Raw genomic sequence first — 230,686 nt, forward strand, 5'->3', positions numbered from 1 at the left:
CACCGCGGGCCTTGGCATGCTCCAACTCCTCGAGCACCAGGGCGCCGGCGCCATCGGACAGCACGAAACCATCACGCCCCTTATCCCACGGACGGCTGGCACGGGCCGGCTCGTCGTTGCGAGTCGACAGCGCACGAGATGCGCCGAAACCACCCATGCCCAGGCCGCAGGCAGCCATCTCGGCACCGCCGGCGATCATCACGTCGGCTTCGCCGTAGGCGATGTTGCGCGCGGCCATGCCGATGCAGTGGGTGCCCGTGGTGCAGGCAGTGGCGATTGCATAGTTCGGACCCTGCAGACCCAGGTGGATCGACAGGAAGCCAGAGATCATGTTGATGATCGAGCCTGGCACGAAGAACGGCGAGATTCGGCGTGGCCCTTGCTCGTGCAGGGTCTTGCTCGTCTCTTCGATGTTGGTCAGGCCACCGATACCCGAGCCCATCGCCACGCCGATGCGCTCGCGGTTGGCGTCGGTGATCTCCAGACCGGCGTTACGCACCGCCTGGAAGCCGGCCGCCAGGCCGTACTGAATGAACAGGTCGAGTTTGCGGGCCTCTTTGGCCGACAGGTACTGCTCGACTTCGAAGCCCTTTACCGAGCCGCCAAAACGGGTGGAGTAGGCAGACAGATCCGTATGTTCGATCGGACCGATGCCACTGCGGCCAGCCAGAATGCCCTGCCAGGTGCTCGGTACATCGGTACCCAGTGGCGACAGCATACCCATACCAGTGACCACGACGCGTCTACGCGACACAGTACTCTCCTCATTTCCAAATAACAGAGTCTCTTGCCAGGGCACTGACGACGCCAATGGCCTAGCAACAGACTCCGGTGATTATTCCATCGCTTGCAAAGAAAAAACCGCACGCCGGCGACGGCAGTGCGGTTTTTCTCGACAAGAAACGTCGACTACTGCGTCTTAGCCCTGGTGAGAGTTGACGTAGTCGATAGCCGCTTGGACGGTAGTGATCTTCTCGGCTTCTTCGTCAGGAATTTCGGTCTCGAATTCCTCTTCCAGAGCCATCACCAGCTCAACGGTGTCAAGCGAATCGGCACCCAGGTCCTCAACGAAGGAAGATTCGTTCTTCACTTCCTCTTCCTTGACGCCCAGTTGCTCGGCGACGATTTTCTTGACGCGTTCTTCGATGGTGCTCATACCTAGTTTTCACTCCTAATGGACATATGTCAGGCAGCTGGCCGGTGACCAAGTTTATAGGAAGGCGCCTGCTTTTCAAGCGTAACGCACCTTCCACCAAGCCACCGGGCCCTCTGCCCGGAATCTGGTTGCAGCTTTATAACGGATTTTAGGCTCGGTGTATGACTCTTTTTTGAAGCTATCCGTCACATTGAGTTGCGGTGTTTACATGTACATCCCGCCGTTCACCGGCACGGTGGCGCCAGTTACATAGGCTGCGCCGTCGGAGGCCAGGAAGGAAACCACTTTCGCGATCTCTTCGGCCTGGCCCAGGCGACCCAGCGGAATTTCCTTCTGCAATGCCTCGCGCTGCGCTTCTGGCAGCTCACGGGTCATGTCAGTGTCGATGAAGCCTGGGGTCACCGAGTTGACGGTGATGCCACGCGAGCCCACTTCACGAGCCAAGGCACGGCTGAAGCCCTCCAGGCCGGCCTTGGCGGCAGCATAGTTGGCCTGACCGGCGTTGCCCATAGCGCCCACCACCGAGCCGATGCTGATGATACGACCCCAGCGAGCCTTGGTCATGCCGCGCAGCACGCCCTTGGACAGACGGTAGAGGCTGTTGAGGTTGGTATCGATCACGTCGAACCACTCGTCATCCTTCATGCGCAGCATGAGGTTGTCGCGGGTGATGCCGGCGTTATTGACCAGGATGGCCGGTGCGCCGAACTGCTCGCCGATGGCGCCCAGCACCGCGTCCACGGACTCGGCACTGGTGACGTTCAGCTCAAGGCCAGTACCCGCAATACCGTGCTCTTTCAGGGTGGCGGCGATACGCTCGGCACCGGAAGCAGTGGTGGCGGTACCGATCACGGTCGCGCCCTGGCGGCCCAGCTCGAGGGCGATAGCCTGGCCGATACCACGGCTGGCGCCGGTGACCAGTGCAACTTTACCTTGCAGGCTCATGCAAGCTTCTCCGAATTCAGGCCAGCGCCGCACGGGTGGCGGCGACAGCGTCTGGGGTGTTGAGGTTGTAGGTGGTCACGCCTTCGGCGCAACGCTTGTTCAGGCCAGCCAGGACCTTGCCCGGGCCGCATTCGACCAGGTTCACCGCACCGCGCTCGGCCAAGGCCTGCACGCACTCGACCCAGCGTACCGGCTGGTACAACTGCGCCAGCAGATCCTGCTTGAGGGCATCGAGGTCGGCGGCGATGGCCGCGGTGACGTTCTGCACCACCGGGATCTGCGGCGCTTTCCATTCGATGGCGTTGACCGACTCGGCGAAACGCTCGGCAGCCGGCTTCATCAGGGCGCAGTGCGACGGCACGCTGACCGCCAGCGGCAGGGCGCGCTTGGCACCTTTGGCTTTGCACAGCTCGATGGCACGATCCACGGCAGCCTTGTTGCCGGCGATGACCACCTGACCCGGCGAGTTGAAGTTCACCGCGCTGACCACTTCGTCTTCGGCGGCTTCGGCGCAAATCTCGACCACAACGGCGTCGTCCAGGCCAAGGATGGCGGCCATGGCACCATGGCCGGCAGGCACAGCCTCCTGCATCAGCTGGCCACGGCGCTCGACCAGGCGTACGGCATCTTTCAGCGATAGGCTGCCAGCGGCGACCAGGGCGCTGTATTCACCCAGGCTGTGCCCGGCGACGAAGGCCGGCTGCGCGCCACCCTCTTCCAGCCACAGACGCCACAAGGCGATGGAGGCAGTCAGAATGGCCGGCTGGGTCTTGTCGGTCTGGTTGAGTTGTTCTTCCGGGCCTTCCTGGACCAGTTTCCACAGGTCGTAGCCCAGGGCCTCGGACGCTTCCTTGAAGGTCTCGACGATTACCGGTTTTTCGGCGCCCAGCTCTGCGAGCATGCCCAGCGACTGGGAACCTTGACCAGGAAAGACGAATGCGAGGGATGCAGACATTGAACAAGCCCTTATGATCTTGTCGTCGGATAGGGTGCGCCGGGCCGCGGGCCAGACGCGCAATCTGAAAGCTTGGATGGAACGGCGGACCAAGCGGTCACATTTAAGCACTTCATCGCGGATATGCCTAAGACCTGTTTTGGCCGCATCACGGCAACAGGTCTTCGAGACGCCCGTGCAAACGCTGCGGCAGGTTCTCCTGGATCTCGATCAGCGCCCGCTGGATCGCGCTCTGCAAACCCTGCACACCCGCCGAGCCGTGACTCTTGATGACGATACCCTGCAGCCCCAGAAAACTCGCACCATTGTGTCGCGCCGGCGCCAGGTCGGCCTGCAGGCGCTTGAGCAACGGCATGGCCATGGCCCCAGCCGCCCGCGCCAACAGCCCGCCACGGAACAACGCCTCGATGCGCGCACCGATCATGGTCGCCAGGCCTTCGCTGGACTTGAGCAGGATATTGCCGACGAAACCGTCGCATACCACCACGTCCGCCTCGCCTCGATACAAACCATCACCCTCGACGAAGCCGATGTAGTTTAGCCCCCGAGCACTCTGCAACAGGCTGGCGGCCAGCTTGACCTGCTGATTGCCCTTGATGTCCTCGGTACCGATATTGAGCAGCGCCACCCGCGGCCGATGCACGCCCAAGGCCTGAGCGGCCACCGAGCCCATCACGGCGAACTGGTAGAGGTTTTCCGCGCTGCAGTCGACGTTGGCGCCAAGGTCAAGCAGCTGGCAGTAGCCGGCCTGGGTCGGGATCGCCGCCACCATCGCCGGGCGATCGATACCGGGCAAGGTCTTGAGCACGAAACGCGACAAGGCCATGAGCGCGCCGGTATTGCCGGCACTCACGCAGGCCTGGGCCTTGCCGTCCCGCACCAGCTCGAGGGCGATGCGCATCGACGAGTCCGGCTTGCCCCGCAACGCTTGCGATGGCCGCTCGTCCATGCCGATCACTTCGCTGGCCGCGACAATCTGCAGGCGCGCGCGATCCGCAGCCGCGAGGCCGCCGACAAGATCTTCAAGGAGGGAGGGTTGACCGACGAGGGTCAGGTGCAGCGAGGGGGTAGCCGATAGGCAGGCAATGCTAGCCTGGACAATGCTGCGGGGACCGAAGTCCCCGCCCATTGCGTCGATCGCGATGATCTGAGCGGACAAGGATTACTCGTCAGCGCCCTTGTCGATCACTTTGCGACCACGGTATACGCCTTCTGGCGAAACGTGGTGACGCAGGTGTACTTCACCGGTGCTCTTCTCTACGGACAGGGCGTTTTCCGACAGGGCGTCGTGCGAACGGCGCATGTCACGGGCAGAGCGGGATTTTTTGTTCTGCTGAACAGCCATAATTGATTAACTCCTAAACGTTTGGGTCACGCTTTAACTGCGCCAATACACTGAACGGGTTGGACCGCGATACCTCGTCCTTGCTCGGCTCGGGCTCATCGAGTCCCGCCGGCTGCTGGCATTCTTCCGGATGATGAGCAGGCACGATCGGCAGGGCAAGCAACAGCTCTTCCTCGACCAACGCCTGCAGATCCAAAGGATCTTCGCCCAGTTCCAGCACGTCATAGCCTTTCGGCAACGACTGGGTATTCGCACCCTCCTTCACCACGGCGTACGTACATTCGCTGTGGATCGGCAGGGTGACCAGCTCAAGACAACGCTGGCAAACCATCTTGACCTCGACGTCCAGCGCGCTGTGGATAACCACCACATGCTGTTCATCTCGTTCAAAATCGAACTTCGCCTGCACCGTACCGACATTGTCGGAAAGCGGGTCGCAGAGTCTTTCCAAATCAGCGAGTTGCAGCGAACCTTCGAGGGTTACGCCACGATCAGCCAATTTGCGCGGGTCAACGTGAGGTGGAATCGGGTCATTCAACATAGGCGCAGCATTCTAGGGATGCACCCCCTCCCTGTCAAAGGAAATTAGGTGCCATCTCGCATGTTAGAATTCGGGGCAATTGCCCAGGAGTCTACCATGCTTCCCTTGTTACTGGCTTCCAGCTCGCCCTATCGTCGCGAACTGCTCACCCGCCTGCGCCTGCCCTTCACCTGGGCGAGCCCCGACCTTGACGAACGGCGCCTCGATGGCGAGCCCGCCGTCGAGCTGGTCCGTCGCCTGGCCCGACAGAAGGCCGAGGCCCTGGCCGCCAGCCACCCCGAGCACCTGATCATCGGCTCCGACCAGGTGGCGGTGCTGGGCGAGCAGATCCTCGGCAAGCCCCACACCTTCGAACGCGCCTGCGAGCAGTTGCTGGAGGCCAGCCGGCAGCAGGTCACCTTCCTCACCGGGCTGGCACTGCTGAACAGCGCCACCGGCCACTGCCAGGTGGATTGCGTGCCGTTTACCGTGACGATGCGCGAGCTGGATCGAGAGCGCGTGGAACGCTACGTGACGGCCGAGCAGCCACTGGACTGCGCCGGCAGCTTCAAGGCGGAGGGATTGGGGGTCAGCTTGTTCCAGAGCACCCATGGCTGCGATGCCACGAGCCTGATCGGGCTGCCACTGATTAGGCTGGTGGACATGCTGCACATGGAAGGCGTGCAGGTGCCCTGAAAGACTGGGGCCGCGAAGCGACCCTCTCGCCGGCAAGCCGGCTCCCACAGGGTGCGCCGTAATTTGTGGGAGCCGGCTTGCCGGCGAAAGGGCCGTGAAGCGGCCCCAATCGACTTCAGATCAACGCAGCGAAGGCCCCTGGAAGCCCATATACAGCGCAATGCGCTCCGCCACGCTGGCACCGATGCGCTTGGAGAAACGATCGAACGGCGACTCCTGCACGGTGAAGTCCACAAGATCCTTCTCACCCACGATTTCGCGGGCAACATAGCTGGCACTGCCCAGACCATCGACCAGACCCAGATCCTTGGCCTGCTCGCCCGACCAGATCAGCCCGCTGAACAACTCAGGGTGATCCTTGTCTTTCAAGCGCTCGCCACGCCCCTGCTTGACCATGGCGATGAACTGGCGATGCGTGGTATCCAGCACACCCTGCCAGAACGCGGTCTCTTCCGGCTTCTGTGGCGAGAACGGATCCAGGAAGGCCTTGTGCTCGCCCGCCGTGTAGGTGCGCCGCTCCACGCCCAGCTTGTCCATGGCGCCGACAAAGCCGTAGCCCGCCGCGGTGACGCCAATGGAGCCGACCAGGCTGGCCTTGTCGGCATAGATCTCGTCGGCCGCGCTGGCAATGTAGTAGGCGCCGGAGGCACCCAGGTCGGCGATCACCGCGTACAGCTTGATGGCCGGATATTCGGCGCGCAGACGGCGGATCTCGTCGTACACATAGCCCGCCTGCACCGGGCTGCCGCCCGGGCTGTTGACGCGCATGACCACAGCCTTGGTCTTCGGATCCTTGAACGCCTCGCGCAGGCTCTTGACGATATTGTCGGCGCTGGCAGGTTCCTGATCGGCAATCACCCCACGCACCTCGACCAACGCGGTATGGCTGCCGCTGCGCGAGGCAGCCTTGTCCACATCCATCAATGGCGTGAACAGGAACAGGATGCCGAACAGGTAAACGAAGGTCAGCAGCTTGAAGAAGATGCCCCAGCGCCGCGCCCGACGCTGCTCCTGGACACCCGCCAGCAAGGTCTTCTCCAGCAGCTTCCAGCTCTTGCGCTCTTCGCCAGCCTCGTCGGCCTCGGGCGCCTTCCACTCGTCAGTCATGCTCACCTACCTTGGAAATTGATCTGCGCAGGCTCGGCCAGCCATTCGCGCAACTGGGAAAAATGCTCGATGCACACCTGCGGGCCAAATTCGGCCAGGACCTGCAGCGACATGGCGCCATAGCCCACAGCGACCGAATGCATGCCGGCATTGCTGGCCATCTGCAGGTCGAACGCCGAATCTCCGACCATCAGCGCCCGCCCGGGTTCGACCTGGCAGTGAGCGAGAATCTCCTCGAGCATCAGCGGATGCGGTTTGCCGCGGGTTTCGTCGGCCGCCCGGGTAATGTCGAAGTAGGTATCCCAGCCATTGGCCTTGAGCACCCGATCCAGGCCGCGCCGCGCCTTGCCAGTGGCCACCGCCAGACGATACCCCTCGGCGCGGAATGCTTCCAGCGACTCGACCACACCGTCGAACAGCGGCGACGGCTGTTGATCCAGCGCCATATAGACATCGGCGTAATGCTGACGGAAAGCCTCGACCTGCTGCGCATCGAGGTGCGGGTACAGGGTGGCAATCGCCTCCCCCAGCGCCAGGCCAATGATGCCCTTGATCGCCTCGTCGCTGCTGGCGGCCTCCCCGGCACGCCCGGCGGCCACGTTCATGGCCTCGACAATGCGCCCGATGGAATCGGCCAGCGTGCCATCCCAGTCGAAGATCAGCAGGTCATAACTTTTATTCATGGCTCAGGACGCCAACCGCTCGATGGTCTTGGCCCACATCTCGTCCACCGGCGCCTCGAGCTTGAGCTCGCCGCCGTCGGGCAGCGGCACGGTCAACTGGTAGGCGTGCAGGAACAGGCGCTTGCCGCCCAGGTCGCGAATCTCGCGGCTGAAGTCCTCATCGCCGTACTTGCTGTCGCCGGCGATCATGTGCCCGGCATGCAGGGTGTGTACGCGGATCTGGTGGGTACGACCGGTGATCGGCCGCGCCTCGACGATGGTGGCGAACTCGCCGAAGCGGCGCAGCACGCGAAACATTGTCAAGGCCTCCTTGCCTTCGTCATTGACTTCGACCATGCGTTCGCCGGAGCGCAGATTGCTCTTCTGCAGCGGCGCATTGACCTGTTTCTTCGAGGTCGGCCAGTGGCCACGCACCAGCGCCATGTAGCGCTTGTCCACACCATCGCCGCGCAGCGCGGCATGCAGGTGGCGCAGCATGCTGCGCTTCTTGGCGATCATCAACAGGCCCGAGGTGTCGCGGTCCAGGCGGTGCACCAGCTCCAGCTCCTTGGCGTCGGGGCGCAACTGGCGCAGCGCCTCGATCACCCCGAAGCTCAGGCCGCTGCCGCCATGCACGGCGATGCCGGCCGGCTTGTTCATCACGATCAGCGCCTTGTCTTCATAGACGATGGCAGCCTCCAGGCGCTGCAACAGCCCCTGGGCCACGGGCGCGGGCTCGTCACGCTCGGGCAGGCGCACCGGCGGCACCCGCACGATATCGCCAGCCTGCAGCTTGTACTCAGGCTTGATCCGGCCCTTGTTGACCCGCACCTCGCCCTTGCGCAGGATGCGGTAGACCAGCGTCTTGGGCACGCCCTTGAGCGCGGTGATGAGGAAATTGTCGATGCGTTGGCCGGCAAGCTCCGGCGCGACTTCGATCAGCTGAACGCCGGAAGTCGGAGGGGTATTGGTCGTCATGGCGGGATCATAACAATTTTTTATGGAATTGAAGCACTTAATCATAACTGCTATAGTCGCGAACGCCGCCAAAAGCGGCAGGCCAGCGGCATCAGGCTCTACGCCGGCCCTGACCATCGCAATTCCGAGGACGCGAGGCCGTCCTACGGAGCGTTTGCCAGTTTAACTAAATGCCTGGAATCGCCACCAGCGCTGTGTAGAGAAGACCGAAAAAAAACGACAAGTGCGGTGTTTCACCTGCTTACCCGCTTCTTTTCGCCGTACCTCTGCCCGCCACCGTCGTTTCCGCGCATTCGGGCGAATGCTTCGGAAATACCTGCCTTGGATATGTCATGGCGCCAGCCCGGAACCGGGCTGGCGAAAAATGCAACCCGTTGCGGATTCAGCGCGCGGCAGCACCGAATTTTCAGGGATACGTGCAGGGTGGAGATGCACAGCCTTCGGACCGTGTGGCACCGAACCCGACCCAGCGCCCCACTCAACGGGCGATGAGCGGGCAAGGTCCTGAACAGACGCCCTAGTGGCATCCACGGACGACCGGTTGATTCCTCCTCCTGACTGAGTGCACCAGGCCCGCTCGATTGATTCGGATAACCTTCGAAAAGCTCGACAGGTCTTTTGGCACCGCAAAACAGGACGCGTCGTCGCGACAACGGCAGGCTGGGCAACCGGCTGGTGCCGAACGTCGTCAGACACGGGGGTGGTTCGCCACCCTTTGCGCACCTTGGCACCGATCATGAAAAGTCGTGTGTGCCGAACGCCGTTTCCGGCAGCCCGGAAACCGACGGTACAACATGAAAAGAATGCTGATTAACGCAACTCAACCCGAAGAGTTGCGTGTAGCCCTGGTGGACGGCCAACGCCTCTACGACCTGGACATCGAGTCCGGTGCCCGTGAGCAGAAAAAGGCCAACATCTACAAAGGCAAGATCACCCGGATCGAGCCCAGCCTTGAAGCCGCCTTCGTCGACTTCGGCTCCGAACGTCACGGCTTCCTGCCGCTGAAGGAAATCTCCCGCGAATACTTCAAGAAAGCCCCTGAAGGCCGGGTCAACATCAAGGAAGTCCTGAGCGAAGGCCAGGAAGTCATCGTCCAGGTCGAGAAGGAAGAGCGCGGCAACAAAGGCGCTGCCCTGACTACCTTCATCAGCCTGGCCGGCCGCTACCTGGTGCTGATGCCCAACAACCCGCGCGCCGGCGGCATCTCCCGCCGCATCGAAGGCGAAGAGCGCAACGAGCTGCGTGAAGCACTGAACGGCCTGACCGTTCCGGGCGACATGGGCCTGATCGTGCGCACCGCGGGCCTTGGCCGCAGCAGCGAAGAAATGCAGTGGGACCTCGACTACCTGCTGCAGCTGTGGACCGCCATCAAGGAAGCCTCGCTGGACCGTACCGCGCCGTTCCTGATCTACCAGGAAAGCAATGTCATCATCCGCGCCATCCGCGACTACCTGCGCCAGGACATCGGCGAAGTACTGATCGACAGCATCGACGCCCAGGAAGAAGCCCTGACCTTCATCCGCCAGGTGATGCCGCAGTACGCCAGCAAGGTCAAGCTGTACGAAGACAGCGTGCCGCTGTTCAACCGTTTCCAGATCGAAAGCCAAATCGAGACCGCCTTCCAGCGCGTCGTCGACCTGCCGTCCGGCGGCTCGATCGTGATCGACCCGACCGAAGCCCTGGTTTCCATCGACATCAACTCGGCGCGCGCCACCAAGGGCAGCGACATCGAGGAAACCGCCCTGCAGACCAACCTGGAAGCGGCCGAAGAGATCGCCCGCCAGCTGCGCCTGCGTGACATCGGCGGCCTGATCGTCATCGACTTCATCGACATGACCCCGGCGAAGAACCAGCGCGCCGTCGAAGAACGCGTGCGCGAATGCCTCGAGGCCGACCGCGCCCGTGTGCAGGTCGGCCGCATCTCGCGCTTCGGCCTGCTGGAAATGTCCCGCCAGCGCCTGCGCCCATCGCTGGGCGAGAGCAGCGGCATCGTCTGCCCGCGCTGCTCGGGTACCGGCATCATCCGTGACGTCGAGTCGCTGTCGCTGGCGATCCTGCGCCTGATCGAGGAAGAAGCCCTGAAGGACCGCACCGCCGAGGTGCGCGCCCAGGTACCGATCCCGGTGGCCGCCTTCCTGCTCAACGAGAAACGCAACTCGATCACCAAGATCGAACTGCGCACTCGCGCGCGCATCATCATCCTGCCGAACGACCACCTGGAAACCCCGCACTTCGAAGTCCAGCGCCTGCGCGACGACAACCCGGACGTGCTGAACAACCAGTCCAGCTACGAAATCGCCTCGGCCGAGACCGAAGAAGCGTCGCTGCCGACCGCCACCCGCACCCTGGTACGCCAGGAAGCCGCGGTGAAGACCGCACCGGCCCGCGCCAACGCTCCGGTACCTGCTGCTGCCGAAGAACAGCCTGCCGCACCGGCAACCGCCGCGCCGAGCGTACCGGAGCCAAGCCTGTTCAAGGGCCTGGTCAAGTCGCTGGTCAGCCTGTTCGCCGGCAAGGAAGAGCCTGCCGCCGCACCGGCCGTCACCACCGAAAAACCGGCCACCGAGCGTTCGCCACGCAACGAAGAGCGCCGCAACGGTCGCCAGCAGAGCCGCAACCGCAATGGCCGCCGCGAGGAAGACCGCAAGCCGCGTGAAGAACGCAGCGAGCGCGCCCCGCGTGAAGAGCGCCAGCCACGCGAAGAGCGTGCACCACGTGAAGAACGCGCCCCACGCGAAGAACGCCAGCGTCAGCCACGCGAAGACCGCCGTGGTAACCGTGAAGAGCGCGTGCGCGAACTGCGTGAGCCTCTGGATGCCGCACCGGCCCCGGCCGCCCGCGAAGAACGCGCCCCGCGTGAAGAGCGTGCGCCACGTGAGGAACGTGTAGCCCGTGAAGAGCGCGCACCGCGTGAAGAACGTGCCCCTCGCGAAGAGCGCGCGCCACGTGAAGAACGCGCCCCACGCGAAGAGCGTGCACCGCGTGAAGAACGCGCACCACGTGAAGAGCGTGCACCGCGTGAAGAACGCGCCCCTCGTGAAGAGCGTGCGCCACGTGAAGAGCGCGCTCCGCGTGAAGAGCGCCAGCTGCGCCCTGAGGCGCAGGCCGTCGAACAGGCCGCCGAGCTCGCCGAAGAGCAACTGCCGAACGACGAACTGCTGCAGGACGAGCAGGAAGGCACCGATGGCGAGCGTCCGCGCCGCCGCTCCCGTGGCCAGCGTCGTCGCAGCAACCGTCGTGAGCGCCAGCGCAACGCCAATGGCGAGCTGATCGAAGGTGATGAAGACGCCGGCGAAGAGCAGCAGCCACAACAGCACCAGGCCACCGAGCTGGGCGCTGAACTGGCCGCGGGCACTGCCGTCATCGCCGCCGTGGCCACCAGCAACATCAGCGCCGATGCCGAAGCCCAAGCCAACCAGCAGGCCGAGCGCGCCAGCGCCGCTGTCGCCGAAACCCAGGTGGAAATCACCGAGGTCGTGGCCGAGCAGGTCGCCATCGCCCCGGTGGTCGAGCAACCGGTCAGCGAGCCAGTGGTCGCCGTCGAGCCGAGCATCGAACCGGTGGTCGAAGTAGCGCCGCAGCCAGTGGTCGAAGAAGCCCCTGCCGAGCAGCCTGCAGTCGTCGCCGAGGCGGTGCAAGCCCCTGCCGTGGAAGCCGGTGAAATCGAGCAGCCGCAGGTAGTCGAAGCCACCGTGGTCGAAACCCCGGTAGCCGAGCAGCCTGTAGCGGTCGTCGAGCCAGTGGTCGAGGCCCAGCCGGAAGTGGCTGAAGCACCTGCCGCCGAGCCTGCGCCGATCGTTGCCGAGCAGGCGCCCGAGGAAGCACCGGCCCCGGTCGAGGCGCCTTCGGCGATGCTGGCCAACGGCCGCGCCCCGAACGACCCACGTGAAGTGCGTCGCCGCAAACGCGAAGCCGAAGCTGCAGCCGCCGCTGCCGCCCAGGCCGCTGCCGAAGCCGCCCCTGCGCAAGCGCTGGAAACCGCCGATGAGCACAAGCCTCATCACGGTTGATAGCCTCGGCTGAATGAAAAAGCCCCGCCAGTGCGAACTGGCGGGGCTTTTTCTTTGCCGGGATGGTAACGGCTCTACTGGTGATCCGGGCTTGCCCCGCGATAGAGTCAGTACAAGTTCGGCTCCATCTCCAGCTCGACCCCAAAGCGCTCAAGGATATCCGCCTGGATCCGCCGAGCCAGCCCATGCAACTGCGCCCCGCTCGCCTGGCCGTAATTCACCAGCACCAGCGACTGCAAACGATGTACACCGGCATCGCCATCGCGATAGCCCTTCCACCCCGCCTGCTCGATCAACCAGCCCGCAGCCAGCTTCACCTGGCCGTCGGCTTGCGGATACGCCACCACACCTGGATGCTCGGCACGAATGCACTCGGCCAGCGCAGCAGGCACCACAGGATTCTTGAAGAAGCTCCCGGCGTTACCCAGCTCAGCCGGATCCGGCAATTTTTCCCGACGGATACTGCAGATCGCATCGCTGATCGCCTGCGCGGTCGGCTGCTCGATCCCCTGCTCCGCCAGGCGCTGACGCACCGGGCCGTAGTCCAGGTGCGCCTGCAACGACCGGCTCAGCGCAAAGCGCACGCGCAGGATCAGCCAGCGGCCCGGATTGCGCTTGAACAGGCTGTCGCGATAACCGAAACCGCACGCCGCCAGCGAGAAGTCACGCAGCTCGCCGGTCTGGCGGTCCAGCGCGGTCAAGCCGGCGAACACATCCTTGATTTCCACGCCATAGGCGCCGACGTTCTGCATCGGCGCAGCGCCGACGGTGCCGGGGATCAGGCTGAGGTTCTCCAGCCCGCACAGCCCCTGGTCGAGGCTCCACTGCACGAACGGATGCCAAGGCTCGCCGGCCTCGGCCTCGACCACCACGTGCTCGCCGTCGTCGCTGAGCAGGCGCCGCCCACGGCTGGCCATATGCAGCACCAGGGCGTCGACATCGCGGGACAGCAGCAGGTTGCTGCCACCGCCAATGACCAGCACCGGCACCTGCCGTGCAGCGGCCTGGGCCAGTGCCTGGCGGGCCTCGTCGTCGTCATGGGCCTGGGTGAAATAACGGGCGCTGACGTCGATGCCGAAAGTGTTGTAGGGCTTGAGCGATACCCGCTCCTGCCAGTTCGCCGTCATAACCGCCCCTTGATTTCCACGACCAGCTCGCGGCACGCCGCCTCGATCAGGTCCAGGACCTGCTCGAAGCCCTCAGCGCCGCCGTAATAGGGGTCGGGTACTTCGTCCAGGGCCGCGCCGTAACGACGCAGGAACAGGTCGAGCTCGCCCGTGGCGTTGTGCGGGCGCAGGGCCTGCAGGTTGCCGAGGTTGCTCTTGTCCATGGCCAGGACCAGGTCGTACTCGGCAAAATGCGCCGCCTTGACCTGCTGGGCGCGCTGGCGCGACAGGTCGTAGCCGCGGGCCAGCGCGGCCTTGCAGGTACGGCTGTCGGGCGCCTTGCCGACATGCCAATCGCCGGTACCGGCGGAGGCCACATGCACCACGTCACCGAGGCCTGCGGCCTCGAGCTGATGGCGCAGCACGCCTTCGGCGGTCGGCGAGCGGCAGATATTGCCGAGGCAGACGAATAGAACGCGCATCAGGCCTCCAGCAAGCGCCGCACGCGCTCCAGGTCTTCAGGGGTGTCCACGCCCACGGCCGGGGCCTCGATGGCATCGGCAACGTGGATGCGCACGCCGTGCCACAGGGCACGCAACTGCTCCAGCGACTCGGTCTGCTCCAGCCAGCATGGGCCCCAGGCGACGAAGTCCTGAAGGAAACCCACGCGGTAGGCATACATGCCGATATGGCGGCGGTACGGCACACCTTCGGGCATGCGCTCACGGTCCTTGGCAAACGCGTCGCGGGCCCAGGGCAGTGGCGCGCGGCTGAAGGTCAGGGCCAGGCCGTTCTTGTCGCTGACCACTTTCACTGCGTTGGGGTTGAAGATGGTTTCCGGCGCGTGGATCGGCTCGGCCAGGGTGGCGATGCCGGCCTCGGGGTGCGCGGCGAGGTTGGCCGCCACCTGGTCGATGATCACCGGCGGAATCAGCGGCTCGTCGCCCTGCACGTTGACCACGATGGCATCGGCGGCCAGGCCCAGCTGGGCGGCGACCTCGGCCAGGCGGTCGGTGCCCGACTCATGGTCGGCGCGGGTCAGCAGCACTTCGGCGCCGAACGCCTGGCAGGCCTCGACGATGCTGGCATCGTCGGTGGCGATGACCACGCGGCTGGCGCCGCTCTTGCGCGCCTGCTCCCACACATGCTGGACCATCGGCTTGCCGGCGATCGCCAGCAGCGGCTTGCCCGGCAGGCGCGTGGAGCGCAGCCGGGCGGGGATCACCACGGTGAAGTCCAGGCTCATTTGTCCAGGCGCTCGTCGTCGGTCAGGGTGCGCGCCTCGCTTTCCAGCATCACCGGGATGCCATCGCGAATCGGATAGGCCAGGCCCGCGCCCTTGCTGATCAGCTCGGTCTTGTCGGCGCTGAGCTTGAGCGGGCCCTTGGTGATCGGGCAGGCCAGGATATCGAGCAGTTTGGTGTCCATGGGAGCTTCCTTGAAACGGAAATTGAAAAAGGCTCAGGGCCGGGGGCGGCCAGGCAGCAGGCGATCGAGCTCGGTGTCGAACCAGGCGACGAACGCCTGCGAGGGTACGGCGTCGACCGCCAGGTACCACCAGTCGTCGGCAGCGAACGGCCGGCATTTCACCGCATCCTTCTCGGTCATCACCAACGGCAGCGGCGGGCTGAACGACAGCACTTCGCGGCTGTACGGCGCATGGTCGGCAAAGGGGTGCGGCACCGGCTGCCAGTTTAGCCCCAGCAGGGTGTTGAAGAAACGTTGCGGGTTGCCAATGCCGGCCACGGCGTGCAGCGCCTGGCCAGCGGGAAACAGGTCGAGCTCGCGGCGCTCGCCGCTGCGCAGGTTGATCAGTGCCGACGGCTGCAGGCGGAAGGCAAAGCCGCCGTCGCGGTCAGCCTCGGCGCCATTGAACAACACCGCGTCGGCCTCGGCCAGGCGCTCGGCGGGCTCGCGCAATGGGCCGGCCGGCAGGCAGCGGCGATTGCCCAGGCCCCGGGCAGCGTCGATCAGCACCAGCTCCAGGTCGCGGGCCAGGCGGTAATGCTGCATGCCGTCATCGCACAGGATCAGGTCCGGCGCGTCGCTGGCCAGCAGCGCCTGCACGGCACGGGAGCGGTCGGGGTCGATCACCAGCGGCACGCCGGTGCGCTGGACGATCAGCAAAGGCTCGTCGCCGGCCTGATCGGCGAGCTGGTCGGCGGCGACACGCCAGGGATACTGCGGCGGCTTGGCGCCGTAGCCACGGCTGACAACGCCGACCTTCAGCCCCTGCTGGCGGCAGCGCTCGATCAGCCAGAGGATCATCGGTGTCTTGCCGGTGCCGCCCACGGTGATATTGCCCACCACGATCACGGGCACCGGGGCACGGTAGCTGCGGCTGATGCCGCTGAGAAAGCGCGCACGATTGCGCGTCACCACACGACGATACAGCGCCTCCAGCGGGCGCAGCAGGGCCAGCGCCGGGTGCCCGGCATACCAGGCGGCGAGCAGACGGTCGGCGAAGGCCATCAGGGATTGCCCTGCGCGGCCTCGACGGTGGTCATGCGCAACTTGCTGAAGCCGAGCTTGCCGGCCGCATCCATTGCGGTGATCACAGCCTGGTGCGGGGTCTTGCCATCGGCGCTGATCGCCAGCGGCAGGGTGATGTCACCGCCGGACTCCTTCTCGATGGCTTCGGTCAGGGTGGCCAGGTCGCTCTTGGGCAGCAGGTGGTTGTTGACCGAATACACGCCGTCGGCACTGATGGTGACTTCGATCAGCTTGCCATCATCGGGCTGCGCGGGCGCGGCACTGCTTGCTTCGGGCAGCTCGACACGCAGCTGGGTCTCGCGGGTGAAGGTGGTGGTAACCACGAAGAACAGCAGCAGCACGAACACCACGTCGATCAACGACGCCAGGTTGATGTCGACGTTCTCGCGCTGGCGATTGCGCCGGAACTTCACGCCTTGCCTCCGGCAACTTCCACTTCGCGGTCGCCCTGCAGCACCTCGACCAGCTTGATCGCCTCCTGCTCCATGCCCACCACCAGCTCATCGATGCGGCGCAGCAGGAAGCGGTGGAAGAACACCGCCGGGATACCGACCATCAGGCCGGCCGCGGTAGTGACCAAGGCCTTGGAGATACCGCCGGCCAGTACCGCGGCGTTGGCGGTCATCTGCGAGCCCATGAAGGCGCTGAAGATGTCGATCATGCCCAGCACGGTGCCCAGCAGGCCCAGCAACGGGGCCATGGCGGCGATGGTGCCGAGGGTGCTGATGTAGCGCTCCAGCTCGTGGATGACCCGCGAGGCGGCCTCTTCGATGCACTCTTTCATGATCTCGCGACCATGGCGCGAGTTGGCCAGGCCGGCGGCAAGGATCTCGCCCAGCGGCGAATCGGCGCGCAGGGCCTTGAGTTTGTCACTGGTGAGCTGCTTGTCCTTGATCCACATCCATACCTGGCCCAGCAGGTGCGGCGGGGTGACACGGCTGGCGCGCAGGGTCCACAGGCGCTCGACGACGATCGCCATGGCAGCGATGGAGCTCAGGATGATCGGTAGCATCATCCAGCCACCGGACTTGACCAATTCCCACACAGTAAGCATCCCCTCGGAAAAAGGTCGCCACTCTACCATAGGACCGCCTGGGGCTCATCTGCCGGAGGTCAGGGAAATCGCCCATCGCCAGGCAAGCCGCATAGCTGTCGTGGGAGCGGGCTTGCCCCGCGATGGCGTCATTCGCCCTCCCGCCAGAACCTGCGCTCCGCGCGCCCCCCGACCACTGCACCCTGACTCCCCAGGCGCAACCGCAACGCCCCCTCCACCGCCGTGTCATGAATGCTGATCCCATGCCGTCGATAGCGCTCGATCACCTGCGCATGCGGATGCCCGAAACCGTTACTCCGCCCCCGCGAAATCATCACCCCGCGAGGCGCCAGTGCCTTGATGAACGGTTCGGTGGACGACGTGCGGCTGCCGTGGTGCGGCGCCTGCAACCAGTCGACGCGCGGATCCTCGCTGGCCGCCAGCCAAGCCTGCTCCGCCGCGGCCTCCATGTCGCCGGCCAGCAGCAGGCGCTCGCCACTGGCCACCACCCGCAGCACGCAGGAACGGTCGTTACTGGACGTGCCTTGCGGCCAATGCCACAGCTCGAAATCGACCCCATCCCAGCGCCAGCGCTCACCACTTTCGCACAGCGCGGCAGGCGCAAGCCCGGCAACCTCCCCGGCCAGCACCCGCGCCACCGGCAGCCCCCGGCGCACCGCCGCCGCACCGCCGGCATGATCGGCGTGACCGTGGCTGACCAGCATCAGGTCGAGGTGCCTCACACCCAGTCTGCGCAAGGTCGGCAACACTACGCTCTCCCCCAGGTCGCTGCCCCCGTACGCGGGCCCGGCGTCGTACAGCAGCGCGTGATGACGGGTGCGCAGCAGCACCGCCAAGCCCTGGCCGACATCCAGCTGCCACACCTGCACCTGCCCAAGGGGCACCTGCTCGCGCGGCGCCCACAAGGCCACCAGCATCACCGCGCCCGGCAAGCGCAACGGCACACCCCGAGGCAGCAGCAGCAACAGCGCGCCCAGCGCGACCAACAGCCAGGCCCACAGCGGCAACGGTTCGGGCAGCCATGCGGGCCACTGCCGCGCAAGCTGCGCCAGCAGGCGAAACAGCCCATCCAGCGAAAGGCCCGCCAGCCACAGCAGCCCTTCCCCCACCCCAGGCACCGGCAACGTCGCCGTGCCGAGCAAGGCCAGCGGCAACACCGCGAAACTGATCCAGGGCACCGCCAGCAGGTTGGCCAGCGGCGCCGTCAGGCTGATCGGCAGCCCCAGCGCCAGCAGCACTGGCAACAGGCCCACGGCGATTACCCACTGGGCGCGGCTCCAGGCCTGCCAGGGCCGCCAGGCGCCGAGCCGGGCAGAGAAGCACAGCATCAGCACGCCAACCGCGGCAAACGACAGCCAGAAACCCGGCAGCAGGCTGGCCAATGGATTGATCAGCAACACCCCCGACAACGCCAGCAGCAACGGCAAGGCTGCCCCCAGGTGCCTGAAACGCAGGCGCCATAGCAACACCACCGCCAGCATCAGGCAGGCCCGCTGCACCGGCACGCCGAAGCCGGCCAACCAGCCGTAGCCCAATGCCGCTGCCATGGCCAGGCCGCAAGCCCAAGGCAGCCACGGCCAGCGCGATGGCCAGGCGCCCAGCCGTGCCAGGCCCGCGACCAGGCCGTACACCAGCCCGGCCAACAGCCCGATATGCTGGCCGGAGATCACCAGCAGGTGCATCGTGCCGGTGGCCTGCAGGGTCTGCCAGTCTTCGCGCGCCAGCCCGGCGCCGTCGCCCAGCACCAGGGCCGTCAGCGCCGCCTCGCGGCCGTGAGCATCCACATTCATCAGCCGCTGGCGCATGGCATCGCGCCAGTCCGCTGCTGCCTGCCCGACCTGCTCGCCAGTCTTGACCGAGCCGGTGGCGCCGATACCCCGAGCCAACAACAATGCTTCGCGGTCCGGACCGTGGGGGTTGAGCAGCCCATGGGGCTGGCGCAGGTTCACCGCCAGGCGCCAGCGCTCACCGGCGCGCAATTCTGGCCCGGCGAACCAGCTCAGTTGCAGGCGCCTGGGCAATTGCGCCCGGCGCGACTCAGGATGCTCCAGCTCGAAGCGCACGCCGCGCTCCGTACGGGTCGGCAGCCCTACCACCCGCCCCTCCAACCACAGCGTGCGGCCATCCAGCGCCGGGGCCAGACGATCATCCAGCGCCTGCTGCGCCGACCAGCAGGCCCAGCAGCCACCCAGCACGAACCAGCCCAGCGGCCAGGCCCGCGTACCCAGACAGGCCAGGGCCAGCAACAGCAACGGAATCAGCCACCCGACCGGCGGCAAAACGGGCAAAAAACGCAGGCTCACCAGCCCGAGCACCAGCGCCAGCATCCCTGTGCGCATGAGATAGAGCTCCAGAAGCGATCACGACCCCTGAGGCTTAGCCGATTGGCGGGGAAACCCTGCTAATCAATTGTCACAAACTCTGAACGAGGCTGCGTTTCAATCAGGGCATACTGACGCCCTTCAACCCTGCCGGGAGCCCACATGCCGCGCCGTCTGTTCAAACGCTACATGCCGGACCCGACCAGCATCCGCGAACATAAATCCTTACGCTTCTTCGGCAAGCTGCTGCACGACCCCAACCTCTGGCACCTGAATCGCCATTCGGTGGCGCGGGCCATGGGCGTCGGCCTGTTCGCCGCGCTCATTCCCATCCCCATGCAGATGCTGCTGGCCGCCGCGCTGGCCATTCCCGTGCGCGGCAACCTGCCGATCGCGGTGAGCCTGGTGTGGCTGACCAACCCGCTGACCATGCCGCCGGTGTTCTTCGTCACCTACATGACCGGTGCCTGGCTGATGCAGGTGCCGCCACGCACATTGCCCGAATCGATCACCGTCGACTGGGTCACCGAGCAGCTGGCGACGATCTGGCAACCGTTCCTGCTGGGTTCGGTGGTATGTGGGGTGGTGCTCGGCGTGCTCGCCTACTTCACCACCATGGGCTACTGGCGTTGGTGGGTGGGCCGGCAGTGGCGCCGGCGCCAGTGTCGCTGTGCCGCCAACCGGGGCTCAGGCACGCATGCCGCGGCCGCTGACCAGCAGGCGCACGCACAGCACATAGAGCACCGCAGTGGCCACCAGCATGAAGCTGATCGCCGTGCCAATACTGATATCCGACACCCCTAGGATGCCGTAGCGGAACGAGTTGACCATGTGCAGCACTGGGTTTGCCAGCGACACGGTCTGCCAGAACGGCGGCAGCAGGTTGATCGAGTAGAACACCCCGCCCAGGTAGGTCAGCGGTGTCAGCACGAAGGTCGGGATGATCGAGATGTCGTCGAAGTTGCGGGCGAACACCGCGTTGACGAAGCCCAGCAGCGAGAAGATGGTCGCGGTCAGCAGCACCACGATGACCGTCACCCCCAGGTGATGCACCTGCAGATGGGTGAAGAACAGCGACAGGAAGGTCACGATCACCCCCACCGCCAAGCCGCGCAACACGCCACCCAACACATAGCCGACAAGGATGGTGTGCGGCGACACCGGCGACACCATCAGCTCCTCGATGGAGCGCTGGAACTTGCTGCCGAAGAAGCTCGACACCACGTTGCCATAGGAGTTGGTGATCACCGACATCATGATCAGCCCCGGCACGATGTACTCCATGTAGGTGAAGCCACCCATGTCGCCGATCTGCCGGCCGATCAGGTTACCGAAGATGACGAAGTACAGGACCATGGTGATCGCCGGCGGCAGCAAGGTCTGCGGCCAGATACGCAAGAAGCGCCGCACTTCGCGGTAGACGATGGTGTTCAGGGCGACCCAGTTGGTGCGCAATTCCACACTCATACGGCCACCTTCGACAGGTTCTTTTCCACCAGGGACACGAACAGCTCCTCGAGTCGGTTGGTCTTGTTGCGCAGGCTCTGCACCTCGATGTTCTTCAGCGCCAGCTGGCCGAACAGCGCGGTGATGCCGATGTCCTTGTCCACCTGCACCTCCAGCGTGTGCGGGGTGATCAGCCGGCACGGGTAGCCCTGCAGCTCAGGCGCGGCGGGCAGGTCGTGGCGCAGGTCGAGGACGAAGGTCTCAACATGCAGCTTGCCCAGCAGCTGGCGCATGCTGGTGTTCTCGACGATGGTGCCGTGGTCGATGATGCCGATGTTGCGGCACAGCTGCTCGGCCTCTTCGAGGTAGTGGGTGGTGAGGATGATGGTGATGCCTTTCTGGTTGAGCTCGGTGAGGAAGCTCCACATGGAGCGGCGCAGCTCGATGTCCACCCCCGCAGTCGGCTCATCGAGGATCAGCAGGCGCGGCTCGTGGATCAGCGCGCGGGCGATCATCAGCCGGCGCTTCATGCCGCCGGACAGCGAGCGCGAAGGCACGTCGCGCTTGTCCCACAGGCCCAGCTGCGTGAGGTACTGCTCGGCGCGCTCCTTGGCCACCTTGGGCGGGATACCGTAGTAGCCGGCCTGGGTGACGACGATGTCGAAGGTCTTCTCGAACTGGTTGAAGTTGAACTCCTGGGGCACCACGCCCAGGCAGCGCTTGAGCGCCGCGGGCGACCGGTCCAGGTCGTTGCCGAACACGTTGACCGTGCCGCTGGTCTTGTTCACCAGGGTCGAGAGAATGCCGATGGTGGTGGACTTGCCGGCGCCGTTGGGGCCGAGCAAGGCGAAGAAGTCGCCTTCGGCAACGTCCAGGTCGATGCCCTTGAGGGCCTGGAAACCGTTACCGTAGGTCTTGGTCAGCTGTCGAATGGACAGGGCGGAACTCATGGCGGGTCAGGTACCGATGAAAAAGGTTCGGGACACGCCAGGTAAAGACACTGGCGCAGTGAGTGCGGCCATGGTGCAAGGCCCGGCCGCACAAGTACAGTCACATGTATCGATAGTGACTATCGAAGTGGCGTCACGTCAGGGCGGTCATCACCGCCGCCTGGTAGGCCGGGCGTTGCTTCAGGCGCTCGTACCAGGCTTCGAGGTGGTACATGGCCGGGCGTTCAATCGGCATTTCGAACCAGGCGTAGATGAAGCTGCCCAGGGGGATGTCGCCCATGCCGATCTGCTCGCCCGAAAGGTACGGCTGCTTGGCCAGGGTCTCGTCGGCGATGGCCAGCAACTGGGCGCATTGCTTGTGCGCGGCGTTGATCGCCACCCAGTCGCGCTGGTCCTCGGGGGTGCGCAGCAGGCCCCAGAACAGCGGGCGGAAGGGGCCGGCGAAGGACGAGGTGGTCCAGTCCATCCACTTGTCCGCCAGGGCGCGCTGGCGCGGGTCGTCCAGGTACCAGCCCTGCTCTGCACCGTACTCGGCGCACAGGTAGCGCACGATGGTGTTGGACTCCCACAGCACCAGGTCGCCGTCTTCGAGCATGGGCACCAGGCCGTTGGGGTTGAGCGCCCGGTAGTGCGGCTCGTTGACCACGCCGAAGGCGCCGCCGGCATCGATGGACTCGAAGTCCAGGCCCAGCTCGTGGGCGATCCACAACGCCTTGCGCACATTGCTCGAATTCTTGCGGCCCCAGATCTTCAGCATGGCAACGTCCTTATGAATGCGGGAGGGCGGACAGTCTACTCCAAGCGGTGGGCGGCGCCAGTGAAACCAGGAGGGGTCGCCTTGCGCCCCCAGAATCCATCGACCGCCACCGAACTCCCAGCGCCCTACCCTGTCATTTCCTAGGCAGGCCATCCGCCCCGGCGCGTCTAAGCTCTGTTGGGTCGGCCCCCGCCCCCCGCTTCCAAGGAGGAAGAATCATGTTGCTGTTGTGGTTGCTGGTCCTGGTGCTTGGCGCCGCGTATCTCCTGCACCGGCGCCTGGCGCCCCTGCAGATCCTCGCGGCCATCGCCGCCTATACCCTGCTGATGGGCATCTTCAGCACCGCGCCAGGCTGGCTGCTGGCGCTGATCTGGGTGGTGATCGCCGCCAAGGCCGCCTTCTTCATCTTGCCGGAGCTGCGCCGTAAACTGTTCACCGTGCCGATGTTCAGTTGGTTCCAGCGCACCCTGCCGCCGATGTCCCCCACCGAGCGCGAAGCCATCGATGCCGGCACCGTGTGGTGGGACGGCCACCTGTTCAGCGGCCGCCCCGACTGGAACACCCTGCTCGACTACCCCGCGCCCAAGCTCAGCGAGGAAGAACAGGCCTTCATCGACGGCCCAACCGAGCAATTGTGCGCCATGGTCAGCGACTGGCAGATCGGCCAGGACCTCGACCTGCCGCCACAAGCCTGGGATTTCATCAAGCAACACGGCTTCTTCGCCCTGATCATCCCCAAGGAATACGGCGGCAAGGGCTTCTCGGCCTACGCCCACTCGCAGGTGGCGATGAAGCTGGCCACCCGCAGCGGCGACCTGGCCTCCACGGTGATGGTGCCCAACTCCCTGGGCCCGGCCGAGCTGCTGCTGCACTACGGCACCGAGGCGCAACGCAACCACTACCTGCCACGCCTGGCGCGCGGCGACGATATCCCCTGCTTCGCCCTGACCGGCCCGCTGGCCGGCTCCGACGCCGGCGCCATGCCCGATACCGGCGTCATCTGCAAAGGCCAGTGGCAAGGCGAGGAAGTCATCGGCCTGCGCCTGAACTGGGAGAAGCGCTATATCACCCTTGGCCCGGTCGCCACCCTGCTGGGCCTGGCCTTCAAAGCCTATGATCCCGAGCACCTGCTGGGTGAGCAGACCGAACTGGGCATCAGCCTGGCGCTGATCCCCACCGACCTGCCGGGCGTCGACATTGGCAAGCGCCACCTGCCCCTGGGCGCCGCGTTCATGAACGGCCCCAACAGCGGCAAGGACGTGTTCGTGCCGCTGGACTGCCTGATCGGCGGCCAGGAAATGCTCGGCAAGGGTTGGATGATGCTGATGAACTGCCTGTCGGTGGGCCGCTCCATCTCCCTGCCGGCGGTCGGCACCGGCGCGGCCAAGTACACGAGTCTGGTCACCGGCCAGTACGCCCGCGTGCGCGAGCAGTTCAACGTGCCGCTGGCCGCCTTCGAGGGTATCCAGGAGTCGCTGGCGCGCATCGGCGGCAACGCCTGGCTGATGGACAGCGCTCGGCTGCTCACCGCCCAGGCCGTGGACCTGGGCGAAAAACCCTCGGTGTTGTCGGCGATCCTCAAGTACCACCTCACCGAGCGCGGCCGCGAATGCATCCAGCACGCCATGGACGTGCATGGCGGCAAGGGCATCATCTTGGGCCCGAACAACTACCTGGGCCGCAACTGGCAGGGCGCGCCGATCTTCATCACCGTCGAGGGCGCCAACATCCTTTCGCGCAACCTGATGATCTTCGGCCAGGGCGCCATCCGCTGCCACCCGTTCGTGCTCAGGGAAATGGCCCTGGCCGGGCGCGAGGATCATGACCAGGCGCTCAAAGAGTTCGACGACCTGCTGATGCAGCACATCCTGTTTGCCGCCGGCAACGCAGCCAGCACCCTGGTGCTGGGCCTGGGCCTGGGGCATTTCGAGAAAGTTCCGGGCGATGCCCTGAGCCAGGGTTACTTCCGCGCCCTCAACCGCCAGGCGGCGGCCTTCGCCCTGCTGGCCGACCTGTCGATGATGTTGCTGGGGGGCGCGCTCAAGCGCCGCGAACGTCTGAGCGCGCGGCTGGGCGATGTGCTCAGCTACCTGTACCTATCCAGCGCCGCGCTAAAGCGCTACCACGACCTTGGCTCGCCAGAGCACATGCGCCCGCTGCTGCGCTGGGCGCTGGAGGAAAGCCTCGGCCAGGCGGAGAAGGCGCTGGACACATTGCTCGACAACTTCCCCAACCGCCTCATCGGCTGCGCCTTGCGGGTGCTGGTGTTCCCGTTCGGCCGCCGGCATACCGGACCAAGCGATGAACTGGATGCCGAGGTGGCCGCGTTGATCGGCCGACGCAAAGGCGACCCGGCGCTGGAAGCGGTGCTGGAGGGCTGCTTCAGGCCTCAGGCCGACAGCGACCCGGTGGCCGCGCTTCAGACTGCCTGCGACCTGCTGGACGATGTGGCCCCCTTGCACAAGGCGCTGCATCAGGCGGTCAAGGAAGGCAAGGTGCAAGCGGCAGCTGGGCTATCGGTGATAGACGCCGCCATTGCAGCCGGCGTACTTGACACGGAGGAAGGCCAGCGCCTGCATCAGGCCGAACAGGCGCGGCGGGTGGTGATCGACGTGGATGCGTTCGACAAGGCGCAACTGGAGCCTGTGACGGGCAAGATTCGCTGATCGGACGACGGGGCCGCTGTGCGGCCCTTTCGCCGCGGTTCGTCGCCACGACGAGCCGGCTCCCACACCGGTCGCATCGTTTTCAAGGCCAACGCTGTACCTGTCGGAGCCGGCTTGCCGGCGATAAGGCCGGTACCAGCAACACAAGACAGTACACTGACGATCAACGCCGGGTGCCTCACCCGCCCAACCGGCGTATACTCCGCCCCCCGTTTCAACCACCGAGGACCGCCGCCATGGCCACCCCCCACCTGGACTACCACCTGCACCTGCTCCACCACCTGCGCACCATCCTGGCCGCGCTGGGTGAAGCCGAACAGGTTCCGGAGGAAAGCCACGCCCTGTTCCTCGAGCGCTTCGACGAACTACTCACCCTGCTGCCGCAAGACCCACTGCAAAGCCAGTACCTGGGCCAGGACCTGATCTGCCAGGTGATTCAGCGCTATCCGCAAATCGCCCATCTGGTGCCGCGCGACCTGCTGTGGTTCTTTGGCGGTGACTGCCTGCACTTCATGCCGGACGTAGAGTTGGATCTGTATCAACAGTTAGAAGAGCGGCGCTACGCAGCCGAACAGCAGGGCGAAAGCTTCGACTGGGTAGAGGAAAAGCGGATCAGACTGTCAGCCGCCACCCAAGATCCGCATCAATGATGCGCTCTATTTCCTAGGGGCCGGTTGATCGGAGCAATTATCAGACGCATTACAATATCTTATTTCTACACGAGACAATTTCCCACTTATCTTTGGAGAGTCCTCGGATTCCATAATTTTAAATGACTTGTGCGGAATACTATCGACGATCGAGTTCTCAAACGACGATAATTTGAAGGCCTCGAGCGACGAGTCGCGTTTCAAGGTCTTTATCTTGTAGCGGAAGCATGCATCTTCCGCAGGCCATTTACAGTCCTCATCCCTCGACTTACAGTTATCGCCCCCACAAAACCGTATCTCCACGCCCGCCACGACCCCTGAGAGCTTAAACTTAGTAGCTTCATCATTTTTACACTGGGTGTCAGCCATTTTATAATAATAATAACCACGCTCAATGGGGATACTGCATTCTCTATCACCATTATCATTATCCATGGTAAGTGTACCTAGCGCTTCTGCCGCCTGCGCTGTGTGACAACCCAACACGCTTATCATCATGGCCGCAGCCATTGCAAAAAATGCTTTCATATCCTTTCCCTTCCCGCTAGAGGCACCCTTCAAAGACAGGAGCGACATTGAGTTGCCGCCCCTGCCGACCCTCATGGAATCAAGCTTTCACGGCTGACTCATTCGTCAGTTCTGCAATAATCTGCTCCCCGCCTTTGACAAACGAGATGTCGCCATCCGTTCCGGTCTGGTTCACCAGTTCATTGCCACGGTAGAACCGCTGTTGCTTCACAGCGCCTTGCTCGGTACCAATGAGAATGTCCAGCGGATCATAGTGGTACTGAACTTCGACATCCGCGCCCTTCACGCTGAGCAAGCGGTTGAGATGGTCATACTCCAGCACACGCTGCTCTTCATCGCTAATCAGATTGCCATTGCGGTCATACGCCAGTTTTATCTCGGCCGGGTACTTGCCTGTCCCTGTCGTATGCGTGTTGGTGATGCGGCTCAACTGCACAGGGTCTTCGTTCTCGAAGTGATAGGTCGCCGTATTGCTGCCGCCGTCGAATGTCGTGACCACTTCACGAATGTTGTCCAGGCCATCGAACTTGAAACTCTGGCCGGTCATCGCGTTGCCATACGGATCCTGCGGCCGCTGCGTGCCGGTGCAACGGTACTCGACCAGGCGCTGGCGCAAGTCGTACTCATAGGTTTCCATGCGGATCTCCTTGCCCTGGCCATCAGAACCTTCGGTCAAGGCGCGGCTAAGCATGGCATCGGCGTCATCATAGGTTTGCACCAGCGTCTGGGCGAAGCCCTCGGCGATGAAGGTGCGATGCGTCTCCCGATCGAACTCGTCAAACTTCAACTGCGTATCCAGCTTCTGCCCGGTCTTCTTGTCGAGTGTCTTGTGCAGGTACATGCGACCTAGCGAGTCATAGTGGAAGGTGGTTTCCAGCAATACTTCGCCTTTCTCCCCCTCCTTCTGGCCAGGTGCATGCATCGTCGTCGATGCCAGCCGGCCGTGGGCATCATAGCCATTGACCTGCACCTGCCCGAGCACATCGGTGTATTCGAGCAGGCGCCCCCGGTGGCTGTAGACATACGCCATGGAATGGATCACGGGCGATGGGCTTTCATGGCGGATGAAGGTCTCCCGCTTGATCTGGCCAGTCTGGTAATACTCGCGTTCGAGCGTCTGCCGCGGCTGGCCGCCTTGCGCAGGCATCTCCCAACCGTTCAGGCGGGCATTGATCTTGTCGTAGTCGTAGACCACATCACTCTGCCGAACCTGGGCGCCCAGCCCACGGGTCATTGGTTTCTCGCTCAACCTAAGCTCGTAGGTGTATTCGATCTGCCCTTCCTCGGTGATCACCTTGTCAGGCTGACGCTCACCCGGCTTGTAGGTGGGACTCCTCTCCCGACCGCCAATGTCTTCATGCTCCAGGCGCCCCAGCCCGTCGATCTTGCGGGTCCCCAGCACATGCGGTTCCCGCGTGCGCCGTCCCTCGTCAAACTCCGCTACACCGATCGCGACTTGCAAGTCTTCGCGACTGTGCAGGGCGTACTGGCGTTGGACAACTGAAGTAGTGAGCGCTTTGCGATCATCGCTGTAGCTGATCGCCTTCGGCCGTGTCTCGTGGGTGGCACGGTCGAACGGGTCGTAGGCAAAAGCCGTGACCCGAGCTTTCACACCCTCGCCCGTGGCTTGCTGGGCAACCCTAGCCAGCCCGTCATACAGGGTTTCCTGCAGACTGAGCCTTTTTTCATCAAGGCCACGCCGTTCAGCCCATACGGGTGCATCGGCCTTGTTCATGCGGGTCTCGGACACTCCGGTCTTCATCGGCCCGCTCCCTGTCCACTCGCGCCAGCGCTTGGCCACGCGCCCATCATGGACCTGCACACCAGGGCCGATCGGATCGTTCTGCTCGACGACGCGTACCCCATCCGGGCCGACCGTCACGACCTGCTGCCCCCAGCCGTCATGCTCGTAGGCCGTCTTTAGAGCCAGAGCATCCTGCTTCGATTGCCAGTCGTATTCGGTTTCATCCAGCAACTGCCCGAACGCGTCATAGCGAGCGCTGTACAGTTGCCGAGGCTGACCAGGTTTTTGACCACCGTTGTTATCCCAATCCTCACGCCATTCGGCTACCGCTCGCCCTAATCCGTCGACATACGTGGTCGTAGTCACCCCATTGACGTCCTTGCGCGTCTGCAGAGCCTGCTCGTCCACAGGGTCAGTCCATGACCCCTCGTTTGGACAAAGCGTGTAGCTGTAGACGCGCCGAGCTTCGTAACCATCCTGGTCATCAGGTGCGACGATCTCAGCAATGACCTGGCCCAGTTCGTTGTGTTCGGAGCGGATTCGCACCTCGTTATCGTCGACGGCCAGCACCTGCTCGCCGGTGAACTGCGAGCTCTCCTGAGTGATGCTCTTACGCCGCGAGTCCTCGGCCTTGCCGTTTTCCTGGTGGTCGTGGCCAGTCACGGTCTGGGTGGTGACCAGCACCGGCTCGGCGAGGAAGGTGCCCTTCGTCTCGACCCCATACGCATAGGTGGTGGTGGTGGCCAGACCGTTGAGGGTGAGCGTTTCTTCCTTCACCCGGCCATGCAGCAGGCCGTCGGCGGGTTCGTCGTGATACAGGTAGTCGCCGGCCTGCAGCAGCGTGCCACGGTTGTTCGTACCTTCATACAGGTTGTCATTCTTCACCCGGTGCCACTTCTTCACATGCTTGCTGTCGGCTGTGTCGAGCGGCTCGCCCTGCTCGTACCGATGATGCTGGTAGGTCGCCAAGGCTTTGCCATATTTGGCTTGCGGGTCAGGATGGGTGGTGGTGCTCTTGAGGTGGCGGTTGAAGCCCTCGGCGTCTTTCGGGCAGTCGCTGCCCTCACCGTCGGCGCTGTACCACTCGTAGGCCACGCGCACTCCGGTGGCCTGGGTTTCCTCCTTGAGGTTGCCGTCGTTGTGATAGCGGCGGCGGGTGGTGGTTTCCTCGCGCTCGCTCCCCGGGCTCTTGACCCAGTGGTTGAGGGTGTCCTCGGGCAACTGGCAATAAGCGGCCTGTTGCTCGAAATAGCCGTTGCTGATCTTGTAGGTGGTGGTGGTGTCGTGGGTGTAGCTGACGGTCCGACCGTCTTCCTGCTGCTGCTGGCGTGTGCGTTCGAGCTCGAGCAGGTGAAAACGGTTGAAGCGACGTTCGACCGTGCGGGTGATCGACCCACTGACCTGCGTCTCGATCGAGCCATACAGGTAAGCGGCGGTATAGCGGTACAGGTAGTCCAGGCGGGTGTCGGGGTTGTTCAGGTCCAGGCCGGCCCCGAGGAAGTTGTTGCCTATCTTGTAGCCACCGCCAGCATCACTGGAGAGCCCGTAGTCATAGCTGGTCACGATCTTGGGCTGGCCGGAGCGTGGGTCGATCTCATGCTTCACGACCCGGGGCAGGGTGGCCGTGCTCTTAGGGATGACATGGCCTTTGCCAGGGGCGCTGTAGCTGAGGGTTTCACGGGCGCCGAGGGGTGTGCGCACCTTGTCGATGCAGTGGTAGCCATCGATCTGCGTGTAACTCAGACGCCAGTAGGGGTAGACCTTCTGCTCGGCATCGTTGGCCGTGGGCAGGCGCACCGAGGTCACCCGCTGGTTCTGGTCCAGCTCCATCTGGTACTCGACCCGGCTGCTGCCGCTGGCGTCAGGGTTGAGCACCAGAGAGATGATTTCCTTGACCTCTGGCCGCCCCGGCACGCTCGCCGCTTTGCGCTCGAACGAGAAAATCTTCCGGCGCTCATCACGGATCGACGTCAGCCGCGGCGCGCCAGCGACCACCTCGTAGGCAAGCGTGATGCCGTGCCCTTTGTCCGAGTAGACCTTGGTCGGCATGGCCAGGGTGGTGCCGCGCTGCAGCGTGAGGATTTCCACCAGCCCCGAGCGGTGGGCAAGGCGGAAGGTATCGGCGCCAGCCTCCTCCAGGTGGAAATTGTCGATCTTCTTCTCGGACATGCCCAGCCCTGGCTGCCCCGACACGGGTCCGGTGACGGCAAAGCTTTCGCCGCTATGCACGTTGACGATCTTGCTATCGGTGTCGTACTGCGACAGTTGCAGGTTCCAACCGCGGCCATAGCCCGAGTCGTTACGGTTGAGCGGGTTGAAGAACAGGGTCAGCGGCAGGCCCGGCCCCTGCAGGAAGTTGGCCTGTGTTTCGCGCAAGGCGATAGAGAACGTGTACTGGCCGGTGCGCGGATCGACCCCGCCTTGCAGGTAACTCATGAAGTTGAAAGCTTTCGAATGAAGTGCGGTTTCTGCGGACATAATAAGAGGCTCCACTTGAATATGTAGAAGATTAGAATTTCTAAAAAATCTTAAGAACAGCGCAGCGTGATAGTAAACCTACACTTCAAAAAGTCTTATCCCCCAGAGTTATGAGCCCCCCTCTTCCTCTTCATCCCAATCATCCGGTTCAACTCCTGCCTCGGCATTTTTGACGATTAGATAATCTCGATAACGCGTAGGATTCTCCGCATCATAGGACACCCAGAGATCGGTAGTATTACCCTGGCTATCTTGAAGCTTATACAGCAAGCTATTCTTGTACTTGCCCACAGACTCCTTGTCAGCACCCTTGAAATAAACATTATCCGCCCTGAAATTACCCAACAGCAAACCACGACTGGTGAAATGATCAGGATTGATAGATTCCTTCAGGTGAGTTTCTGCGTTGAGATTTCCCGTCAGCTTAGTAAGCCCTTTAATATCAAACCTCATGTCCGTCGGCTTCGTCGCGTCGGACTTCGTCGACCAGAACGCCCAGCCGGTATAGCTGATCAAGTCGACCTGATCGTGGTCGTCCTCCCAGACCGCCATGGCGCTGCGTTCACCAGCGTCAACACTGCCACTCAACACCTTCACCTTGAGGAACTTCCTGCCCGTCGACGATACCAAGCGCCAGTAGTCCGCTGAATTCAATTCCAGGTCGAAATCATCATCTTCATTCCCTCTGCGCGGCGGTCGCACCCGATCTCGCTCGAATGAGTACTCGCTTCTGTTCACCTCGTGTTTTTTCACGGTTACCGTGATTGTTGGGGTCCCTTCGCTGTCCCCGCCCGTAGAATAGTGCCAGGCACCATGGCGGTCCTGTAGACCGGCATAACAGTCGATGGACTTCTGCGGCTCCTCTCTACTCAGGATGTAGTACTTCTCCGATTCGAGTATTCCGGAAGTCTCCTTGACATCAACGCTATTCGTCGAGCCTGCCAGATCATAAGAATTCCTGTTTCGAGAAAATGCCCACAACACCTGACTATTTTTCGGGAGTACTCCGGTTATCTCCGGTAATTTCAGGCTCGTCGCCTTGGAAAACAGGCGCACACTCCCTGCTTCCCCGAGTTGGATCGGAACCCCCGTCACCTCCATCCGCAGACCAACTTCAATTTGCATATGCCCATTGCCATAAAGCTGGACACCGCCAGCAGGCATCGTCAAGTCGAACGTCTTAAGCGCATCCCACACAGGCATATCGGATATGTTCTTGATCGTCGTAGTACCGGTCGCCACCAGACTGCCCAAAAGCCAAACCTCGGCGCTAACACGATCCCAACCCGTATCGGTGTTGCCTGCGGTATACAAGCCTTCGGCATCGATGCTACCTGCCATGCTCGAATCGCCCTCTTCCCTCTCAACTTTCCACTTGACCTGGTCATTGCCGATCAGTGGGTAGACGAACTGCACCTTGGACCCTGGGCCAACAGCCAGTGGTCCTTTTGGCAAGAGATCGAAACTCGGAACCCCTTCCTGGTGCATGGACAACCGTGGCAGCTGTGGGTTTTGCTTGCGACGCTTGCGCGCCGCTTGGGCAGCCGCCAGACGCGGGAACAGGTCAAGGGGCAGAGGCCGGACCAAATGGCCTTGATAAAGATGTCCTTCATACTCGAGTGTGGCGATGATCACCACGAACGCATCGGTGGCAGTCGGGTCGGGGACGTAGTATTCATCCATGACCTTACCAGGCCCCACTACCTCCCAGACGATGTCCTCCAACGGATCTTCATTTTCACCGTAGTAGGCCTCGAGCTTCAGGCCCTGTTCGGTCACCTTGGCGGCAGGTACGATGCTCAACTCGGGCGCGCCGTGTTCCGAGAGAACGACTCCCCCGCGCACTGCCTGGGTCGCGTCACTGGTCATCGAAATCCTGTCGACCACGTAGGTCCGGCCTGCCTGCCGCGGTCCCGCTTTATACAACGCCGCCGAGGTATCAGCTTCGGGTTCGAACGTACCTTTGACACCCGCCTCGCCTTCGACCTGCCACGTATACCGGACATCGTCCTGCGCCATGGAGACCCCGACGAACCGGACCTCATCGCCCCCGCTATGGCCTCGTATCAGATACTTGAACAATGGCGCCATCATCAGCCCGACGGTATTGACGCTCACCAACACCGAACTGCTCATGCCCGTCACGGGATCCTCGGCAACCACCTTGATACGCAAGTTGCCCCCCGTCACCGTTGGGGCTTGGTACGCGCCTGTATTTGCATTCATCAGGCCAACGTCGACAGGGCCTCCCGGCAACGCCTCGGCGCGCCATTTCAGCCCCTGGCGCGGTGGCTGGACCGTGAACGTGAACTTTTGCCCTGCGACCAACTGCAATTCCTGCTGCTCGATTCGGAACCGGCTTTCGACTTTTTCGAAAGCCCCTGTCACTACCAGGTTGTTGGGCGTGGCCCCCACCTGCCAGCGCAAATCGCGGGTTTCGAACAAGCGCAGGAAAGGCAGCAACTGCTCGGTCACGCGAACCAACGGGCGGGCATTGACGGCATTCAGATAGCCGGCCCGGACGATCTGTTCGAGAGCGCTGGCCATCTCGTCCTGCAGTGTCGCGGACAACTGTGCCGGCAAACCCTCGATCAGCGCCGGCTCGGTCGCCGCCGCCAGCCATCGCCCCTGCAGCAGATCACCGGTCGCATCGGCCTCGATGAGTTGCAGGCTGTAGTTCAGCTGGGGTTGCACCTGCACCGAGTGGGCTGTCCATTGCTCTGAACCGGCGATCCGGTATTGAAAGGCGAGACTACAGCGCGGTTGCCAGGTCTGAATCGCCCTGTCCGGCTCGAATGTCACGTGCAACGGCGTGCCAGATGCGGCATCGAGGACAAATTCGTCATACACGAACTCCAGCCGCGAGCTGTGGTGCAGCCCTTTGGGCACCGACATCACGCCTTCGTCCGCATCGATCCTGGGCAGCGGCTGGGCTGAAGAGTTGCCATAGTCATAACGCCCTCCTTGCAGGCTGGCCATGATGCTCTGAGCAAAGGCAACCCGGTGCAGCAGGTGGCGCGACAGCAAGGCGGTGCAACCTTGCCCGCTCTCACCGTCCGAACCCAGCAGATAGGGGAATGTATCCCCCACACGTGGGTAATCGACCGGCCCACCATGCTCGAAGTTGATGAACAGCAACACGCAGCTGGGTGGCGTCTGGCCTGCCGCCACATGCGTGTTGCCGTCGACCTGGGTGCGCAGTTGCATCTCCTTGACCTTGCGCAAGGGGTTGTCTTCGTTTACCTGCACCTGGGCCATCTGCAGCTTTGCCCTGGGCGCCTCGAGGTCACCGAGCATCTGGCTGAACAGCTTTGCCGCATTCTCCTGGCCAACCTCTCCTTTGCTAACGGCCAGCTCGTGCTCCAAGCCATCTCTCAGGCTGGTCGCCAGAGTGCCGGCGCTGTAACTGATCGGCAGTTCCAGCCCGGCGTCGATGCCGGCGAAGGGCGGGTGTTCATTGAGCGTCAGGATGGCATCCAGCCCCTGCGTACGAATCTGAGTTCCCCCTTCCAGCACCGCGGAAACCTTTACCCTGGGGGTGCCGTAATTGGTGGCGGCAACTTGCAGGGCAAGGTTGGAGAGCCGGTACCCCTCCAACTCGTACTGCTGGGTGGAGTCATTGATCGCGACCGGCCCGCCCAAGCCCTCCACACCCTGGGCAGTGGCGAGCCGTTGCAGGTCATCGTGCTGCAACGCGGCGTTGAGCAGCTCCAGGGGCAAGCCGATGATCATGTCCCAGCCGTAAAGCCTACGGTTGTTTTCACTTGACTCGTCCTTCATCCACGACAACAGCGGCGCTGGTATCTCGAAAGTCATCTGATGTGCTCCTAGGCAAGCGTGGTGCTTCAGGCAAAGCCGATTGATCAATCGGCAAGGGCCCCGCCGGGATCAGGGCTGTTGGCTGCTCATTGCTGATCCGGCAGCTTGTACTCGTGCAGGGGCAGAGGCAGGATGACCATCCCTCTCTTCGTGCCAAGCGGGCCAGGTTTCTTGATCTCGACATCGATCAGCGCAAAGCGGTCTGCGGCTCCGGGCACCGGTCTATAGATCGCCTCGCCGTTTGCCGACCCTGTGACAGGCTCGATGCCTTCGGGGCCGAGGATGACCTTCCAGGTGACCTCATCCTTGTCGGGATCGATTTCGCTCAGCGGCCGCAGGCGCGCACTCACGCCCTGGACCACATCGCTTACATGGATGTTGGCCGGTTTGCTTTTCATCAGCGTGATCATGTAAACCCTGAACGTGTCCGTGTCGGGTGCCGCCGGGTCCTTCGCCACGATCTCGTCGATCACGTACGATTTGCCGGACGCCTCCGGTGGCGGCGTATAGCCCACGCCACGGCCTGTGGTGGCGTCCAGTTCGCCTTTCGCCTCGCCTTCGAGAGACCATTGCAGGACACTGGGGTCGACCAGCGTCGAACTGGCCACCAACTGCTCCTTGCGGCCGGCGACGCAGATCTTCACCAGCGGCGAAATCAGCAAGTTGCTCTTGGTGACCGTCGTCAGGCTGTAGCTGTAGGCTCCCGACTCGGTCGTGGCCTTGATCCGCTCGCGCCAAAGATTTCCTTGGAACTGGCTTGCCTTGGGTGCGCGATATACGCCACTTTGCGGATCGATAGTCCCCAGGGCCTTGCCGCCCTGCAACGCCTCGACCTCCCAGCGCTTGATCGGGCTGGAGCCAGCGGCCTGCATCTGCCGAGTCTGGTCGCTGCCGACGATCAGCCACTGTGGTGTGAGGGTGGGAGCATCTTGATGCACGGCAATCTGCGCAAAGCGCACGGCGTCGCACGGGCCGTAGGTCTCGCCGCCGACAATCACTTCATCGAAACCCAGCGCGAGTAGCTTGTCGAGAATGTTATCGACCTTTTCGTCGATAGCGACGATCTCGTCGAGTTTTGATACTGCACGCTTCGCGAACTTAGTGACTTCATCCCTACACTGCAGTACTGACCCGTTTGCGCGCTGTTCCGCGGTGCTTGCGTCGTTATAGTAGTGCAGGGGATAGAAGTATTCGTACAGGGATTTACTCCAGCGATCAAAGTCCACAGGCAAGAGACTCCCTGGCTGACGCACAATCCTGACCGGCGGGCCGTCCTCGACTGTGTAGTTAGTCGTATAGTGCATCTTCAGCACCTCGCGTTTCGAAGCTTTGTGCTCTTCTTCCGATGCATCATCCACACCATACCAAGCCTTGGCGGCATTTTCCCAGGCGTTGTCCATATCGGATTCGTCGTCATCGTCAGTCTCTTTCGAAAACTCGTCAATCATCACCTCGATTTCGATCGCATCCCAGTTCAAGGTGCCCTGGGTTTCCGTCAACTCGATAGTGAAATTATCCTGTTTCGCTCTGCCGGGATCATTGTTGATAGCCAACGCGATCTGGAATGACAGATAGTTCTCAATTACTTCGCTTTTACGGGGCTCATTAGCCTCGACATTACTGAGTTTGATACGCCCCAGGCGCTGATCGTCATACTCGACCGTGGGCGTCTGACCAAATTGCTCGAGCAAACGTGGATAAAGTGCCAACAGCAAAGTGCGCCGGATACCCAGCATCAAGGTAGCGGTAGACTGCGGACGATCGATCGGGTGCAGGAATTTGAAATCGTTGCCTACCGACGGCGGCTTGCCTGTGAAACCTTCCTTCATGCTGATGAAAATCAGCAGTGAGCCGTTATCACCGGTATCACGCTGGGTACGCAACGCGAACACATGCGGCCGCAGATGCTCTGGCGCGTCACCGGGCTTGATTTCGCCCAAGGGGAATATGCGTTGTTCAGCGGGCAGGCTCTCGAAAAGGCCTCTGAAGAGAGCGCCGGTGATGAACTGCAGCTTGGGGTCTTCGTCGATATCGACCGAAAAGTCGCTGCTCTTGCTCAAGTCCAGCGTTATCTTGCCACTGTCCTTTATCGCACCATCCACTTCGTCGAGGTGCAAATTCAGGCTGAGCACCGGGCCATGCAACGGTGTAATGGCGTCCAGCGCGGTAACCTTGTAACCGTCAGTGATCGATTCGAGTGTCACCTTGGTCCCGTCGATGATCACCATGTTCAACCAACCGACCGAATCATCGAGGTCTTCATCACCGAAGAGGAGCCTGGGCATGTCCAGTTGAAAGTCATGGAGGTAATACCGCAGGTATTCGTCCTCTACCACAGGAGTACTGAACGGCTCGAAATAGCTGTCACTGGTAAAGCGCCTAATATATTCCTGCTCCAGCAGGTGATTGGTTTTTGCGCCGTGCAGCGCCACCACCACGTCTTCGGGCGATGTCCGCGTCTTGATGGCCATCCACTGAAGCAGGGTGTAAAGATTGTCAGCCATGTTTAACTCCGGGAGTTGTCTTTATTGTTTGAGCGGCAGTGTCAAATCCTGCAGCATCGCGCTGCCTTTGCCATCCGGTTCTTTTTCTGAAACATTGAAGTGCAGGGTCGTCGCTAACCTGACCTTTTTACCGCTGAGATGGCTCGAGGGAAAAGAGGCCTTGAACGACTTGCTCTCTAAGTGCTCCGCCGTGACTAGCTGATCCATCACCAAAGCAGGCGTACCTTCTTCAGGATGAAGAATGACCCGCACGCGCTGCCCTTCTGCCATCAACGGCCACCCCCCCAACTCAATCTCAACATCGCTCAGAGACTTGGGTAGCTCATCGATGCCCTGCGCTTGTAGACACTGCAAGCGGGGCATATATTTCTGATCCTCGCTGCCGGGTAAGCTAATTGACAAGTCGCTGCTTTTCGAAACCACCGAAATACCCTCAGGAGAAACATGAACGAAGTATACTTTTGCATTCACACCCAATATGACATCCAGCGTACCCGGCGCGAACGTGAACACTTGCCTCCCGTTTATTTCTTTGAACACATCCGTGCTCAGCAACGGCACATTGTCAGCATCAACAATACGCATGGTAGTGCTACCGCCACTAATATCGGCATTTTCTGGAATCGTCACAGCCAAGCCGGCACGGGCCGAGTAGAAGGTCAGCGTAGGATGCAATTCTGGCGCTTCGTCAATCGCGCGATCATTCGACACCCTCACGGGTAGAGGTAAACTTCTGAGCCCCCGATTTGCACGCCCATAGTGCATCTGCAAACTGATATTTTTCTTGTCTACATTTGCCTTCAACCATGCCTGGCTAAGTGTGAACTGCAACTCCGACTGCCCATCAGCGTCGACGAACTGCCAGTCCGCGACACCTCCAGTTGATTCAAACAGCACAACGATGTCGTTGAACTGGATGTCTGGATATGCGGGGGACTTCAGCGTGACGCCATTGGGGTGGTCCTGCGGATACAGTACAGCGCCTACCCCCTCTTCGAAGCTGGGCGTCTCCAACCGCTCCGGAGCGGGGTCCGCCAAGAGCAACTGAACAGATTGAGTAATGGACTTGAGCGGCTCACTGTTTTCAGGAGTAACGGTGAAGTAAAAATCGGCGTAGAACCCTACAAGGTTCTCCGGGGCAAGCAGATCCTCTCGCATCAATGGGAAAGTCACAGGCTTGCCTACATCCTCAGCTTTCAGTATTTTCGCCATTTTTGGCAAACGACCGATCGGCTGGCCGGCGATGATGAACGCCTGAAAAAACACTTCCACTTCATCGTTCTCTTTCATTCCGTCATAAGGCATAACCGCCACAGTCGTGAATTGTTCGAAATCATGAACATCAAGAGTCAGTTTCAACCCAGGCTGCCGCGGGTCATTACGATGCATCAGGTATTGCATCATCGGCACTTGAAATTCCACAGCCGGATACGGTGCTACGCGCTCAATGGGCGCTCGGGAAAATTTCGAAGCTGACTGTTCCATTCCAACACCCCTGACATTGGTCGCTCGCCATAAGCAGACTCATTTCGTTAGGGCTGTTTTACGCCAAATAGGCAGCTTGAAAAACTGACAAAAATGCTAGGTGTCGACACTTCCCGGGCCCTTTAGCCTGATGACTTGCTAGCCGGTTCAGCCGTGCCCTACCAGATTCACGTCATGTACGGGAGCACTTCAATGTCCGCAGAAACCGCACTTCATTCGAAAGCTTTCAACTTCATGAGTTACCTGCAAGGCGGGGTCGATCCACGCACCGGCCAGTACACCTTCTCCATCGACTTGCGCGAAACACAGGCCAACTTCCTGCAGGGGCCGGGCCTGCCGCTGACCCTGTTCTTCAACCCGCTCAACCGTAACGACTCGGGCTATGGCCGCGGTTGGAACCTGCAACTGTCGCAGTACGACACCGATAGCAAGATCGTCAACGTGCATAGCGGTGAAAGCTTTGCCGTCACCGGCAAGGACGGCCAGTACCAACTGACCATGTCCGAGAAGAAGATCGACAATTTCCACCTGGAGGAGGCTGGCGCCGATACCTTCCGCCTTGCCCACCGCTCGGGGCTGGTGGAAATCCTCACGCTGCAGCGCGGCACCACCCTGGCCATGCCGACCAAGGTCTACTCGGACAAAGGGCACGGCATCACGCTTGCCTACGAGGTGGTCGCCGGCGCGCCGCGGCTGACGTCGATCCGTGACGAGCGCCGGAAGATCTTCTCGTTCGAGCGCAAAGCGGCGAGCGTGCCGGGGCGGCCAGAGGTCAAGGAAATCATCTCTCTGGTGCTCAACCCTGACGCCAGCGGCAGCAGCCGGGTCGAGTACCAGATGGAGCTGGACCAGAACCAGCGGGTGACCTCGGTGCGCCTGCCCACGGCCAACGATGCCGAGCAGAAGGTCTACCCCTACTGGCGTCTGAGTTACACGCAGATCGATGGCTACCACTGCATCGACAAGGTGCGCACGCCCCTCGGCGCCCGTGAAACCCTCAGCTACAGCGCCCCTGGCAAAGGCCATGTCATCCCTAAGAGCACGGCCACCCTGCCCCGGGTCGTGAAGCATGAGATCGACCCACGCTCCGGCCAGCCCAAGATCGTGACCAGCTATGACTACGGGCTCTCCAGTGATGCTGGCGGTGGCTACAAGATAGGCAACAACTTCCTCGGGGCCGGCCTGGACCTGAACAACCCCGACACCCGCCTGGACTATTTGTACCGCTATACCGTTGATTACCTGTATGGCTCGATCGAGACGCAGGTCAGTGGGTCGATCACCCGCACGGTCGAACGTCGCTTCAACCGTTTTCACCTGCTCGAGCTCGAACGCACACGCCAGCAGCAGCAGGAGAACGGTCGGACCGTCAGCTACACCCACGACACCACCACCACCTACAGCATCAGCAACGGCTATTTCGAGCAACAGGCCGCTTATTGCCAGTTGCCCGAGGACACCCTCAACCGCTGGGTCAAGAGCCCGGGGAGCGAGCGCGAGGAAACCACCACCCGCCGCCGCTATCACAACGACGGCAACCTCAAGGAGGAAACCCAGGCCACCGGCGTGCGCGTGGCCTACGAGTGGTACAGCGCCGACGGTGAGGGCAGCGACTGCCCGAAAGACGCCGAGGGCTTCAACCGCCACCTCAAGAGCACCACCACCCATCCGGACCCGCAAGCCCAACATGGCAGTGCCTTGGCGACCTACCAGCATCGTCGGTACGAGCAGGGCGAGCCGCTCGACACAGCCGACAGCGAACATGTGAAAAAGTGGCACCGGGTGAAGAATGACAACCTGTATGAAGGTACGAACAACCGTGGCACGCTGCTGCAGGCCGGCGACTACCTGTATCACGACGAACCCGCCGACGGCCTGCTGCATGGCCGGGTGAAGGAAGAAACGCTCACCCTCAACGGCCTGGCCACCACCACCACCTATGCATATGGCGTCGAGACGAAGGGCACCTTCCTCGCCGAGCCGGTGCTGGTGACCACCCAGACCGTGACCGGCCACGACCACCAGGACACCGGCAAGCCCGAGGACGCGCGGCGCAAGACCGTCACTTCGGAGCACTCGCAATTTACCAGTGAGCAGGTGCTGATCAAGAATCACAACGGGGTCAGCGTTCAGATCGAGCAGAATGAACTAGGCCAGGTCGTTACCGAGATCGTCGCCCCAGGCGAAGGAGCCTATGAGGCCAGACGCACGTACACATATACGCTCTGTCCGAACAACGGATCCTGGGATTTCCCTGAGGATGAGCAGGTGCAGCAATCCATGATCAATGCCCGCGGGGTAAACACTGTCACCTATACCGACGGTTTGGGCAGGCCAGTGAGGGAGGAGCGCGACCATATCGACGAACGGAGTGAGAACACACGCAAGCATATGAAGGAGACGGTGACACTCGCCTATGATGCCCTCGGCCAGAAAACCAGGGTAACGGCAACCGACTACCACTCAATCGCACCCACCGAAGCTCAACCCTCCCCCGCGCCGGAGCCTCTGACGCTCACCACGCGATTCAGCTACGACGGCTGGGGCCAGGAATGCTGTGTACAAGGCCCCGACCAGGTCATGCGTTACACGGAAAATGACCCTACCGGTCAGGGCAAGCATGCTGGCTACATTCGCACGCAGTGGGCACAAAGCCCTGAGGCCAGTTTCAAGATCAGTGACAAGCAGCAAACCTGGCTCAACCTGTTCGACAAACCCGACCAGGTGCATCGGCTTGACGCTCAAGGCAAGTCCATCGCGATCCAGCGCTACGAGTACGACGGGCTAGGCAATACCAAGGTTCATGTCAATGAGCGAGAACATGCCACCCATTATGATTTCGATGCCTGGAACCGCATGACCCGCACAACACTGGCAGATGGAACACGGGTCAATCGCAGCTACACCGAGCACTCCAGCACAGAGCTACCCAGCCAGGTCTACGTGGATCGGGAGGCCGACAAACTCAAGCGGGGACAGCGCCGCGTGGAGGGGCCTGTTGTCCTGGGAACCCGCAGCTATGATGGCATCGACCGTTTGGCAGCGTCACGAACTGGCGAACGCCAGGAAACACTGCTCTATTTGAAAGGGAACATGCAACCGGACCTCAGAACAAATAATGCTCAGCAAAAAATTACCTATGATTACGACCTGCTACTTAGGGAAATGCCCACAACCAGAAGAGCTGAAGACACGTCTTCGTTTATCCTCAACAAGACCAACGGTTTGCTTGAAACTGCCGTTAATGACCTGGGTGAGCGCTTCTATGGCTACGACTGGAACAACCGCACGAATAAAGAGACCTGGCAAAGCAAGGATGGCTCCAGCCGCTATAGCGTTGAGCAAGGTACCTCCCCACTTGGGCGCCTGAACTGGCAGCGGGTCGAGGGTGGGCCCGAGAGCCTCATGACCTACAACGCCAAGGGGCAATTGACGCATGTTGCCGGCGGCGACCTGCATACAACGCTGAATTACGACACCCTGGGACGCCTGGCAAAGATCGAATTGGAGAACAACCAGACCCAAGAAACGCTCGTCACCCTCTTGGACTATGACGTACACGGCCAGGAAGAAAAACGTACCTTCACTCGCAAAGGGCACCTCGAGCGCACACTGGTGCAAACTTGGTGGCCGGATGGTCTGCTCAAAAGCCGTGAGCTCAACGAGGCTGAAACTTCCTTGTTAAAGGAAGACTTTATCTATGACGAACGCGCCCGCCTGAAAGTCCATGAGTGCAGTGGCACAGACCTGCCGCGCACACCGGAAGGTCGCGAATACACCGGCCAAACATTCGACTTCGACGACTTCGACAACATTATTCGATGTGAAACGCGTTTTGCAGACCACTCAACGGAAACCGCCACGTTCCACTACGAGAACGCCGACCCCTGCCAGCTGACGCGGGTGATCTACTCCCCTGAAAGGAGCGGCACGCCTGCGAGCTTCACCTATGATGCCAATGGTTGCCAGAAGCTCGATGAAAAAGGCCGCGCAGTGACGCATGATTCGCAACGACGACTTACTTCCGTGGGCAGCGTCGGACAGGGCCCTGCAGGTCGCTACGGCTATGATGCGCATGACCATCTTACGACTCGCCAGAATGACGCAAGCGCGGAAACTACTGCCCTGTACTTCCAGGGAAATCGCTTGCGCCTGGCCATTCGCGATGCTCAGGTTCAGACCCACCTACTGTACGCTGGCGACATGCCACTAGGGCAGCAAGACACTTCTACCGACAGCCCTACGTTGATGTTCAGTTGCAACGCCAGCGGCAGTGTGATTACCGAAAGCCTGGAAGCGCATGCCAGGTACAGTGCCTATGGCGAGCGCTTCGGCGCCTTGGCGAGCCTGCTTGGCTTCAACGGCGAATCACTCGACCCTGTCAGTGGCTGGTACTTGCTGGGCCGAGGCAACCGAGCCTACAACCCGACGCTAATGCGCTTCCTCAGCCCGGATTCGCTCAGCCCGTTCGACAGCGGTGGCATCAATTGCTATGCCTACTGCCAGGGCAACCCGATCACTTTCAGGGATCCGACAGGACGCAGCAGGAGCCTGGGCGAAGATGGCAGTAGAAGCCTGGGCAACGACGGTACCCGGACATTGGAAATGACGCCCCAGGAAATCTGGGAAGCAAGCATGAGGCCGAAAAACTCACCCTGGAAAGCCTTGCTGATTGGCGTGGTTTTTACGGCATTAGCGATCATCGGTGCGGTGTTGACAGCCGGGGCCTCGCTGGCGCCCACGATTGCAGCTGCCGCCGCCGCGGGCACCACCTTAGGCTATGGGGCGGCCTTTGCCGCATCATCATTAGCGGTGAAGCTAACCATTGCAATGGCGGTTGCTGGGGCCGCAGTGCAGACAGCTTCCTTTGGCCTGGAAACGGCAGCCAACTTCGGGATGACCAAGCTATACAAACCGCTTGAGATTTTCGGTTATGCATCCATGGCGTTTGCGGTTGGGGATAGCGTCGTGCATGGTGCCTTGTCACGTTTCACTGGAGGCTCTGGCAAAATCGCAAATGAGCCGACGCCAGGCTGGGTTAATGCTCCAGCAAGCCGTAGGCCCTCCACCACGTCAGAATCGGACTTTAAGTCACCAGACCAGATTAGAGGATGACCTGATCCATCGCATAAAATCCCCTCCAAAAAAAAACGCCACTTCAAACGAAGTGGCGTTTTCAATTTGGAGCGGGAAACGAGACTCGAACTCGCGACCCCGACCTTGGCAAGGTCGTGCTCTACCAACTGAGCTATTCCCGCAGGGTGAAGCTTTACCGCATTGGCGTGAAGCGCCTTGAAGACCTTCACCGCCGGCACCGCCGAAACGATGCATTGAAACTGGAGCGGGAAACGAGACTCGAACTCGCGACCCCGACCTTGGCAAGGTCGTGCTCTACCAACTGAGCTATTCCCGCAATATGGCGTCCCCTAGGGGACTCGAACCCCTGTTACCGCCGTGAAAGGGCGGTGTCCTAGGCCACTAGACGAAGGGGACTAAGCCGACGCTTTTCAGCGCACCAGAACATGAACCTCACGATTCAGCCTGGATTTTCTTTTCCTGCCCTGCCGAAGCAGTGCCGGAGAAACTGGAGCGGGAAACGAGACTCGAACTCGCGACCCCGACCTTGGCAAGGTCGTGCTCTACCAACTGAGCTATTCCCGCAATGTGGCGTCCCCTAGGGGACTCGAACCCCTGTTACCGCCGTGAAAGGGCGGTGTCCTAGGCCACTAGACGAAGGGGACACGCTGCTCGCATTTTCATGCTTGCTTTCACTCCCTGCCGCGCTTCGCTGTGTGCTTTACGCTGCAAGTGGCGCGCATTCTATGGATGCCTTGGAAGGTCGTCAACCCCTTTGTAGAAATTTATTTAAATCAATGACTTCCCGTCGTCATGGGCGGTGGTGCAGGATGCGTCCGGGGATTGGCGTTGCTTTTCTGACGCCGGCTCGGCAAGCTCGTAGCGATGTGCCACCATCTGTAGGTTTTGGATGACAGGCCGATATAGAGAGGCAAGGCTTGAGAGCCGGTCGCGGGGCACGTCGCATCGGCGCACAGCCACTCTCACGCGTACCCAACAGGTATAAGGGAGCGCAGACTGTTCCGCCGGGCTGCACTGTTCGCTTTTGGGCGGACTCACTACACTCTCGATAGATGCAAAACTTCTTCATGAGGCGTTAACGGTGACACCACTTCTGATCACCCTGCTTATCGTTGCAGGTATCGCGCTGCTGATCGTGATCGGCTACCTGAACAATGTGGTCGAAAACGGCAAGCTCGAGCGTGCACGGCTCAAGGTCGAGCTGGCCGACCGCCTGCGCCGCTGCGGCGAGATCACCGAGACCTTCCCCGGGCAGTTCATGACGCCCGCGCTGAAGCTGCTGCTGACCCGCCTCGAACTGAACCTCAACCAGCGCCAGCTGGCCCTCGACAAGCACAGCGGCGACCTCAAGGCGCGCATCGCCGAGCTGGAGGGGTTGATTGGCCTGGGTGAGCGCATCCCGGTGAGCAACCCTCCTTCGCCGATCCACACCGAAGTCAAGGCCAAGGACGTGCGCTTCTTGCTCGAGCTGCTGCACAACCAGATCGTGCGCGCCACCCAGGAAGGCTTCCTGGCGACCAACGAAGGCAAATACTGGGTCAAGGAAATCCGCCATATCCTGGTACTGCTGCATATCGAGTTCTTCAACAACCTCGGCCAGCAGGCCCTGCAGCAGAACCAGCCCGGCCAGGCGCGCCTGGCCTTCGAGCGTGGCGTGCAGTACCTGCGCAAGCAGCCGGAGCCCAAGCAGTACGAAGAGCAGCTGACCTACATGGAGAAACTGCTGAACCGCGCCAACGCCCAGGTGCTGGACCAGATGGAGCCGGCGGAGAACGACCAGAACGCGCTGACCCAGGGGCTCAAGACCGATGAAGACGAGACCTGGAAGAAGAAAGTCATCTACGATTGATACGCATCAGGGGCTGCTGTGCAGCCCATCGCCGCGGTTCGTCGCCACGACAAGCCGGCTCCCACAGGGACTGCGCAATGCCTAAGGTCTGCGCCCTACCTGTGGGAGCCGGCTTGTCGTGACGACGAACCGCGGCGATGGGCCGCAAGGCGGCCCCTTTTCATTTCAGCAGTCGGTCAACTCGAGGAACACCTCGACCAACCGTTCCAGCCCCGCCTGGTCGGCCGCGCTGAAGCGCGCCAGCTTCGGGCTGTCCAGATCGAGCACGCCGATCAGCCTACCGGCCTTGACCAAGGGAATTACCAGCTCGCTGTTCGACGCACTGTCGCAGGCGATATGCCCGGGGAAGGCATGCACGTCCTCCACTCGCTGGGTGCTGCGGGTGGCCGCCGCGGCACCGCACACACCACGGCTGAACGGAATGCGCACGCAGGCCACCTGGCCCTGGAACGGGCCGAGCACCAGCTCTTCGTTGCGGTTGATATAGAAGCCCGCCCAGTTCAAGTCCTCCACCTGGTTGTAGAGAAACGCCGAGAACTGCGCGGCATTGGCGATGAAGTCACGCTCGTCGGCGAACAGCGCCTGCACTTGCGCGGCCAGCAGGTCGTAGCCGTCGAGGCCTTGGCCACTGGCGTTGAGGTCGATCATTTATTTCTGCTCCAGCAATTGCAGCCCGACCCAGTAGCGGGCGAACTGATAGGCACAACGGCCATTACGGTTGCCGCGGCCGGTGGCCCAGCGCACGGCGAGGATGTCCAGGGCTTCGTCACGCTGCCAGCGCAGCCCGGCCGGGCGCGCCAGCTGGCCGATCCAGTGTTCGACCACGTTGAGGAAATGCTCCTGGCTGAACGGGTAGAACGACAGCCACAGGCCGAAGCGGTCGGACAAGGCGATCTTGTCCTCCACCGCTTCGTTGGGGTGCAACTCGCCGTCGACCATCTTCCAGTTTTCGTTGTCGCTCTGCTTCTCCGGCACCAGGTGGCGGCGGTTGGAGGTGGCGTACAGCAGCACGTTGTCCGGGGCCTGCTCCAGCGAGCCGTCGAGCACGCTCTTGAGCACCCGGTAGTCGCCCTCCCCGGCCTCGAACGAGAGGTCGTCGCAGAACAGGATGAAGCGCTGCTCGAGCTTGTGCAGCTGCTCGACCACCCGCGGCAGGTCGGCCAGGTGGTCGCGCTCGATCTCGATCAGGCGCAGGCCCTGGCCTGCGTGCTCAGCCAACAGCGCGCGCACCAGCGACGACTTGCCGGTGCCGCGCGAGCCCCACAGCAGGGCGTGGTTGGCTGGCAGGCCATTGATGAACTGGTGGGTGTTGCGGCCCAGCTGCTCGCGTTGCTGGTCGACGCCGATCAGGTCGGACAGGCGGATATCGAGGCTGACCTCCAGCGGCATCAGGTAGCCGCTGCGGCCATCGCGCTGCCAGCGGGCGGCGAGGGTGCGGGTCCAGTCGATGTCCGGGCGCGGGGCCGGCAGCAGGGGTTCGAGGCGGGCGAGGACTGATTCGGCGCGGTCGAGAAAAGCGGTAAGGCGGGCGTCCATGGCGACTCCTATTGATTTCAGTTTTTTGGGGCCGCTGCGCGCCCCATCGCCGGCAAGCCGGCTCCCACAGTGAAGAGTGATCACCTGTGGGAGCCGGCTTGCCGGCGATGGGGCGCGCAGCGGCCCTTAATCGACGATCAACTGAAATGAACAGACAGACCCGCCAGCAGCCAGGGCTGATCGGCTATGCTTGCGCAGCGCACGGAGCAAGTAACCGGCTTGGGACCCATGGATATCAAGTTCACCAATCGCCTGTCATACAAGCAAGCCCGGTTGACAGTCCTGGTCGGCTTCATCCTGGGAACATTGCTCAGTCTCATCCAGATCGGCATCGATTATGCCAGCGAAGACGCGTCCATCAACCGTGAAATTCAGGCGCTGCTGAAGATCAGCCACGACACGGCCTCGCGCATCGCCTACAACATCGACACCGAGCTGGCCCAGGAGCTGACCGGCGGGCTGTTGAAATCCCCGGCGCTGATCCGTGCGCGGCTGATCGACAACAACGACACGGTGCTGGCCGACGTGCAGCGGCCACGCATGGAAAGCCGCTACCGGCCGTTGTCGGACTTCCTGTTCGGCGAGCAGCGTCTGTTCCAGGACCGGCTGTTCCTCGCCCATATGCCCGAGGAATACCTCGGCACCCTGTACCTGGACGTCGACACCTACGCCTTCGGCGGGCGCTTCCTCGACCGTGCCGGGGTCACCCTGGTCAACGGTTTCGCCCGCAGCCTGGTGCTCACCGGTATTCTCCTGGCGCTGTTCTATCTGATGCTGACCAAGCCGCTGGTGACGGTGATCGGCGCGCTCAGCGGCAACGATGCGCGCACGCCCCGGCAGAACCGCGTGGACTGCCCCAAGGGCCACGAGAACGACGAGATCGGCGTGCTGGTGCGGGTCGCCAACCAGCAGTTCGTCAGCATGGCTACCGAGATCCAACAGCGACGCACCGCCGAGAACCGCCTGACCCAGTACCTCAACGAGCTGGAAGACATCGTCTCGGCCCGCACCAACGAGCTCAAGGCCAGCAACAGCCGCCTGAGCCTGTCCAACCAGGAACTGGACGAAGCGCGCCAGCGGGCCCTGGACATGGCCCAGGCCCGTGCCGCCTTCCTGGCCAACATGAGCCATGAGATCCGCACGCCACTCAACGGCATGCTGGGCATGATCGCCCTTGCGCTGGACAGCGGCCTGGCCGCCGAGCAGCGCCAGCAGCTGTCGATAGCCCACGACTCGGGCAAGGTGCTGGTGGAACTGCTCAACGATATCCTCGACCTGTCGAAGTTCGATGCCGGCCAGCTGGAGCTCGAGCGCATTCCATTCGACCTCGGCGCGATGGTCGAGGACACCGCCAACCTGCTGTCGCAGAACGCCGCGCCCAGCGTCGAGCTGACCTGCCTGATCGCCCCGGACTTTCCCAGCACGGTGCTGGGCGACCCGACCCGGGTACGGCAGATCGTCAGCAACCTGCTATCCAACGCGCTCAAGTTCACCCGCTTTGGGCGTGTCGATGTGCGCCTGAGCAGCATCGTCGGCGGCGTGCGCCTTGAGGTCAGCGACACCGGCATCGGCATCCCCGAGGAGGCCCAGGCGCGGATCTTCCAGCCGTTCACCCAGGCCGGCGCCGGTATCACCCGCCAATACGGCGGCACCGGCCTGGGCCTGGCCCTGACCCGCAACCTGTGCAAGGCCATGCAGGGGCACCTGCACATCCATTCCGAGACCGGTTTCGGCAGCCGCTTCAGCGCCGACCTGCCGCTACCGGCGCATACCGAGGCCATTCCACCGGCGCCGCTGAGCGGCCGCGTGGTGGCCCTGGGCAACCCCGGCAGTGGCCTGGCCGAGCTGCTGCAAGGGCTGCTGCCGCGCTGGGGGCTGGACTACGTGCGCCATGAAGACGCCAGCGCACTGGCCGGCATGCCGGCCGACCTGCTGATCACCGACGACCTGGACCACGTGCTCGACCTGCGCCCGGCCATCGCGGCACCAATCCTGCTGGTGACCGCCTACGGCAACTTCCTGCCTGCCGAACAGGCCGAGCAGCTGCAACCCTTGCAGCAACTGGCCCGGCCCCTGGCGCGCAATGCCCTGTACCAGACGCTGCGCCGCACCCTGCAAGGGGAGCCCAACGCGCCGCTGCCCCACGAGGTGCCGGCCTCTCGCGAGTTGCGGGCGCGCATCCTGCTGGTCGAGGACAACCCGGTGAACCAACTGGTGGCCAAGGGCATGCTCGGCAAGCTCGGCTGCCAGGTGCAGGTTGCCGCCCACGGCCAGGAAGCCCTGGACTGCCTGGAGCGGGACAGCTTCGACCTGGTGCTGATGGACTGCAACATGCCGGTGATGGACGGCTACGAGGCCAGCCGGCGCATCCGCCAGAGCAGCCGCTGGCCGGAGCTACCGATCGTCGCGCTGACCGCCAACGCCATGCCCGAGGAGCGCGAGCGCTGCCGCGCCGCGGGCATGAACGACTACCTGGCCAAGCCGTTCCGGCGCGAGGAACTGCTGGCGCTGATCGAGCACTGGGTGCCGGTCAGCGGTTGAGCAGCGGCTCTATCGCCGCTTTCAGCGCCTCGGGCTTGGTGGTCGGGGCAAAGCGGGTGACCTTGCCGCTGCGCGGGTCGACCAGGAACTTGGTGAAGTTCCACTTGATCTTCTGCGTGCCCAACACGCCTGGCGCGCGGTGCTTGAGCTCGGCGAACAACGGGTGAGCGCCGGGGCCGTTGACCTCGATCTTGCGAAACAGCGGGAAGCTCACGCCGAAATTGAGCTCGCAGAATTGCGCGATCTCCTGGGCGTCGCCCGGCTCCTGCTTGCCGAACTGGTTACAGGGAAAGCCCAGCACCACCAGGCCCTGGTCGCGGTACGCCTGCCACAGGCGCTCGAGGCCCTTGTACTGTGGGGTGAAACCGCACTGGCTGGCGGTGTTGACCACCAGCAGCGCCTTGCCGGCGAAATCGCCCAGCACTTTCTGCTCACCGCCAAGGGTGACGCAAGGGATGTCCAGCAGCGCATCGGCCATGTTCGCTCTCCGTCAATCGCGTGGCTTGAAGTCCAGGCATACCGAGTTGATGCAGTAGCGTAGCCCGGTCGGCGGCGGGCCGTCGGGAAATACATGGCCCAGGTGGGCGTCGCACTGGGCGCAGGTGACTTCGGTGCGGATCATGCCGTGGGAGGTGTCGCGGATCTCGATCATCGCGGCCTCTTCGATCGGCTCGTAGAAGCTCGGCCAGCCGCAGCCGGAATCGAACTTGGCATTGGAGGCGAACAGCGGCAGGTCGCAGCAGATGCAGTGGTAGACGCCGTCGCGGCGCTCGCTGTTGTACTTGCCGCTGAACGGCCGCTCGGTGCCCTTCAGGCGGCACACCTGGTACTGGGCGGGGTCGAGCATCTGGCGCCATTCTTCGAGTGTCTTGTCGATCTTTTGCATGGTGAACCTCGGCAGGCTGAATTTCACCTCGCGCCGGCTTTTCCCTGGCGCGGGTGGCACGTATATTAGTTAGCTTCGTGTGCAAGGCAGCCAGTCTGGCACCCGCTTCCTGCCCTTTCAAACCTTTCGAATGGGGCAGTGCGTATTCTCAACCGGGACCTCATCATGCAGTTCAGCAAATCGAACAAGCTCGCCAATGTCTGCTACGACATTCGCGGCCCAGTGCTCAAGCACGCCAAACGCCTGGAAGAGGAAGGTCATCGCATCCTCAAGCTGAACATCGGCAACCCGGCGCCGTTTGGTTTCGAGGCGCCGGACGAGATCCTCCAGGACGTCATCCGCAACCTGCCCACCGCCCAGGGCTACAGCGATTCCAAGGGCCTGTTCAGCGCGCGCAAGGCGGTGATGCAGTACTGCCAGCAGAAGGAAATCGAAGGCGTCACCATCGAGGACATCTACCTCGGCAACGGCGTGTCCGAGCTGATCGTCATGTCCATGCAGGCGCTGCTCAACAACGGCGACGAAGTGCTGATCCCGGCGCCCGACTACCCGCTGTGGACCGCCGCGGTGAGCCTGGCCGGCGGCAAGCCGGTGCATTACCTGTGCGACGAGCAGGCCGACTGGTTCCCGGACCTTGACGACATCAAGGCCAAGATCACCCCGAACACCAAGGCATTGGTGATCATCAACCCGAACAACCCGACCGGTGCGGTGTACTCCAAGGAGCTGCTGCTGGGCATGCTGGAGCTGGCGCGCCAGCACAACCTGGTGGTGTTCTCCGACGAGATCTACGACAAGATCCTCTATGACGAGGCCGTGCACATCAGCACCGCGTCGCTGGCCCCGGACCTGCTGTGCCTGACCTTCAACGGCCTGTCCAAGTCGTACCGGGTGGCGGGCTTCCGCTCCGGCTGGCTGATCATCTCCGGGCCCAAGCACCACGCCACGAGCTACATCGAAGGCATCGACATGCTGGCCAACATGCGCCTGTGCGCCAACGTGCCGGCCCAGCACGCGATCCAGACCGCCCTGGGCGGCTACCAGAGCATCAACGACCTGGTGCTGCCGCCGGGCCGCCTGCTGGAGCAGCGCAACCGCACCTACGAGCTACTCAATTCGATCCCTGGGGTGAGCTGCGTCAAGCCAATGGGTGCGCTGTATGCGTTCCCGAAAATCGATCCGAAGGTGTGTCCGATCCACAACGACGAGAAGTTCGTGCTCGACCTGCTGCTGTCGGAAAAACTGCTGATCGTCCAGGGCACGGCGTTCAACTGGCCATGGCCGGACCACTTCCGCGTGGTGACCTTGCCGCGGGTGGATGACCTGGAGCAGGCGATCGGGAGTATCGGCAACTTCCTGCGCACCTATTCGCAGTAAGCGATATCGCCATCGCGGGGCGAGGCGCCGATGCAGCCTGCCCCGCGATGCTTTTGCCTTACATCCTGCAACGCTCTATCCCACAGCCGTCACGGCATCCTCTGCCATACTCCTCGCGTACACAGTTTGAAATAGTCGCCCGGTTGAATAGCCGCGCCCTCCCCCTTATATACCCCGCAGTACGCAACGAACTCATCCGTCAGGAGAACGTAACAACCATGATGCGCATTCTGTTGTTTGTAGCCACCAACCTCGCGGTGGTGCTGGTTGCAAGCATTACCCTGAGCCTGTTCGGCTTCAACGGGTTCATGGCCGCCAACGGGGTTGACCTCAACCTCGGCCAGTTGCTGGTCTTCTGCGCCGTGTTTGGTTTCGCTGGCTCGCTCGTTTCGCTGTTCATCTCCAAGTGGATGGCGAAGATGACCACCGGCACCCAGATCATCACCCAACCCCGTACCCGCCACGAACAATGGCTGCTGCAGACCGTCGAGGAGCTGTCCCGCGAGGCCGGCATCAAGATGCCCGAGGTAGGTATCTTCCCGGCCTACGAGGCCAACGCCTTCGCCACCGGCTGGAACCGCAACGACGCGCTGGTGGCGGTGTCCCAGGGCCTGCTGGAGCGCTTCTCGCCCGATGAGGTGCGCGCGGTGCTGGCCCACGAGATCGGCCACGTGGCCAACGGCGACATGGTCACCATGGCGCTGGTGCAGGGCGTGGTGAACACCTTCGTAATGTTCTTCGCCCGCATCATCGGCAACTTCGTCGACCGGGTGATCTTCAAGAACGAAGAAGGCCACGGTATCGCCTACTTCATCGCGACCATCGTCGCCGAGCTGGTGCTGGGCATCCTCGCCAGCATCATCGTCATGTGGTACTCGCGCCGCCGCGAGTTCCGCGCCGACGAGGCCGGCGCCCACCTGGCCGGCACCGGCGCGATGATCGGCGCACTGCAGCGCCTGCGCTCCGAGCAAGGCCTGCCAGTGCATATGCCCGACACGATGAAGGCCTTCGGCATCAACGGCGGTCTCAAGCATGGCTTGGCCGGCCTGCTGATGAGCCACCCGCCGCTGGAAGACCGCATCGACGCGCTGCGTCGTCGCGGCTGAGCCAGCCACAAGAAAGGGCGACTTCGGTCGCCCTTTTTCATTTTCATGTCCCGTGATAACAGCGTCAGCGGCAGATACCGTAGGCCCGCTCCACCAGGCTGCTCACGCCCGCAGCCTTGAACTTCGGGCTCTCGCCCAGAATTTCTCGCGCCTCTACCTCATCGACCTGCCACTCGGCAAAGCCTGCCCGCACTTCGACGTCCGGCACCGAGAACGGTGGCCCATCGATCAACGCCTGGTCGTAGTCGAGGGTCACCAGCAGCCCACGGCAGGCCGCCGGCAACTGCTCGCCCAGCAACGCCATGTACCGCTCGCGCATTGCCATCGGCAAGGCGATCAGTGCCGCCCGGTCGTACACCCCAGCGCAATCCGCCAGATCCTCGGCGCGCAGGGCGAACACATCCCCGCACCACAGCTCCACCTCGTCGCTGCGCCACACCTCGAAGGCACCCTGCCGGGCAATCTGCGCCACCAAGCCATGTTCGGTGAAGAAGTCTGCCACTGCCCTACGCGACAGCTCCACCCCCAGTACCCGATAGCCCTGCGCGGCCAGCCAGAGCATGTCCAGGCTCTTGCCGCATAGCGGCACCAGCACTCGTGCGCCCGGGGCCAGCCCCAACGCCGGCCAGTGCGCCTGCAAATACGGGTTCACCTGGGGTTGGTGAAAACCGATCTGGTTGTCCGCCCACCGCTTGTGCCAGAACGCTGGCTCCATGATTCCTCCCGGTTATTCGATAAGTAACCCTAAAAACTTATATTGGATCTCGATCTTTGGCTGACCGAAGATGGGCCATCTTACCTGCCAGGACCCCGCCATGCTGCCCAGCCTGTTCATTTCCCACGGTTCGCCAATGCTCGCCCTGCAACCCGGCGCCAGCGGCCCGGCCCTGGCCGGGCTGGCGCGCGCCCTGCCCCGTCCGAAGGCAATCGTGATCGTTTCGGCGCACTGGGAGAGCCGCGAACTGCTGGTGATGAGCCACCCACACCCGCAAACCTGGCATGACTTCCATGGTTTTCCGCCCGCCCTGTACGCGGTGCAATACCCGGCCCCCGGCGAACCGGCACTGGCCCAGCGGCTAGCCGGGTTGCTCGACGCCCGCCTCGACGAGCAGCGGCCTTTCGACCATGGTGCCTGGGTGCCACTGTCGCTGATGTACCCCGCGGCGGACATTCCGGTTGTCCAGGTGTCGCTGCCCAGCCAGGCCGGCCCCACCCTGCAACTGAAGGTCGGGCAGGCGCTGGCGGTACTGCGCGCGGAAGGCATCCTGCTGATCGGCTCAGGCAGCATCACTCATAACTTGGGCGAACTGGACTGGCACGCCGGGCCGAACGCGGTCGAGCCCTGGGCCCTGGCGTTTCGCGACTGGGTGGTGGAGCAATTGAAGGCGCAAGACGAGGCGTCACTCGTGGACTATCGGCGCCAGGCACCGTTTGCGGTGCGCAATCATCCCAGTGACGAGCATCTGCTGCCGCTGTTCTTCGCCATGGGGGCTGGCGAGCGGTTCGGCATCGTTCACCAGGGGTTCACGCTGGGGGCGCTGGGGATGGATATCTACAGGTTCGATTGAGCGCCCGTACTGGCCTTATCGCCGGCAAGCCGGCTCCCACAGGGGACGTGCCAAACCCTGCTGAAGTGGCAACTTGCGGACAAAAAAATCCCCGACCTAGGCCGGGGATTTCTCATTGCAGCGCCAGGATCAGTCCTCGCGGTAGCGGCGCAGCTTCAGCTGCTTGCCGGCCACGCGGGTGTCCTTGAGCTTGGTCAGCAGACGCTCGAGGCCGTCTTCGGGCAGCTCGATCAGGCTGAAGCTATCACGCACCTGGATGCGACCAATGGCATCACGTGCCAGGCCGCCCTCGTTGAGGATCGCGCCCAGCAGGTTCTTGGCGGCGATGCCGTCACGGGCACCCAGGGCGGTACGGCAACGCACGCGGCCTTCGGCCAGTGGCATCGGCGCACGACGCTCGCGGTCACCACGATCAGGACGCTCGCCACGCTCGGTACGCTCGCCACGCTCACGCGGGGTGTAGGTCGGCACCAGCGGCTGCTCGCGCTCGACCGAAGCCAGGTCCAGCGCCTGGCCATTGGTGGCCTTGCGCAGCAGGGCAGAGGCCAGGGCACGGGCACTGCAACCCAGGTCGGCGGTCAGGCGGTCGAACAGCTCGCCGTGGCTGGCCTCGGACTCGGCCACCAGTGGCGCCAGGCTCTTGGTCAGCTTCTTGATGCGTGCGTCCAGCACGGCCTGCGGGTTAGGCAGGCGGGCCTCGGCAACCTTCTGCCCGGTGACACGCTCGATCACCTGCAGCATGCGGCGCTCACGCGGGGTGACCAGCAGCAGCGCACGGCCATCGCGACCGGCACGGCCGGTACGGCCGATACGGTGCACGTAGGACTCCGGGTCGTACGGCATGTCGACGTTGAACACGTGGGTGATGCGCGGCACGTCCAGACCACGGGCAGCGACGTCGGTGGCGACGACGATGTCCAGGCGGCCGTCCTTGAGCGAGTCGATCACGCGCTCACGCTGGTTCTGGGCGATGTCGCCGTTCAGCGCGGCAGCCTTGTAGCCTTTGGCTTCCAGGGCGGCGGCCAGGTCCAGGGTGGCTTGCTTGGTACGCACGAAGGCGATCAGCGCGTCGAACTCTTCCACTTCCAGCAGGCGCAGCACGGCCGGGATCTTCTGGTCGGCGTGGACCATCAGGTGGGCCTGCTCGATCGCGGTCACGGTCTGGGTCTTGCTCTGGATCTTGACGTGCTTCGGCTCGCGCAGGTGACGCTCGGCGATGGCACGGATCGAGGCCGGCAGGGTGGCGGAGAACAGCACGGTCTGGCGGGTCGCAGGGATGGCGTCGAAGATCACTTCGAGGTCGTCCATGAAGCCCAGCTTGAGCATTTCGTCCGCTTCGTCGAGTACCAGGTACTGAACGGTGGACAGGACTTTCTCGTCACGACGCAGGTGGTCGCACAGACGGCCCGGGGTAGCGACGACGATCTGCGCGCCGTTACGAATGGCACGCAGTTGTGGGCCCATTGGGGCACCACCGTAGACAGCAACCACGTTAACGCCCGGCATCTGCTTGGCGTAGGTTTCGAAAGCGGTGGCTACTTGCAGCGCCAACTCACGGGTTGGCGCCAGGATCAGGGCTTGCGGTTCGCGCTTGCTCACGTCGATCTTGTTGAGGATCGGCAGGGCGAAGGCAGCGGTCTTGCCGGTGCCAGTCTGCGCCTGGCCGATCATGTCGTGACCGGCGAGGATGATCGGGATCGACTGATGCTGAATAGCCGAAGGCTCTTCGTAGCCGGTGGCCAGAACAGCAGCAACGATATTCGGATTGAGATCGAGAGCGGCGAATCCGCCGGTTTCCTGGGTCATGGGTCTGCCTCTAGGTGCATCCGCAAAGACCCATGCTCCAAAACTGCACATGCCTTGAAAGACCAAGCGGTCACCCAGGCAGTTTTGGCGGCGGGGATTTGCGAAAACGATTGAAAAAGGAACATCTTGGGAAGGTCCGACTAGCGGACGCGCAGCCGAAGCTGGGTTCGGAGGATTTGCACCACCTGATTCGAGGTCCGCTAAAAGACCGGCGCGTACTATACCCGAATCCGCCATGAACTGTGAGAAATATTTCAAAGATCAAGGCTTGGATTGGATCCAGGCTGAATCGTTTCCCCGCAGGCTCGGCGCAGCCCTCATCCATTCAGGTCGCCGGGCGGATGGCCCTGATCAAATATTCCAGCGAATACCCCAGTTGCGGCGCCAGCGCTGCGGCCCGCGCCCGCACGCCGTCGATATCCAGCGTCTGCTCCAGGTCCGCCGGCACCAGCAGGATCACATTGCCCTCCTTTACCGGCAGCTCCCAGTAATGGCGATGGTACAGCCCGCGCAACAAGGCCGCGCCCAATGGCTTGCCATCGTCCCCGGCCCACTGGTTGATAACCAGCCAACCATCGGGGTTGAGTTGCTTCTGGCAGTTGTCCAGGAAATTCCAGGCCAGATGCCCCACGCCAGGGCCATGGTCGGTGTACAGGTCGACGAACAGCAGGTCGGCCTTCTCGGCGCTGGGCAGCAGTTCAAGGGCATCGCCCACCCGCACATACAGCCGCGGGTCGTCGTCCAGCCCCATGAACTCCATGGCCAGGCGCGGCACGTCCGGGCGCAGCTCGATGGCCTCGACATCTTCAAGCGGCAGGAACTTCAGGCAGGCCTGGGTCAGGGTGCCGGCACCAAGGCCGAGGAACAGCGCGCTTTCCGGCTGTTCGTGGCACAGCGCGCCGACCAGCATGGCGCGGGTGTAGTCGTACTCAAGCCAACTGGGGTCGGCGGTGAAGGTGCAGCTCTGCTCGATGGCGTCGCCGAACTCGAGAAAGCGATAGTCATCCACTTCGTACACGCTGATGACCCCAAAGGCGTCCTCGACCCGTGCCAGCAGCCGCTCTTCTCGCTCCGTCGCCATCCTTACCACCCGCCCGCGCAAAACCGCCATTGTCCGCCAATGCCGGTGGTGCAACAAGCTCGCCCGGGCGTACCATGGCTGGCAAGCCTTAACGACACTTATGGATAGAGCTTGCAATGACCCGACAATGGACCCCTGACAGCTGGCGCACCTTGCCGATCCAGCAGCAACCGATCTACCCCGACGCCGCGCACCTGCTGAAGGTGGAGCAGACCCTGGCCAGCTACCCGCCGCTGGTGTTCGCCGGCGAGGCCCGCGAGCTGCGTCGGCAGTTCGCCGAGGTGACCCAGGGCCGGGCGTTCCTGCTGCAGGGCGGCGACTGCGCCGAGAGCTTCGCCGAGTTCTCCGCGGCGAAGATCCGCGACACTTTCAAGGTACTGCTGCAGATGGCCATCGTCATGACCTTTGCGGCCGGCTGCCCGGTGGTCAAGGTCGGACGCATGGCCGGGCAGTTCGCCAAGCCGCGCTCGGCCAACGACGAAACCATTGGCGACATCACCCTGCCCGCCTACCGCGGCGACATCGTCAACGGCATCGGCTTCGACGAAAAGAGCCGCATCCCCGACCCCGAGCGCCTGCTGCAGGCCTACCACCAGGCCACCGCCAGCCTCAACCTGCTGCGTGCCTTCGCCCAGGGCGGCTTCGCCGACCTGCACCAGGTACACAAGTGGAACCTCGACTTCATCGCCAACTCAGCACTGGCCGACAAGTACCACCAATTGGCCAATCGCATCGACGAAACCCTGGCCTTCATGCGCGCCTGTGGCCTCGACACCGCGCCGCAACTACGTGAAACCAGCTTCTTCACCGCCCATGAAGCGTTGCTGCTCAACTACGAGGAAGCCTTCGTGCGCAGCGACAGCCTGACCGGCGACTACTACGACTGCTCGGCGCACATGCTGTGGATCGGCGATCGCACCCGTCAGCTCGACGGCGCCCATGTCGAGTTCCTGCGCGGCGTACACAACCCGATCGGGGTCAAGGTCGGCCCGAGCATGAACCCCGAGGAACTGATCCGCCTGATCGACGTGCTCAACCCGGACAACGACCCGGGCCGCCTGAACCTGATCGTGCGCATGGGCGCCGGCAAGGTCGGCGACCACCTGCCGGAGCTGATCCGCACCGTGCAGCGCGAGGGCCGCCAGGTGCTGTGGAGCTCGGACCCGATGCACGGCAACACCATCAAGGCCAGCAGCGGCTACAAGACCCGCGACTTCGCGCAGATCCTCGATGAGGTCAAGCAGTTCTTCCAGGTGCACCAGGCCGAGGGCAGCCACGCCGGTGGCATCCATATCGAGATGACCGGACAGAACGTCACCGAGTGCATCGGCGGCGCCCGACCGATCACCGAGGATGCCCTGTCCGACCGCTACCACACCCACTGCGACCCGCGCATGAACGCCGACCAGTCGCTGGAACTGGCCTTCCTGATCGCCGAAACCCTCAAGCAGGTACGCCGCTGAGCAACGCCTGACGCAGCCGACTGCCCTCTGTGCGGGGGCAGTCGAGTCGCACCCGCTCCAGGCCCAACCAGTCGGCCAGCTGCTGCAGGCTTAGCGCCAACGCCTGGTATCCGGCCTCGTCCAGACCCAACGCCTCTTCATGCACCGCATGCACCGCCAGGCGCCCGTGGGCGCGCTCGGCGCGCAGGTCCAGGCGCGCGGCGATGCGCCCGTCGTGCAGGAACGGCAGCACGTAGTAGCCGTACACCCGCTTGTGCGCCGGGGTGTAGATCTCCAGCCGATAGCGAAATTCGAACAAGCGCTCGGTGCGATCCCGCGCCCACACCAGCGAATCGAACGGCGAGAGCAAGGCGCTGGCTTCGATCCGCCGAGGGATGCGAGGGGCGCCGTGAAGATAGGCGGGTTGCTTCCAGCCTTGCACGGTGCCGGCCTGCAAGCGCCCGTCGGCGAGCAGTTCGGCCAGAGCGGCCTTGCTCTGTTGCGGGGACAGGCGGAAGTAGTCGCGCAAGTCCTGTTCGGTGGCTACGCCGAGCGCATCGGCGGCATGCAGCAGGAGGCGCTGGTGTGCTTCGGCCTCACCCGGTATGGGGTGTTCGAGGATAGCGTTGGGCAACACCCGTTCGGGCAAGTCGTAAAGGCGTTCGAATCCGCGACGCCCCGCCACAGTGACCTCGCCGGCGGCGAACAGCCACTCCAGCGCATGCTTTTCTTCGCTCCAGTCCCACCAGGGGCCGGCGCGCTCCTCACGGGTCGACAGGCTGCCGGCCCCCAGCGCGCCCCGTTCCTGGACGGCAGCCAGTACCCGGTCGATGACGTCGCGCCGCTCACGGCCAAAGGTCGCCAGTTGCCGATAGATGCCCTTGCCATCGGCGGCATGGGCCATGCGCCAGCGCATCAGCGGATAAAGCTCCAGCGGCAACAGCGAAGCTTCGTGGCCCCAGTATTCGAACAACCGCCGCTGGCGCCGCGTGCCCCAAGCCAACTGCTCGAGCGAAGCTTGCGGGTAGTCGCCGAGGCGCGAAAACAGTGGTAGGTAATGCGAGCGCACCAGCGCGTTGACCGAGTCTATCTGCACTACGCCCAGGCGCTGCAGCATTCGCGTGAGGCTGGCGAGGTTCGGCGGGCGCGCTGGCGACTTGCCGAAGCCCTGGGCGGACAGGGCCAGGCGGCGGGCTTGGGTGAGGGACAACTGGAAGGACATGAAGTGGCTCCGTCTGATGTTCAGACAGTAAAGACGCAATCGCGGGGCAAGCCCCGCGATTGTAACCACCTTCATTTACGCAACGGGTCCTCCCAGAAATGCCGGTCGGCCTCCTGCTGGATGTCTGCCCGCGACAACCCCAGGTCGTGCAGCGTGGCATCGCTCAGCCGCGCCAGCTCCTCACGCTGACGGTGCAACTCGAACCAGCGCAGCACCAGCCCGCTGGCGTCGTGCCACAGATGGCCCAGGGAAGCGACCGGTTGGTGAGCTACGTTGAAATGACCTTTCATCATGACGCCCTCCTTGTGGATGGCTCCAGTCTCGTCCCAGGCCTAAGATCAATCCAACGAATGTTTCTGATGCCATGCATCTCGGAGATTGATGCCATGTCCCAGTATCAGAGTCTCGACGCCGAGGTGCTGCGCACCTTCGTCGCCATTGCCGAGCAAGGCGGCTTTACCCGCGCCGGCGAAGTGGTCAACCGCACCCAGTCGGCGGTGAGCATGCAGATGAAGCGCCTGGAAGAAGACATCCTGCAGCGCCAGCTGTTCGAGCGCGACGGCCGCCAGGTGCGCCTGACCGCCGAGGGCCAGGTGTTGCTGGGCTATGCCCGGCGCATCCTCAAGCTGCATGGCGAGGTGTTCAACACCCTGCGCATGCCGCACATGGTCGGGGTGGTGCGCATCGGCACACCGGACGACTACGCCATGCGCTACCTGCCGGGCATCCTCACCCGCTTCGCCCAGGCCTACCCGCTGATCCATGTCGAGGTGCATTGCGATTCGTCCAAGCAATTGATGCTGCGCCAGGATCTGGACCTGACCATCGTCACCCGCGAGCCCGGCAACGAAGTCGGCCAGCTGCTGCGCCAGGAGCGCCTGGTGTGGGCCGCGGCCAAGGGCTTCTGCCCGCAGGAGCAGCGGCCCATGCCATTGGCGCTGTTCAACACCGATTGTTTTTGCCGCGCCTGGACCTGCAATGCCCTGGAGCGCCACGGCATCGAGTACCGCATCGCCTACACCAGCCCGAGCCTGGCGGCGATCTTCGCCATCGTGCAGGCGGGGCTGGCGGTTACCGCGCAATTGCACAGCCTGGTCGGCGGCGACCTGCGCATCCTCGGTGAGGACGACGGCCTGCCACAGTTGCACATGGCCAATGTGATGCTGCTGCGCAACGACCAGCAGCATTCGCCAATTACCGACTGCATGGCCGATTACATCGTCGAAGGGTTCAAGTAAGCCGAGGACGCTTCGCGCCCTTTTCGCCGGCAAGCCGGCTGCCACAGAGGGCGATGAGCTCTGCAGCCCCTTGCGCTCAGAGCTCGAACCCGAGCATCACCGCGCACACCACCAGAAACACACAGAACATCGAGCGCAATATCTTTTCCGGCAACGCATGGGCCAGCTTCACCCCCCAGCTGATGCTCAGCAACCCACCCACCGCCAACGGCACCCCAATGCTCCAGTCCACGCTCTGGTGCAGGCCGTAGGTCAGCAGGGTCACCGCGGTGCTCGGCGCCGCCAATGCCAGCGACAACCCCTGGGCCACCACCTGGGTGGTGCCGAACACGGAGGTCAATATCGGCGTGGCCACCACCGCGCCGCCCACGCCGAACAGCCCGCCCATGGTCCCGGCAAAGCTGCCCAGCACGCCCAGCCATGGCCAGGGGTAGCGCAACTGGTTGCTCGGCGGTTTCACCGGCAGGAACATGCGCGCCACGTTCCACAGCGCCAGGGCCACCAGGAAACCGACGAAATACAGGCGCATCGACTGAGCATCGATGCCCACTGCCCAGATCGACCCCAGCCAAGCGAACAAAAAACTGCACAACGACAGCGGCACGGCATGGCGCAACTCGATGCGGTTGCGCTGGTGATAGCGCCACAACGCCAGCAGCACGTTGGGCACCACCATCACCAGGGCGGTGCCCTGGGCCAGTTGCTGGTCGAGGCCGAACAGCACCCCCAGCGCCGGGATCGCGATCAGCCCGCCACCAATCCCGAACAAGCCACCCAAGGTGCCCAGGGCTGCGCCCAAAACGATGTACATCAACCACTCGATCATGCGCGCCTCATCCGCCTGCTCTCAGAGAATGCCGGCATGCTACCCACTCATGGCTGGCGGGGAAACGCACAGCAGCGCACAATGGCTTTGCGCAATACGCATAAGCAGAGCCGTCATGAGCCCAGATATCCTCACCGAACAACTGAGTCTGTTCCTCGATGTGCTGGAGACCGGCAGCTTCTCCGCCGCCGCCCGTCGCCATCCGCTCACGCCTTCGGCCGTGGCCAGGCGCATCGACAGCCTGGAAAACGCGGTAGGCAGCCGCCTGTTCTCGCGCAGCACCCACGCCGTGCGCGCCACACCCGCCGGCAATGCGTTCGCCGAGCGGGCCCGGCGCATCATCGAGGAACTGCGCCTGGCCCGGGCCGAAGCGGTATCCCTGAGCAACGCCCCCGAAGGGCTGATCCGCATCGACGCCCCGGCCGCTTTCGGCCGTCGCCACCTCGCTCCGGCCATCGCCGACTTCCTGGTGGCCTACCCCGGTCTCGACGTGCAACTGCGCCTGATCGACAGTTTCGTCGACCTGCACGGCAGCCACCTGGGCGAAGTCGACCTGGTGCTGCGCGCAGGCCCCCTGGCCGATACCCGCCTGGTGGCCACGCCACTGGCCTATATGGTGCGGATCGCCTGTGCCAGCCCGGCGTACCTGGCCAATCGCGGCGTACCGGCCTGCCCGAGCGAGTTGCCTGGGCATGACGGCCTCGACTGGGACGGCCTGGCGCCGCCGTTCGCCTGGCGCTTCGAGGTCGGCGGCCAGACCCGCCTTTACCGCCCGACGCGCATGCGCATGGCCGCCAACAATGCCGAGACGCTGCTGTTCGGTGCCTTGGCCGGGCTGGGCATCGCCCACCTGCCGACCTGGCTGGTCAGCGACTACCTGCTACGCGGCGAACTGCTCCCCCTGTTCTGCGACAACGGCCTGCCGGCCCCCGAAACCAGCGGGATTTATGCACTGCGCCTTGAACATGAAACGAACTCTCGCAGCCGCTTGCTGCTCGAATTCCTCAAGAGCCGTTTCAGCCCGGTGCCGCCCTGGGACCTGGCGCTGAGAAGCGAGCTGCGCTGGCAATGAGCGCACCAAGCTTTGGCGTGCTAGATTTTATTACTCACCGATTCCAAGGACCTGCATGAACGCCGACACCCAAGCCCCCTGCGACGCGCTGCTGCTGGACAACCAGGTCTGCTTCGCCCTTCACTCGACCTCGTTGTTGATGACCAAGGTCTACAAACCCCTGCTGCAGGCCCTGGGCCTGACCTACCCGCAGTACCTGGCCATGCTCGTGCTGTGGGAGCAGGACGGCCTGACCGTGGGCGAGATCAGCCAGCGCCTGCTCACCGACCCCGGCTCCCTGACCCCGCTGCTCAAGCGCCTGGAAAGCGAAGGCCTGCTCAAGCGCAGCCGCAGCCGCGAGGACGAACGGGTGGTACTGGTGCAACTGACCGACAAGGGCCGCGCCCTGCAGGCCGAAGCCCAGCGCGTGCCGCAATGCATCCTGCAGGCCAGCGGCCACAGCGCCGAGCAGCTGCGCAAACTGCAGGCCGACCTGCTCGCCCTGCGCGCGCAGCTACAAGAAAACCTCTGACGTCTAAGCTGTGAGATGGCTGTTCGGATGAATGGTCGAATATTTAACTTGCGCACTAAATAATTGCGCGCTAAGTTAAGCCCATACCCACTCAGCGCCGATGGCGCACAGCACCCAAGCGAGGCTCAAGATGCAAAAGGTCACTCCGCTGTACATCGCAGAAGCCACTTCCACCGGTGGTCGTGATGGCAAATCCCGCTCCAACGACGGCAAGCTGGAAGTCAAGCTGAGCACCCCGAAAGAGCTGGGCGGCGCCGGGGGTGAAGGCACCAACCCCGAGCAGATGTTCGCCGCGGGTTACTCGGCCTGTTTCATCGGCGCGCTGAAGTTCGTCGCCGGCCAGGAGAAAAAAGCCCTGCCAGCTGACGCCTCGATCACCGCCAAGGTCGGCATCGGCCAGATCCCCGGCGGTTTCGGTCTGGACATCGACCTGCACATCAACCTGCCTGGCCTGGCCCAGGCCGACGCCGAAGGGCTGGTGGAGAAGGCGCACAAGGTCTGCCCGTACTCCAACGCCACCCGCGGCAATGTGGATGTGCGCCTGCATGTGACGGTGTAAATGCCTTCGCGGGGCGACCCGACGTGCCCCGCGATGAAGGCGACACGGTTTCACGAGCACAAAAAAACCCGGCCAAGGCCGGGTTTTTCGTGCTCATCACAAGAAGGATTACTTCTTGGAACGGCCCTTGAAGCTGTTGTCGCGAGTGTCGATGTCGATCCACTCGTCGATCTGGATGAAGTCGGCAACCGAGATCTCGGTACCGTTCTTCAGCTTGGCCGGCTTCATGACCTTGCCCGAAGTGTCGCCACGAGCAGCGTTCTCGGTGTAGACAACCTGACGGCTGATGGTGGTCGGCAGTTCTACCGATACCAGGCGGCCTTCGAAGAAGACGGCTTCGCAGATGTCTTCCATGCCTTCTTCGATGTACGGCAGAACGGCGTCGATGTCTTCGGCGTTCAGCTCGTACATGGTGTAGTCGGTGGTGTCCATGAAGGTGTACGAGTCACCGCTGATGAACGACAGGGTCGCTTCTTTGCGATCCAGGATCACGTCGTCCAGCTTGTCGTCCGCACCGTATACGGTTTCGGTCTTGTAGCCGGTCAGCAGGTTCTTCAGCTTGGTCTTCATGATCGCGCTGTTACGGCCCGACTTGGTGAACTCAGCTTTCTGAACCAGCCACGGGTCGTTGTCGATCCGCAGTACGGTACCGGGTTTCAGTTCTTTACCAGTTTTCATTACGAAGTATCCGAATCTGGATGGATTTATAAAAATCGAGGCCGCGTATCATAGCGAATTTCGGTAAAACTGTACCAGCCTCGTGGCAAGGTCCGGCCGAGCGGCCTGCGTGGCCTGCCACTGGCGGGCATGTTCGCGCAGCTCGTCCCAGTGCGGCTGCAGCGCCTGCCAGGCCTGGCCCATCGGGCGGTCCATGTTCCAGGCCCGCCACAGATCGGTCAGCGCCTGCCCGGCGGCGGCCGACAGGCCATGGCGATACAGGGTGAGGAATGCTTCGAGCTTTTCCCAGTGGGCGTTCTCTTCCTGGATGTAGATGTGCCACAGCATCGGCACGCCAGCCCATTGCGCCCGCACGAACGAGTCCTCGCCGCGCACGGCGTTGAAATCGCAGCTCCATAGCAGCCGGTCGTAATCGTCCTGGCTGACGAAAGGCAGCACCTGGACCGTCAAGGCTCCGCGCCGATGCAATGCCCCCACGGGCAAGTCCGCCTCACCCAGCCAGTGGCCGAGGTCGCCCAGGATGCGCCCCTGCGGTACCAGCAGGTGGCTGGGGTGCGCGCCTTTGGCCAGCACGTCGAGCCAGTTGCCCAGCTGTGGATTCTCGTAGGCGAACAGCGAGATCAGACGCGCCCCGGCCGCGGGGTGGACGCCCAGCCCTGCCAGGAACTTCGCCCGCTCGTCCGGCGCCTGGCGAAACGCCTGGCAACGGGGCAGCAAGGCGGCTTCGCGCAGCAGGCCACCAGTCTTGTCGGTGAAACCGGGGAAGAAGAAGAACTTGCGCAACCCGTTGGCCTGGGGCGACGGCAAGCCATGGCAGCCATCCACCCAGTCTTCGGCACTGAGGTAGTCCAGGTTCAGCCACAAGGGCGGCGTGGCCTGCTTGCCCATGGCCTCGACATAGGCCTGCGGCAGCTGGCAGGCGAAGGCGCCCACCACCACCTGCGCCGGCTCCGCGCCTGGCCACGTGGCCGGCCAGTGGCGCACCTCGACCCCCTGCCGCCGCTGCCGCTCGGCTTGGCTGTCGGCCTCTGGGCACAGGCGCACGAAGGCTTGCAGATCATCCACCCACAGGCGCACGGCCAGGTCATGCTCGCCCGCCAGCTGGCGCGCCAGGCGCCAGGTGACGCCGATGTCGCCATAGTTGTCGACGACCGTGCAGAAGATGTCCCAGGTGGTTTTCATCGCCACGTTCCGTTACCTGCGGAAAAAAGACCGCGGATTTTGCTGAAAAATGCCGGCCAACAAAAGCGCGGCGCTGAAAATACCTGGCGCGGCGTGCGAGAATGGCGCCCTCGCCCCGCCTGCCAGGAGGCCATCATGCCCCGCCCCCGCGAATTGAAGATCACCCTGAAACCGGTGCAACTGGTGCTGTGCGTCGCCCTCGGCCTGTGGCTCGGCGCACTGGCGATTGCCGTGAGCCTGTGGCTGGCCCTGCAATTGTGGCCACAGCAGGTGCAACCGCTGGTCGAGGCGACCGCCCCCGCGCTCGTCCAGCCTGCGCCAACCGCTCCCCCAGCGCCACCGGCCGATGCCCAGGCACAGATGTTCGAACATTACAAAGACATCCTGCACAAGCAGGAACTGCAGCAGGCCGCCGAGGCCGCCCAGGGCAACCCACGTAATCTGAACAGCCCCAAGTGCCAGTTCTGGCTGCAGCAGAACCGTACCGCGCCGACCGACAAGAGCCAGGCCAACGTGTTGGAGTTCTGCTACTGACCATGGACAAGGCCACCCTGCTGCAGCGCATCGTCACCACCCTCGAGCACGACATGGAGGTGCTGCGTCGCGCCGCCCAGACCGCCTACGAGGCCGCCACCGCCGAAGAGAACATCGCCGAGAACAAGTACGACACCTTGGGGCTCGAGGCCTCGTACCTGGCCACCGGGCAGGCTCGGCGCACCGCTGAGATCCGCCAGGCGCTGCAGACCTACCAGCAACTGGTGCCGCGCGACTATGACCCCGCGCGGGGGATCCAGGTCGGCTGCCTGGTGACCCTGGAGGATGAACAGGGCCTACGGCGCAGTCTGTTCCTCGGCCCCGAGGGCGCCGGGTTGAAGATTGGTGAGGGAAAGGCGCTGGTGACGGTGATCACACCTCGCGCACCGCTTGGCCAGCAACTGCTTGGCAAGCGCGTGGATGACGAAGTACACCTGGTGCTGGCCGGGGTGGCGCAGGTGCAGTTCATCATCGATATCGTCTGAACGGGCATTATCGCTGCAAGGCATCGAAGCGCTGTGCCAGCCCCTGCTCGGCAAACTGCTCCACCACGAAGTCGATGAAGGCGCGGGTCTTGCCCGGCAACAGCTTGCGCTCGGCGTAGTACAGGCTGATATGCCCATCGTCGACGTACCAGTCCGGCAGCACCCGACACAGGCGGCCTGAGGTCAGGTAAGGCAAGGCGAACGGCAGGCTGACCAGGGCGATGCCCAGCCCCTGCTCGGCCACCGCGCAGGCGGCATCCGAATCGCTCATGGTCATGTGCTGGGGCAGCCGCAAGGGTTGCTGCTCCTGCCAGCGGCTGGTCAGCGGCCAGCTGCGCACCCTGCCGGTCTGCGGCGAGCGGATGAGGATGCCGGCGCAAGCCTGCAACTGCTCAGGCCGGTCGATCGGCCCGTGCTGCCGCACATAGCCCGGCGAAGCCACCAGTACCCGGTGCGCGGGCGTCAGCTTGCGTGCCACCACGCCGGGTGGCAGCTCGAAACCACCGCCGAGGGCGGCGTCGAAACCCTGGCCGATCAGGTCGACCTGGCGGTTGTCGAAATGCCAGTCCGGCGAGATCGCCGGGTAGCGGCGCAGGAACTCGCCCAACAGCGGCACAACGTACAAGCGCCCGAACACCGTGCCCATGCTCACCCGCAGCAGCCCCGCCGGTTGCCCCTCGGCGCTGGCCAGGTTGGCCATGGCATATTGGATGGTACGCAGGCTGTCGCCGACCTCGCCCAGGAAGCGCTGCCCGGCCTCGGTCAAAGTGAGCTTGCGCGTGCTGCGCTGGAACAACCGCACCCCCAGGCGCGCCTCCAGTTGGGCGACGTTCTTGCCCACCGCCGCAGGGGTCAATGACAAACGCCGCGCCGCCTCGGCGAAACTGCCGACCTCGGCACTGCGCACGAAGCATTCCAGGCTACTGAACGATTCCATACTCTTAATTGACAACCAAAGGTTTACTCTGTAGATCGCGATTACCATCTTATCAGCATGCAATCCACGTTCGATACTGTGTCCATCCAAGGCATCCGGCCTTGCTTGAACGCAGGAGATCAGCATGTCCCAAGCACTTCCCCTCACCGGCAAGGTGGCCCTGGTCCAGGGCGGTTCCCGCGGTATCGGCGCGGCCATCGTCCGCCGCCTGGCCCGCGACGGCGCCAAGGTCGCCTTCACCTATGTCAGCTCGAGCACCAGCGCCGAGGCCTTGGCAGGCGAAATCAACAGCGGCGGCGGCCAGGCCCTGGCCCTGCGTGCCGACAGCGCCGACACCCAGGCCGTGCAGCAAGCCGTGGCCGACACCGCGAAGGCCTTCGGCGGCCTGGACATCCTGGTCAACAATGCCGGCGTGCTGGCGGTGGCGCCGGTCGCCGAGTTCGACCTGGCCGATTTCGACCGGCTGCTGGCGGTCAATGTGCGCAGCGTGTTCGTGGCCACCCAGGCGGCGGTAAAACACATGGGCCAGGGTGGGCGGATCATCAACATCGGCAGTACCAATGCCGAGCGCATGCCATTCGCTGGCGGCGCGCCCTATGCCATGAGCAAGTCGGCGCTGGTCGGCCTGACCAAGGGCCTGGCCCGAGACCTCGGGCCGCAGGGGATCACCGTCAACAATGTGCAGCCTGGGCCGGTGGACACCGACATGAACCCGGCCAGCGGTGAGTTCGCCGAGAGCCTGATTCCGTTGATGGCCATCGGGCGCTACGGGCAAGCGGACGAGATCGCCAGTTTCGTGGCTTACCTGGCGGGGCCTGAAGCGGGGTACATCACCGGGGCGAGCCTGTTGGCCGATGGTGGTTTTGCGGCCTGATTGGTAATTGCCTGTTCCGGCCTCATCGCCGGCAAGCCGGCCCCCACAGGTACAGCGCCGCGTTCAACATCCGCGCCGTACCTGCAGGAGTCGGCGGCGAAGGGTTATCCACCGGCCGCCAGCAGCTTTTCTTCGAGTACGTCCAGAAATGCCCGCGCCGCCGGCGTGGGGCTGGGCGACCAGACCGCGTACAGATGCCGCACCGGCGCATCCGCCAGCGGCACCATGGCGACATCCTGGAAGCCCCGAGCGATACGCTCGGGGACCAGGCCCACGGCCATACCCCGCTGCACGAACTTTTCCACCAGGCGGATATGGCCGATCTCGAACTGCACCCGATGCCGCAACCCCGCCGCCTGGAACGCCTCGTCAGTCTGCCGGCGTGCCCCGGTACCTTCGGGAAAATCCACCAGCACCTCATCCACCAGCTCGGCCAAGGTCAGCTGCGCACTGCCCGCCAGCCGGTGGAACGGCGGCAGCACTGCAACCAGTTCCTCCCGCGCCAACAAACGGTGCTGCACGCCTTGCAGCGTTTCCCCCTGCCACAGCCCGATGAACCCCACGTCCAGGCGCCGCTCGCAGACATCAGCCATCAACAGTTCGCTCTTGGCCGTCAGCCAGCGCACATCCACATCCGGGTAGCGCCGATGAAACACCGCCAGCAGATCGACCAGGTCCAGCGCCGTGAGCGAGCTGATCTCTCCGATCGACAAGCGCCCGCGCACCTGCCCGCAGGCGGCGGCGACATCCTCGGCCACCCGCCGCGCCGCCGCCACCGCTGGCCGCGCGCTGAGCACGAAGGCCTCGCCGGCCGGGGTCAGGCGCACCCGCCGCGAACTGCGCTCGAACAAGCTTACCCCCAGCTGTGCCTCCAACCGTGCGACTTGATGGCTGAGGGCCGACTGCACCACGTGGCAGCGCTCGGCGGCGCGGGTGAAACTGCCGGTGTCGGCCACGGCGAGAGCGTATTCGAGCTGCTTGAGATTCATCGATCTATCTGCTTTCAAGATGGATAAGTTGAAAACTATACATTGGCGTCATGCCGGACACTTCCTGATACTTGTCGCCATTCAACCTTGCCTGCAACGAGACTGCCCATGAACTCCCCGACTCTAGGTCGCGCCCTGATCCTGCTGATGGCCACCGCCACCGGCCTGGCCGTGGCCAGCAACTACTACGCCCAGCCCCTGCTGCACAGCATCGCCGAGCAGTTCGGCCTGAGCACCGCCAGCGCCGGCACCATCGTCATCGCCGCCCAGCTCAGCTACGGCGCCGGGCTGCTGTTGCTCGCGCCACTGGGCGATCTGTTCGAGCAGCGTCGACTGATCGTCACCATGGTGCTGATCGCCACCGCCGGCCTGGTGATCAGCGCCTGTGCGCCAAGCCTGCCATGGCTGTTGTTCGGCACGGCGCTGACCGGGCTGTTCTCGGTGGTGGCCCAGGTGCTGGTACCCATGGCCGCTGCGCTCAGTGCTCCGGATCAGCGCGGTCGCGCCGTGGGCACGCTGATGAGTGGCCTGTTGCTGGGCATCCTGCTGGCGCGCACCGCCGCAGGCTTCATGGCCGAGCTGGGAGGCTGGCGCAGCATCTACGTGCTGGCCGCAGTGCTGATGGCCATCAGTGCCCTCGCCCTGTACCGCAGCCTGCCGCAACACCACAGCCACGCAGGCTTGAAATACCCGGCGCTGATCGGCTCGGTGTTCCGCCTGTTCGTCGAGGAACCGGTGCTGCGCCTGCGCTCGCTGCTGGGCTTGCTGGCGTTCAGCCTGTTCGCGCTGTTCTGGACACCGCTGGCGTTCCTGTTGAGCGAGGCCCCCTACCATTACTCCGACGCGGTGATCGGCCTGTTCGGCCTGGCCGGGGCGATCGGCGCACTGGCGGCGAACTGGGCCGGGCGCCTGGCCGACCGCGGCAAAGGCTCGCTGGGCACTACCGTGGGGCTGGTGGCGCTATTGCTGTCGTGGGTGCCGCTGGGGTTTGCGCAGAGCTCGCTGGTGGCGTTGCTGGTGGGCGTGCTGTTGCTCGACCTGGCGGTGCAGCTGGTGCATGTGAGCAACCAGAACGCGGTGATCGTGCTACGCCCCGAGGCGCGCACGCGACTCAATGCCGGGTACATCACCTGCTACTTCGTTGGCGGGGCGCTGGGGTCGCTGCTGGGGACGCAACTGTTCGAGGTGCATGGCTGGGATGGGATCGTGGTGGCCGGGCTGGTGATCGGTGCGCTGGCGCTGCTGGTGTGGGGGCTGGCTGAGCGCCGGCGGGGGAAGGCAGTGGTGCCAGCCTGAAAGTATTCTACTGACAACACCTGCCTCATCGCCGGCAAGCCAGCTCCCACAGGGTATCGCGCAACATCTGTGGGAGCCGGCTTGCCGGCGATGAGGCCCGCGCAAGAATCAGGGTCTGCCTTCGATGAACGCCTCATCCACCCGCGCCAGCTGGGTCTCGCTCAACACCCCGGCCTGGTAATGCAACTTGATCCACGCCAACAGGTAGTCGTAGCGCGCCTGGGCCAGGTCGCGGCGGGTGGTGGCCAACTGCTGTTCGGCGTTGAGCACGTCCAGGTTGACCCGCTCGCCACCTTGCACGCTCTTGCGCGTGGACACCACCAGCGCCTCGGCCGCCACCAACGCCCGCTGGTAGGCACGCAGCTGGCTGGCACCGGACTGGCAGGCGTTGTACTGCTTGCGCAGCTCGATCAAGGCGCTGCGCGTGTTGCCATCGAGCTCGTACTCTGCCTGCTCCAGGTGCCGGCTGGCCTGGCGGGTCGAAGCCAGCACCCCGCCCCCGGCGAAGATCGGCACGCTCACTTCGATGCCCACGGTATTGGTGTCGTAGCGCTGGTTATAGGTGTTGCCGCTGTCCGACTCCTGGCGCCGCGAAGTAGCGAACGCGGTGACCTTGGGCAGGTGCCCGGCGCGGTTGCGCTCGACTTCGTAGCGCGCCACTTCCAGGGCTTGGCGCGACGACGCCAGTTGCGGGTTGTTGGCCAGGGCCCGCTCCTGCCAGGCCTCGTAGCCGCTGGGGTCGACCACCGGCAGGGCGAAGCCCAGGCGCAGCGGCGCCAGGTCCTCGACCCGCACCGCCGGCTCGCCGATCAGCGCGCCCAGTTCGCGCAGCGCGGCATCCTGTTCGTTGCGCGCCTTGATCTCCTCGGCATCGGCCAGCTCGTAGCGGGCCTGGGCCTCGAGAATATCGGTGCGCGTGCCCTCGCCGGCGTCGAACAGACGCTGGTTCTGCTGGAACTGCTGGCGGTAGGCCTGCTTGCTGGCGACGCTGATGGCGATCTGGTCCTGGGCGAACAGCGCCTGGGTGTAGCTGGTCATCACCCGCACCAGCAGTTGCTGGCTCTGGTCGCGGAAGCTCTCATCGGCGAACAGCGCCTGGGCCACGCCCTTGCGGTAGCTCGAATAGGCTTCGTAGTCGAACAGCGGCTGCTGGAGGATGAAGGTCGAGCCCATGCTGTTGTAGGTGCGGTCCTCTTTCTGTCGACGCGAATCGCCGAGGTAGCGCACCTCGGAATCGTTGCGCCCCTTGTTGTAGCTGTACGACAGGCTGGGTAGCAGGCCGGCGCGGCCGATGGCGCGGTATTCCTGGCCGGCTTCGCGGGCCTTGAACGCCGCGAGGTAGGTCGGATCGCGGCGCAGGGCCTGCTCGTATACCTGGAACGGCCCCATGGCGGCCTGGGCGGCGGTCGGCAGCCAGGCGCAGGCCAGCAGCAGCCCGATCAGTGGGAACTTCTTCACTGGCGGTCCTTATTGTTCGGTCAAGGCGGTGCCTGCACGGTCGAGCAGGGGTTTGAACAGGTAGTTGAGCAGCGAGCGCTCGCCGGTGCGCACGAACAGCTCGGCGGGCATGCCCGGGCGTATGGCCAGGCCCTGCAGACGCGCCAGCGCTTCTTCGCTAACCGTGCTGCGCAGCACGTAGTACGGCTGGCCACTGCGCTCGTCGATCAGCTGGTCGGCCGACACCAGCGCCACTTCGCCGGTAACCCGTGGCGTGCGGTTCTGGTTGAAGGCGGTGAACAGGATGTCCACCGGCAACTGCGGTGCCACCTTGTCCACCAGGTTCACCGGCAGGCGCCCTTCCACTTCCAGCGCGGTGCCCTGGGGCACGATCTCCAGCAAGGTATCGCCGGCCCGCACCACGGCGCCTTCGGTATGCACGCCAAGGTTCACCGCGATGCCGTCGGCCGGGGCGATAATCTCGCTGTGCTGCAGCTCAAAGTGCGCGGAGTTGAGCTGCTGCTCCAAGGTCGCGGCCTTGACCTGGGCTTCGGCCAACTGGCTGCGCACCTCTTTCTGATACTCTTCGCGGCGCTGCTGCAAGTTGAGCCGGGCCTCGACGATCACCTGCTCCAGACGCGCGCTTTCGCCGGCGTTCTGCGCCAGGTCGCGCTGCACCTGCGACAGCTGGCGCTGGTACTCCAGCACGCGGTTGCGTGGGATATAGCCCTCGCCGGCCAGCGGGCGCAGGCTGTCGAGCTGCTCGCGCAGCGAATCGGCCTGGGCCTGCAGGTCGCTGCGCGCCCGGCGCATGCCGGTCAACTGCGCCTGGGAGCCATCGATGCTGGCGGCCAGGGCGCCCTGCTCGCGGGCCTGGGCCTGGCGGCGGCTGTCGAACAGCTGGCGCTGGCCTTCGAGGATCAGCGCCAGGCGAGCATCGGCGTCTTCGAGCAGTTCCCCGGGAAACTGCACCTGGCCAAGGTTGTCGCGCTCGCTCTGCCAGCGCGCCAGGGCGGCGCGGGTCATGCGGTACTGAGCCTGCAGCGCATCGACGTCGGCCTGCACCTGGGTGCGGTCGAGGCGGAACAGCGGCTCGCCCTGGCGCACTAACTGGCCTTCGCTGACCAAAATGCGGCTGACCACGCCCGCGCCCATGGACTGCACCGCCTTGCGCTTGCCCGACACCACCACGGTGCCCTGCACCGGCACGCCTTGGTCGAGCGGGGCGAGGCTGGCCCAGGCCATGAAACCGCCGAAACCGACCAGGGTCAGCCACCACCCCAGACGAACATGGAAACGTGCATCACGGGTGTGCTGGCTCATGCGCCACCTCCGGCTTGCAGGGGTCGTTGCGCCGGGGCCTGGCCCATGGCGTGGAGGATGTCGCGGGCCGGGCCGAAGCCCTGCATGCGCCCTTCGTTCATCACCAGCAGCTTGTCGGCCTGGGCCAGCGCCGCGCTGCGGTGGGTCACCAGCACCACGGTGCGGCCCTGGGCCTTGAGCTGGACGATGGCGTTGGCCAGGGCGGCTTCGCCGTGGCTGTCGAGGTTGGAGTTGGGTTCGTCGAGCACGATCAGCCGGGCATCGCCGTACAGGGCGCGGGCCAGGGCGATGCGCTGCTTCTGGCCGCCGGACAGGTCCACCCCCTCCTCGCCGAGGCGCGTGTCGTAGCCCTGGGGCAGGCGCAGGATCAGGTCATGCACGCCCGCCAGGCGCGCCGCCTCGACCACCTTGATGCCGTCCAACTCGCCAAAGCGGGCGATGTTCTCGGCGATGCTGCCACGCAGCAACTCGATGTTCTGCGGCAGATAGCCGATGTGCGGGCCCAGTGCGTCGCGGTCCCATTGGCTGAGTTCGGCGCCATCGAGGCGCACATGGCCGCTCAGGGTCGGCCAGACGCCGACCAACACTTTGGCCAGGGTCGACTTGCCCGAACCCGAAGCCCCCAGCACGCCGAGCAGCTCGCCCGGCGCCAAGGCGAAGTTCACTTGTTGCAGGGTGGCCAGGTTGCGCCCGGGCGGGCCAGCGCTGACCTGCTCCACCGCCAGTTGCCCGGTGGGCACCGGCAAGGGCATCGGAGTCGGCGGCTCGGGGTGCTCGCGCAGCAGCCCGTCCAGGCGTTGGTAGGCCAGCTGCGCGCCGCTCCATTGCTTCCATACCGCGATCAACTGGTCGATCGGCGCCAGCACCCGGCCCATGAGGATGGAGCCGGCGATCATCATGCCCGGGGTCATCTGCCCCTCGATCACCAGCAGCGCGCCCAGCCCCAGCACCAGCGATTGCAGGCACAGGCGCAGGCCTTTGCTGGTGGCGGTGATCACCGCCGAGGTGTCGCTGGCCTTGTTCTGCAGGTCGAGGAACCGTCCGTGCAGGCTGAACCAGCGCTGGCGCAGCGCGCCAAGCATGCCCATGGCCTGGATGCTCTCGGCGCTCTGCAACTGGCTGCCGGCCAGTTGCGTCGACTGATGCTGGAAGCCACTGGCCTCGGCCAGGGTGGCATGGGTGAGGCGCTCGTTGAGGATCGCCAGGGCGATCAGCAGCAGCGCGCCGACCGTGGCCATCACGCCCAGCCAGACGTTGAAAGCGAAGATCACCGCCAGGTAGATGGGGAACCAGGGCGCATCGAAGAAGGCGAACAACGCGGGGCCGGTGATGAACTGGCGCAGCTGGGTCAGGTCGCCCAGGGCCTGGCCGGCGGCGCCGTCGCGCTGGCGCAGGTTGCGTTCAAAGGCGGCGCGATAGACCTTCAGGTTGAACGTCTTTTCCAACTGGTTGCCGACCCGGATGACAATGAAACTGCGTACGGCCTCGAGCCCGCCGATATAAACGAAGAAGCCGACAACCATCAATGTCAGCACCCACAAAGTTGTCGTGCTCTGCGAACTCAGTACACGGTCGTACACTTGAAGCATATATATCGACGGCACCAGCATGAGCAAGTTGATCAATGCCGTGAAACAGCCGACGCTGATCAAAGTCGACTTATGTTCGCCGAGTGCCGCCCACAAAGGCGCCCCGGGCTTTTTGCTCGGTAGTTTCATGTTTCGCCCTTGCTTGCCTGAAACTTTAAAGTTTCAGGCCGGGGTTATTTGTCCAAGTGCTGGAGCACCAGTTGGGTACCGTCCGGCCGAGTCCAGGCGTAACGCTTGGCCCCCTCGCGACTGAAATGCACCACGCTGCTGCCGTCGCCGCCCACCAGGGCCAAGGTGTCGGGCGTCACCAGCCAGCTGCCGGGGCGCAGGCCCAACAGGTCCCTGGCACAGTCCAGGTCGCCTTCGATTTCGCCTTCCGTGGCGCCCAGGTGCAGGTTGCAGGCCTGCGCCTGCTGCTGTTCGGGGTAAAGCGTCCAATCACCGGCCATTTGCGCGGCGTTGGGGAGTAACAGGCTGCTCGCCATACCTACCTCGGTCATCGACATCAGGGTAATCGCGGCCAGCGCGATCGTTCGCAAGGTTGCTTTCATTCGTCCGCCTCGCCGGCAAAAGGGCGACGCGCGAGCGCCGCCCCTGTTGCATCAGACCACGATGTCGGTGACAGCGGCCTGGCCAACGGTGGTCACCAGGAAATCAGCCGAGGCGTTTCCGGTGAAGTCGATGGACAGGCTGCCCAGGTTGGTGGCCTGGTCGTAGGTCAGCAGAGCCTCGCCGGCGTGGCCGGTGAAGGCGTTGACGAACTGCAGCGGCAGCTTGTTCACGGCAAACGCGGAGATGGCCGACAGGTCGATCTTGTCCACGCCCGAGGTGAAGTCCATGATGCGATCCGGTGCCGCCTTGGTGGAATCGCTGACAGCCGCGAACACGAAGGTGTCCGAGCCGCTGCCGCCCCACAGCTGGTCGGCGCCGCCGCCGCCGTAGATGATGTCGTTGCCGGCACCACCCTTGAGCACGTTGGCCAGCGCATTGCCGATCAGCAGGTCGTTGCCCGAGCCGCCGAAGGCGTTTTCGATGGTCACGCCCTTGGCGATGGACACGTTGCCGACCATACCGCCGACATCGGAGAACGACGCTTCGTTGAGGTTGATCTTCTGGTTCTGGGTGAAGCCCGAGAAGTCGAAGGTGTCGTTGCCGCCGCCGTCCCACACCGAGAACACCAGCTTCGACGAGGCCGAGGTGGCCGAGTAGAAGTCGCGATCAGCGGTGGAGTTGAAGCCGTAGGTGGTGTCGCTGGCACGGGTGGCGTAGTTGGCGCCGTAGAGCTTCTGGATCGCCAGGATGTCGTCCATCAGCGGGGCCGAGGCGTAGTACTGACCGCCGCCCTTGATGAAGTTCTGCCCGTTGTTGCTTTCGCTCCAGTAGCTCATGACGCTGTAGCCACGGGTGTCCTGGGCGTAGTCGGCGTCACGGTAGGTCGGGTTGCCCTCGCCAGCGTTGTAGTCGCCGGGGTGGGACAGGCCGAGCACGTGGCCGATCTCGTGGGTCAGGGTCTGGCGCCCGTAGTTGCCGGTGCCTGGGGTGATGTTGACCTGGTAGCCGCTGTTGATCAGGTACCAGGACTCGCCCTTGTGCGAACCTGGGCCGTCGAACGGCAGGTAGGCGAACGCTGCGCCGCCGTTGCTGGCGCTGAAGTTGCCGAAGGTCATGTGACCGTCGCCGCCCGACCCTGCCTCGGTGAAGGTGACCTTGGCCACGTCCGCCCAGGACTGCATGGAGAGCTTGGCCTGTTGTTTCTGCAGGTCGCTGAACTGGCTGAACGAGCCCAGTCCGCGGCTGTAGAAGTCAGACGGTGCCTTGGTCAGGAAGGTGTAGGTGAGGCTGATCGTGCCGTCCTTGTTCAGGTCCTTCCAGGCTGCGCCATCACGCAGGATGTGGTCGGCGGCCTGGTCGGCCGTGAAGGACTTCTTGCCATTGATGTTCGCGCCGCCGCGATCGTACTGGTGGGCAAAGCTATCGATCAGGCCGAACGAAGAACTTGGCCCCTTGGGTTGCAGTGCGGAAACGGCCGATGCAATAGCGTTTTCTTTGACTTTCGACATGCAGGTTACTTCCTTGTTTACAAAAAAGCAGTTGATGTCAGACAGGATTTCCCACCTGGCGAGAACTTCCTGTCACTCGCCTTTATGAGGCGCAAAAAAACTGACACACATTGAAACTTGATGTCCAGCGTTTTTTGACGTCATTTTTTCGTTTTCGAAAACCCAACTGCATCGTAGTTATTTGCGCAAACTGCCATGGATCAATGGCGCCAGCTGCAAGCATTAGTTCCAATCATGACCCCAGGACTTTATAGACGACGATTCGAAGTTTACTTTCGAAAATGCGACTTGTGCCTGTGGTTTGCCATCAACACTTCGTTTAGGCGCTTTACTACGCGACAACCTGCCGCACGACCCTCCGTCGCCTCGACGTTGACTTGCCAGCGTGCGGAGCGCTCAGTAGGCGTTGGTCAAAGGCCCCCTTCCTGACAGGACGACACAATGACAAGACTCACGGTGCAATCCGGCGATTTCTTGCAAGGTGAAGGCGAGTATCGCAATGGAGCGCTCACACTCAAGACCCCGCGCAGCCCTTCGCCCGGCGAGCGCATTTCGCTGGCACGGATCAAGGATCTGAAGCTGGCCAACCTCGAGTCGACCCGCAGCCTGGGCAGCGCCCTGGGCTGGGGGGTGGCCGGCGCCCTGGTGGCCGGCCCGGTCGGCCTGCTCGCCGGCCTGCTGCTGGGCGGCAAGGAAGAGGAAGTCACCTTCCTCGCCACCTTCAAGGATGGCCGCAAGCTGCTGGCCATCACCGACGGCAAGACCTGGTCGAAGATCGACGACAGCTGGCGCCGGCACCAGCGGCCAGCAGCGGCCTGAATCGCGCCCCGCTTCGTTCGTATTGACTGTACTGGCGTCATCGCCGGCAAGCCGGCTCCCACAGGGAAAGCGCATGCCTCAGGATTGCGCAGAACCGATGGGAGCGGCGACGCCTCCACTGCACCCTGCATCCCTGAAAGGCGCGGCAGCCTGCTACCATGGCGCCCTTTTGCCTGCCCGACAGCTGCCGAGCGATAACGGCGCGTCCGCTTTTCAAGGAGCCTTGCATGACCCCGCTTCGCCCCCGCCTGCCCCTGGGCCTGCTCGGCCTGGGCCTTGCCCTGCACAGTGGCCATGGCCTTGCCGACGACAGTGTGGCCCTGGCCCCCGTGCGCATCTCGGATGTTCAGGACAGCGGCTACCAGGCACGCGAAGCCCAGGTCGGCGGCCTGTACAACGCACCGCTGCTCGACACACCGGCGTCGGTCAGCGTATTCAGCCGCCAGTTGCTGGACGACCGCCAGGTGCGCAAGCTGAGCGAAGTGCTACAGAGCGATGCCTCGGTGGGCGAAAGCTATGCGCCGATCGGCTATTACGAGAACTTCAACGTGCGCGGCTTCGAGCTCAACGCCGCCAGCAGCTATCGGGTAAACGGCCAGACCATCGCCGGCGAGCAGAACGTGGCGCTGGAAAACAAGCAGCAGGTAGAACTGCTCAAGGGGCTGTCCGGCTTGCAGAGCGGCGTGTCGGCCCCCGGCGGGCTGGTCAACTACGTGACCAAGCGCGCCGAGGATGTGCGCTCGGTCACGGTTTCGACCAACGAGCAGGGTGAACGCTACCTGGCCACCGACCTGGGCGGCTGGTTCGGCGCCGAGCGCCAGCTGGGCCTGCGGGTGAACCTGGCCCACGAGGACATCCGCTCTTATGTCGATCATGCCGACGGCAAGCGCGATTTCGCCGCCCTGGCCCTCGACTGGCAGCTCAACCCGAATGCCGTGCTGGAACTGGACGCCGAGTACCAGCACCGCGAGCAGTACTCGGTGCCGGGGTATCAACTGCTCGGCGGCTCTCAGTTACCTCATGGCGTCGACCCCAAGGATCACCTGGCCTGGCAGTCCTGGGCCAAGCCCGTGCAGAACGACTCGCTGAACCTGGGCGGGCGCTTCAAGTACCAGTTCAACGACAACTGGAACGGCACCTTGAGCGCCTCGCGCAGCAAGGTGGTGATTGATGATTACAGCGCATTCGCCTGGGGCTCGAACGAAGGATCTTACTTCGGCAGCAATGGCGACTACGACATCTACGATTTCCGCAGCCCTGACGATACCCGTCGCATCGACGAAGCCCAGGCCACGCTCGACGGGCGTTTCGACGCTTTGGGTGTGAGCCATGAGTTGACCGTCGGTACCAGTGCGCAACGCCGCACGCTCGACCAACGGCCGGGCTACAACGAGTGGCGAGGGACGAGCAATATCCATACCGGTGCGCCAGCCGTGGAGCCGTCGGACAAGCCCATTGGCAGTAGTGAACGCCGCCTGGACAGCCGCCAGTACGGCCTGTTCTTCAGCGACCGGATCACCTTCAACGACAATTGGCAGACCGTGATCGGCGCCCGGGAAGTGCGCCTGGACGAAAAGACCTGGGACCAAAATGGCGTTGCCGGGCGCCACACCCGACAGTACCAACTGCTGCCCAACGCAGCGCTGATCTACAAGCCGCAGCCGGACACCACCTTGTACGCCAGCTATGCGAAAGGCTTGTCCTCGGGTGGCATCGCTCCCTGGTATGCCAGCAACGCGTTCGAAATCCTCGCCCCGACCCTGTCGCGCCAGCTCGAAGTGGGCATCAAGCGTGAATGGCAGGGCATGAGCTTCAGCGCGGCCCTGTTCCAGATCCGCCAGGCCTACCAGTACGCCCGCCCCGACGGAACCCCAGCGCCGACCTACGTGCAGTCGGGCCAGCAGAAGAACACCGGCCTGGAACTCGGCGCCAGCGGCTGGGTGACCTCCAACCTGCAAATCCACGCCAGCGCCGCAGCAATCCGAGCCCGGGTGCAGAACAGCGACACCGCCGCCTACGAAGGTCACCAGGCGATCAACGTGCCACGCCTGCGCGCCGCCCTGCAGGCCGACTACGCCCTGCCCGTTCCCGGCCTGGCCCTGCTCGGCGGCGCCCGCTACAGCGCCAGCAAGTACGCAAGCTCAGCAGGCAATGTCGAAGTCGGCGGCTACACAGTGTTCGACATCGGCAGCCGTTACCGCACGAGCATCGGTGGCTACGACACCGTGCTGCGCCTGACCGTGGACAACGTCTTCGACAAGCGCTACTGGCGCGACGTGGGTGACTACCTGGGCGACAACTACCTGTTCCAAGGGGCACCACGCACCGCCCGCCTGTCGGCCAGCGTGAGTTTTTGAGGGGAACGCCGACGGCCCGGCAAACATAGTCCCCGCTTCACGGTCGAACGCGGGGCTTTTTTCTCCTGCCATTGCAGCCCCTGCAACGCAGTCGTAGCCATACACGCGCAAAGCCGTTTCTGGAGCCTTCAGGACGATTCTGGCACTATGCACCCGAAAGGCGTGGAGCCGGATAGGAACATTGGAATTCAGTTTTTATGCAGTCGAATCATCTGTTGTACCTCCTGTACGGTAAGAAAACCGCCTATCTGCACGAGGCAAAGTTCAGCATCCTCTCCGCCCTACGTCACCAGGCCGATCGCGAGAGTTTCAGCATTACCGTGTTCACCGACCATCCCGAAGCCTTCGAAGGCTGGCCGGTTCGTACGGTCTTTCTGGACGAGGCGACATTGGCGGACTGGATGGGGTCGGCCGGTTACGTTCATCGACGCAAGGCCATGGCGATTCGCCGGGGCATGGAGCTCGCCGAAAAGACCATTTTCGTCGATACCGACACCATTTTCCTGAAAGATCCGGCAACTCTCTTCGAACGCGTGAGCGATGAGCAGTTCCTCATGGACCAGTTCGAGTTCTGTTGGCAGCAAGCGGCGCAGCGCGACGACTACACCGGGCTGGTCGCAGAGCTGGCGGCGAAAAAACGCCCTCCCAGCCCTTCGCTGCGTCTGTACAACAGCGGTATCTGCGGAATGACTCGCCGTCACACCGGCCTGCTGGACGAGGCGATCGCCCTGATCGATCAATGGGCGCACTTGCATACGCAGTTGCACACCATGGAGCAGATCGCCGTTTCCTTCATGCTGGGCGACAAGCAGGTGGTCGAGGCCCGCGACTGCGTGCATCACTACTATTCACAGAAGTCCTATTACCACGCCATGGTAGGGCTGTTCTTCCAGCGCTTCGATGAGCAGTTCAGCCGCGCCCTGGTCGAAGTGTCGCGCGGCGTGCCCAGCCACATACCGTCCCCCAACCTTACACACAGGGTCGGCAACAGGTTCAGGCTCATGGGCCTGAGCAGCGAGCTGCGCAAAGTCGGTCGGTACTACCTGCTTGGCCGCAAGCCAAACCCCTGCGTCTACCTGGATGCAACCCGCTATGTATTCTGGGAGAAGGCGCTTAAGGCACTGCAAAAAATGCCCGCGCCGGAGAAACGCGACGAAGTGAACAAACTTTGGGCTCAGGATCGCGATTTCCACGCTTTTGTCGAACGTCGATCCGGCGTGGCCCATTAACCATCATTCGAAAAGCCCGGCCCGCATCCGGTCGGGCCGGGACTGCGCTGAAGTCCTGATGCTGGCCAGCCTTGCCTGATACGGAAAGGCATCTTCAAACCCTCGAGGTGATTTGAAGCAATTTACAGGCGCAAACAAAAAGCCCCCGAACCTTTCGATTCGGGGGCTTCTCGTAGAATGTGGCGGTGAAGAAGGGATTTGAACCCTTGATACGATTTCTCGTATACACACTTTCCAGGCGTGCTCCTTCGACCACTCGGACACTTCACCGTTTTCTCTTCAAGCTATTCAGCCTGTCGAGGCGCGCTAATTTAGTAGAAGAGCTTTTACTTGGCAAGCATTTTTTTCAGAATTTTCATGCGCTTAAGGCAATCGACCGAAAACTCCGGCCAATCAGGGCGATGCTGCCATTGTGCCCAGCGCTTTTCCCCGCCCCCACGGCGCTGTCCAGATGGCACAGGGCACGGCGGCGCAGGGCTGACCGATCAGTCAGTCTTGGCGCTTTACCTGGCCGGCGCCGCTGGGTAACGTCATCGCCACGCCATCCAAAGGACTCTGCCATGAGCGAGCTGATTACCTACCACGCCGAAGACGGCATCGCCACCCTGACCCTGAACAACGGCAAGGTCAATGCCATCTCCCCGGATGTGATCAAAGCCTTCAACGCCGCGCTCGATCGCGCCGTCGAGGAACGCGCGGTGGTGATCATCACCGGCCAGCCGGGCATCCTCTCCGGCGGCTACGACCTCAAGGTGATGACCGCCGGCCCCAAGGAGGCCGTTGGCCTGGTCACCGCCGGCTCCACCCTGGCCCGGCGCCTGCTGTCGCACCCCTTCCCGGTGATCGTCGCCTGCCCCGGCAATGCCGTGGCCAAGGGCGCCTTCCTGCTGCTGTCGGGCGACTACCGCATCGGTGTCGAAGGCCCCTACAAGATCTGCCTGAACGAAGTGCAGATCGGCATGACCATGCACCACGCCGGTATCGAGCTGGCCCGTGACCGCCTCGGCCGTGCGGCGTTCCAGCGCTCGGTGAACAATGCCGAAGTATTCGACCCGCAGGGTGCCCGGGAAGCCGGCTTCCTCGACAAGGTGGTGCCAGCTGAACAGCTGCACGAAACCGCCCTGGCAGCCGCCCGCGAAATGAAGAAGCTGAACATGCTGGCGCACAAGAACACCAAGCTGAAGGTGCGCAAGGGCCTGCTGGAGGCGCTGGACGAGGCGATCCTGGCGGACCAGAACCACCTGGGCTGAGTCCGCCCAGGGATTTTCCTCACAGGACTTTGTGGGAGCGGGCTTGCCCCGCGATGCGATCACCCAGGGTGACGCCATCGTCGGGCAAGCCCGCTCCCACTTGACCTGCCACGCTACAGCAACGTTTGCCCCCACCAGTGCACACCCGTACACTGCGCCGCGACTGTCCGGTGTGAGTCGTACCATGCTTTATATGTTCCGCATGCTCCTGTTGGCGCTGCACTTTCTGCTCGTGGGTGTCGTCGGCCTGGTGATCGGCCTGCTGCGCCCGTTCAACCCCGACAACAGCCGCCTGTTCGCCCGCCTGTACAGCGTGCCGGCCGCCTGGTTGCTGCGCATCAAGGTCAAGGCCGAGGTCGGCCCGCTGTGGGACCAGCCCCCCGGCTGCGTGATCATCGCCAACCACCAGTCCAACTATGATCTGTTCATCCTCGGCCAGGTGGTGCCCCGGCGTACCGTGGCCATCGGCAAGAAGAGCCTGGGCTGGATCCCGCTGTTCGGCCAGTTGTTCTGGCTGGGCGGCAATGTGCTGATCGACCGCAAGAACGCCTATCAGGCACGCAAGGCCATGCAGACCACCACCCGCACCCTGCGCGACGATACTTCGATCTGGATCTTCCCCGAGGGCACGCGCAACCCCGGGGAACAGTTGCTGGCGTTCAAGAAAGGCGCTTTCCACATGGCGATCGAGGCCGGCGTGCCGATCGTGCCGGTATGCGTCAGCCGCTACACCAGGCGCCTGAGCCTGAACAGCTGGCGCCAGCGCACGGTGGTCATCCGCTCGCTGGCCCCCATCGCCACCGCGGGCCTGACCCATCATGACCTGCCGGCGCTGATCGAACAGTGCCGCAACCAGATGCAGCATTGCATCGACCATATGGAAAGCGAAGTCAGCGCGTCCTGACCTGCCTGCGGACTTGCCCCGTGTCGCTACACAGCCCAAGCTGTGTAGCGTGTTCAATCGAATAAGCGGACAACCATGGGTCGAGTCGTCGCGGCGGCGGTCTACAGCGCCGGCAGGAAGGTCACCAACATCAGCCTCGACGAAGGCGCCGAATGGGCGCGCAAGCCCGGGCACTTCGTGTGGATCGGCCTGGAAGAACCCAATGCCGAGGAACTGGCCAACCTGCAGCGCCAGTTCGGCCTGCACGAGCTGGCCATCGAGGACGCCCTGGAAAAGCACAGCCGGCCAAAGCTGGAAACCTTTGGCGATGCGCTGTTCATCGTCACTTACTCCCCAGTACGCCACGAAGGAAAACTCGAGTTCATCGAGACTCACATTTTCGCCGGCAACGGCTACATCATCACCTGCCGCAATGGCCACTCCAAGTCCTACGCCCTGGTGCGCCAGCGCTGCGAGGCGCGCCCGTTGCTGCTCGAGCACGGCGAGGACTTCGTGCTCTACGCCCTGCTGGATTTCGTCACCGAGAACTACCAGCCGGTCAGCGAGGCCATCCACGGCGAGATCGAGGAGCTGGAGCAGAGCGTGCTCAGCAACTCGCTCAAGGAAGAAGACATCCAGCGCCTGCACAGCCTGCGCCGCGACATCCTGCGCCTGCGCCGCTACGTGGCGCCGATGGTGGAGGTCAGCGAAGAGCTGCAGCGCCTGAGCTTCCCGTTCATCGACAAGAACATGCGCCCGTACTTTCGCGACGTGCAGATCCACGTGACCCGGCAGATGGAAGATTTGGCCGGCATCCGCGACATCGCCAGCCAGACCATCGAGATCGGCATGCTGCTGGAGTCGTCACGGCAAAGCATCACCCAGCGCAAGTTCGCCGCCTGGGCGGCGATCCTGGCGTTTCCCACGGCGATTGCCGGGATCTATGGGATGAACTTCCAGAACATGCCGGAGCTGGGTTGGCACTACGGCTACTTTGCCGTGCTGGGGGTGATCGGGCTGGGGTGTTCGGGGCTGTATTTCAGTTTCAAGCGCTCAGGCTGGCTTTAGGATCGCCGGGAGCGCCTCCAACCCTGTGGGAGCCGGCTTGCCGGCGAAAAGGCCGCAAAGCGGCCTCGCTTGATCAGGCAATGCTATCCCCGGCCTTCACCGGCTGCTGGACGAAGCGCAGCATCCACTCGCCCACCAGATCCCCCTGGTGCTCGGTAGCCAGGCTGGCCACCGCCTTGGCATAGACTTCGTCGCCCAACGAGGCCTGGCGCGCGTCGAGCAGCGCCCGCGAATAGTCGTGGACGAACTCCGGGTGTCCCTGGAAGCACAGCACCTGGTCGCGGATATGGTAGGCGGCGTTGGGGCAGAAATCGCTCGAGGCGATCACCGTGGCACCATCGGGCAGCTCGGTGACCTGGTCCTGGTGGCTGATCAGCAGGGTCAGCTCGGACACCTGCGGGTCCATCCACGGCGCATGGGCCGCCAGGCTGTAGCGGTGGATGCCGACGCCCCAGCCCTTATCGGCGCGCTCGGCCTTGCCGCCAAGGGTCAACGCCAACAATTGGTGGCCGAAACACACCCCCAGCAGCTTCTCGCCCCGCTCATACAGCTTGAGCAGGTAGGCCTTGAGCGTCTGGATCCACGGATCGTCGCCGAACGAATCGGCCTTGCTGCCGGTCACCAGATAGGCATCGAAGATGCGCTCGGCCGGCGGATAATCGCCGTTCATCACGTTGTACACATCAAACTCGGCGGCGATCGGCTGGCGTGAAAACAGCTGCTCGAACATCCTTCCGTAGCCCTGGTACTGCGCGATCAACTCCGGCCGCAGGACATCGGTTTCAAGGATGCAGATGCGTAACGACATAGCGGTAGTCCTGAACGACATGTGGGTGGGATTTGCTGTAAAGACTGACGCGAAAGGGGCCCACAAGCAAGTAGGATGTCCAGACGAACGGTAGGCCCTGTAACCCTTGGTAACCCTTGCCGCGCACTCGTCTAGCGTCAGCGTGCCAGCGGGGTGGCCAGTGGCCTTAAAACCATGAGGAATCGAGATTAGTTTTTTTAGAGCAAAGGGTTCTGAAACAGGGATGACGCGGGCCCTAGTGTTGGTTGTATATCCAGAAACACGCGGCAAGCAGTGAAGGCGTTCGATCACGCCACTGCGATCGACCCGAAGCCAGACAAGGAAGCCAAGGGTTATTCAGGAATAACAACAAGAAGGCGGTCCGCCATGTTCAGACAATCCAAAGTACGCCAAGCCGGGCTCATACTCTTCGCCACGACCCTGCTGCTGATCCTGCCCAACCTCACCCGGTTGTTCGGTTGAACGCGGCAGTGGCCTTTTCCAAGCGTGCGTGGGTAACCTGCCGACCTTGATGGTTGGAGATCACCCATGCGCCTGTGCCTTACCCTGCTCTGCTTGCTGATTCCCCTGCCAGCGCTGGCCGCGCAACTAACCCTCGAACTGGGTAACGGCAGCCGGCACTGGCAGAGCGAGCAATTGCTCACCCATCCCCAGGCGCGGGACGTCACTATTGAACAAGACGTTGCCTACAAGCGCACCATGCACTACCGCGCCGTACCGCTGGCAGCATTGCTCGAGGGCGTGAAACCGAGCGACCACCTGCAGGCGGTGGCCCTCGACGGTTTCGCTGCAGAAATGCCCGCCGGCCCGCTGTTGCAGCCAGGCCCGGCACAAGCCTGGCTGGCCATCGAGGACAACGCCCAGCCTTGGCCGCCACTGGGCCAGGGCAAGGCGGGAGCCGGGCCGTTCTATCTGGTATGGATCCAGCCCCAGGCGAGCGGCATCCGCCCGGAGCAATGGCCGTTCCAGATCGCCAGCATTCGCAGCCTGGCAGCGGTCGAGGTGCGCTTCCCCGCCCTATTGCCAGACCCAGCGCTGCCCGACGCGGATCCGGTGCGCCAGGGCTTTGCCCTGTTCCAGCAGAATTGCCTGGCCTGCCACCGCCTCAATGGCGCTGGCGATGCGCACCTGGGTCCTGACCTGAACCTGCCGCACAACCCTACCGAATACTTTCAGCCGGCATTCCTGCGCCAATACATTCGCGATCCGCAGAGCCTGCGGCACTGGCCGCAGGCCAAGATGCCCGGGTTCTCCACCCAGGTGCTGAGCGAACAGGAACTCGATGCATTGCTGGCATACCTGAAGCATATGGCCGGGCGCAAGCAACAGTAGGACGCACGGGGCCGCGTTGCCTAGGCAATCGGCCGTTCCTGCTTGACGCCCCAACCCTCGACCTCGCCGCCATGGGGCGACACGAGCCGTTCGAATGCCTGTTCGAAGGCACCGATGCCGCCATGGGTGGCGTACATAACCTTGCTCAGTTCCAGGTGCCAGGCGCCGTCATCGCGCTCGCTCACCTGGGCGCTGAGCGACTCGCCACGGAACTGCACGGCCGCCCGGCGTGCGGCGGCCTCATCGGGAAACACGGCATAGAACTCGATGGGATGAATACGGGTGAAATCAAAACCGCCAGCTTTCATCTGGCGCAGGACACTGCTGCTGATGTCGTCGTATTGGCTGCTCATGAAACGTCCTCCTGCAAAGCAATGGATAGACTTTCAGTGCACAAAGCACCTGCCTGGCAAGCGTGCCATGCCTGGCAATTCGAGCTGATGCAAGACGCGAGTGGAATCGACGCGGACCCGCAGATTTGGCCGGCGCCTGTCTCCAGCGTAGTGCCTGTGCAGGCACTGCGCCAGAGCGTGGCGGCTCAGGGTAGCTGGCGAATGGTGGTGATGGTCACGCCGCCCTGCTCCTTGAGCCAGCGTGCCGTGGGGGAAAAGCTGCGATCCTGGAAGTCATTGAGGTCAAGTTCATCCATGAGCGGGAACAAACGCGATCGGATGGCCCGTGCGGCGTCCTCCTCGCTGGGGCATTGCTCGGCATTGAGCAGCAGCGTCTGCGGCTCGCCCTTCTGGTCGGCAAAGCTGACTTCCCATGCTTTCATCGATCAGCCCTCGCTGGCACAACGGTGAATGGAAATGCGTACTAGCTTGACCATGACACAGCGGCAAATGTTCAGCCGCGTGCATGAAACCGCATGAAAAAAGCCCGCCGGTCAACGGCGGGCTTCCTTGGGCCACTCGGCGCTACTACTTCGGCGTGCCGTGGACGACACCGGCGGTATTGTCCAGCAGGCTCTTGGTGGCCGTCTGGATGTACGCCTCGAGCTTCTTGAGCATTTCCGGCTGGTCGGGGCTGTCGATCAGCTCGGCCTTGAACTCGCGGCCCAGCTGGTAGCGGTACATGCGTGGGGTCATGTCCTTGGACTCGATGAGGATGCGGTCGCCCTGCACCAGGCCGACAATCTGCTCGCTGCCCGACGGCTTGATCATGCCCACGCCCTGGTCGCCCTCAGGCAGGTTGAGCAGGTCGCGCCCCCAGCACTGATGGCGGGCCTGGCCACCGAGACGGCCCATGATGGTCGGCACGATGTCGACCTGGGTGCCCACGGTGTGGTTGACCGCGCCGAACTTCTCCTGGATGCCTGGGGCGATCAACAGCAGCGGCACGTTGAAGCGGCCCAGGTCCAGCTCGGTGACCTGCTGGTGGTTGCCGAAGCCGTGGTCACCGACGATGACGAACAGGGTGTCCTTGAAGTACGGCTCCTTGCGCGCCTTCTCGAAGAACTGGCCCAGCGCCCAGTCGGAGTAGCGCATGGCGGTCAGGTGCTCGTCCAGCCGGCCCTGGCCGGTGACCTTCTCCACCGGCAGGTCCTTGGGCAAGGCGTACGGGGTGTGGTTGGAGAGGGTCTGCAGCAGCGCGTAGATCGGCTTCTTGCCGTCATGCTTGGCCAGCTCTTCGTTGCCACGGTCGAACATGTCCTGGTCGGACACGCCCCAGGTCGGGTCGGAGAACACCGGGTCGACGAAGTCGTTGCGGCCGATAAAGGTGGTCATGCCCTGGTTGCCGAAGAATCCGGACTGGTTGTCCCAGGCGAAGTCACCGTTGTAGACGTAGACGTCGTCATAGTCGCGGGCACTGAGCAGCGCCGGCAGGCCGGACAGCTTGTGGCCGCCTTCCGGGGTCTGCATCAGGTATTCGAAGCCCGGCAGGTTGGGGAAGCAGGCCATGGTGGCGAACATGCCCTGGTGGGTATGGGTGCCGTTGGAGAAGAAGCGGTCGAACAGCAGACCCTCCTTGGCCAGCTTGTCGAAGTACGGGGTGATGTTGTTCGGGCTGCCCAGGGCACCGACCGAGTGGCCGGCGAAGCTTTCCATGAGGATCACCACGACGTTCTTGACCGCCAGCGTGTTCGCCGCGGGCGGCACGAAGTCACGGCGGATCGCGGCCTCGTCGGCATCGACCAGGGTGTCGTTGGCGGTCAGCAGCTGCTCGCGCACGGTCTGGGTGGCCAGCGGTTGGTCGAGTACGGGCTTCCAGATATTGCCGCGATCCTCGCCGAAGCGGCTCTTGGCGGCATCGATCAGGGTCAGGGTGCCGTTCAGGCCCAGCTGGTTGACGAAGTTGGAGTCGGTGGTGAAGGCATCACCCCAGCGCATCGGCGGGCCCTGGCGCAGGGTGCCACGGGCGGCGACCACGGCCACCAGCAGGACCACCATGAACACCGCCAGGCGACCGTACCAGGGCGCCAGCTTGCGGCTGCCCGATAGCTGGGCGCTGCCGTTGCCGCGGGTCAGGCGGTCGATGCCCTTGAACAGCAGGCTCAGCAGCCAGGTACCAACCAGCCAGGCCAACAGGTAGCGGACCACCGGGAAGCCGTACCAGAGCATGCTCATGACGGTCTTGGGGTCTTCCTTGATGTACTGGAACACCAGGCCGTTCAGGCGCTGGTGGAACTCACGGTAGAAGTCCATCTCCATCAGGCCGAGGAACATCACCACGCTCGAAGCGATGGTCAGCCAGAAGCGGAACAGGCCACGGCGGGCCATCAGCCAGGGGCTGAGCAGCGCCAGCAGCAACGGGATGCTGATGTACACCACCACGCGCAGGTCGAAGCGCAGGCCGTTGAAGAAGCCCTCGGCGACTGTCGAGTACGGCGTGTCGCCGATCATGTCGCTGTTGTAGACCAGCAGCGCCAGGCGCACCAGGCTGAGCATCAGCATGATCACCAGGCCACTGAGCAATGTGTAGGCCAGGTGGGATTTCAGGGTCGGCGAGAACGAGCCTCGCACGCCCTGTTGCTTCAAGGCGTCCGTGTTAGCCATGAATGGAGAGGTCCTAGGATTGCGGTTTGCGGGAAGGCGAAAGCGCCAATAGCCTGGTGATCTGGCCCTTGTGGGCAAGGTGAGACCAAGGCCGCATTGTGCGGCGCGGATTTTCAAAAATCGAGTGTGAAAATTTTGTCGAGAGCAGCCTTCCCTTACAAAGTTACACAGTTGCGATGCAAGGCTTCAGATCCGCACATTGCCCCGTGGCCCGGCGATCGCCCAGATGATCAGCCCCAGCACCGGCAACAACAGGATCAGCAGGATCCACAGCACCTTGATCCCGACCTCGGTGCCGCTCTTGAGCACATTGAGAATGGCCCAGATGTCCAGGGCCAGGATGATCAAGCCGACCAGGCTGTTGAAGGTGGACCCCATGGTGCCGCTCCCGCACGGTGTGTGTGCCCCAGAGCATAGCTGGCTATGGCCTCGATAGAAGGGAATCCTTGGCCGCGAATGCCGGTCAGTGAATAAACTGCTGTCATCCACTGCCCAGAGGTCCGCATGCCCCCCGCCCACACCCAAAGCGCCGCCCCCGATTCACTGTTCAGCGCCTGGCGGCAACAGGCGCTGCAGACCCCTTGGCTCAGCGCCGGCCTGGTGCTGAGCCTGCTGGCCATCGGCGCATTGCTGCTGGCGAGCATCTGGAACGCCGTCAACGGCGATCATGCCGACCATCTGCACCTGGCACTGCTCGGCGGCCTGTCCGGCTTCGGCGCCACCGCCCTGGGCGCGGTGCTGGCGGTGATCCTGCGCGACGTCAGCGCGCGCACCCAGGACGTCATGCTCGGTTTTGCCGCCGGCATGATGCTCGCCGCCAGTTCGTTTTCGCTGATCCTGCCGGGTCTGGATGCTGCCCGCGAGATCACCGGCAACGGCCCGGCGGCGGCCTTCACCGTAGTGCTGGGCATGGGCCTTGGGGTGCTGCTGATGCTGGGCCTGGACCGCTTCACCCCGCACGAGCATGAAAGCACCGGCCCCTGCGGCCCGCAGGCCGAGCGGGTGAGCCGGGTGTGGCTGTTCGTGCTGGCGATCACCCTGCACAACCTGCCCGAGGGCATGGCCATTGGCGTGAGTTTCGCCAACGGCGACATGGCCATCGGCCTGCCGCTGACCAGCGCCATCGCCATCCAGGACATCCCCGAAGGCCTGGCCGTGGCCCTGGCCCTGCGCGCCACGGGGCTGTCGAACTTCAAGGCGATGCTGGTGGCGATCGGCTCGGGGCTGATGGAACCGCTGGGCGCGGTGATCGGCCTGGGCATCTCCACCGGCTTTGCCCTCGCCTACCCGATCAGCATGGGCCTGGCGGCGGGAGCGATGATCTTCGTGGTGTCCCACGAGGTGATCCCGGAAACCCACCGCAACGGGCACCAGACCGCGGCGACGCTGGGGTTGATGGGCGGTTTCGCGGTGATGATGTTCCTCGATACCGCGCTGGGTTGACGCGCCGATCGCGGGACAAGCCCGCTCCCACGGGCTCCGCGACGGCTACGGCTCAGATGTGCACTGCCACCTTCAGCGCTTCCAGCGCCGGCTCCACCTTGATACCAACGGCCTCGCCCAGCTCCAGCACACGGGCCAGGTCGTGCTGCCCGACCATGATCATCTGCAGCTCATCGTCGAGCAACTGGCTGAAGTTCAGCAGCACGTAGCCACCGGCTTCCTTGTTCAGCGCGCCCATCTGCACCTGGATACGGTTGAGCGCGGTCAGCGCCTCGGTGCGCGCCAGCTGCTTGGGCTTGAGGGTGAAGGGCACGCTCTTGTCGAACGAATCGCTGATCTGCTGGAACAGGTCCTGGTAGCTGTCGGCCTGGAACAGCACGGTGTCGGGCAGGCTGCCGACCACCACCCATTCGCCCAGCGAGAAGGGGAAGGTGTCGTCGTAGTTGATGTCCGGGTTGGCGGCGAGGAAAGCGGCGGGGTCGGCGTAGGCCTCGGCGGCCTCGGCGGCGATGCGCTCGATATCCTCATCGCGCATGCAGCCGGCGCCGATGAGGCTGATGAATTCGAGCAACTGGTCTTTCATGGGGGGCCCTACGGGTTGGCGTGAAAGGCGCCAAGGATAGCCGCAAACGCCCCCGAAGGGTTAGCCGGCCTTCGCCTCCAGGCGTGCGGCGGCATCCACCGCACCCATGGTACGCGCGGCTGTCAGCGCGGTGGCACCGGCCGCGTCACGGTGCGCCGGGTCGGCCCCCTGGGCCAGCAGGTAGTCGATGATCTCCAGGCGGTTGAACATCGCCGCGAGCATCAGCGCGGTGCGACCGTCCATGGCGGCTGCATCCACCGGCACGCCGTGTTCCAGCAGCAGGCGGATCATGGCCAGGTCACCCTTGAAGGCGGCGCCGGCGATGGGCAACTGGCCGTTGTCATTGGCGATCAGCGGGTCGGCGCCATGGGCCAGCAGCACCCGCACGGCGTCGTGGTGACCGTGGTAGCTGGCCAGCATCAGCAAGGTGTCACCCTTGTGGTTGCGCAGGTCGGCGGGCAGACCACCGTCGAGTAGGCGGCCGAGCATCGTGGCATCGCCCCTACGGGCGCGCTCGAAGACCTCCTCGGCGAAGGTCGCGGTCTCTTCGGCGGTCATGGTGGCGGGTTGATCGGACATCGGGAACCTCCTGGCATCGGGCAATGGGCCAAGTTTCTATCAGGCAGCGGCAACAGGTCCAAGGTTCAGATTCTATCGATGGCAGAGAGCCACGCTATGACCGTGCAAAATGCACTGTGCAAAATGCACGGGCGTGCAGAATGCAATGCACGACCTCACAAATTTAAATATAACTAATTGATTTTAAAGGAATTTATTTTGCGAGATGACTGGCACGGTCGCTGCAATCATCACCTCAAGTCTGCCAGTACAACAGTCAGGAGTTGATATGGACCTCATCCAGGAAAAATTCGCCTCGGTCTTCGCCGCCTACCAGGTCGCCACCCAGCCACGTCCGGACGGTGGGGTCCTGCTGACCCTGCGCGCCAGCGACGGCGTGGTCACCCGCCGGGTGCTGACCTATGCGCAACTGCACAGCGCCGAGCAACTGTCCTGGGCGATCAGCGCCATCCGCCGCGACCTTGCCGGGCAACCGAGCGAGCTGCCGGTGATCTCGATGCTGCAAAGCCAGCAACGCTTCGCCCTGCCGACCTATCGCTGATCGCGTGCCCCCTTCGCGGGGCACGCCTGCACTCATCTACGGACGAGGTGGGCGCAGGCGGCCCCGCGAGCCAATCCCCTCAGAGTTCGTCGAGCCCGGCAAATTGCCGGGCCGTAGCATCGCCGGTGAAGCGCGGCTGCACCGCCTGCTCGCTGGCGAAAAGCCGCAGGGCCAGACAGAACGGCGTGTCACCCAGGTCCAGCCAGCGGCGTGTGCCGGCCGGCACCAACAGCATGTCGTCCTTCTCGCACAACACGGCATACACCGTATCCCCCAGGCGCAGGCTGATCTGGCCGCGCCCGCTGATCAGCGCGAACACTTCCTCGCCGTCATGCACATGCTCGTCGCGCAGGGCGGCCTGGCTCGGGTCTACGCCATCGCGGCTGAGCACAGCGAACACCTTACTGCCATGAGCGGTCATCAGCTGGTCGAGGGGCCCACGGCACGCCGCGATCACTTCTTCCTGGCTGCTGCCCGGGCGCAGGCGCGCGCCGGACTGCCAGCGGCCGAAACGCACGCCCTGCTCGGCCAGGGTCGCGGCGATGTCGTCGTGGTGGGTCAGCACCTTGTACGGCTGGTCCGGGCTGGAAACGGCGAATACGCTGAGGATGCTCATCAGGGGTGGTTCCTGCTTTCTTTGAGTCGGAAGGCAATGATAACGGCTGCCGCGAGCGCCGCGACGCTGGCCATACCAAAGGTGAAGTGTGGGCCCAACAGTGTCCAGCTGTAGCCCGAATACAAGGCGCCCAGCGCGCCGCCGGTGCCCGAGAGCGCCGCGTACAGCGCCTGGCCCTGGCCCTGCTGGCGAGCGCCGAAGCTGGCCTGGACAAAGGCGATGGCCGCGGCATGGAAACAGCCGAACGTGGCCGCGTGCAGTACCTGGGCGAACACCAGCACAGCCGGGATATCCGCCAGGCTGCCCAGCAACAGCCAGCGCAGGGCGGCCAGCAGGAAGCTGGCCAGCAGCACCTTGCGTACCGAGCAGCGGGCGAAGATCCGGCTCATGACCATGAACACCAGCACCTCGGCCACCACCCCGAGCGCCCACAGCAAGCCTATGGCGCCGCGGCTGTAACCCAGGTGCTCCAGGTGCAGGGTGAGGAACGTGTAGTACGGCCCGTGGCTGAGCTGCATGAGGGCCACGCACATATAGAATGCCAGCACCCCCGGCGCCCGCACCTGCCTAAGAAAGCCCCCCACCCCGCGCTGCTCGGCCTGATCGACGGGTTGCGCATTGGGCACCCAGAGGCTGGCAACGACGATACCGGCCATGATCGCCACCAGCGCCAGCGGGTAGATGTCCAGGCTCAGCCATTCGAACAGGCGCCCGAGGCCCACCACGGCGAGGATGAAGCCGATCGAGCCCCATAGCCGTACCTGGCTGTAACGCGAGGTCTGGCCGTGCAGGTGGGCCAGGGTGATCACTTCGAACTGGGGCAGCACCGCGTGCCAGAAGAAGGCGTGCAACGCCATGACCAACGCCAGCCAGGCGTAGCTCTTGGCGAAGAAAATCAGCGAGAAGGCCGCCAGGGTCGACAGCGCACCCAGGCGCACGATCAGCAGGCGCTGGCCGCTGCGGTCACCGAGCCAGCCCCACAGGTTGGGGGCCACGCAGCGCATGAGCATGGGAATGGCCACCAGTTCGCCGATGCGCGCCGGGGAGAAGCCCAGGTGGTCGAAGTACAGGGCCAGGAACGGCGCGGTGGAACCGAGCAGGGCGAAGTAGAAGAGGTAGAAGCTGGAGAGGCGCCAGTAGGGGATGGGGGACATCGTTCGGCCCTTGGTGATGACCTGTTCCTGCCCTATCGCCGGCAAGCCGGCTCTCACAGGTCCGTCGCAGGGCTCAAGCCTGCGGTAATCCTGTGGGAGCCGGCTTGCCGGCGATAGGGCCAGCGCAGGCTGATCAGAGCTGGCCCAGTACCGGGGTGCCCACCTTCACTTCGGCATTCTGCGCCCGGTGGCGCAGCAGGTGGTCCATCAGCGCAATGGCCATCATCGCCTCGGCGATCGGCGTGGCGCGGATGCCGACGCAAGGGTCGTGGCGGCCCTTGGTGATCACCTCGACCGGGTTGCCGTCGACGTCGATCGAATGGCCCGGGGTGGTGATGCTCGAGGTCGGCTTGAGCGCCAGGTGGGCGACGATCGGCTGGCCAGAGGAAATGCCGCCAAGGATGCCGCCGGCGTTGTTGCTGAGGAAGCCCTCGGGCGTCATCTCGTCACGATGCTCGGTGCCGCGCTGGGCGACACTGGCGAAACCGGCACCGATCTCCACGCCCTTGACCGCGTTGATGCTCATCAAGGCATGGGCCAACTCGGCGTCGAGGCGGTCGAAGATCGGCTCGCCCAGGCCCGGCATCACGCCTTCGGCGACCACGGTGATCTTCGCCCCTACCGAATCCTGGTCACGGCGCAGTTGATCCATGTAGGCCTCGAGCTCGGGCACCTTGTCCGGGTCGGGGCTGAAGAAGGCGTTTTGCTCAACCGAGTCCCAGGTCTTGAACGGGATTTCAATCGGCCCGAGCTGGCTCATGTAGCCGCGCACGCGGATGCCCTGGGTGGCCAGGTACTTCTTGGCGATGGCGCCGGCCGCTACGCGCATGGCGGTTTCGCGCGCCGAGCTGCGGCCACCGCCACGGTAGTCGCGGATGCCGTACTTGTGGTGGTAGGTGTAGTCGGCATGGGCCGGGCGGAACAGGTCCTTGATCGCCGAATAATCCTTGGACTTCTGGTCGGTGTTGCGGATCAGCAGGCCGATCGAGCAGCCGGTGGTACGGCCTTCGAACACGCCGGAGAGGATCTCCACTTCGTCCGGCTCCTGGCGCTGGGTGGTGTGCCGGCTGGTGCCGGGCTTGCGCCGGTCGAGGTCGTGCTGCAGGTCGGCAAGGGAGATTTCCAGGCCAGGCGGGCAGCCGTCGACAATGGCGACCAACGCCGGGCCATGGCTTTCGCCAGCGGTGGTGACAGTGAACAGCTTGCCGTAGGTATTGCCGGACATGGACGCTCCGCGAATCAGCCTGAAGTGAACGAAAGCGGCAGTATACGGAAAACCGCGTGGCTGTGGTTGCCCCGCGATGGGGCCCGCGAACCTTCAGAGCAACCCAATGTCGAAGCAACAATGTCCCACGTAGTACCCCGCCCATGAAGTCGCGCCTCGCCGCCCTGCTCCTGCTGTTCTGCGCCAGCCTCGCCCAGGCCGCCCCCACCGTGCTGCAACGCCCCATCGACCTGGACACCGGCCAGGGCGTGCTGCATGGCAGCCTGCTGTTGCCGCAGCAGGCCACGCCGCCGCCGGTGGTGCTGATCATCGCCGGTTCCGGGCCTACCGACCGCAATGGCAACAACCCTGCCGCCGGGCGCATCGACAACCTCAAGCGCCTGGCTTTGCTGCTGGCCGGCGAGCACATCGCCAGCGTGCGCTTCGACAAGCGCGGGGTGGCCGCCAGCCAGCCGGCCACCCCGGACGAGCGTGACCTCAGCGTCGAGCGCTATGTCGCCGACGTGGTGGCCTGGGGCCGCGCGCTCAGGCAGGACCCACGCTTCGGCCCGCTGATCCTGGTCGGCCACAGCGAAGGCGCGCTGATCGCCAGCCTCGCCGCGGAGCAGGCCGGCGCCAGCGCGGTGATCACCCTGGCCGGCAGCGGCCGGCCGGTAGCCGACGTGCTGCGCGAGCAACTGGCCCAGCGCCTGCCACCGGCGCAACTGGCCGGTGGAGTGGCGCTGATCGACCGCTTGCAGGCCGGGCAGACCAGCCTCGACGTACCCGCGCCGCTGCGCCAGGTGTTCCGTCCCAGCGTGCAGCCGTACCTGATCACCTTGCTGCACCAAGACCCGGCGGCGGCGTTCGCCCAGCTCAAGGTACCCGCGCTGATCGTCCAAGGCCGCAATGACATCCAGGTGGAGGTGGCCGACGCCGAGCGCCTCAAGGCCGCCAAGCCCGATGCGCAGTTGGCGCTGATCGACGGTATGAACCACATGCTGCGCATCACCCCGCGGGACATGGGCCAACAGCGCGACAGCTACCGTAATCCCGAACTACCGCTGGCACGGGAACTGGGCGAGCGCATCGTCCTGTTCATCCATGGGTTGCCACAGGCCGGATAAGTGCCCTCAGGTATTGACCGCGCCTGCCGATAACGCGGCTGAGAAGGCAGTGATTCGGGGCTCGCGCGCCCTGATCACGGGCAAACCCGCACTTACGACGACTTGGTAGGTGCCCGCCCCGGCCGCCGCGCACCTGAGGATTCCCTGATGACCGATGCCCCCGCCGCCGAGGCGACCGAAGAACAAGTGCCAGAAAGCGCCCCGCAGCCCTGGGCCGACCTTGCCGCCGAGCACTTCCAGCTGCTGCGCCTGGCGCCGCTGCCGACCGACCGCAACAGCGGCGCCCGTCCGCTGCGCTTCGTCCAGTTCGGCTACGCCGAGCGCCACGACAAGGCCCACAGCCTGCTGCGCATGGAAATCTGCCTGCCTGGGCAGAAGGTGCGCAAGGAACAGAACCAACTGGACATCCGCGTCGACCACGAAACGCGCACGGTGCGCATCGGCGACCCGGTCGGCCTGCAGCTCGAGCCCCTCAACCGTGGCGTTGGCCGCTACCTGCTGGCGCAGGCGGTGCAATGGCTGCAGCACCGCTGCTCGCACTACCAGATCGAGGGCATGAGCCTACCGAACAAGGACGCCCTGAACGAAGACACCCGCCTGCGCCGCGACCATGTGCTACGCAGCGTCGGCCTGGAAGTGGAATACACCGATGGGCAGTTGCTCAAAGGGCGCCTGGTGGAAACGCCGGTGGGCCAGCTCAAGGGCGGCTGGAACACCGAGAAGGTGCAGCGCGTGGACAACCTCGAGGCCGCCGGCATGCTGCAGCAGGCCGAGCAGAACCTGATGGAGAAGGAAGCGCAGCTGCGCGAGCGTGACGAACGCGTGGCCAAGTACCGCCGCGAAGACAGCGGCTTGCGCTTTACCATCACCTGCCTGGTGGCGTTCGCGGTGTTCCAGGCCGGACTGCTGATCTGGATCGCCACCCGCTGACAGCCTGGGGCCGCCAGTCGGCCCATCGCCGGCAAGCCGGCTCCCACACCGACCGCGCCGCCTTCAGGCCAAGCGCCATCCTGTGGGAGCCGGCTTGCCGGCGATGGGCTGCGCAGCAGCCCTGGCTACTCGAGAAGGGTCAGACCCGCGCCTTGAACAGCTCCTGATGCTGCCGGCACTGTTCGGCCGTCAGCATGAACACCCCGTGCCCACCGCGCTCGAATTCCAGCCAGGCGAAGTCCACCTCGGGATAGAGCGCCTCGACATGCACCTGGCTGTTACCTACCTCGACGATCATCAAGCCCTTGTCGGTCAAGTGGTCGGCCGCCTCGGCCAGCATGCGCCGTACCAGGTCCAGGCCATCGTTGCCGCAGGCCAGGCCCAACTCGGGCTCATGGTGATATTCGGCCGGCATGTCACCGAAGTCCTCGGCATCGACATAGGGCGGGTTGGAGAGGATCAGGTCGAAACGCTGCCCCGGCAGCCCGGCGAAACCATCGCCCTGCACCGTGTACACACGCTCTTCCAGGCCATGGCGCTCGATGTTCTGGTTGGCCACCGCCAACGCATCGAAGGACAGGTCGGCCAGCACCACTTCGGCGTCCTGGAACACATCGGCGGCGACGATGCCGATGCAACCGGAACCGGTACACAGGTCGAGGATGCGCGCAGGTTCGGCGGCGAGCCACGGCTCGAAGCGCTTCTCGATCAGCTCGCCAATGGGCGAGCGCGGCACCAGCACGCGTTCGTCGACGATGAACGACATACCGCAGAACCAGGCCTCACCCAGCAGGTAGGCGGTGGGCACACGTTCTTCGATGCGGCGCTTGAGCAGGTGCTGCAGGCGTACCCGCTCATCATCCTCGAGTGCGCAATCCAGGTAGCTGTCGGCCACCTCCCAGGGCAGATGCACCGCGCCGAGCACCAGCAGACGGGCCTCGTCCCAGGCATTGTCGGCGCCGTGGCCGAAGAACAGTTCATGCTCATGGAAGCGGCTGACCGCCCAGCGGATGTGGTCGCGCAGGGTGCGCAGGCGGGATGTGATCACGGGGTACTCCTTTTCAGACAGGACAAAAGTCTAACAGCCCACACCGCACAAATGTTCGCCCCGATGCCCGAATGGATAGCCACAAGCCAGTAACCACGCCGCCTGCGCTGTCAACCATTCACATTGGCGCCAAGGCAAGGGAGAATAGGCCCACAAAAGCCCTACCCAAGGAGCCCTTGATGTCCGTTCCAACCACGATGTTCCGCCTCACTGGCCGCGACTACCCGCCGGCCAAGCTGAGCCAAGCCAGCCTGATCGTCATCGATGCGCAGAAGGAGTACCTGAGCGGTCCGCTGGCGCTGTCGGGCATGGACGAGGCCGTGGCGAACATTGCCAGGTTGCTCGACGCCGCCCGCAAGGCCGGCCGCCCGATCATCCATGTCCGCCACCTCGGCACCGTTGGCGGTCGCTTCGACCCGCAGGGCCCGGCCGGCGAGTTCATTCCCGGGCTGGAGCCGCGCGAAGGCGAGGTGGTGATCGAGAAACGCATGCCCAACGCCTTCAAGAACACCAAGCTGCACGAGACCTTGCAGGCATTCGGCCCGCTGGACCTGATCGTCTGCGGTTTCATGAGCCACTCCAGCGTCAGCACCACCGTGCGCCGCGCCAAGGACTATGGTTATCGCTGCACCCTGGTCGAAGATGCTTCGGCGACCCGTGACCTGGCCCTGAAGGACACCGTGATCCCCGCCGCGCAGATCCACCAGTGCGAGATGGCCGTGATGGCCGACAACTTCGCCTGCGTCGCCCCTACCGCCAGCCTGGTCTGAACCACGACCGCCCGGCGGACGGGCGGAACCCCCAGGTGACCCGCAGGTCGAAATCCGGATCAGCACCACCCGATCCTGAGGAATTCGAATGAAGCTCAAAGGCAGTTTCGATGCCAAGCGCCTGCGCCAGCGCGAGCCGAGCAACTGGGGCGCGCGCATCGCCGCGGCACTCTCGGTACTGCTGGCCACCCTGGGCATCCTGCTGGCAATGGCAGGCTTCGCCGGCTTGTTGGGCAACTACGCCGCCCTGGCCGAACTCAATGCCAACCGTCCATTGGCGGCGACACTGACCGTCGTCGGGCTGGCCCTGCTGTACTTCGGCGTGCGCCTGTGGCGGCGCAGCCGCATCCGCCTGCGCCGCGGGCGCGAGCTGAACCTGTCGCCGCACCTGATGAAGAAGCACGACTGACGCGCCGAGCGCGGGGCCAGGCTTGCCCCGCGATGACAGTCGCGTAAACTACGCCGCCCACGTGGAGGCACCATGCAAGACGACGACTTTTCCCTCTTCCGCAGCCAAGTGCAGGGCGTCAAGCCGATCAAGCACGATCGCGCCGAAGTCGGCAAACCCAAGGCCGACCGCAAGCAGCTGGCAGGCCTGCGCCAGGCGGCGACCATCCGCAGCGACCAGACGCTGGTGATCGACGGCCTGTCCGACCAGTTCGTCATCGACGTCGGCGCCGAGGATGAACTGATGTGGCGGCGTGACGGCGTGCAGGAAACCCAGCTGCGCAAGCTCAAGCTCGGCCAGATCGCCTTCGAGGGCAGCCTCGACCTGCACGGCATGAGCGTCGAGAAGGCCCGCGAGACGCTGTGGGCCTTCATCGCCGAAGCGACCAAGCTGGAAGTGCGCTGCGTGCGCGTCACCCACGGCAAGGCCGCGCGCCTGGACGGCAAGCGTCCGATGATCAAGAGCCACGTCAACACCTGGCTGCGTCAGCATCCGCAAGTGCTCGGCTTCACTTCGTGCCAGGCCCGCCACGGCGGCACCGGCGCGGTCTACGTGATGCTCAAGCGAACCATGCTCGAAGGGCGCGACGAGTGACATCGCGCTTGCAGCGCCGCCGCCGCCGCCGTACCCTTCGCCTTTGCGAAATTTTCCACAGGTAGATCCATGTCCCTGGAACAGAACTACACCGCGATCCTCAGCCAGATCGGCGAGGATGTCTCCCGCGAAGGCCTGCTCGACACGCCCAAGCGGGCAGCGAAGGCCATGAAGTACCTTTGCCGCGGTTATGAGCAAACCCTGGAAGAAGTGACCAACGGCGCGTTGTTCACCTCCGACAACAGCGAAATGGTGCTGGTCCGGGATATCGAGCTGTATTCGATGTGCGAACACCACATGCTGCCGTTCATCGGCAAGGCCCACGTGGCCTACCTGCCCAAGGGCAAGGTGCTGGGCCTTTCGAAGGTGGCGCGGATCGTCGACATGTACGCCCGCCGCCTGCAGATCCAGGAAAACCTCAGCCGCCAGATCGCCGAGGCCGTGCAGCAGGTGACCGGCGCCGCAGGCGTGGCGGTGGTGATCGAGGCCAAGCACATGTGCATGATGATGCGCGGTGTCGAAAAGCAGAACTCGACCATGCTCACCTCGGTGATGCTCGGCGAGTTCCGCGAGAACGCCGCCACCCGCAGCGAGTTCCTCAGCCTGATCAAGTGATCGGCCTGTTTTCCGAGCCGACCCCCTGGGGTCGGCTTTTTCATGTCAGGAGTTGCCCATGATCGTCAAAGCCCTGCGGGTTGGCCTCGGCCAGCTTATCGTGTTCGGCGACTGGATCAGCCGTCCAGCCAAGAAGCAGCGCGATGCCGCGGCCCAGGCCCAGGTCGAACAGCAGGCCAAGGGCCTGGCGCTGTACCAGTTCCATGCCTGCCCCTTCTGCGTGAAGACCCGCCGCACCCTGCACCGCCTCAATGTGCCGGTGGCGCTGCGCGATGCGAAGAACGATGCGCAGCACCGTCAGGCGCTGCTCGAAGGCGGTGGCCGGGTGAAAGTGCCGTGCCTGCGGATCGAGGAACAAGGCGAGGTGACCTGGATGTACGAGTCCAAGGACATCATTGCCTATCTGGACAAGCGTTTCGCCACGGTCTGACAGATTGCCGCCCGCTTCCACAAGCGGGCTTGCCCCACGATAAGGCCGGTCAATCCACCATCGGCACATGCCGAGGATGACTGGCCACCCGCGCCAACCAGGCCTGCACCGCCGGGTAAGGCGCCAGGTCGAAGCCGCCCTGATGCGCCACATGGGTATAGGCGTACAACGCCACGTCGGCGATCGAGTACTGCTCGCCGACCAGGTAAGGCGTCATTTCCAGCTGCTTGTTCATCACTTTGAGCGCCTTGTAGCCGCCCTTGTGCAAGCCCCGGTATTCCTCCAGGCGCTCGTCCGGCAGCCCCAGGTAGAACTGGATGAACCGCGCCACGGCGATGTAGGGCTCATGACTGTACTGTTCGAAGAACTGCCATTGCAGCACCTGGGTGCGCAGCCGCGGTTCGCTGGGCAGGAACTCGCTGCCATCGGCCAGATAGTTGAGAATCGCGTTGGACTCCCACAGGCAGGTGCCGTCCTCGAGCTTGAGCACCGGCACCTTGCCGTTGGGGTTCATGGCCAGGAACTCGGGCGTTTCCGTTTCACCCTTGAGAATGTCCACCGGGTGCCACTCATACGGGCGGTCGAGCAGGCTCAGCATCAGCTTGACCTTGTAGCAGTTGCCCGACTGGTAATCCCCATACACCTTGTACATCGCCCCTCCCCTTTCACGCAGTTGCGTAGTAATGCCCCATAGTTGGCGACTGTACGGCTAAATGCAATGCCTGCTGTATGGCAAGGATCACGCCATGGCACGGTAGCCTGAAAAAACTGCTTACACCTGCACAAGGAATTCCCTATGACCGATGCCACCTCAGCGCGCCTGCGGCCGCTGGCGGACAGCTCGCCGTCGGCGATCGTCGCCGGCTTTATCGCCATGCTCACCGGCTACACCAGCTCGCTGGTGCTGATGTTCCAGGCTGGCCAGGCGGCCGGTCTTACCAGCGCGCAGATTTCCTCATGGATCTGGGCCCTGTCGATCGGCATGGCAGTGTGCAGCATCGGCCTGTCGCTACGCTACCGCACGCCGATCACCGTGGCCTGGTCGACACCCGGTGCAGCGCTACTGATCACCAGCCTTGGCGGGGTGAGCTACGGCGAAGCGATCGGCGCCTACATCACCTGCGCCGTGCTGGTGTTGATCTGCGGCCTGACCGGCAGTTTCGAGCGCCTGGTGCGGCGTATTCCCGCCTCCCTGGCCTCGGCCCTGCTGGCCGGCATCCTGTTCAAGATCGGCAGCGAGATCTTCGTCGCCGCTCAACATCGCACGCTACTGGTGCTGGGCATGTTCTTCAGCTACCTGCTGGTCAAGCGCCTGTCGCCGCGCTACTGCGTGCTGGCCGCGCTACTGGTCGGCACCGCGCTGTCCGGCGCCCTGGGGCTGCTGGACTTCAGCGGCTTCCAGTTGGAAGTCGCAACACCGGTGTGGACCACACCGAGCTTCTCGCTGGCCGCGACGATCAGCATCGGAATCCCGCTGTTCGTGGTGGCCATGACCTCGCAGAACATGCCCGGCGTCGCCGTGCTGCGCGCCGACGGCTACCAGGTGCCCGCCTCGCCGCTGATCTCGGCCACCGGCTTCGCCTCGCTGCTGCTGGCGCCATTCGGCTCCCACGGGATCAACCTGGCAGCGATCAGCGCGGCGATCTGCACCGGGCCGCATGCCCATGAAGACCCGGCCAAGCGCTACACGGCGGCGGTCTGGTGCGGGATCTTCTACGGTATCGCCGGCACCTTCGGCGCCACCCTGGCAGCGCTGTTCGGCGCTTTGCCCAAGGAGCTGGTGCTGTCGATCGCGGCGCTCGCGCTGTTCGGTTCGATCATGAACGGTTTGAGCGTGGCCATGGGCGAGGTGCGCGAGCGCGAGGCGGCCCTGATCACCTTCATGGTCACGGCCTCGGGCTTCACCCTGTTCTCGATCGGCTCGGCGTTCTGGGGGATCGTGGCGGGGGTGCTGACCTTGCTCATACTCAGCCCACGCAAGAGCTGAGACAGGCACAGGCAATCACAAGCGGAAATGCCCCACCATCCCCTTCAAGTCATTGCCCAATTGCGCCAGCTCGACACTTGAACGGGCATTGTCCTCCATCGCCAGTGCCGCCTGGTCGGCACTACCGCGTATCTGCGTGACGCTGCGGCTGATCTCCTCGGCCACCGAGCTCTGCTGCTCGGCCGCCGCGGCGATCTGCTGGTTCATCTGCTGGATCAACGACACCGCCGCCGCGATGCTGCCCAGAGCACTCTCGGTCTGCAGCGTGTCGGCCACCGCCAGGCGCACCAGCTCGGTACTGCCGCGGATCTGCATCACCGACTGCTGGGCATTGCCGCGCAGGCTGGCGACCAGGCGCTCGATCTCCTCGGTGGACTGCCGGGTACGCCGCGCCAGGGCGCGTACTTCGTCGGCCACCACCGCGAACCCGCGCCCCTGCTCCCCGGCCCGCGCCGCCTCGATCGCGGCATTGAGCGCCAGCAGGTTGGTCTGCTCGGCCACGCTCTTGATCACCTCGAGTACATCACCGATGGTATGGATCTCGGCACTGAGACTGTCGATGCCGCTGCTGGCGGTTTCGGCGGCCAGCGCCAGTTGCTCGATGCGCTGCATGCTCTGACGCACCACCTGCTGCCCAGACCCGACCTTGTCGTCGGCTGCCTGCGCCGCCTGGGCAGCCTGCTCGGCATTACGCGCCACATCATGGACGGTCGCAGTCATCTGCTGCATGGCGGTGGCCACCTGCTCGGTCTCGTCCTTCTGGCTACCGACTTCGCGGTTGGTCTGCTCGGTGACCGCCGACAAGGCCTGGGCACTGCCGGCCAACTGGTCGATACCCTGCTGCAAGCCACTGACGATACCGGACAAGCCCTCGGCCATCTGCTGCATGGCCTGCAACAACTGGCCGACCTCGTCGGCCCGCGGCGGCTCGGCCTCGATAGCCAGCTCGCCTGCGGCAATGCGCCGGGCCCGGCTGATCACCCGCTTGAGCGGCGCGACCACGGCGCGGGTTATGAGCCAGGCCGCCAGCACGCCTACCAGCAGCGCCAGCGCCGTGGCCGCAGTAATGGCGACGGCGTTGCGTGCCAGTTCCGCCTGCATGGCCTGCTCCTGATCGGCATACACCTGGTCGACACGCGCGGTAACCTGCTCGGCACGCGCCTGCAACTGCTCCTTGATACCCCGCTCCTGGCCCAGCAGGTCGGTGTACTCATTGAGCTTTTCGGAGAAACTGCCAATATGCCCGGCCACTTCGCCCAGCACGCTCTGGTAGCCGACATCGGCGACGGAAGCCTTGAGCTGGTCCACCAGGGTCGCAGCTTCCACAGTCTGGGCGATGCGGCCCTCGGCGCTGGCTTCACCGCCCTTGCGGCTCTGGTCCAGGCGCACCCGGGCCTCGTCCATGGCCTGCAGCATCAGCCGCGACACCTGCGCCACCTGCCCGGCCTGCTCCAGGAACTCACCACCCTGCTGGCCCTGGGACTGCTTGAGGGTATAGGTGCCATCGTCGGCCAGGCCGGCCTGCAGCACATCGAGGTTGTTGGCCACGCTCGACACCGACCAACTGGCCATGTCCAGCGCCAGCTCCTTGGCCTGCACCGCCTGGACGAACTGGTCGAAAGCTTGCCCATAGGCATTCAGATCGGCCCCGGTCGAGGCCAGTGCCGGCACTGCCTGGGCCCGCTCCACCAACCCCTGCAGCCCCGTGCGCAGGGCATCGGCCTCTTTGATGTCCGAGCGCAGGGCGAAGGCCTGTTCGTGCTGGCGCAGCTTCAACAGGTCGGTATTGAACTGAGCCATCTGCCGCAGCCCATCGAAGCGCTGGCCGACATTGGCCAAGGCGTATACACCGATGGCAGCCACCACCAGGGTGAGCAGCAACACCAGGGCAAAGCCCAGGCCGAGCTTGCGCGCCATGCCCAGATTGGCCAGTACACCGTGCTTGGTCGCCGCCATCACCAATCCCCTCGCCTTGTCGGACTTTACCTACAGCAAGAGTGACAATGGCGCCGACTCCGTCACAAGAGCCAGACGCGCCAATGGTGTCATTTAGCTATGAGCGTGTCGCTTTCAGACCGTCAGAGGTCGCCCCGCATGCCGGAAGAACGCCTCGGCCCGCGAGTCCTGCCCATAGGCGACATTGATACGCAGCCACTCACTGGCCCGGCCCTGCGGATCGAAGGCACTGCCTGGGGTAAGCAGCACCGCATGCTCCAGCGCCAGCCGCTCCAGCTCGACGAAGTCGCGCCCCGGTACCCGGGCCCAGACGAACATGCCGCCGACGGGCTCGCAGAACACCTCCCAGCCGCAAGCCTCCAGCAGCCCCAGCGTCCTCGCCCGGTGCTGGCCCAGGCGCAGGCGCAGGCGCTGCACGCTCTTGCGGTAGCTACCGTTGGCAAGCATCTGCCCGACCACCTGCTCGGCGAAGCGCGAGGTGCCGATGCCCGCGACCATCTTCAGCTCGGCCAGACGCGCCACCAAGGGCGGATCGGCCACCACATAGCCGACCCGCAGCGAACTGCTGAGGGTCTTGGAGAAGCTGCCCAGGTAAATAACCCGTTGCTCGCTGTCGAGGGTAGCCAGCCGCGTCGCCGGTCCGTCCTGGAAGTCGGCGTAGAGGTCATCCTCGACAATCCGCAGGTCATGCCCACGGGCCAGTTCCAGCAGGCGATAGGCGACCTTGGGCGTCAGGCTGGTGCCGGTCGGGTTCTGGTACAGGCTGTTGATGAACAGACAGCGCGGCTGGTGTTCGGCGAGCAATTGCTCGAGCACGGCCAGGTCTGGACCACTGGCAGTGCGCGGTACCTCGAGCATGCGCACGCCGTGCAGGCGCAGCAGGTTGTAGAGGTTGTAGTAACCGGGTCGCTCCACCAGCACTGTGTCGCCCGGCGCCAGCAAGGTCCGCACCAGCAGGTCGAGGGCATGGCTGGCACCCTGGGTGGTGACGATACGCTCAGGTTCCGCGGCGATATCCAACCGCGCCAACCCTTTGTGCAGTTGCAGGCGCAGGCTCGCCAGGCCTTGGGGCGGGCAGTAGTCGAACAGTGCCTCGGGCACGCCACGGCTGACCTGGCGGATGGCCTGGGCCAGTTCAGCCTCGGCTCGCCAGGCCACGGGCAACCAGCCGCAGCCGAGCTTGAGCAGTTGCTCATGCCCTTCGCGAAACTGCCGCCAGCTGCCGTCGATCGCCTCGCCCCACGGTTCGCCGGGATCGGGACACAGGCCCGGCTTGCGCTCGGCAACGAAGAACCCGGCACCGTGCCGTGCCTCCAGCCAGCCGCTGGCCACCAGCCGGTCGTAGGCTTCGATCACGCACGAAGCACTTACCGCCTGGGCCTTGGCCAAGGTGCGGATCGATGGCAAGCGCGCACCCGGGCGCAAGCGCTGCCGAGTGATCCAGCCCTGCAACTGCTCGGTCAGCTGCTGAACCAAGGGTGTGGGGAGACCGCGATCAAGATTGAAGTGCATGGCAAGTGTTCGCTTATTTCAGGCGAACAGTTAAGCACAAATCCGTACTGGGTGTGCCTTGGCGAACAGCCACCCAGGGCCGATGCTGACGCAATCGATCCTGCGGAAACCACCCATGCCCACTCGCCACGCCCCGGCCCTGCTGGCCTTCGCCCTGTGCCTGATCACCCTTGCGGTGAACCTCCAGGCTCCGTTGTACATCACCTACGCCGACCTCTCCGGGCAAGGCGCCGCGGCGACCGCCGTGGCTTTCTCCGGCTACGTGCTCGGTGTATTGCCAGTGCTGCTGGCCCTCGGCGGCCTGGCCGACCGGGTCGGGCGACGCCCGTTGATCCTGGTCGCACTCGCCCTGTCGATGATCGCCACCTTGATCATGCTGCTGTCCCCCAGCCTGGCATCCCTGGGCGTGGCGCGCTTGTTCCTGGGCCTCGGCACCGGCCTGGCCTCGGCCACGGCCACCGCCTACATGAGCGAACTGATGACGCCCGGTGAACGTGACCGCGCCGCGACCTGGGTCACCGCCAGCACTTCCCTGGGCTTTGGCCTGGGCGCGGCACTGACCAGCGTGTTCCTGCTGCGCGGGCCGACACTCACCCCGAGCAGCTTCCATCTGCAACTGGCGCTCGCCGCCTTTGCCCTCGCGCTGGTCTGGCGCCTGCCCGACCCACGCCCGACGCAACGCAGCGCCATGCTGCGTCTGCCCTACTATCCCAGCGGCAGCCTGGCCTATGGCCTGGCGATCCTGCTGGCCTGGGCCTGTGTCGGACTGGTCATCGCCCTGCTGCCGGGGGTCCTGCGCCAGCATGGCCTGAGCGCCTGGTCGGGGTTCTCGACCTTCTGCGTGATCAGTTGCGGCCTGCTGTTCCAGCCCCTGGCCCGGCGCATGGCCAGTGCCCGGGCGACCCTGCTCGGGCTGTCGATCCTGCCGTGCAGCTACGCGCTGCTGGCCTGGGGCGCCGACAGCGGCAATCTGCTGGGTGTGCTACTGGGAGCCGTGGCCGCAAGCAGCGCCTGCTATGGCTTCATCTACCTGGGCGGGCTGGCTGCGGTGAATCAACTGGCCGGCCAAGAAAAAACCCGGGCCAGTGCCGGGTTCTTCCTGCTGGCCTACCTGGGGTTCAGCCTGCCGGTGATCTTCACCGGGCTGCTCAGTGACCGGCTGGGGTCGCGGCTGGCCCTGATCGTGTTTGGTGGTGTGTTGCTGCTGGGCTGCGCGGCGGTGGCACTGGCCCTATGGACCACTTCGATCAGATCGCCAACGCACCACCGTCGACCGTCAGGCTGTGCCCCGTCGTGAAGGCTGCGCCATCGCTGCACAGGTACAACACCGCGCTGGCGATCTCCTCCACTTTGCCGATGCGCCCGACCGGGTGCATCGCCGCGGCGAACTCGGCCTTGCGCGGATCGGCCTCATAGGCGCGGCGAAACATGTCGGTGTCGATCACCGCCGGGCACACCGCGTTGACCCGGATACCCTTCTTCGCATACTCGATGGCCGCCGACTTGGTCAGGCCGATCACCGCATGCTTGGACGCCGCATAGATGCTCATCTTCGGTGCCGCCGACAGGCCGGCTACCGACGCCGTGTTGACGATAGCGCCACCGCCTTGGGCCAGCAGCAGGGGCAGCTGATACTTCATGCACAGCCAGACGCCCTTGACGTTGACGCCCATGATCGCGTCGAACTCCGCCTCGCTGCCCTCCGCCAATCGCCCCTTTTCGATTTCGATGCCGGCATTGTTGAAGGCGTAGTCCAGACGCCCGTATGCCTCGACCACCCGCTCGTGCAATTGCCGCACATCTTCGTCGCGGGTAACGTCGCAGGCGATGAACAATGCTTCGCCACCAGCCTGGCGAATCAGTGCCACCGTGGCTTCGCCACCGTGCGCATCACGGTCGGCCACCACCACCTTGAGCCCCTCGGTGGCAAACGCCTGCGCCGTCGCCCGGCCGATACCCGCCGCGCCACCGGTGACCAGGGCAACCTGGCCGGAGAAAGTCATGCTCATCACTGGCTCCTGCAAAAGGATGGGAAGTCGTGGCTGAGTCTAGTCAGGGCACCGCTGGGCTGGGCAGCATCATCAAGGGCACGGTTGGACTACTATCGTTCGCAGTGATCTTGCGTGACGCGGCCCATTCAACCCGCCGATCATCCCCCCTCACACTCGTTCAGGAGAACTCGCCATGCCCCACACCAACCGCCGTTTCCTGCTGACCAAGCGCCCGGTCGGCGCCGTGCGCCGTGACGACTTCACCTATGAGCAGGCCCCTGCCGACGAGCCAGGCGAAGGCCAGGTGCTGGTGAAAAGCCTCTACCTGTCCCTGGACCCTGCCATGCGCGGCTGGATGAACGAAGGCAAGTCGTATATTCCCCCGGTGGGCTTGGGCCAGGTGATGCGCGCACTCGGCGTGGGCGAAGTGGTCAGTTCCAAGCACCCGGACTACAAGCCCGGCGACCATGTCAGCGGCGCCCTGGGCGTGCAGGACTACTTCACCGGTGAACCTCAGGGCCTGCACAAGATCGATCCGCGCCTGGCCCCCCTGCCCCGTTATCTGTCGGCACTAGGCATGACCGGCATGACCGCCTACTTCGCCCTGCTCGATGTCGGCCAGCCCAAATCCGGCGAAACCGTGGTGATCTCCGGCGCCGCCGGCGCGGTCGGCAGCATTGCCGGGCAGATCGCCAAGCTCAAGGGTTGCCGCGTGGTCGGCATCGCCGGTGGCACGCAGAAGTGCCAGTACCTGCTGGATGAACTGGGCTTCGACGGGGTCATCGACTACAAGGCCGAAGACGTGCTCGCCGGGCTCAAGCGCGAATGCCCCAAGGGCGTGGACGTGTACTTCGACAACGTCGGCGGCGACATCCTCGATGCGGTGCTGTCGCGCCTGAACGTCAAGGCCCGGGTGGTGATCTGCGGTGCCATCAGCCAGTACAACAACAAGGAAGCGGTCAAGGGCCCGGCCAACTACCTGGCGCTGCTGGTCAACCGCGCGCGCATGGAAGGCTTCGTGGTGATGGACTACGTCAAGGAATACGGCAAGGCCGCGCAAGAAATGGCCGGCTGGCTGGCCAGCGGCAAGGTCAAGAGCAAGGAGGATGTGGTGGAGGGGTTGGAGACCTTCCCCGAGACGTTGCTCAAGCTGTTCAGCGGGGAGAATTTCGGCAAGTTGGTACTGAAGGTCTGATCATTGCGGGCTGCGCTCAGGCGCAGCCCGCGCCGCAGTCTCTCGGGTCAACCGCGAATTTCAGCCACCACAGCAGCCAACGCCTTGGCCGGATCCGCCGACTGGCTGATCGGACGCCCGATCACCAAGTAATCAGAACCGGCGTCCAGCGCCTGGCGTGGAGTCAGAATCCGGCGCTGATCATCTTGCGCGCTGCCCGCCGGGCGAATCCCCGGGGTCACCAGTTGCAACGATGGGTGCGCAGCCTTGAGTGCCGGCGCCTCCAGCGCCGAACACACCAACCCATCCATGCCAGCCTTCTGCGCCAGCGCCGCCAAACGCAGCACCTGCTCCTGCGGGTCGACATCCAGGCCAATCCCGGCCAGATCCTCGCGCTCCATGCTGGTCAGCACGGTCACGCCGATCAGCAGCGGCTGCGGACCGCTGCGCTTGGCCAGCTCTTCACGGCAGGCCGACATCATCCGCAGACCGCCGGAGCAGTGTACGTTGACCATCCACACGCCCATCTCGGCCGCAGCTTTGACCGCCATCGCGGTGGTGTTGGGGATATCGTGGAACTTGAGGTCGAGGAACACTTCGAAGCCCTTGCTGCACAGGGTTTCGACGATGCCCGAGGCGCTGCTGGTGAACAGTTCCTTGCCCACCTTGACCCGGCACAGGGCGGGGTCGAGCTGGTCGGCCAGCTTCAGGGCGGCGTCACGGGTGGGAAAATCCAGGGCGACGATCAGGGGCGTCTGGCAGGCGGACATGGGCAGGGTCTCTTGGCAAGTCGTAAACGGCGCGCATTGTAAACGAAGTGGGACGGGGTTTGGGGGCCGCGGGTCATGAGAATTGGCCCAGGTGGGGGTGGCTCCTATAATGGAACCAACGGCTGCGGCAATGGCTCGAATGCCATGTAAGCGGTGCCCTGTACGCTTTCTGGAGAATCTCGATGCCTTGGTATGCCTGGTTGATACTGCTTGTTGCGCTTGGGTCGATTGTCGGCGGGTTGATGCTGCTGCGCGATACGGCGAAGAAGTTGCCGTTGACCGAGGAGCAGTTGAAGAAGGTGCATGAGCGTAATGCCGAGGCGGATGCAAAGGATGCAGAGGACCGCTGAGTGTTATTGGTTTTCGACAGCCGATCGCTTTACCACGACCGGCTGACGAGTCTATTTACTCCACTGACAATTTTGCGCGGTTGCGATCCAGCAGCGCCTTTCCAATGCCTTTGACTTCAAGCAATTCATCTACCGATGTGAAGGGGCCGTTGTTTTCGCGGTAAGCGACGATGGCTTCGGCCTTGGCCATGCCTATGCCGTTAAGTTCGCGCTGCAGAGTAACGGCGTCGACTGTGTTGAGGTCAAATTTAGGTGGGTTGCCAGTTGGGGCTACTACATGGCTGGCATCGCTTTCAGTCGCCGACACTGCAGTGGTTGCGGGCGCGGCATGCACAGCAATTGAGAGACCCAGTAGCGGAAGCAGCAGGTAGCTGAGGACGGTATTGCGCATTGTTCGACACTCCATGAGTCGGTACGGGAGCAACCTTCTTGGTTGCCTGGCAAACCGTAGTTAGGAACAAGGGGCAGCGCAAACCGGTGGTAGCCATGATTTTTTTCTAGATGATTCATCAGATTACCGTTTTCGAAACAACCTACAATTAAATCCGATGCTTCGCCGTTGAGCTGATGCCTGAAGTCCTTACTGTCGAGATGCTCGACTGTTCCCCTGAGCTTAGCCGAACTTACAGTCGGCGGCCAAGCAGCCTATCCCCCAAGAGTAGGCAGAAACGCCTGCCCCTCATTAACTTTTTAAAAGCTTGAATGCTTTACCTGCCTCAACTAGAGCCGCCCGAGCACAGACTGGAGCGGACCAGCCAAGTAAAGTCCTAGCTTTTGATGCATCGACCTGCAGTGAACCGCATAGCTGGGTGTACATGTTCCGCTTGCCTACCAAGCCTGCAGCCCACTCAAGCACCGCCGACGGAACGGGTAGTATCAGGGGTCTCTTATTCATACCCTTGGCCAACAGCCTCACAATTTCCTCAGTCGATATGTCTTCCATATCACTGACTAGGAATGTCTGATTCGCGGCACCTGGGTGGGTTGCGCAAGTCAAAATAAAGTCAACCAGATTATCCAGGGAGACCATGCTTCTCAAGTTCCGTACACTACCGAATGGTAAAGGCATACCCATTTCAACCAGCTTCAGCAATCTACGGAAGTTCCCCGGCGCGTTTGCAGCGTAGACTAAAGGCGGACGAATGATTACAAGCTCCATCCCTGAACCTTGCACCACCGATTTAAGCGCATTCTCCGCTTCTAACTTTGACTTGGCATAATCGGCGTGCGGTTCCTCTTTAGAACACTCGGAAAATGGCGACTCTCGGGTGAGATTGCCATTCACGCCTATGGAGCTGATAAAGATGAATCGCTTCACGCCCTGAGCAATCGCTTGAGAAGCAAGAGCCAGCGCTCCGTCGACGTTAACCCGACGAAACTCGGCCAATGGCTCAGTAATCGTATCGTTCATTACATGCGCTCGAGCGGCTAGATGAACGACTACCTCAACACCCTTCAAGGCGCTAGACCAATCCGTAGCGCTGTCGATATCCCCCACCGCGTACAAGCCCTCGGTAATCTGAGCGCTGGCAGGCAATACGCGAACCGTACCGGATGACCGATGCTTCCTCTCCTGCCGCAAACGCGAAAGAACCGCGCTCCCTACGAATCCATTTGCGCCAGTCACGAGTAGGTGCATTTTAACTCCCGAAATAATTTAATGAGGCAGTTGCCGTCGAAATGCGGCATAAACTTCCTCGGACTTACTGCTCACAGCTTAAGGTTCAAGACGGCGCTGTATGTGAATCCAGTCCACGATTTCCCCTTCCGGAGCATAGCCGCTCACCGTTTCACGCAACAACTGTCGCACACGGTCATAATCATCACTGGAAACCGCAGCAATCAATTGATTGAGCTTTTCCTTGAGTATGTCCCACTCAATAAAGTCTTCATTGGCACTCATGATCATGGGGTGCGGGGTAGCGGCCACATTGTCGCCAATCAAAAGCTCTTCATAAAGTTTCTCGCCCGGCCGCAAGCCACTGAACTCTATGGAAATGTCACCATGAGGATTGCGCTCCGAGCGAATGCTCAACCCAGACAAATGAATCATTTTTTCCGCGAGATCAACAATACGTACAGGCTCCCCCATATCAAGAACAAATACGTCCCCCCCCTGCCCCATCGAGCCGGCTTGGATAACCAGCTGTGCCGCCTCAGGAATCGTCATGAAATAACGCGTGATTTTAGGGTGGGTAACGGTGATAGGACCACCGGACTTGATTTGTTTATGAAAAAGCGGAATGACCGAGCCGGACGAACCCAGCACATTGCCAAAGCGAACCATGGTGAAGCGTGTCTTATTAACCTGAGAGATATTACTGAGATCACCGAAAAGCACCGGGGCGGGCTCACGACTCAGAGCCTGTAGCGTTAGTTCGGCCAAACGCTTGGTACTGCCCATTACGTTGGTAGGACGAACGGCTTTGTCGGTGGAAATCAGGACAAAGTTAGCAATGCCTGCCTGTAATGCAGCCTGTGCTGTACTCAATGTACCGATTACATTGTTAAGCACCCCTTCCGCGATGTTATGTTCAACCATCGGCACGTGCTTGTAAGCCGCAGCGTGGTAAACGGTGTCGACATGCCAGGCCTTCATGATGTCGAACAGTTGGACCTGGTTCCGCACGGATCCTAGAATCGGCAATAAGCGGATAGGAAGAGACTCACGCGCAACGCGCTGTTCGAGCTCGGAAAGGATGTTATACAGGTTGAACTCGCTGTGCTCGAACAGAATCAGCGTTGTAGGCGTCAACCCTAAAATCTGTCGACAAAGCTCGGATCCGATCGATCCACCCGCACCAGTAACTAGTACCGTCTGCCCCTTGATACAACGCTCAAGCAAGTCTTCCTGAGCGGGCACTGCATCACGGCCTAATAGGTCAGCAATATCAACCTCTTGAATATCGTCAACCTTGACCCGACCACTGGCCAAATCCATAAAACCAGGAATACTGCGCACATGAAGAGCAAACCCCTGAAGATCGCCCAAAATTTCACGTCGACGCCCGCGGCTTGCTGAAGGAATAGCCAGCAAGACCTCCTCAGCACCAGTGGCATCAATCATGCGCTGGATATGATTCGACTTATAGACCTGCAAACCGGAAATAACACGATCGGCGATGCTTGCATCGTCGTCGATGAATGCAACAGGTCGCATCATCTTTCCCATCCGCAATGCGGCAACCAATTGATTACCAGCCGAGCCAGCCCCATAGATTGCAACCTTCGGCAATCCGTTATCACGACTGGTAAACGGCATATGTTGGGCCGCGGCAAACCAGTCACCCAGAAAGTATTGGCGCATCGCCAAGCGTAGACCGCCAACCATCACTAAGCTCAACCACCAGTAGTTGAAAATGATTGACCGAGGAACAACATTCTGGTGATTGCTATACCAGTAAACGACGACACCAAGAATAAGGGAGGACAAGCTGACAGCTTTGATGATTGTCACTAGCGCGTCATTACCGAAATAGCGCATTACAGCACGATACATGCCAAACCGGATAAACAATGGAATCGCTACAACAGGCGCAGAAAGAAAAAGCCACAGATGGTCCGTGAGCGGGTCTGCCATGTCTTCGACGCCCAGCCGAACCAAAAAAGCAAGCCAAAGAGCTGCCCACACAAGGACGACATCAGTCAAGACCTGAAGTAAGCGCTTCTGCCGGCGCGGAAGGCCCAGCATCATGACTCGCAATTTGTCCAAAAGCCCTTCGAACACAACTAAAACTCCTCTAACGAACCTGATCGTAACTGCCACGCCTTGACGCATTGACCATGAAAAGCGACTGCAGATCAAATTTCTTCCGAAGACCCTGCCTTGAATTTTACTGCCAAGGCCACCAAAGGCGCATACGCAAGTAACACTCCAACCGTGCCATCCAAGCTCAGCAGCATCACGCACAACGCTATAGGTAACAACCACATAAGATTCAGGGCGACGACAAAGAGCGTAACCGGCAAGTGCTTACCATAGGCTCTTGAGGCAAACTGATACGCATGACTACGATGAGCTTCATAAACCTTGTCGCCACGAGCCAAACGCCGAACTAAGGTGAAGGTCGCATCCACGATAAAGACACCCAGCAATATCAACCAGCACCAGAACAATTGAGATGAAACCCAGACAGCCTGGATCGACAGCACCCCAAGAATGACACCTAGAAAGCCGCTGCCGGCATCCCCCATAAAAATCCGTGCAGGCGGGAAATTCCAGTACAAGAAGCCCGCTACTGCACCGACTAGCAGCATCGGCAGAGCGACCAACTGATCAAACCCGCCGATGACATAGATTAAAATGGCTCCCCCACACACGCAGATGGCCTCGACACTCGCAATTCCGTCGATACCGTCCATGAAGTTATAGAGGTTCAACAGCCACACCAGATAAAAAGCGGCTATCACTACACCGAACCAAGCAAGATCAAGTGTCCAGCCAAAAAACTCAAGCGGTGGAAGGCCCCCGAGCCAAAAGAGCGCCCAGAAAGCAGCAATAAAGTGCCCTAGCAAACGCCAGCGAGCAGCGATGTGCCCGTGGTCATCCATGAAGCCAATCACTGCGATCATGCCACCAGAACCGGCCAAGGCGATCAACACGTTGTTAAGCTCACCGCCTACATCCAGAAAAGGCATTGACGCGAGAAACGAAATGACGATCGCTACGCCCCCACCGCGCGGTGTAGGCACCACGTGCGAACTACGGTCATTGGGAATGTCAATAATGCTCTTGGCCAGCGCGTAACGACGCAACACTGCTGTTAACAGCAGAGAGGCAAGGAACACCAGTGGAATCAGCCACCATTGAGTCATCGTAAAATATTTCCTGGGCGGTGCTTTGCGGCAACTGTATCTACAGGATGAATACTATCCAGTATCGCCTGTTTACTAGTTCCAATAGGATAACCGTGGCAGATCATTCCTTGCGCCAGACGGTGCGATTGACGTAGTCCGTATAGCTCAATACAACGCGAACAACTTGCAAGGAGACAGGCCCCCCCTCGTAGTCTGCTACGACTGGGATGACACGACTGGATCTTGAGTGTTGCGAAGTAACGACTTTTACCGCCGCCAAAACAGAGTCTTTCTTCAGCCCACTCATGATCAGGGTACCAACATCCATGCCTTCCGGGCGCTCATGCGCATTACGCAGCGTAACGGCTGGCAAGTTAAGCAAAGACGCCTCTTCCGTAATGGTCCCGCTGTCAGAAAGCACACAAAATGCGGACATCTGAAGCTTGATATAGTCAAGTAAACCAAATGGTTTGACAAAGCGAATCAACGGGTGCGCCAACGACTCGCCCAAGGCTTCCAAGCGCTTATGCGTTCGCGGATGCGTAGAAACGATGACTGGGTATCCGTAAACGTCCGACAACGCCTTTAACGTCTCGAGCAGGTCCTTGAGATTATCTGGTGTGTCGACGTTTTCTTCACGGTGCGTGCTGACAACGAAAAACTTCCCGGCTTCAAGGCCAGTACGCTCCAGAACATCAGAGCGGTCGATCTTAGGCATGTAGTAATCCAATACTTCATGCATGTGCGAACCAGTTTTTATGATGGTTTCTGGACGAACGCCCTCCGCGATTAAATAACGGCGAGCATGCTCAGTAAGGACCATATTAATATCACTTAAATGATCCAGTACTTTCCGGTTCAGCTCTTCGGGGACCCGCTGATCGAAGCACCGATTACCGGCTTCCATGTGAAAAACTGGAATTTTCCGGCGTTTGGCTGCAATAACCGCTAGGCAGGTATTGGTATCTCCATAAAGAAGCAGCGCATCAGGCTTCTCAAGTTCGAAGATTTCATCGGCCTTAGCAATGACCTCTGCAATGGTTTGGGCAGCAGTGGCGCCCGCAGCCCCAAGGAAGTGATCCGGCTTACGAATTTCCAAATCGTCAAAGAAAACCTGACTCAACTCATAGTCATAATTTTGCCCGGAATGCACAAGAACATGATTAACTTGTTGGTCAAGCTCAGCGATTACCCGGCTCATTTTTATAAGCTCAGGACGCGTCCCCACCAAGGTCATTACTTTAAGCATTAAGTTGCTCCTGTATGTATTCAAGATTGAGCAGCAAACGCTTTATACCTGCAATATCCAGACGCTCGGTATTGTGCGACGTGTAGTCGTCGAGCTCGGAAATCTTCTGCTCACCCTCCACAAAGTATTTTTTGTAGTTTAAATCACGGTTATCTGCGGGAATACGGTAATAGCGCCCCATATCCTCAGCTTTTGCCATCTCCTCTCGCGACACCAATGACTCGTATAGCTTTTCTCCATGCCGTGTACCGATCACGCGAATAACATTGTCTTTTGCAAATATTTCCCTGATCGCCTCTGCCAGATCCCCAACCGTCGATGCTGGAGCTTTTTGAATGAACAAATCGCCCTGCTGGCCATGCTCGAAAGCATGCAGAACCAAATCAACGGAATCCTCTAACGACATCAAGAATCGAGTCATGGCAGGATCGGTGACAGTCAAGTCATCGCCAGCACGCAATTGCTCCACAAACAGCGGAATAACCGAACCGCGAGATGCCATCACGTTACCATAGCGTGTAGCACAAATAACGGTTCCCCCCGCAGGGATCATTCGCGACTTGGCAACCATTAATTTTTCAGCCATCGCTTTTGAAATACCCATCGCGTTGATCGGGTACACCGCTTTGTCCGTACTCAACACTACAACACGCTTAACGCCACTGGCGATGGCAGCATTGAGCACATTTTCTGTACCCTGGACGTTGGTCCGTACGGCTTCCATAGGGTAAAACTCACAGGAGGGTACCTGCTTGAGTGCAGCAGCGTGGAAGATGTAATCCACTCCGACCATCGCTTGCCGCAAACTGTCAGAGTCACGAACATCACCGATGTAGAACTTGACTTTGTCGTTCGCCAAGGCGATTCGCATATCTTCTTGCTTTTTTTCATCTCTGCTGAAAATTCGAATCTCGCGAACATTGGTGTTCAAGAACCGCTTCAGCACAGCATTACCGAACGATCCGGTGCCACCAGTAATCATCAAAACTTTATTATCAAACATACAAACCTTCCAGGTTAGCTCAATCCATTGCCATACACGGTTGACAAAGGTAGGGTCTGAGCAGTGTCACTGCAAATTACCCGATACTGGGACTTAACGTCCTGCCCACATGATACGAACGAGCTCAGGCCAAGCCGGAGCTATGTATCCAGTTATTTCACTGAAGCGATTACCGTCAAGCGATCTGTCAATCACTAACTTGTCGTCCGGAATGATTTCAGTATGTTTGTCATACTGCTTGGCCACTAGCCGCAGAAGTCCAAGCTTGTCAATAGGTTGTGCTGCAACATGATACAAACCGCTCAACTCGGGACGAGGCAGTACGTAGTCTTTCATGACTCGTGCCAGCTCCACCGTTGGCAATCCAGAAAAAATGGCCTTGGAAAAACCCTTCACAGCACCTTGCTGCGAGAGGAACCAGTCAACCAATGACTGAGACGAATTCAATTCGTGCCCGATGATGGACGTGCGCAAAGTTATCGCACCCGGGCGATCATGCAGCTCACCGATATATTTGGACTTACCATAGAGATCTTCGGCATCAGAAATATCATCTTCACGGTAGCCGCCCCGTCGCCCCGAAAATACACAGTCTGTACTGACGTGAATTAACCGCGCCTGAGCCAATGAGCAGAGCAACGCCAGTTGGTGAGGTAGCATAGAATTGATCGGTAAGGCCGTCAGAGGGTCTTTCGCGTCTGCAATTTGCTTAATCAACCCCACGCAATTGATGACAACTTCCGGACGGACCTTATCCAGTACGGAAACGAGGGCCTGCAGATCCAATGCGTCAACGTCTGTGATCAGCCTCGCGTGGCTCGAGGGCAAAAAGCTCTTAAGCCCCGAGCGGCCTCGCAGGGTACCCCATACCTCATGGGTATCGTCACTCTCGAAAACCTTGAATACTGCATTGCCCAGCATCCCGGTTACACCAAGTACCAAAACCCGCATAACTACTCCTTAACACCGGACTTTTTGAGCATCTCTGCCAACGACTGAACCTGATGGCGCATATCGAAGTGGGCTTCAAAATAAGCCCTCCCGCTTCTGCCCATCTTTTCACGCTCATCCTTACCAACCGCCCGCATCCGCTGAATGGTCTCGACCAGCGCTCCTGCCTGCTCGGCAGGTGTTGCAATACCGGCTCCGGCCTCGACGACTACCCTGGCACCTTCCCCGTTCAGGCAGGCGATGATCGGTCTGCCCGAAGCAAGGTAAGCTTGGACCTTGCTAGGGATGGTTTGGGTAAAAATCTCATCGGCGTTGAGAGTAACAAGCAATGCGCCAGCGCGCTCGAAAACCTGCGGCATCATGTCCATTGAAAAACGGCCAGGAAGAATGAGGTTATCCAGTCGATGTAGCACCTTCTGTTCTTGAAGCCAAGCAAAGCGACTGCCAGTGCCTACCAATACTAATCGAATTCCTGGCTCATCGCGAAGGCTGATAGCGGACTGCACGACAGTATCCAATGCTTGCGCGGTCCCGAGATTACCGGCAAACACGACGCAAAAATTCTGTTCAAGCAATTGAATCAATTCGTCGGGAATAGAGCTTGATGATACTACTGGAGTGGCATCAATACTATTTGGATAATAGACAATTTTGTCGCGACTTGCATAACGCGCCACAGGATCAAAAAAAGCTTTTGACTGCACAAAAAGTTTGTCACAAAAGGCGTAGATACCCTTTACAACAGCGCCCGCAACCCTCAAGGCAAATTTACTCTTCACATACCCTGTGGCTGCCAAACTTTCCGGCCACAGGTCCTGAACCCAGACCGTCAACGGCGCACGCTTGATATACTTCAACGGAATCGCCGGTATGGCCTGCGTCAAAGGGGACATCGCAAATACAAAAATGGCGTCAAACTTTCGCTTGCGCAACATAAATGGAAAACAAACCAAACCAAACAATACAAAAGACAAATAGTTGAGAATCAAATTTTTTACACCGCCAGCACCTCGAGCGTACAGCGGTACCCGCAGGACTTCGATTTTGCCAAGGTACCGCTCGCGCTGGGTACCACCAAAGCGATAACCAGAGAAAAATTTACCCTCTGGGTAGTTAGGCTTTCCTGTCGCCACGACTACTTCATGTCCTGACTCATGTAGGTGACGAACGATATCATTAATGATAAATGACTCAGGCCAAAAGTACTGAGTCACCACCAATATTTTCAACTTATTGTCCTCTGAATTATTTAGCATCATCGATTAACTTGAATATGTTAGACCAAGTGGAGTCAGCTGTTTTCTCCCAATCGTATTTCTTCGCCTGCAAAACAGCAGCTTCAGACAGCGTGCGAGCATAAGCATCGTCTGACAATACCCTCTCCATTTTATTGGCGATATCGTCAGGACTGAAAGGAGAAAAATAAGCAGCAGCCTCTCCACCAAATTCAGGCATAGGCATAACGTCAGACGACAGAACAGGACGGCCTGCGCCCAGCGACTCCAGCAGTATGTTCGGGCAGTTTTCACAGGAGGAAGCAAACAGCACCAGCCCTGCGTGATGATAATAGGCTGGCAACTGTTTATACGGCACGGCACCGAGAATGGTGACTCGATCATCCAAACCAAGCGCTTTGATCAATTCATGTACTCGCTCGGCACCAGGCATATCAGACTCGCCGATTAGCAGCAGGCGAAACTGCTTCTGGTAATGGGCAGGTAATTTTGCATATCCACTGACAACCTCATAGTGATGTTTGTATACATCAAACCGAGAAACATAAAGTATATACTCACCCTCAGCCAAACACTCAGGGCGAGCAACATTAATATCAACCTCTCTAAACTCCTTACCTATACCATGTGGAATGGTTACCGGATTCGGAATACTGGTCAATTTCTCGATCACGCCACGAGCATAATCAGAAATAAAAATTGTGAGATCAGCCCCGGACATACTACGCAGCATGGCTCTATACAACAGCCAGTTCCTGATCCGCTGAAGTCCGAACGGTATATATCCAAGAACTCGCTTGTCGAAGGGTATCATGTTGCGAAACATAGTAACCACTTTGCAGCCGCGAGGTACCGTACCAGCCACGACACCACCAGGACAAAACAAAACATCTGCACCTGCCCTTCGTAGATATCTAGGAAGAAACAACTTCTCCCAAATAGTTCTGGTTAATGGATTAGTAACTGGCCAGCTAGGATAATAACGATTAATGGCTGGATGATCCGGCATCTGCAGCTCTTCCGGAGCCAGCACAGTAATTTTCAAGTCGCTACGATCTGGAATATGCCTTAGCAAGTTAATGAGGTAGGTCTGCCCACCACCCAGCCTTGCGGAAAAGGCATTGATAACAATATTCAATTCACGACTTCCTTATTCCCAAAAGTCCCAGGAGAGCTGGCAGGTAACTGAATATCTCTTAGCCAAGCCTGGAACATCAAAACATTCCAGATATTCACACTCCGATCAAACTGGCCAAGCAGATGCTCACGCCACATCCTGCTAACTTTCTCTGCATCTAGGTACCCCTCATCGATTAGTCGGGGAGGACACAGCAGATCCTCAGCCCAAGCTCGCAGAGGCCCGCGCAGCCACTCCCCAAGCGGAATTGAAAAGCCAGCCTTCGGGCGGTCAATCAGCTGTGAAGGAACATATCGATCAAGCAGTCGACGCAGGGCCCATTTGCCGACCCCGTCTCGCACCAGGAAACGCTCCGGCAGCGAGAAAGCGAACTCAGCAACACGATGATCCAGTAGCGGAGCTCGCGACTCAAGGCTTGAATACATGGTCGCCCGATCCACCTTCACCAAGAGATCGTCCGGCAAGTACTGACCGACATCCCAAGACCTCATGGAAGCAATATCATCGAATGCTTGCACGGGAAAGCTATCAAAACCACTGCACTGCCCGCCAATAACTATGCTTTCCTCGGGCTGCCAGTGAGACATGAGCCGGATATACATCTCCCCTAAACTCTTCGACTCAATTAACTGTCCCAGACGATTGACTCGGCGTCCGTTGATTGAGCGATGATAGCGCGCGGGCAGCAATCCGGTAACTTTGTCCCAATTAGCCGCAGAGGGATAGGTCAATACCGAGGCAAGTGCCGACCTTAGTGGCAGAGGTATCTTACTTACCTTACGCCAAAGATTGGCCGTGATTGGATACCGCGGGTAACCCGCAAACAATTCATCGCCGCCATCCCCAGTCAAGGCAACCTTGACATGCTGGCGAGTGAGTTTTGATACTAAGGCTGTCGGGATCTGAGAGGAGTCGGCAAAGGGCTCATCATATATCTTTGGCAGGAGAGGGATTACGGCAGCTGCATCTGAGGCCTTTACATACATTTCGGTGTGATCGGTGCCGAGATGCTTCGCAACTTCCTGAGCATAAGGCGCTTCATTGAAGGCTGCCTCTTCAAAACCTATTGTAAAACTACGCACCTGACTTGAGCTTTGCGCCTGCATCAAAGAAACAACCAAGCTGGAGTCCACCCCGCCTGAGAGGAAAGCACCTATTGGCACATCAGAAAACGACTGTAGTTCGACCGAAGATGCCAAACGATCATGCAGCATATCGAGTACTTCGGCGTCTCCGGCCTGCTCGAGTTCACCTCGCATGGCGGCCAGGTTGTCACTACGAATACTCCAAAACGGACGCGGCTCACCCACCTCACCCCGCGCAGAAATGTTAATAAAATGCCCAGGTTGAAGCTTGAAGATATCCTTGTAAATAGAACGAGGCGCGGAAATATAGCCAAACCGCATGAAATCGGCCAACACGTCTCGATCAATGTGAAGCTCTTGAGCACATTGTGTTCTAATAGCCTTGAGTTCGGAGGCAAAATAAAATTCGCCTTTGATTCTACCAAAATAAAGTGGTTTTTCGCCCAAGCGATCGCGCGCCAATGTGAGTACACGGGCGCTTTTATCCCATACGGCTATTGCGAACATACCCAAAAGCCGAGTCAGGGTAGGTTCAACACCCCACAACTCAAATGCTGCAAGCATGACTTCAGTATCGGAATGTCCGCGCCAGTTCAAATTTGCACTGGTAGCGTCGATCTCCTTTCGCAAGCTAGCAAAATTATAAATTTCGCCATTAAATACAACTACATAGCGACTGGACGCAGAATGCATCGGCTGATGCCCATGGGCAGACAAATCCAGGATCGCCAACCGTCGATGGCCAAGCGCCACCCCCTGCTGATTATCGACCCAAGTCCCCTCGTCGTCAGGCCCACGATGAAAAAGCGGCGCAAGCATGCACTGAACACGCTCTTCCAAAGCGCCTACGTTTCCCGTCATCAACCCCGCGAATCCACACATGAATATGCTTAATCCTTAGTAAAATGACTGCTACGTCCGAAACACTCGGCACAGCGAAACAAAAATCCCATAGAACATTGCCCGCTTACCAACAGCAAAGGCCACCTCTGCCTGAGAATGCACTCCAACGTAAGGCTCAAGCGGAACACGGGTGACCAGTTACCCATTTTTAGCAGACCAGCCCCGAAAGCGGAGGTTGTCGCCCGCCATAGAATACCTTGTCGTGGGTGTCAACGCGAGCAACACAGCAATCCCCTCACGATTCAGTCACATCTACGAAAGTACGAAACAACCCCCATGAAACTCCCGCGTCGACGCTCAACAAAAATTTCTGCCGTCGCTCAGCACAATGAAAAACCAGTGAAGAAAGTACCATGCGCTGTGACTGATCGAACGAGCCACACCATACGAAGAATAAAGCTCCTATTCAACATATGTCTCTAGTAGCGGCGCTGTGGCGACAAGAGCGGCAAGCGTCGGATGACAACAACACCCAATCCGAGCAACAATCCAAATAGTAAGCTAAAGCCAACGATAAGCGCCTTTTTCGGATTAACAGGTGACTGAGGGTCCGTCGCAAGCTTATCGACACGAGCCAACTCGAGATTTTCGACGCTTATATTCAAATTCCGCAACCTCACCAATTCGCCACGTATATTTGCGATTTCTTTCAAAAATAGTTCGGAGTTTGCTCGCCCTTTAAGAACCTCTACTTCACGATTGGTGCTTAGCAAACTCAGTTCTTTTTGAATTTCATCAATACGGGGCTCTGTGAAATCATCGGAGCGGCGGGTCCGCAGCGTTTCGCGCTCTGCCTCAAGCGCCGACTGCCCCATAAAGTACAGCGGAATATTTTGTCCATTAACCTCCGTACGCATCATGTTACTGTGACCGGATTGCTTATCATCACCAAAACTAGAAGGTGTTGTAGGATTGACGATACCGAGTTTTTTAGCGATGACAATTGCCTCACCCAGTTCCTTGAGTCGATTTTGCCTGCGACTTTGCAACTGTTGGCGTAATGCTTTGAGTTCATCCTGCAAACGCTGCTTTTTGAGTTGATCTTGCTCCAGTAGAGAAGCGATTTTCGAGCTCAACTCTGCTTCATAAGCTGCTTTCTTGGATTCTAAATCTTTTTCTATCTGGGAAATTCGGTTAGTCACAAGCACTTTCAGATCTGACGAGATTCTTTCCTTTTCGCCGTTAACCACATACCGAGTAAAATCTCTCACCAAGCCTACGCCATCTACACCCTCAGGATATCTCAGGGAAAGCATTAGGCTATCCGTCAAGCTTTTACTTTTATTCGGATCAATACTCTCAAGTGAAAAAGCCTTATCGCTAAACCTTTCTACAGTCTCTTCGAGAGTCTGCCCTGGGCGCTGAAGAGGAGAAAGGTACTGTGGACTTGCGCGAAAAAAATTCAATCGAACTTCATAAGATTGCATAGATGAGCCGACCCGTATCAGCGCATCCTTTGGCAAAAGTTTGTAAAGACCGGTACTATTCAACTCATCCAACTCTGCACGCGCAACAGGTCGAATGTAGGTGTCGACCTCATATTCCGGAGTCACCCATGTAATGTAAACTATTGCAGCAGCCACAAAGAGCACAGAAAACAATAGAACAATAGCCCTCTGATCCCAGATACTGCTGACAAACTCTTTAACCTCAAGCGATTCTTGACGAGAAACATCTACTGGATTAACGGGAGTATTCATCATACGCTCATATAGACCGACAGCCCCACCACAACTGAGTGGCCATCATGAATGTTAATATGCATTGAACAGCATCTGAGTTTCCAAAACCTAGAATCTTTCTACATTACTTAAATAAAGCAAGGCAGAATTCCATTCACGCACTCTATTGTGGTTCGACTCCAAGAGCTCGACCTAGCCATCAATATAACTTCTACGCACCCTCAGCAACGAAGCATTACTAGCCGCGTGCAGCGCTTGCCCCCTCTGCCCTCCTAAGCTCGAGCGATCCTAAATATAGAAAACAACCCCAGGGACAACACAAAAAACACCAATGAATTAAGCAAGTACATCTCCCCATACCATACCCAGTGCATAACTGAAGAACTACACAGCATATATAAAAAAGTACGCAAATAATCGTACTCACGAAAAGGCTTATCTATCACACTCAGGAAGAAAATACTGATTGCACTATTGAGGAAAACACCAAATAAACCAAAATTCTCAAACGCCACACCGGCAACATGAATCCCACCCATATTTATAAGCTGATACCAATGCGCGGGATTATCCGCAGCGATCGGCTTATCAATACCGAACATCGAATAGATAGGAGACGGGGCCAATGACAAAAACATATCTACATAGGTCTGACCATAGCGCAGATGCTCGCCACCCCAGAAATTACTCAACTGCTCAACGAGCGGCAAAATTATCGCATTCCAGGAGTTAAATAGGAAAAACTCAGCAATATTGTCAGAGCTCAAATCTACATCCATGCGCACCATCGAAATCATTACACCGCACGCAAGAACTAACAGCATGAAAACGGCGAGGGCGAAAAGCGCCATAAATTTAATATGCTTGCTGTAACGGGACATCAATCCGAGCATGCATGCAACCAGGAGGACGACAAAATCCCGATCTCCAGTAATTGCATTAGCAACGCAGTAAAATATCACCAGCAACACAGAGCTAGTGGCGAGTAGCCGGGAAGGATAAACCAGGGCCAGCGCAACGACAGCTATGATAGAAAAAACCATTACCGACTCAGTGCCAGTAAACGCCTCGATCATTGAGTCTATATTAACAACTCTATAAGATATAAGGCCCGCACTCACCCCGAAGAATATGAAACCGGCGATCTTAAAATCCAACGGAGAAAAAAAACCTTTCTCATAACATTGCAAAACCCTGGTAGGCATCATCATCACCAATAGGTATGCCAGAAGCCCTCCCAGAACACCAAGCAGCCAGACCAGCGAAAGCCTATAAACGAAGAAGTCATCAACGTTGAAATCATAACCCCCTCGGGGCCAGAGTGTAACGGTATCGCTCCAAAGGCTACTAATTAGTCCCAAAAATGGCACAGAGTAACAAACCGCGTACAATGCCATTAAATACTTTTTGCTCATAAGACAGGCTGCGCACTGAATGACCAAGATCAGTAAGCACATCGAAACCATCATAGCGATCATGAGCGCCACCCGACCAATGCAATAACTTCTATTAGCACGAAAGCCCCTTTTTTGGTTCCAAAAAACATTCGGACCTTTGGGCAAGAATTAGAAATAATAAAAAGAGCGCTCACTGACACGACCTACGTACACGCAGCATAACCAGCACTAGAACTACTAACTGAGCCACAAGCGCGAAGATAAACGATTTAAATAGATCAAGTGCCAGCATCCCGCCCTGCAAAGCCAAGAAAATTGTCGATGCTAGATAGACTACCGCATAAATCAAACTTGCCATAAAGACAATCTTACTTAATCGCTCACTATGCATTATTTGCGTTAATATAGCAGTAATCAACCCAAGTCCCCCTGCAATAGCAGCGGACTTTAAGAGCTCATTCCTACCGCAAACACTTTCACCCAAAAAGCACAACCAGTAATCTTGCGACATTATGATCAACAAGGGCAAACAGACCGATACGACACTACCCAATAATAAATACAGCTTGCTACCACGTCCACTCTGCCCTGCAAGCCGGACAATGGCGTAGGAAGCCAAAGAGCTAGGTAGCACGGTTACCAAAATATAGAATAAGAAGAAAATATTAAAAAGACCAACCTCTGCTGCGCTAGCACTTGAGTTGCCGAATATCATCAAGCACATTATGTGGACGGGCGCGCCCAACAACATGCTGGCGGCAATTGCAGGCGTGCCAGAATTTGAAAGTAGCGCCCATGTTTTCCCGAATGAGAAAAGCCCCCTCCCCAACGGCGAGGCTCCAGTCTCATTCCCCTTGATGATAAAAATCCCGAAAATAGGCGCAATGAAAGTACAAAGAGCTAATACCAAAAGCACCGACTCTACTCTACCATCAAGCTTCGCCACGCTAACGACCAATAGCATCCCGAACATCCCATGAGAGGCCAGAGCTATAGCCCATCTAATTGAACTATTAACGGCGTACATCATGCCAGTAATCGCTAGATTAGACACGCAAGCGAAACCGAGGAGAAAAGCCCCTAGAGTTATGTAACTCAGACTGATATCGTGCGGTGAAGCAGGCGCGGGAAAGAGGTAAGGTACTACAACACATAGCGCGCCAGCACCCGTCCCCCCCCACACCAATACATTCAACAATGTATTAAAGTTGACCTTTTCTGGCTCAAGAACTACATGGCGGCTTAACGCTACACTTAAGGACTCTCCAACAACCGTTGCGATACCTGTAATTATTGCGTAATGGTATGAGAAAACGCCATATAGTTCGATCCCTAACTCCCGAGCCAGGCTGAACAGCAAAATAAACATAAAGAGTTTATTCAGCAGTACGACAACTGCACAAATTTCCCTGACCACAAGTATCAGCTTCGCGCAAAGAACGAGATATACCATTCCACCGAATCAGTCAGCCCGGCGTTAACATTGAAATGGGGGGTATAGCCCAACAGAGCTCTAGCCTTTTCAATGCTCGCTTGGGAATGCCTAACATCTCCTGCACGGAAATCCCTATAAACCAGAGCGGAATGAGTTTCAACACCCACCCGCGACAATGCTTGCTTAATGGACGTAAATAGTTGATTCAATGTCATTCTGTCCCCGACAGCAACATTGTATACATTATTCTTTGCGTCAGTATCGGCACACGCGGCCAGAATATTGGCTTGAACCGCATTTTCCACAAAACAGAAATCCCGGCTCGTCTCGCCATCACCGTTGATGAAAACCTCTTCACCATTAATCATGGCCGCCGTCCACTTCGGGATGACAGCCGCGTAGGCACCATTAGGGTCCTGACGCTTTCCAAACACATTAAAATATCGAAGACCAATACTATGAAAACCGTAAGTACTGGAAAACACCTCGGCGTAAAGCTCGTTCACATATTTGGTTACCGCATAAGGTGAAAGAGGCTTGCCAATATTGCCTTCGACTTTGGGCAAGGCTGGGTGATCACCATAGGTAGAACTGGATGCAGCATAGGTAAAGCTATTGACCTTAGCATCTTTTGCCGCGACCAACATATTTAAGAAGCCGTCAATATTGGTAGAATTTGTCGCAACAGGATCATTAATAGAGCGCGGAACAGAGCCTAATGCAGCCTGGTGCAAAACAAAGTTTACCGGAAGGTTATCGTCGCCAGCGAAAACCATCGCCTTACGGCAGTCATCAATATTTCTGATATCACCGTTAACCAGAAAAAATTGCCCCCATTGCTCAGAGCTAACCGCTGAACGCACCTCATCCAAATTGCGCTGATGGCCCGTTGAGAAATTATCCAGCCCCACAACTCGCTGATTCAATTTCAACAAAGCTTCTAACAAGTTTGAACCAATAAAACCAGCCACGCCAGTGATCAACCACACTTTAGGGGAGTGGTAAATTTCATATTTTATTTCATCATAACGGCTCACATCGCTCTCCTGGCTTGGTAATTTTCAATCAACACTAAATAGTCAGAGAATTTTATGCTCAGGCTCAGAGACGCAGATCAGACTCAGAAGCGTCCAGTAGATACTTTAGGTCATAAAGAACATGTTCTGCCTTACCTAAACGCCGAATACTTTCAACACCCATCGCCGCAAACTCATCGTGAGCGACCGCAAGGATAATGCCGTCATAATAGTTTTCTTGAGGAGCGTTGACTGGCGTTATCTCATATTCATGAACTGCTTCAATAACATCCACCCAAGGATCGTACACATCAACGATAATGTTGAATTCAGCCAGTTCGTTGACAATATCAATGACTTTGGTATTCCGAAGATCCGGACAATTTTCCTTAAAGGTCAACCCCATGATCAGCACACGCGCACCATCAACGTGAATTTTACGCTTTAGCATTGCTTTGACAAGTTGAGATACAACATAGTTACCCATGCTGTCATTTAACCGGCGTCCCGCCAAGATAATTTCTGGGTGATAACCGATTGACTGCGCTTTGTGAGTCAAGTAATACGGATCCACGCCGATACAGTGACCTCCTACTAAACCTGGACGGAACGGCAAAAAGTTCCATTTTGTGCCCGCCGCTTCCAAAACAGCCTCAGTATCAATGCCCATTTTATTAAAAATAAGAGCTAATTCATTGATTAATGCAATATTCAAATCCCGCTGAGTATTCTCAATCACTTTAGCGGCTTCAGCCACTTTTATACTTGCCGCCTTGTGAGTACCTGCAATTATAATTTCATTATACAGATCATCAACCAACTCAGCGATGTACGGCGTCGAGCCTGCGGTTACTTTTTTGATAGTCGTGACACGATGCTCTTTGTCGCCAGGATTTATACGCTCAGGACTATAACCCGCAAAAAAATCGACATTAAATTTAAGCCCAGAAATTTTCTCTAGCACAGGGACACAGTCTTCCTCTGTCGCACCGGGGTAAACAGTGGACTCATAGATAACAACATCACCTGACTTTAATACTTTTCCAATTGTTTCACTTGCTTTAACCAAAGGAGTTAGGTCAGGTTTTTTGTGCTCATCTATCGGTGTAGGAACTGTGACAATATAGACATTGCAAGCAGAGAGATCTTCCAATTTAGAGCTAAATCTTAATTTTTCCGCAGAGCGCAATTCATCCTCAGACACCTCAAGGGTAGAGTCACGACCCTCTATCAACGCTTCGATTCGCCTTTGATTGATATCGAAACCAATCACCTGCATTTTCTTGCCGAACTCAACTGCCAACGGCAAGCCCACATAACCGAGACCTACGATGGCCAACTTTACGTCTTCGAGCTCAAGCATTGTTTCCCCTTGCCATTCTTAATTACTGAGTAAATTTTAAAAATCATTTCACGCTTTTGGGGCAGCGTCTGACAATTCTCCACGTTAAAGATTACACCGAAATCGCCAGAAGGAGCTATACTATTTTTGCCCGGCAGTATACCTCCTCTGAAGCAGGCAGCCCAGGAAGCTGTTTTTTGCTGCTAACGGTAGCCTGGAGAACCCGTACGCCCCGTAACAGCCATCCACAAGTCACATGCGTGCTGCGCCTCGAAAAACGCGTTTCTACATAGATAGCAGGAACGGCGACATACCTGAAAGCTGGAGAGTGATCAGGGAACACCGCACATCCACACTTCACCGCCCCCTGCAAGGCTGTGAACCAACGACCTGTAGCAAATCCGCGACGACAACATGTCATCGGACCTTTGGAGCCTATGGTATCTGCGCAAGCTCTTGCCCCAAGGGGATTCGGCGAAACCATTACGACCTGCTAGGCTAGCAATAACTTTTCGATATAAAACTTGCTAGACGCCTCGACTCTTTACAAACCAATTAAATCAACTTAAGCCAAAGCTATGAAAGCATTCAAGCCTTAAATAATAGTATTTATTTGCAGGAACTTGAAAACATAAAATTTAGCACAGGATTATTTTTCAAAAACTTATAGGAAAAACACATAGTTTACTCTTACAAAGCTACCGCTGCGAGAGTATAACATTTTCCAAACTCTAAAGTAGCCCAGATGATTTTTCTCAATAGGCCTAATACGAGTAGGAGTCTTACACTCTGGAGGGGCCGTACAGAAAAGGGGAATGCCAATAACTACAAGCGTATCGCCCAACCAACGATAAACACCAACTTACTCAAGAAAGATTCAACATAATGAAGCATTTATTACATCAAAGGCGGCGGTATAAACTGCGAGAATCAATGTTTTATTAATAACCACCACATCATAATAGGTGGCAAACACCCCAGACATGTAGGATGGGCAAGAATTTCTTACTCCTCCTTCCAGCTATCCATGTCTCCAGAGGAGAGAAGGTGCATTGTTGCACCTTCCGAAGCCGACAACAACACCTTGCAATTTTCTTTAGTCAGCCCCCTTTTTAGTCGTGAGTCCGTCGCCTCAACGATAGAGCACGACCTATCGCTACGCATACCCCCATTGCAAGACCAGCTAGCGCTGCCAGCGCCATGATGATTGCCTTTTTCGGCTTGGCTGGCTTATCTGGCTGAAAGACAGCCCCGTCCTGTTGATACATCGCGACCAGGGCGGGATCAATCTTCAAATTGCGTAGAAAATTAAGCTTCTCTTGCCTTTCACGCAGCGTCGGGATGTAAGGATCGTCGGAAGAGCGCGAATCAAGGTTTGCAATCTCCGCCTCCAGCGCTTTAGAGCCACGCATGTACGTGAGGGCCCCCCCCATACCAGCAGACACCTCACTGGACAAGGTATTGGATATGATTGGGGGCCTCTCCAAACCTATGGATTTCGCAACCAGCAGCGCCTCTTTGAGCTGGGCAATCTGATCTGCACGTTTATTGCTGGCACTCGCGCGCGAGGCGCGTATTTGCTGCTCAAGGTTATCCGCCATGATTGATATGTCGCTTCGCGTACCGCCTAACAGCTCATCCTTTGCGCGGTCCGCAGACAGCTCAGCATAGGTGGACACCCAATTCGCTGCTAGCTTCGGATCTTCGAGCCTAGCCGTAACAACATATCGATCCGTTTCATCCTTGGCAGTTTGAGCTACCGTCAGCATTTCATCGAATCTAGCACGTAGGGCATCACGCGATCCGCTTCGCTCATCCTGAGCTAGCCCCGGAAGAAAGGTATTTTGGAAAAACTCGTTGCGCACTGCTTCGGACTGAAGCAGTTTCAGATAAATGCTATATACATCCTTAGCACTCAGCGGCGGGAGCCCAGTATCTGGCCCACGACCATAATTGAGCTGCGCAATTTGATTTTGTGTCGGAGGCCGAATGTAAAGCTTCGCCTCATAAAGGGGTGAGGCGATCATTACGTATGCTAAAGCCAGGCCAACCACTATCAACATGACCAATACAACCCAAATCTTTTGCTGCCATACCCCCCGTACAAGCTCAACCAAATCAATCTCATCACCACCGCTCAGGCGCTCGCGTTCATTGCGCATCTAGTCTTTTTTCCTTGGATCCGTCTGTTTGCGTCTTTTCCAGGAGCATGCCCCACCTTCATAGTGCAGAGCGTCAGCCCCCTTGAACAAGCGTAGCGGCATTTTGCCAATCCGCCTGCCCCCCCTCACACACTTCTCGTTAACTAAGAGTAGAGGGGCCTTTCGCTAGGAAGTTCCTCTTTTATTAACCAATGCAACGCCCCCTCTCGGCGGTCAACACCAACCACGCCCCAGCTCATACACCCATGCTCAAGTGATTTTCCCATCACACGAGCCAGCATCTGCTTCGCCCACAACTCCCCATGAACCAAGACGACCTTCCGCGCGCCGCAGCCTTGTGCAAATCTGACCAACCCTGGCAGACCCAGATGCCCCGAGTACCCGTTCAGCGTACCTTCGCGCGGATCTCCTACATTTCTGGGCTACTGCACATCACACTCAACATAGGCCGACCCGAGCAAATGCCCGGTACGCTGTAATCGAATGGCGTGGCCCCGTTGCTGCTCGGCTAGGGAATACCAATGCCCGAACGCCAGCGCCACGATGAGCTACCGCAACAGCACCAAGTAGTGATCAAGCTGAACAGGGCCACCACTGATTCCTAGCCGGTACGCGCCCTGGAGCGCCAGCAGCAACAAATTTGCCGAAGGCTCGCTACAAAGTGTTGGACCGCGGAACAATGCAGATAGGAGAGTAGGAACACTACCCACGCGATCAAGGTGGGCATGAGTAATGATGAGCGACTGGATACCGACTATAGCGAAGCTAAGAGTGGGGAGCTCTCCACCAGCCGAGGCATTGCGCCCCACTCAAGACCGCAGTCAACCAACACACTAGTCGCTGGGCGAAGTGAAGCTGATGACAAAAGCCCGTAACACCGCGGGCGCCACCATGATGAGACCGATCATGAAAATCCATAGCACTGCATACTCTGACTGGCTGCAAATTAATTTGCTATTACCTCAACTCAGCCGACACGTGCATAGATGATAACTTCCTACGAAGACGTCGGAACATTCGTCAACCACTGCTCAAAGCCGCCTGCCGCGCCGAAGCTCGCACTTTGCGCTTACCGCGCATCAGGCCATAGGCACCGAGCAGCGGCCCGACGGCCAGCCCAATGATCAGTGCAGCCAATACCGGCACCGCAACCGGCATTGCCGGAGCCGACCATCCAAACATGACCAACGAAACCGCCTGCTGATTTTCCAGCACAAAAAACAACACTACTGCCGCCAACAGCAGCACGAAAAGCCCTACAAGGGTGCGCTTGAGGTTACGCATCAGGCTGCTCCTTCACTCAATGGGGCACGTGCTCATCTTCATTGACCCGATCACGCAACTCCTTGCCGGGCTTGAAATGCGGCACGTACTTGCCGTCGAGACTGACCGACTGACCGGTTTTGGGATTGCGACCTACACGGGGCGCGCGGTAGTGCAGGGAAAAACTACCGAAGCCACGGATCTCGATACGATCCCCGGTCGCTAGACACTGGGACATCTGCTCAAGCATGGTCTTGATGGCCAGCTCGACGTCCTTGGACGAGAGCAGCCCCTGATGGGTGACAATACGTTCGATCAGCTCCGACTTCGTCATATTTTTCCCTTCGTTATCAAGCAGCTAGATCATTGCTTAATCAGTTTGTAGCACGCTCCGAGCGATTTGAACAGGCCGGTTCTTGACTAAACAAAAAAATTCAAGGTAAGGATTTGTTCACAGCCATGACAAGCTGCCAGGAATCGGGCCAGGGCACCGGAGGCTCCACACCTGCCGAGAAATAACAGGCACAAAAAAGGGCGACCCGAGGGTCGCCCTTTTTACCGATCAAACAGAACTCAGTTCTGCTTGGCCATAGCTTCGCGCAGCAGCGCAGCCATGGTGGTGTCGGCAGCCGCTTCCGGAGCGTTTTTCAGGCTCTGGATGGCTTCGCGCTCTTCAGCATCGTCCTTCGACTTGATGGACAGGCTGATAACGCGGGACTTGCGGTCGACGCTGATGATCTTAGCTTCGATCTCTTCGCCTTCCTTCAGCACGTTACGGGCGTCTTCAACGCGGTCACGGCTGATTTCGGAAGCTTTCAGAGTGGCTTCGATGTCGTCGGCCAGGGTCACGATAGCGCCCTTGGCGTCAACTTCCTTGACGATACCCTTGACGATAGCGCCCTTGTCGTTGACAGCAACGAAGTTGGAGAACGGATCGTCTTCCAGCTGCTTGATGCCCAGGGAGATGCGCTCGCGCTCTGGATCAACCGACAGGATGACGGTTTCCAGCTCGTCGCCCTTCTTGAAGCGACGCACGGCTTCTTCGCCAGCTTCGTTCCAGGAGATGTCGGACAGGTGAACCAGACCGTCGATGCCGCCGTCCAGGCCGATGAAGATACCGAAGTCGGTGATCGACTTGATGGTACCGGTGATCTTGTCACCCTTGTTGAACTGGCCGGAGAAGTCTTCCCATGGGTTCGATTTGCACTGCTTGATGCCCAGGGAGATACGACGACGCTCTTCGTCGATGTCCAGAACCATGACTTCCACTTCGTCGCCAACCTGAACGACTTTCGACGGGTGGATGTTCTTGTTGGTCCAGTCCATTTCGGAAACGTGTACCAGACCTTCAACGCCTTCTTCCAGCTCAGCGAAGCAGCCGTAGTCGGTCAGGTTGGTAACGCGAGCAGTCACGCGGGTGCTCTCTGGGTAACGGGCTTTGATAGCAACCCATGGGTCTTCGCCCAGTTGCTTCAGGCCCAGCGAAACGCGGTTGCGCTCACGATCGTACTTCAGGACCTTGACGTCGATCTCGTCACCAACGTTGACGATCTCGGACGGGTGCTTGATACGCTTCCAGGCCATGTCGGTGATGTGCAGCAGACCATCGACGCCGCCCAGGTCAACGAACGCACCGTAGTCGGTGAGGTTCTTGACGATACCTTTGACCTGCTGGCCTTCCTGCAGCGATTCCAGCAGAGCTTCGCGCTCGGCGCTGTTTTCGGCTTCCAGGACGCTGCGACGGGAAACGACAACGTTGTTGCGCTTCTGGTCCAGCTTGATGACCTTGAATTCCAGCTCTTTGCCTTCGAGGTGGGTGGTGTCGCGCACTGGGCGGACATCAACCAGGGAGCCCGGCAGGAACGCACGGATGCCGTTAACGTCGACAGTGAAGCCGCCTTTAACCTTACCGTTGATAACGCCCTTGACCACTTCTTCAGCAGCGAAAGCAGCTTCCAGAACAATCCAGCACTCGGCGCGCTTGGCTTTTTCACGGGACAGCTTGGTTTCGCCGAAGCCGTCTTCGACCGCGTCCAGCGCAACGTGAACTTCGTCACCGACCTTGATGGTCAGTTCGCCAGTTTCGTTGTAGAACTGCTCGAGCGGGATGACACCCTCGGACTTCAGGCCAGCGTGTACGGTAACCCAGTCGCCGTCGATGTCGACAACGATACCGGTGATGATTGCACCCGGCTGAAGATTGAGGGTTTTCAGGCTTTCTTCAAAGAGTTCTGCAAAGCTTTCGCTCATTTTAATTCCTGTAGATTCGGGCGATAAAAACGCCCATAGCCACATTCCAGACAATGTGGGTTTCGTTAAGTTAAGAAGCGCTGACAGGACGTTGACTGGTGCCCCTGCCGGCCCTCCTCTCCATCAGACCAAGTCGCGCAGGGCGAGCTCGCTTCTGATGCGTTGCAGCACCTGCTCGATGGACAACTCCGTGGAATCCAACTGGATAGCATCGGCCGCCGGCTTGAGCGGGGCCACTGCACGTTGGGTGTCGCGCTCATCGCGCGCACGGATCTCATCTAGCAGACTCGACAGACTAACATCTTCGCCCTTGCCCTTCAACTGCAGGTAACGGCGACGGGCACGTTCCTCGGCACTGGCGGTGAGGAACACCTTCAACGGTGCATCCGGGAATACCACGGTTCCCATATCGCGACCATCGGCGATCAGCCCAGGGGCTTCACGGAAAGCACGCTGGCGCTGCAGCAACGCCTCACGCACCGCCGGCAGCGAGGCGACCATCGAGGCGCCCGCACCAACGGTCTCGGTGCGGATGATGTTGCTGACATCCTCACCCTCAAGAATGATCTGCTGCAGCTTGCCAGGCTCGGCGGCGATGAACTGCACATCCAGATGCGCCGCCAGAGCCTTGAGCAGCTCTTCGTTGGTCAGGTCGACACCGTGGTTGCTGGCGTTGAATGCCAGCAGGCGATACAACGCGCCGGAGTCGAGCAGACGCCAGCCCAGCTCACGAGCCAGCAGCCCTGCCACGGTACCCTTGCCCGAGCCGCTTGGGCCGTCGATGGTGATGACCGGAGCTTGCGACTTCACGACTTGCCCTCTTCGGCTACGCGGATGCCAACTTCCTTGCACAGCGCCAGGAAGTTAGGGAACGAAGTGGCGACGTTGGCGCAGTCATGGATCACGATCGGCGCGCTGGCGCGCAGCGAGGCGATGCTGAAGGCCATGGCGATGCGATGGTCGCCGTGGCCATGCACTTCGCCGCCGCCGATCTGGCCGCCGTCGATGATAATGCCGTCCGGGGTTGGCTCGCACTTCACGCCCAGGGCGATCAGGCCGTCGGCCATCACCTGGATGCGGTCCGACTCCTTGACCCGCAGCTCTTCGGCGCCACGCAGCACGGTACGCCCTTCGGCGCAGGCGGCGGCGACGAACAGCACCGGGAACTCGTCGATGGCCAGCGGCACCAGCTCTTCCGGGATGTCGATACCCTTGAGCTTGGCGCCACGCACGCGCAAGTCGGCCACCGGCTCGCCACCGACTTCACGCTGGTTTTCCAGGGTGATGTCGCCGCCCATCAGGCGCAGGATGTCGATCACGCCGGTACGGGTCGGGTTGATACCAACGTGCTCCAGGACCAGCTCGGAACCCTCGGCGATGGACGCCGCCACCAGGAAGAACGCCGAGGAGGAAATATCCGCCGGCACTTCGATGCGGGTGGCGGTGAGCTTGCCACCAGACTGCAGGGAGGCCACCGGACCATTCGACTCGACCGCATAGCCGAAGCCGCGCAGCATGCGCTCGGTGTGGTCACGGGTAGGCGCAGGCTCGGTGACAGTGGTGGTGCCTTCGGCGTACAGGCCGGCCAGCAGCAGGCACGACTTGACCTGGGCACTGGCCATCGGCAGCGTGTAGTTCAGCGCCTTGAGCTTGTGCCCACCACGGATGGTCAGCGGCGGACGCCCTTCAGGGCCGGTCTCGACCACAGCACCCATTTCACGCAGCGGATTGGCCACGCGGTTCATCGGGCGCTTGGACAGCGAGGCGTCGCCGGTCATGGTGGTGTCGAACGACTGCGCTGCCAGCAGGCCGGACAGCAGGCGCATCGAGGTGCCGGAGTTGCCCACGTACAGCGGGCCGGGCGGCGGCTTCAGACCATGCAGGCCAACACCGTGAATGGTTACGCGACCATGGTGCGGCCCTTCGATGACCACGCCCATGTCACGGAAGGCCTGCAAGGTCGCCAGGGCATCTTCACCCTCGAGGAAACCTTCGACTTCCGTCGTGCCCTCGGCCAGCGAACCAAGCATGATCGAGCGATGGGAAATCGATTTGTCGCCAGGTACGCGGATCCGTCCGGACACGCGGCCACCCGGTTGGGCCAGGAAAATCAGATCGTTGGCGTTCATAGCGTCCACATAGGCCCGACGGGCAAGGATTTTACTGAAATGCTCGCGGGCAACCCGGGCGCGGGTGAACACGCCCAGCAGTTGGTGCCCGTCCCCAGCATCGACCGCGTCGCGCAAGGCGTCGAGGTCGCTGCGAAATGTATCGAGAGTGCGCAAGACCGCCTCGCGGTTGGCGAGGAAGATGTCGTGCCACATGATCGGGTCGCTGCCGGCGATTCTCGTGAAATCGCGGAAGCCTCCCGCAGCGTACCGGAAGATCTCCAGGTTTTCATTGCGCTTGGCCAGCGAGTCGACCAGGCCGAAGGCCAGCAGGTGCGGCAGGTGACTGGTGGCGGCCAGCACTTCGTCATGGCGTTCCACCGACATGTGCTCGACATCGGCATCCAGCGCGCGCCAGAGCCGATCCACCAGAGCGAGTGCGCTCGGCTCGGTTTCCGCCAGCGGAGTGAGGATCACCTTGTGCCGACGGAACAGCGCCGCATTGGAGGCCTCCACCCCACTCTGCTCGGACCCGGCGATCGGGTGCCCCGGCACGAAACGCGGCAGGCGCTCGGCAAACGCCTCGCGCGCGGCACGCACCACATTACCCTTGGCGCTGCCCACGTCGGTGATCACCGCATTACCCAGGTCGAGCTGGGCCAGGCGAGCCAGGACTTTCTCCATGGCCAGGATCGGCACAGCCAACTGGATGACGTCGGCGCCGACACAAGCGGCCGCAAGGTCTGCCTCGCAGCGATCGACCACGCCAAGCGCCACGGCTTGTTTGCGCGAATCGGCGTCGAGGTCGACGCCGACCACTTCGCGGCACAGGCCGCTTTCGCGCAGGCCCTTGGCGAAGGAGCCGCCGATCAGGCCGAGGCCTACGACCACCAGACGGTCGATGAGCGGAGCGGGATTGTTTGTTACAGCATTAACCACGAGTGCGAACCCTGTTCAAAAACATGCCAGTCGTTGAGACCGCAGGGGGCTGCTGCGCAGCCCATCGCTGGCAAGCCAGCTCCCACATAGGCCAGCGACACACCGCTCCCTGTGGGAGCCGGCTTGCCGGCGATGGGCCGCAAAGCGACCCCAAAAAAATCGATCAAAGCACCGCTTTCGGATAAGAGCCCAGCACCTTCAGCGCCACAGCCTCCTGGCTGATCTGCTCGAGCACCGCCTTGATCAGCGGATCACGGTGATGGCCAACGAAGTCGATGAAGAACACGTAGGTCCACTTGCCGCTGCGCGACGGACGGGTCTCGATGCGCGTGAGGTCGATGCCGTTCTCGTGGAACGGCACCAGCAACTCGTGCAGCGCGCCCGGCTTGTTGCTCATGGAGACGATGATCGAGGTCTTGTCGTCGCCGGTCGGCGGCACTTCCTGATTGCCGATCATCAGGAAGCGCGTGGAGTTGTCCGGGCGGTCCTCGATCTTCTCGGCCAGACGGGTCAGACCATACAAGTTGGCCGCCATGTCGCCGGCGATCGCTGCCGAGTTCCACTCGCCCTTGACCCGCTTGGCCGCCTCTGCGTTGCTCGACACAGCCACGCGCTCGACGTTCGGATAGTGGGCGTCCAGCCATTTGCGGCACTGGGCCAGCGACTGGGCATGAGAGTAGATGCGGGTGATGCTGTCGGTCTTGGTGTTCTCGCCCACCAGCAGGTGATGATGGATACGCAGCTCGACTTCGCCGCAGATCACCATGTCATGCTCGAGGAAGCTGTCCAGCGTGTGGCTGACGGCGCCCTCGGTGGAGTTCTCCACCGGCACCACACCGAAATTGACCGCACCCGCCGCCACTTCGCGGAACACCTCGTCGATGGCCGCCATCGGGCGGCTGACCACGGCATGGCCGAAGTGTTTCATGGCGGCGGCCTGGGTGAAGGTCCCTTCAGGGCCGAGGTAGGCCACTTTCAGCGGCTCTTCGAGCGCCAGGCAGGAGGACATGATCTCGCGGAACAGCCGCGCCATCTCTTCATTGTCCAGCGGCCCCTGGTTACGCTGCATGACGCGCTTGAGCACCGCGGCCTCGCGCTCGGGGCGGTAGAACACCGGCGCCTCGCCTTCAGGCAGCGATGCGGTCTTGACCTTGGCCACTTCCTGGGCGCAACGGGCGCGCTCACTGATCAGCTCGAGGATTTTCTCGTCGAGGCTGTCGATGCGCACACGCAGGGCCTTGAGCTCCTGATCGGACATCAGCCGTGCTCCTTCTCGAATTCACCCATGTACTGCACCAGCGCCTCGACAGCCTCCAGGCCCAGGGCGTTGTAGATCGAGGCACGCATGCCGCCGACCGAACGATGGCCCTTGAGGTTGAGCAGGCCACGGGCATCGGCGCCAGCCAGGAAGGCCTTGTCCAGACGCTCGTCGGCCAGGCGGAACGGCACGTTCATCCACGAACGGGCATTGACGCTGATCGGGTTGGTGTAGAACTCGCTGGCATCGATGAAGCCGTACAGGCGCTCTTTCTTGGCGCGGTTGCGCTGCTCCATGGCCTCGACGCCACCCTGCTCCTTGAGCCACTCGAACACCAGGCCCGAGAGGTACCAGGAATAGGTGGCCGGAGTGTTGTACATCGAGCCGTTGTCAGCCGACACCTTGTAGTCGAGCATGGTCGGGCAGCTGCTGCGGGCACGACCCAGCAGGTCTTCGCGCACGATCACCACCACCAGGCCGCTCGGGCCGATGTTCTTCTGCGCGCCGGCGTAGATCAGGCCGTACTGCGACACATCGATCGGACGCGACAGGATGTCCGAGGACATGTCGACCACCAGCGGGACATCACCAGTCTCGGGCACCCAGTCGAACTGCAGGCCACCAATGGTCTCGTTGGACGCATAGTGGACGTAGGCTGCGTTCTTGGTCAGCTGCCACTCGTTCTGGCCCGGGATGGCCAGGTAGTCGTAGGGCTTGGCACTCGCGGCAACGTTGACGCTGCCGAAACGACGCGCCTCCTCGATGGCCTTCTTCGACCAGATGCCGGTCTCGACGTAATCGGCGGTGCCGTTCTCCGGCAGCAGGTTCAGCGGGATCTCGGCGAACTGCTGGCTGGCGCCACCCTGCAGGAACAGCACCTTGTAGTTCGAGGGGACGGACAGCAGATCACGCAGGTCCTGCTCGGCCTTTTCGGCGATAGCCACATAGTCGTCACTGCGATGGCTCATTTCCATCACCGACAGACCCTTGCCGCGCCAGTCCAGCATCTCGGCCTGGGCACGCTGCAGCACGGCATCCGGAAGCGCGGCAGGGCCTGCGCAGAAGTTAAAGGCTCGTTTGCTCACATCCACTCTCGCTCTGCCAAATAGAACAAAATCGTAATTCGCTGCGGCCCCATCAAGACTGTGCGGTCTGCATTGGGACCGCACCGCGCCCCAATACCCACCTTCATCAGTCAAACGGGGCGACCTTGGTCGCCCCGTCCGGGTTGTTGCATCGGTTATTCCTGAGGCGCCTCTTCGACGCCTGCGTCGTCCTCGCCCACCGCATCGAGCGGGGCGCCCTCCTCGTCCGTCTCGACCAGCTCGTCGAGCTCTTCCTCGGATGGTTCCTGGACACGCTCAAGGCCCACCAACGTCTCGTCGCTGGCCAGCTTGATCAGCGTCACACCCTGGGTGTTACGGCTCAGGCTGGAGACCTCACCGACCCGCGTACGCACCAGGGTACCTTGGTCGGAGATCAGCATGATCTCTTCACCTTCCTGCACCTGGATCGCACCGATCAGCAAGCCGTTGCGGCCCTTGGTACCCATGGCGATCACGCCCTGGCCGCCACGGCCACGACGCGGGAACTTGGACAGCGGAGTGCGCTTGCCGAAGCCGCGCTCGGAGGCGGTGAGGATCTGCGCGCCGGACTCCGGAATCAGCATGGAGATGATCTGCTGGCCCTTGCCCAGTTTCATGCCACGCACGCCACGGGCGTTACGACCCATCTCGCGGACCACGCTTTCGGCGAAACGGATCACCTTGCCGGCGTCGGAGAACATCATGACTTCCTTGGCACCGTCGGTGATGGCGGCGGCGATCAGGGTGTCACCTTCCTTGAGCTTCAAGGCGATCAGGCCGTTGGAGCGCGGACGGGCGAACTGCACCAGCGGGGTCTTTTTAACAGTACCGGAAGCGGTCGCCATGAAGATGTAGGCGCCGGTCGGCTCTGCCAGCCACTCAGGCGTGTCGCCATCTTCCTCGTCGATTTCCTCGGCCTCGACCAGTTCGCCTTCGAGCACGGTGTCTTCCGCGTCCTCCAGCTCTTCGTCGGCGTCAGCGCTCTGCTGCAAGGCCTCCAGGTCGACCTGCAGCATGGCGGTGATGCGCTCACCTTCCTCCAGCGGCAACAGGTTGACCAGCGGACGGCCGCGGGCGGCGCGAGAGGCCTCGGGGATTTCGTAGGTCTTCTTCCAGTACACCTTGCCCTTGCTGGAGAACAGCAGCAGGGTGGCGTGGCTGTTGGCGACCAGCAGGTGCTCGATGTAGTCCTCGTCCTTGACGCCGGTAGCCGACTTGCCCTTGCCGCCGCGGCGCTGGGCCTGGTAGGCGGACAGCGGTTGCGTTTTCGCGTAGCCGCCGTGGGAAATGGTCACTACACGCTCTTCTTCCGGGATCATGTCGCCGTAGTTGAGGTCGTGGCTGGCATTGAGGATTTCGGTGCGACGGGCATCGCCGTACTCGGCGCGGATCGCTTCAAGCTCTTCGCGGATCACTTCCATCAGGCGCTCGGCGCTGCTGAGGATGCGGATCAGCTCGCCGATCTGCTCGAGGATCTCCTGGTACTCGGCCAGCAGCTTCTCGTGCTCGAGGCCGGTCAGGCGGTGCAGGCGCAGCTCCAGGATGGCCTGGGCCTGCTCTGGCGACAGGTAGTACTTGCCTTCACGCAGGCCGTACTGCTCCGGCAGATCTTCCGGACGGCACGACTCGGCACCGGCGCGCTCGACCATGACCTGTACCGCGCTGGACTCCCAGGCCGTGCTGATCAGCGCTTCCTTGGCTTCGGACGGCGTCGGCGAGGCTTTGATCAGGGCGATGACCGGGTCGATGTTGGACAGCGCGACCGCCTGGCCTTCAAGGATATGGCCACGCTCGCGGGCCTTGCGCAGCTCGAACACGGTGCGGCGGGTGACCACCTCGCGACGGTGACGAACGAAAGCCTCGAGCAGGTCTTTCAGGTTCAGCAGGCGCGGACGACCGTCGATCAGGGCGACGATGTTGATGCCGAACACGCTCTGCAGCTGGGTCTGCTGGTAGAGGTTGTTGAGCACCACCTCCGGCACCTCGCCGCGGCGCAGCTCGATGACGATGCGCATGCCGTCCTTGTCGGACTCGTCGCGCAGCTCGGTGATGCCTTCGATCTTCTTCTCTTTGACCAGCTCGGCGATCTTCTCGATCAGACGCGCCTTGTTCAACTGGTACGGGAGTTCGGTGACGACGATCTGCTGGCGGCCACCGACCTTGTCGATATCTTCGATCTCGGAGCGGGCACGCATATAGATGCGGCCACGACCGGTGCGATAGGCCTCGATGATGCCTTGGCGACCATTGATCAGGCCCGCTGTCGGAAAGTCCGGCCCCGGGATGAACTGCATCAGCTCATCGACCGTGATGTCGGAGTTGTCGATCAGCGCCAGGCAGCCGTCGATCACTTCGCCGAGGTTGTGCGGCGGGATGTTGGTGGCCATGCCCACGGCGATACCGCTGGAACCGTTGACCAGCAGGTTGGGGATCTTGGTCGGCATGACCGCCGGGATCTGCTCGGTACCGTCGTAGTTCGGTACCCAGTCGACGGTCTCTTTGTGCAGGTCGGCCAGCAGCTCATGGGCCAGCTTGGACATGCGCACTTCGGTGTATCGCATGGCCGCGGCGTTGTCGCCGTCCACCGAGCCGAAGTTGCCCTGGCCATCGACCAGCAGATAGCGCAGCGAGAATGGCTGGGCCATGCGCACGATGGTGTCGTACACGGCGGTGTCGCCGTGCGGGTGGTACTTACCGATCACGTCACCGACCACACGGGCGGATTTCTTGTACGGCTTGTTCCAGTCGTTGCCCAGTTCGCTCATCGCATACAGAACGCGGCGATGCACGGGCTTCAAGCCGTCACGCGCATCGGGCAGCGCTCGCCCGACAATAACGCTCATCGCGTAGTCGAGGTAAGACTGTCTCAGTTCGTCTTCGATATTGACCGGGAGGATTTCTTTGGCCAGTTCGCCCATGAGAAGCCTGATTCCTTTTTCTGGTGAAACTTCGCCTGATCCCTCGAAGGACGAACGAAGCTCGCCGCCGCAGCGCAATTGGGGTGCGACGACTTACGACAAATCAATGAGTTGTGCCATGGATCTGCGCAATGAAGGCCGCGGTAAAGAGCGGCCTTGGAAACTGCCGGATGGTATCACAAACGCTGCGCGCATGGGAGATATGGCAGGTTGCCGTACAGCACCCTCCAAACGGGTGAAAAAACGCCTCAATGGAGGCGTTTTCGGCACATCAACTGGGCGATTTTCGGCGTGTCCGGGCGCTCGACCACGCCCTTCTCGGTGACGATCACATCGATCAGGTCGGCCGGCGTGACGTCGACTATCGGGTTATAGGCCTCGACATCGGCGGTTACCTGGATGCCCGACACTTCCAGCAACTCCTCCTCGCCGCGAATCTCCAGCGGGATATCCTCGCCGGTGGGCAGGTTCAGATCGATGCTGGTGCTCGGCGCCACCACCATGAAGCGCAGCCCATGGTGCATGGCCGCCACCGCCATCTGGTAGGTGCCGATCTTCGCCGCCACATCGCCATTGGCGGCAATGCAGTCGGCGCCGACCACCACCCAGGTGATGCCCTTGGTTTTCATCAGGTGCCCGGCCGCGGCGTCGGCGACCACGGTCACCGGCACACCGTCGGCGGCCAGCTCCCAGGCGGTCAGGCGCGAACCCTGCAGCCATGGCCGCGACTCGCAGGCATAGACCTGCTCGACCATCCCCTCCAGGGTGGCGGCGCGGATCACCCCCAGGGCGGTGCCGAAGCCACCGGTGGCCAGGGCTCCGGCGTTGCCGTGGGTGAGCAGGGCCTGTTCGCTGCCCTGGTGCCGGCGGATCTGTTCGACACCGAACTGGGCCATGGTCAGGTTGGCCTCGCGATCGCTCTGGTGAATCGCCACCGCCTCGGCCTCCATCACCTTCAGTACGTCCTCATCTGGGCGCAGGCGCTGCAGGCGCTCACGCATGCGATTGAGCGCCCAGAACAGGTTGGCCGGGGTGGGTCGCGCCTCGCCCAGCATCATGAAGTCTTCTTCAAGGGACTCCTCCCAGTTCTCGCCTTCGGCGAGGCGACGGCGCAGCGCCAGCACCAGGCCGTAGGCAGCACAGATGCCGATCGCTGGAGCGCCACGCACAGCCATGTCGCTGATCGCCTCAGCCACCTCGGCGGCCTCGGTGCAGGCCAGCCAGGACTGCTCAAGCGGCAGCAAGCGCTGGTCGAGCAGGTGCAGCACGCCATCGCGCCACTCGATGCCCGTCACTGTCTCCGCCGCCATCAGTTGCTCGCGCATCGCCTCTCCCCGTCGCCCTGGCATCAAAAGCCGGCGATTATAGCGAGCCTGCGCCGCGGACGCTCGGGTATACTGCGCGTTTAGCCGAACCGATCCAGGTATATGTCGCGCATGCCCACCGCCACTCCCCTCCTCGACCTGCTGCTTGTGCCGGACTGGTTGGTTCCCGTGGAGCCGGCCGGGGTCGTGCTGGAGGGCCATGCGCTGGGCATCCGCGACGGTCAGATCGCCTGGCTAGGCCCACGCGAGCGGGCGCCGCAGGCCCGAGACGTGCGGACGCTGCCCGACTGCCTGCTGACGCCCGGGCTGGTCAATGCCCATGGCCACGCCGCCATGGCCCTGTTCCGCGGCCTGGCCGACGACCTGCCGCTGATGACCTGGCTACAGGAGCACATCTGGCCCGCCGAGGGCCGGTGGGTGGACGAAGCCTTCGTGCGCGACGGCACCGACCTGGCCATCGCCGAACAGCTCAAGGGCGGCATCACCTGCTTCGCCGACATGTATTTCTATCCCCGCGAGGCCTGCGACCGCGTACACCGCAGCGGTATCCGCGCGCAGATCGCCGTGCCGCTGCTGGATTTCCCCATCCCCGGAGCACGCTCCCCGGACGAGGCCTTGCACCTGGCCATCGAACTGTTCGGCGACCTGCGCCACCACCCGCGCATCAGCATCGCTCTCGGTCCGCACGCGCCCTACACGGTGAGCGACGAGAACCTGGAGAAGATCCGGGTGATCGCCGACCAGCTGGACGCACCGCTGCACATGCACATCCACGAGACCGCCAGCGAGGTCGAGCAGGCGCTCAAGGACAACGGCGAGCGGCCGCTGGCGCGCCTCGCGCGCCTGGGCCTGCTGGGCCCGAACCTGCAGGCGGTACACATGACCCAGGTCAGCGACGACGACCTGGCGCTGCTGGTAGAAAGCAACACCAGCGTGATTCACTGCCCCGAATCCAACCTCAAGCTCGCCAGCGGTTTCTGCCCGGTGGAGCGTCTGTGGCAGGCCGGGGTGAACGTGGCCGTCGGTACCGACGGCGCCGCCAGCAACAACGACCTCGACCTGCTCGGTGAAACCCGTACCGCCGCGTTGCTGGCCAAGGCCGTCTCCGGCTCGGCCACCGCCCTGGACGCCCACCGGGCACTGCGCATGGCCACGCTCAACGGCGCCCGGGCGCTGGGGCTGGAAGCGATCACCGGCTCGCTCGAGGTGGGCAAGTCCGCCGACCTGGCCATCTTCGACCTGTCGGGGCTGGCACAGCAACCGGTACACGACCCGGTCTCGCAGCTGATCTACGCCACCGGCCGCGACTGCGTGAAGGATGTCTGGGTCGCCGGACAGCAACTGGTCGAGGACCGCCGCCTGACACGGATGGACGAAGCCGCGCTAGCGGCCAACGCCCGCGCCTGGGGGGCCCGTATCGGCGGGCGCAATGAATGAACGGCTGGCAGCTGCGGCTGCCGGCCCGCGACACTATTTATCGAAGATTCAGAGGACTGTTCCCATGAGCAACGTCGACCACGCCGAAATCGCCAAGTTCGAAGCCCTGGCCCACCGCTGGTGGGACCGCGAGAGCGAGTTCAAGCCACTGCACGACATCAACCCGCTGCGGGTCAACTGGATCGACGAGCGCGTCGGCCTGGCCGGCAAGAAGGTGCTGGACGTCGGCTGCGGCGGCGGCATCCTCAGCGAGGCGATGGCCCAGCGTGGCGCCACCGTCACCGGCATCGACATGGGCGAGGCGCCGCTGGCGGTGGCCCAGCTGCACCAGCTGGAGTCGGGCGTTGCGGTAGAGTACCGGCAGATCACTGCCGAAGCCCTGGCCGAGGAGATGCCTGGCCAGTTCGACGTGGTCACCTGCCTGGAAATGCTCGAGCACGTACCCGACCCTTCGTCGGTGATTCGCGCCTGCTACCGCATGGTCAAGCCCGGCGGCCAGGTGTTCTTCTCGACCATCAACCGCAACCCCAAGGCCTACCTGCTGGCGATCATCGGCGCCGAATACGTACTGAAGATGCTGCCGCGCGGCACCCACGACTTCAAGAAGTTCATCCGCCCCTCCGAGCTGGGCGCCTGGAGCCGTGCCGCAGGCCTCGAGGTCAAGGACATCATCGGCCTGACCTACAACCCGCTGACCAAGCACTACAAGCTGTGCAACGACGTCGACGTCAACTACATGATCCAGACCCTGCGCGAGGAATGAGCATGCGCCTGCGAGCAGTACTCTTCGACATGGACGGCACCCTGCTGGACACGGCGCCGGACTTCATCGCCATCTGCCAGGCGATGCTCACCGATCGCGGCCTGCCGGCCATCGACGACGCACGTATCCGCGAGGTGATTTCCGGTGGCGCCCGCGCCATGGTCGCCGCGACCTTCGCCATGGACCCCGAGGCCGACGGCTTCGAAGCCCTGCGCCTGGAGTTCCTCGAGCGCTACCAGCGCGATTGCGCGGTGCATAGCAAGCTGTTCGATGGCATGCCGGAGCTGCTGGCCGACATCGAGAAAGGCAACCTGCTGTGGGGCGTGGTCACCAACAAGCCGGTGCGCTTCGCCGAGCCGATCATGCAACGCCTGGGCCTGGCCGAGCGCTCGGCCCTGCTGATCTGCCCGGATCATGTGAAGAACAGCAAGCCCGATCCCGAGCCGCTGATCCTGGCATGCAAGACCCTCGACCTGGACCCGGCCAGCGTCTTGTTCGTCGGCGACGACCTGCGCGACATCGAGTCCGGCCGCGACGCCGGCACCCGCACCGCGGCGGTGCGCTATGGCTACATTCATCCAGAGGACAACCCCAACAACTGGGGTGCCGACGTGGTGGTGGACCACCCGCTGGAACTGCGCAAGGTGATCGACAGCGCGCTGTGCGGCTGCTGATTTCAAGTCGCAAGCGTCGAGCTTCAAGCCTCGAGAAAGAGCAGATCCAACACTGATCCGCTTTCTCTTGTAGCTTGCCGCTTACAGCTTGCAGCTCATATTCAAGGACAGACCTATGTTCGACTACACCGCCCGCCCCGACCTGCTCAAAGGCCGGATCATCCTGGTCACCGGTGCCGGTCGCGGTATCGGCGCCGCCGCCGCCAAGGCCTATGCCGCCCTAGGCGCCACCGTGCTGCTGCTGGGCAAGACCGAAGCCAACCTGAACGAGGTCTACGACCAGATCGAAGCCGCCGGCCACCCGCAGCCGGTGGCGATCCCGTTCAACCTGGAAACCGCCCTGCCCCACCAGTACGACGAACTGGCAGTGATGATCGAGGACCAGTTCGGCCGCCTCGACGGCCTGCTCAACAACGCCTCGATCATTGGCCCGCGCACGCCGCTGGAGCAGCTGTCGGGCGACAACTTCATGCGCGTGATGCACATCAACGTCAACGCCACCTTCATGCTGACCAGCACCTTGCTGCCGCTGCTCAAACTGTCGGAGGACGCTTCGGTGGTGTTCACCTCCAGCAGTGTCGGACGCAAGGGCCGCGCGTACTGGGGCGCCTACGGGGTGTCAAAATTCGCCACCGAAGGCCTGATGCAGACCCTGGCGGACGAACTGGAAGGCGTCGCGCCGGTGCGCTCCAACAGCATCAACCCGGGCGCCACGCGCACGGCGATGCGCGCCCAGGCCTATCCGAGCGAAAACCCGCAGAACAACCCGCTGCCCGAGGACATCATGCCGGTGTACCTGTACCTGATGGGGCCGGACAGCAAGGACGTGAATGGGCAGGCGCTGAACGCGCAGTAAAAACGACAAGACTGCTCGCGGGGCAAGCCCACCCCCACGCCTTGCTGCGTGGGAGCGGCGGTGCGACTTGCCCCGCGATGGTTCAGCCCGCCGCCAAGGCCGGGCGCAGACGCCCCTGCTGGCGCCCTTCGAGCTGCATGCAACGCTCCAGGAACAGGAACATGCAGTCGTAGCTCTTGCAGATCGCCCGGCGCAATTCGGTGCGCAGCCCCAGGGTCGGGCTCTCGCCCGCCAAGGTACAGATGATTTCCAGCGCCTCCCACGGGTGCGCATCGTCATACTGCGCATGCATCTTCAACCATTTCATGGCGCGCTTGCGGGTGTCTTCGGGGAAGCCCTGGGCGTAGGTATCTTCGGCGCAAACCACTGCCGACCATTCGCCGGTGGCCCCTTCGATGGCGTAGTTGGTGGCTGCCATGGCAATGGCCAGCGACTCGGTGGCGCATACCCGCCAACACCAGTCGTTCAAACCATTGAGCTCGGGCGGCACTTCCTGGGACTGCAGCTCATGCAGGTGGATGCCATGGGCCTGGCACCAATGCACCCAGTAGTCGGCATGGTTGAGCTCGACGCGGATGTTGCGCATCAGCCAGCGGCGCGCCATGTCTTCGCCGGGGTGCCGGGCGTATCGGGTCTTGGTGAGGTTGTGGGCCATGTAGAGGGAGAACTGCTCGACCACCGGCCAGCCACCGATCAGGTACTGGCGGATGGTCGACTGCTTGAGCTGGCCATCGCGCAGGCGTTGGTAGAACTCATGCTCCACCACCCGTCGCTTGCTTTCGCGGCAATCCTCAATCAGTTGTTGGGCCCACTGCGGATAACTGGCCGGATCCATCAATGGTCCGATCCTTACGAACGCGTCGATCACTGTCAGCTCCTTGATTCCCTGTGATTTCCGGACGGTGTTCAGCGAAAGGTCCCCGGCGCCCGGTGCAGAAGGGGCCTCGCGGCAATCCGTTGGCGCTGCAGGCTGTCGCAAGTGAACACTTGCGGGCGTTCGATCAGATATCCCTGGGCGTAGTCCACGCCGATCTCCTGCAAAGCCTGCTCGATCAGTGGCGTCTCGACGAACTCGGCGATGGTCCTTTTACCCATGACGTGGCCGATGTGATTGATCACTTCGACCATCGCCCGGTTGATCGGGTCATCGAGCATGTCCTTGACGAAACTTCCGTCGATCTTCAGGAAGTCTACAGGCAAATGCTTCAAATAGGCGAATGACGACATTCCGGCGCAGAAGTCGTCCAGCGAGAATTTGCAGCCCAATCCTTTCAATTCATTGATGAACCGGATTGCGCTGCCTAGATTGGCGATGGCACTGGTTTCGGTAATTTCAAAACAGATCAGCCGTGGCGGAATGTCGAACTCGCCAAACAGGCGCTGCAGGTACTCGAGGAACTTGTCGTCGCCGATGCTCGAGCCCGAGAGGTTGATGGCGCACATGGCCAACGGCCCTTCCCGCCCCTCGTCCAGGCACTGGCGAATCACCTGGAACACGCTGCGCACCACCCAGCGATCGAGCGCGGTCATCAGGCCGTAGCGCTCGGCTGCGGGAATGAAACTGTCGGGGAGGATGGTGCGCCCGCTTTCGTCGTGCAAGCGCAAGAGGATTTCGATATGCCCCGGCCCCTCGTGGGGATGCAAAGGGGCGATTTCCTGGGCATAGAGGCAGAAGCGGTTCTCCTCCAGCGCCACGTGCAGGCGCTGGATCCAGGCCATTTCACCGAAGCGCATGGACAGCTCGCTGTCGTCGGCGTGATAGACCTGCACCCGGTTGCGCCCTTTCTCCTTGGCCATGTAGCAGGCCATGTCCGCCGCGCGCAACGATGCCTCCAGAGTGCTGGGCACCTGGGCGATATGCACCAGACCGATACTGACCGTGGTGACGAAGGGCCTGCCTTTCCACACGAAATGCAGGCTCTGCACGGCTTGGCGCAACTGCTCGGCGATGCGCTCGGCCTGGTCCGGAGGGCAGTTTTCCAACAGCACGCCGAACTCGTCGCCCCCCAGGCGCGCCAAGGTGTCGCCCTCGCGCAGGCCCGACTGCAGCACTGCGCAGATATGCCGCAGCAGTTCGTCGCCGGCGGCATGGCCACAGGTGTCGTTGACCAGCTTGAACTGATCCAGGTCGAGGAACATCAGCGAATGCCGTCCGGCCTGGCGGGCCAGACCATTGAGCGCCTGCTCCAGGCGGTACTCGAACTCGCGACGGTTGGCCAGCCCGGTCAGGGCATCGTGGGTGGCCTGCCAGGACAGGTTGGCGATGTACTGGCGCTCCTGGGTCATGTCGTGCAACACCACCACGATGCCACTGACCTGCCCCTCGGTGAGGATAGGCGAGCCCACCAGGTTGACCGACACCGTGCTGCCATCCAGGCGCTGAATCAGCCGGGCGTGCTCGGCACCGCCCTTGAGGCTGCCGCTGAGCACCTGCTCGACCAGCGTCCGGCTGTCACCTTCGGCATTCTCGTCGAGCAGGCTGAACAGCGCCGCCAGGGGCAACCCCTGGGCCTGCACCGCCTGCCAGTGGGTCAGCTGCTCGGCGGCTGGGTTCATGTAGCTGATGCATCCATCGACATCGGCGGTGATTACCGCATCGCCGATCGACTCCAGGGTGATCTGCGCCCGCTCCTTCTCCTCCTGCAACGCACTGGCGAACGCCTGGCGCTGGGCCAGCAGCTTGCTCGAACGCCGCCAGGCCATGGCGATGAGGAACAGCGCGGTGGCCAGGTTGGTAAGCATCAGCACCTTGAGCAGCATCCGCGAGCCTTCGCCCAGGGCATCGCTGAAGGCCTTGGCGGCCGGCGTCACACCGTCATTGATGGCGACGATGCGCGCCTTCCAGTTGGCCACCTGGTGCGCGTCGACCTTGCCACTGGCAAACCCTTCGCGCATCTGCAGGGCCAGCACGTCGAGTTGACGCAGGTAGTCGTCACCGATATCCCAGTACTCGATGGCGGTTTCCATATAGCTAATGTGGCGAAAGTTACGGTAGAACCAGATGATCCGGGCGACGTCCTCGGGATGGTTGCCGCCCTGCAGCACGCCTTGGCGCGCCGCCTCCAGGTCCGGCTCGGGCCGATCCAGGGCCAGGCGCAGGTTGTGATCGCCCTGGGGCACCAGGATGGCTCGGCGATAGCGGGCATAGGTCAGCGGATCGCGATCATCGGCATAGAGATTGAGGTAGTAGATGGCGTCCTTCTGCGCCTTGGACCACAGGCTCTCGCCTGCCACATAGGCGCGCACGGCGGACAACGCATAAAGGCTCAGACTGCCCAGCAGTACCTGGAAAACCACAACGGCGACGAAGGGCCAGATGATGCCCAGCAGTCTTGGCGCCTCGAGAGTCCGATTTCCCTTCATGTAATCCCTGTCATGGCGGCAGATAAGGCACGAATCGACCTAGACAAGCACAGCGTAGGCCATTTGCCATGAAGCAGCGACCAGGGAAAAGCGCCAAGCGGCAAGAAAAAGCCTGCTCGTTTCGACTTGCCGCTTGAACCTTGAAGCTTGAGGCGGTTTCTCAGGTTTGCTGCAGGTGGCCGTAGAGCTTGGCGTACAGGCCACCTTCGGCGATCAGCTGCTGGTGGTCGCCATCTTCGGCGACATGACCGCCATCGAACACCAGCACCCGGTCCGCCTGCTTCACCGCCGACAGGCGGTGGGCGATGATCAGCGTGGTGCGCCCGCTGAGGAAGCGCGCCAGGGCCAGGTGCAGGTTGTATTCGGTGGCCGCGTCCAGCGCGGAGGTGGCCTCGTCGAGGATGACCACCTTGGGTTCGGCCAACACCATGCGGGCGATCGCCAGGCGCTGGCGCTGACCACCGGACAGGCGCACGCCGGAACGCCCGACGATGCTGTCCAGGCCCTGGGGCAGCGCGGCGATGGTGGCGTCCAGCTGAGCGATGCGCAGCGCCTGCCAGCAGGCGTCGTCGCTGCAGTCACGGCCCATGGTCAGGTTGGCGCGCACGCTGTCGTTGAACAGTGATGGGTGCTGCAGCACCACCGCGACATTTTCGCGCAGGGTCTCCAGGCCGATCTCCTGCAGGCTGGCGCCGCCGAAGCGGATGGTCCCGGCCTGGGCGCTGTACAGCCCAAGCAGCAACTGCACCAGGGTGCTCTTGCCGCCGCCACTGGCACCGACGATGGCGACCTTCTCGCCCGGGGCGATGGTCAGGTTGAGCTGGTCGAGCACCGGCTCGTCGGCATAGGCGAAGCGCAGGTCGCGCACCTCGATACCCACCGTCTCGCGCCCGACGAACGGGTCGCTGGCCGCCGGGTACTGCGGCTCGTCGGCCCGCGCCAACAGCTCGTTCAAGCGGCTCAGCGCGCCGCCGGCGGCATAGTAGGCATACTGCAGGTTCAACAACTGCTCCACCGGCCCGATCATGAACCACAGGTAGCTGAACACCGCCAGCATCTGGCCGATCGACAGATCGGAGAACAGCACCGTGAGCATGGCAGCGGCACGGAAGATGTCGATGCCGAACTGGAACAACAGGCCACTGGCACGGCCGCTGGCGTCGCTCTTCCACTGCGAGGCCACCGCGTAGTCGCGCACCTCGCGGGCGCGCAGACCCAGGCGGCCGAGGAAGTAGCCCTGGCGGTTGCCGGCGCGGATCTCCTGGATCGCGTCGAGGGTCTCGGTCAATGCCTGGGTGAAACGTGCCGTGCTGTCGTTCTCGAGCTTCTTCAGGTGCTTGACGCGCTTGCCCAGCTGCACGGTGAAATAGATCACCAGCGGGTTGAACAGCAGGATCAGCAACGCCAGCTGCCAGTGCATCCAGATCAGGATGGCCGCGGTGCCGGTCAGTGTGAGCACGGCCACCAGGAAGCGGCTCAGGGTTTCGCCGACGAACTTGTCGAGGGTGTCCAGGTCGGTGACCAGGTGAGTGGTCACCGTGCCGCTGCCCAGGCTTTCGTATTCCTTGAGCGAAATGCGCTTGAGCCGCTCGATCAGGCGGATGCGCAGGCGGTAGACGATATCCTTGGCCAGGCCGGCGAACAGTTTGGCCTGGACCACGTTGAACGCCAGCGCCGCCAGGCGCAGGCCGAGGGTGGCGCACAGCATCAGCCCGATGTAACCGGCAGCCACCTGCCAGCCCGCGGGCAGGAAATTGTTCATCCACTTCAGCGCCGCGTCGCCATGCCCCAGCAGCACTTCGTCCACCAGCAACGGCAGCAGCAAGGGAATCGGTACGCTGCACAGGGCGGCGAGCACGGCCACCAGGTTGGCGGTCCACAGGGCTTGCTTGTGGTGCAGGGCCAGGCGGCGGATCTCCGCCCAGCTCAGGCGATCGGGCACAGCGGGGGACTTCCCTGGCACAGGGTCTGGCGACCCTGGCAGGTCAAGCACAGGCGGCCTGCTGCAGCCAGCGGCCGAGCAAGGGTTGCAGGCTGTCCAGCGGCTGGTAGCCATTGGTCAGCAGGGCCAGCTGGCCATTGCGCTCGGCCAGCAGCGTGGGGAAGCCAGCGATGCCCAGGTCCTGCACCCAGGCGAAATCGGCACTGGTGGCAAGTCGGGTGTCAGGGAGAGTAAAGCGCTGGGAGAACTGCTCGCGGTCGAAGCCGGCCTGCTCGGCCAGCTCCACCAGTTGCGGGGCGCGGGTGACATCCACGCCCTGCTCGTAGAACGACGCCTGGATCAGTTGCAGCAGGCGCCAGGCCCGCTTGTCGTCCAGCTCGCGTGCCGCCACCAGGGCGCGGCACGCCGGCTCCGTGTCGTAGACGAAGCCATCTGGCATGGCGCCATCGAAGCGAAACGGCTGCCCGGTGGCGTCATGCACCGCCTGCCAGTGCTCGAGGATGTACTTGCGGGTCGAGGCGTCCAAGGCACTGCCGCCGGTGCGCAGGCCGCCCGGCACCAGGCGGGTCTCGACACCCGCCTCACGGGCCTGGGCGATCAGCGCATCGGCCACCGGGGCAAAGCCCCAGCACCAGGAGCACATCGGGTCCATCACATAGAGCAGGCGTGCGGACATGCATCAGGCCTCGGCTTTGTAGTTGAAACCGATCGGGTGCGGCTGGTTGCGCGCCTTGGCCAGTTCGATCTGCTTCTGGCGGTCGATGGCGCTGCGCCGGGTCTTCTCGCTCAGGCTGTCCCAGCAGTGCGGGCAGCTCACGCCTGGCGAATAGTGCTCCGACTCCCGGTCCTTTACGTCGATCGGGTGGCGGCAGGCATGGCACTGGTCGTACTCGCCCTCGCTCAGGTCGTGACGCACCGTGACCCGGTTGTCGAAGACGAAGCAGTCGCCGTCCCAGAGGCTTTCTTCCTGGGCTACTTCCTCGAAGTATTTCAGGATGCCGCCCTTAAGATGATAGACCGCTTCGTAGCCCTCACCGAGCATGTAGCTGGAGGCCTTCTCGCAGCGGATGCCACCGGTGCAGAACATGGCGACCTTCTTGTGCTTGCTCGGGTCGAAGTGGGCCTTGATGTAATCGGGGAACTCGCGGAAGGTCTCGGTCTTCGGGTCGATGGCGCCCTTGAAGGTGCCGATGGCCACTTCATAGTCGTTGCGGGTGTCGATCAGCAGCACTTCCGGGTCGCTGATCAGGGCGTTCCAGTCTTTCGGATCGACGTAGGTGCCGACCGCCTTGTTCGGGTCCACGCCCGGCACGCCGAGGGTGACGATCTCTTTCTTGAGCTTGACCTTGGTGCGGTAGAACGGCTGCTCGTCGCAGTACGACTCTTTATGGTCGACGTCCACCAGGCGTGGGTCGTTGCGCAGCCAGGACAGCAGCGCGTCGATACCTTCGCGGGTGGCCGAGACGGTGCCGTTGATGCCTTCGTTGGCCAGCAGCAGGGTGCCTTTGACGCCGTTGTCGAGCATCGCCTTGAGCAGCGGCTCGCGCAGTTCGACGTAGTCTTCGAGGGTGACGAACTTGTACAGCGCCGCCACGACGATCGGTTGGGTCATTGCGTTGAATCTCCAGGTGGTTGCCCTCGTAAGGGGCGGACCGGGTTTGGCAAAAGCATGGGGCCGCTGCGCAGCCCATCGCCGGCAAGCCGGCTCCCACACGCTCAGCGCAAGACTCGAAAGTTGCGCAGGACCTGTGGGAACCGGCTTGCCGGCGATGGGCCGCAAAGCGGCCCCGAAGGAATATCGCGGAGTGTACCAGAACGACGGAAAGGATTCAGTGCTTGCCACCGCCGGCGCACACCGGCGAGGCCGGCGCCACACCGACCACAGCCCATTCCTCGGGCGTATAGGTGTGGATCGCCAGGGCGTGAATCTCGCCCATCAGCTCACCCATGGTGGCGTAGACCTTTTGGTGGCGCTTGACGCTGTTCAGTCCGGCGAACTGCTCGCTGACCAGCACCGCCTTGTAGTGCGTTTCCTGGCCACGGCTATGCATGTGGCTTTCGTTATGCACTTCGAGGTGTTGCGTGCCCAGCGGCGCCAGCTGCTGTTCGATGCGTTGCTGCATGCTCATGGCGTCAGGCTCACTTCTTCGCCGGGGCCTTGCCGGCGCTCGGGTCGAGTTCCTTGGTCATGTCGTCGAGCAGCTTGTTGACCACCGGTACCGCCGGTTCCAGGCTCTGCTGGGTCAGCTGGGCGGACTGCTGGGTGACCTTGGGCATTTCACGCAGGACTTTCTTGCCCAGCGGCGATTCGTAGAACTTGACCAGGTCGTTCAGCTCGGCCTCTGTGAAGGTCGCGGTGTACAGGTCGACCATCTTCGGCTTGAGCTTCTTCCAGCCGATGGCGTTGTCCAGGGCGGCGTTGGCCTTGGCCTGGTAGCTGTCGAGCACGGTTTTCTTGGAGGCCGGCGCCTTGGTCTGCTCGAAGCGCTGGGCGAACATCTGCTGGACCTGCATGTACACCGGGGTGCCCAGCTTGTCGGCATTGGCCAGGGTCAGGAATTTCTCGGCGGCAGCGTTGTGCGCTGGAGTGGCGGCGAGCACCTGGCCGCTGGCGCAAACCAGGGCAACGGCGGCACAGAGGACACGGAGACGGGTCATTGCATTTCCTTCAAGAAAGGGAGGCGAGTACCTCAGAGTAGAGCATTCTGCGCTGTGATGGCGAAGTGCTCAAGTGGCACGACGAGCGACGGAACCGCTCTGTCGAATCAGGGCCTAAACTGCGATTTCGAACCACAAAGGAGTGAGCGCAGCATGAGCCGTATCGAGACAGACAGCCTGGGCCCGGTCGAAGTTCCGGAGGACGCCTACTGGGGTGCGCAGACCCAGCGTTCGCTGATCAACTTCGCCATCGGCAAGGAGCGCATGCCGCTCGCGGTACTGCACGCCCTGGCGCTGGTCAAGAAAGCCGCTGCCCGGGTCAACGACCGCAACGGCGACCTGCCCGCCGATATCGCCCGCCTGATCGAACAGGCCGCCGACGAAGTGCTCGACGGCGAGCACGACGAGCAGTTTCCGCTGGTGGTGTGGCAGACCGGCAGCGGCACCCAGAGCAACATGAACGTCAACGAGGTGATCGCCGGGCGCGCCAACGAGCTGGCCGGCAAAGGCCGTGGCGGCAAGGTGCCGGTACACCCCAACGATCACGTCAACCGCTCGCAGAGCTCCAACGACTGCTTCCCCACCGCCATGCACATCGCCGCGGCCCAGGCCGTGCATGACAAACTGCTGCCGGCCATCGCCGAGCTGTCGGCCGGCCTGGCCGAGCTGTCGGCGCGCCACACGCACCTGGTCAAGACCGGGCGCACGCACATGATGGACGCCACGCCGATCACCTTCGGCCAGGAGGTCTCGGCCTTCGTCGCCCAGCTCGACTACGCCCAGCGCGCCATCCGCGCGACCTTGCCGGCGGTTTGCGAACTGGCCCAGGGCGGCACCGCCGTGGGCACCGGGCTGAATGCCCCGCACGGTTTCGCCGAAGCCATCGCCGCGGAGCTGGCGGCCTTGTCCGGCCTGCCGTTCGTCACCGCGCCGAACAAGTTCGCCGCCCTCGCCGGCCATGAGCCGCTGACCAGCCTGGCCGGCGCGCTGAAGACCCTCGCCGTGGCCCTGATGAAGATCGCCAACGACCTGCGCCTGCTGGGCTCCGGCCCGCGTGCGGGGCTGGCCGAGGTACGCCTGCCGGCCAACGAGCCGGGCAGCTCGATCATGCCCGGCAAAGTCAACCCGACCCAGTGCGAGGCGCTGTCGATGCTGGCCTGCCAGGTGCTGGGCAACGACGCGGCGATCGGCTTTGCCGCCAGCCAAGGGCATCTGCAACTGAACGTGTTCAAGCCGGTGATCATCCACAACCTGCTGCAGTCGATCGAACTGCTGGCCGATGGCTGCCGCAACTTCCAGCAGCACTGCGTGGCCGGCATCGAGCCGGACGCCGAGCAGATGGCGGCGCACCTGGAGCGTGGATTGATGCTGGTGACTGCGCTGAACCCGCACATCGGCTACGACAAGGCGGCGGAAATCGCCAAGAAAGCCTATGCCGAGGGCAAGACCCTGCGCGAAGCGGCGCTGGAGCTCAAGTACCTGACCAACGAGCAGTTCGACCAGTGGGTGCGGCCAGAGAACATGCTGGCGCCGGGCGGCAAGGGCTGATCCGGCGGCCTCATCGCGATGCGCCTTGCACCGCGATGAGGCCATCAATCAACCTGCACCCGACGCGCTTTCCAGCCGGCCACCAGCGATGGCCCCAGCGCCACCAGCGCCGAGCCCAGTACCACGGTCACCGCCCCGACATACCCCAGGCCATTGATCTGCTCGGCATGCACGTAGTCCGGCCATAGCCAGGCCGCCAACGCTACCGCAACGAACGTCACCAGCGGCGTCAGCGCCAGGGTCGCGCTCACCCGCGAGGCCTCCCAATGTGCCAATGCCTCGGCGAACGCGCCATAGGCCACCAGTGTGTTCAGGCAGCAGGCCAGCAACAGCCAGCCCTGCAACGGGCTGAGCTGCAACGCCTCCAGCGGATGCACCCAAGGCGTCAGCAGCAGCGCGCAGCAGACGTAGATCACCATCATCACCTGCTGCGAGTTCCACACCGTCAGCAATTGCTTCTGGCTCAGGGCATAGAACACCCAGATGCTGGTCGCCAGGATGATGGTCAGCACACCGGTGGTGTAGGTGCCGAGTGACGTGAGCAGTTCTTCCAGGCGCTGGTTGAAGAACAACGCGAAGCCCAACAGCAGCACCAACAGGCCCAGGCCCTGCCCCAGGCTGAAGCGCTCCTTGAAGACGAAGACGCTGGCCACCAGCAACAACACCGGCCCCAGTTGCACCACCAGTTGCGCGGTACCGGGGCTGAGCAGGTTCAGGCCGACCAGATACAGCACATAGTTGCCAACCAGACCGGCCACAGCGACTGCCACCAGCCCCTTGCCCTTCATTCCGAGACGGCTGAACGACGGGAGTTTCCGATTGGCCGCGAGCCAGGCAAACAGCAGCCCGCCGGAAACGCTCAGGCGATACCAGGTGACGGTTACCGGGTCCATCACCTGCAACACCTGCTTGAGCTTGATGGGCAGGATGCCCCAGAGAAACGCGGTCAGCAGCGCCAGCAGCAGGCCCTGGACCCAGCGTCCGGAAGAAATGTGCATGGTGTCCTCGAGCAAGCCCTGGGTGGGGGAACATGCAGTCTACGGGCTTGCCAAGGAAGATGTGGCGGGAAAAGAATTCATCAGGTCATTCCCTGAGATCATGGATTACCGAGTGGCGGTTTATTCGTGGAAGCAACAGCATCCACCTACTTCTTGTGCTTGGCGAACGCCGCCTCCAGCGCCTGGTTGATCGTGCGCAGCACCTTCACCCGCGCCCAGCGCTTGTCGTTGGCCTCCACCAGGGTCCACGGCGCGATCTCGGTGCTGGTGCGATCGACCATGTCGCCCACCGCTTCGGAATAGACATCCCACTTGTCGCGGTTGCGCCAGTCTTCCTCGGTGATCTTGTAGCGCTTGAACGGGATCTGCTCACGCTCCTCGAAACGCTCCAGCTGGGTCTGCTGGTCGATGGCCAGCCAGAACTTGACCACCACCACCCCGGCGTTGCTCAGTTGCTCCTCGAAGTCGTTGATCTCGCCATAGGCGCGCATCCAGTCCGCCGGGCTGCAGAAACCCTCGACCCGCTCCACCAGCACCCGGCCATACCAGGAGCGGTCGAAGATGGTGAACTTGCCTCGCGCCGGAATGTGCCGCCAGAACCGCCACAGGTACGGCTGGGCCCGTTCCTCCTCGGTGGGCGCGGCAATCGGTACGATGCGGTACTGGCGCGGGTCCAGCGCCGCCGCCACGCGCCGGATGGCCCCGCCCTTGCCGGCCGCGTCATTGCCTTCGAACACCGCCACCAGGGCATGGCGGCGCATGCGCTTGTCGCGCAGCAGGCCGGCCAGGCGCGCCTGTTCGGTGACCAGTTGTTCCTGGTAGTCGTGCTTGTCCAGGCGCAGGGTCATGTCCAGGGCGCCGAGCAGGCTCTTCTGGTCGATGCTGCGCCCCAGTGGCGCGACATTGCCCTGATGCTTGCCCTTGGGGTTGTTGGCCAGCGCGGCCTGCAGGCTTTCGAGCAGGATGCGCCCGACCGCCAGGCTGCGGTAATGCGGGTCGACGCCCTCGACCACATGCCAGGGCGCATAGTCGCGGCTGGTACGGCGCAGCACCCGCTCGCCGAAGCGCACGAAGCGGTCGTAGGTTTGCGACTGCTGCCAGTCCAACGGGCTGATGCGCCAGTTGTGCAACGGGTCTTCCTTGAGCGCCTTGAGCCGCGCCTTCATCTGCTTCTTGGACAGGTGGAACCAAAACTTGATGATCAGCGCGCCCTCGTCGCAGAGCATCTGTTCCAGGCGCTCGGCACCGGCGATGGCCTGGTCGAGGACGGCATCCTTGAACTGGCCGTGTACCCGGCCCTCGAGCATCTGGCTGTACCAGTTACCGAAGAACACGCCCATGCGCCCTTTCGGTGGCAGCGCCCGCCAGTAGCGCCAGGCCGGTGGCCGGGCCAGTTCCTCGTCGGTCTGCTGGTCGAAGGTGCGCACTTCGATCAGCCGCGGGTCCATCCACTCGTTGAGCAGCTTGACCGTCTCGCCCTTGCCGGCGCCCTCGATACCGTTGATCAGCACGATCACCGGGAAGCGCGCCTGCTGCTTGAGTTCGTACTGGGCTTCGAGCAGCGCCTCGCGCAGGGCGGGGACTTCCGCTTCGTAGGTGTCCTTGTCGATGCTGTGACCGATTTCGGCGGATTCGAACATGGAGGGCTCCTTCAATGGATAAGCAAGATTAGCGGATTTGCGCCATCCGTATCGATCCTGTCGCGCCTTGCGATAAGGCCGACACTTGCCCCACGGATCGCTTAAAATCCGTGATCCGCTGCAACCGAGCCGACCATGTCCGACACCACCCTCCCCCTGCACGCCCAGATCGACTGGGATGACCAGGGCCGCCCCCATTCCCGGCAATACGACGATGTCTATTTCGCCGTCAACGAAGGCATCGACGAGACCCAGCACGTGTTCATCGAGCAGAACCTCCTGCGCCAGCGCTTCGCCGAGCTGGCGCCGCGGGACTGCCTGGTGATCGGGGAAACCGGCTTCGGCACCGGCATGAACTTCTTCTGCGCCTGGCAGCTGTTCGCCGAGCTGGCCCACGCCGAGGCACGCCTGCACTTCGTCAGCGTGGAAAAGTACCCCCTGAGCCGCGACGACCTGGAACGCGCCATGCAGCTGTGGCCGGCGCTGGCGGCCTTCACCCGGCCCCTGCTCGATCAGTACGTGGCGATTCATCCGGGTTTCCAGCAACTGAGCCTCGATGGCGGCCGCGTCACGCTTACGCTGATGATCGGCGATGCGCTGGAGCAACTGCCGCAACTGGACGCGCGCATCGACGCCTGGTTCCTCGACGGCTTCGCCCCGGCGAAGAATCCGGACATGTGGACGCCGGAGCTGTTCGCCCAACTGGCACGCCTGTCGTACCCCGGCACCACCCTCGGCACCTTCACCACCACCGGCTGGGTGCGCCGCTCGCTGATCGAGGCCGGCTTCACCATGAAAAAGGTGCCCGGTATCGGCAAGAAGTGGGAGGTGATGCATGGCGTCTTCAGCGGCGCGCCAGCCGCCCCCGCGGTGCCCTGGTACGCCCGCCCGGCGCCTTTGCCGGGGCCACGCGAGGCGCTGGTGATCGGTGCCGGCCTGGCGGGCAGCGCCACGGCGCGCAGCCTGGCGGCCCGGGGCTGGCAGGTCAGCGTGCTGGAGCGTCACCACGGGCCGGCCCAGGAGGCCTCGGGCAACCCCCAGGGCGTGTTGTATCTCAAACTGTCCGCCCACGGCACCGCCCTGTCGCAGATGATCCTTTCCGGCTTCGGCTACACCCGTCGCTGGCTCGAGCACCTGCAACGCGGCCAGGACTGGGATGCCTGCGGCGTGCTGCAACTGGCCTTCGACGACAAGGAAGGCGAACGCCAGGCCAAGCTGGCGACCGCCTTCGACAACAGCCTGCTGCTCCAGCTCGACCGCATGCAGGCCGAGGCCGTGGCAGGCGTGACGCTGGCCAGCGGCGGCCTGTTCTACCCCGAGGGGGGCTGGGTACACCCGCCGGCGCTGTGCCTGGCCCAGCTGGACCATCCGCGTATCCGCCTGCTCGGCCATGCCAACGTCATCGAGCTGCGCAAGGCCGACGGCCTGTGGCAGGCCTGGGACGGCGAGCGCCTGCTGGCCAGCGCGCCGCTGGTAGTGTTGGCCGGGGCTGCCGATGTCCGTCATTTCCCGGCCTGCGCCGGGCTGCCGCTCAAGCGCATTCGCGGGCAGATCACTCGCTTGCCGGCCACCGTGGCCAGTCGGGAACTGCGTACGGTGGTCTGCGCCGACGGCTATGTGGCGCCACCTCGCGGCGATGAACATACCCTGGGCGCCAGCTTCGACTTCCACAGCGAGGACCTTGCCCCGACCGTGGCCGAGCACCAGGGCAACCTGGCGCTGCTGGATGATATTTCCACAGACCTGGCCACCCGCCTGCGCAGCGCCGAGCTGGACCCGGCACAACTGCAGGGCCGGGCGGCGTTCCGCTGCACCAGCCCGGACTACTTGCCCATCGTCGGGCCGCTGGCCGATGTCGAGGCGTTCAACCAGGCCTACGCCATGCTGGGCAAGGATGCGCGACAGGTGCCGGATTCGCCGTGCCCGTGGCTGGAGGGGCTGTATGTGAACAGCGGGCACGGGTCGCGAGGGTTGATCACCGCGCCGTTGTCGGGCGAACTGATTGCCGCATGGGCCAGCGGCGAGCCGTTACCGCTGCCCAGGTCGGTAGCCGAGGCCTGTCATCCCAACCGTTTCGCGCTGCGCCGGCTGATTCGCGGCAAGTAGCACTATCACCGAGGGGCGCTTTGCGCCCCTTTCGTCCTATATAACCGATCGATCTAAAACTCTCACTTCCTGCCCCGGTCACTACCTAAGTGCCCACTTTCGCGGCACACCCTCCCCAACGGCAAAACCGGTAAGGACTTATGTGCGGATTAGCAGGAGAGTTACGTTTCACCCCCATCGACCAAGCACCTCGCCCGGCGGACCTCGCCGCGGTGGAGCGCATCACCCACCACCTGGCGCCCCGCGGCCCCGACGCCTGGGGCTTCCATAGCCAGGGCCCGATCGCCCTCGGCCATCGCCGCCTGAAGATCATGGACTTGTCCGACGGCTCGGCGCAGCCAATGGTCGACAATGACCTGGGCCTGGCCCTGGCCTTCAATGGCGCCATCTACAACTTCCCCGAGCTGCGCCAGGAACTGCAGGACCTGGGCTACCGCTTCTGCTCGGACGGCGACACCGAAGTGCTGCTCAAGGGCTACCACGCCTGGGGCGCGGCACTGCTGCCAAAGCTCAACGGCATGTTTGCCCTGGCCATCTGGGAGCGCGACAACCAGCGCCTGTTCCTGGCCCGCGACCGCCTGGGCGTCAAACCCCTGTACCTGTCGCGCAACGGCGAGCGCCTGCGCTTCGCCTCGACTTTGCCGGCGCTGCTCAAGGGCGGCGATATCGATCCGGTGATCGACCCGGTGGCGCTCAACCACTACCTGAACTTCCACGCCGTGGTGCCCGCGCCGCGCACCCTGCTGGCCAATGTGCAGAAGCTCGAGCCCGGCACCTGGATGCGCGTCGACCGCCATGGTGAAGTCGAGCGCCAAACCTGGTGGCAGCTGCACTACGGTCCGAACCCGGACGAGCGCGAACTCGACCTGGAGGGCTGGACCAGCCGCGTGCTCGATGCCACCCGCGACGCCGTGGCGATCCGTCAGCGCGCGGCGGTGGATGTCGGCGTGCTGCTGTCCGGCGGCGTCGACTCGAGCCTGCTGGTCGGCCTGTTGCGCGAGGCCGGGGTGGACGACCTGTCGACCTTTTCCATCGGCTTCGAGGACGCCGGCGGCGAACGCGGCGACGAGTTCCAGTACTCCGACCTGATCGCCCGGCACTACGGCACCCGTCACCACCAGTTGCGCATCGCCGAGCACGAGATCATCGAGCAACTGCCGGCGGCATTCCGCGCCATGAGCGAACCAATGGTCAGCCACGACTGCATCGCCTTCTACCTGCTGTCGCGGGAAGTGGCCAAGCATTGCAAGGGCGTGCAGAGCGGCCAGGGCGCCGACGAACTGTTCGCCGGCTATCACTGGTACCCGCAGGTCGATGGCGCCGAGGATGCCTTCGCGGCCTATCGCCAGGCCTTCTTCGACCGCAGCCACGCCGAGTACCGCGACACCGTGCAGGCGCCCTGGCGCCTGGACACCGACGTGGCCGGCGACTTCGTGCGCGAACACTTCGCCCGCCCCGGCGCGCCGGACGCGGTGGACAAGGCGCTGCGCCTGGACAGCACGGTGATGCTGGTGGACGACCCGGTCAAGCGGGTCGACAACATGACCATGGCCTGGGGCCTGGAGGCGCGCACGCCGTTCCTCGACTACCGCCTGGTGGAGCTGTCGGCGCGCATCCCGGCGCGCTTCAAGCTGCCTGACGGCGGCAAGCAGGTGCTCAAGCAGGCGGCGCGGCGGGTCATCCCCCACGAGGTGATCGACCGCAAGAAGGGCTACTTCCCGGTACCCGGCCTCAAGCACCTGGAAGGCGCCACCCTGGGCTGGGTGCGCGAGCTGCTGACCGACCCGAGCCAGGATCGCGGCCTGTTCGACCCGGCCATGCTCGACCGCCTGCTGAGCAATCCCCACGGCCAGCTCACGCCACTGCGCGGCTCCAAGCTGTGGCAGCTGGCGGCCTTGAACCTGTGGCTCAGCGAACAAGGAATCTGACCGATGAAAGCCCACGAGATCGCCTACGGCCAGCGCTTGCTGCGCGGCCAGGCGCCGTCCTACGAGCGCCTGCAGGCGCGCCTGGCCGGTGATGGCAGCGAGCCTCACGACCGGCCACGGGCGCTGCACTGTGGCTGGGGGCGGCTGCTGATCGGGCATACCTACCCCGATCCGCTCAGCCTGGCCGAAGACCTGCTGCAGGAGCAGGCGGGCGAGCGCGACATCGCGCTGTATGTCGCGGCGCCTCAGCAGGTGCTGGCCCAGGCCCCGCAACAACTGTTCCTCGACCCCTCCGACACCTTGCGCCTGTGGTTCACCGACTACCGCCCCGCGCAGCGGGTGTTCCGCGGCTTCCGCATCCGTCGGGCGCAGGGCCCGGCGGACTGGCAGGCAATCAACACGTTGTACCAGGCCCGTGGCATGCTGCCGGTCGACCCCGAGCTGCTCACCCCCCGCGAGCTCGGCGGGCCGGTGTACTGGCTGGCCGAGGACGAGGACAGCCAGGCGGTGATCGGCAGTGTCATGGGCCTGGACCACAGCAAGGCCTTCGACGACCCCGAACACGGTTGCAGCCTGTGGTGCCTGGCGGTGGATCCGCAATGCACCCGCCCGGGCGTCGGCGAAGTGCTGGTGCGTCACCTGATCGAGCACTTCATGAGCCGTGGCCTGGCCTACCTCGACCTGTCGGTGCTGCACGACAACCGCCAGGCCAAACGGCTGTACCAGAAGCTGGGCTTTCGCAACCTGCCGACCTTCGCCATCAAGCGCAAGAACGGCATCAATCAGCAACTGTTCCTCGGCCCCGGCCCCGAGGCGACGCTCAACCCCTATGCGCGGATCATCGTCGACGAAGCGCTGCGGCGCGGCATCGAGGTGCAGGTCGACGATGCCGCCAGCGGCCTGTTCACCCTCAGCCTGGGCGGGCGGCGGATCCGCTGTCGCGAATCGTTGAGCGACCTGACCAGTGCCGTGACCATGACCCTGTGCCAGGACAAGCGCCTGACCCGTCGCGCCCTGCACAACGCCGGGCTGCAGGTGCCGGCGCAGCAGTTGGCGGGCAATGCCGACGACAACCTGGCGTTTCTCGACGAGCACGGTGCAGTGGTGGCCAAGCCGGTCGATGGCGAGCAGGGCCAAGGGGTGGCGGTCAACCTCACGACGATCGATGAAGTCAGCCATGCCGTGGAACAGGCCAGGCGCTTCGACAGCCGCGTGCTGCTGGAGAGCTTCCATGCCGGCTACGACCTGCGCGTCGTGGTGATCGGCTTCGAAGTGGTGGCCGCGGCGATCCGCCACCCGGCGCAGGTGGTCGGTGACGGCAAGCACAGCATCCGTGCGCTGATCGAAGCGCAGAGCCGTCGGCGCCAGGCCGCCACGGGCGGCGAGAGCCGCATTCCGCTGGACGACGAGACCGAACGTACGCTCAAAGGCGCAGGCCTGGGTTACGACGACATCCTCCCCGCCGGGCAACGCCTGGCCGTGCGCCGCACCGCCAACCTGCATACCGGTGGCACCCTGGAGGATGTCACCGAGCGCCTGCACCCGGTGCTGGCCGACGCCGCCGTGCGCGCCGCCCGCGCCCTGGAGATCCCGGTGGTCGGCCTGGACTTCATGGTCCGCGATGCCGAGCATCCGGACTACGTGATCATCGAAGCCAATGAACGCGCCGGGCTGGCCAATCATGAACCGCAACCGACGGCCGAGCGCTTCGTCGACCTGCTGTTTCCCCACAGCCGGCTACCAGCCTGAATTCATCGCGGGGCAAGCCCGCCCCCACGCCTAGTCGCGTGGGGATGGGCGTGGTCCCGCGATAGGGCCCATTACTGCGTCAAGGAGAAATCCTCATGCCCGAACAACACCCCGAACCCGATCTCGACTACCTCAAACGCGTCCTGCTGGAAATGCTCGCCATCCCCAGCCCCACCGGTTTCACCGACACCATCGTGCGCTATGTCGCCGAACGCCTGGATGAGCTGGGCATCCCCTTCGAGCTGACCCGCCGCGGCACCATCCGCGCCACCCTCAAGGGCCGCCAGAGCTCGCCCGACCGTGCAGTCTCGGCGCACCTGGACACCATCGGCGCCAGCGTTCGCCAGTTGCAGGACAATGGCCGCCTGGCCCTGGCGCCGGTGGGCTGCTGGTCGAGCCGCTTCGCCGAGGGCAGCCGGGTGAGCGTGTTCACCGACACTGGCGTGCATCGTGGCAGCGTGTTGCCGCTGATGGCCAGCGGACACGCCTTCAACACCGCCATCGACCAGATGCCGATCAGCTGGGAGCATGTGGAGGTGCGCCTGGACGCCTACTGCACCACCCGCGCCGATGCTGAAGCACTGGGCATCGCCATCGGCGACTTCGTCGCCTTCGACCCGTTGCCGGAGTTCACCGAAAGCGGCCATATCAGCGCACGCCACCTGGACGACAAAGCCGGCGTGGCGGCGTTGCTGGCAGCGCTCAAGGCCGTGGTCGAAAGCGGCCGGCAACCGCTGATCGACTGCCACCCGCTGTTCACCATCACCGAGGAGACCGGCTCTGGCGCCGCGGCCGCCCTGCCCTGGGACGTCAGCGAGTTCGTCGGCATCGACATCGCGCCGGTGGCACCGGGGCAGGCGTCCAGCGAGCATGCGGTGAGCGTGGCCATGCAGGACTCGTCCGGGCCCTATGACTACCACCTATCGCGCCACCTGCTGAAACTGGCCGGCGACCGCGACCTGCCGGTGCGCCGCGACCTGTTTCGCTACTACTTCAGCGACGCCCATTCGGCGGTGACCGCCGGGCACGATATCCGCACCGCCCTGGTGGCCTTCGGCTGCGATGCCACCCACGGCTACGAACGCACCCATATCGACAGCCTGGCGGCGCTCAGCCGGTTGCTCAGCGCCTATCTGCTCAGCCCGCCGGTGTTCGCCAGCGACTCGCAACCGGCCAGTGCTTCACTGGAGCGCTTCAGCCACCAGCTGGAGCACGATGCGCAGATGGAGAGCGACACCCGGGTGCCGGCGGTGGACAGCCTGGTGGGCAACAAGGGCTGAGCGCAATCTGCACAATCTGTAGGAGCGGCGCTGCGCCGCTCCTACACAGGCCTCCTACGCCAATCGACTGCGCATGACAGATGATTTCACGTAGCATGCGCATATTCCCATCACCACTGCGCAAACCCATGCTGATCCCCCACGAGCAACTCGAAAGCGAAACCCTCACCCGCCTGATCGAGGACTTCGTCACCCGCGACGGCACCGACAATGGCGACGACACGCCGCTGGAAACCCGGGTGCTGCGGGTACGCCAGGCGTTGGCCAAAGGCCAGGCGTTCATCCTGTTCGATCTGGAAAGCCAGCAGTGTCAGTTGCTGGCCCGGCATGAAGTGCCGCGGGAACTGCTGGAGTGAAGGCCGGTCAGGCCTGCTGCTTCTCCAGCTCCAGGGCCTTGATGCGCTTGTACACTTCGACCCGATGCACCTCCACTTCCCGCGGCGCGCTAATGCCAAAGCGCACCTGGCCGTTTTCCACCGACATCACCTGAATCTTGATGCCACCGGCAATGACGATGGCCTCTCCCACCTCGCGTCCGATTACCAGCATGCTCCGATCCTCCAGCTAAAGGGAAAAACGGAGACTGCCTTGCCAGCTTTCGCCTACTCAATCCTTCGCCGAAGAAATAGACATGACCTACTTGCGTAGGTAAAAAAGCCCTACAGAAATTTCCTATTTAGTTAACTTTGCGTGACTTCGAGCGCATCTTGACCGCCATGCCCGCCATTTCGTCGTACAGCCGCTGAGGCGTCTGGCATTTGAGTTGCCAGGCCTGACGCCCGGCCTCATGGGGCAGGATGAGGAATTCGCCGGCAGCCACCCGATCATGAATGTATTCAGCGATATCGGCAGCGTTGATCGGCGACCCTTCCAGCAGCTTGCCCACCTGCGCCTTCATCGCCGGGTCAGGTCCGCGGAACGAATCGAGCAGATTGGTCTGGAAGAACGACGGACATACCACATGCACCGCCACCTCAACCTGGCGTAGTTCCACCAGCAGGCTCTCGGACAACGCCAGCACACCGGCCTTGGCCACGTTGTAGTTACTCATGCCCGGCCCCTGCATCAACGCCGCCATCGAGGCGATGTTGATGATCCGCCCACGGCTGCGCTCGAGCAGGGGCAGGAACGCCTTACAGCCCTTGACCACCCCCATCAGGTTGACCGCGATCTGCCAGTCCCAGTCTTCCAGGGACAGCTCGGCGAAGAATCCGCCTGAGGCCACTCCGGCATTGTTGACGATCACATCGATGCCGCCGAACTTCTCCTCGCAGGCCTGGGCCAGGGCAGTCAGCTGACTGTAGTCGCGCACGTCGCAACGCTGAGTGAAACCCTCACCACCCGCTTGGCGTACTAGCGCCAGGGTTTCGCGCAAGCCCGCCTCGTTGACGTCCGCCAGAGCCAGGTGCCAACCCTCCCGGGCCCAACGCAAGGCGATCTCGCGACCGAGACCAGAGCCTGCACCGGTGATCATGATGCGGTTTTGCATGGGGGCGAGCCTTGTTCTGACTGATGTTGGGTCAAGTCTAATCAAGGCTTGGACGGGAGGCAGGATTCATCAGGGTAGTGAATGGGCAGGTATGACTGCGTGGTCAGGTCCGGCTCTTTCACGGGGCAAACTTGCCCCAAGAAAGAACCAAGTGGAATCTTTCGCAAACGGCGAGAGTCCGAGTAAGCAAGAGGCCAGCCGTCCGAGGCCCTTGACCCACAACCACGCAAGGACTCTGTCATGACCACGATTCTCATCATCATCCTGATCCTTCTACTGATTGGTGGCTTACCGGTCTTCCCGCACTCACGCAGCTGGGGCTACGGCCCATCCGGCATTGTCGGCGTGGTGCTGGTGATTCTGTTGGTGCTGTTGCTGTTAGGCATGGTCTAGCTCCTGAAAACGAATTAACCGCGCCGAAGCGCGGTTAATGCGCCCCTGCGAGGGCTATGCTTTCGCAGGGTGTTTTCTTCCGCAAACCATCATCCTGAACGACGACGATATTGCAAAATAACGGTGAAGATAGATTTTTACCGATCCAGCATTATGTAACACAGGGCGATACTACCTACGTTGTTGAATTGATGACCTCCCACCAAAAAAGGAAGTCATCATGAGCATTACAGCAAACCAATGGCTGAGCCGGTTCCGCGTTGATATCACATCCAATTCCAATCGCATTTACGCCAACGGCCGCCAGCAGGTAGAAGTCACCGTCACCGTGGAGCCCCGTAGTGGGCAGACCGTCACAGAAGAACAACTCGATAGCATCGCGCTGTTGGAGATCGACGAAAACGGCGAATTCCTGATACTCAATGACCTGTTAATAGCGCGTAACAAGCGCAATGAGCGCTACGAAGCCCACGCAGCAAGAGGTAGTAATCCGCAAAACCTGCTCGCGTCGACCAGCGCTACCCGCCACCGGAAGTTCTACGTCAGTTCCAGACACCGTGGCGGTACGCTGAGCACCATCTACGCCGGCATCTACATGAACCAAGATACGCACTTCGAAACGAATGTCGCACCGTTCAAATCGTCTGCCGTCATCGAGTCAGTCACACCTCATCGCTTTAGCGCGGAGCACTTTGAGCTGAACTGTTTGGACCTGTTGAACAAAGGTAACTGGGACATTGACGAGTATCAATTCGCCTTCCGTGACCCTAACTACCGCATCGCCAAGAGTATTGCGTATGGCGTTCCCGCTGCGACCTCGTTCCACAGGCAGACTGTCAACAACAACAGCTGGTACACCTTCAATACTGCTGACGGTTATCGGAGCTACTGCACTGCCTACTCTCTTGACTCGACATTCAAGGATGAGTTTCACCTTTACATTCCCCAGGTTGAAGTCAACAAGAGGCCGGGGCAGCTCACCTTGCTGCGTATGAAGGAGCGGATAGATGCCAAGTTGATCAGTGGCATGCCGGTGTCCGAATGGGCCGGGGACAGCATCTGGGGAATCATCGATCAGCACGGCAATGAACATATTGTCAAATTCTTCGCTATCGATGCAGGCAATCTGATCAGTTTCAAAATGCATTACTGATTCGCCAATAACGCAGGGCGTTCGTCCAAGCGTCGAACGCCTGCTCAATACCGAGCTTCAGGATGCCCCCATGAGCCAAGCCATATTCCATTCCCAGGCAGGTAACTTCCTGGAATTTATCAAAACCGGCGTAGACGCGCGCACCGGGCAATTCACCGTCGCCCTGGCGCTGCCTTTGCCCCCCGCCAATCAGCTTTGCGGACCGACAATGGCCATTACCTTGGCCTTCAACATGCTGGGATCGACCGTCAACCGCGGCTACGGTGCGGGTTGGAGCCTCGCGTTGTCCGAGATCAGCCTCGACCAGAACAGCCCCAAGCTGAGCCTTGGCTCCGGCGAGCAGTTCGCCATCGATTTGAAACACTCATCGTTTGAACCCGGTCAGTCACTGCGGCTTCTCGACCAAAAGCTCAATGCCTTGAACGTCATTCCCCAAGTCGATGGCAGCGTGCGGGTCATCAAGAAATCAGGAGAATGCGAAATCCTGCGCAAGCAGCAGGCCAGCAGCGCTCGCTACATGTTGGAGGAAATGCGTTCACCAGAAGGTCGCCGGCTGTATTTCAAGTGGCTGCCGCATGGGGACGATGACTACGTTTTGGAAGCGGTACGAGACGAGCAGCGGACACTACTCGACGTTGCCAATGCGGGGACGGATGTCACACTGACATTGAACCCGCAATCCGCAAAAAGTACCGCCCTGACACTGTCGGTGAGCAACGACCGACTCACCGCCATTGCGCTCCCAGGCCTGACAAACCCGCTCGAGATCGAGTACAGCATCGTTTCGCTGGGGGATGTGGGTCATTTGCAGTTGCCCACTCGCGTGACCAGCCCTTTAGGGGCAACCGACAGCATTCAATGGGCAGCAGACAACGATGGCCATCAGTTGCCTGAAGGGGCTGCGTTCCCTTACTTGCCGAGGGTCAGCGTATGGACCCATTCGAGTGGCAGCCCTCACACCGAACTGACGCACACCTATCAATGGATCGGTGCGCACAATTACCTCGGCTTTGGCAGTGATCAGGCCTTCGACTGGCAAGCGGGCCGGGACAACCTGTACGAGGTCAACAATGCGTACCATTACCAGGTTGTGGAAACACTTACCGATGGGGCTGGACAACCGTTAGGCACCATCGACCGCACCTGGAACCGCTTTCACCTGCTGGTCAGCGAATCGACACGTAAAGGCGCCTGCGAAATACTCAACACCACGGTCTACGGCGTGGACCCAGCGCTGACTTGGGAACAGCAACCGGCCTGGTGCCAACTGCCGCGCGAAATATCGACGACGTACATCGACCATGCAGCCAAAGACGTCAGTCGCACGGAAACCACCAGCTACCAGTACGATGATCATGGCAACATCATCCATGTCCGCCACCCGACGGGGGTCGAGGAGTTCACCACCTATTACCCTGCCGAAGGCGCCGAGGGGTGCCCACCCGACCCGCTGGGCATGGTGCGCTTCATCAAGCGCAAAAGCACTCACCCCGCAAAGCCGAGCGGCGACGCTCCGACCCTGAGCACAACTTACTCCTATCAGGCGCTGGCTTCGCTGATCGAGGGGGAAGCCGCGCACATCGTGATCGCCAGCGAAAGCCTGATAGACGAGCAGGATGGCCGTGTGCTGGAGCAGACCCGGCAGTCATTCGTAACCACGCCCGGCCCCACTTATGGGCGCGAACTGAAAACCATCACCACGCTCAACGGCAAGCCCACCGCCACGCAATATGCATACACCTTGACCGACCTCAAACTGATCAGCGAAACCAGTACCATCGGTTTCGAACAAGACGAGGAACACCGCAGCACCACTACCAGCGCGCAATGCCTGCATAACGGTCAAACCATCTGGACACGCAGCGAAAGCGGTGTCGTGACCCGCTACGAATACGATGCTATCGGCCGTATCGTACGCACCGTCAACGCGCTGAACAGCCCATTCCAGACAGAGCAATTGGTGCGCTATCACTTGGCTGACGAGGTGGCTAAAAGGCTGCAAGCCAACACTACCGAGCTACCGCTAATGATCGAACAGGTCGAGGTCACCGGGCAGCGCCAGCGTTACTGGCTCGATGGAGACGGACGTACCTTGCGCATCGAAACGGAAGACCTGGACCGCTCGCGCGACCTGTTCCGTGAGACTGGCCGCAGCACCTACGATGCCCTTGGTCGCCTCATCAAACAGGCCCACCAGGATTGGCTCGCCCATGGTGCCGCCGAGCCTCAGGTATCCACCACTACCACGGCTTTCGATGACTGGGGCCAGGAAACCCTGAGCATCAGCGCCGACGGTGTTACCACTCACTTGAAACGTAGCCCTGTCACCCTGCGCAGCGAACAATGGCAAGAGGCCGGCGACCTCTGTAGCCCTCGCCTGGTGGTACTCAGCAACACCGCCGGCAGCCCTGTCGAGCAACAGCATCACGATACAGATGGCAACCTGGTGCGCACCCTGAAACTGACGCGCGATGGCCTGAACCGGGTGATCGAAGAACAGCTGATCGCACCCGGTATGCCGCCACGGATCACGCGCATGCGCTACGACCACTATTCGCGCGTCGTCGAGAAACACCTGGCCGATGGCACCGTGCTTTCCTGGCAGTTCGCTGCCCACAGCGATGGCCAACACCCCGAATCGGTCACTGCGACCCCCGCCGAGCAGGAGCAACAGGCATGAACAGCGCAGCCATTACCCTAGGCCGTCAGACCTTCGACGGCCTTGGTCGCCAGCGTTCGGTGGAAGTCGCCGGACGCACTACCCGATATCACTACCGCCCCGGCCAACTACCTCCGAGCGCCAATACTCTGGCCGATGGCCGGCGAGTGGAGTTCGCCTATGAACCACAACTGAACAACGCGCTGCTGCGCACTACGATCGAAGGCGGCAGTACCGAACAACTCGCCTACCACCCACGACTGGCTCAACCCGTCGAGGCGCAAGGAAGCTTGGGCACACAGCGCTGGAGCTTTTCCCCGTCCGGCCGACCGATCCAGGAAACGTGGGCCATCGAGGGTGTCGAGCACAGCAGCCGCTGGCAGGCATCGCTGGGCGGTAAGCCACTGAAAATGGTCGATGCCAACGCCAGCGAACACCTGCGCCAGTACGACGCCTTCGGCAGGCTGTCGAAGGTCACCGTCGGTGCGGTCGAAACCGCCATCGAGTACGATGCACTCTCACGCACCAATCGAATCACCACGCAGTGTCAGCACACCGGCTCCCTGGCTCGCCACTTCACCTACGATGCCATGGGCCGTGAAGCCACCTGCACATTCACCCGCACCGATAGCGATGGCATCCGGGTCTTCACCCAGACCCTCGGCTATGACGCCTTCGACCAACTCATCCACCGTAGCTGGAACGACGACCAGGAAACGGTCGAGGAGCGCTTCGCCTACGACAGCCGTGGTCGTCTGGTGCATTACCTGGCTGACGCCGCCGCGGCACCGCGCGACCCGTTCGGCAATGCCATCGTCGAACAACGCTTCGTCTTCAACGCGTTGGACGGCTATCGGCAAGTCATCAGCACATTCAGTGACGGCAGTGCAGACACCGCCTCTTTCAGCTACGCAGCACATGACCCGTGCCAGGTGGTGGCGATCGAGCACACTCACCCCAGCTGGCCGGCGCGCATCGAGCTGACCTACGATGCCCATGGCCGACTGATCGCCGACAGCCTGGGTCGTACCCTCGCCTGGGATGCCCATGACCGCCTGCAGCGGGTCGAGTATGCCGGCAAGACCTGCGAGTACCGCTATACGCCGGACGGCCAATTGCGCGACCGGGTCATCGATGGCGTGCTCAATCGCAGCTTCTTCAGTGGCAGCCAGCTGACCCATGAACGCCAGGGCGCCAGAACGCTGGAAATCATCGGCGACGGCGGCGACCTGTTTGCCCTGAACAAGGTCACCGAAGGCGTGCGCCAGACCACCTTGCTCGGCTGCGACAGCCAGGGCAGCGTGCGCATCGTGGCTGGCGAGCGGACATGCCGCATGGTCTACCTCCCCCATGGCGCCGAGCCGGACAACGACCAGCAGCAACCCTTCGGCTTTGCCGGCGAACGCCGCGAACCGCTGACCGGCTGGTACATCGCCGCCGGCTACCGGCCCTACGACCCGCTGCTGATGTGCTTCCTCGCACCCGACAGCGAAAGCCCGTTCGGCAAAGGCGGCATCAATGCCTACGCCTACTGCGGCGGTGACCCGGTCAACCGCATCGACCCCGATGGGCATAGCTGGCAGACCTGGGCGGTGGCCGGTGTCGGCCTGGCGCTCGCTGCAATCGCCACTGCCGTCAGCCTAGGCGCCGCCAGTGGAGCGATCGCGGCAGGTGGGCTGCTCACTGCCAGCGGCGCGCTGTCCGTCACCACCGCAGCGCTCAATCTCCTATCGCTCGGCACTGGCGTCGCAGCGATGGCGCTGGAGGCTCAGAACAAGAATGACAAGGCCGCCAGTATTTTAGGTTGGATATCACTGGGCAGCGGCGTGACAAGCCTGTTGACCGGGATCGGCGGCACCAGGGTCGGGCTGCACTCGTTGTCTCCTCGCAAGGCCATTTCCATGCTGAGAGGGAGCGGGAGGATACGCCGAGGTGACACAGTGCCTACGCAAGCCTACAAGCTGGCATATGAGAGCGAACTGCTCTACTGGAGGGAGGTGGTTTGGCACAAAAATCTCTGGGGGATGGGTATCAGGAGCTTTGAAACCCACTGCAGCAGAGTCGGTAGGATGATGAACGCCCAAGGTATCTGGGACGACCCCACTCGTGTCGCCTTGAAAGAAATCGCACCTCGTTTGGCTGACATGCCGGCGGACACGCCTATCGTGCTGTTGGCCTGCCTGGGAGGAAAAACCGGTGCGGCTCAGAAAGTAGCCAATGCTTTGCAACGACCGGTAATTGGCTATGACCAAGAGATTTTTCTGGTCAGTGCAGAACGTATGCGGACAATCGTGCTTGATAGGTGTAACACCACCCTTCCCCAGCAACAGATTTCATTGTGGCGACGCCTTCGGGGAGAGAAAAGCCCGTTTGAAATCGATTTTCGAAACTTTGAGATCGCGGCGTCCAGAGTTTATGTGCCACGGTAAAAGGGACTGGGACCACTTGTTCGTAGCCTTCATACCGAGCTTCAGGACCGCCAAGCAGAAGCAACGGACGCGAACAGCGCAGCCATTACCTTGAGGCTCGGGCTCCGCACCGGTCTGCGCTGGCCAACAGCTGACCGTATGGCTTGGACAGTATCCAAGCTCCACACTCAACACCAAACAGGGTCAGGCGCGTTAAGCACCTGACCCTGTGGTTGCTACTGCACTACGACTCACTCTTCAGATTTTGCGATAGCTGAGCAATCATTCAAAAGATGACAGCCAGCATCAGTGGGAAACCGCGCCAGAAGCACCCAGCCCTGTCTGCGAACGGACGAACTGCGGGTAGAACAGCGCACGTTCGTCGTCAGCGGCCTTGGACTTGTCGGTGATCGAGAAGAACCAGATACCGGCGAAGGCGATGATCATCGAGAACAGCGCCGGGTACTCGTACGGGTAGATGGCTTTTTCGTGACCGAGGATCTGCACCCAGATGGTCGGCCCGAGGATCATCAGGCCCACCGCGCTGACCAGGCCCATCCAGCCGCCGATCATGGCGCCACGGGTGGTCAGTTTCTTCCAGTACATCGAGAGCAGCAGTACCGGGAAGTTGCAGCTGGCGGCGATGGAGAAGGCCAGGCCGACCATGAAGGCGATGTTCTGCTTCTCGAACAGAATCCCCAGGCCGATGGCCAGCACGCCCAGGGCGACGGTGGTGATCTTCGACACGCGGATCTCGTCCTTGTCGTTGGCCTTGCCCTTGCGCCAGACGCTGGCGTACAGATCGTGGGATACCGCCGAGGCACCGGCCAAGGTCAGACCAGCGACCACCGCGAGGATGGTGGCGAAAGCCACTGCCGAGATGAAGCCGAGGAACACGCTGCCACCCACCGCGTCGGCCAGATGCACCGCCGCCATGTTGTTGCCGCCGATCAGGGCGCCGGCGGCATCCTTGAAGTCGGGGTTGGTGCTGACCAGCAGGATCGCGCCGAAGCCAATGATGAAGGTCAGGATGTAGAAGTAACCGATGAAGCCGGTGGCGTAGAGCACCGACTTGCGGGCTTCCTTGGCGTCGCTGACGGTGAAGAAGCGCATCAGGATGTGCGGCAGGCCGGCGGTGCCGAACATCAGCGCCAGGCCCAGCGAGAACGCCGAGATCGGATCCTTGACCAGCCCCCCCGGGCTCATGATCGCCTCGCCCTTGGCATGCACCTTGATCGCCTCGGAGAACAGGGTGTTGAAGTCGAAGCCGACGTGCTTCATGACCATCAACGCCATGAAGCTGGCACCGGACAGCAGCAGCACCGCCTTGATGATCTGCACCCAAGTGGTGGCCAGCATGCCGCCGAACAGCACGTACAGGCACATCAGGATACCGACCAGAATCACCGCCACGTGGTAGTCCAGGCCGAACAGCAGCTCGATCAGCTTGCCGGCCCCCACCATCTGGGCGATCAGGTAGAACGCCACCACCACCAGCGAACCGGAAGCCGACAGGGTGCGGATTTCCTTTTGCCCAAGGCGGTACGAGGCCACGTCGGCGAAGGTGTACTTGCCCAGGTTGCGCAGGCGTTCGGCAATCAGGAACAGGATGATCGGCCAGCCGACCAGGAAACCGATGGAGTAGATCAGGCCGTCGTAGCCCGAGGTGAACACCAGCGCGGAAATACCCAGGAACGAGGCTGCCGACATGTAGTCACCGGCAATCGCCAGGCCATTCTGGAAGCCGGTGATCTTGCCACCGGCGGCATAGTAGTCGGCCGCCGACTTGTTGCGTTTCGAGGCCCAGTAGGTGATGCCCAGGGTGAAGGCGACGAAGGCCACGAACATGGCGATGGCAGCGACGTTCAGCGGTTGTTTCTGCACCTCGCCGGTCAGGGCATCGGCGGCCCACACGGCGGGTGCGAAGGCGCCGCAGGCCAGGACGGCCAGGGTTTTGGCGTGTCGGATCATTGCTTGGCCTCCTCGAGGATCGCCTTGTTCAACTCGTCGAATTCGCCGTTGGCGCGGCGCACATAGAGCGCGGTAAGCACGAATGCCGAGAGAATCAGCCCGACCCCCAGGGGGATGCCCCAGGTGATCGACGAGCCGGCGCTGAGCTTGGCGCCCAGCACGTGCGGGCCATAGGCGATGAGGAGGATGAAGGCGCAGTAGAGGCCGAGCATGATCGCCGAGAGGATCCAGGCGAAACGCTCGCGCTTGGTGACCAGTTCCTTGAAGCGCGGACTGTTCTGTATCGATTGGTAAATGCTGTCGTTCATTGTTTTTGTCCTAGCAGCACAGATTAGGGAGAACCCGACTCCACTTTATGCTGCCGCCAGGCGCCAACCAGACGACCTTAGTCTTAGATGCAACGGTGTTTTGCAAGATCGGTAACAAATCTTGGGGACGCTGCGCGCCCAATCGCCGGCAAGCCGGCTCCCACAGGAATCTGCGCCGACACTGTGGGAGCCGGCTTGCCGGCGTTGGGGCTGCACAGCAGCCCCATTTCAGGCCATCACTTGCCGGTCCACTCCTTGACCCGCTCCGGATGCTTGGCCACCCAGTCCTTGGCCGCAGCCTCGGGCTTGGCGCCTTCCTGGATCGCCAGCATCACCTCGCCGATCTCATCCTTGGACTGCCACTGGAACTTCTTGAGGAACTCGGCCACTTCCGGGGCCTTGCTCGCCAGTTCCTTGCTGCCGATGCTGTTGACGGTTTCGGCGGCCCCGTACACGCCTTTCGGATCCTCGAGGAACTTCAGCTTCCATTTGGCGAACATCCAGTGCGGTACCCAGCCAGTTACGGCAATGGACTGTTGCTTGGCATAGGAGCGGCCCAGTTCCGCGGTCATCGCCGCACCGGAGCTGGCGGTCAGCTTGTAGCCGGTCAAGCCGTAGTCCTTGATGGCCTGATCGGTCTTGAGCATGACCCCGGAGCCGGCATCGATACCAACGATCTTCTGCTTGAAGCTCTGGTCGGTCTTAAGGTCTTCGATACTGTTGGCCTTGACGTACTCGGGGACGATCAAGCCGATCTTGGCGTCCTTGAAGTTGGGGCCGTAGTCGACCACGTTGTCCTTGTTCTTGGTCCAGTACTCGCCGTGGGTCACCGGCAGCCAGGCCGAGAGCATGGCGTCGAGCTTACCGGTGGCCACGCCCTGCCACATGATGCCGGTGGCAACGGCCTGCAGCTTCACGTCATAGCCGAGTTTCTGCCTGATCACTTCGGCGGCCACGTTGGTGGTCGCGACGCTGTCGGACCAGCCATCCACGTAACCGATGCTGACTTCCTTGGCCATCGCCTGGGCAGCGCTCATGCCCAATACCAGGGCGGCACCCACGCCCAGGAAACGTCGCATTCTTGTAATAGTCGCCATCAAAGCTTCCCCTCGTCAGGTCTTGGAGATTGCATCATCGACCTGACCCCGCGCGCGACCTGCTCTGTCAGCGACCTTTAGCGAGCGATCAGCGACAGCACTGTGCCATTAGCGCCATGCGACCCTGTCGGCATGCGCGATCCTTGCATGCCAAACGCTTGGCGCCGGGCTACTATCACAGACCCTCGGGGCAGCACAGCGGCCCCAGCTCCCGAATACGACGATGGACCGCCCGATGTTGCGCACGCTCTACCTCTTCGCCAGCCTGCTCGCCTTCCTCTGTCTCGGCGCCCTGTGGTATGGACTCGGCAGGCCGGTGCATCTCGCCGATGCCGCCAGCGCGACGCACAAGCTGCAATGCGCCTCCTACACCCCCTTCGACAAGGACCAGTCGCCCTTCGACCAGCCGTTCCGTCTGCGCCCGGCGCGCATGGACGCCGACCTGGCATTGCTCAGCGAACGTTTCCAGTGCATCCGCACCTATTCGATGACCGGCCTCGAGGCGATCCCGGCACTGGCGCGCAAACACGGACTGAAGGTGATGCTCGGCGCCTGGGTCAACGCCAACCCGGTGGACACCGACAAGGAAGTCGAGTTGCTGATCGCCGCGGCCAACGCCAACCCGGATGTGGTCAGCGCGGTGATCGTCGGCAACGAGGCGCTGCTGCGCAAGGAAATCACCGGCGAGCGCCTGGCTGGGCTGATCGCCAAGGTCAAAAGCCAGGTCCGCGTGCCGGTGACCTACGCCGATGTCTGGGAGTTCTGGCTGCAGCATCCACAGATCGCGCCAGCGGTGGATTTCCTGACCATCCACCTGCTGCCCTACTGGGAAGACGACCCGCGCGGCATCGATGCGGCGCTGGCTCATGTCGCCGAGGTGCGCCAGGTATTCGGCAACCGCTTTGCGCCCAAGGACATCCTGATCGGCGAAACCGGCTGGCCCAGCGAGGGCCGCCAGCGCGAAACCGCCGAGCCGAGCCGGGTCAACGAGGCCCGCTTCATCCGCGGCTTCGTCGCCCTGGCCGAAGCCAACGGCTGGCGCTACAACCTGATCGAAGCCTTCGACCAGCCGTGGAAGCGCGCCAGCGAAGGCGCGGTGGGCGGCTACTGGGGGCTGTACGATGCCGACCGTCAGGACAAGGGCGTGCTCGAAGGGCCGGTGAGCAACCTGGCGTTGTGGCCGCAATGGTGGTTGGCCAGCGCGGCCCTGATGTTGACAGTCCTGGCCTTGGCCGGGGCCCCAGCGAACCGCCGCGCCGCGCTGCTGCTGCCGGTGCTGGCGGCCCTGGGCGCAGGCTGCCTGGGGCTGTGGGGCGAGCTGATGCGCACCCATGCACGCTATGCCGGGGAATGGCTGTGGGCGGTGGCCCTGGCCGGCTTGAACCTTTTGGTGCTGGCCCATGCCGCACTGGCCCTGGCGCGTCGGGACGGCTGGCGCCAGCGGCTGTTCGCCTGGCTCGAGCAGCATGCCGGCACGTGGCTGCTGGCGGCCGGGTTCGCCGCAGCGGTGAGCATGCTGGCGATGGTGTTCGACCCACGTTATCGCAGCTTCCCCAGCGCGGCCTTGCTGCTGCCAGCGGTCGTCTATCTGTTGCGCCCGGTGCCCGGGCGACGCTCGGAGGTGGCATTGCTGGCGTTCATCGTGGGTGCTGGGGTGGCGCCGCAGCTGTTCCGCGAAGGGCTGCAGAACTCGCAAGCGTTGGGCTGGGCGGTGGTCAGCGTGTTGATGGTCGCGGCGTTGTGGCGCAGCCTGGCGTGTGCCCGGCGTGAAACCGAGCGCTAGGGCTCCGTCCTGAAGCTTGATGCGGCAACAGCCCTCGATTTGATGAAACTTGTTTCATCGCCGTTTTATTTACTTAGCCTGCTAACAAACTCTATAAAGAAGGCCTGCGACACGCTGTCGCAGCCAACTGAAGAAGTGGAGTTAACGATGACTGTCCAAGTAACCGAACGCGACGAATCGAAAATGTCCCACGAAGGCTTGGCCGCCGGTGTGCGGATCTGGGATGTCCATCAACAAGGCCAACTGGTCGGTATGTTCCACGATGAGCACCAGGCTCAGCAGTACCGGATGGAACTGGAATACCTGGAGAACCAGCGACCGTCGCAATGACCGTCTTCAAACGAAAAACCCCGCCTAGGCGGGGTTTTTTGCTTACCACATCAGATCGTCGGGGATCTTGTAGGCAGCGTACGGATCGTCCTCGTCCGCTTCCTCGACATGGCTGTTGAGCAGCAGGATGCGCTTGGGATCTCGCTCCTGGATCTTCACCGCCGCCTCGCGGGGAATCACTTCGTAGCCACCGCCATGGGCGACGACCGCTAGCGCGCCGTTACTCAGCTTGCTACGCATCAGGGCGTTGACGGCGATGCGCTTGACCTTCTTGTCATCGACGAAGTTGTAGTAGTCCTCGGTATTCAGCTTGGGCAGGCGGGTCGCCTCGATCAATTGCTTGATCTGCGCGGCACGGGCCTTCTGCTCGGCCTTTTCCTGGACCTGGCGGTTCAGCTCCTGGTCTTTACGGGCTTTCTCGGCCTGGGCTTCCTTGGCCAGGCGCTGCTGGCTGTCGTCTACCTCGACCTGGCCCTTGTGCTCCAGGCGTTTTTGTTTTTTCTCGGCCTTGTTGGTCTGAGAAACCTGTTTCTGGTTGACCAGACCGGCTTTGAGCAATTGGTCGCGAAGGGAAAGGCTCATGGAAGTTCACTCACTTATGCATCAGCTCAGCCGCAGCTGGGCAGGTTCTTTTCCTGACGCTTGGCCTCGCCCCACAGGGCGTCCAGCTCGTCGAGGGTACGATCTTGGATGTTCAGGCCCTGCTCGCGCAATGCCTGTTCGATGAATCGGAAGCGCCGCTCGAACTTGCGATTGGCGCGGCGCAGGGCGTTTTCCGGGTCGTGCTTGAGGTGTCGGGCCAGGTTGACGGTGGCGAACAGCAGGTCGCCCAGCTCGTCTTCCAGTGCGTCGTCGTCACCATCGGCCATGGCCTGCAGCACTTCGTCGAGCTCCTCACGCACCTTGTCCAGCACTGGCAGGGCCTCGGGCCAGTCGAAGCCGACGGTAGCGGCGCGCTTCTGCAGCTTGGCCGCCCGGGACAGGGCTGGCAAGGCCGCCGGCACATCGTCGAGCAACGAAAGCTGTTCAGGCACGCTCTTCTCGGCGCGTTCCTCGGCCTTGATCTCTTCCCAGCGCGACTTGACCTGGGCCTCGTCCAGCATGGGGGTGTCCAGCGGCGCATAGAGCTCGCCGGTGGGGAACACATGGGGGTGGCGGCGGACCAGCTTGCGAGTGATCGAATCGACCACGCCGTCGAACTCGAAACGCCCTTCTTCACGTGCCAGCTGGCTGTAGTAGACCACCTGGAACAGCAGGTCGCCCAGTTCACCCTGCAGGTGCTCGAAGTCGCCACGCTCGATCGTGTCGGCCACTTCGTATGCCTCTTCGATCGTGTGCGCAACGATGCTGGCGTAGTCCTGCTTGAGATCCCAGGGGCAACCGTACTGCGGGTCGCGCAGGCGGGCCATCAGGTGCAACAGATCGTCTAGGGTGTAGGTCATGAATGTCTTTTCCTCAGCGAGGGCCTTGCCCGCGATCGCCGGCAAGCCGGCTCCCACAGGGTTGTGCCGTACCTGTGGGAGCTGGCTTGCCAGCGATGGGCCGCACAGCGGCCCCATTCAGTCTCAAGGGGTACGGTTACGCCGCGTCTCGATGATGTTGGGCAACTGCGAGATCCTGCCGAGCAAACGCCCCAAGGCGTCCAGGCCGGGAATCTCGATGGTCAGCGACATCAAGGCGGTGTTGTCTTCCTTGTTCGAGCGGGTGTTGACCGCCAGCACGTTGATCTTCTCGTTGAGCAGTACCTGCGAAACGTCGCGCAGCAAACCCGGGCGGTCGTAGGCACGGATGATGATGTCGACCGGGTAGGTCTGCACCGGGATCGGCCCCCAGCTGACCTGGATCATGCGCTCCGGCTCCTTGCCCGCCAGTTGCAGCACCGAGGCGCAGTCCTGGCGGTGAATGCTCACGCCACGGCCCTGGGTGATGTAGCCGACGATGGCATCACCCGGCAGTGGCTGGCAGCAGCCGGCCATCTGCGTGAGCAGGTTGCCGACGCCCTGGATCTGGATATCGTTGCGCTTGCCCGAACGGATGCCCCGCGCCTGTCGCGGAATCAGCTCGACCGGCTCCAGGCGCTCGGGCTCGAGCAACTGCTGGGCGGCGTTGACCATATGCGCCAGGCGCAGGTCGCCGGCGCCAAGGGCGGCGAACATGTCCTCGGCGGTCTTGACGTTGGCCTTCTCGGCCAGGCGCTCGAAGTCCACCTGCGGCAGGCCCAGGCGCGCCAGCTCGCGCTCGAGCAGGGTCTTGCCGGCGGCGACGTTCTGGTCACGGGCCTGCAGCTTGAACCAATGGACGATCTTGGCCCGGGCCCGCGAGGTGGTGACATAGCCCAGGTTGGAGTTCAGCCAGTCGCGGCTCGGGCTGCCGTGCTTGCTGGTAATGATCTCCACTTGCTCGCCGGTCTGCAGGCTGTAGTTCAGCGGCACGATGCGCCCGTTGATCTTGGCGCCACGGCAGTTGTGGCCGATCTCGGTATGCACCCGGTAGGCGAAGTCCAGCGGCGTCGAGCCCTTGGGCAGGTCGATGGCGTGGCCGTCGGGGGTGAACACGTAGACGCGGTCCGGCTCGATATCGACGCGCAGCTGTTCGGCCAGGCCGCCGATATCGCCCAGCTCTTCGTGCCACTCCAGCACCTGGCGCAGCCAGGAGATCTTCTCTTCGTAGTGGTTGGAGCTGGGCTTGACGTCGGTGCCCTTGTAGCGCCAGTGGGCGCAGACGCCCAGCTCGGCTTCCTCGTGCATGCCATGGGTGCGGATCTGCACCTCGAGCACCTTGCCCTCGGGGCCGATCACCGCGGTGTGCAGGGAGCGGTAGCCGTTTTCCTTGGGGTTGGCGATGTAGTCGTCGAACTCTTTCGGAATGTGCCGCCACAGGGTATGCACGATGCCCAGCGCGGTGTAGCAATCGCGCACTTCCGGCACCAGCACACGCACCGCGCGCACGTCGTAGATCTGGCTGAACTCCAGGCCCTTGCGCTGCATCTTGCGCCAGATCGAATAGATGTGTTTCGCCCGGCCACTGATATCGGCGTTGACGCCGGTAGCCAGCAGCTCGTTCTGCAGTTGGTTCATCACATCGCTGATGAAACGCTCGCGGTCCAGCCGGCGCTCATGCAGCAACTTGGCGATCTGCTTGTACTGGTCAGGTTCGAGGTAGCGGAACGACAGGTCTTCGAGTTCCCACTTGATATGGCCGATACCCAGGCGATGCGCCAGCGGCGCATAGATGTCGAACACCTCGCGCGCCACGCGCAGGCGTTTCTCGTCATCGGCGGATTTGACCGCACGGATGGCGCAGGTGCGTTCGGCCAGTTTGATCAGCGCCACGCGCACGTCATCGACCATCGCCACGAGCATCTTGCGCAGGTTCTCGACCTGCGCCTGGGAGCCGAGCACCAAAGACTGGCGCGGGCTGAGGCTGGCACTGATGGCCGCCATGCGCAGCACGCCATCGATCAGCTTGGACACCACCGGCCCGAAGCGCTGACCAACCTCGGCCAGGGTCACCTTGCCTTCGCGCACCGAACGATAGATGACCGCCGCCACCAGGGAATCCTGGTCGAGCTTGAGGTCGGCGAGGATTTCGGCGATCTCGAGCCCCGCCTGGAAACTGGACGTGCCATCGGCCCAGGAATGCTTGGCCGGGTTGCCTTTCTTCTCGACCTCATGGGCGAACTCGCAAGCCTCTTTCAACCCCGGGCGATCGAGTTGCGAATCGACGCTCACCACATGATCGAGCCATGCCTCGAGATTGATACTGCCGTCATTGTTGACCGGCTGGTGCACTCTCACCTGTACCATCTTTGCTTTACCTTTCCATACAGCGCACCACGCGGGTGCGCTGGCTATCACCTGTGCGCCCCTCACTCCCTGAAGGCCGCACCAAGAGGGCCAGCCCGGCTAGCCCGCTTCGAATAACGCCATGGCCTCGACATGCGCCGTCTGAGGAAACATGTCGAGAATCCCGGCCCTTTTTAACCGGTACCCCTGCCCGACCAGCACTTGCGTATCACGCGCCAGCGTGGCCGGGTTGCACGATACGTAGACCAGCCGTTTCGCACCCAGCTGGGCGATGCCCTGCACCACCTCGAAAGCCCCGTCGCGCGGTGGATCCAAGAGTACCGCAGAAAAGCCCTCGGCGACCCATCCAGCGCCCGCCAAAGGCTGCGATAAATCGGCCTGAAAAAACCGAGCGTTATGCACATTGTTGCCGTCGGCGTTGGCTGCGGCGCGCTCGACCATGGCCTGCACACCTTCCACCGCCACCACCTCGCGCGCCTGGCGGGCCAGGGGCAAGGCGAAGTTGCCCAGACCACAGAACAGGTCCAAGACCCGCTCGTTCGCCCCAGGCGCCAGCCAGGCCAGAGCCTGCTGGATCATCAAGGTGTTGACCTGGGCATTGACCTGGACGAAGTCGCCCGGCCGCCAGGCCAGCTCCAGGCCCCAAGGTTCAAGGGCAAAGCCCAGTTGCGCCGCGGCGTCCACCGGGGTCGGCTCGCCCTCGCCCTGCAGCCACAACTGGGCGCCGGCCTCGCGGCAGAAGGCCTCGAGCCGCGCCAGATCTTCACTTGGCAAGGGCGCCACATGCCGTATCAACACCGCCTCGGCATTGCCGCTGAACAGTTCCACATGGCCGAGCGCCTGCGGTTTGCTCAAGCTGCGCAACACGGTTGGCAGGTGACGCATGATCGCCTGCAAGGGCTGTACCAGCACCGCGCACTCATCGATGCCGACAATGTCCTGGCTGGCCTCGGCGCGGAACCCCACGTCCAGCTGGCGCGCCTTGGCATCCCAGCGTACCGCGACCCGGGCTCGGCGGCGGTAGCCGAATTCCGGTCCGCTCAGGGGAACAGCCCACTCTTCGGGCTGCACGCCGGCCACCCGCTGCAATTGCTCGGCGAGCAAGCGCTGCTTGAGCGCCAGCTGGCCGTCATGGGGCAGGTGCTGGAGGTTGCAGCCGCCACAGCGGGCGTAATGCCGGCAGGGCGCTTCGCGGCGCTCGGCGCTGGCCTGGAACACCCGTTCCAGGCGCGCCTCGACCACCTTGCCACGCGCGGCGAGCACCCGCGCCTCGACATCCTCACCGCTCAACGCGCCGCTGACGAACCAGGTACGCCCTTCGCTGAAGGCGATGCCACGGCCGTCACCGGCCACGCGCTCGATCACCAAGCGCTGCTTCTTGCCCACGGGTACTTGTGCGGCACGGTTGCCGCCGGCCGGCTGGAAACGCAGGCCGGTGTTGCTTTTCTTTCTGGACATCAGGTCGGATCGAACAGGCCGGTGGAAAGGTAACGGTCGCCGCGGTCGCAGATGATGGCGACCATCACCGCGTTCTCGACTTCATGGGACAAGCGCAGCATCGCCGCCACCGCCCCGCCGGAGGATACGCCGCAGAAAATGCCCTCTTCACGAGCCAGGCGACGGGTGGTCTCCTCCGCCTCCTGCTGGGACATATCGACCACGCGGTCCACCCGGGTGGCGTCGAAGATCTTCGGCAGGTACTCGTGGGGCCAACGGCGAATGCCCGGAATGGCAGAGCCTTCCATCGGCTGCAGGCCAATGATCTGCACCGCCGGGTTCTGCTCCTTGAGGTACTGCGAACAGCCCATGATGGTGCCGGTGGTGCCCATGGAGCTGACGAAGTGGGTGATCGTGCCCTGGGTCTGCTGCCAGATTTCCGGGCCCGTGCTGTTGTAGTGCGCGATCGGGTTGTCGCCGTTGGCGAACTGGTCAAGCACCAGGCCACGGCCTTCGGCCTGCAGTTTTTCCGCGAGATCGCGGGCCCCTTCCATGCCCTCTTCCTTGGTCACCAGGATCAGCTCGGCGCCATAGGCGGTCATGGCCGCCTTGCGTTCGGCGGTGGAGTTGTCCGGCATGATCAGGATCATCTTGTAGCCCTTGATCGCCGCGGCCATGGCCAGGGCGATACCGGTATTGCCGGAGGTGGCTTCGATGAGGGTGTCGCCGGGCTTGATCTGGCCACGCAGTTCGGCACGGGTGATCATCGACAACGCCGGGCGGTCCTTGACCGAACCTGCCGGATTGTTGCCTTCGAGCTTGAGCAGCAAGGTGTTGCTGGTGTTCCCGGCGATGCGCTGCAGGCGAACCAGCGGCGTATGGCCGACGCAGTCGGCGATGGTTGGGTACTGCAGGGTCATGGGCGTTTTCGCAATCCGGACGGCAGGGGCGCCTATCATACCGGCAAACCTGGCGCGGCCATATCACGCAATTGTCGGTGGTTATAGCGGGTAGCTATAAGCAGTTGCTCCCTGGCAGCGGGCTTGCCCGCGTCGGACCAACCGACGGCCCCGCTTCATGGGCAGGCAGGCGCATACAAAGGCGCAGGCCACGCTCGCCATTGACCGCCCACACCAGCCCACCCTGGCGGCGGATCGCATTGCGGGCAATGCTCAAGCCCAAGCCGAAGCCACCGTCCCCGGGCCGCGCCCCGTCCAGCCGGGAAAACGGCGCGAAGATCCGCTCGAGCTCTGCCTCGGCCACACCGCCGCCGTCATCCTCCAGGTCGATACGCCAATACCCGCCTTCACGCCAGCCCCCCAGGCGCACCACACCCGCCTCGGGCGAGTGACGAATGGCGTTGCGCAGCATGTTCTCCAGCGCCTGGGCCAGGTCGTTGAGGCTACCCCGCACCCAGCAGTCCGCCGGCAACGCACAGCGCAACCGCCCAGGTGCCCAGCCGCTTTCGTAACAGGCATTTTCGCTGAGCAGGTCCCACAGCGCCGGCACCTGGATCGGCTCCAGGTTCACCGGGGCGCGCTCGGCGTCCTGCCAGGCCAATTGCAAAGTGTCCTCGACCAGCTGCTGCATGCCATCCACCTCGCGGTGCAGGCGTTCGCGCAGGCGCTGCAGGTCGGTCTCGCCGTCGCAGGCCACGCGCAGGCGGCTGAGCGGCGTGCGCATCTCGTGGGACAGGTCGCGCAGCAACTGCTGCTGCAAGGCCACGGTGCCCTGCAGGCGCTCGGCCATCTGGTCGAAGGCCCTGGCCAGTTCGCCCAGCTCGTCCTTGCGCCGGGTGGTGCGCGGATCCAGGCGCGCCGCCAGCTGGTCGGCGCGCCAGGCGTTGGCCTGTTCACGCAATTGATTGAGCGGCACGATCAGCATGCGGTACAGGCCGACGCACAACAGCAAGGTGAACAGCCCAGGAATGATGCCGTTGGTGACGATGCGCCAGAACAACCGGTACTGGCCCGGATTGAAGCGCTCCGGCAGCTCGATCACCAGCATGCCCTGCTCCGGCGCGCCGGGGAACGGCAGGCGCAACCAGGGCTGGCCGATACTGCGCCGGCTCATCGGCCAGTCGACGCCGCGCAGGCGGGTCAGGCGCTGGGCCTGCCCGGCGGTGAGGTCGGCGCTGCCCAACGGCTGCAGGTCGCCATCGAGCACCCCCACCCAGCCTTGCTCGCGCCCACGCATCTCGGCCAGCCAGGCGTCGACACCATCAGCGCCGCCGCTGCGCCAGGCCTGCTCCGCCTCGGCCGCGTAACCCCGCAGCACTTGACGCGCAGGTTCGGAAAGGAAAGCGTCCTGGGTCTCCATATGGCGACCCCAGCTGTAGCTGAGGCCGATCATCAGCAGGCAGAAGCCCACCAGCAGGACGGTCAGTTTCCAGAACAGCGAATGGCGATCGAGCACGGTTCAGTCGGCCTCGCCCACGCCGAACACATAGCCCTTGCCCCAGACGGTGCGGACCTGCCGCTCGTGATAGCCGATGGCCTTGAGCTTGCGGCGGATCTGGCTGACGTGCATGTCCAGGCTGCGGTCATGCCGCGAGTAACCGCGCTGCAGCACCTGCTGGTAAAGGAATGGCTTGCTCAGCACCTCGTCATGGCTGCGATGCAGGGTGTCGAGCAGGCGGTACTCGCTGGGCGTCAGCCCGGCCCAGGTGCCGGCGAGGCAGACATCGGTAGCCTGCTCATCGAAGCGCAACTGACCCACCTCCACCTCACGCGGCGCCAGCGCCCGGCGCTCGAAAGCCACCCGGCGCAGGATCGCCTCGATGCGTACCCGCAGCTCGGCGAAACTGAAAGGCTTTGGCAGGTAATCGTCCGCGCCGCGTTCGAAGCCGCTGATACGGTCGGCCTCGGCGCCCAGCGCGGACATCAGGATGACCGGCGTGGCGCTGCGTCGGCGCAGGCTGGCCAGGGCGTCCAGGCCATTGAGGCCGGGCAGCAGGATGTCCAGCAGGACCAGGTCGAAGACTTGCCGTCCCGCAGCCTCCAGCCCCTCCAGGCCACTGCGGCACCAGGTCACCTGGAAGCCGCCACGGCGCAGCTCTTCGTGCAGATAGGCACCGAGCACGGGGTCGTCCTCGATGGCCAGGATGTTGGTCGCGTGAATAGCTTCAGGATGCATTGGCAACTGCCATCGATTCTCAATTGCGCGATTATTGGGCAAGCGCTCCCGGCAAGGCAACCGTCGCCCGACTGACGCGCCATCTAACAGCCGGCCTCACTTGGCAAACAAAAGCCTTACAAATGCCCGCGGTGCGGAGTAACGTTCCCGCTGATGCGCGAACAGCGCTTTTCAAGGCACATGACAGGAGACAGGTGTGCTCGACCGTTTGGGAATCCGCAGCCGCGTCCTGCTGCTGGCCTTGCTCCCCGCCAGCTTGATGGCCCTGGTGCTGGGCAGTTACTTCACCTGGCTGCAACAGAGCGACCTGCGCACGCAGCTGCTGCAACGCGGCAAGATGATCGCCGAGCAGCTGGCACCCCTGGCGGCGCCGGCCCTGGCCCGCCAATCCCCGGCGCAACTGGAGCGCATCGCGGCCCAGGCCCTGGAGCAGGTCGACGTGCGCGCCGTGGCGTTCCTCGCCGCCGACCGCACGCGCCTGGCCCACGCCGGCCCCAGCATGCTCAACCAGCCGCCCAGCGGCGGCACCGGCACGCAGCTGCTGCAGCGCACCGGCAACGATGCCACCCGTTACCTGATGCCGGTGTTCGGCCATCACCGCGACCTGGCCACCGACGCCGTGCCCGCCGAAGCCGAGCGCCTGCTCGGCTGGGTGGAGATCGAACTGTCCCACGACGGCACCCTGCTGCGCGGCTATCGCAACCTGTTCACCAGCCTGCTGCTGATCCTCGCCTGCCTGAGCCTGACCGCGCTGCTCGCCTTGCGCATGAGCCGCACCATCAACGACCCGATCAACCGCATCAAGCACGCGGTCAACCAGCTCAAGGACGGCCACCTCGACGAACGCCTGCCGGCCATGGGCAGCCACGAGCTCGACGAACTGGCCGCCGGCATCAACCGCATGGCCGAGACCCTGCACAGCGCCCACGAAGAGCTACAGCACAGCATCGACCAGGCCACCGAGGACGTGCGCCAGAACCTGGAAACCATCGAGATCCAGAACATCGAGCTGGACATGGCGCGCAAGGAGGCCCTGGAGGCCAGCCGCATCAAGTCCGAGTTCCTCGCCAACATGAGCCACGAGATCCGCACCCCGCTCAACGGCATCCTCGGCTTCACCCACCTGTTGCAAAAGAGCGAGCTCAGCCCGCGTCAGCTCGACTACCTCGGCACCATCGAGAAATCCGCCGACAACCTGCTGGGGATCATCAACGAGATCCTCGATTTCTCCAAGATCGAGGCCGGCAAGCTGGTGCTCGACAGCATCCCGCTCAACCTGCGCGACCTGATCCAGGACACCCTGACCATCCTTGCCCCGGCCGCCCACGCCAAGCAGCTGGAGCTGCTCAGCCTGGTCTACCGCGACACCCCGCTGTCGCTGGTGGGCGACCCGTTGCGGCTCAAGCAGATCCTCACCAACCTGGTGAGCAATGCCATCAAGTTCACCCGCGAAGGCACCATCGTCGTGCGCGCCATGCTCGAGGACGAGCAGGAAGACAGCGTGCAACTGCGCATCAGCGTCCAGGACACCGGCATCGGCCTGTCGCCGCAGGATGTGCGCACCCTGTTCCAGGCCTTCAGCCAGGCCGACAACTCGCTGTCGCGCCAGCCCGGCGGTACCGGCCTGGGGCTGGTGATTTCCAAGCGCCTGATCGAACAGATGGGTGGCGAGATCGGTGTCGACAGCACGCCTGGCGAAGGCTCGCAGTTCTGGATCAGCCTCAACTTGCCCAAAGCCCACGACGACACCGAAGAGCAACCCGCCCAGGCCCTGGTCGGCCGTAGCGTGGCCATCGTCGACGGGCACGATCTGGCCCGTCAGGCGCTCGAACACCAGCTCGAGGACTGCGGCCTGGCGGTCAGCGTGTTCGCCTCTTGCGACCAACTGCTGCAAGGCGTGCAGGCCGCAAACCAGGCTGGCCAGCCGTTCGAGTTCGCCGTGCTCGGGGTCAACCTCGGCAGCCTGGCGCCGGAACAACTGGGGCAGTACCACCAACAGCTCGAGCGTCTGGGTTGCCAATGCGTGGTGCTGTGCCCCACCACCGAGCAACCGCTTTACCACCCTTACCTGCCCAACGCCCACGGCCAGCTGCTGGCCAAGCCGACCTGCACGCGCAAGCTGCGCCGCCTGCTGCTGGAGCTGGTGCAGCCCCGCCGCCCCGTGTGCGAGCAACGCGGCAATGGCGGCCAGCGCATGCCCAAGCTGCTCTGCGTCGACGACAACCCGGCCAACCTGCTGCTGGTGCAGACCTTGCTCGAAGGGATGGGCGCCGAGGTGCTGGCGGTGAACAACGGCTATGCGGCGGTGCAGGCCGTGCAGGACGAGCCCTTCGACCTGGTGCTGATGGATGTGCAGATGCCCGGTATGGATGGCCGTGCCTGCACCGAACAGATCCGCCAATGGGAGGCCAGTCAGAGCGGTCCGGCCCTGCCCATCGTTGCCCTCACCGCCCACGCCATGGCCAACGAAAAGCGCGCCCTGCTGCACAGTGGCATGGACGACTACCTGACCAAACCCATCAGCGAGCGCCAGCTGGCCCAGGTGGTGATGAAGTGGACCGGCCTGAACCTGGGCATACCGCAACCGGAACGTAGCAGCGAACGCCTGGTCGACAGCAGCGAGCTGAAGGTGCTGGACCCCGAAGAAGGCCTGCGCCTGGCCGCTGGCAAGCCTGACCTGGCGGCGGACATGCTGGCCATGCTCCTGGCCTCGCTGGAGTCCGACCGCGAGGCCATCCAGGCCGCCCGCCACGCCGCTGACCGTGACGCGATGATCGAGCGGGTACACCGGCTCAACGGCGCCTCGCGCTATTGCGGCGTCCCGCAGTTGCGGGCCGCCTGCCAGCGCAGCGAAACCTTGCTCAAGCAGGACAGCCCCCAGGCGCTGCAAGCGCTGGATGAACTGGACCGGGCGATCGCGCGGCTGGCGGAACAGGCGCGTCAGAGCGCCTGAAAATTTGGGGGCGGCTTTACGCTGATGACGGCGCCATAGATCAATGTCGCCTTCGCCTGCACGGCTAGACTGGCCGGCGGCATTACATAAAGGACTCCAACCATGCGCGCCCTGTTGTTCAGCAGCCAGCACTACGACCAGGAAAGCTTTACCCGCGCCGCCGACGCGAGCGCCCTGGAGCTGCACTACCAGCCCGCCCGCCTAACCCAGGACACCGCCGCCCTCGCCCAGGGCTTCGAAGTGGTCTGCGCCTTCATCAACGACGAACTCGACGCCCAGGTCCTGCAACGCCTGGCCGCCGGCGGCACACGCCTGATCGCCCTGCGCTCGGCTGGCTACAACCACGTCGACCTGGCCGCCGCGCAGCGCCTCGGACTTACCGTGGTGCGCGTCCCGGCCTATTCGCCCCACGCCGTCGCCGAACATGCCGTGGCCCTGATCCTGGCCCTCAACCGCCGCCTGCACCGGGCCTACAATCGCACCCGCGAAGGCGATTTCACCCTGCACGGCCTGACCGGCTTCGACCTGCACGGCAAGACCGTCGGCGTGGTCGGCACCGGCCAGATCGGCGCAGCCTTCGCCCGCATCATGGCCGGCTTCGGCTGCCAGCTGCTGGCCTACGACCCCTACCCCAACCCTGAGCTGGTCGCCCTTGGCGCCCGTTACCTGGAGCTGCCCGAGCTGCTGCGCCAGGCACGCATCATCAGCCTGCATTGCCCACTGACCGAACACACCCGCCACCTGATCAACGCCCAGAGCCTGGCCCAGCTGCAGCCCGGCGCCATGCTGATCAACACCGGCCGCGGCGCCCTGGTCGACACCCCGGCACTGATCGACGCGCTCAAGAGCGGCCAGCTCGGCTATCTGGGGCTGGATGTGTACGAGGAGGAGGCGCAACTGTTCTTCGAGGACCGCTCCGACTTGCCGCTGCAGGACGACGTGCTGGCACGGCTGCTGACCTTCCCCAACGTGATCGTCACCGCGCACCAGGCGTTTCTTACCCGCGAGGCCCTGGATGCCATCGCGGCCACCACCCTGGACAACATCTCCCGCTGGGCGGCAGGCAATCCGCAGAATCTGGTCATGGGATGATGCTAGGATACGCGGCATTTCTGGAGGACCCATGGTCGAACACGATTTCCGCTACACCCTTTTCAACCCGCAACACACCCTGATCGAGTGCCGCGCGCTGGTACCGGGCCGCTACCAGGTCACCGGCAACGGCGGCTCGATCCAGAAAGGCGACGCGCTGCTGGTTTCGCTCAAAGGCAGCAAAACCCTGTCCATGCGCCTGACCGTGGACAGCGTGCGCCACCTGATCAACCCCACCGGGCAGTGGGTGGCCGTGGCCCAGGGGCCAGTATTCAACGAACTGGAAATCCACGAGTGGCAGGTCAAGTGCGACGGCTGCGATGCAGTGCTGGACTTCGAGTTCGCCGTCGAAGCCAAGCTCGGCAAGAAGGGCCACGCCCCGGCAGCCACCGCCCGCGTCCAGGAGCTGGGCTGGGCCAGCCAGGGCGACAAGCACCTGTGCCCGCAGTGCCAGGAGCGCGCCTGAGTGAAACAGCTGCTGACCGGCGTGCTGATCGCCACCGGCCTGATGGGCTGCGCGTCGCAACCTTCGAAGCTGCAGCAGGAGCAAAGCTACCTGCTGGAGTGGATCGGTGAACGCCCGCTGATCGACTACAGCCACCTGACCCTGACCCTGGCCAGCGATGGCCGTGCCTATGGCAATGCCGGCTGCAACCACTGGTTCGCACCCTATACGCTGGACGGCGAGCACTTAAGCTTCGGCAAGGTCGGCAAGACCCGCAAGCTGTGCGCGCCAGCGCTGATGGACCAGGAGAAACGCTTCCTGCAGGCGCTGGAGACGGTGCAACGCTGGGACGTGTCGCCAATCGAGCAGATCCGCTTCTGGCCGGCCGAGGGCAAGCCGCTGCGGTTCTGGCCTGAGGAAGGCTGAAACCATCGCGGGGCAAGCCGGCTCCTACGTGGGAGCGAGCTTGCCCCGCGATGCAGGGTTCAGGCGCCGCCTTTCAACGCCTTGATCTTGGCCTGCAAACCCTTGAGGGTCTGCTCGCCCAGCAATTGCTCACGCACCTTGCCCTTGTCATCAATGATATAGGTCACCGGCAGCGCCTCGCTGCGCGGCAGCTCATAGCGCTCGGCCGGGTCTTGCGCGAGCACGGTGAAGCCGATGCCGAGGGTCTCGGCGGCGGCCTTGAGGTCGGCGCCCTGCAAGCCATCGAAGTTCACCCCCAGCACCTTGATGCCCTGGGCATCCCACTGCTTCGCCGCAGCATTGAGCTCAGGAATTTCGGTACGGCACGGGCCGCACCATTCGGCCCAGTAATTGAGCACCAGCCAGTGCCCCTCGACCTGTTCGGCCTTCACCGTATTGCCGTGCTGGTCCACGCCGTAGTCCGCACCGCAGCCGCCGAGCAGCAGGCTCGCGGTGATGGCCAGTGCAGCTGCCAAACGCCTTGCCATGGGTCAATCCTTCTCGAAGTTTTCAAGCATTGAAGTCGGTCGCTGCGGTTAGAATAGCCGCCACACCCAGCTGGATGCGACCCGTCATGACCGATCTGACCCTCTATCATAACCCGCGCTGCTCGAAATCCCGCGGCGCCCTGGAACTGCTCGAGGCACGCGGCCTCGCACCGACCATCGTGCGCTATCTCGAGACCCCGCCGGACGCCGCCACTCTCGAACAGCTGCTTGCCAAGCTGGGCATCGGCGCGCGCCAACTGCTGCGCACCGGCGAAGACGAATACAAGGCACTCGACCTGGCCAACCCGGCCCTGAGCGACGCTCAGCTGATCAAGGCGATGGTCGAGCATCCCAAGCTGATCGAGCGCCCGATCCTGGTAGCCGGAGACAAGGCCGTGATCGGTCGCCCACCCGAGAAGGTTCTGGAGATCCTGCCGTGAGCGAACCCTACATCCTGGTGCTGTATTACAGCCGCCACGGCTCGACCAGCGAGATGGCCCGGCACATTGCCCGCGGCGTCGAGATGGCCGGCCTAGAGGCGCGCCTGCGCACGGTGCCGGCGATCTCCACCGAGTGCGAAGCCGTGGCCCCGGACATCCCGGCCAGCGGCGCGCTGTACGCCACCCTCGACGACCTGCGCCACTGCGCGGGCCTGGCCATGGGCAGCCCGACGCGCTTCGGCAACATGGCCGCGCCGCTCAAGTACTTCCTCGACGGCACCAGCAGCCTGTGGCTGGGCGGCGAACTGGTAGGCAAGCCGGCGGCGGTGTTCACTTCCACCGCCAGCCTGCACGGCGGCCAGGAAACCACCCTGCTGTCGATGCTGCTGCCGCTGATGCACCACGGCATGCTGGTCACCGGCCTGCCCTACAGCGAGTCGGCGCTGCTCGATACCCGCGGTGGCGGCACCCCGTACGGCGCCAGCCACCATGCCGGCGCCGACGGCAAGCGCGAGCTGGACCAGCACGAGATCACCCTGTGTCGCGCCCTCGGCCAACGCCTGGCCAATACAGCCAAGGCCCTGGGTGGTCAGCGTGGCTAGAAAACCCAAGGTGCTGCCGCCGCTGGAGTGGCTCGCCCCACGCGTACGGCTGACCCGCGCCCTGAGCCTGGCCTGCTTCTTCGGCCTGATCGCCCTGCTGCTGGTGAACAACCTGTGGTTCGCCAACCTGCACGGGGCGCGGGTCGAGGTGATCCTGGCCATCGAGCTGATCCCTCTGCTGCTGCTACTGCCGGGCATGCTGATGGGCAGCGCCCGGGCGCATGCCTGGACCTGCTTCGTGGTCAATATCTACTTCATCAAGGGCGTGCTGGCCGCCTTCGACCCCGCCCGAGCGCTGTTCGGCTGGGTCGAAGTACTGGTGAGCCTGGGGCTGTTCGTGGCCGGGCTGCTGTATGTGCGCTGGAAGTTTCAGATCGAGCGGCGCATGGCGGGCGAAGGCGCCTGAATGCATTGGGGGCCGCGCTGCGGCCCCGGCGATCTCAATGGTTGACGGTATGCGCCAGCATCACCGACAACTGGCACAGCGGCCGCCCGCTTTCGGCATGCCACTGATTGAACGCCTGCTGCACCAGTGCCAGGTCACGCAGGCTGGTCGGCGGCTTGTCGATGATCTTCTGGGCGATCAACGCGGCGGCCATGTCGTCGGTGGGGATGAAGGTATCCTTGCCGACCATGCGCAGGAACCGCGGCGCCGACAATCCGCCCAGCTGGTTACCATGCTTGGCCAGGTACTTCCACAGCCCGACGATATCGGTCTCGGGCCAGTCGGCGATGAACGCGCCGAAACTGCCCTTCTCCTTCGCCACGTCGAGGATCATCTGCGCATTGCGCGGCACGCTCTTGAGCTTGCCCAGATGGCGGATGATGCGCTCGTCCTGCATCAGCCGCTCCAGGTGCTCGGCGCCCATCAGCACCACTTTCTCCGGGTCGAAGCCAAAGAACACCTGCTCGAACGCCGGCCACTTGGCATCCACCAGGCTGTGCTTGAGCCCGGCGCGGAACACGCGCAGGGCCAGGGTCGACAGGTAGCGGTCGTCGGTGATGTCGCGCAGCTGCGCGGGTGTGCGCGGCTGCGGCAGGAAGGCTTCCAGCGCCTGGGCCGAACCGAAGCGGTTCAGGCAGTACTCATGCAACCACTGGTAGTCGCGCATAAGGTCAGATATTCAGCACGTCGAGGAAGCGCGGGGTGGCGCTCTCGTCGATCTTCAGGCTGGTGAAGTCGAACAGGTTGCGGTCGGCCAGCTGCGACGGCGCGACGTTCTGCAGGGCGCGGAAGATGCTCTCGGTACGGCCAGGGTGCTTGCGCTCCCACTCCACCAGCATGTCCTTGACCACCTGGCGCTGCAGGTTTTCCTGCGAGCCGCACAGGTTGCACGGGATGATCGGGAACTCCTTCATGTCCGAGTAGGCCTGGATGTCCTTCTCGCTGCAGTAGGCCAGCGGGCGGATCACCACGTTGCGCCCGTCGTCGGCGCGCAGCTTCGGCGGCATGCCCTTGAGCGCGCCGTTGAAGAACATGTTGAGGAAGAAGGTCTCGACGATGTCGTCGCGGTGGTGCCCCAGGGCCATCTTGGTCGCGCCGATCTCGTCGGCGAAGGTGTACAGGGTGCCGCGGCGCAGGCGCGAGCACAGCGAGCAAGTGGTCTTGCCCTCGGGCACCAGCTCCTTGACCACCGAGTAGGTGTCCTTCTCGACGATGTGGTACTCGACGCCCAGTTCCTTGAGGTAGGCCGGCAGCACGTGCTCGGGGAAGCCCGGCTGCTTCTGGTCCATGTTCACCGCGACGATCTCGAACTTGATCGGCGCCACCTTCTGCAGGTGCAACAGAACGTCGAGCATGGTGTAGCTGTCCTTGCCGCCGGACAGGCAGACCATGACCTTGTCGCCATCCTCGATCATGTTGAAGTCGGTGATGGCTTCGCCGGCGAGGCGACGCAGGCGTTTTTGCAGTTTGTTCTGGTTGACCGAGAGGGTGCCCATAGCGCTTGGATCCGCGAGGTGTGACAAAAGCCGGCTATTTTACGCACAAACCGGGCGGCGCAGTAGGTGAATCCGATAAAGACTTCAAGGGAATCAACAACAGCGCTGACAGCGCGATTTGCTCTAAAAAGCCAGTTTTCTGTGGGGAACGGCTTCCTATACTGCGACATAAGGCCACATTGGCGCAGCACTTGGTGTCCTGGCCTCGGGCCACAGGCGCTCCATCCGGGGGGCGTTTGGCAACGACGATAGGAGTGACCCGTATGATTCATCACGTTGTTGGGCTGTTCACCCACCCCGACCAGGAGTGGCGGGAGATTCGTGGCGAGGACGAAAGCATCAGCCACATGTACCTGACACACACGCTGATCCTGGCGGCGATTCCCGCCGTGTCGGCGTTCATCGGCACCACCCAGGTCGGCTGGGTGATCGGCGAGCGGCCAGCCGTGATGCTGACCATGGAAAGCGCATTGTGGATGAGCATCATGTCCTACCTGGCGATGCTCGCAGGCGTGGCGGTGATGGGCGCCTTCATCCACTGGATGGCGCGCACCTACGACGCCAACCCGAGCATGGCGCAGTGCATCGCCTTTGCCACCTACACCGCCACCCCGCTGTTCATCGGCGGCCTCGCGGCGCTGTATCCGCACCTGTGGCTGGGCATGCTGATCGGCACGGCGGCGATCTGCTACACCGTGTACCTGCTGTATGTCGGCTTGCCGACCTTCATGAACATACCGTCGGATGAAGGCTTCCTGTTCTCCAGCTCGGTGCTGGCGGTGGGCCTCGTGGTTCTGGTGGCGATCATGGCCGCGACCGTGATCATCTGGGGATTGGGCGTGGGGCCCGTCTATACCAACTGAACGCATACCAACCAGATCCAACCAACACTGGGGCATCACCGAGGCCGCCGCAAGGCGGCCTCGCTTCGTGTGCCTGACCGGCGGCTCGGCAGCCGCCCGTTGCCTGCGGCATAATGCCCGGTCAGGAGAACTACCCCGCCATGCCCGAGCTGCTCAGACAACGCGTCGAAACCTGTTACCAGCAAGCCGAAACCTTCTTCAAACGCCCGTTCCCGCGCCCGCAGGTCAGCTTCAAGCTGCGCGGACAGAAGGCCGGCGTCGCCCACCTGCACGAGAACCTGCTGCGCTTCAACCTGCAGCTGTACCGCGAGAACGCCGAAGACTTCCTGCGCCAGACCGTGGCCCACGAGGTCGCCCACCTGGTCGCCCACCAGCTGTTCGGCGAGCGCATCCAGGCCCATGGCGAGGAGTGGCAGTTGATCATGCGCGGGGTGTACGAGCTGCCGCCGAACCGCTGCCACAACTACGAGGTGCAGCGGCGCGTGGCGACACGTTACATCTACCGTTGCCCGTGCCCGGAAAGCGATTTCCCGTTCACCGCCCAGCGCCACAAGCTGGTGCGCCAGGGGCGACGCTACCTGTGCCGGCGCTGCCGGGAGATCCTGGTGTACAGCGGCGAGACCCGAGTCGAATAATCGTCAACGCATAAAAAAGGCGACCCGAGGGTCGCCTTTTCGCATTTCAACTCGCGCTCAACGCGCCGGGCCTTCGGCCACGCCCAGGTCGTCGGTCGGACGGGTGTCGATCAGCGGCGAGCCGCCAGACGCCAGTTCGGCCTGCAGGGTGTCGGTGTCCAGCTCCTTGACCCACTTGGCCACGACCACGGTGGCCACGGCGTTGCCGATCAGGTTGGTCAGGGCGCGGGCTTCGGACATGAAGCGGTCGATACCCAGGATCAGCGCCAGGCCGGCAACCGGCAGGTGGCCGACGGCCGACAGGGTGGCGGCCAGGACGATGAAGCCGGAACCTGTGACGCCCGCGGCACCCTTGGAGGCCACCAGCAGCACCAGCAGCAGGGTGATCTGGTGGGTGATGTCCATGGTGGTGTCGGTGGCCTGGGCGATGAACACCGCGGCCATGGTCAGGTAGATCGAGGTACCGTCCAGGTTGAACGAGTAGCCGGTCGGGATCACCAGGCCAACCACCGATTTCTTCGCGCCCAGGCGCTCCATCTTGGCCAGCATGCGCGGCAGGGCCGACTCGGAGGACGAGGTGCCCAGCACGATCAGCAGCTCTTCACGGATGTAGCGGATCAGCTTGATCACGCTGAAGCCATGGGCGCGGCAGATACCGCCCAGCACCACCAGCACGAACAGCAGGCAAGTGATGTAGAAGCAGGCCATCAGGTAGCCCAGCTGTACCAGCGAACCCACGCCGTACTGGCCGATGGTGAAGGCCATGGCACCGAAGGCGCCGATCGGGGCCAGCTTCATGATCATGTTGATGATGTTGAACATGACATGGGCGAAGCGGTCGATCAGGTCCAGCACCGGCTTGCCGTAGCTGCCCAGGCGGTGCAAGGCGAAGCCGAACAGCACCGAGAACATCAGCACTTGCAGGATGTCGCCGTTGGCGAAGGCGCCGACCACGGTGTTGGGGATGACATTGAGCAGGAAGCCGACGGTGGTCTGCTGCGCGCCGGCGGCGGCATAGGCAGCCACGCTGCTGGCGTTGAGGGTGCTGACGTCGACGTGCATGCCGGCGCCCGGCTGCACCACGTTGACTACCACCAGGCCGATGATCAGGGCGATGGTGGAGACGATCTCGAAGTACAGCAGCGCGTAACCGCCGGTCTTGCCGACCGACTTCATGCTTTGCATGCCCGCGATGCCGCTGACCACGGTGCAGAAGATGATCGGCGCGATGACCATCTTGATCAGCTTGACGAAGCCGTCACCCAGGGGTTTGAGGGCTACGCCGGTTTCCGGGTAGTAGTGGCCGAGCAGGATACCGATGGTGATCGCGACGATCACCTGGACATACAGCGATTTGTACAGCGGCTGACGAGTCGTCATGGCTAGTTTTTCCTCAAGTGGGCCGGCGCATCCTTCCCAGGATGTCGGGGCACCTGAATCGCGAACCCTCCTGTACCCGGAGGGATTTGTCGTTGTGTTCGAGCGCCTGGGCAGGCCTCTGCCAGGTGAATAGCAAGGGCGATGCCAAAGTGCCCGCTTGAGGTGCATAGCCAATGATTACAGGGTGTGAATGCCCCGGGACGGGGCGTAAAAGCCGGTAGGAAATGGCGGATTTCCGCCCGATGGCGGAAATCGTACAGGGCAGGTTGGCGGGAATCCGCCTTTGCCAGAGGCGGTGACAGCAGGCCCGGCCTCATCGCCGGCAAGCCGGCTCCCACCCCGACCGCGCGGCCCTCAAGCCAAACGCCGTCCCTGTGGGAGCTGGCTTGCCAGCGATGAGGCCCTTCTGGCGGCTCAATCGAGCCGGAAAGCGATGCGGAACGCAGCTCCACCCAATTCGGAGTCGCCCAGGCTCAACTCGGCGTCGTAGCTGTCGATGATGTCCTTGACCACCGCCAGGCCGATCCCTTGTCCCGGGTGCTGGCGGTCCAGCCGCTCGCCGCGTTCGAGAATGCGCTCACGCTGGTCGGGCGGCACGCCCGGACCGTCGTCCTCGACCCACAGCTCCAGTTGCCCCGGCGCTTCACGCAGGCTGACCCGCACCTGCCCCAGGCACAACCGGTAGGCGTTCTCCAGCAGGTTGCCGAGCAGCTCGAGCAAAGCCCCCTGCTCCATCGGCACCCGCGCATCGGCCGGCAGATCGAAACCGACCTCGACGCGTTTGTCGCGATAAACCTTGGCCAAGGTGCTGCACAGGCTGTCGAGCAATGGCTTGAGCTCGACCTGGTGCTTCACCAGGCCACTCTTGCGCAGGCTGGCGCGTTGCAATTGGTAGTCTATCTGCTGGCTCATGCGCTCGATCTGGCTCTGCAGCACCCGTGCCTGCTCGCGGTCGCCCTGCTCCATGCTCTCACCCACGCCCTGCAGCACCGCCAGCGGGGTCTTGAGGCTATGGGCCAGGTCGTCGAGCGAGTCGCGGTAGCGCTGGCGCTGCTCGCGCTCGCTGCGCAGCAGGCGGTTGAGCGAGCCGGTCAGGCGCAGCAGCTCGCGTGGATGTTCACGGCTGAGCCCATCCCGCGCGCCGCTCTCCACGTCGTCCAGCTCGGAGCTGAGCCGGCGCAGCGAGCGCAGGCCCCAAGTCAGGCCGGCCCAGAGCAGCACCATCAGCGCCAGCAGCGCCGCGCCGAAGCCGAAGTAGAGCTTCTCGCGCAGGCCATTGAGGGTGTCCTGGTATTCGCGGACCGGTTGCAGGGCGACGATGCTGAACGCTGCGCTCTTGCCGCCAAGCAGCTTGACCTCGACGTCATAGACGAAGAACTCCTCGCCGTCGTCCTGGTGAATACGCGCGAATTCGTTGCCACGCCCGTCATAGCGCGGGTGGTAGTTGATGTTGCGGTTGCGCGTGGCCCGCGACTGCCACACCAGCTTGCCCTGGCGGTCGAAGATGTAGCCGAGCAGGCCTGTATACGGCAGATTGAAGCGTTCGTCCGGCAGCAGCGCCGGCATCTGCAACTGGCCATGCTCTATGCGCGCGGCGGAAATCAGCGTGGTCACGTCCGAGGCCAGGCGCTGCTCGATGGACTCCTGCAACGCCAGGCTGAAGGCCTTCTGCAGCGCCGGCAGCAGCGCCAGCATGAACAGCAGCGCCAGCAACGCCGCCGCCAGCATCAGGCGCACCCGCAGCGAGCGGATCATCGGCAGCGCTCGGTGAACAGATAGCCCAAGCCACGCACGGTATCGATCGGCTTGAAGCCGTTGTCACCCTCGAGCTTGCGGCGCAGGCGGCCGACCAGCACCTCGATGACATTCGGGTCACGCTCCTCGTCGTCCGGGTACAACTGTTCCATCAGCCGGTCCTTGGCCACCACCTGCTGGTGATGACGCATGAGGTACTCGAGGATGCGGTATTCGTAGGCGGTCAGTGCCAGCGGTTGCTCGTCCAGGGTGGCCTGCTTGCGGTTGAGGTCGAGCACCAGCGGGCCGGCGGCGATGGTCGATTGGGTGAAGCCGCTGGAGCGGCGCAGCAAGGCATTCAGGCGCGCCTCCAGCTCTTCGAACTGGAACGGCTTGACCACGTAGTCGTCAGCGCCGGCGGCCAGGCCCTCGACCTTGTCCTGCCAGTTGCCACGGGCAGTGAGGATCAGGATCGGGAAGGTCTGGCCAAGGTTGCGCAACTGACGGATCAGGTCCAGCCCGCTCATGCCCGGCAGGCCCAGGTCGATCACCGCCAGGTCGTGGTTGTACTGCTCGGCCTGGTACAAGGCTTCCTCGGCGTTGGCCACCGCCTGCACCACATGGCCGCCCTCGCCGAGGCGGGTGAACAGGTGATGACGCAACAGCGCCTCGTCCTCGACCACCAGCAATTTCATGCAGTTCTCCTTACTCGGGTTCGCCGGTTCGATTGCGCTCGCGGGGCAAGCCCGCTCCCACGCAGGCGCATGGGAGCGGGCTTGCCCCGCGCTGAGACCGGTACAGGATAACAGCGACCTCAGAACTTGTAGCTCGCCGCCAGGTAGGTCTGCGCGCTGCTGGTCAGGCGCAGGGTGCCGTCCTTCGGCCCGCCGTGGGCGCCGATCTCGGTGGCGGCGTTGCTGCGCAGGTAACGGTAGCCCATCTCCACCGAGGCCTTGTCGGTGATTTCCTGGATCACGCCGGCCTGCAGGCCCACGGCATAGCCATAGTCGGTGTCGCGGCTGGCGCCCGGCGAGTCCTGGGTCAGCTTGGTCATGCCCAGGGTGCCGCCACCGAACAGCTTGGTGGTATCGCCCACCGGCAGGAACAGGTCGTAGCTACCGAGCAGGTTTTCCTGGCGCAGCTTGACGCCGCTGTGGTCGCCCGAGACGTTGTCGTAGGTCATGTAGTAGCGACCCTGGTCGTTGATCCGGCCCAGGCGCACGCCCCAGGTGTCGTCCTTGCCGATGATGCCGTCGGTGTTCAGGTGGTCGGTGTTGCGCTGCAGCAGACCGGACTTGCGCACTTTGTCGCTGGTCTGGCCGTAGGTCAGGCTGGCGAAGTTGTCATCGGCCTGGGCGGCGGTGGTGAGGCCGGCGGCGCAAACCGCCATGGCGGCGATCAGGGTATTGAGCGTTTTCATGGTTCAGGTACTCCGGGTTGGATGCGTTGTTTCTGTCTGGGGACTAGAGTAGGGAGGGCGCCCTGAACCCCTGCTGAACCCGGCCTGAACGTCGGCTGAACGAACCGAACAAGGAGCTCGACCATGCGTACCCTGCTTGCACTGGCCCTGTTGTGCGGCGCCACCCTCGCCCAGGCGGCGGTGCAGACCCGCGAGATCCCCTACCAGGATGCCGACGGCAACCGCCTGATCGGCTACTACGCCTACGACGACGCCGTCGAGGGCAAGCGCCCGGGCGTGGTGGTGGTGCATGAATGGTGGGGGCTGAACGACTACGCCAAGCGCCGCGCCCGCGACCTCGCGGCGCTGGGCTACAACGCCCTGGCCATCGACATGTACGGCGACGGCAAGAACACCGAGCACCCCGCCGACGCCCAGGCGTTCATGGCAGCGGCGATGAAGGATCCGAAAGCCGCCGCCCAACGCTTCGATGCCGGGCTTGAGCTGCTGAAGATCCAGCCCAACACCAACAAGCACCAGCTGGCGGCCATCGGCTACTGCTTTGGCGGCAAGGTGGTGCTGGACGCGGCGCGGCGCGGTGAGAAGCTCGACGGCGTGGTGAGCTTCCATGGCGCGCTGGTGACCCAGACGCCGGCCAAGCCGGGGGTAATTCGGGCCAAGATCCTGGTGGAGCATGGCGAGGCCGACAGCATGGTCACCCCAGAGCAGGTGGCGGCGTTCAAGGCGGAGATGGATGCGGCCAAGGCCGACTACAAGTTCGTCGGGATCCCGGGGGCCAAGCATGGCTTCACCAACCCGGATGCGGATCGGTTGGGCCATGGCGGGCATGGCGGGCCGGATATCGGCTATGACAAGGCGGCGGATGAAAGCTCGTGGAAGGACATGCAGGCGTTCTTGAAGGATGCGCTCGACTGATGATCGCCGGGGCCGCTTTGCGGCCCTTTCGCCGGCAAGCCGGCTCCCACAAAAGATGGCGACGCCCCCTGTGGGAGCCGGCTCGCCGGCGAAAGGGCTGCGCAGCAGCCCCAAAATCTGTGCTCCACCACCAGCCAACAGGCTGGCACAATACCCGCCATGAACAGACTCCCTACCTGCTGCGCCCCGCTCCAGCACCATTGGCCGCTGCCGCGCCCGGTCCCCGGCGCGGTGCTGGTCAGCTGCGCCTTCGACCCGGCCAATCTCGCCCCGGACGACTTCCAGCGCGCCGGCATCGAACAGACCGCCAGCCTGCAACGCTCGGTGGCCAAGCGCCAGGCCGAGTACCTGGCTGGCCGAGTCTGCGCCCGTGCGGCCCTGCAGCACCTGGATGGCCGCGACTACGCGCCCGCAGCCCACGAAGACCGCTCACCGATCTGGCCCGCCGGCATCCACGGCTCGATCACCCACGGCCAGGGCTGGGCCGCCGCCGTGGTCGCGGCCGACGGCCAATGCCGCGGCCTGGGGCTGGACCAGGAAACCCTGCTCGGCGAGGACCGCGCCGAACGCCTGGCCGGGGAGATCCTCACCCCCGCGGAACTGGAACGCCTGGACCGCAGCCAACAGGCCCTGGCCGTGACCCTGACCTTCTCGCTCAAGGAAAGCCTGTTCAAGACGCTCTACCCGCTGACGAAAAAGCGCTTCTATTTCGAGCACGCCGAACTGCTGGAATGGTCCGTCGAGGGCCACGCCCGCCTGCGCCTGCTCACCGACCTGTCGGCCGAGTGGCGCCATGGCGTCGAACTGGATGGCCAGTTCTGCCTGCAGGACGGCCACCTGCTCAGCCTGATCAGCGTTTAATCGCGCGGCTGCTCCCGCGGCCAGCTCAGGCTGAAACACGCCCCGCCCAACTGCTCGCTGTGCCCGACCAGGGCGCGGCCGCCGTGCCAGTAGATGATCCGCCGCACGATCGACAGCCCCAGGCCATGCCCGCCCGAGGCCCGGGTGCGGCTGTCGTCGAGGCGGGTGAAGGGGGTGAAGATGCGGTGCCATACGCCCTCGGGAATCCCGGGGCCGTCGTCCTCCACATCGATGCGGCAACGTTGCTGCCCCAGGTGATAGCTCACGCGCACTTCAGACTCGGCATGGCGCATGGCATTGCGCACTAGGTTCTGCAGGGCCCGGTGCAGGTAGCGCGGCTCGGCCTCGACCCGGGCGTCGCCGCCGTCGAGCCCGTGGCATTCGCCACGCACCACCCGCACCTCGGCGCGCAGCGGCGCCAGCTCCTCGAGCACCCGCGCCAGCAGCTCGTCCAGGTCCACCACCTGGAAATGCAGGGCCGGCGCGCCCTGCTCCAGGCGGGCGTAGGTCAGCATCTCGTCAACCAGCTTGTCCAGGTCCTGGATATCACCGTCCATGCCCGCCAGGTGCTTGGCCCGGGCCTCGTCGCTGCCGGCGCTCTCGATCATCTCCAGGCCGAAGCGCAGCCGCGCCACCGGGGTGCGCAGCTCGTGGGACACTGCCCGCACCAGCTCGCGCTGCATGGTCAATGAACGCTGCAGGTGCTCGGCCATGCCGTTGAAGGCCTCGGCCAGGCGCCCCACCGAGTCGGCATCGCCGGCCGGCACCCGGGTGTCGAGGCTGCCCTGGGCGATGCGCGTGGCCGCCACCTCCAGGCCCGACACCCGCCGCTCCAGCTGGCGCACCAGCAGGTAGACCACCAGGCCGATCAGGCACAAGCCGAGAAAGGCGATCAGGATCAGCAACTGCGGCGGATAGGGGTTGAGCTGATACAACGGGCCGATCTCCAGCACCCAGGGCGAACCGGCCAGCCCCGAGAACACGCGGATCGAATCGCCGTCCCTGCCGAGGGCCATCACTGTGTCGCCCTCCTCCACCCGGCGACGCTGGTCGTCGTCCAGGGCGGCGCGCTCGATGCGCTGCAAGGCGATGTCGAAACCGAAGCCCTTGCTCTGCCGCAACTGCGCCAGGCGCGCCTGCTGCTCGGTCACCGGGTAGCGCACCAGTTCGTCGGCCAACAGATAAAGGGTGGCGCGGGCCAACTGCTCACTGATCTGCTTGACCTCGGCCACCAGCAGCAGGTCTTCGTGGCCGACCCGGCGCAGCACCCGGGCGGCATGCGGGCCGGTCTTCTCCACCACCACCAGGTCACGGTACAGCCGCGCCCGCTGCCCGCCGTCGAGGGTAAAGGCCGACAGCGGTTGCAGGTCCAGCGGCACGCCGAGCAGGCGCTCCCAGATCACCAGCGAACGGGTGCGCTCCACCGCGTTCTGCTGCGCCAGGTTGTCGGCCATCAGGCTGAAGGTGCCCTGGGCCAGGCGCTCACGGTGCTGGCCGGCGCGGATCTCGTTGAGCAGGTGCAGGCTCAGCACACCGAGCACGGCCACCAGCACCAGCACCGCGAGCATGCCACCATAGATGCGCAGGAAGATCGAGTTCATGGCGCCTCGCCGACGAACAGGTAGCCCTTGCTGCGCAGGGTCTTGATCAGCCGCGGGGTGATCGGGTCGTCGCCGATCTTGGGGCGGATCTTGGAGATGCGCACATCGATGGAGCGGTCCTGGCCGTCGTAGCCGACGCCGCGCAGCGAGGTGAAGATCTCCTCGCGGGACAGCACACGCCCGGCATTGCTGGCCAGCAGCCAGAGCAGGTCGAATTCGGCACCGGTCAGGTCGACCAACTGGCCGTGCAGGCGCGCCTCACGCTGGCGGCTGTCTATATGCAGGGGGCCGAAGGTCAGGTCCTGGCGGCGCTCCGGGGCGTCGCTGCGGCGCAGCAAGGCGTTGATACGCGCCAGCAGCACGCGCGGACGCACCGGTTTGCATACGTAGTCGTCGGCGCCCAGGTCCAGGCCCTGGATCTGGTCGAGCTCGTCGCTGCGGGCGGTGAGCATGAGGATGGGGCCGGCGTACTGGCCGCGCACACGGCGGCAAATGCTCAGGCCGTCTTCGCCGGGCAGCATCAGGTCGAGGATCACCAGGTCCGGCTGGCTGTCGATGATACGCCGCGCGGCGCGGCCACCGTCGCCCTCCACCGCCACTTCGAAGCCATTGGCCTGGAGGTATTCGGCAGTCAGTTCGGCCAGGCGCTGGTCGTCCTCGACGATCAGGATGCGGTTGATTGGCTGGTCCATGGCCTCCCCCTTGTGTGCTGGTCTTTTATTGTTGTTTTGCGTTGTCCGCAGCGGCCTCATCGCCGGCAAGCCGGCTCCCACAAAAGCCGCGCCGTACCTGTGGGAGCCGGCTTACCGGCGATGAGGCCGGTGCAGGCAATGTAAATGCCTGATCCTACGGGTATTCCCTTTCACCAAAGCGCAACATCAGCCCCGGATACTACGTCCCGCCCCCACCCCTGCCAACCACGGCAAACAGCCCTCGACTGAACCGTTTTTTGTGATAGGGTGCGCGCCCGCAAAATTATGCGTCGGGGCGTAGCAGCCACAAAAAATAGTGCAAACCTCTTGGGACAAGGCCTACAGCGAATACCCACGGATGACTCACAAAGTACCCACAAGTTATCCACAGGCGTCGACCTTGCAAAGCCCCCTGGACCGCATTATCTTGTATCCCCATCGCAGCGAACCACTAGATATTGGGTTTTGCGCAAAATCACAAACACAAGTCAACAGGCAAATTCAAGCGAATTTTCTGGCTGAACTTAAGGTGATTTCAACAGCCAAACCGCTCCTGCGGAGGGCGACCGAGGCAAGCCGCAGACGGCCTTGTTCGGGCATGAGTGTTGCAGGCAAGGCCCGCACTCATCAGCAACAGATTTTGGGTACGCCCAGAACCTTTGACTTCGGCCAGGGAGCGGCAGGTTACTGCCCCTAATTCCTGAGTCTGTCCCGAAGTCGGTAAGCCCGAGCGGGCGGATGCGTGTGCTTCACGCGCATCCCCGCCCGGGCCATCGAGCAAGTGGACGGAACGGTGGCGCCCGACAACGGCGCCTGAACAAACTAGAAACTGTGGAGACACCCACCCATGCAAACCGACACAACTCGCGAGAACCCGCAGGGCAAAGCGCCGCAGGCCGCCGATTCGAATCAGGATCTGGCCGCCACCGCGCCTGGCCAACTGCGCGTGATCAAGCGTAACGGCACTGTCGTCCCCTACACCGACGACAAGATCACCGTTGCCATCACCAAGGCGTTCCTCGCAGTTGAAGGCGGCACCGCCGCCGCCTCGTCGCGCATCCACGACACCGTCGCGCGCCTGACCGAGCAGGTCACCGCCACGTTCAAGCGTCGCATGCCATCGGGTGGCACCATCCACATCGAAGAAATCCAGGACCAGGTCGAACTGGCCCTGATGCGCGCCGGCGAGCAGAAAGTCGCCCGCGACTACGTGATCTACCGCGACCAGCGTGCCAAAGAGCGTGCTACCCGCTCCAACGCCGACAGCGTGGTCGAGCCGCACCCAAGCATCCGCATCACCCTGGCCGACGGCAGCCTGGCGCCGCTGGACATGGCGCGCCTGAACACCATCATCAGCGAAGCCTGCGAAGGCCTGGCCGAAGTCGATGGCGAGCTGATCCAGCGCGAAACCCTGAAGAACCTGTACGACGGCGTGGCCCTGAAGGACGTCAACACCGCCCTGGTGATGACCGCCCGTACCCTGGTCGAGCGCGAGCCGAACTACTCGTTCGTCACCGCCCGCCTGCTGATGGACACCCTGCGCGCCGAAGGCCTGGGCTTCCTCAACGTCGCCGACAGCGCCACCCACCACGAGATGGCCGACCTGTACGCCAAGGCCCTGCCGGCCTACGTCGAGAAAGGCGTCGAGTTCGAACTGCTCGACCCGGCGCTGAAAGGCTACGACCTGGAGCGTATGGGCAAGGCGATCAACCACGAGCGCGACCAGCAGTTCACCTACCTGGGCCTGCAGACCCTGTACGACCGTTACTTCATCCACAAGGATGGCGTGCGCTTCGAGCTGCCGCAGGTGTTCTTCATGCGTGTGGCCATGGGCCTGGCGCTGGAAGAGAAAGACAAAGAAGCCCGTGCGATCGAGTTCTACAACCTGCTGTCGTCCTTCGACTACATGGCCTCGACCCCGACCCTGTTCAACGCCGGCACCCTGCGTCCGCAGCTGTCGAGCTGCTACCTGACCACCGTGCCGGACGACCTGTCGGGCATCTACCACGCGATCCACGACAACGCCATGCTGTCGAAATTCGCCGGTGGCCTGGGCAACGACTGGACCCCGGTGCGCGCCCTGGGCTCGTACATCAAGGGCACCAACGGCAAGTCGCAAGGCGTCGTGCCGTTCCTGAAAGTGGTCAACGACACCGCCGTCGCCGTGAACCAGGGTGGCAAGCGCAAGGGCGCCGTATGTGCCTACCTGGAAACCTGGCACCTCGACATCGAAGAATTCATCGAGCTGCGCAAGAACACCGGTGATGACCGTCGTCGTACCCACGACATGAACACCGCCAACTGGATCCCTGACCTGTTCATGAAGCGCGTCTTCGATGACGGCAAGTGGACCCTGTTCTCGCCATCGGAAGTGCCTGATCTGCACGACCTGACCGGCAAGGCCTTCGAAGAGCGCTACGAGTACTACGAAGCCCTGACCGAGTACAACAAGATCAAGGTGTTCAAGACCATCCAGGCCAAAGACCTGTGGCGCAAGATGCTGTCGATGCTGTTCGAGACCGGCCACCCATGGCTGACCTTCAAGGACCCGTGCAACCTGCGCAGCCCGCAGCAGCACGTGGGCGTGGTCCACAGCTCGAACCTGTGCACCGAGATCACCCTGAACACCAACAAGGACGAGATCGCGGTCTGCAACCTGGGCTCGATCAACCTGCCGAACCACATCGTTGATGGCAAGCTGGACACCGCCAAGCTGCAACGCACCGTGAACACCGCCGTGCGCATGCTCGACAACGTGATCGACATCAACTACTACTCGGTGCCGCAAGCGCGCAACTCGAACTTCAAGCACCGCCCGGTGGGCCTGGGCATCATGGGCTTCCAGGACGCGCTGTACCTGCAGCACATCCCGTACGGCTCGGACGCTGCGGTCGAGTTCGCCGACAAGTCGATGGAAGCGGTCAGCTACTACGCGATCCAGGCTTCCTGCGACCTAGCCGACGAGCGCGGCGCCTACGAGACCTTCCAGGGTTCGCTGTGGTCCAAGGGCATTCTGCCGCTGGATTCGCAACAGATCCTGATCGAGGCCCGTGGCCAGAAGTACATCGACGTCGACCTGACCGAAAGCCTGGACTGGGCACCGGTGCGCGAGCGTGTACAAAAAGGTATTCGTAACTCGAACATCATGGCCATCGCGCCGACCGCGACCATCGCCAACATCACCGGCGTATCGCAGTCCATCGAGCCGACCTACCAGAACCTGTACGTGAAATCGAACCTGTCGGGCGAGTTCACCGTGATCAACCCGTACCTGGTCCGCGACCTCAAGGCCCGTGGCCTGTGGGACTCGGTGATGATCAACGACCTGAAGTACTACGATGGTTCCGTGCAGCAGATCGAGCGTATCCCGCAAGAGCTGAAAGACCTGTACGCCACCGCGTTCGAAGTCGAGACCAAGTGGATCGTCGATGCCGCCTCGCGTCGCCAGAAGTGGATCGACCAGGCCCAGTCGCTGAACCTGTACATCGCCGGCGCTTCGGGCAAGAAGCTCGACGTGACCTACCGCATGGCCTGGTACCGTGGTCTGAAGACCACCTACTACCTCCGTGCCCTGGCCGCGACCAGCACCGAGAAGTCGACCATCAACACCGGCAAGCTCAACGCCGTGTCGAGCGGCGGCGACAGCGCCCCGGTCCAGGCCGCGGGCCCAGCCCCGGTACCGAAGGCCTGCGCCATCGACGAGCCGGATTGCGAAGCCTGCCAATAAGGCCTGCGCAGAGGCTACCCCCGGGTAGCCTCTTTTCTGCGCCACGGCGCAGAACCCTGTGGGAGCTGGCTTGCCAGCGATGAGGCCGGCACTGCCGGCACCTCCCCACAGCCAGACATAACAAGCCGGGGCCCAATGCCCCGGTCAGCCCTCCCCGGGCATTCCAGATTTGCGTGCATCGCACCGCAACCAAGATCCACCGGCCATACTCATTGATGGCCCTCAAGCAGGAGATCTCACCATGCTGAGCTGGGACGAATTCGACAAAGAAGACGGCGAAGTCGCCGCCAAAGGCAACACCGCCGCACAGGCCGCTGCCACCACCACCCTGGACAAGCTCGACAGCGCCGGCGGTGCCGCCGCCCTGGAAGCCCGCGCCGCCACCGCCTCCGACTCCGACGCCGTCAAGCGCGCCAAGGCTGCCCTGGACGCCCTGGACATCGCCGAAGGCCTGGCCGAGCTGGAAGGCTCCTCGGCCCGCGTCGCCGTTGACGAAAAGCGCATGATCAACTGCCGCGCCGACCTCAACCAGCTGGTCCCGTTCAAGTACGACTGGGCCTGGCAGAAGTACCTCGACGGCTGCGCCAACCACTGGATGCCGCAAGAGGTCAACATGACCGCCGACATCGCCCTGTGGAAGAGCATGGACGGCCTGACCGAAGACGAGCGCCGCATCGTGATGCGCAACCTCGGCTTCTTCTCCACCGCCGACTCCCTGGTTGCCAACAACCTGGCCCTGGCCGTGTACCGCCTGATCACCAACCCCGAGTGCCGCCAGTACATCCTGCGCCAGGCCTTCGAAGAGGCGATCCACACCCACGCCTACCAGTACTGCATCGAGTCGCTGGGCATGGATGAAGGCGAGATCTTCAACATGTACCACGAGATCCCGTCGGTCGCTAAAAAGGCAGCCTGGGGCCTGAAGTACACCCGCGCCATCTCGGACCCGGAGTTCAACACCGGCACCGTCGAGACCGACAAAGAGCTGCTGCGCAACCTGATCGCCTACTACTGCGTACTGGAAGGCATCTTCTTCTACTGCGGCTTCACTCAGATCCTGTCGATGGGCCGCCGCAACAAGATGACCGGCGTCGCCGAGCAGTTCCAGTACATCCTGCGCGACGAGTCCATGCACCTGAACTTCGGCATCGACGTGATCAACCAGATCAAGATCGAGAACCCGCACCTGTGGGATGCCGCGATGAAGGAAGAGGCTACCCAGATGATTCTGCAGGGTACCCAGCTGGAGATCGAATACGCCCGTGACACCATGCCACGCGGCGTGCTGGGCATGAACGCGGCGATGATGGAGGATTACCTCAAGTTCATTGCCAACCGTCGTTTGACCCAGATTGGTCTGAAGGAAGAGTATCCGGGGACTACCAACCCGTTCCCATGGATGAGCGAGATCATGGACTTGAAGAAGGAGAAGAACTTCTTTGAGACTCGGGTGATTGAGTATCAGACTGGCGGTGCTTTGAGCTGGGATTGATCGTCCAGCTTTCCAGAAAGGCTGCCCTTGGGCAGCCTTTTTTGTTGCGTCGAATACAGCGTTTTCAAAGTATTTGCGTGAAGGCCGACAGGTGTTCGTCGTGGATTTTGTAGCGCCTATCAGATCGAGCGCCGCCCGCGCGGCGCATCGCTGGCAAGCCAGCTCCCACATCTGTTTCGGGCCAGTTACTCCTGTTGTTTCATCACTGTACGCCTTGTTGGCACGACGCGGTATTGAGGTGGGTACCATTGGCGCCCCGCCTGACTTGAGACATGCACCAAGGCGGGCAGCGGTACCCTCACAGGCATAACTGGCCTGAAACAGATGTGGGAGCTGGCTTGCCAGCGATGCGCCGCGCGGGCGGCGCTCGATCTGATAGGCGCGAAAAGGCTTTCGGCGAACACTTGGTGGCCGTCACGCAATAGCACTCAAAATGCCCCTCAATCATCTGATATCAATTCAAGAAACACCCTACAGATTTGCCTCTATTTAACCCCAGCAAACCACGCTAGCTTGTCCAAGCGCTAAGAACGCTCACGCAGCGGATTCCCGTTCCCGATAGAAACGGCTCTCCTGATTCTGGAAGCCAATCATGGATAACCACTATACCCCCACCCTCTTCACCCGCCACAACCGCCCCCTCCACACGCTCTGGCTCGAATCCCAAGCCTGGTTCTGCGCTCACGAACTCGGCCGGATGACCAGGCGCTTCTTCGACGAACACTGCATCCGCAAGCTCGACCCGGACCAGCACCGCACCGTGCAGCCGCTGCGCTACGGCCAGTACGGCGAAACCACCATGGTCAGCGAGTCCGGTGCCTATACCCTGCTGGCCCATCATCACACTCCGGAAAACCGCCACTTGCGCCACTGGCTGACCCATGAGGTGGTGGCGGTGCTGCGCGATGGGCAGGACTCGGCGCTGGAAGACCTGCCGCGCCAGGGCAGGATGTGCTGGCCGGGTGGGCATACGGCTAGTCTGTTGTATTGGCAGAGTGAGCCTTGGGTACGGATGCGGGATATGCCGGTGGTGATGGCGGCGGAGAGCCCCGTGGTGGTGCCCGAGCGGCGTAAGCTGAGCTGGAAGGAACGTGCGCAGCGGGCGTTGCGGTTGCATGGGGTTGGAGATTGAAGAATCGTGGGGCCGCTCTGCGGCCCTTCGCGGGTAATCCCGCTCCCACAAAAGCACTCATGGCAGAAGGAGGGCTTGCCCTCGCCACAAAGGGCATCGATGTGCCGGACTGGAACATGCCAGTCACATGGTCGAGGGCAAGACCGCTGATGAATTTAGAGCGATACGCTCGTAGTAGCTTGTACCAAGAAGACACCTCGCGCCCCTGTTTGGTAATGCCAGGCAGCGCTACAATGGCACGCATCGCGTCTTCGCACCTGACTGGCCCAGGAGAACCCATGGCAACCGTTCAGAAAAAACAGCTCAGCGACGCAACACTCGAAAATCTGGAAAGCCAGATTCCAGAAATGGCAGCGGCTGCGACGCGTCTTGCCTACTACCGCGCCGTCGCAGCAGGGCACACCGTGGTTACCGTCGAGCAGGATCGAATCGTAGCAACCCACGCTGACGGGCAGGTTGAGGTGTTGGTCGAGTCCAGGCCGCGCCGCAAGGTCCAAAAAGGTCAGGTCCTTACCGTTCGCAAGATCGATGGGCGCGCCTAAGCTGCGGGTTTTTGCCGGGCCCAACGGCTCCGGCAAAAGCACCATCAAGGACCAGATCCCGGCAGGCCTGATAAATACCTACATCAATGCAGATGACCTGGAAAAAGCTGCACGTGCAACCGGCTTTATCAATCTGGCCGAATTCAATATCAACCCGTCCCTCCAGAAGCTGACGACCTTCCTGGCTGATCACCCCTTGCTGATCAAGGTACAGCTGCAGCACACCGTAGGGGCAATGGGGCTTAGTGAGCAGCGCATAGACCTTCGCGCTATCACCATGAACTCCTACTATGCCTCGGTCATTGCGGACTTCATCCGGCATGAGCTACTCGAACGTAGAGCCAGTTTCACCTTCGAGACCGTCATGTCGTCAGCTGAAAAGGTGAGGTTCATCAATGAAGCCCAACAACTGGGTTATCGAACCTACCTGTACTTCGTCGCCACCAACTCACCTCAGATCAATATCCTAAGGGTGGCTAACAGGGTCGAAGACGGCGGACACGACGTACCTACGGACAAAATCGTCCAGCGCTATGCCCGCACCCTGGCACTCCTGCCCGAGGCCATCGCGGCCACCAACCGAGCCTACATTTTCGATAACACCGGTGAGGAATCGATTTTTTTGGCTGAGATAACCGATGGCACGGCACTCGAATTCCATCAGGACGAAATGCCGGATTGGTTCCTGGATGCCTATGTGAGCAAAGTGCTGGAAGCGTGAAGCCAGCGTAGAAACAACCCCTTCAACCCATCCCAACTGTCGTGTGAGATGCAGGATCCGCGAATCCGCCCCAAGAGGTCGGTGACTTGATGGCGGGTGTGAGCGGCGATGCGCCGCAGGGGCCAGAAATCCAGGCATTGGTGTGTGAGGAGATGCAAACAGGTGGCCCCAACGCCACAAGCCCCGGGTCTGTATTGAAAAACCCCCACCCCCTGTATCTGTCGCTGCCTAGTCCTTCCCTCCACCATCCCTTCCACACTCCCCCGGATGGCTAAAGGAACCCGTACCATGGCTGCCCTGCTGCTGCAAATGTCCCCCATAGGCCTGGTGATCGCCCTGATCCTGCTGCTGCGCCGTCCGCCCGTGCAAGCCGCGCTGGCCGGCGTGGCCGGTGTCCTGCTGCTGTGGGGCCTGGGCGCCGCGCAGCCGCTGTCGACGGCGGTGTCCGGCGCGATCCTGCAAGACACGCTGATCCTGTTCCTCAGTACCGCCTGTGTGATCGTCCCGGGGCTGGCCTTCGTCATCCTGGTCGAACGGGCCGGCGCGCCGCAGGCGATTGGTGCCTGGGTGCGCGAGCTGGGCTGGACGCCGCCGATGCAGGTGATCTTCATCGTGCTGGGCCTGGCGCCGCTGCTGGAGGCGATGACCGGGTTCGGCGTATCGCTGATCGCTACCGTGCCGCTGTTGATGGGGCTGTTCTCGCGCCAGGTGGGCATGAAGATGGCGTTGGCCGGCATGGTGGTGATGCCTTGGGGCACGCTCGGGCTGGCGACGGTAATCGGCGCGTTGCTGGCGCATGTGCCGGCGCAGGAGCTGGGCAGCCATTCGGCGTTGGTGAGCGCTCCGGTGTTCCTCTGCCTGGCCGCCGTGGCGTTGGGCCTGGCGGGTGTTCGCAGTGTTCGGGCATGGCTCGGGCTGGGATTGATCTCGCTGCTGTTCAGCACTGTGCTGTATGCAGTCAACCGCTGGATCGGGCCGGAGGCCTCGGGTGTGCTGGCCGGGCTGGCGGTGGCCGCGGTCGGCCTGGGTATCTCCTGGGCGCGGCGCGGGGCGCTGGTACGCTGGCCGCAGGCTGCGTGGCCTTACCTGGCCCTGTTGGCGGTGATCATCGCGTCGCGGGCGTTGTTCCTGTTGTCAGGCTGGGACGGGCTGTGGGTGGTGCATGGCGCCAATGTGTCGTGGAAGCCGCTGGCTTCGCCGGGGCTGGCCTTGCTGCTGGTGGTGCTGATGATGGTTGGCCGCCAGGGCGTGGGTTTCCCGTGGCAGGCGCTGGTCACTCGGGCGCGGTTTCCGGTGGCGACGATCTTCCTGTTCCTGCTGCTGTCCCAGGTGATGGTCAAGGCCGGCTTTCTGGTCGAGGCGCAGCGGGCGTTGCAGGCGCTGTCCGGGGTGTCGCTGGCCTCGACGGTGTCGCTGCTGGCGGGGTTGGCCGGCTATGTCACCGGCTCCAATGTCGGCGGCAACACCTTGGTGATGCCCTCCATCGCGGCGCTGTCTACGGTCCACGGCCCGTGGCTGGCGGCGATGGTCAACAGCGCCGCCGGGCATGGCGCGTTGGGCTCGCTGTCGATCCTGTCGCTGATTATCGGGCTGGCCGGGGCCAACCGCGAGGAAGAGCACGGGCTGATCCGCTTCGGCTTTGCCCTGGTGCTGCTGAACATCGTCATCGTGGCTGCAACCGGCGTGGTTTTGCTCTACCTTTGCGGAGCCCCCGCCTGACACGACACAAGGCCTCCATGGACAGCACCCCCAAGCCCGACAAACGCTGGCACACCGTCAACGCCTGGCTGCTGCGCCAGATCGACAGCGGCGAATGGCCCACCGGCACGCAACTGCCCTCGGTACGCGAGCTGGCGCGGCTGTTCGACAGCAGCCTGGCCACGGTGCAACGGGCCCTGGCGGAGCTGGAGGCCAATGCCTATGTGCAGGCCATGCCCCGGGTGGGCTATTTCGTCGCCAAGGGCGCGGCCCAGGTGCAGGGTTTTGACCTGGCCAGTGTCAGCGTCAACGTCAACCACGCGGTGGTCGCCATGCTCGCCCAGGCCGCCAGCAACGGCGGGTTGTCGTTGAGTTCGGCGGTGCTGCATGACGAACTCACGCCCCAGGTGCTGCTGAACAAATGCCTGACGACCCTGGCCAGCAAGGCCGATCAGCCGCTGGCCGGGTTGATCGCCCCGCCTGGCCTGGCCTCGCTGCGCCGACGTATCGCCGGGCTGATGCTGCAGCGCGGCGTGGCTTGCGGCCCGGATGAAATCCTGGTGACCTCGGGCGACACCGTGGCCCTGGAGCTGGCCCTCGAGGCCGTGGCCCGGCCGGGCGCCACGGTGGCCATCGAGACCCCCACCTACTACGGCATCCTGCAGACCATCGAACGCCTGGGGATGCGCGCCCTGCCCATGCGCACCCACGCAGGCAGCGGCATGGACCTCGACCACCTGGCATGGGCGCTGAAACGCAAGAAGGTCGATGTAGTCTTCCTCAACCCGACGCTGCAGAACCCTCGCGGCTTCATCATGCCGGATGCCGCGCGGGCCGAGCTTTCGCGCCTGGCGCAGGCGGCGGATGTGCCGATCATCGAGGACGACATCTTCTTCGACCTGGTGGACGAGGCGCAGCGCCCGAAGGCGATCAAGCATTACGACGCGACCGGGCAGACGATCTACTGCTCGTCGTTCTCCAAGACCGTGGCGCCGGGCTACCGGGTGGGCTGGTGCGTGGCCGGGCGTTATCGGGACGCGATCCTGGCCCAGCTGTTCTCGCGCAACCTGGCGGTGTCGAGCCTGGCCCAGCGGGTGCTGGACGAGTTCATCGGGCGCGGGTACATGGAGGCGCACTGCGCGAAGCTGCGCGGGCGTCTGGCGGCGCAGGCCGAGGTGATGGAGACGCTGGTGCGCTCGGAGTTTCCACCGGGGACGCGGTATGTGGCGCCTGATGGAGGCTTCATCCACTGGCTCGAATTGCCGGAAGGGACGGACATGGCGGTGCTGCGAGGGCTTGCCGCCGAGCGCGGATGCAAGGTGGGCGACAGCGGGATGTTCTTTGCCGATGGGGAATGTGGCACGGGGCTGCGGGTGTGCCTTGGGCGGGTGATTACACCGGAGGTGATGGGCGGGTTGAGAGCGCTGGCGGAATGCGCACAGCAGGCGGGACAAGGCTGATATCAGTCAGTTTACGTCAATGGGGCTGCTACGCAGCCCATCGCCGGCAAGCCGGCTCCCACAGGCACCGCGCAATTCCTCAAGCCTGCACATTACCTGTGGGAGCCGGCTTGCCGGCGATGGGCCGCAAAGCGGCCCCTGTCACGTTATCTGACTGACATTATCGAGTCAGCTCAGGTGCGCATGGCTGCGCAGATGCTCGGCCAGCATGTCGATGAAGGTACGTACCTTGGTCGACCCGTACTTGCTCTCGCGATGCAGGATATGGATCGGCCAGGGCGCCTCCTCGTACTCGGCCAGGATCACCTGCAAGCGCCCGGCCGCGACCTCATCCGCCACCTGGTACGACAGCAGCCGGGCGATCCCCAGCCCGGCACTGGCCGCGGCGATGGCGGCGTCGTTGCTGGTCACGGTCAGGCGCGGCTTCATGCGGATCAGCGTCGGGTCGTCGATGGCGCCGAAGCGCCAGTCGGTGCGAGGTGACAGCGTCCCGGCGGCAATGACCTCGTGCTTCTGCAACTCAGAGGGATGCCGCGGCGTGCCATGACGCTCCAGGTACTCGGGCGAGGCGCACAGCAGCCGGCGCATCTTGCCCACCCGCAGCGCCTTCAGGCCCGAGTCGGGCAACTGGCCGATGCGCACGGCCACGTCCATGCCCTCCTCCACCAGGTTCACCACGCGGTCGAGGAAGAACGCCGAGACGTCCACCTCGGGGTACTGCTGCAGGTAGCGCACGATGCAGGGCATGACGAACTTCTTGCCGAACAGGATCGGCGCGGTCACCGCCAGGTCGCCCTTGGGCGCGGCGTTGATGCCGGCGGCCGCTTCGTTGGCTTCGATAATGCTGGCGAGGATATGCCGGGTGTCTTCCAGATAGCGCCCGCCGGCCTCGGTCAGGCGCACGCTGCGGGTGGTGCGCAGCAGCAGCTTGACCCCGAGCTGCTCCTCCAGGGCGCTGACTGCGCGGGTTACCGCCGCTGGCGAGATGGCCAGGCGGCGGGCGGCGGCGGCGAAGCTTTCCAGCTCGCCGACGGCCACGAACACTTTCATCAGGTGGATCTGGTCCATGCCGCGCCCCACGCGTTGTCGTGGGGCGATTATCCCTGTGCGCACGCTAGAGCTCCAGCACCACAGCTTGCGCGCCGTCCTCGGCCTGGGCCGGAATCGCGCAGCAGATCAGCACACTACCGGCTTCGGGCAGCTCGGCAGGTGGGTTCGGGTAGTGGACCTGGCCGCTGACCAGCTTGGTCTTGCAGGTGCCGCAGGAGCCACCGCGGCAACTGAAGTCCGGCGACAGGCCGCGGCTTTCCGCCAACTCCAGCAAAGTACCGCCACCGGGCGCCCAGCGTGCCTCCTTGGCGGAGCTAGCGAAGTACACCGGCACCGGCTCGCTAGCGGGGGGTGGTTGCTGCAGGGTGGGCTGGTTGTCGTCGGTATGGCGGCGCAGGGTCGAAGGGCCGAAGGCTTCGGCGTGGATGCGGGCATCGGGGACATGCACCGTGCGCAGCCCCTCGTAGAGATCCTGGGTGAAGCTGGCCGGGCCACACAGGTAGAAGTCGTAGTCGTCCAGGGGCAAGGTGGCCTTGATCTGCTCGATGCCCAGACGGCTGGCGAAGGCGTAGTCGCGGCCCTGCACGGCTTGGGGTTCAGGCAGGCTCAGGGCGCGGTGAATGCTCAGCAGGCCCCCGGCGTGTTGCTGGAGTTCGGCAAGCTCGTGCTGGAACGGCAGGTCGGCCAACGTACGGCCACCGTGGAACAGGTAGATGCGCCGCCCCAGTCCCAAGGCCAGTTGCTCGCGCAGCATGGCGATCAACGGGGTGATACCGACGCCCGCACCGACCAGCACAAGGGGCCGGTCGCTGGTGTGATCGAGGGTGAAGCTGCCCATGGGCAGGCGCACCTGCAAAGGGTCGCCCACCTTCAGTTGCTGGTGCAGGTAGTGTGAGGCAGGCCCCTGCGCCTTGACGCTGATGCGCAGGTGGCCATCGGACGGTGCGCTGGACAAGCTGTAGGTGCGGATCAGCGGTGTATCTCCATCAACCTGCAAGCGCACGGGAATATGCTGGCCGGGCGCGAAGGCCACCGCCGTGCCCTCCTCGGGTTGCAGGTAGAACGAACGGATATCGCGGCTTTCCTGCTCGATACGCAGCACGCGCCAGGTCAGCCATTGGCGCTGGCGCTCACGCTGTTGCAGGCGCTCTTGGGCTTCACTCCAGGTACCGGTCATCAGGCTGGTGGGGGCGTACTCCTGGAAGGCCCAGCGCAACGACACCGCAGCCGGGCGGATCACCACCTGCTCGATGTCCAGGGTCCAGATCCGCTCGGCCCCCTCGAAAGCGCTGATCAGCGGGCTGTCGAGAATCACCTCGGTTCGCCCAGAAACCTGCAGCACATCGCCCGAGGTGAAGTCGACGAACAACAGGCCGGCAACCGGGTTGACCAGCAGGTTGCCGAGGGTGTTGAAATGCAGGTTGCCGGCATAGTCGGGAATGGTCAGGCGATTGCCTTCGACCCTGACGAAACCGGGGCGGCCACCGCGGTGAGACACGTCCACGGCACGTTGGCCGTTTTCCTGCTCGACGTAACTGGCGACAAAGAAGGTGTCGGCGTTTTCGATCATCGCGCGGGACGCGGCATCGAGTGCCGATGAATCCCGACGCGCCTGCGGCGGTTCATCGACGCGAGTGTATTCGCGCAGCTGGATGTACTGGGGACAGTTGCCGAACGACTGCTCGACCACCACCTCCAGCTGACCGTTGCCTGCCCGACGGATCAGGCCATTGAGCCGGTTGCGTCGCCGGGTATGCAGCTCGATCCCCAGCAAGCCAATGGCACCGCCATCCACCAGGCCCGGCGTGGCCGGGTCATCAGCGGCAGGCGCGGTGCCGATCAGCAGTTGCCGGGGATCGGGCGAGCTGACGAAGCCTTCCGCTCCTTCGAGCAGCGTCGCCCAAGGGGTGCCGGCGGCATCCACGGCAGCGGCCACCAGGAACGGCAACTGCTGGTAGAACGCGCGATGCTGATCGGGCATGAAGTCGCGGATGACCTTCTGGCCGAACACCTCCATGCGCTCTGCAACACCGACTTGCTCCTGCAGCCGTTTTTCACCTGCATGCCAGGGCGATCGCATGGCGGCATTCCTCTGGGTTCAGAGCGTGGTCTGCAAACCGATGACAGTGCGTGGCATCGGCACGAAGCCCGGCAGCGCCTCGATCCGGGCCAGCCAGGCGCGCACATTGGCGTACGGCTCCAGCGACACGTTGCCCTCGGGGGCATGGGCGATGTACGAGTAGTTGGCGATATCGGCGATGGTCGCCTGGTCACCTACCAGGAACAGTCCCTTGGCCAGTTCGGCGTCGATCACCTTGAGCAGGGTATGGGCGCGGCCAATCACTTCGTCGGTGTTGAACGAGGCGCCGAATACCGTCACCAGGCGGGCGGCGGCCGGGCCGAAGGCGAGCGGGCCTGCGGCCACCGACAACCAGCGCTGCACACGGGCGGCGCCGAGCGGATCTTCGGGCAACCAACGCTCGCCGCCATAGGCTTTGGCCAGATAGACGAGGATGGCGTTGGAGTCGGCGATGACGATGCCGTTGTCATCGATCACCGGCACCTGGCCGAAGGGGTTGATGGCCAGGAATTCAGGCTGCTTGTGTTCACCCTTGGCCAGGTCGACGAATACCAGCTCGGTAGGCAGTTCGAGCAGTGACAGCATCAGCTCGATACGGTGGGCGTGGCCGGACTTGGGGAAGTTGTAGAGCTTGATCGGGCTTGGCATGTGCGGGGCTCCAGGTCAGCGCCGGGAGTGGCGCTGCTGGAGGACATGCTGCACTGGATCGACTGGCAGCAGAATCAGTGCTGGGAGCAATCCAGTATTTCGGCAAGTGGAATAATCACAATCGCGGGGCAAGTCGGGTCGCCGCATCGCCGCTCCCACGCACCCGCGGTTACGATCTCAATGCCGGTGCTGTTTCTGGTACTGGTACAACCCCCGCGCCGCCTCGACCACCAGCGGTACACAGGCCTGGCGCTCATCGAAGCTCATCGAGTCGAGCAGCTCGAAGTTGTCTTCCAGCCCATGCAGCGAAATGGCCTTGAGCAGACGATCCTGCTCTGGCGGCAGCTCGCTCCACTCGGCCACTTGCGTGCCGCGCATGTAGCCGAAGCACCACTCCTCGAGAATGATCGCCGGGCCCTCTTCACTCTCGCCCTCTTCGAACATCGGTTCGAAGTCCTCGAGGTCGGTGGCCAACTCTTCGGCCACCTGGCTGGCATAACGCAGCATCAGCGCGGTATACGCTTCTTCATGGGCAGGCTTCTTGAACTTGGGCACCTTGCCACCGGCGACAGAAGGCAGCCACTGCTCAGGGTTGACCTTGTTGGGGGAGCTGGCCAGAGCAGTGAAGAAACCGTTGAGCTCGGCGAGGTTGAGTACCGAATAATCGTTGCCGTAGGTGATCAGCAGGTCTTCGAGGCGGTCGAGTTCTTTTTCGCTGAGCGCGGGGAGCATGGATGGACGTCCTGGGTAAATGTGCATGCACCCTAGCATAGGCAACGCCTGCCCGCTCCCTTCATGGGAGCGGGCATCGGGCTATTGCTGCAGCCACTGTGCCAGCTCGGTCTGCCGCCCGTTACCGATCAGCAGCCACAGCAAGAGCCGACATTTACGCGGGCAGAGCCGGCCGGCCATGTGCAGGCCGCGGGCCTGCAGGTCGATCTCACCGCCGACGAATCCGTAGGTTCCCAGGGCTGTCGGGCCATTGCCGGTGCGGGTGGCGATAATCACTGGCATGGTGTCTGCGACGTCCTCCAAAGCCTCGGCCCAGGCTTCGGAAACATGGCCTGTGCCAAAGCCGGCAACCACCAGACCTGAATAGCCCATGCCACCAAGGGCTCGCAGAAGCCGCGTATCGGCATCGAAGCAGGCCTCCAGCAGGACGACCTGGTGATCGACCTGCGCCGGCAGTGGCAACACCCTCCGTGGCGCGGCTGCTTGACGATAGATGGGCCGGCCCTCCACCACCTCCCCTATCGCCCCTGCGCCGGGCGAGTCGAAGGCGGCTATTGCCAGGCTGGCAGTTTTGCGCACCCGGGCGGCCAGGTGGATCTGGTCGTTGATCACCACCAACACACCACGCCCCCGGCTGCCATCGGCTGTTGCAACCTGCACCGCCGCCAGCAGGTTCGCCGGACCATCCGCGCCCGGCTGGCTGGCCGAACGCATGGCTCCGGTCATGATCAGCGGGGTGTCATGGGGCCAGAGCAGATCGAGGAAATACGCGGTCTCCTCCAGCGTATCGGTACCCTGGGTAAGTACCACGGCCTTGGCTCCCGCTTGCACTTGTGCGTTTGCCCAGGCCAGCACATCCAGCATGTCGGTGAATGCCAGGGAGGCGCTCGGCACCAGGCACAACGTGGCGGTGCTGATTTGCGCCAGTGCCTGCAGCTGCGGCAGGGTGCTCAACAGTGCGACACAGTCGAGCCGGGGTGTCACACCCTGCCCCGGCGCCCCGGATTGCATGCTGACCGTGCCACCCAGGCTGCCGATGGAAACACGTGGTGCTGTCATGGGTTACCTCCCGCAAGCAAGCCAACCAGGGGCACGATACCCAGGGTGCTGATGGCCATGGACAGGATATTGCCGATATAGCCATACATGTAGCCAGGCAGGCGCTGGCTGATGGCCACGGCAAGCGGTGGCGCGATCAGCGCGCCGAGCACTGCGCTGGTGACGATCACCTGCCAGCTGCCACCCAGTGTCAGCACGGCGGCGGGCACGATCGAGACGATGGGAATATAGGTCGGATACCAGCCCCGCTCTTTCCATTGCCGTCGCCAGAACAGCACACCGACCAACGATGCCAACCCCTGCCCAGCCACCATCTGCAACACCAGCTGCGAACCATAGGCCGGTGCTGCTGGAGCCAATGCATAAGCCAGCAATACCCCCAGCAACAAACCGAGGCTGGCCAGCTCATTGCCAAAGAACGCCGCCTCGCTGAAATCGGCCAGTACCCGCCGCAGGGTCCAGACCACACCGTAGTCGGGCTGGCTGGCCGTCGCTGCGACCACTGGGCGCTGTCCATCGCGAACCAGCGCCGGAAACCGCTTGCACAGGATGAACGCCAGCACACTGGCCAGGGCCATGCCACTGACATTGCCGATCACCACCGGCAACTGCAGCGGGTAGCACAGGTAGTTGACCAGCAGCAGGCTGGCGGGCGTCACCAGCACGGCACCGAGCAGCGCGCCATTGATCGCGACGCGCCAACCGCCGCCAAACAGCAGGACCATCGCCGCCGGCAACGAGACGAAGGCGACGAAGGTTGGCTGCCAGGCACCACCGTCCAGCGTCCAGCCCCACAACGCATGGCTGAGCAGCAAGCCGAGCAGCGAGCTGATGATCAACCAGGGCCACAGCCCAGTGCCGTAACAGATGGCAAAGCCCTGCCAGCGATGGCCGCGTAGCTGGGCCCAATGCGCGAGACTGGCCCCCAGCAGCAGCCCCAGAGCCGGCAACTCGTGCTTGTAGAAAGCCACCTCGCTGATATCGCCGACTATCCAGCGCAGCCTGCTCAACGGCTGGTCGAGGGTTGCGACGAGCTGCGCATAATCAGGCCATCCACCCAACATCAGGCTGGCAACGCACAGTAGCGCGAGGCCCAGGAGTATCAGCGATGACAAGCGTTGCTGTGGAAAAGAAAGGCGCTGTTCCATGACGCCTCCTCAACGTGGCATCGGCGCATGCAGCCGATACCCCAGGGTGGTGTCGTAGAGATCGGTACGCCGGTCACGCGGCAGGTCGTTGAGGCTGTTCCAGATCGGCGCCGAGCGGGCGGCGCTGAGGTCGACATCGGCATACAGGATGCACTCCTCCTCGGCACTAGCCACTTCGCCGATGGGCCAGCCGTTGGTGCCGGCAATCAGCGAACAACCCAGGAAGCGCCCGCCCCGTTCGCGACCAATGCGATTGGCGGCAGCGATGTAGAGATTGTTGACGTGGGCTGCGGTCATCGTCAGGTACGAAGCCATGCAGCGCCCGGTCTCGTCGAACAGCGGCGGTGGTGTCCAGACCCAGTTGTTCAGGCTGCAGATGATGTCGGCGCCCTGCGCTGCCATGAGTCGTGGCACCTCGGGAAACCAGATGTCCCAGCAGATGAGCAGGCCGATACGGCCAATGGGCGTTTCAAACACCGGGAAGCCCAGATCCCCGGGCGTAAACCAGAGCTTTTCCTGGTTCCACAGGTGCGCCTTGCGGTAATGCCCGAGCAGCCCCTGTGGGCCGAACAATACGGCGCTGTCGAAGAGTTTGAGGCCGTCACGCTCGGCGAAGCCCGCGGCCAGGTACACCTGCTGCTCACGGGCAAATGCCGCCCAGGCCTGCAGACAGCGGCCATCTTGCAGTGATTCGGCGTGGGCATAGGCCTCTGCGCGGGAGTTGAAGGTGTAGCCTGTATTGGCCAGCTCCGGCAGCACGATCAGGTTTGCCCCTTCGAGAGCGGCGCGGCGAGCCAGGGCCAGGCCACGGCTAAGGTTGCCATCGCAGTGGTCCAGGCCGACCTGCGGGTCGTACTGGATGACGGCAATGCGTACGGGGCTGACGGGAGGGGTGTGTTCCTGCATGACGGCTTCCTGTTGTGGTTGTAATGGAAGGCCGCCAGTAGAACGGGTTTGGCATGTGAGCCGACAGTCAGCAAAGTCCTCTGGAGCTGGGGGAGCTCGCGCAAATACGTGGAGGAGCACTCCTACAAAGTTGTTTCAAAGCGCCTGTCGAGGTACCTGATAATGCGGATAGTGCTCGAGGCCGAAGTCCCCCTTGAAACACGCACCCGTGTTGTTGCAGAGGTTGATCACGGTGTCGATGGCGGTACGCAGGCACGGTTCGGTCCAGCCGGCATCGACAGAGAAGGACTCTCCGGCGAGCAATTTCACACAGTCGAGCGCATTTTTGTCTGTCATCCATCGATGTATGCGAGTGTTTCCAACACCGATATACGGCGAGATGGGCTCACCGATGTTGGCGTATCGCAACAGAATCCGATCGAGTTCCGCTACGCATTTTTCCACCAGCTCGGTGTCTGAAAACGCCATTAACTGGGTGGCGTCGCGATAAGGTCGGCGGGATGGTGCGTTGAACCGATGGTCATGGTCTCGGGTTCTCAAGGTAGATGAGGAGCCTGAGCATGGCGAGTGCAGGGAGGGAGGTATCGGTAGATGTGTATTACGGTGCCGAGTGCGTTGTTGCCTGAATTGACGCAATCGCGGGGCCAGCCCGCTCCCACAAGGCCTTTATCAGGTCTGTGGGAGCGGGCTGGCCCCGCGATGAGGGTGCTACGGTTTAAACCGCCAGCGCGCGCTCACGCAGCTCGCTGTTGAGGATGCGGTCGTTCTCGCTGTAGTCGACCGGGCAGTCGATCACGTGCACGCCTGGGGTCTTGATGCAGTGTTCGAGCAGCGGCAGGAAGCCTTCGGCGCTCTCCACGCGGTGGCCATTGGCACCGTAGGCTTCGGCGTATTTGACGAAGTCCGGGTTGCCGTAGTCCAGGCCGAAATCGGTGAAGCCCATGTTGGCCTGCTTCCAGCGGATCATGCCGTAGCCGTCGTCACGCAGGATCACCACGGTGATGTGCATCCCTAAGCGAACTGCTGTTTCCAGCTCCTGGCTGTTCATCATGAAGCCGCCGTCGCCGCAGACTGAGATCACCGGGCGATCCGGGTAGACCAGGTGCGAGGCCATGGCTGATGGCAGGCCGGCGCCCATGGTCGCCAGGGCGTTGTCCAGCAGCACGGTGTTGGGCTTGTGCGCCTTGTAGTTGCGGGCGAACCAGATCTTGTAGATGCCGTTGTCCAGGGCGACGATGCCTTCGGACGGCAGGGCGCGACGGATGTCGGCAACCATGCGCTGCGGGTAGACCGGGAAGCGGTTGTCGTCGGCGCCTTCGGCGATCTGCGCTTCGTTGGCTTCGCGGATGGCCATCAGGCGGGTGAAGTCCCAGTGGCTGGTGTCGGTCAGCGCCTCGCTGATCTGCCACACGGCGTTGGCGATGTCGCCGATCACTTCCACCTGCGGGAAGTACACGGCATCCACCTCGGCCGAGCGGAAGCTCACGTGGATCACTTCGGTACCGCCACGAACCATGAAGAACGGTGGCTTCTCGATCACGTCGTGGCCGATGTTGACGATCAGGTCGGCGGCTTCAACCGCACGATGTACAAAATCGCCGGAGGACAGCGCGGCGTTACCCAGGAAGCGCGGGTGGCGCTCGTCGACCACGCCTTTACCCATCTGGGTGGTGATGAACGGGATGCCGGTCTTGTCGATCAGTTGCTTGAGGACCTTGGCGGTCATCTTGCGGTTGGCGCCGGCGCCGATCACCAGGATCGGGTTGCGGGCGTTCTGCAGCTTCTGCACAGCGGCTTCGATGGCCACGTGCTCGGCCAGCGGGCGACGGTGCAGGCTGCGCGGGATCGGCAGGGCATCGGTCTGCTCGGCGGCGATGTCTTCCGGCAGTTCCAGATGCACGGCGCCCGGTTTTTCTTCCTCGGCCAGACGGAAGGCTTCACGCATGCGCGCTGGGATGTTGTCGGCCGAAGCGAACTGGTGGGTGTACTTGGTGATGGGGTCCATCATGCCGCACACGTCGATGATCTGGAAGCGGCCTTGCTTGGACTTCTTGATCGGCTTCTGGCCGGTGATCATCATCATCGGCATGCCGCCCAGGTAGGCGTAGGCGCTGGCGGTCACCAGGTTGGTCGCGCCAGGGCCGAGGGTCGACAGGCTGACGCCGGTCTTGCCGGTCAGACGGCCATAGGTGGCGGCCATGAAGCCCGCAGACTGTTCATGGCGGGTCAGTACCAGCTTGATCTTCGATTTGCGCAGGGACTCGAGCAGGTC

199 protein-coding genes, 6 tRNA genes and 2 pseudogenes (2 of these 207 only partly in view) are annotated in these 230,686 nt (G+C 62.6%); 74 read left to right on the forward strand and 133 right to left on the reverse strand.

The annotated features are described in order from the left end of the window. The 7 genes from fabF to KSS90_RS18545 all read right to left on the reverse strand — a co-directional run. Positions 1-754, reverse strand: partial view of a beta-ketoacyl-ACP synthase II gene (fabF, locus tag KSS90_RS18515; protein WP_217866735.1) — the 5' portion only. The gene continues 491 nt to the left of window position 1, outside the view; 754 of the gene's 1,245 nt are visible here — the first part of the coding sequence; the start codon lies at positions 752-754; its stop codon lies beyond the left edge, outside the window. Between the two features lie 165 nt (positions 755-919). Then, positions 920-1,156 carry an acyl carrier protein gene (gene acpP / locus KSS90_RS18520; RefSeq protein WP_217866736.1) on the reverse strand — a complete coding sequence of 79 codons (237 nt, stop codon included), beginning with the start codon at positions 1,154-1,156 and terminating at the stop codon, positions 920-922. A 204-nt stretch (positions 1,157-1,360) separates the two neighbouring features. Continuing rightward, on the reverse strand, positions 1,361-2,101 hold the full coding sequence (gene fabG / locus KSS90_RS18525; protein ID WP_217866737.1) for a 3-oxoacyl-ACP reductase FabG: 741 nt from the start codon (positions 2,099-2,101) through the stop codon (positions 1,361-1,363). Between the two features lie 16 nt (positions 2,102-2,117). Continuing rightward, on the reverse strand, positions 2,118-3,056 hold the full coding sequence (fabD, locus tag KSS90_RS18530; protein ID WP_217866738.1) for an ACP S-malonyltransferase: 939 nt from the start codon (positions 3,054-3,056) through the stop codon (positions 2,118-2,120). A gap of 148 nt (positions 3,057-3,204) precedes the next feature. Next, positions 3,205-4,215, reverse strand: coding sequence for a phosphate acyltransferase PlsX (plsX, locus tag KSS90_RS18535; protein WP_263975086.1), 1,011 nt, complete (start codon positions 4,213-4,215; stop codon positions 3,205-3,207). 3 nt (positions 4,216-4,218) lie between these two features. Next, positions 4,219-4,401: a 50S ribosomal protein L32 gene (rpmF, locus tag KSS90_RS18540; RefSeq protein ID WP_008096416.1), complete on the reverse strand. Its 183-nt coding sequence runs from the start codon at positions 4,399-4,401 to the stop codon at positions 4,219-4,221. A gap of 13 nt (positions 4,402-4,414) precedes the next feature. Further along, positions 4,415-4,942 (reverse strand): YceD family protein, encoded by a 528-nt coding sequence (locus KSS90_RS18545; RefSeq protein WP_023630499.1) that lies wholly within the window; start codon positions 4,940-4,942, stop codon positions 4,415-4,417. A gap of 96 nt (positions 4,943-5,038) precedes the next feature. Here KSS90_RS18545 and KSS90_RS18550 point away from each other — a divergent pair, with 96 nt between their 5' ends. Further along, positions 5,039-5,617 (forward strand): Maf family protein, encoded by a 579-nt coding sequence (locus KSS90_RS18550; protein ID WP_217866739.1) that lies wholly within the window; start codon positions 5,039-5,041, stop codon positions 5,615-5,617. Positions 5,618-5,737: 120 nt separating this feature from the next. Here KSS90_RS18550 and KSS90_RS18555 read toward each other — a convergent pair whose 3' ends face one another. The 3 genes from KSS90_RS18555 to rluC are packed head-to-tail and all read right to left on the reverse strand — an operon-like array spanning position 5,738 to position 8,364. Beyond that, positions 5,738-6,724, reverse strand: a complete 987-nt coding sequence (locus KSS90_RS18555) for a S49 family peptidase (RefSeq protein WP_217866740.1) — start codon at positions 6,722-6,724, stop codon at positions 5,738-5,740. 2 nt (positions 6,725-6,726) lie between these two features. Beyond that, complete coding sequence (locus KSS90_RS18560) at positions 6,727-7,407, reverse strand: HAD family hydrolase (protein WP_217866741.1); 681 nt, start codon at positions 7,405-7,407, stop codon at positions 6,727-6,729. Positions 7,408-7,410: 3 nt separating this feature from the next. Then, positions 7,411-8,364, reverse strand: a complete 954-nt coding sequence (gene rluC / locus KSS90_RS18565) for a 23S rRNA pseudouridine(955/2504/2580) synthase RluC (RefSeq protein WP_217866742.1) — start codon at positions 8,362-8,364, stop codon at positions 7,411-7,413. Between the two features lie 794 nt (positions 8,365-9,158). On the opposite strand from rluC, the gene rne reads away from it, so the two are divergent. Further along, positions 9,159-12,374 carry a ribonuclease E gene (rne, locus tag KSS90_RS18570; RefSeq protein WP_217866743.1) on the forward strand — a complete coding sequence of 1,072 codons (3,216 nt, stop codon included), beginning with the start codon at positions 9,159-9,161 and terminating at the stop codon, positions 12,372-12,374. Between the two features lie 107 nt (positions 12,375-12,481). On the opposite strand, the gene murB is transcribed toward rne, so the two are convergent. The 8 genes from murB to KSS90_RS18610 form a co-directional block, all read right to left on the reverse strand. Beyond that, the gene (murB, locus tag KSS90_RS18575) at positions 12,482-13,501 is read right to left on the reverse strand and encodes a UDP-N-acetylmuramate dehydrogenase (protein ID WP_217866744.1); all 1,020 of its coding nucleotides are present in this window, start codon (positions 13,499-13,501) and stop codon (positions 12,482-12,484) included. Further along, on the reverse strand, positions 13,498-13,962 hold the full coding sequence (locus tag KSS90_RS18580; protein ID WP_038705674.1) for a low molecular weight protein-tyrosine-phosphatase: 465 nt from the start codon (positions 13,960-13,962) through the stop codon (positions 13,498-13,500). The genes murB and KSS90_RS18580 overlap by 4 nt, the downstream gene beginning before the upstream one ends. After that, positions 13,962-14,726, reverse strand: coding sequence for a 3-deoxy-manno-octulosonate cytidylyltransferase (gene kdsB, locus KSS90_RS18585; protein ID WP_038705673.1), 765 nt, complete (start codon positions 14,724-14,726; stop codon positions 13,962-13,964). Before kdsB ends, KSS90_RS18580 begins: the two co-directional genes overlap by 1 nt. After that, positions 14,723-14,908, reverse strand: a complete 186-nt coding sequence (locus tag KSS90_RS18590) for a Trm112 family protein (protein ID WP_003247142.1) — start codon at positions 14,906-14,908, stop codon at positions 14,723-14,725. The genes kdsB and KSS90_RS18590 overlap by 4 nt, the downstream gene beginning before the upstream one ends. Positions 14,909-14,941: 33 nt before the next feature. Then, complete coding sequence (gene lpxK / locus KSS90_RS18595) at positions 14,942-15,952, reverse strand: tetraacyldisaccharide 4'-kinase (protein WP_217866745.1); 1,011 nt, start codon at positions 15,950-15,952, stop codon at positions 14,942-14,944. Then, complete coding sequence (locus KSS90_RS18600; protein WP_023632003.1) at positions 15,952-16,386, reverse strand: ExbD/TolR family protein; 435 nt, start codon at positions 16,384-16,386, stop codon at positions 15,952-15,954. Before KSS90_RS18600 ends, lpxK begins: the two co-directional genes overlap by 1 nt. Continuing rightward, positions 16,383-17,018: a MotA/TolQ/ExbB proton channel family protein gene (locus KSS90_RS18605; RefSeq protein WP_028690976.1), complete on the reverse strand. Its 636-nt coding sequence runs from the start codon at positions 17,016-17,018 to the stop codon at positions 16,383-16,385. Before KSS90_RS18605 ends, KSS90_RS18600 begins: the two co-directional genes overlap by 4 nt. Positions 17,019-17,155: 137 nt before the next feature. Beyond that, entirely contained in the window at positions 17,156-19,366 is a 2,211-nt protein-coding gene (locus KSS90_RS18610; protein WP_217866746.1) for a DNA internalization-related competence protein ComEC/Rec2, read from the reverse strand. Positions 19,367-19,510: 144 nt separating this feature from the next. Between KSS90_RS18610 and KSS90_RS18615 the strand changes: the two genes are divergently transcribed. Beyond that, the gene (locus tag KSS90_RS18615) at positions 19,511-20,152 is read left to right on the forward strand and encodes a DUF2062 domain-containing protein (RefSeq protein WP_217866747.1); all 642 of its coding nucleotides are present in this window, start codon (positions 19,511-19,513) and stop codon (positions 20,150-20,152) included. Here KSS90_RS18615 and KSS90_RS18620 read toward each other — a convergent pair. The 3 genes from KSS90_RS18620 to KSS90_RS18630 form a co-directional block, all read right to left on the reverse strand. Beyond that, positions 20,036-20,815 carry an ABC transporter permease gene (locus KSS90_RS18620; RefSeq protein WP_023631459.1) on the reverse strand — a complete coding sequence of 260 codons (780 nt, stop codon included), beginning with the start codon at positions 20,813-20,815 and terminating at the stop codon, positions 20,036-20,038. The genes KSS90_RS18615 and KSS90_RS18620 overlap by 117 nt on opposite strands. Continuing rightward, positions 20,812-21,744, reverse strand: a complete 933-nt coding sequence (locus KSS90_RS18625; RefSeq protein ID WP_046856546.1) for an ABC transporter ATP-binding protein — start codon at positions 21,742-21,744, stop codon at positions 20,812-20,814. Before KSS90_RS18625 ends, KSS90_RS18620 begins: the two co-directional genes overlap by 4 nt. A gap of 133 nt (positions 21,745-21,877) precedes the next feature. Continuing rightward, positions 21,878-22,501: a glutathione S-transferase gene (locus KSS90_RS18630; RefSeq protein WP_046856547.1), complete on the reverse strand. Its 624-nt coding sequence runs from the start codon at positions 22,499-22,501 to the stop codon at positions 21,878-21,880. Between the two features lie 218 nt (positions 22,502-22,719). Between KSS90_RS18630 and KSS90_RS18635 the strand changes: the two genes are divergently transcribed. Continuing rightward, positions 22,720-25,167: an acyl-CoA dehydrogenase gene (locus KSS90_RS18635; protein WP_217866748.1), complete on the forward strand. Its 2,448-nt coding sequence runs from the start codon at positions 22,720-22,722 to the stop codon at positions 25,165-25,167. 236 nt (positions 25,168-25,403) lie between these two features. Beyond that, positions 25,404-25,817: a PA2817 family protein gene (locus KSS90_RS18640; protein WP_217866749.1), complete on the forward strand. Its 414-nt coding sequence runs from the start codon at positions 25,404-25,406 to the stop codon at positions 25,815-25,817. 6 nt (positions 25,818-25,823) lie between these two features. On the opposite strand, the gene KSS90_RS18645 is transcribed toward KSS90_RS18640, so the two are convergent. From KSS90_RS18645 to KSS90_RS18665, 5 genes are all read right to left on the reverse strand, one after another. Next, positions 25,824-26,345, reverse strand: a complete 522-nt coding sequence (locus KSS90_RS18645; protein WP_217866750.1) for a hypothetical protein — start codon at positions 26,343-26,345, stop codon at positions 25,824-25,826. A 79-nt stretch (positions 26,346-26,424) separates the two neighbouring features. Continuing rightward, positions 26,425-30,567: an RHS repeat domain-containing protein gene (locus KSS90_RS18650; RefSeq protein WP_217866751.1), complete on the reverse strand. Its 4,143-nt coding sequence runs from the start codon at positions 30,565-30,567 to the stop codon at positions 26,425-26,427. A gap of 108 nt (positions 30,568-30,675) precedes the next feature. After that, positions 30,676-34,383, reverse strand: a complete 3,708-nt coding sequence (locus KSS90_RS18655) for a hypothetical protein (protein ID WP_217866752.1) — start codon at positions 34,381-34,383, stop codon at positions 30,676-30,678. 89 nt (positions 34,384-34,472) lie between these two features. Beyond that, positions 34,473-36,890, reverse strand: a complete 2,418-nt coding sequence (locus KSS90_RS18660; RefSeq protein ID WP_217866753.1) for a hypothetical protein — start codon at positions 36,888-36,890, stop codon at positions 34,473-34,475. Between the two features lie 21 nt (positions 36,891-36,911). Continuing rightward, the gene (locus KSS90_RS18665; RefSeq protein ID WP_217866754.1) at positions 36,912-38,375 is read right to left on the reverse strand and encodes a hypothetical protein; all 1,464 of its coding nucleotides are present in this window, start codon (positions 38,373-38,375) and stop codon (positions 36,912-36,914) included. Positions 38,376-38,567: 192 nt separating this feature from the next. On the opposite strand from KSS90_RS18665, the gene KSS90_RS18670 reads away from it, so the two are divergent. Then, positions 38,568-43,490, forward strand: coding sequence for an RHS repeat-associated core domain-containing protein (locus KSS90_RS18670; RefSeq protein WP_217866755.1), 4,923 nt, complete (start codon positions 38,568-38,570; stop codon positions 43,488-43,490). A 67-nt stretch (positions 43,491-43,557) separates the two neighbouring features. Here the strand turns inward: KSS90_RS18670 and KSS90_RS18675 are convergent. The 5 genes from KSS90_RS18675 to KSS90_RS18695 form a co-directional block, all read right to left on the reverse strand. Then, positions 43,558-43,633 (reverse strand) — tRNA-Gly (locus KSS90_RS18675). Between the two features lie 79 nt (positions 43,634-43,712). Then, positions 43,713-43,788, reverse strand: a tRNA-Gly gene (locus KSS90_RS18680). A 4-nt stretch (positions 43,789-43,792) separates the two neighbouring features. Further along, positions 43,793-43,868 (reverse strand) — tRNA-Glu (locus KSS90_RS18685). Positions 43,869-43,960: 92 nt separating this feature from the next. Then, positions 43,961-44,036: transfer RNA gene (locus KSS90_RS18690), tRNA-Gly, on the reverse strand. Between the two features lie 4 nt (positions 44,037-44,040). Then, a tRNA-Glu gene (locus KSS90_RS18695) sits at positions 44,041-44,116 on the reverse strand. 437 nt (positions 44,117-44,553) lie between these two features. On the opposite strand from KSS90_RS18695, the gene KSS90_RS18700 reads away from it, so the two are divergent. After that, positions 44,554-45,321 (forward strand): hypothetical protein, encoded by a 768-nt coding sequence (locus tag KSS90_RS18700; protein ID WP_217866756.1) that lies wholly within the window; start codon positions 44,554-44,556, stop codon positions 45,319-45,321. A 165-nt stretch (positions 45,322-45,486) separates the two neighbouring features. Here KSS90_RS18700 and KSS90_RS18705 read toward each other — a convergent pair whose 3' ends face one another. Next, positions 45,487-45,969 (reverse strand): GAF domain-containing protein, encoded by a 483-nt coding sequence (locus KSS90_RS18705; protein WP_046856554.1) that lies wholly within the window; start codon positions 45,967-45,969, stop codon positions 45,487-45,489. Continuing rightward, positions 45,970-46,857 carry an ATP-binding protein gene (locus KSS90_RS18710; RefSeq protein WP_102684229.1) on the reverse strand — a complete coding sequence of 296 codons (888 nt, stop codon included), beginning with the start codon at positions 46,855-46,857 and terminating at the stop codon, positions 45,970-45,972. It abuts the gene before it with no gap. Positions 46,858-47,043: 186 nt separating this feature from the next. On the opposite strand from KSS90_RS18710, the gene KSS90_RS18715 reads away from it, so the two are divergent. Continuing rightward, positions 47,044-49,398, forward strand: a complete 2,355-nt coding sequence (locus tag KSS90_RS18715) for a response regulator (RefSeq protein ID WP_217866757.1) — start codon at positions 47,044-47,046, stop codon at positions 49,396-49,398. Here KSS90_RS18715 and KSS90_RS18720 read toward each other — a convergent pair. Together KSS90_RS18720 and msrB are read right to left on the reverse strand one after the other, a co-directional pair. After that, on the reverse strand, positions 49,388-49,876 hold the full coding sequence (locus KSS90_RS18720) for a glutathione peroxidase (RefSeq protein WP_217866758.1): 489 nt from the start codon (positions 49,874-49,876) through the stop codon (positions 49,388-49,390). The two genes, KSS90_RS18715 and KSS90_RS18720, sit on opposite strands and share 11 nt — an antisense overlap. Before the next feature lie 12 nt (positions 49,877-49,888). Beyond that, complete coding sequence (gene msrB, locus KSS90_RS18725) at positions 49,889-50,284, reverse strand: peptide-methionine (R)-S-oxide reductase MsrB (protein WP_217866759.1); 396 nt, start codon at positions 50,282-50,284, stop codon at positions 49,889-49,891. Positions 50,285-50,449: 165 nt separating this feature from the next. On the opposite strand from msrB, the gene KSS90_RS18730 reads away from it, so the two are divergent. Then, on the forward strand, positions 50,450-51,661 hold the full coding sequence (locus KSS90_RS18730; protein WP_217866760.1) for a pyridoxal phosphate-dependent aminotransferase: 1,212 nt from the start codon (positions 50,450-50,452) through the stop codon (positions 51,659-51,661). A gap of 218 nt (positions 51,662-51,879) precedes the next feature. Further along, positions 51,880-52,767 carry a protease HtpX gene (htpX, locus tag KSS90_RS18735; protein ID WP_038705666.1) on the forward strand — a complete coding sequence of 296 codons (888 nt, stop codon included), beginning with the start codon at positions 51,880-51,882 and terminating at the stop codon, positions 52,765-52,767. Positions 52,768-52,831: 64 nt separating this feature from the next. On the opposite strand, the gene KSS90_RS18740 is transcribed toward htpX, so the two are convergent. Further along, positions 52,832-53,482, reverse strand: coding sequence for a thiopurine S-methyltransferase (locus KSS90_RS18740; RefSeq protein ID WP_217866761.1), 651 nt, complete (start codon positions 53,480-53,482; stop codon positions 52,832-52,834). Between the two features lie 100 nt (positions 53,483-53,582). Here KSS90_RS18740 and KSS90_RS18745 point away from each other — a divergent pair, with 100 nt between their 5' ends. Continuing rightward, positions 53,583-54,335 carry a DODA-type extradiol aromatic ring-opening family dioxygenase gene (locus tag KSS90_RS18745; RefSeq protein WP_217866762.1) on the forward strand — a complete coding sequence of 251 codons (753 nt, stop codon included), beginning with the start codon at positions 53,583-53,585 and terminating at the stop codon, positions 54,333-54,335. Between the two features lie 129 nt (positions 54,336-54,464). On the opposite strand, the gene KSS90_RS18750 is transcribed toward KSS90_RS18745, so the two are convergent. Further along, positions 54,465-56,141 (reverse strand): DEAD/DEAH box helicase, encoded by a 1,677-nt coding sequence (locus tag KSS90_RS18750; protein WP_217866763.1) that lies wholly within the window; start codon positions 56,139-56,141, stop codon positions 54,465-54,467. 325 nt (positions 56,142-56,466) lie between these two features. Next, positions 56,467-57,222 (reverse strand): spermidine synthase, encoded by a 756-nt coding sequence (locus KSS90_RS18755; protein WP_217866764.1) that lies wholly within the window; start codon positions 57,220-57,222, stop codon positions 56,467-56,469. Between the two features lie 116 nt (positions 57,223-57,338). On the opposite strand from KSS90_RS18755, the gene KSS90_RS18760 reads away from it, so the two are divergent. Beyond that, a complete protein-coding gene (locus KSS90_RS18760) occupies positions 57,339-58,685 on the forward strand; it encodes a class II 3-deoxy-7-phosphoheptulonate synthase (RefSeq protein ID WP_217866765.1) in 1,347 nt (448 codons plus the stop codon). Here KSS90_RS18760 and KSS90_RS18765 read toward each other — a convergent pair. Next, on the reverse strand, positions 58,666-59,886 hold the full coding sequence (locus KSS90_RS18765) for a winged helix-turn-helix domain-containing protein (RefSeq protein ID WP_217866766.1): 1,221 nt from the start codon (positions 59,884-59,886) through the stop codon (positions 58,666-58,668). The two genes, KSS90_RS18760 and KSS90_RS18765, sit on opposite strands and share 20 nt — an antisense overlap. Before the next feature lie 71 nt (positions 59,887-59,957). Beyond that, positions 59,958-60,176, reverse strand: a complete 219-nt coding sequence (locus KSS90_RS18770; protein ID WP_217869828.1) for a DUF1127 domain-containing protein — start codon at positions 60,174-60,176, stop codon at positions 59,958-59,960. 96 nt (positions 60,177-60,272) lie between these two features. Here KSS90_RS18770 and KSS90_RS18775 point away from each other — a divergent pair, with 96 nt between their 5' ends. Further along, a complete protein-coding gene (locus tag KSS90_RS18775; RefSeq protein WP_217866767.1) occupies positions 60,273-61,124 on the forward strand; it encodes a LysR substrate-binding domain-containing protein in 852 nt (283 codons plus the stop codon). 76 nt (positions 61,125-61,200) lie between these two features. Here KSS90_RS18775 and KSS90_RS18780 read toward each other — a convergent pair whose 3' ends face one another. Beyond that, positions 61,201-61,950 carry a sulfite exporter TauE/SafE family protein gene (locus KSS90_RS18780; protein ID WP_217866768.1) on the reverse strand — a complete coding sequence of 250 codons (750 nt, stop codon included), beginning with the start codon at positions 61,948-61,950 and terminating at the stop codon, positions 61,201-61,203. A gap of 115 nt (positions 61,951-62,065) precedes the next feature. Here KSS90_RS18780 and KSS90_RS18785 point away from each other — a divergent pair, with 115 nt between their 5' ends. From KSS90_RS18785 to KSS90_RS18795, 3 genes are all read left to right on the forward strand, one after another. Continuing rightward, positions 62,066-63,022, forward strand: coding sequence for a LysR family transcriptional regulator (locus tag KSS90_RS18785; RefSeq protein ID WP_046856564.1), 957 nt, complete (start codon positions 62,066-62,068; stop codon positions 63,020-63,022). A 55-nt stretch (positions 63,023-63,077) separates the two neighbouring features. Beyond that, complete coding sequence (locus tag KSS90_RS18790) at positions 63,078-63,533, forward strand: MarR family winged helix-turn-helix transcriptional regulator (RefSeq protein WP_110698155.1); 456 nt, start codon at positions 63,078-63,080, stop codon at positions 63,531-63,533. Positions 63,534-63,663: 130 nt separating this feature from the next. Beyond that, positions 63,664-64,092, forward strand: coding sequence for an organic hydroperoxide resistance protein (locus KSS90_RS18795; protein WP_217866769.1), 429 nt, complete (start codon positions 63,664-63,666; stop codon positions 64,090-64,092). Between the two features lie 108 nt (positions 64,093-64,200). Here the strand turns inward: KSS90_RS18795 and efp are convergent, their stop codons facing one another. Both efp and earP read right to left on the reverse strand, forming a co-directional pair. Next, a complete protein-coding gene (efp, locus tag KSS90_RS18800) occupies positions 64,201-64,770 on the reverse strand; it encodes an elongation factor P (RefSeq protein WP_060483780.1) in 570 nt (189 codons plus the stop codon). A 48-nt stretch (positions 64,771-64,818) separates the two neighbouring features. Next, on the reverse strand, positions 64,819-65,952 hold the full coding sequence (gene earP / locus KSS90_RS18805; protein WP_217866770.1) for an elongation factor P maturation arginine rhamnosyltransferase EarP: 1,134 nt from the start codon (positions 65,950-65,952) through the stop codon (positions 64,819-64,821). A 135-nt stretch (positions 65,953-66,087) separates the two neighbouring features. Here earP and KSS90_RS18810 point away from each other — a divergent pair, with 135 nt between their 5' ends. Further along, positions 66,088-66,486 carry a hypothetical protein gene (locus tag KSS90_RS18810; protein ID WP_217866771.1) on the forward strand — a complete coding sequence of 133 codons (399 nt, stop codon included), beginning with the start codon at positions 66,088-66,090 and terminating at the stop codon, positions 66,484-66,486. 2 nt (positions 66,487-66,488) lie between these two features. Continuing rightward, positions 66,489-66,971: a GreA/GreB family elongation factor gene (locus KSS90_RS18815; protein WP_217866772.1), complete on the forward strand. Its 483-nt coding sequence runs from the start codon at positions 66,489-66,491 to the stop codon at positions 66,969-66,971. Positions 66,972-66,978: 7 nt separating this feature from the next. Here the strand turns inward: KSS90_RS18815 and KSS90_RS18820 are convergent, their stop codons facing one another. Beyond that, positions 66,979-67,908: a LysR family transcriptional regulator gene (locus KSS90_RS18820; protein ID WP_217866773.1), complete on the reverse strand. Its 930-nt coding sequence runs from the start codon at positions 67,906-67,908 to the stop codon at positions 66,979-66,981. A 124-nt stretch (positions 67,909-68,032) separates the two neighbouring features. Between KSS90_RS18820 and KSS90_RS18825 the strand changes: the two genes are divergently transcribed. Then, positions 68,033-68,782, forward strand: a complete 750-nt coding sequence (locus tag KSS90_RS18825) for a 3-oxoacyl-ACP reductase family protein (RefSeq protein ID WP_217866774.1) — start codon at positions 68,033-68,035, stop codon at positions 68,780-68,782. A 104-nt stretch (positions 68,783-68,886) separates the two neighbouring features. Here KSS90_RS18825 and KSS90_RS18830 read toward each other — a convergent pair whose 3' ends face one another. After that, positions 68,887-69,771: a LysR family transcriptional regulator gene (locus KSS90_RS18830; RefSeq protein ID WP_217866775.1), complete on the reverse strand. Its 885-nt coding sequence runs from the start codon at positions 69,769-69,771 to the stop codon at positions 68,887-68,889. Between the two features lie 108 nt (positions 69,772-69,879). On the opposite strand from KSS90_RS18830, the gene KSS90_RS18835 reads away from it, so the two are divergent. Then, complete coding sequence (locus KSS90_RS18835; RefSeq protein ID WP_217866776.1) at positions 69,880-71,067, forward strand: MFS transporter; 1,188 nt, start codon at positions 69,880-69,882, stop codon at positions 71,065-71,067. Positions 71,068-71,175: 108 nt separating this feature from the next. On the opposite strand, the gene KSS90_RS18840 is transcribed toward KSS90_RS18835, so the two are convergent. From KSS90_RS18840 to KSS90_RS18860, 5 genes are read right to left on the reverse strand one after another with little or no spacing between them, the layout of a single operon-like run. Next, positions 71,176-72,525 carry a TolC family outer membrane protein gene (locus tag KSS90_RS18840; protein WP_217866777.1) on the reverse strand — a complete coding sequence of 450 codons (1,350 nt, stop codon included), beginning with the start codon at positions 72,523-72,525 and terminating at the stop codon, positions 71,176-71,178. 9 nt (positions 72,526-72,534) lie between these two features. Continuing rightward, positions 72,535-73,827 (reverse strand): HlyD family type I secretion periplasmic adaptor subunit, encoded by a 1,293-nt coding sequence (locus KSS90_RS18845; RefSeq protein ID WP_217866778.1) that lies wholly within the window; start codon positions 73,825-73,827, stop codon positions 72,535-72,537. Further along, positions 73,824-75,545 carry a type I secretion system permease/ATPase gene (locus tag KSS90_RS18850; protein WP_217866779.1) on the reverse strand — a complete coding sequence of 574 codons (1,722 nt, stop codon included), beginning with the start codon at positions 75,543-75,545 and terminating at the stop codon, positions 73,824-73,826. The genes KSS90_RS18845 and KSS90_RS18850 overlap by 4 nt, the downstream gene beginning before the upstream one ends. Positions 75,546-75,589: 44 nt before the next feature. Further along, positions 75,590-75,967 (reverse strand): AprI/Inh family metalloprotease inhibitor, encoded by a 378-nt coding sequence (locus KSS90_RS18855; protein WP_052752634.1) that lies wholly within the window; start codon positions 75,965-75,967, stop codon positions 75,590-75,592. Positions 75,968-76,018: 51 nt separating this feature from the next. Then, on the reverse strand, positions 76,019-77,476 hold the full coding sequence (locus KSS90_RS18860; protein WP_217866780.1) for a serralysin family metalloprotease: 1,458 nt from the start codon (positions 77,474-77,476) through the stop codon (positions 76,019-76,021). 441 nt (positions 77,477-77,917) lie between these two features. Between KSS90_RS18860 and KSS90_RS18865 the strand changes: the two genes are divergently transcribed. From KSS90_RS18865 to KSS90_RS18875, 3 genes are all read left to right on the forward strand, one after another. After that, a complete protein-coding gene (locus KSS90_RS18865) occupies positions 77,918-78,295 on the forward strand; it encodes a hypothetical protein (protein WP_217866781.1) in 378 nt (125 codons plus the stop codon). Positions 78,296-78,522: 227 nt separating this feature from the next. Then, on the forward strand, positions 78,523-80,652 hold the full coding sequence (locus KSS90_RS18870) for a TonB-dependent siderophore receptor (protein ID WP_217866782.1): 2,130 nt from the start codon (positions 78,523-78,525) through the stop codon (positions 80,650-80,652). Positions 80,653-80,849: 197 nt separating this feature from the next. After that, positions 80,850-81,881 carry a hypothetical protein gene (locus KSS90_RS18875; protein WP_217866783.1) on the forward strand — a complete coding sequence of 344 codons (1,032 nt, stop codon included), beginning with the start codon at positions 80,850-80,852 and terminating at the stop codon, positions 81,879-81,881. Positions 81,882-82,061: 180 nt separating this feature from the next. On the opposite strand, the gene KSS90_RS18880 is transcribed toward KSS90_RS18875, so the two are convergent. Then, a tRNA-Ser gene (locus tag KSS90_RS18880) sits at positions 82,062-82,151 on the reverse strand. A 290-nt stretch (positions 82,152-82,441) separates the two neighbouring features. On the opposite strand from KSS90_RS18880, the gene KSS90_RS18885 reads away from it, so the two are divergent. From KSS90_RS18885 to KSS90_RS18895, 3 genes are all read left to right on the forward strand, one after another. Next, complete coding sequence (locus tag KSS90_RS18885) at positions 82,442-83,131, forward strand: crotonase/enoyl-CoA hydratase family protein (protein WP_046856578.1); 690 nt, start codon at positions 82,442-82,444, stop codon at positions 83,129-83,131. A 184-nt stretch (positions 83,132-83,315) separates the two neighbouring features. Further along, positions 83,316-84,035 carry a lysophospholipid acyltransferase family protein gene (locus KSS90_RS18890; protein ID WP_217866784.1) on the forward strand — a complete coding sequence of 240 codons (720 nt, stop codon included), beginning with the start codon at positions 83,316-83,318 and terminating at the stop codon, positions 84,033-84,035. 75 nt (positions 84,036-84,110) lie between these two features. Beyond that, complete coding sequence (locus KSS90_RS18895; RefSeq protein ID WP_217866785.1) at positions 84,111-85,082, forward strand: magnesium and cobalt transport protein CorA; 972 nt, start codon at positions 84,111-84,113, stop codon at positions 85,080-85,082. A 73-nt stretch (positions 85,083-85,155) separates the two neighbouring features. On the opposite strand, the gene KSS90_RS18900 is transcribed toward KSS90_RS18895, so the two are convergent. Further along, entirely contained in the window at positions 85,156-85,890 is a 735-nt protein-coding gene (locus KSS90_RS18900) for an amidotransferase (protein WP_217866786.1), read from the reverse strand. Between the two features lie 528 nt (positions 85,891-86,418). Here KSS90_RS18900 and KSS90_RS18905 point away from each other — a divergent pair. Continuing rightward, entirely contained in the window at positions 86,419-87,222 is an 804-nt protein-coding gene (locus KSS90_RS18905; protein ID WP_217866787.1) for a c-type cytochrome, read from the forward strand. A gap of 20 nt (positions 87,223-87,242) precedes the next feature. On the opposite strand, the gene KSS90_RS18910 is transcribed toward KSS90_RS18905, so the two are convergent. From KSS90_RS18910 to KSS90_RS18925, 4 genes are all read right to left on the reverse strand, one after another. Then, a complete protein-coding gene (locus KSS90_RS18910; protein WP_038705647.1) occupies positions 87,243-87,575 on the reverse strand; it encodes a ribonuclease E inhibitor RraB in 333 nt (110 codons plus the stop codon). A 185-nt stretch (positions 87,576-87,760) separates the two neighbouring features. Further along, positions 87,761-87,997, reverse strand: coding sequence for a hypothetical protein (locus tag KSS90_RS18915; RefSeq protein ID WP_217866788.1), 237 nt, complete (start codon positions 87,995-87,997; stop codon positions 87,761-87,763). A 145-nt stretch (positions 87,998-88,142) separates the two neighbouring features. Continuing rightward, positions 88,143-90,218, reverse strand: coding sequence for an LTA synthase family protein (locus KSS90_RS18920; protein WP_217866789.1), 2,076 nt, complete (start codon positions 90,216-90,218; stop codon positions 88,143-88,145). Between the two features lie 186 nt (positions 90,219-90,404). Next, positions 90,405-90,596 carry a PLDc N-terminal domain-containing protein gene (locus KSS90_RS18925; protein ID WP_217866790.1) on the reverse strand — a complete coding sequence of 64 codons (192 nt, stop codon included), beginning with the start codon at positions 90,594-90,596 and terminating at the stop codon, positions 90,405-90,407. 126 nt (positions 90,597-90,722) lie between these two features. Here KSS90_RS18925 and KSS90_RS18930 point away from each other — a divergent pair, with 126 nt between their 5' ends. Further along, positions 90,723-91,661 (forward strand): ZIP family metal transporter, encoded by a 939-nt coding sequence (locus tag KSS90_RS18930; protein WP_217866791.1) that lies wholly within the window; start codon positions 90,723-90,725, stop codon positions 91,659-91,661. A 52-nt stretch (positions 91,662-91,713) separates the two neighbouring features. On the opposite strand, the gene KSS90_RS18935 is transcribed toward KSS90_RS18930, so the two are convergent. Next, positions 91,714-92,244 carry a hypothetical protein gene (locus KSS90_RS18935; RefSeq protein WP_217866792.1) on the reverse strand — a complete coding sequence of 177 codons (531 nt, stop codon included), beginning with the start codon at positions 92,242-92,244 and terminating at the stop codon, positions 91,714-91,716. Positions 92,245-92,304: 60 nt separating this feature from the next. Continuing rightward, a complete protein-coding gene (locus KSS90_RS18940; protein ID WP_217866793.1) occupies positions 92,305-92,823 on the reverse strand; it encodes an ankyrin repeat domain-containing protein in 519 nt (172 codons plus the stop codon). Positions 92,824-93,091: 268 nt separating this feature from the next. On the opposite strand from KSS90_RS18940, the gene KSS90_RS18945 reads away from it, so the two are divergent. Further along, positions 93,092-93,364, forward strand: coding sequence for a DUF3509 domain-containing protein (locus KSS90_RS18945; RefSeq protein WP_217866794.1), 273 nt, complete (start codon positions 93,092-93,094; stop codon positions 93,362-93,364). 79 nt (positions 93,365-93,443) lie between these two features. On the opposite strand, the gene KSS90_RS18950 is transcribed toward KSS90_RS18945, so the two are convergent. The 3 genes from KSS90_RS18950 to aroC all read right to left on the reverse strand — a co-directional run bounded on the left by KSS90_RS18950 (position 93,444) and on the right by aroC (position 96,359). Further along, positions 93,444-93,980 carry an oxidase gene (locus tag KSS90_RS18950; protein ID WP_217866795.1) on the reverse strand — a complete coding sequence of 179 codons (537 nt, stop codon included), beginning with the start codon at positions 93,978-93,980 and terminating at the stop codon, positions 93,444-93,446. Then, positions 93,980-95,134 carry an MFS transporter gene (locus KSS90_RS18955; RefSeq protein ID WP_217866796.1) on the reverse strand — a complete coding sequence of 385 codons (1,155 nt, stop codon included), beginning with the start codon at positions 95,132-95,134 and terminating at the stop codon, positions 93,980-93,982. Before KSS90_RS18955 ends, KSS90_RS18950 begins: the two co-directional genes overlap by 1 nt. 133 nt (positions 95,135-95,267) lie before the next feature. Then, positions 95,268-96,359, reverse strand: coding sequence for a chorismate synthase (aroC, locus tag KSS90_RS18960; RefSeq protein ID WP_217866797.1), 1,092 nt, complete (start codon positions 96,357-96,359; stop codon positions 95,268-95,270). 143 nt (positions 96,360-96,502) lie between these two features. Between aroC and KSS90_RS18965 the strand changes: the two genes are divergently transcribed. Together KSS90_RS18965 and KSS90_RS18970 are read left to right on the forward strand one after the other, a co-directional pair. Then, complete coding sequence (locus tag KSS90_RS18965; protein ID WP_217866798.1) at positions 96,503-97,465, forward strand: alpha/beta hydrolase; 963 nt, start codon at positions 96,503-96,505, stop codon at positions 97,463-97,465. A gap of 147 nt (positions 97,466-97,612) precedes the next feature. Continuing rightward, positions 97,613-98,395: a hypothetical protein gene (locus KSS90_RS18970; protein WP_217866799.1), complete on the forward strand. Its 783-nt coding sequence runs from the start codon at positions 97,613-97,615 to the stop codon at positions 98,393-98,395. Between the two features lie 139 nt (positions 98,396-98,534). On the opposite strand, the gene prmB is transcribed toward KSS90_RS18970, so the two are convergent. Continuing rightward, the gene (prmB, locus tag KSS90_RS18975) at positions 98,535-99,443 is read right to left on the reverse strand and encodes a 50S ribosomal protein L3 N(5)-glutamine methyltransferase (RefSeq protein ID WP_217866800.1); all 909 of its coding nucleotides are present in this window, start codon (positions 99,441-99,443) and stop codon (positions 98,535-98,537) included. Positions 99,444-99,622: 179 nt separating this feature from the next. Between prmB and KSS90_RS18980 the strand changes: the two genes are divergently transcribed. The 5 genes from KSS90_RS18980 (at position 99,623) to KSS90_RS19000 (ending at position 102,300) form a co-directional block, all read left to right on the forward strand. Further along, complete coding sequence (locus tag KSS90_RS18980) at positions 99,623-100,213, forward strand: cysteine hydrolase family protein (RefSeq protein ID WP_046856594.1); 591 nt, start codon at positions 99,623-99,625, stop codon at positions 100,211-100,213. Positions 100,214-100,301: 88 nt separating this feature from the next. Then, positions 100,302-100,622, forward strand: coding sequence for a hypothetical protein (locus KSS90_RS18985; protein ID WP_046856595.1), 321 nt, complete (start codon positions 100,302-100,304; stop codon positions 100,620-100,622). Between the two features lie 72 nt (positions 100,623-100,694). Then, on the forward strand, positions 100,695-101,255 hold the full coding sequence (locus KSS90_RS18990) for a Smr/MutS family protein (protein ID WP_023631547.1): 561 nt from the start codon (positions 100,695-100,697) through the stop codon (positions 101,253-101,255). Between the two features lie 69 nt (positions 101,256-101,324). Then, positions 101,325-101,870, forward strand: coding sequence for a GTP cyclohydrolase I FolE (gene folE / locus KSS90_RS18995; RefSeq protein ID WP_023631546.1), 546 nt, complete (start codon positions 101,325-101,327; stop codon positions 101,868-101,870). 58 nt (positions 101,871-101,928) lie between these two features. Continuing rightward, positions 101,929-102,300 (forward strand): glutathione S-transferase N-terminal domain-containing protein, encoded by a 372-nt coding sequence (locus KSS90_RS19000; RefSeq protein WP_217866801.1) that lies wholly within the window; start codon positions 101,929-101,931, stop codon positions 102,298-102,300. Positions 102,301-102,349: 49 nt separating this feature from the next. On the opposite strand, the gene KSS90_RS19005 is transcribed toward KSS90_RS19000, so the two are convergent. Next, positions 102,350-102,952 (reverse strand): glutathione S-transferase family protein, encoded by a 603-nt coding sequence (locus KSS90_RS19005; protein WP_217866802.1) that lies wholly within the window; start codon positions 102,950-102,952, stop codon positions 102,350-102,352. A 144-nt stretch (positions 102,953-103,096) separates the two neighbouring features. On the opposite strand from KSS90_RS19005, the gene KSS90_RS19010 reads away from it, so the two are divergent. Next, positions 103,097-104,287, forward strand: coding sequence for a benzoate/H(+) symporter BenE family transporter (locus KSS90_RS19010; protein ID WP_217866803.1), 1,191 nt, complete (start codon positions 103,097-103,099; stop codon positions 104,285-104,287). Positions 104,288-104,302: 15 nt separating this feature from the next. On the opposite strand, the gene KSS90_RS25950 is transcribed toward KSS90_RS19010, so the two are convergent. The 3 genes and pseudogenes from KSS90_RS25950 to KSS90_RS19020 form a co-directional block, all read right to left on the reverse strand. After that, positions 104,303-105,175, reverse strand: coding sequence for a methyl-accepting chemotaxis protein (locus KSS90_RS25950; RefSeq protein WP_401110231.1), 873 nt, complete (start codon positions 105,173-105,175; stop codon positions 104,303-104,305). Beyond that, a pseudogene (locus KSS90_RS25955) lies at positions 105,161-106,243 on the reverse strand (HAMP domain-containing protein); the annotation flags it as partial. The pseudogene KSS90_RS25955 and the gene KSS90_RS25950, both read right to left, overlap by 15 nt. Before the next feature lie 114 nt (positions 106,244-106,357). Beyond that, positions 106,358-107,755, reverse strand: coding sequence for an aminotransferase-like domain-containing protein (locus tag KSS90_RS19020; RefSeq protein WP_217866805.1), 1,398 nt, complete (start codon positions 107,753-107,755; stop codon positions 106,358-106,360). A gap of 115 nt (positions 107,756-107,870) precedes the next feature. Between KSS90_RS19020 and KSS90_RS19025 the strand changes: the two genes are divergently transcribed. Further along, complete coding sequence (locus KSS90_RS19025) at positions 107,871-109,052, forward strand: MFS transporter (RefSeq protein WP_217866806.1); 1,182 nt, start codon at positions 107,871-107,873, stop codon at positions 109,050-109,052. On the opposite strand, the gene KSS90_RS19030 is transcribed toward KSS90_RS19025, so the two are convergent. Continuing rightward, positions 109,003-109,764, reverse strand: a complete 762-nt coding sequence (locus tag KSS90_RS19030) for an SDR family oxidoreductase (RefSeq protein WP_217866807.1) — start codon at positions 109,762-109,764, stop codon at positions 109,003-109,005. The two genes, KSS90_RS19025 and KSS90_RS19030, sit on opposite strands and share 50 nt — an antisense overlap. Positions 109,765-109,939: 175 nt before the next feature. On the opposite strand from KSS90_RS19030, the gene KSS90_RS19035 reads away from it, so the two are divergent. Next, positions 109,940-110,941: an NADP-dependent oxidoreductase gene (locus KSS90_RS19035; protein ID WP_217866808.1), complete on the forward strand. Its 1,002-nt coding sequence runs from the start codon at positions 109,940-109,942 to the stop codon at positions 110,939-110,941. Between the two features lie 47 nt (positions 110,942-110,988). Here KSS90_RS19035 and pyrF read toward each other — a convergent pair whose 3' ends face one another. Next, positions 110,989-111,690 (reverse strand): orotidine-5'-phosphate decarboxylase, encoded by a 702-nt coding sequence (gene pyrF / locus KSS90_RS19040; RefSeq protein ID WP_217866809.1) that lies wholly within the window; start codon positions 111,688-111,690, stop codon positions 110,989-110,991. A 182-nt stretch (positions 111,691-111,872) separates the two neighbouring features. Between pyrF and KSS90_RS19045 the strand changes: the two genes are divergently transcribed. Continuing rightward, positions 111,873-112,040, forward strand: a complete 168-nt coding sequence (locus tag KSS90_RS19045; RefSeq protein WP_217866810.1) for a DUF2897 family protein — start codon at positions 111,873-111,875, stop codon at positions 112,038-112,040. A 55-nt stretch (positions 112,041-112,095) separates the two neighbouring features. On the opposite strand, the gene KSS90_RS19050 is transcribed toward KSS90_RS19045, so the two are convergent. The 26 genes from KSS90_RS19050 to mtnA all read right to left on the reverse strand — a co-directional run bounded on the left by KSS90_RS19050 (position 112,096) and on the right by mtnA (position 146,581). Then, positions 112,096-112,431 carry a ComEA family DNA-binding protein gene (locus KSS90_RS19050; protein WP_217866811.1) on the reverse strand — a complete coding sequence of 112 codons (336 nt, stop codon included), beginning with the start codon at positions 112,429-112,431 and terminating at the stop codon, positions 112,096-112,098. Between the two features lie 291 nt (positions 112,432-112,722). After that, on the reverse strand, positions 112,723-113,679 hold the full coding sequence (locus KSS90_RS19055) for an NAD-dependent epimerase/dehydratase family protein (protein ID WP_217866812.1): 957 nt from the start codon (positions 113,677-113,679) through the stop codon (positions 112,723-112,725). A gap of 78 nt (positions 113,680-113,757) precedes the next feature. Next, positions 113,758-115,734 carry a polysaccharide biosynthesis protein gene (locus KSS90_RS19060; RefSeq protein WP_225933200.1) on the reverse strand — a complete coding sequence of 659 codons (1,977 nt, stop codon included), beginning with the start codon at positions 115,732-115,734 and terminating at the stop codon, positions 113,758-113,760. Positions 115,735-115,841: 107 nt separating this feature from the next. Continuing rightward, positions 115,842-116,855, reverse strand: a complete 1,014-nt coding sequence (locus KSS90_RS19065; protein WP_217866813.1) for an MraY family glycosyltransferase — start codon at positions 116,853-116,855, stop codon at positions 115,842-115,844. Positions 116,856-116,958: 103 nt separating this feature from the next. Beyond that, entirely contained in the window at positions 116,959-118,086 is a 1,128-nt protein-coding gene (wecB, locus tag KSS90_RS19070; RefSeq protein WP_217866814.1) for a non-hydrolyzing UDP-N-acetylglucosamine 2-epimerase, read from the reverse strand. After that, positions 118,079-119,089, reverse strand: coding sequence for a polysaccharide biosynthesis protein (locus KSS90_RS19075; protein ID WP_217866815.1), 1,011 nt, complete (start codon positions 119,087-119,089; stop codon positions 118,079-118,081). Before KSS90_RS19075 ends, wecB begins: the two co-directional genes overlap by 8 nt. A gap of 93 nt (positions 119,090-119,182) precedes the next feature. Beyond that, positions 119,183-120,040: a dTDP-4-dehydrorhamnose reductase family protein gene (locus KSS90_RS19080; protein ID WP_217866816.1), complete on the reverse strand. Its 858-nt coding sequence runs from the start codon at positions 120,038-120,040 to the stop codon at positions 119,183-119,185. Positions 120,041-120,042: 2 nt separating this feature from the next. After that, positions 120,043-121,269, reverse strand: coding sequence for a glycosyltransferase family 4 protein (locus KSS90_RS19085; protein WP_217866817.1), 1,227 nt, complete (start codon positions 121,267-121,269; stop codon positions 120,043-120,045). Positions 121,270-121,285: 16 nt separating this feature from the next. Beyond that, positions 121,286-122,413, reverse strand: coding sequence for a glycosyltransferase family 4 protein (locus KSS90_RS19090; protein WP_217866818.1), 1,128 nt, complete (start codon positions 122,411-122,413; stop codon positions 121,286-121,288). Continuing rightward, positions 122,410-124,380 carry an asparagine synthase (glutamine-hydrolyzing) gene (gene asnB / locus KSS90_RS19095; protein WP_217866819.1) on the reverse strand — a complete coding sequence of 657 codons (1,971 nt, stop codon included), beginning with the start codon at positions 124,378-124,380 and terminating at the stop codon, positions 122,410-122,412. The genes KSS90_RS19090 and asnB overlap by 4 nt, the downstream gene beginning before the upstream one ends. A gap of 440 nt (positions 124,381-124,820) precedes the next feature. Continuing rightward, the gene (locus KSS90_RS19100; RefSeq protein ID WP_217866820.1) at positions 124,821-126,101 is read right to left on the reverse strand and encodes a GNVR domain-containing protein; all 1,281 of its coding nucleotides are present in this window, start codon (positions 126,099-126,101) and stop codon (positions 124,821-124,823) included. A 254-nt stretch (positions 126,102-126,355) separates the two neighbouring features. Then, positions 126,356-127,561 (reverse strand): hypothetical protein, encoded by a 1,206-nt coding sequence (locus tag KSS90_RS19105; protein ID WP_217866821.1) that lies wholly within the window; start codon positions 127,559-127,561, stop codon positions 126,356-126,358. 109 nt (positions 127,562-127,670) lie between these two features. Further along, entirely contained in the window at positions 127,671-128,933 is a 1,263-nt protein-coding gene (locus KSS90_RS19110; RefSeq protein WP_217866822.1) for an MATE family efflux transporter, read from the reverse strand. Next, entirely contained in the window at positions 128,903-129,952 is a 1,050-nt protein-coding gene (locus KSS90_RS19115; RefSeq protein ID WP_217866823.1) for an NAD-dependent epimerase/dehydratase family protein, read from the reverse strand. Before KSS90_RS19115 ends, KSS90_RS19110 begins: the two co-directional genes overlap by 31 nt. A gap of 64 nt (positions 129,953-130,016) precedes the next feature. After that, a complete protein-coding gene (tviB, locus tag KSS90_RS19120) occupies positions 130,017-131,294 on the reverse strand; it encodes a Vi polysaccharide biosynthesis UDP-N-acetylglucosamine C-6 dehydrogenase TviB (protein ID WP_217866824.1) in 1,278 nt (425 codons plus the stop codon). 1,091 nt (positions 131,295-132,385) lie between these two features. After that, complete coding sequence (locus tag KSS90_RS19125) at positions 132,386-133,435, reverse strand: LPS O-antigen chain length determinant protein WzzB (protein ID WP_217866825.1); 1,050 nt, start codon at positions 133,433-133,435, stop codon at positions 132,386-132,388. 143 nt (positions 133,436-133,578) lie between these two features. After that, positions 133,579-133,824, reverse strand: coding sequence for an MBL fold metallo-hydrolase RNA specificity domain-containing protein (locus KSS90_RS25770; RefSeq protein ID WP_367616217.1), 246 nt, complete (start codon positions 133,822-133,824; stop codon positions 133,579-133,581). 631 nt (positions 133,825-134,455) lie between these two features. Next, a complete protein-coding gene (locus tag KSS90_RS19130) occupies positions 134,456-134,719 on the reverse strand; it encodes a lipopolysaccharide assembly protein LapA domain-containing protein (protein ID WP_217866826.1) in 264 nt (87 codons plus the stop codon). A gap of 16 nt (positions 134,720-134,735) precedes the next feature. Continuing rightward, entirely contained in the window at positions 134,736-135,032 is a 297-nt protein-coding gene (gene ihfB, locus KSS90_RS19135) for an integration host factor subunit beta (RefSeq protein ID WP_217866827.1), read from the reverse strand. A gap of 239 nt (positions 135,033-135,271) precedes the next feature. Beyond that, positions 135,272-136,948 carry a 30S ribosomal protein S1 gene (gene rpsA, locus KSS90_RS19140; RefSeq protein ID WP_046856619.1) on the reverse strand — a complete coding sequence of 559 codons (1,677 nt, stop codon included), beginning with the start codon at positions 136,946-136,948 and terminating at the stop codon, positions 135,272-135,274. 123 nt (positions 136,949-137,071) lie between these two features. After that, positions 137,072-137,758, reverse strand: coding sequence for a (d)CMP kinase (cmk, locus tag KSS90_RS19145; RefSeq protein ID WP_217866828.1), 687 nt, complete (start codon positions 137,756-137,758; stop codon positions 137,072-137,074). Further along, positions 137,755-139,995, reverse strand: coding sequence for a bifunctional prephenate dehydrogenase/3-phosphoshikimate 1-carboxyvinyltransferase (locus KSS90_RS19150; protein ID WP_217866829.1), 2,241 nt, complete (start codon positions 139,993-139,995; stop codon positions 137,755-137,757). The genes cmk and KSS90_RS19150 overlap by 4 nt, the downstream gene beginning before the upstream one ends. Positions 139,996-140,158: 163 nt before the next feature. Then, positions 140,159-141,253, reverse strand: coding sequence for a prephenate dehydratase (pheA, locus tag KSS90_RS19155; RefSeq protein ID WP_094010729.1), 1,095 nt, complete (start codon positions 141,251-141,253; stop codon positions 140,159-140,161). Then, a complete protein-coding gene (gene serC / locus KSS90_RS19160) occupies positions 141,253-142,338 on the reverse strand; it encodes a 3-phosphoserine/phosphohydroxythreonine transaminase (RefSeq protein ID WP_217866830.1) in 1,086 nt (361 codons plus the stop codon). Before serC ends, pheA begins: the two co-directional genes overlap by 1 nt. A 155-nt stretch (positions 142,339-142,493) precedes the next feature. Continuing rightward, complete coding sequence (gene gyrA, locus KSS90_RS19165) at positions 142,494-145,256, reverse strand: DNA gyrase subunit A (protein ID WP_217866831.1); 2,763 nt, start codon at positions 145,254-145,256, stop codon at positions 142,494-142,496. A 248-nt stretch (positions 145,257-145,504) separates the two neighbouring features. Continuing rightward, positions 145,505-146,581, reverse strand: coding sequence for an S-methyl-5-thioribose-1-phosphate isomerase (mtnA, locus tag KSS90_RS19170; RefSeq protein WP_217866832.1), 1,077 nt, complete (start codon positions 146,579-146,581; stop codon positions 145,505-145,507). Between the two features lie 111 nt (positions 146,582-146,692). Between mtnA and KSS90_RS19175 the strand changes: the two genes are divergently transcribed. The 4 genes from KSS90_RS19175 to KSS90_RS19190 all read left to right on the forward strand — a co-directional run bounded on the left by KSS90_RS19175 (position 146,693) and on the right by KSS90_RS19190 (position 150,311). Further along, the gene (locus KSS90_RS19175) at positions 146,693-148,018 is read left to right on the forward strand and encodes a TRZ/ATZ family hydrolase (RefSeq protein ID WP_217866833.1); all 1,326 of its coding nucleotides are present in this window, start codon (positions 146,693-146,695) and stop codon (positions 148,016-148,018) included. A gap of 64 nt (positions 148,019-148,082) precedes the next feature. Then, positions 148,083-148,781 (forward strand): bifunctional 2-polyprenyl-6-hydroxyphenol methylase/3-demethylubiquinol 3-O-methyltransferase UbiG, encoded by a 699-nt coding sequence (gene ubiG, locus KSS90_RS19180; protein ID WP_023630595.1) that lies wholly within the window; start codon positions 148,083-148,085, stop codon positions 148,779-148,781. A 2-nt stretch (positions 148,782-148,783) separates the two neighbouring features. After that, a complete protein-coding gene (mupP, locus tag KSS90_RS19185; protein WP_046856625.1) occupies positions 148,784-149,455 on the forward strand; it encodes an N-acetylmuramic acid 6-phosphate phosphatase MupP in 672 nt (223 codons plus the stop codon). 115 nt (positions 149,456-149,570) lie between these two features. Next, positions 149,571-150,311, forward strand: coding sequence for a YciK family oxidoreductase (locus KSS90_RS19190; protein WP_217866834.1), 741 nt, complete (start codon positions 149,571-149,573; stop codon positions 150,309-150,311). An 82-nt stretch (positions 150,312-150,393) separates the two neighbouring features. On the opposite strand, the gene KSS90_RS19195 is transcribed toward KSS90_RS19190, so the two are convergent. The 7 genes from KSS90_RS19195 to KSS90_RS19225 form a co-directional block, all read right to left on the reverse strand. Continuing rightward, on the reverse strand, positions 150,394-151,179 hold the full coding sequence (locus KSS90_RS19195) for an iron-containing redox enzyme family protein (protein WP_046856627.1): 786 nt from the start codon (positions 151,177-151,179) through the stop codon (positions 150,394-150,396). A gap of 38 nt (positions 151,180-151,217) precedes the next feature. Further along, positions 151,218-153,674, reverse strand: a complete 2,457-nt coding sequence (locus tag KSS90_RS19200) for an EAL domain-containing protein (RefSeq protein ID WP_217866835.1) — start codon at positions 153,672-153,674, stop codon at positions 151,218-151,220. Positions 153,675-153,834: 160 nt separating this feature from the next. Beyond that, the gene (locus KSS90_RS19205) at positions 153,835-155,667 is read right to left on the reverse strand and encodes an ABC transporter ATP-binding protein (RefSeq protein ID WP_217866836.1); all 1,833 of its coding nucleotides are present in this window, start codon (positions 155,665-155,667) and stop codon (positions 153,835-153,837) included. Then, positions 155,660-156,292 carry a DsbA family protein gene (locus tag KSS90_RS19210; RefSeq protein ID WP_217866837.1) on the reverse strand — a complete coding sequence of 211 codons (633 nt, stop codon included), beginning with the start codon at positions 156,290-156,292 and terminating at the stop codon, positions 155,660-155,662. The genes KSS90_RS19205 and KSS90_RS19210 overlap by 8 nt, the downstream gene beginning before the upstream one ends. A 3-nt stretch (positions 156,293-156,295) precedes the next feature. Then, positions 156,296-157,228 (reverse strand): oxygen-dependent tRNA uridine(34) hydroxylase TrhO, encoded by a 933-nt coding sequence (gene trhO / locus KSS90_RS19215; protein ID WP_217866838.1) that lies wholly within the window; start codon positions 157,226-157,228, stop codon positions 156,296-156,298. A gap of 217 nt (positions 157,229-157,445) precedes the next feature. Continuing rightward, a complete protein-coding gene (locus tag KSS90_RS19220; protein ID WP_217866839.1) occupies positions 157,446-157,745 on the reverse strand; it encodes a BolA family protein in 300 nt (99 codons plus the stop codon). 10 nt (positions 157,746-157,755) lie between these two features. After that, complete coding sequence (locus KSS90_RS19225) at positions 157,756-158,274, reverse strand: DUF2059 domain-containing protein (protein WP_023631438.1); 519 nt, start codon at positions 158,272-158,274, stop codon at positions 157,756-157,758. A 153-nt stretch (positions 158,275-158,427) separates the two neighbouring features. Here KSS90_RS19225 and KSS90_RS19230 point away from each other — a divergent pair, with 153 nt between their 5' ends. Continuing rightward, positions 158,428-159,822: a class II fumarate hydratase gene (locus tag KSS90_RS19230; protein ID WP_217866840.1), complete on the forward strand. Its 1,395-nt coding sequence runs from the start codon at positions 158,428-158,430 to the stop codon at positions 159,820-159,822. A 44-nt stretch (positions 159,823-159,866) separates the two neighbouring features. Here the strand turns inward: KSS90_RS19230 and KSS90_RS19235 are convergent, their stop codons facing one another. Then, positions 159,867-160,820 (reverse strand): DMT family transporter, encoded by a 954-nt coding sequence (locus KSS90_RS19235; protein WP_217866841.1) that lies wholly within the window; start codon positions 160,818-160,820, stop codon positions 159,867-159,869. Positions 160,821-160,966: 146 nt separating this feature from the next. Further along, positions 160,967-162,460, reverse strand: a complete 1,494-nt coding sequence (pap, locus tag KSS90_RS19240; RefSeq protein ID WP_217866842.1) for a polyphosphate:AMP phosphotransferase — start codon at positions 162,458-162,460, stop codon at positions 160,967-160,969. 135 nt (positions 162,461-162,595) lie between these two features. On the opposite strand from pap, the gene mnmC reads away from it, so the two are divergent. The 5 genes from mnmC (at position 162,596) to KSS90_RS19265 (ending at position 169,879) form a co-directional block, all read left to right on the forward strand. Next, positions 162,596-164,566 carry a bifunctional tRNA (5-methylaminomethyl-2-thiouridine)(34)-methyltransferase MnmC2/FAD-dependent 5-carboxymethylaminomethyl-2-thiouridine(34) oxidoreductase MnmC1 gene (mnmC, locus tag KSS90_RS19245; protein ID WP_217866843.1) on the forward strand — a complete coding sequence of 657 codons (1,971 nt, stop codon included), beginning with the start codon at positions 162,596-162,598 and terminating at the stop codon, positions 164,564-164,566. Positions 164,567-164,706: 140 nt separating this feature from the next. Beyond that, positions 164,707-166,494 carry an N-acetylglutaminylglutamine amidotransferase gene (locus KSS90_RS19250; RefSeq protein ID WP_217866844.1) on the forward strand — a complete coding sequence of 596 codons (1,788 nt, stop codon included), beginning with the start codon at positions 164,707-164,709 and terminating at the stop codon, positions 166,492-166,494. A gap of 3 nt (positions 166,495-166,497) precedes the next feature. Then, a complete protein-coding gene (gene ngg / locus KSS90_RS19255) occupies positions 166,498-168,243 on the forward strand; it encodes an N-acetylglutaminylglutamine synthetase (protein WP_217866845.1) in 1,746 nt (581 codons plus the stop codon). Positions 168,244-168,338: 95 nt separating this feature from the next. Next, positions 168,339-169,523: an osmoprotectant NAGGN system M42 family peptidase gene (locus KSS90_RS19260; protein ID WP_217866846.1), complete on the forward strand. Its 1,185-nt coding sequence runs from the start codon at positions 168,339-168,341 to the stop codon at positions 169,521-169,523. Positions 169,524-169,651: 128 nt separating this feature from the next. Further along, positions 169,652-169,879 (forward strand): YheU family protein, encoded by a 228-nt coding sequence (locus KSS90_RS19265; protein ID WP_217866847.1) that lies wholly within the window; start codon positions 169,652-169,654, stop codon positions 169,877-169,879. A 7-nt stretch (positions 169,880-169,886) separates the two neighbouring features. On the opposite strand, the gene csrA is transcribed toward KSS90_RS19265, so the two are convergent. Together csrA and KSS90_RS19275 are read right to left on the reverse strand one after the other, a co-directional pair. Beyond that, a complete protein-coding gene (gene csrA / locus KSS90_RS19270) occupies positions 169,887-170,072 on the reverse strand; it encodes a carbon storage regulator CsrA (RefSeq protein ID WP_217866848.1) in 186 nt (61 codons plus the stop codon). A 127-nt stretch (positions 170,073-170,199) separates the two neighbouring features. Further along, positions 170,200-171,012: an SDR family oxidoreductase gene (locus tag KSS90_RS19275; RefSeq protein WP_217866849.1), complete on the reverse strand. Its 813-nt coding sequence runs from the start codon at positions 171,010-171,012 to the stop codon at positions 170,200-170,202. 240 nt (positions 171,013-171,252) lie between these two features. Between KSS90_RS19275 and KSS90_RS19280 the strand changes: the two genes are divergently transcribed. The 4 genes from KSS90_RS19280 to KSS90_RS19295 all read left to right on the forward strand — a co-directional run bounded on the left by KSS90_RS19280 (position 171,253) and on the right by KSS90_RS19295 (position 177,646). After that, on the forward strand, positions 171,253-171,405 hold the full coding sequence (locus KSS90_RS19280; protein WP_217866850.1) for a DUF3309 family protein: 153 nt from the start codon (positions 171,253-171,255) through the stop codon (positions 171,403-171,405). A 220-nt stretch (positions 171,406-171,625) separates the two neighbouring features. Further along, positions 171,626-172,558: a hypothetical protein gene (locus KSS90_RS19285; RefSeq protein ID WP_217866851.1), complete on the forward strand. Its 933-nt coding sequence runs from the start codon at positions 171,626-171,628 to the stop codon at positions 172,556-172,558. Positions 172,559-172,628: 70 nt separating this feature from the next. Further along, complete coding sequence (locus KSS90_RS19290) at positions 172,629-175,238, forward strand: RHS repeat domain-containing protein (protein ID WP_217866852.1); 2,610 nt, start codon at positions 172,629-172,631, stop codon at positions 175,236-175,238. Beyond that, positions 175,235-177,646 (forward strand): RHS repeat domain-containing protein, encoded by a 2,412-nt coding sequence (locus KSS90_RS19295; protein WP_217866853.1) that lies wholly within the window; start codon positions 175,235-175,237, stop codon positions 177,644-177,646. Before KSS90_RS19290 ends, KSS90_RS19295 begins: the two co-directional genes overlap by 4 nt. Positions 177,647-177,931: 285 nt before the next feature. Here the strand turns inward: KSS90_RS19295 and KSS90_RS19300 are convergent, their stop codons facing one another. The 3 genes from KSS90_RS19300 to KSS90_RS19310 all read right to left on the reverse strand — a co-directional run bounded on the left by KSS90_RS19300 (position 177,932) and on the right by KSS90_RS19310 (position 181,001). Further along, positions 177,932-179,596 (reverse strand): cation acetate symporter, encoded by a 1,665-nt coding sequence (locus KSS90_RS19300; protein WP_217866854.1) that lies wholly within the window; start codon positions 179,594-179,596, stop codon positions 177,932-177,934. Next, on the reverse strand, positions 179,593-179,904 hold the full coding sequence (locus KSS90_RS19305) for a DUF485 domain-containing protein (protein ID WP_023629970.1): 312 nt from the start codon (positions 179,902-179,904) through the stop codon (positions 179,593-179,595). The genes KSS90_RS19300 and KSS90_RS19305 overlap by 4 nt, the downstream gene beginning before the upstream one ends. 236 nt (positions 179,905-180,140) lie before the next feature. Next, positions 180,141-181,001, reverse strand: coding sequence for a glycine betaine ABC transporter substrate-binding protein (locus KSS90_RS19310; protein ID WP_217866855.1), 861 nt, complete (start codon positions 180,999-181,001; stop codon positions 180,141-180,143). A gap of 223 nt (positions 181,002-181,224) precedes the next feature. On the opposite strand from KSS90_RS19310, the gene KSS90_RS19315 reads away from it, so the two are divergent. Both KSS90_RS19315 and KSS90_RS19320 read left to right on the forward strand, forming a co-directional pair. Beyond that, positions 181,225-182,784, forward strand: a complete 1,560-nt coding sequence (locus KSS90_RS19315) for a glycoside hydrolase family 17 protein (protein WP_217866856.1) — start codon at positions 181,225-181,227, stop codon at positions 182,782-182,784. 147 nt (positions 182,785-182,931) lie between these two features. Beyond that, entirely contained in the window at positions 182,932-183,114 is a 183-nt protein-coding gene (locus tag KSS90_RS19320; protein ID WP_023630170.1) for a hypothetical protein, read from the forward strand. A gap of 42 nt (positions 183,115-183,156) precedes the next feature. On the opposite strand, the gene KSS90_RS19325 is transcribed toward KSS90_RS19320, so the two are convergent. The 7 genes from KSS90_RS19325 to KSS90_RS19355 form a co-directional block, all read right to left on the reverse strand. Then, on the reverse strand, positions 183,157-183,696 hold the full coding sequence (locus tag KSS90_RS19325) for a DUF2058 domain-containing protein (protein WP_217866857.1): 540 nt from the start codon (positions 183,694-183,696) through the stop codon (positions 183,157-183,159). 26 nt (positions 183,697-183,722) lie between these two features. Continuing rightward, positions 183,723-184,556, reverse strand: a complete 834-nt coding sequence (gene mazG, locus KSS90_RS19330; RefSeq protein WP_217866858.1) for a nucleoside triphosphate pyrophosphohydrolase — start codon at positions 184,554-184,556, stop codon at positions 183,723-183,725. Positions 184,557-184,679: 123 nt separating this feature from the next. Continuing rightward, positions 184,680-186,920, reverse strand: a complete 2,241-nt coding sequence (relA, locus tag KSS90_RS19335; RefSeq protein ID WP_217866859.1) for a GTP diphosphokinase — start codon at positions 186,918-186,920, stop codon at positions 184,680-184,682. A gap of 99 nt (positions 186,921-187,019) precedes the next feature. Further along, positions 187,020-188,378 (reverse strand): 23S rRNA (uracil(1939)-C(5))-methyltransferase RlmD, encoded by a 1,359-nt coding sequence (gene rlmD, locus KSS90_RS19340; RefSeq protein WP_217866860.1) that lies wholly within the window; start codon positions 188,376-188,378, stop codon positions 187,020-187,022. Next, positions 188,378-189,277, reverse strand: a complete 900-nt coding sequence (cysM, locus tag KSS90_RS19345; RefSeq protein WP_217866861.1) for a cysteine synthase CysM — start codon at positions 189,275-189,277, stop codon at positions 188,378-188,380. The genes rlmD and cysM overlap by 1 nt, the downstream gene beginning before the upstream one ends. A gap of 94 nt (positions 189,278-189,371) precedes the next feature. After that, the gene (locus KSS90_RS19350) at positions 189,372-190,772 is read right to left on the reverse strand and encodes a HAMP domain-containing sensor histidine kinase (RefSeq protein ID WP_217866862.1); all 1,401 of its coding nucleotides are present in this window, start codon (positions 190,770-190,772) and stop codon (positions 189,372-189,374) included. Positions 190,773-190,775: 3 nt separating this feature from the next. Continuing rightward, positions 190,776-191,492 (reverse strand): response regulator transcription factor, encoded by a 717-nt coding sequence (locus tag KSS90_RS19355; RefSeq protein WP_217866863.1) that lies wholly within the window; start codon positions 191,490-191,492, stop codon positions 190,776-190,778. A 196-nt stretch (positions 191,493-191,688) separates the two neighbouring features. Between KSS90_RS19355 and KSS90_RS19360 the strand changes: the two genes are divergently transcribed. The 4 genes from KSS90_RS19360 to KSS90_RS19375 all read left to right on the forward strand — a co-directional run bounded on the left by KSS90_RS19360 (position 191,689) and on the right by KSS90_RS19375 (position 196,408). Continuing rightward, positions 191,689-194,445 (forward strand): response regulator, encoded by a 2,757-nt coding sequence (locus KSS90_RS19360; protein WP_217866864.1) that lies wholly within the window; start codon positions 191,689-191,691, stop codon positions 194,443-194,445. 102 nt (positions 194,446-194,547) lie between these two features. Beyond that, positions 194,548-195,537, forward strand: a complete 990-nt coding sequence (locus tag KSS90_RS19365) for a 2-hydroxyacid dehydrogenase (protein ID WP_217866866.1) — start codon at positions 194,548-194,550, stop codon at positions 195,535-195,537. Positions 195,538-195,568: 31 nt separating this feature from the next. Then, the gene (locus KSS90_RS19370; RefSeq protein ID WP_046854523.1) at positions 195,569-196,003 is read left to right on the forward strand and encodes a hypothetical protein; all 435 of its coding nucleotides are present in this window, start codon (positions 195,569-195,571) and stop codon (positions 196,001-196,003) included. Continuing rightward, entirely contained in the window at positions 196,004-196,408 is a 405-nt protein-coding gene (locus KSS90_RS19375; protein ID WP_023632210.1) for an META domain-containing protein, read from the forward strand. A 59-nt stretch (positions 196,409-196,467) separates the two neighbouring features. Here the strand turns inward: KSS90_RS19375 and KSS90_RS19380 are convergent, their stop codons facing one another. Beyond that, positions 196,468-196,935 (reverse strand): peroxiredoxin family protein, encoded by a 468-nt coding sequence (locus KSS90_RS19380; protein ID WP_217866867.1) that lies wholly within the window; start codon positions 196,933-196,935, stop codon positions 196,468-196,470. An 86-nt stretch (positions 196,936-197,021) separates the two neighbouring features. Here KSS90_RS19380 and arsC point away from each other — a divergent pair, with 86 nt between their 5' ends. Genes arsC through KSS90_RS19395 form a run of 3 tightly spaced genes read left to right on the forward strand, consistent with a single transcriptional unit; the run spans position 197,022 to position 198,383 of the window. Next, on the forward strand, positions 197,022-197,375 hold the full coding sequence (gene arsC / locus KSS90_RS19385; RefSeq protein ID WP_046854521.1) for an arsenate reductase (glutaredoxin): 354 nt from the start codon (positions 197,022-197,024) through the stop codon (positions 197,373-197,375). Then, positions 197,372-197,977 carry an NAD(P)H:quinone oxidoreductase gene (gene wrbA / locus KSS90_RS19390; protein ID WP_046854520.1) on the forward strand — a complete coding sequence of 202 codons (606 nt, stop codon included), beginning with the start codon at positions 197,372-197,374 and terminating at the stop codon, positions 197,975-197,977. The genes arsC and wrbA overlap by 4 nt, the downstream gene beginning before the upstream one ends. Next, complete coding sequence (locus KSS90_RS19395) at positions 197,970-198,383, forward strand: DUF2069 domain-containing protein (RefSeq protein ID WP_217866868.1); 414 nt, start codon at positions 197,970-197,972, stop codon at positions 198,381-198,383. The genes wrbA and KSS90_RS19395 overlap by 8 nt, the downstream gene beginning before the upstream one ends. A 34-nt stretch (positions 198,384-198,417) precedes the next feature. On the opposite strand, the gene KSS90_RS19400 is transcribed toward KSS90_RS19395, so the two are convergent. Together KSS90_RS19400 and ttcA are read right to left on the reverse strand one after the other, a co-directional pair. Continuing rightward, positions 198,418-199,089 carry a DNA-3-methyladenine glycosylase I gene (locus KSS90_RS19400; RefSeq protein ID WP_023630776.1) on the reverse strand — a complete coding sequence of 224 codons (672 nt, stop codon included), beginning with the start codon at positions 199,087-199,089 and terminating at the stop codon, positions 198,418-198,420. A 4-nt stretch (positions 199,090-199,093) separates the two neighbouring features. Further along, positions 199,094-199,918 carry a tRNA 2-thiocytidine(32) synthetase TtcA gene (ttcA, locus tag KSS90_RS19405; protein ID WP_023630777.1) on the reverse strand — a complete coding sequence of 275 codons (825 nt, stop codon included), beginning with the start codon at positions 199,916-199,918 and terminating at the stop codon, positions 199,094-199,096. A 263-nt stretch (positions 199,919-200,181) separates the two neighbouring features. Here ttcA and KSS90_RS19410 point away from each other — a divergent pair, with 263 nt between their 5' ends. Then, complete coding sequence (locus tag KSS90_RS19410) at positions 200,182-200,781, forward strand: Yip1 family protein (protein ID WP_023630778.1); 600 nt, start codon at positions 200,182-200,184, stop codon at positions 200,779-200,781. A 140-nt stretch (positions 200,782-200,921) separates the two neighbouring features. After that, complete coding sequence (locus KSS90_RS19415) at positions 200,922-201,416, forward strand: SprT family zinc-dependent metalloprotease (protein ID WP_217866869.1); 495 nt, start codon at positions 200,922-200,924, stop codon at positions 201,414-201,416. 57 nt (positions 201,417-201,473) lie between these two features. Here the strand turns inward: KSS90_RS19415 and KSS90_RS19420 are convergent, their stop codons facing one another. The 4 genes from KSS90_RS19420 to KSS90_RS19435 all read right to left on the reverse strand — a co-directional run bounded on the left by KSS90_RS19420 (position 201,474) and on the right by KSS90_RS19435 (position 205,950). Continuing rightward, positions 201,474-202,796: a dicarboxylate/amino acid:cation symporter gene (locus KSS90_RS19420; protein ID WP_023630780.1), complete on the reverse strand. Its 1,323-nt coding sequence runs from the start codon at positions 202,794-202,796 to the stop codon at positions 201,474-201,476. Positions 202,797-203,210: 414 nt separating this feature from the next. Beyond that, entirely contained in the window at positions 203,211-204,551 is a 1,341-nt protein-coding gene (locus tag KSS90_RS19425) for an ATP-binding protein (protein WP_217866870.1), read from the reverse strand. Continuing rightward, on the reverse strand, positions 204,548-205,225 hold the full coding sequence (locus KSS90_RS19430) for a response regulator (RefSeq protein WP_023632177.1): 678 nt from the start codon (positions 205,223-205,225) through the stop codon (positions 204,548-204,550). The genes KSS90_RS19425 and KSS90_RS19430 overlap by 4 nt, the downstream gene beginning before the upstream one ends. Before the next feature lie 119 nt (positions 205,226-205,344). Then, the gene (locus KSS90_RS19435; protein WP_217866871.1) at positions 205,345-205,950 is read right to left on the reverse strand and encodes an outer membrane beta-barrel protein; all 606 of its coding nucleotides are present in this window, start codon (positions 205,948-205,950) and stop codon (positions 205,345-205,347) included. A gap of 123 nt (positions 205,951-206,073) precedes the next feature. Between KSS90_RS19435 and KSS90_RS19440 the strand changes: the two genes are divergently transcribed. Next, on the forward strand, positions 206,074-206,865 hold the full coding sequence (locus KSS90_RS19440) for a dienelactone hydrolase family protein (RefSeq protein WP_217866872.1): 792 nt from the start codon (positions 206,074-206,076) through the stop codon (positions 206,863-206,865). 159 nt (positions 206,866-207,024) lie between these two features. Beyond that, entirely contained in the window at positions 207,025-207,726 is a 702-nt protein-coding gene (locus KSS90_RS19445; RefSeq protein WP_217866873.1) for a 4'-phosphopantetheinyl transferase family protein, read from the forward strand. Here KSS90_RS19445 and KSS90_RS19450 read toward each other — a convergent pair. Both KSS90_RS19450 and KSS90_RS19455 read right to left on the reverse strand, forming a co-directional pair. Beyond that, a complete protein-coding gene (locus KSS90_RS19450; protein WP_217866874.1) occupies positions 207,723-209,327 on the reverse strand; it encodes an ATP-binding protein in 1,605 nt (534 codons plus the stop codon). The two genes, KSS90_RS19445 and KSS90_RS19450, sit on opposite strands and share 4 nt — an antisense overlap. Beyond that, the gene (locus KSS90_RS19455; RefSeq protein ID WP_038706632.1) at positions 209,324-210,019 is read right to left on the reverse strand and encodes a response regulator; all 696 of its coding nucleotides are present in this window, start codon (positions 210,017-210,019) and stop codon (positions 209,324-209,326) included. The genes KSS90_RS19450 and KSS90_RS19455 overlap by 4 nt, the downstream gene beginning before the upstream one ends. Before the next feature lie 847 nt (positions 210,020-210,866). Between KSS90_RS19455 and KSS90_RS19460 the strand changes: the two genes are divergently transcribed. The 7 genes from KSS90_RS19460 to KSS90_RS19490 all read left to right on the forward strand — a co-directional run bounded on the left by KSS90_RS19460 (position 210,867) and on the right by KSS90_RS19490 (position 220,791). Then, complete coding sequence (locus KSS90_RS19460; protein WP_217866875.1) at positions 210,867-213,746, forward strand: ribonucleoside-diphosphate reductase subunit alpha; 2,880 nt, start codon at positions 210,867-210,869, stop codon at positions 213,744-213,746. Positions 213,747-213,987: 241 nt separating this feature from the next. After that, on the forward strand, positions 213,988-215,238 hold the full coding sequence (locus tag KSS90_RS19465) for a ribonucleotide-diphosphate reductase subunit beta (RefSeq protein WP_084941718.1): 1,251 nt from the start codon (positions 213,988-213,990) through the stop codon (positions 215,236-215,238). A 592-nt stretch (positions 215,239-215,830) separates the two neighbouring features. Next, positions 215,831-216,370: a BRO-N domain-containing protein gene (locus KSS90_RS19470; protein ID WP_217866876.1), complete on the forward strand. Its 540-nt coding sequence runs from the start codon at positions 215,831-215,833 to the stop codon at positions 216,368-216,370. A gap of 278 nt (positions 216,371-216,648) precedes the next feature. Beyond that, entirely contained in the window at positions 216,649-216,912 is a 264-nt protein-coding gene (locus KSS90_RS19475; protein ID WP_217866878.1) for a hypothetical protein, read from the forward strand. Beyond that, entirely contained in the window at positions 216,899-217,633 is a 735-nt protein-coding gene (locus KSS90_RS19480; RefSeq protein ID WP_217866879.1) for an ATPase, read from the forward strand. Before KSS90_RS19475 ends, KSS90_RS19480 begins: the two co-directional genes overlap by 14 nt. A 288-nt stretch (positions 217,634-217,921) precedes the next feature. Beyond that, complete coding sequence (locus tag KSS90_RS19485) at positions 217,922-219,352, forward strand: L-lactate permease (protein ID WP_217866880.1); 1,431 nt, start codon at positions 217,922-217,924, stop codon at positions 219,350-219,352. A gap of 17 nt (positions 219,353-219,369) precedes the next feature. Continuing rightward, positions 219,370-220,791: an aminotransferase-like domain-containing protein gene (locus KSS90_RS19490; RefSeq protein WP_217866881.1), complete on the forward strand. Its 1,422-nt coding sequence runs from the start codon at positions 219,370-219,372 to the stop codon at positions 220,789-220,791. 168 nt (positions 220,792-220,959) lie between these two features. On the opposite strand, the gene KSS90_RS19495 is transcribed toward KSS90_RS19490, so the two are convergent. From KSS90_RS19495 to KSS90_RS19535, 9 genes and pseudogenes are all read right to left on the reverse strand, one after another. Next, positions 220,960-221,859, reverse strand: a complete 900-nt coding sequence (locus KSS90_RS19495; RefSeq protein ID WP_046854509.1) for a LysR family transcriptional regulator — start codon at positions 221,857-221,859, stop codon at positions 220,960-220,962. 46 nt (positions 221,860-221,905) lie between these two features. Further along, positions 221,906-223,921: a 2Fe-2S iron-sulfur cluster-binding protein gene (locus KSS90_RS19500; protein WP_217866882.1), complete on the reverse strand. Its 2,016-nt coding sequence runs from the start codon at positions 223,919-223,921 to the stop codon at positions 221,906-221,908. Positions 223,922-223,939: 18 nt separating this feature from the next. Further along, a complete protein-coding gene (locus KSS90_RS19505; RefSeq protein ID WP_217866883.1) occupies positions 223,940-224,569 on the reverse strand; it encodes a glutathione S-transferase family protein in 630 nt (209 codons plus the stop codon). 177 nt (positions 224,570-224,746) lie between these two features. Next, the gene (locus KSS90_RS19510; protein ID WP_217866884.1) at positions 224,747-225,301 is read right to left on the reverse strand and encodes a UPF0149 family protein; all 555 of its coding nucleotides are present in this window, start codon (positions 225,299-225,301) and stop codon (positions 224,747-224,749) included. Between the two features lie 81 nt (positions 225,302-225,382). Then, positions 225,383-226,360, reverse strand: a complete 978-nt coding sequence (locus KSS90_RS19515) for an asparaginase (protein ID WP_217866885.1) — start codon at positions 226,358-226,360, stop codon at positions 225,383-225,385. Beyond that, the gene (locus KSS90_RS19520; protein WP_225933201.1) at positions 226,357-227,424 is read right to left on the reverse strand and encodes a hypothetical protein; all 1,068 of its coding nucleotides are present in this window, start codon (positions 227,422-227,424) and stop codon (positions 226,357-226,359) included. The genes KSS90_RS19515 and KSS90_RS19520 overlap by 4 nt, the downstream gene beginning before the upstream one ends. Before the next feature lie 93 nt (positions 227,425-227,517). Then, entirely contained in the window at positions 227,518-228,414 is an 897-nt protein-coding gene (locus KSS90_RS19525) for a nitrilase family protein (protein WP_217866887.1), read from the reverse strand. A gap of 135 nt (positions 228,415-228,549) precedes the next feature. After that, positions 228,550-228,897 (reverse strand): annotated as a pseudogene (locus tag KSS90_RS25610) (hypothetical protein); the annotation flags it as partial. 232 nt (positions 228,898-229,129) lie between these two features. Continuing rightward, positions 229,130-230,686, reverse strand: partial view of an acetolactate synthase large subunit gene (locus KSS90_RS19535; RefSeq protein WP_023629316.1) — the 3' portion only. 87 nt of this gene lie beyond the right edge of the window; the window shows 1,557 of its 1,644 coding nt (coding positions 88-1,644); its start codon lies beyond the right edge, outside the window; the stop codon is at positions 229,130-229,132.

The organism is Pseudomonas maumuensis, from assembly GCF_019139675.1.
In the GTDB taxonomy this organism is placed as follows: Bacteria; Pseudomonadota; Gammaproteobacteria; order Pseudomonadales; family Pseudomonadaceae; genus Aquipseudomonas; species Aquipseudomonas maumuensis.

Bases quoted from the DNA above. Each gene is read 5' to 3' on its own strand.
- KSS90_RS19235 (WP_217866841.1), bottom strand. From the start codon at position 160,820: ATGCACATTTCTTCCGGACGCTGGGTCCAGGGCCTGCTGCTGGCGCTG.
- KSS90_RS19305 (WP_023629970.1), bottom strand. From the start codon at position 179,904: ATGAACGACAGCATTTACCAATCGATACAGAACAGTCCGCGCTTCAAG.
- KSS90_RS18640 (WP_217866749.1), top strand. From the start codon at position 25,404: ATGGCCACCCCCCACCTGGACTACCACCTGCACCTGCTCCACCACCTG.
- KSS90_RS18775 (WP_217866767.1), top strand. From the start codon at position 60,273: ATGTCCCAGTATCAGAGTCTCGACGCCGAGGTGCTGCGCACCTTCGTC.
- KSS90_RS18760 (WP_217866765.1), top strand. From the start codon at position 57,339: ATGACCCGACAATGGACCCCTGACAGCTGGCGCACCTTGCCGATCCAG.
- KSS90_RS19435 (WP_217866871.1), bottom strand. From the start codon at position 205,950: ATGAAAACGCTCAATACCCTGATCGCCGCCATGGCGGTTTGCGCCGCC.
- KSS90_RS18655 (WP_217866752.1), bottom strand. From the start codon at position 34,383: ATGACTTTCGAGATACCAGCGCCGCTGTTGTCGTGGATGAAGGACGAG.
- pap (WP_217866842.1), bottom strand. From the start codon at position 162,460: ATGTTCGAATCCGCCGAAATCGGTCACAGCATCGACAAGGACACCTAC.
- KSS90_RS18790 (WP_110698155.1), top strand. From the start codon at position 63,078: ATGAACGCCGACACCCAAGCCCCCTGCGACGCGCTGCTGCTGGACAAC.
- KSS90_RS18890 (WP_217866784.1), top strand. From the start codon at position 83,316: ATGCTTTATATGTTCCGCATGCTCCTGTTGGCGCTGCACTTTCTGCTC.
- KSS90_RS18970 (WP_217866799.1), top strand. From the start codon at position 97,613: ATGACCGATGCCCCCGCCGCCGAGGCGACCGAAGAACAAGTGCCAGAA.
- KSS90_RS18990 (WP_023631547.1), top strand. From the start codon at position 100,695: ATGCAAGACGACGACTTTTCCCTCTTCCGCAGCCAAGTGCAGGGCGTC.
- KSS90_RS19045 (WP_217866810.1), top strand. From the start codon at position 111,873: ATGCCTTGGTATGCCTGGTTGATACTGCTTGTTGCGCTTGGGTCGATT.
- KSS90_RS19455 (WP_038706632.1), bottom strand. From the start codon at position 210,019: ATGGACCAGCCAATCAACCGCATCCTGATCGTCGAGGACGACCAGCGC.
- KSS90_RS18650 (WP_217866751.1), bottom strand. From the start codon at position 30,567: ATGTCCGCAGAAACCGCACTTCATTCGAAAGCTTTCAACTTCATGAGT.
- rpsA (WP_046856619.1), bottom strand. From the start codon at position 136,948: ATGAGCGAAAGCTTTGCAGAACTCTTTGAAGAAAGCCTGAAAACCCTC.
- KSS90_RS19400 (WP_023630776.1), bottom strand. From the start codon at position 199,089: ATGCGCGACTACCAGTGGTTGCATGAGTACTGCCTGAACCGCTTCGGT.
- KSS90_RS19450 (WP_217866874.1), bottom strand. From the start codon at position 209,327: ATGAACTCGATCTTCCTGCGCATCTATGGTGGCATGCTCGCGGTGCTG.
- KSS90_RS19050 (WP_217866811.1), bottom strand. From the start codon at position 112,431: ATGCGCAATACCGTCCTCAGCTACCTGCTGCTTCCGCTACTGGGTCTC.
- relA (WP_217866859.1), bottom strand. From the start codon at position 186,920: ATGGTACAGGTGAGAGTGCACCAGCCGGTCAACAATGACGGCAGTATC.
- KSS90_RS18820 (WP_217866773.1), bottom strand. From the start codon at position 67,908: ATGGAATCGTTCAGTAGCCTGGAATGCTTCGTGCGCAGTGCCGAGGTC.
- ngg (WP_217866845.1), top strand. From the start codon at position 166,498: ATGAAAGCCCACGAGATCGCCTACGGCCAGCGCTTGCTGCGCGGCCAG.
- aroC (WP_217866797.1), bottom strand. From the start codon at position 96,359: ATGTCCGGCAATACCTACGGCAAGCTGTTCACTGTCACCACCGCTGGC.
- KSS90_RS19325 (WP_217866857.1), bottom strand. From the start codon at position 183,696: ATGAGCCTTTCCCTTCGCGACCAATTGCTCAAAGCCGGTCTGGTCAAC.
- efp (WP_060483780.1), bottom strand. From the start codon at position 64,770: ATGAAAACTGGTAAAGAACTGAAACCCGGTACCGTACTGCGGATCGAC.
- KSS90_RS19225 (WP_023631438.1), bottom strand. From the start codon at position 158,274: ATGACCCGTCTCCGTGTCCTCTGTGCCGCCGTTGCCCTGGTTTGCGCC.
- KSS90_RS18660 (WP_217866753.1), bottom strand. From the start codon at position 36,890: ATGGCTGACAATCTTTACACCCTGCTTCAGTGGATGGCCATCAAGACG.
- KSS90_RS18900 (WP_217866786.1), bottom strand. From the start codon at position 85,890: ATGTCGTTACGCATCTGCATCCTTGAAACCGATGTCCTGCGGCCGGAG.
- KSS90_RS25950 (WP_401110231.1), bottom strand. From the start codon at position 105,175: ATGCAGCAGATGGCCGAGGGCTTGTCCGGTATCGTCAGTGGCTTGCAG.
- KSS90_RS19285 (WP_217866851.1), top strand. From the start codon at position 171,626: ATGAGCATTACAGCAAACCAATGGCTGAGCCGGTTCCGCGTTGATATC.
- ihfB (WP_217866827.1), bottom strand. From the start codon at position 135,032: ATGACGAAGTCGGAGCTGATCGAACGTATTGTCACCCATCAGGGGCTG.
- KSS90_RS18730 (WP_217866760.1), top strand. From the start codon at position 50,450: ATGCAGTTCAGCAAATCGAACAAGCTCGCCAATGTCTGCTACGACATT.
- pheA (WP_094010729.1), bottom strand. From the start codon at position 141,253: ATGTCCGATCAGGAGCTCAAGGCCCTGCGTGTGCGCATCGACAGCCTC.
- KSS90_RS19415 (WP_217866869.1), top strand. From the start codon at position 200,922: ATGCCCGAGCTGCTCAGACAACGCGTCGAAACCTGTTACCAGCAAGCC.
- KSS90_RS19355 (WP_217866863.1), bottom strand. From the start codon at position 191,492: ATGCATCCTGAAGCTATTCACGCGACCAACATCCTGGCCATCGAGGAC.
- KSS90_RS19065 (WP_217866813.1), bottom strand. From the start codon at position 116,855: ATGACTCAATGGTGGCTGATTCCACTGGTGTTCCTTGCCTCTCTGCTG.
- KSS90_RS18905 (WP_217866787.1), top strand. From the start codon at position 86,419: ATGCGCCTGTGCCTTACCCTGCTCTGCTTGCTGATTCCCCTGCCAGCG.
- KSS90_RS18555 (WP_217866740.1), bottom strand. From the start codon at position 6,724: ATGACTGACGAGTGGAAGGCGCCCGAGGCCGACGAGGCTGGCGAAGAG.
- KSS90_RS19495 (WP_046854509.1), bottom strand. From the start codon at position 221,859: ATGGACCAGATCCACCTGATGAAAGTGTTCGTGGCCGTCGGCGAGCTG.
- KSS90_RS19425 (WP_217866870.1), bottom strand. From the start codon at position 204,551: ATGATCCGCTCGCTGCGGGTGCGCCTGATGCTGGCGGCGGCGTTGCTG.
- KSS90_RS18835 (WP_217866776.1), top strand. From the start codon at position 69,880: ATGAACTCCCCGACTCTAGGTCGCGCCCTGATCCTGCTGATGGCCACC.
- KSS90_RS18850 (WP_217866779.1), bottom strand. From the start codon at position 75,545: ATGAAACTACCGAGCAAAAAGCCCGGGGCGCCTTTGTGGGCGGCACTC.
- KSS90_RS19125 (WP_217866825.1), bottom strand. From the start codon at position 133,435: ATGCGCAATGAACGCGAGCGCCTGAGCGGTGGTGATGAGATTGATTTG.
- KSS90_RS18985 (WP_046856595.1), top strand. From the start codon at position 100,302: ATGAAGCTCAAAGGCAGTTTCGATGCCAAGCGCCTGCGCCAGCGCGAG.
- KSS90_RS18740 (WP_217866761.1), bottom strand. From the start codon at position 53,482: ATGGAGCCAGCGTTCTGGCACAAGCGGTGGGCGGACAACCAGATCGGT.
- KSS90_RS18935 (WP_217866792.1), bottom strand. From the start codon at position 92,244: ATGAAAGACCAGTTGCTCGAATTCATCAGCCTCATCGGCGCCGGCTGC.
- KSS90_RS19075 (WP_217866815.1), bottom strand. From the start codon at position 119,089: ATGTTTGATAATAAAGTTTTGATGATTACTGGTGGCACCGGATCGTTC.
- KSS90_RS19035 (WP_217866808.1), top strand. From the start codon at position 109,940: ATGCCCCACACCAACCGCCGTTTCCTGCTGACCAAGCGCCCGGTCGGC.
- KSS90_RS18910 (WP_038705647.1), bottom strand. From the start codon at position 87,575: ATGAGCAGCCAATACGACGACATCAGCAGCAGTGTCCTGCGCCAGATG.
- KSS90_RS18770 (WP_217869828.1), bottom strand. From the start codon at position 60,176: ATGAAAGGTCATTTCAACGTAGCTCACCAACCGGTCGCTTCCCTGGGC.
- KSS90_RS18875 (WP_217866783.1), top strand. From the start codon at position 80,850: ATGCAGTCGAATCATCTGTTGTACCTCCTGTACGGTAAGAAAACCGCC.
- KSS90_RS19060 (WP_225933200.1), bottom strand. From the start codon at position 115,734: ATGATGCTGGGCCTTCCGCGCCGGCAGAAGCGCTTACTTCAGGTCTTG.
- KSS90_RS19440 (WP_217866872.1), top strand. From the start codon at position 206,074: ATGCGTACCCTGCTTGCACTGGCCCTGTTGTGCGGCGCCACCCTCGCC.
- KSS90_RS19250 (WP_217866844.1), top strand. From the start codon at position 164,707: ATGTGCGGATTAGCAGGAGAGTTACGTTTCACCCCCATCGACCAAGCA.
- KSS90_RS19485 (WP_217866880.1), top strand. From the start codon at position 217,922: ATGGCTGCCCTGCTGCTGCAAATGTCCCCCATAGGCCTGGTGATCGCC.
- KSS90_RS19515 (WP_217866885.1), bottom strand. From the start codon at position 226,360: ATGACAGCACCACGTGTTTCCATCGGCAGCCTGGGTGGCACGGTCAGC.
- KSS90_RS18710 (WP_102684229.1), bottom strand. From the start codon at position 46,857: ATGGACGCCCGCCTTACCGCTTTTCTCGACCGCGCCGAATCAGTCCTC.
- folE (WP_023631546.1), top strand. From the start codon at position 101,325: ATGTCCCTGGAACAGAACTACACCGCGATCCTCAGCCAGATCGGCGAG.
- KSS90_RS18825 (WP_217866774.1), top strand. From the start codon at position 68,033: ATGTCCCAAGCACTTCCCCTCACCGGCAAGGTGGCCCTGGTCCAGGGC.
- KSS90_RS18620 (WP_023631459.1), bottom strand. From the start codon at position 20,815: ATGAGTGTGGAATTGCGCACCAACTGGGTCGCCCTGAACACCATCGTC.
- KSS90_RS19020 (WP_217866805.1), bottom strand. From the start codon at position 107,755: ATGCACTTCAATCTTGATCGCGGTCTCCCCACACCCTTGGTTCAGCAG.
- KSS90_RS18560 (WP_217866741.1), bottom strand. From the start codon at position 7,407: ATGAATAAAAGTTATGACCTGCTGATCTTCGACTGGGATGGCACGCTG.
- KSS90_RS19030 (WP_217866807.1), bottom strand. From the start codon at position 109,764: ATGAGCATGACTTTCTCCGGCCAGGTTGCCCTGGTCACCGGTGGCGCG.
- KSS90_RS19475 (WP_217866878.1), top strand. From the start codon at position 216,649: ATGGCAACCGTTCAGAAAAAACAGCTCAGCGACGCAACACTCGAAAAT.
- KSS90_RS18930 (WP_217866791.1), top strand. From the start codon at position 90,723: ATGCCCCCCGCCCACACCCAAAGCGCCGCCCCCGATTCACTGTTCAGC.
- KSS90_RS18855 (WP_052752634.1), bottom strand. From the start codon at position 75,967: ATGAAAGCAACCTTGCGAACGATCGCGCTGGCCGCGATTACCCTGATG.
- KSS90_RS19510 (WP_217866884.1), bottom strand. From the start codon at position 225,301: ATGCTCCCCGCGCTCAGCGAAAAAGAACTCGACCGCCTCGAAGACCTG.
- earP (WP_217866770.1), bottom strand. From the start codon at position 65,952: ATGAAAACCACCTGGGACATCTTCTGCACGGTCGTCGACAACTATGGC.
- KSS90_RS18980 (WP_046856594.1), top strand. From the start codon at position 99,623: ATGTCCGTTCCAACCACGATGTTCCGCCTCACTGGCCGCGACTACCCG.
- KSS90_RS19190 (WP_217866834.1), top strand. From the start codon at position 149,571: ATGTTCGACTACACCGCCCGCCCCGACCTGCTCAAAGGCCGGATCATC.
- KSS90_RS18940 (WP_217866793.1), bottom strand. From the start codon at position 92,823: ATGTCCGATCAACCCGCCACCATGACCGCCGAAGAGACCGCGACCTTC.
- KSS90_RS18965 (WP_217866798.1), top strand. From the start codon at position 96,503: ATGAAGTCGCGCCTCGCCGCCCTGCTCCTGCTGTTCTGCGCCAGCCTC.
- KSS90_RS18915 (WP_217866788.1), bottom strand. From the start codon at position 87,997: ATGAAAGCATGGGAAGTCAGCTTTGCCGACCAGAAGGGCGAGCCGCAG.
- acpP (WP_217866736.1), bottom strand. From the start codon at position 1,156: ATGAGCACCATCGAAGAACGCGTCAAGAAAATCGTCGCCGAGCAACTG.
- KSS90_RS18645 (WP_217866750.1), bottom strand. From the start codon at position 26,345: ATGAAAGCATTTTTTGCAATGGCTGCGGCCATGATGATAAGCGTGTTG.
- KSS90_RS19010 (WP_217866803.1), top strand. From the start codon at position 103,097: ATGACCGATGCCACCTCAGCGCGCCTGCGGCCGCTGGCGGACAGCTCG.
- KSS90_RS19005 (WP_217866802.1), bottom strand. From the start codon at position 102,952: ATGTACAAGGTGTATGGGGATTACCAGTCGGGCAACTGCTACAAGGTC.
- KSS90_RS18815 (WP_217866772.1), top strand. From the start codon at position 66,489: ATGGACAAGGCCACCCTGCTGCAGCGCATCGTCACCACCCTCGAGCAC.
- KSS90_RS18665 (WP_217866754.1), bottom strand. From the start codon at position 38,375: ATGGAACAGTCAGCTTCGAAATTTTCCCGAGCGCCCATTGAGCGCGTA.
- htpX (WP_038705666.1), top strand. From the start codon at position 51,880: ATGATGCGCATTCTGTTGTTTGTAGCCACCAACCTCGCGGTGGTGCTG.
- KSS90_RS19260 (WP_217866846.1), top strand. From the start codon at position 168,339: ATGCCCGAACAACACCCCGAACCCGATCTCGACTACCTCAAACGCGTC.
- KSS90_RS18785 (WP_046856564.1), top strand. From the start codon at position 62,066: ATGAGCCCAGATATCCTCACCGAACAACTGAGTCTGTTCCTCGATGTG.
- KSS90_RS18635 (WP_217866748.1), top strand. From the start codon at position 22,720: ATGTTGCTGTTGTGGTTGCTGGTCCTGGTGCTTGGCGCCGCGTATCTC.
- KSS90_RS19080 (WP_217866816.1), bottom strand. From the start codon at position 120,040: ATGCGGGTTTTGGTACTTGGTGTAACCGGGATGCTGGGCAATGCAGTA.
- KSS90_RS19490 (WP_217866881.1), top strand. From the start codon at position 219,370: ATGGACAGCACCCCCAAGCCCGACAAACGCTGGCACACCGTCAACGCC.
- ttcA (WP_023630777.1), bottom strand. From the start codon at position 199,918: ATGGGCACCCTCTCGGTCAACCAGAACAAACTGCAAAAACGCCTGCGT.
- lpxK (WP_217866745.1), bottom strand. From the start codon at position 15,952: ATGGCCTTCGCCGACCGTCTGCTCGCCGCCTGGTATGCCGGGCACCCG.
- arsC (WP_046854521.1), top strand. From the start codon at position 197,022: ATGACCGATCTGACCCTCTATCATAACCCGCGCTGCTCGAAATCCCGC.
- KSS90_RS18625 (WP_046856546.1), bottom strand. From the start codon at position 21,744: ATGAGTTCCGCCCTGTCCATTCGACAGCTGACCAAGACCTACGGTAAC.
- csrA (WP_217866848.1), bottom strand. From the start codon at position 170,072: ATGCTGGTAATCGGACGCGAGGTGGGAGAGGCCATCGTCATTGCCGGT.
- KSS90_RS18810 (WP_217866771.1), top strand. From the start codon at position 66,088: ATGCCCCGCCCCCGCGAATTGAAGATCACCCTGAAACCGGTGCAACTG.
- wecB (WP_217866814.1), bottom strand. From the start codon at position 118,086: ATGCTTAAAGTAATGACCTTGGTGGGGACGCGTCCTGAGCTTATAAAA.
- KSS90_RS19105 (WP_217866821.1), bottom strand. From the start codon at position 127,561: ATGATCGCTATGATGGTTTCGATGTGCTTACTGATCTTGGTCATTCAG.
- KSS90_RS18845 (WP_217866778.1), bottom strand. From the start codon at position 73,827: ATGAGCCAGCACACCCGTGATGCACGTTTCCATGTTCGTCTGGGGTGG.
- KSS90_RS18830 (WP_217866775.1), bottom strand. From the start codon at position 69,771: ATGAATCTCAAGCAGCTCGAATACGCTCTCGCCGTGGCCGACACCGGC.
- KSS90_RS18550 (WP_217866739.1), top strand. From the start codon at position 5,039: ATGCTTCCCTTGTTACTGGCTTCCAGCTCGCCCTATCGTCGCGAACTG.
- KSS90_RS19290 (WP_217866852.1), top strand. From the start codon at position 172,629: ATGAGCCAAGCCATATTCCATTCCCAGGCAGGTAACTTCCTGGAATTT.
- KSS90_RS18955 (WP_217866796.1), bottom strand. From the start codon at position 95,134: ATGTCCCCCATCCCCTACTGGCGCCTCTCCAGCTTCTACCTCTTCTAC.
- KSS90_RS19200 (WP_217866835.1), bottom strand. From the start codon at position 153,674: ATGAAGGGAAATCGGACTCTCGAGGCGCCAAGACTGCTGGGCATCATC.
- mnmC (WP_217866843.1), top strand. From the start codon at position 162,596: ATGTCCGACACCACCCTCCCCCTGCACGCCCAGATCGACTGGGATGAC.
- KSS90_RS19220 (WP_217866839.1), bottom strand. From the start codon at position 157,745: ATGAGCATGCAGCAACGCATCGAACAGCAGCTGGCGCCGCTGGGCACG.
- tviB (WP_217866824.1), bottom strand. From the start codon at position 131,294: ATGCTTGAGCTCGAAGACGTAAAGTTGGCCATCGTAGGTCTCGGTTAT.
- KSS90_RS19295 (WP_217866853.1), top strand. From the start codon at position 175,235: ATGAACAGCGCAGCCATTACCCTAGGCCGTCAGACCTTCGACGGCCTT.
- KSS90_RS18590 (WP_003247142.1), bottom strand. From the start codon at position 14,908: ATGGACACCAAACTGCTCGATATCCTGGCCTGCCCGATCACCAAGGGC.
- pyrF (WP_217866809.1), bottom strand. From the start codon at position 111,690: ATGTCCGCCTGCCAGACGCCCCTGATCGTCGCCCTGGATTTTCCCACC.
- KSS90_RS19275 (WP_217866849.1), bottom strand. From the start codon at position 171,012: ATGCAAAACCGCATCATGATCACCGGTGCAGGCTCTGGTCTCGGTCGC.
- KSS90_RS19465 (WP_084941718.1), top strand. From the start codon at position 213,988: ATGCTGAGCTGGGACGAATTCGACAAAGAAGACGGCGAAGTCGCCGCC.
- KSS90_RS19230 (WP_217866840.1), top strand. From the start codon at position 158,428: ATGAGCCGTATCGAGACAGACAGCCTGGGCCCGGTCGAAGTTCCGGAG.
- KSS90_RS18795 (WP_217866769.1), top strand. From the start codon at position 63,664: ATGCAAAAGGTCACTCCGCTGTACATCGCAGAAGCCACTTCCACCGGT.
- KSS90_RS18705 (WP_046856554.1), bottom strand. From the start codon at position 45,969: ATGATCGACCTCAACGCCAGTGGCCAAGGCCTCGACGGCTACGACCTG.
- msrB (WP_217866759.1), bottom strand. From the start codon at position 50,284: ATGCAAAAGATCGACAAGACACTCGAAGAATGGCGCCAGATGCTCGAC.
- KSS90_RS18755 (WP_217866764.1), bottom strand. From the start codon at position 57,222: ATGGCGACGGAGCGAGAAGAGCGGCTGCTGGCACGGGTCGAGGACGCC.
- KSS90_RS19110 (WP_217866822.1), bottom strand. From the start codon at position 128,933: ATGGTATATCTCGTTCTTTGCGCGAAGCTGATACTTGTGGTCAGGGAA.
- fabG (WP_217866737.1), bottom strand. From the start codon at position 2,101: ATGAGCCTGCAAGGTAAAGTTGCACTGGTCACCGGCGCCAGCCGTGGT.
- KSS90_RS19025 (WP_217866806.1), top strand. From the start codon at position 107,871: ATGCCCACTCGCCACGCCCCGGCCCTGCTGGCCTTCGCCCTGTGCCTG.
- KSS90_RS19470 (WP_217866876.1), top strand. From the start codon at position 215,831: ATGGATAACCACTATACCCCCACCCTCTTCACCCGCCACAACCGCCCC.
- mupP (WP_046856625.1), top strand. From the start codon at position 148,784: ATGCGCCTGCGAGCAGTACTCTTCGACATGGACGGCACCCTGCTGGAC.
- KSS90_RS18615 (WP_217866747.1), top strand. From the start codon at position 19,511: ATGCCGCGCCGTCTGTTCAAACGCTACATGCCGGACCCGACCAGCATC.
- KSS90_RS18895 (WP_217866785.1), top strand. From the start codon at position 84,111: ATGGGTCGAGTCGTCGCGGCGGCGGTCTACAGCGCCGGCAGGAAGGTC.
- KSS90_RS19430 (WP_023632177.1), bottom strand. From the start codon at position 205,225: ATGAAATTGCTGGTGGTCGAGGACGAGGCGCTGTTGCGTCATCACCTG.
- KSS90_RS19055 (WP_217866812.1), bottom strand. From the start codon at position 113,679: ATGCACCTACTCGTGACTGGCGCAAATGGATTCGTAGGGAGCGCGGTT.
- KSS90_RS18780 (WP_217866768.1), bottom strand. From the start codon at position 61,950: ATGATCGAGTGGTTGATGTACATCGTTTTGGGCGCAGCCCTGGGCACC.
- KSS90_RS19300 (WP_217866854.1), bottom strand. From the start codon at position 179,596: ATGATCCGACACGCCAAAACCCTGGCCGTCCTGGCCTGCGGCGCCTTC.
- KSS90_RS19460 (WP_217866875.1), top strand. From the start codon at position 210,867: ATGCAAACCGACACAACTCGCGAGAACCCGCAGGGCAAAGCGCCGCAG.
- KSS90_RS19310 (WP_217866855.1), bottom strand. From the start codon at position 181,001: ATGGCGACTATTACAAGAATGCGACGTTTCCTGGGCGTGGGTGCCGCC.
- KSS90_RS19500 (WP_217866882.1), bottom strand. From the start codon at position 223,921: ATGCGATCGCCCTGGCATGCAGGTGAAAAACGGCTGCAGGAGCAAGTC.
- KSS90_RS19175 (WP_217866833.1), top strand. From the start codon at position 146,693: ATGCCCACCGCCACTCCCCTCCTCGACCTGCTGCTTGTGCCGGACTGG.
- KSS90_RS19265 (WP_217866847.1), top strand. From the start codon at position 169,652: ATGCTGATCCCCCACGAGCAACTCGAAAGCGAAACCCTCACCCGCCTG.
- KSS90_RS18925 (WP_217866790.1), bottom strand. From the start codon at position 90,596: ATGGGGTCCACCTTCAACAGCCTGGTCGGCTTGATCATCCTGGCCCTG.
- rne (WP_217866743.1), top strand. From the start codon at position 9,159: ATGAAAAGAATGCTGATTAACGCAACTCAACCCGAAGAGTTGCGTGTA.
- KSS90_RS18715 (WP_217866757.1), top strand. From the start codon at position 47,044: ATGCTTGCGCAGCGCACGGAGCAAGTAACCGGCTTGGGACCCATGGAT.
- asnB (WP_217866819.1), bottom strand. From the start codon at position 124,380: ATGTGTGGATTCGCGGGGTTGATGACGGGAAACGTAGGCGCTTTGGAA.
- KSS90_RS18865 (WP_217866781.1), top strand. From the start codon at position 77,918: ATGACAAGACTCACGGTGCAATCCGGCGATTTCTTGCAAGGTGAAGGC.
- KSS90_RS18870 (WP_217866782.1), top strand. From the start codon at position 78,523: ATGACCCCGCTTCGCCCCCGCCTGCCCCTGGGCCTGCTCGGCCTGGGC.
- KSS90_RS18720 (WP_217866758.1), bottom strand. From the start codon at position 49,876: ATGGCCGATGCGCTGCTGGACATCCCTTGCGTCACCCTTGGCGGTGAG.
- KSS90_RS19315 (WP_217866856.1), top strand. From the start codon at position 181,225: ATGGACCGCCCGATGTTGCGCACGCTCTACCTCTTCGCCAGCCTGCTC.
- KSS90_RS19280 (WP_217866850.1), top strand. From the start codon at position 171,253: ATGACCACGATTCTCATCATCATCCTGATCCTTCTACTGATTGGTGGC.
- KSS90_RS18950 (WP_217866795.1), bottom strand. From the start codon at position 93,980: ATGAGCATCCTCAGCGTATTCGCCGTTTCCAGCCCGGACCAGCCGTAC.
- KSS90_RS19525 (WP_217866887.1), bottom strand. From the start codon at position 228,414: ATGCAGGAACACACCCCTCCCGTCAGCCCCGTACGCATTGCCGTCATC.
- KSS90_RS18670 (WP_217866755.1), top strand. From the start codon at position 38,568: ATGTCCGCAGAAACCGCACTTCATTCGAAAGCTTTCAACTTCATGAGT.
- KSS90_RS18885 (WP_046856578.1), top strand. From the start codon at position 82,442: ATGAGCGAGCTGATTACCTACCACGCCGAAGACGGCATCGCCACCCTG.
- rluC (WP_217866742.1), bottom strand. From the start codon at position 8,364: ATGACGACCAATACCCCTCCGACTTCCGGCGTTCAGCTGATCGAAGTC.
- ubiG (WP_023630595.1), top strand. From the start codon at position 148,083: ATGAGCAACGTCGACCACGCCGAAATCGCCAAGTTCGAAGCCCTGGCC.
- KSS90_RS18580 (WP_038705674.1), bottom strand. From the start codon at position 13,962: ATGCGCGTTCTATTCGTCTGCCTCGGCAATATCTGCCGCTCGCCGACC.
- murB (WP_217866744.1), bottom strand. From the start codon at position 13,501: ATGACGGCGAACTGGCAGGAGCGGGTATCGCTCAAGCCCTACAACACT.
- KSS90_RS18750 (WP_217866763.1), bottom strand. From the start codon at position 56,141: ATGACCCAGGAAACCGGCGGATTCGCCGCTCTCGATCTCAATCCGAAT.
- KSS90_RS19320 (WP_023630170.1), top strand. From the start codon at position 182,932: ATGACTGTCCAAGTAACCGAACGCGACGAATCGAAAATGTCCCACGAA.
- cysM (WP_217866861.1), bottom strand. From the start codon at position 189,277: ATGACCCTGCAGTACCCAACCATCGCCGACTGCGTCGGCCATACGCCG.
- KSS90_RS19420 (WP_023630780.1), bottom strand. From the start codon at position 202,796: ATGACGACTCGTCAGCCGCTGTACAAATCGCTGTATGTCCAGGTGATC.
- fabD (WP_217866738.1), bottom strand. From the start codon at position 3,056: ATGTCTGCATCCCTCGCATTCGTCTTTCCTGGTCAAGGTTCCCAGTCG.
- KSS90_RS18630 (WP_046856547.1), bottom strand. From the start codon at position 22,501: ATGCTGAAGATCTGGGGCCGCAAGAATTCGAGCAATGTGCGCAAGGCG.
- KSS90_RS18545 (WP_023630499.1), bottom strand. From the start codon at position 4,942: ATGTTGAATGACCCGATTCCACCTCACGTTGACCCGCGCAAATTGGCT.
- rlmD (WP_217866860.1), bottom strand. From the start codon at position 188,378: ATGTCCAGAAAGAAAAGCAACACCGGCCTGCGTTTCCAGCCGGCCGGC.
- KSS90_RS18765 (WP_217866766.1), bottom strand. From the start codon at position 59,886: ATGTCCTTCCAGTTGTCCCTCACCCAAGCCCGCCGCCTGGCCCTGTCC.
- KSS90_RS18920 (WP_217866789.1), bottom strand. From the start codon at position 90,218: ATGGCTAACACGGACGCCTTGAAGCAACAGGGCGTGCGAGGCTCGTTC.
- kdsB (WP_038705673.1), bottom strand. From the start codon at position 14,726: ATGAGCCTGGACTTCACCGTGGTGATCCCCGCCCGGCTGCGCTCCACG.
- KSS90_RS19365 (WP_217866866.1), top strand. From the start codon at position 194,548: ATGCGCGCCCTGTTGTTCAGCAGCCAGCACTACGACCAGGAAAGCTTT.
- KSS90_RS19410 (WP_023630778.1), top strand. From the start codon at position 200,182: ATGATTCATCACGTTGTTGGGCTGTTCACCCACCCCGACCAGGAGTGG.
- KSS90_RS19370 (WP_046854523.1), top strand. From the start codon at position 195,569: ATGGTCGAACACGATTTCCGCTACACCCTTTTCAACCCGCAACACACC.
- KSS90_RS19480 (WP_217866879.1), top strand. From the start codon at position 216,899: ATGGGCGCGCCTAAGCTGCGGGTTTTTGCCGGGCCCAACGGCTCCGGC.
- rpmF (WP_008096416.1), bottom strand. From the start codon at position 4,401: ATGGCTGTTCAGCAGAACAAAAAATCCCGCTCTGCCCGTGACATGCGC.
- mazG (WP_217866858.1), bottom strand. From the start codon at position 184,556: ATGACCTACACCCTAGACGATCTGTTGCACCTGATGGCCCGCCTGCGC.
- KSS90_RS19445 (WP_217866873.1), top strand. From the start codon at position 207,025: ATGAACAGACTCCCTACCTGCTGCGCCCCGCTCCAGCACCATTGGCCG.
- KSS90_RS19210 (WP_217866837.1), bottom strand. From the start codon at position 156,292: ATGTCCGCACGCCTGCTCTATGTGATGGACCCGATGTGCTCCTGGTGC.
- KSS90_RS19380 (WP_217866867.1), bottom strand. From the start codon at position 196,935: ATGGCAAGGCGTTTGGCAGCTGCACTGGCCATCACCGCGAGCCTGCTG.
- trhO (WP_217866838.1), bottom strand. From the start codon at position 157,228: ATGACCCAACCGATCGTCGTGGCGGCGCTGTACAAGTTCGTCACCCTC.
- KSS90_RS19520 (WP_225933201.1), bottom strand. From the start codon at position 227,424: ATGTTGGGTGGATGGCCTGATTATGCGCAGCTCGTCGCAACCCTCGAC.
- KSS90_RS18610 (WP_217866746.1), bottom strand. From the start codon at position 19,366: ATGCGCACAGGGATGCTGGCGCTGGTGCTCGGGCTGGTGAGCCTGCGT.
- mtnA (WP_217866832.1), bottom strand. From the start codon at position 146,581: ATGCGCGAGCAACTGATGGCGGCGGAGACAGTGACGGGCATCGAGTGG.
- KSS90_RS18945 (WP_217866794.1), top strand. From the start codon at position 93,092: ATGGACCTCATCCAGGAAAAATTCGCCTCGGTCTTCGCCGCCTACCAG.
- KSS90_RS18745 (WP_217866762.1), top strand. From the start codon at position 53,583: ATGCTGCCCAGCCTGTTCATTTCCCACGGTTCGCCAATGCTCGCCCTG.
- KSS90_RS19505 (WP_217866883.1), bottom strand. From the start codon at position 224,569: ATGCCAAGCCCGATCAAGCTCTACAACTTCCCCAAGTCCGGCCACGCC.
- KSS90_RS19130 (WP_217866826.1), bottom strand. From the start codon at position 134,719: ATGCGTAACCTCAAGCGCACCCTTGTAGGGCTTTTCGTGCTGCTGTTG.
- gyrA (WP_217866831.1), bottom strand. From the start codon at position 145,256: ATGGGCGAACTGGCCAAAGAAATCCTCCCGGTCAATATCGAAGACGAA.
- KSS90_RS19100 (WP_217866820.1), bottom strand. From the start codon at position 126,101: ATGAATACTCCCGTTAATCCAGTAGATGTTTCTCGTCAAGAATCGCTT.
- KSS90_RS18860 (WP_217866780.1), bottom strand. From the start codon at position 77,476: ATGTCGAAAGTCAAAGAAAACGCTATTGCATCGGCCGTTTCCGCACTG.
- KSS90_RS19000 (WP_217866801.1), top strand. From the start codon at position 101,929: ATGATCGTCAAAGCCCTGCGGGTTGGCCTCGGCCAGCTTATCGTGTTC.